This window comes from Empedobacter stercoris, assembly GCF_025244765.1.
Classification (GTDB): Bacteria; Bacteroidota; Bacteroidia; order Flavobacteriales; family Weeksellaceae; genus Empedobacter; species Empedobacter stercoris.
Genome location: NZ_CP104209.1, coordinates 634,386 through 865,071, shown reverse-complemented (window position 1 = coordinate 865,071; position 230,686 = coordinate 634,386). Strand labels below are relative to the sequence as shown.

General features: G+C 31.4%; 216 protein-coding genes, 4 tRNA genes and 2 pseudogenes (2 of these 222 only partly in view). 129 read left to right on the top strand and 93 right to left on the bottom strand.

Going from position 1 to position 230,686, the window contains the following annotated elements:
• Both NZD85_RS04030 and aspS read left to right on the top strand, forming a co-directional pair.
• On the top strand, positions 1–1,865 hold the 3' portion of the coding sequence (locus NZD85_RS04030) for an amino acid permease (RefSeq protein WP_171622295.1). The gene continues 43 nt to the left of window position 1, outside the view; only the last 1,865 of its 1,908 coding nucleotides appear in the window; its start codon lies beyond the left edge, outside the window; the stop codon is at positions 1,863–1,865.
• Positions 1,866–1,986: 121 nt separating this feature from the next.
• Positions 1,987–3,744 (top strand): aspartate--tRNA ligase, encoded by a 1,758-nt coding sequence (gene aspS, locus NZD85_RS04025; RefSeq protein ID WP_225542535.1) that lies wholly within the window; start codon positions 1,987–1,989, stop codon positions 3,742–3,744.
• Positions 3,745–3,999: 255 nt separating this feature from the next.
• Here aspS and NZD85_RS04020 read toward each other — a convergent pair whose 3' ends face one another.
• From NZD85_RS04020 to NZD85_RS04005, 4 genes are all read right to left on the bottom strand, one after another.
• Positions 4,000–4,593, bottom strand: coding sequence for an RNA polymerase sigma factor (locus tag NZD85_RS04020; protein WP_260543546.1), 594 nt, complete (start codon positions 4,591–4,593; stop codon positions 4,000–4,002).
• Between the two features lie 476 nt (positions 4,594–5,069).
• Positions 5,070–6,074 (bottom strand): type I glyceraldehyde-3-phosphate dehydrogenase, encoded by a 1,005-nt coding sequence (gene gap / locus NZD85_RS04015; RefSeq protein WP_171622298.1) that lies wholly within the window; start codon positions 6,072–6,074, stop codon positions 5,070–5,072.
• Between the two features lie 37 nt (positions 6,075–6,111).
• On the bottom strand, positions 6,112–7,095 hold the full coding sequence (pfkA, locus tag NZD85_RS04010) for a 6-phosphofructokinase (protein WP_260543543.1): 984 nt from the start codon (positions 7,093–7,095) through the stop codon (positions 6,112–6,114).
• Positions 7,096–7,168: 73 nt separating this feature from the next.
• Positions 7,169–7,792, bottom strand: a complete 624-nt coding sequence (locus tag NZD85_RS04005) for a DUF4294 domain-containing protein (protein ID WP_260543538.1) — start codon at positions 7,790–7,792, stop codon at positions 7,169–7,171.
• A gap of 91 nt (positions 7,793–7,883) precedes the next feature.
• On the opposite strand from NZD85_RS04005, the gene NZD85_RS04000 reads away from it, so the two are divergent.
• Positions 7,884–8,975 carry a M42 family metallopeptidase gene (locus NZD85_RS04000; RefSeq protein ID WP_188319872.1) on the top strand — a complete coding sequence of 364 codons (1,092 nt, stop codon included), beginning with the start codon at positions 7,884–7,886 and terminating at the stop codon, positions 8,973–8,975.
• 50 nt (positions 8,976–9,025) lie between these two features.
• On the opposite strand, the gene NZD85_RS03995 is transcribed toward NZD85_RS04000, so the two are convergent.
• A complete protein-coding gene (locus tag NZD85_RS03995; RefSeq protein ID WP_225539420.1) occupies positions 9,026–9,481 on the bottom strand; it encodes a hypothetical protein in 456 nt (151 codons plus the stop codon).
• A gap of 122 nt (positions 9,482–9,603) precedes the next feature.
• Here NZD85_RS03995 and NZD85_RS03990 point away from each other — a divergent pair, with 122 nt between their 5' ends.
• From NZD85_RS03990 to NZD85_RS03975, 4 genes are all read left to right on the top strand, one after another.
• Positions 9,604–10,380, top strand: coding sequence for a hypothetical protein (locus NZD85_RS03990; protein WP_260543536.1), 777 nt, complete (start codon positions 9,604–9,606; stop codon positions 10,378–10,380).
• Positions 10,381–10,393: 13 nt separating this feature from the next.
• Entirely contained in the window at positions 10,394–10,561 is a 168-nt protein-coding gene (locus tag NZD85_RS03985; RefSeq protein WP_260543534.1) for a hypothetical protein, read from the top strand.
• Positions 10,562–10,570: 9 nt separating this feature from the next.
• Positions 10,571–11,098, top strand: coding sequence for a GNAT family N-acetyltransferase (locus NZD85_RS03980; protein ID WP_260543532.1), 528 nt, complete (start codon positions 10,571–10,573; stop codon positions 11,096–11,098).
• Positions 11,099–11,220: 122 nt separating this feature from the next.
• Complete coding sequence (locus tag NZD85_RS03975) at positions 11,221–11,868, top strand: 2OG-Fe(II) oxygenase (RefSeq protein WP_260543530.1); 648 nt, start codon at positions 11,221–11,223, stop codon at positions 11,866–11,868.
• Between the two features lie 135 nt (positions 11,869–12,003).
• Here the strand turns inward: NZD85_RS03975 and NZD85_RS14765 are convergent.
• From NZD85_RS14765 to NZD85_RS03950, 4 genes are all read right to left on the bottom strand, one after another.
• Positions 12,004–13,370, bottom strand: a protein-coding gene (locus NZD85_RS14765; RefSeq protein WP_396127086.1) for an IS3 family transposase whose coding sequence is annotated in 2 segments (ribosomal slippage) — positions 12,004–12,908 and positions 12,908–13,370 — 1,368 coding nt in all. Because the reading frame shifts where the segments join, the coding sequence is not laid out codon by codon here.
• Between the two features lie 65 nt (positions 13,371–13,435).
• Positions 13,436–14,335, bottom strand: coding sequence for an MBL fold metallo-hydrolase (locus tag NZD85_RS03960; RefSeq protein ID WP_260543527.1), 900 nt, complete (start codon positions 14,333–14,335; stop codon positions 13,436–13,438).
• A 1-nt stretch (position 14,336) separates the two neighbouring features.
• Positions 14,337–14,792, bottom strand: a complete 456-nt coding sequence (locus NZD85_RS03955) for a GreA/GreB family elongation factor (RefSeq protein WP_260543525.1) — start codon at positions 14,790–14,792, stop codon at positions 14,337–14,339.
• Between the two features lie 73 nt (positions 14,793–14,865).
• Positions 14,866–15,351 carry a TlpA family protein disulfide reductase gene (locus tag NZD85_RS03950; protein ID WP_171621586.1) on the bottom strand — a complete coding sequence of 162 codons (486 nt, stop codon included), beginning with the start codon at positions 15,349–15,351 and terminating at the stop codon, positions 14,866–14,868.
• A 117-nt stretch (positions 15,352–15,468) separates the two neighbouring features.
• Between NZD85_RS03950 and NZD85_RS03945 the strand changes: the two genes are divergently transcribed.
• On the top strand, positions 15,469–15,936 hold the full coding sequence (locus NZD85_RS03945) for a DUF4268 domain-containing protein (protein ID WP_171621587.1): 468 nt from the start codon (positions 15,469–15,471) through the stop codon (positions 15,934–15,936).
• Positions 15,937–15,979: 43 nt separating this feature from the next.
• Here the strand turns inward: NZD85_RS03945 and NZD85_RS03940 are convergent, their stop codons facing one another.
• A complete protein-coding gene (locus NZD85_RS03940) occupies positions 15,980–16,831 on the bottom strand; it encodes an ATP cone domain-containing protein (RefSeq protein WP_171621588.1) in 852 nt (283 codons plus the stop codon).
• A 108-nt stretch (positions 16,832–16,939) separates the two neighbouring features.
• On the opposite strand from NZD85_RS03940, the gene NZD85_RS03935 reads away from it, so the two are divergent.
• On the top strand, positions 16,940–17,524 hold the full coding sequence (locus NZD85_RS03935; protein WP_260543522.1) for a PhnA domain-containing protein: 585 nt from the start codon (positions 16,940–16,942) through the stop codon (positions 17,522–17,524).
• A 44-nt stretch (positions 17,525–17,568) separates the two neighbouring features.
• Here NZD85_RS03935 and NZD85_RS03930 read toward each other — a convergent pair whose 3' ends face one another.
• From NZD85_RS03930 to NZD85_RS03910, 5 genes are all read right to left on the bottom strand, one after another.
• On the bottom strand, positions 17,569–18,414 hold the full coding sequence (locus NZD85_RS03930) for an IS3 family transposase (protein WP_260543521.1): 846 nt from the start codon (positions 18,412–18,414) through the stop codon (positions 17,569–17,571).
• Between the two features lie 14 nt (positions 18,415–18,428).
• Complete coding sequence (locus NZD85_RS03925) at positions 18,429–18,857, bottom strand: helix-turn-helix domain-containing protein (protein WP_260543519.1); 429 nt, start codon at positions 18,855–18,857, stop codon at positions 18,429–18,431.
• Positions 18,858–18,945: 88 nt separating this feature from the next.
• Positions 18,946–19,659, bottom strand: a complete 714-nt coding sequence (locus tag NZD85_RS03920) for a nucleotidyltransferase family protein (RefSeq protein ID WP_260543516.1) — start codon at positions 19,657–19,659, stop codon at positions 18,946–18,948.
• 1 nt (position 19,660) lies between these two features.
• Entirely contained in the window at positions 19,661–20,086 is a 426-nt protein-coding gene (locus NZD85_RS03915) for a RapZ C-terminal domain-containing protein (RefSeq protein ID WP_260543514.1), read from the bottom strand.
• Positions 20,079–21,095 carry an aminoglycoside phosphotransferase family protein gene (locus NZD85_RS03910; RefSeq protein ID WP_260543512.1) on the bottom strand — a complete coding sequence of 339 codons (1,017 nt, stop codon included), beginning with the start codon at positions 21,093–21,095 and terminating at the stop codon, positions 20,079–20,081. The genes NZD85_RS03915 and NZD85_RS03910 overlap by 8 nt, the downstream gene beginning before the upstream one ends.
• Before the next feature lie 105 nt (positions 21,096–21,200).
• Between NZD85_RS03910 and NZD85_RS03905 the strand changes: the two genes are divergently transcribed.
• Positions 21,201–21,665, top strand: coding sequence for a hypothetical protein (locus NZD85_RS03905; protein WP_188318998.1), 465 nt, complete (start codon positions 21,201–21,203; stop codon positions 21,663–21,665).
• Between the two features lie 74 nt (positions 21,666–21,739).
• Positions 21,740–22,375, top strand: a complete 636-nt coding sequence (locus tag NZD85_RS03900) for an NAD(P)H-dependent oxidoreductase (RefSeq protein ID WP_171621594.1) — start codon at positions 21,740–21,742, stop codon at positions 22,373–22,375.
• Between the two features lie 50 nt (positions 22,376–22,425).
• On the opposite strand, the gene NZD85_RS03895 is transcribed toward NZD85_RS03900, so the two are convergent.
• Positions 22,426–23,382: an NAD-dependent epimerase/dehydratase family protein gene (locus NZD85_RS03895; protein WP_225539655.1), complete on the bottom strand. Its 957-nt coding sequence runs from the start codon at positions 23,380–23,382 to the stop codon at positions 22,426–22,428.
• 131 nt (positions 23,383–23,513) lie between these two features.
• Here NZD85_RS03895 and NZD85_RS03890 point away from each other — a divergent pair, with 131 nt between their 5' ends.
• From NZD85_RS03890 to NZD85_RS03860, 7 genes are all read left to right on the top strand, one after another.
• On the top strand, positions 23,514–25,535 hold the full coding sequence (locus NZD85_RS03890; RefSeq protein WP_225539656.1) for a M13 family metallopeptidase: 2,022 nt from the start codon (positions 23,514–23,516) through the stop codon (positions 25,533–25,535).
• 52 nt (positions 25,536–25,587) lie between these two features.
• On the top strand, positions 25,588–25,872 hold the full coding sequence (locus NZD85_RS03885; RefSeq protein ID WP_225539657.1) for a rhodanese-like domain-containing protein: 285 nt from the start codon (positions 25,588–25,590) through the stop codon (positions 25,870–25,872).
• Positions 25,873–26,057: 185 nt separating this feature from the next.
• A complete protein-coding gene (locus NZD85_RS03880) occupies positions 26,058–26,624 on the top strand; it encodes an RNA polymerase sigma factor (RefSeq protein WP_260543510.1) in 567 nt (188 codons plus the stop codon).
• A gap of 3 nt (positions 26,625–26,627) precedes the next feature.
• Positions 26,628–26,840: a hypothetical protein gene (locus tag NZD85_RS03875; RefSeq protein WP_171621599.1), complete on the top strand. Its 213-nt coding sequence runs from the start codon at positions 26,628–26,630 to the stop codon at positions 26,838–26,840.
• Positions 26,841–26,851: 11 nt separating this feature from the next.
• Positions 26,852–27,592 (top strand): mechanosensitive ion channel family protein, encoded by a 741-nt coding sequence (locus tag NZD85_RS03870; protein WP_260543508.1) that lies wholly within the window; start codon positions 26,852–26,854, stop codon positions 27,590–27,592.
• Between the two features lie 387 nt (positions 27,593–27,979).
• On the top strand, positions 27,980–28,249 hold the full coding sequence (gene rpsO / locus NZD85_RS03865; RefSeq protein WP_171621601.1) for a 30S ribosomal protein S15: 270 nt from the start codon (positions 27,980–27,982) through the stop codon (positions 28,247–28,249).
• A gap of 140 nt (positions 28,250–28,389) precedes the next feature.
• Positions 28,390–30,576 carry a polyribonucleotide nucleotidyltransferase gene (locus NZD85_RS03860; protein WP_260543506.1) on the top strand — a complete coding sequence of 729 codons (2,187 nt, stop codon included), beginning with the start codon at positions 28,390–28,392 and terminating at the stop codon, positions 30,574–30,576.
• Positions 30,577–30,626: 50 nt separating this feature from the next.
• On the opposite strand, the gene NZD85_RS03855 is transcribed toward NZD85_RS03860, so the two are convergent.
• The 3 genes from NZD85_RS03855 to NZD85_RS03845 all read right to left on the bottom strand — a co-directional run bounded on the left by NZD85_RS03855 (position 30,627) and on the right by NZD85_RS03845 (position 32,902).
• Positions 30,627–31,199: a pentapeptide repeat-containing protein gene (locus tag NZD85_RS03855; RefSeq protein ID WP_188318994.1), complete on the bottom strand. Its 573-nt coding sequence runs from the start codon at positions 31,197–31,199 to the stop codon at positions 30,627–30,629.
• A gap of 252 nt (positions 31,200–31,451) precedes the next feature.
• Complete coding sequence (locus NZD85_RS03850; protein ID WP_260543504.1) at positions 31,452–31,826, bottom strand: VOC family protein; 375 nt, start codon at positions 31,824–31,826, stop codon at positions 31,452–31,454.
• A 161-nt stretch (positions 31,827–31,987) separates the two neighbouring features.
• A complete protein-coding gene (locus NZD85_RS03845) occupies positions 31,988–32,902 on the bottom strand; it encodes an N-acetylmuramoyl-L-alanine amidase (protein WP_171621605.1) in 915 nt (304 codons plus the stop codon).
• A gap of 148 nt (positions 32,903–33,050) precedes the next feature.
• On the opposite strand from NZD85_RS03845, the gene NZD85_RS03840 reads away from it, so the two are divergent.
• The 3 genes from NZD85_RS03840 (at position 33,051) to NZD85_RS03830 (ending at position 33,341) form a co-directional block, all read left to right on the top strand.
• Positions 33,051–33,134 (top strand) — tRNA-Ser (locus NZD85_RS03840).
• Positions 33,135–33,165: 31 nt separating this feature from the next.
• A tRNA-Pro gene (locus tag NZD85_RS03835) sits at positions 33,166–33,240 on the top strand.
• 27 nt (positions 33,241–33,267) lie between these two features.
• A tRNA-Arg gene (locus NZD85_RS03830) sits at positions 33,268–33,341 on the top strand.
• Between the two features lie 48 nt (positions 33,342–33,389).
• Here NZD85_RS03830 and NZD85_RS03825 read toward each other — a convergent pair.
• Positions 33,390–33,641, bottom strand: coding sequence for a hypothetical protein (locus NZD85_RS03825; RefSeq protein ID WP_225542728.1), 252 nt, complete (start codon positions 33,639–33,641; stop codon positions 33,390–33,392).
• A 100-nt stretch (positions 33,642–33,741) separates the two neighbouring features.
• Here NZD85_RS03825 and NZD85_RS03820 point away from each other — a divergent pair, with 100 nt between their 5' ends.
• The 6 genes from NZD85_RS03820 to NZD85_RS03795 all read left to right on the top strand — a co-directional run bounded on the left by NZD85_RS03820 (position 33,742) and on the right by NZD85_RS03795 (position 38,784).
• The gene (locus tag NZD85_RS03820; protein WP_260543502.1) at positions 33,742–34,143 is read left to right on the top strand and encodes a hypothetical protein; all 402 of its coding nucleotides are present in this window, start codon (positions 33,742–33,744) and stop codon (positions 34,141–34,143) included.
• A gap of 64 nt (positions 34,144–34,207) precedes the next feature.
• Positions 34,208–34,942 carry a lysophospholipid acyltransferase family protein gene (locus tag NZD85_RS03815; RefSeq protein ID WP_125350403.1) on the top strand — a complete coding sequence of 245 codons (735 nt, stop codon included), beginning with the start codon at positions 34,208–34,210 and terminating at the stop codon, positions 34,940–34,942.
• 9 nt (positions 34,943–34,951) lie between these two features.
• Complete coding sequence (locus NZD85_RS03810; RefSeq protein ID WP_260543500.1) at positions 34,952–35,953, top strand: acyl-ACP desaturase; 1,002 nt, start codon at positions 34,952–34,954, stop codon at positions 35,951–35,953.
• Positions 35,954–35,971: 18 nt separating this feature from the next.
• Positions 35,972–36,331: a hypothetical protein gene (locus NZD85_RS03805; RefSeq protein ID WP_125350396.1), complete on the top strand. Its 360-nt coding sequence runs from the start codon at positions 35,972–35,974 to the stop codon at positions 36,329–36,331.
• A gap of 104 nt (positions 36,332–36,435) precedes the next feature.
• On the top strand, positions 36,436–37,773 hold the full coding sequence (locus tag NZD85_RS03800) for a cytochrome ubiquinol oxidase subunit I (RefSeq protein WP_260543497.1): 1,338 nt from the start codon (positions 36,436–36,438) through the stop codon (positions 37,771–37,773).
• A gap of 3 nt (positions 37,774–37,776) precedes the next feature.
• Positions 37,777–38,784, top strand: a complete 1,008-nt coding sequence (locus tag NZD85_RS03795) for a cytochrome d ubiquinol oxidase subunit II (RefSeq protein ID WP_225540206.1) — start codon at positions 37,777–37,779, stop codon at positions 38,782–38,784.
• A 78-nt stretch (positions 38,785–38,862) separates the two neighbouring features.
• On the opposite strand, the gene NZD85_RS03790 is transcribed toward NZD85_RS03795, so the two are convergent.
• Together NZD85_RS03790 and NZD85_RS03785 are read right to left on the bottom strand one after the other, a co-directional pair.
• A complete protein-coding gene (locus tag NZD85_RS03790) occupies positions 38,863–39,795 on the bottom strand; it encodes a hypothetical protein (protein ID WP_260543491.1) in 933 nt (310 codons plus the stop codon).
• A 224-nt stretch (positions 39,796–40,019) separates the two neighbouring features.
• Positions 40,020–41,258 (bottom strand): GTP-binding protein, encoded by a 1,239-nt coding sequence (locus tag NZD85_RS03785; protein WP_260543490.1) that lies wholly within the window; start codon positions 41,256–41,258, stop codon positions 40,020–40,022.
• 266 nt (positions 41,259–41,524) lie between these two features.
• Between NZD85_RS03785 and NZD85_RS03780 the strand changes: the two genes are divergently transcribed.
• The 4 genes from NZD85_RS03780 to NZD85_RS03765 all read left to right on the top strand — a co-directional run bounded on the left by NZD85_RS03780 (position 41,525) and on the right by NZD85_RS03765 (position 45,866).
• Entirely contained in the window at positions 41,525–42,646 is a 1,122-nt protein-coding gene (locus NZD85_RS03780; protein WP_260543489.1) for a metallophosphoesterase, read from the top strand.
• A 107-nt stretch (positions 42,647–42,753) separates the two neighbouring features.
• Positions 42,754–43,071 (top strand): GNAT family N-acetyltransferase, encoded by a 318-nt coding sequence (locus NZD85_RS03775; protein ID WP_260543487.1) that lies wholly within the window; start codon positions 42,754–42,756, stop codon positions 43,069–43,071.
• A 238-nt stretch (positions 43,072–43,309) separates the two neighbouring features.
• Positions 43,310–45,340: an IgGFc-binding protein gene (locus tag NZD85_RS03770; protein WP_260543486.1), complete on the top strand. Its 2,031-nt coding sequence runs from the start codon at positions 43,310–43,312 to the stop codon at positions 45,338–45,340.
• Complete coding sequence (locus tag NZD85_RS03765) at positions 45,333–45,866, top strand: hypothetical protein (RefSeq protein WP_260543485.1); 534 nt, start codon at positions 45,333–45,335, stop codon at positions 45,864–45,866. Before NZD85_RS03770 ends, NZD85_RS03765 begins: the two co-directional genes overlap by 8 nt.
• 95 nt (positions 45,867–45,961) lie before the next feature.
• Here NZD85_RS03765 and NZD85_RS03760 read toward each other — a convergent pair whose 3' ends face one another.
• The 3 genes from NZD85_RS03760 to NZD85_RS03750 all read right to left on the bottom strand — a co-directional run bounded on the left by NZD85_RS03760 (position 45,962) and on the right by NZD85_RS03750 (position 50,677).
• Positions 45,962–47,233 carry a dicarboxylate/amino acid:cation symporter gene (locus NZD85_RS03760; RefSeq protein WP_225540215.1) on the bottom strand — a complete coding sequence of 424 codons (1,272 nt, stop codon included), beginning with the start codon at positions 47,231–47,233 and terminating at the stop codon, positions 45,962–45,964.
• A 136-nt stretch (positions 47,234–47,369) separates the two neighbouring features.
• Positions 47,370–50,057, bottom strand: a complete 2,688-nt coding sequence (locus NZD85_RS03755) for a PD-(D/E)XK nuclease family protein (protein WP_260543483.1) — start codon at positions 50,055–50,057, stop codon at positions 47,370–47,372.
• A gap of 77 nt (positions 50,058–50,134) precedes the next feature.
• Entirely contained in the window at positions 50,135–50,677 is a 543-nt protein-coding gene (locus tag NZD85_RS03750; RefSeq protein WP_260543481.1) for a toxin-antitoxin system YwqK family antitoxin, read from the bottom strand.
• A gap of 93 nt (positions 50,678–50,770) precedes the next feature.
• On the opposite strand from NZD85_RS03750, the gene NZD85_RS03745 reads away from it, so the two are divergent.
• Positions 50,771–51,784: an IS30 family transposase gene (locus NZD85_RS03745; RefSeq protein ID WP_260543479.1), complete on the top strand. Its 1,014-nt coding sequence runs from the start codon at positions 50,771–50,773 to the stop codon at positions 51,782–51,784.
• A 94-nt stretch (positions 51,785–51,878) separates the two neighbouring features.
• Here the strand turns inward: NZD85_RS03745 and kbl are convergent, their stop codons facing one another.
• A complete protein-coding gene (kbl, locus tag NZD85_RS03740; protein ID WP_260543476.1) occupies positions 51,879–53,078 on the bottom strand; it encodes a glycine C-acetyltransferase in 1,200 nt (399 codons plus the stop codon).
• 96 nt (positions 53,079–53,174) lie between these two features.
• Between kbl and NZD85_RS03735 the strand changes: the two genes are divergently transcribed.
• The gene (locus tag NZD85_RS03735) at positions 53,175–54,086 is read left to right on the top strand and encodes a GNAT family N-acetyltransferase (protein ID WP_260543474.1); all 912 of its coding nucleotides are present in this window, start codon (positions 53,175–53,177) and stop codon (positions 54,084–54,086) included.
• Between the two features lie 53 nt (positions 54,087–54,139).
• Here the strand turns inward: NZD85_RS03735 and NZD85_RS03730 are convergent, their stop codons facing one another.
• The 3 genes from NZD85_RS03730 to NZD85_RS03720 form a co-directional block, all read right to left on the bottom strand.
• Entirely contained in the window at positions 54,140–54,472 is a 333-nt protein-coding gene (locus NZD85_RS03730; RefSeq protein ID WP_188319859.1) for a hypothetical protein, read from the bottom strand.
• 79 nt (positions 54,473–54,551) lie between these two features.
• On the bottom strand, positions 54,552–56,162 hold the full coding sequence (locus NZD85_RS03725; protein ID WP_260543472.1) for a glycoside hydrolase family 10 protein: 1,611 nt from the start codon (positions 56,160–56,162) through the stop codon (positions 54,552–54,554).
• A gap of 177 nt (positions 56,163–56,339) precedes the next feature.
• Complete coding sequence (locus NZD85_RS03720) at positions 56,340–57,140, bottom strand: T9SS-dependent choice-of-anchor J family protein (RefSeq protein ID WP_260543471.1); 801 nt, start codon at positions 57,138–57,140, stop codon at positions 56,340–56,342.
• 319 nt (positions 57,141–57,459) lie between these two features.
• On the opposite strand from NZD85_RS03720, the gene NZD85_RS03715 reads away from it, so the two are divergent.
• The gene (locus NZD85_RS03715; RefSeq protein WP_260543470.1) at positions 57,460–57,738 is read left to right on the top strand and encodes a potassium channel family protein; all 279 of its coding nucleotides are present in this window, start codon (positions 57,460–57,462) and stop codon (positions 57,736–57,738) included.
• Between the two features lie 52 nt (positions 57,739–57,790).
• Here the strand turns inward: NZD85_RS03715 and NZD85_RS03710 are convergent, their stop codons facing one another.
• Both NZD85_RS03710 and NZD85_RS03705 read right to left on the bottom strand, forming a co-directional pair.
• The gene (locus NZD85_RS03710) at positions 57,791–58,525 is read right to left on the bottom strand and encodes a DUF2911 domain-containing protein (RefSeq protein WP_260543468.1); all 735 of its coding nucleotides are present in this window, start codon (positions 58,523–58,525) and stop codon (positions 57,791–57,793) included.
• A gap of 5 nt (positions 58,526–58,530) precedes the next feature.
• Complete coding sequence (locus tag NZD85_RS03705; RefSeq protein ID WP_159155417.1) at positions 58,531–58,692, bottom strand: DUF5522 domain-containing protein; 162 nt, start codon at positions 58,690–58,692, stop codon at positions 58,531–58,533.
• Between the two features lie 158 nt (positions 58,693–58,850).
• Between NZD85_RS03705 and NZD85_RS03700 the strand changes: the two genes are divergently transcribed.
• From NZD85_RS03700 to NZD85_RS14835, 5 genes and pseudogenes are all read left to right on the top strand, one after another.
• On the top strand, positions 58,851–59,177 hold the full coding sequence (locus tag NZD85_RS03700) for a hypothetical protein (RefSeq protein WP_171622282.1): 327 nt from the start codon (positions 58,851–58,853) through the stop codon (positions 59,175–59,177).
• Entirely contained in the window at positions 59,178–60,095 is a 918-nt protein-coding gene (locus tag NZD85_RS03695; protein ID WP_260543464.1) for a 1-aminocyclopropane-1-carboxylate deaminase/D-cysteine desulfhydrase, read from the top strand.
• Entirely contained in the window at positions 60,092–61,171 is a 1,080-nt protein-coding gene (locus tag NZD85_RS03690) for a glucosaminidase domain-containing protein (protein WP_260543462.1), read from the top strand. The genes NZD85_RS03695 and NZD85_RS03690 overlap by 4 nt, the downstream gene beginning before the upstream one ends.
• Before the next feature lie 72 nt (positions 61,172–61,243).
• A complete protein-coding gene (locus NZD85_RS14840) occupies positions 61,244–61,780 on the top strand; it encodes a transposase (RefSeq protein WP_260543460.1) in 537 nt (178 codons plus the stop codon).
• Positions 61,771–62,610, top strand: a pseudogene (locus tag NZD85_RS14835) (IS3 family transposase); the annotation flags it as partial. The gene NZD85_RS14840 and the pseudogene NZD85_RS14835, both read left to right, overlap by 10 nt.
• Positions 62,611–62,731: 121 nt before the next feature.
• On the opposite strand, the gene NZD85_RS03675 reads toward NZD85_RS14835, so the two are convergent.
• The 13 genes and pseudogenes from NZD85_RS03675 to NZD85_RS03615 all read right to left on the bottom strand — a co-directional run bounded on the left by NZD85_RS03675 (position 62,732) and on the right by NZD85_RS03615 (position 76,262).
• Entirely contained in the window at positions 62,732–63,688 is a 957-nt protein-coding gene (locus NZD85_RS03675; RefSeq protein ID WP_260543458.1) for a DMT family transporter, read from the bottom strand.
• A gap of 68 nt (positions 63,689–63,756) precedes the next feature.
• A complete protein-coding gene (locus NZD85_RS03670) occupies positions 63,757–64,371 on the bottom strand; it encodes a deoxynucleoside kinase (RefSeq protein ID WP_225540069.1) in 615 nt (204 codons plus the stop codon).
• A gap of 210 nt (positions 64,372–64,581) precedes the next feature.
• Positions 64,582–65,364, bottom strand: a complete 783-nt coding sequence (locus NZD85_RS03665) for a hypothetical protein (RefSeq protein ID WP_260543456.1) — start codon at positions 65,362–65,364, stop codon at positions 64,582–64,584.
• Positions 65,365–66,132 (bottom strand): sulfite exporter TauE/SafE family protein, encoded by a 768-nt coding sequence (locus tag NZD85_RS03660; RefSeq protein ID WP_260543454.1) that lies wholly within the window; start codon positions 66,130–66,132, stop codon positions 65,365–65,367.
• Between the two features lie 67 nt (positions 66,133–66,199).
• A tRNA-Arg gene (locus tag NZD85_RS03655) sits at positions 66,200–66,271 on the bottom strand.
• A 41-nt stretch (positions 66,272–66,312) separates the two neighbouring features.
• Positions 66,313–67,320, bottom strand: coding sequence for an acyl-CoA dehydrogenase family protein (locus NZD85_RS03650; protein ID WP_260543452.1), 1,008 nt, complete (start codon positions 67,318–67,320; stop codon positions 66,313–66,315).
• The gene (pnuC, locus tag NZD85_RS03645; protein WP_260543451.1) at positions 67,313–67,900 is read right to left on the bottom strand and encodes a nicotinamide riboside transporter PnuC; all 588 of its coding nucleotides are present in this window, start codon (positions 67,898–67,900) and stop codon (positions 67,313–67,315) included. The genes NZD85_RS03650 and pnuC overlap by 8 nt, the downstream gene beginning before the upstream one ends.
• Before the next feature lie 179 nt (positions 67,901–68,079).
• The gene (locus NZD85_RS03640; RefSeq protein ID WP_260543450.1) at positions 68,080–68,433 is read right to left on the bottom strand and encodes an MmcQ/YjbR family DNA-binding protein; all 354 of its coding nucleotides are present in this window, start codon (positions 68,431–68,433) and stop codon (positions 68,080–68,082) included.
• Between the two features lie 90 nt (positions 68,434–68,523).
• Complete coding sequence (locus NZD85_RS03635) at positions 68,524–69,975, bottom strand: SusD/RagB family nutrient-binding outer membrane lipoprotein (RefSeq protein ID WP_260543449.1); 1,452 nt, start codon at positions 69,973–69,975, stop codon at positions 68,524–68,526.
• Positions 69,976–69,998: 23 nt separating this feature from the next.
• The gene (locus tag NZD85_RS03630; RefSeq protein WP_260543448.1) at positions 69,999–73,202 is read right to left on the bottom strand and encodes a SusC/RagA family TonB-linked outer membrane protein; all 3,204 of its coding nucleotides are present in this window, start codon (positions 73,200–73,202) and stop codon (positions 69,999–70,001) included.
• Positions 73,203–73,446: 244 nt separating this feature from the next.
• A complete protein-coding gene (locus NZD85_RS03625; protein ID WP_260543447.1) occupies positions 73,447–75,000 on the bottom strand; it encodes a calcineurin-like phosphoesterase C-terminal domain-containing protein in 1,554 nt (517 codons plus the stop codon).
• Positions 75,001–75,169: 169 nt separating this feature from the next.
• Complete coding sequence (locus NZD85_RS03620; protein WP_188318974.1) at positions 75,170–75,751, bottom strand: DUF5715 family protein; 582 nt, start codon at positions 75,749–75,751, stop codon at positions 75,170–75,172.
• A gap of 43 nt (positions 75,752–75,794) precedes the next feature.
• Positions 75,795–76,262: pseudogene (locus NZD85_RS03615) on the bottom strand (DUF5715 family protein).
• A 438-nt stretch (positions 76,263–76,700) separates the two neighbouring features.
• Here NZD85_RS03615 and NZD85_RS03610 point away from each other — a divergent pair.
• From NZD85_RS03610 to NZD85_RS03600, 3 genes are read left to right on the top strand one after another with little or no spacing between them, the layout of a single operon-like run.
• Positions 76,701–77,576, top strand: a complete 876-nt coding sequence (locus NZD85_RS03610; protein ID WP_171621644.1) for a carbon-nitrogen hydrolase — start codon at positions 76,701–76,703, stop codon at positions 77,574–77,576.
• A gap of 8 nt (positions 77,577–77,584) precedes the next feature.
• The gene (locus tag NZD85_RS03605; protein ID WP_260543444.1) at positions 77,585–78,289 is read left to right on the top strand and encodes a subclass B1 metallo-beta-lactamase EBR-5; all 705 of its coding nucleotides are present in this window, start codon (positions 77,585–77,587) and stop codon (positions 78,287–78,289) included.
• A gap of 6 nt (positions 78,290–78,295) precedes the next feature.
• The gene (locus NZD85_RS03600) at positions 78,296–79,357 is read left to right on the top strand and encodes an agmatine deiminase family protein (RefSeq protein WP_260543443.1); all 1,062 of its coding nucleotides are present in this window, start codon (positions 78,296–78,298) and stop codon (positions 79,355–79,357) included.
• A 137-nt stretch (positions 79,358–79,494) separates the two neighbouring features.
• On the opposite strand, the gene dinB is transcribed toward NZD85_RS03600, so the two are convergent.
• From dinB to NZD85_RS03580, 4 genes are all read right to left on the bottom strand, one after another.
• Complete coding sequence (gene dinB / locus NZD85_RS03595) at positions 79,495–80,574, bottom strand: DNA polymerase IV (protein WP_188320177.1); 1,080 nt, start codon at positions 80,572–80,574, stop codon at positions 79,495–79,497.
• Between the two features lie 19 nt (positions 80,575–80,593).
• Positions 80,594–82,861, bottom strand: a complete 2,268-nt coding sequence (locus NZD85_RS03590) for a cation:proton antiporter domain-containing protein (RefSeq protein WP_260543441.1) — start codon at positions 82,859–82,861, stop codon at positions 80,594–80,596.
• Positions 82,862–83,006: 145 nt separating this feature from the next.
• Positions 83,007–83,711: a class I SAM-dependent methyltransferase gene (locus tag NZD85_RS03585; RefSeq protein WP_225541612.1), complete on the bottom strand. Its 705-nt coding sequence runs from the start codon at positions 83,709–83,711 to the stop codon at positions 83,007–83,009.
• Between the two features lie 39 nt (positions 83,712–83,750).
• On the bottom strand, positions 83,751–84,728 hold the full coding sequence (locus NZD85_RS03580; RefSeq protein ID WP_225541611.1) for a YpdA family putative bacillithiol disulfide reductase: 978 nt from the start codon (positions 84,726–84,728) through the stop codon (positions 83,751–83,753).
• A gap of 133 nt (positions 84,729–84,861) precedes the next feature.
• On the opposite strand from NZD85_RS03580, the gene NZD85_RS03575 reads away from it, so the two are divergent.
• The 8 genes from NZD85_RS03575 to NZD85_RS03540 all read left to right on the top strand — a co-directional run bounded on the left by NZD85_RS03575 (position 84,862) and on the right by NZD85_RS03540 (position 94,905).
• The gene (locus NZD85_RS03575) at positions 84,862–85,455 is read left to right on the top strand and encodes a TetR/AcrR family transcriptional regulator (protein WP_225539017.1); all 594 of its coding nucleotides are present in this window, start codon (positions 84,862–84,864) and stop codon (positions 85,453–85,455) included.
• Positions 85,456–85,459: 4 nt separating this feature from the next.
• On the top strand, positions 85,460–86,773 hold the full coding sequence (locus tag NZD85_RS03570; protein WP_225541610.1) for a TolC family protein: 1,314 nt from the start codon (positions 85,460–85,462) through the stop codon (positions 86,771–86,773).
• 12 nt (positions 86,774–86,785) lie between these two features.
• Positions 86,786–87,856 carry an efflux RND transporter periplasmic adaptor subunit gene (locus tag NZD85_RS03565; protein WP_225541609.1) on the top strand — a complete coding sequence of 357 codons (1,071 nt, stop codon included), beginning with the start codon at positions 86,786–86,788 and terminating at the stop codon, positions 87,854–87,856.
• 12 nt (positions 87,857–87,868) lie between these two features.
• Entirely contained in the window at positions 87,869–91,045 is a 3,177-nt protein-coding gene (locus NZD85_RS03560) for an efflux RND transporter permease subunit (protein ID WP_260543440.1), read from the top strand.
• Positions 91,046–91,181: 136 nt separating this feature from the next.
• The gene (locus NZD85_RS03555) at positions 91,182–92,003 is read left to right on the top strand and encodes a hypothetical protein (RefSeq protein ID WP_225541607.1); all 822 of its coding nucleotides are present in this window, start codon (positions 91,182–91,184) and stop codon (positions 92,001–92,003) included.
• A 259-nt stretch (positions 92,004–92,262) separates the two neighbouring features.
• The gene (locus NZD85_RS03550) at positions 92,263–93,327 is read left to right on the top strand and encodes a T9SS type A sorting domain-containing protein (RefSeq protein WP_260543439.1); all 1,065 of its coding nucleotides are present in this window, start codon (positions 92,263–92,265) and stop codon (positions 93,325–93,327) included.
• Positions 93,328–93,379: 52 nt separating this feature from the next.
• Positions 93,380–94,138: a GLPGLI family protein gene (locus NZD85_RS03545; RefSeq protein ID WP_260543438.1), complete on the top strand. Its 759-nt coding sequence runs from the start codon at positions 93,380–93,382 to the stop codon at positions 94,136–94,138.
• 50 nt (positions 94,139–94,188) lie between these two features.
• On the top strand, positions 94,189–94,905 hold the full coding sequence (locus tag NZD85_RS03540; RefSeq protein ID WP_260543437.1) for a GLPGLI family protein: 717 nt from the start codon (positions 94,189–94,191) through the stop codon (positions 94,903–94,905).
• A 59-nt stretch (positions 94,906–94,964) separates the two neighbouring features.
• Here the strand turns inward: NZD85_RS03540 and NZD85_RS03535 are convergent, their stop codons facing one another.
• The 3 genes from NZD85_RS03535 to NZD85_RS03525 all read right to left on the bottom strand — a co-directional run bounded on the left by NZD85_RS03535 (position 94,965) and on the right by NZD85_RS03525 (position 96,301).
• Positions 94,965–95,216, bottom strand: a complete 252-nt coding sequence (locus tag NZD85_RS03535; protein WP_171621659.1) for a DUF6952 family protein — start codon at positions 95,214–95,216, stop codon at positions 94,965–94,967.
• Positions 95,197–95,514 (bottom strand): thioredoxin family protein, encoded by a 318-nt coding sequence (locus NZD85_RS03530; protein WP_135836238.1) that lies wholly within the window; start codon positions 95,512–95,514, stop codon positions 95,197–95,199. The genes NZD85_RS03535 and NZD85_RS03530 overlap by 20 nt, the downstream gene beginning before the upstream one ends.
• 160 nt (positions 95,515–95,674) lie before the next feature.
• On the bottom strand, positions 95,675–96,301 hold the full coding sequence (locus NZD85_RS03525) for a peroxiredoxin (RefSeq protein ID WP_038336698.1): 627 nt from the start codon (positions 96,299–96,301) through the stop codon (positions 95,675–95,677).
• Between the two features lie 340 nt (positions 96,302–96,641).
• Here NZD85_RS03525 and NZD85_RS03520 point away from each other — a divergent pair, with 340 nt between their 5' ends.
• Positions 96,642–97,346, top strand: coding sequence for a GLPGLI family protein (locus NZD85_RS03520; protein WP_260543436.1), 705 nt, complete (start codon positions 96,642–96,644; stop codon positions 97,344–97,346).
• A gap of 28 nt (positions 97,347–97,374) precedes the next feature.
• On the opposite strand, the gene NZD85_RS03515 is transcribed toward NZD85_RS03520, so the two are convergent.
• The gene (locus NZD85_RS03515; protein ID WP_171621661.1) at positions 97,375–97,716 is read right to left on the bottom strand and encodes a hypothetical protein; all 342 of its coding nucleotides are present in this window, start codon (positions 97,714–97,716) and stop codon (positions 97,375–97,377) included.
• On the bottom strand, positions 97,697–99,844 hold the full coding sequence (locus NZD85_RS03510) for an endonuclease MutS2 (RefSeq protein ID WP_260543434.1): 2,148 nt from the start codon (positions 99,842–99,844) through the stop codon (positions 97,697–97,699). Before NZD85_RS03510 ends, NZD85_RS03515 begins: the two co-directional genes overlap by 20 nt.
• A 46-nt stretch (positions 99,845–99,890) precedes the next feature.
• Between NZD85_RS03510 and NZD85_RS03505 the strand changes: the two genes are divergently transcribed.
• The gene (locus NZD85_RS03505; RefSeq protein ID WP_171621663.1) at positions 99,891–100,562 is read left to right on the top strand and encodes a uracil-DNA glycosylase; all 672 of its coding nucleotides are present in this window, start codon (positions 99,891–99,893) and stop codon (positions 100,560–100,562) included.
• A gap of 4 nt (positions 100,563–100,566) precedes the next feature.
• Here NZD85_RS03505 and NZD85_RS03500 read toward each other — a convergent pair whose 3' ends face one another.
• Complete coding sequence (locus tag NZD85_RS03500; protein WP_260543433.1) at positions 100,567–101,469, bottom strand: hypothetical protein; 903 nt, start codon at positions 101,467–101,469, stop codon at positions 100,567–100,569.
• A 178-nt stretch (positions 101,470–101,647) separates the two neighbouring features.
• Between NZD85_RS03500 and NZD85_RS03495 the strand changes: the two genes are divergently transcribed.
• The gene (locus NZD85_RS03495; protein ID WP_260543432.1) at positions 101,648–105,109 is read left to right on the top strand and encodes a methylmalonyl-CoA mutase family protein; all 3,462 of its coding nucleotides are present in this window, start codon (positions 101,648–101,650) and stop codon (positions 105,107–105,109) included.
• A 103-nt stretch (positions 105,110–105,212) separates the two neighbouring features.
• Here the strand turns inward: NZD85_RS03495 and NZD85_RS03490 are convergent, their stop codons facing one another.
• Positions 105,213–106,889, bottom strand: coding sequence for a PNGase F N-terminal domain-containing protein (locus tag NZD85_RS03490; RefSeq protein WP_260543431.1), 1,677 nt, complete (start codon positions 106,887–106,889; stop codon positions 105,213–105,215).
• A gap of 72 nt (positions 106,890–106,961) precedes the next feature.
• The gene (locus tag NZD85_RS03485; protein WP_260543430.1) at positions 106,962–108,128 is read right to left on the bottom strand and encodes an acyl-CoA dehydrogenase family protein; all 1,167 of its coding nucleotides are present in this window, start codon (positions 108,126–108,128) and stop codon (positions 106,962–106,964) included.
• Between the two features lie 141 nt (positions 108,129–108,269).
• On the opposite strand from NZD85_RS03485, the gene amaB reads away from it, so the two are divergent.
• The 5 genes from amaB to NZD85_RS14755 all read left to right on the top strand — a co-directional run bounded on the left by amaB (position 108,270) and on the right by NZD85_RS14755 (position 113,168).
• Complete coding sequence (gene amaB, locus NZD85_RS03480) at positions 108,270–109,799, top strand: L-piperidine-6-carboxylate dehydrogenase (RefSeq protein ID WP_260543428.1); 1,530 nt, start codon at positions 108,270–108,272, stop codon at positions 109,797–109,799.
• 11 nt (positions 109,800–109,810) lie between these two features.
• Positions 109,811–111,100, top strand: coding sequence for an L-lysine 6-transaminase (gene lat / locus NZD85_RS03475; RefSeq protein WP_225541596.1), 1,290 nt, complete (start codon positions 109,811–109,813; stop codon positions 111,098–111,100).
• A gap of 60 nt (positions 111,101–111,160) precedes the next feature.
• A complete protein-coding gene (locus NZD85_RS03470) occupies positions 111,161–111,940 on the top strand; it encodes a Cof-type HAD-IIB family hydrolase (protein WP_260543427.1) in 780 nt (259 codons plus the stop codon).
• A 142-nt stretch (positions 111,941–112,082) separates the two neighbouring features.
• Positions 112,083–112,835 (top strand): GLPGLI family protein, encoded by a 753-nt coding sequence (locus NZD85_RS03465; RefSeq protein ID WP_260543426.1) that lies wholly within the window; start codon positions 112,083–112,085, stop codon positions 112,833–112,835.
• A 216-nt stretch (positions 112,836–113,051) separates the two neighbouring features.
• A complete protein-coding gene (locus tag NZD85_RS14755) occupies positions 113,052–113,168 on the top strand; it encodes a hypothetical protein (protein WP_396127083.1) in 117 nt (38 codons plus the stop codon).
• Between the two features lie 56 nt (positions 113,169–113,224).
• Here NZD85_RS14755 and NZD85_RS03460 read toward each other — a convergent pair whose 3' ends face one another.
• Together NZD85_RS03460 and NZD85_RS03455 are read right to left on the bottom strand one after the other, a co-directional pair.
• Complete coding sequence (locus tag NZD85_RS03460) at positions 113,225–114,595, bottom strand: peptidylprolyl isomerase (protein WP_225539005.1); 1,371 nt, start codon at positions 114,593–114,595, stop codon at positions 113,225–113,227.
• A 135-nt stretch (positions 114,596–114,730) separates the two neighbouring features.
• Positions 114,731–115,597 (bottom strand): beta/alpha barrel domain-containing protein, encoded by an 867-nt coding sequence (locus tag NZD85_RS03455; RefSeq protein WP_260543425.1) that lies wholly within the window; start codon positions 115,595–115,597, stop codon positions 114,731–114,733.
• Between the two features lie 64 nt (positions 115,598–115,661).
• Between NZD85_RS03455 and pepT the strand changes: the two genes are divergently transcribed.
• Together pepT and NZD85_RS03445 are read left to right on the top strand one after the other, a co-directional pair.
• Positions 115,662–116,903, top strand: a complete 1,242-nt coding sequence (gene pepT / locus NZD85_RS03450) for a peptidase T (RefSeq protein ID WP_171621672.1) — start codon at positions 115,662–115,664, stop codon at positions 116,901–116,903.
• Positions 116,904–116,991: 88 nt separating this feature from the next.
• Positions 116,992–117,660 (top strand): head GIN domain-containing protein, encoded by a 669-nt coding sequence (locus NZD85_RS03445; protein WP_260543422.1) that lies wholly within the window; start codon positions 116,992–116,994, stop codon positions 117,658–117,660.
• Between the two features lie 67 nt (positions 117,661–117,727).
• Here the strand turns inward: NZD85_RS03445 and NZD85_RS03440 are convergent, their stop codons facing one another.
• From NZD85_RS03440 to NZD85_RS03420, 5 genes are all read right to left on the bottom strand, one after another.
• Positions 117,728–118,807, bottom strand: coding sequence for a peptidylprolyl isomerase (locus NZD85_RS03440; protein WP_260543420.1), 1,080 nt, complete (start codon positions 118,805–118,807; stop codon positions 117,728–117,730).
• A 27-nt stretch (positions 118,808–118,834) separates the two neighbouring features.
• Positions 118,835–119,362: an FKBP-type peptidyl-prolyl cis-trans isomerase gene (locus NZD85_RS03435; protein ID WP_260543418.1), complete on the bottom strand. Its 528-nt coding sequence runs from the start codon at positions 119,360–119,362 to the stop codon at positions 118,835–118,837.
• Positions 119,362–120,387: a DHH family phosphoesterase gene (locus NZD85_RS03430; protein ID WP_260543417.1), complete on the bottom strand. Its 1,026-nt coding sequence runs from the start codon at positions 120,385–120,387 to the stop codon at positions 119,362–119,364. The genes NZD85_RS03435 and NZD85_RS03430 overlap by 1 nt, the downstream gene beginning before the upstream one ends.
• 105 nt (positions 120,388–120,492) lie before the next feature.
• The gene (locus tag NZD85_RS03425) at positions 120,493–121,323 is read right to left on the bottom strand and encodes an ABC transporter permease (RefSeq protein WP_171621676.1); all 831 of its coding nucleotides are present in this window, start codon (positions 121,321–121,323) and stop codon (positions 120,493–120,495) included.
• A 1-nt stretch (position 121,324) separates the two neighbouring features.
• Positions 121,325–122,221: an ABC transporter ATP-binding protein gene (locus NZD85_RS03420; RefSeq protein ID WP_260543416.1), complete on the bottom strand. Its 897-nt coding sequence runs from the start codon at positions 122,219–122,221 to the stop codon at positions 121,325–121,327.
• 75 nt (positions 122,222–122,296) lie between these two features.
• Here NZD85_RS03420 and NZD85_RS03415 point away from each other — a divergent pair, with 75 nt between their 5' ends.
• The 8 genes from NZD85_RS03415 to NZD85_RS03380 all read left to right on the top strand — a co-directional run bounded on the left by NZD85_RS03415 (position 122,297) and on the right by NZD85_RS03380 (position 129,726).
• Positions 122,297–123,181, top strand: coding sequence for a ChaN family lipoprotein (locus NZD85_RS03415; protein ID WP_225541587.1), 885 nt, complete (start codon positions 122,297–122,299; stop codon positions 123,179–123,181).
• An 82-nt stretch (positions 123,182–123,263) separates the two neighbouring features.
• Positions 123,264–124,634 (top strand): Gfo/Idh/MocA family protein, encoded by a 1,371-nt coding sequence (locus NZD85_RS03410; RefSeq protein ID WP_260543415.1) that lies wholly within the window; start codon positions 123,264–123,266, stop codon positions 124,632–124,634.
• On the top strand, positions 124,624–125,544 hold the full coding sequence (locus tag NZD85_RS03405) for a nucleotidyltransferase family protein (RefSeq protein ID WP_260543414.1): 921 nt from the start codon (positions 124,624–124,626) through the stop codon (positions 125,542–125,544). The genes NZD85_RS03410 and NZD85_RS03405 overlap by 11 nt, the downstream gene beginning before the upstream one ends.
• A 7-nt stretch (positions 125,545–125,551) precedes the next feature.
• Positions 125,552–126,583 carry a phosphotransferase enzyme family protein gene (locus NZD85_RS03400; protein ID WP_260543413.1) on the top strand — a complete coding sequence of 344 codons (1,032 nt, stop codon included), beginning with the start codon at positions 125,552–125,554 and terminating at the stop codon, positions 126,581–126,583.
• Positions 126,555–127,046, top strand: a complete 492-nt coding sequence (locus NZD85_RS03395; protein ID WP_171621681.1) for a GNAT family N-acetyltransferase — start codon at positions 126,555–126,557, stop codon at positions 127,044–127,046. Before NZD85_RS03400 ends, NZD85_RS03395 begins: the two co-directional genes overlap by 29 nt.
• Positions 127,043–128,140, top strand: a complete 1,098-nt coding sequence (locus NZD85_RS03390; protein WP_221411921.1) for a Nif3-like dinuclear metal center hexameric protein — start codon at positions 127,043–127,045, stop codon at positions 128,138–128,140. The genes NZD85_RS03395 and NZD85_RS03390 overlap by 4 nt, the downstream gene beginning before the upstream one ends.
• Positions 128,141–128,142: 2 nt before the next feature.
• Positions 128,143–128,928: a zinc ribbon domain-containing protein gene (locus tag NZD85_RS03385; RefSeq protein WP_171621682.1), complete on the top strand. Its 786-nt coding sequence runs from the start codon at positions 128,143–128,145 to the stop codon at positions 128,926–128,928.
• A gap of 144 nt (positions 128,929–129,072) precedes the next feature.
• Positions 129,073–129,726, top strand: a complete 654-nt coding sequence (locus NZD85_RS03380) for a hypothetical protein (protein ID WP_260543412.1) — start codon at positions 129,073–129,075, stop codon at positions 129,724–129,726.
• Between the two features lie 66 nt (positions 129,727–129,792).
• On the opposite strand, the gene NZD85_RS03375 is transcribed toward NZD85_RS03380, so the two are convergent.
• Positions 129,793–131,127 carry an NAD(P)/FAD-dependent oxidoreductase gene (locus NZD85_RS03375; protein WP_260543410.1) on the bottom strand — a complete coding sequence of 445 codons (1,335 nt, stop codon included), beginning with the start codon at positions 131,125–131,127 and terminating at the stop codon, positions 129,793–129,795.
• 294 nt (positions 131,128–131,421) lie between these two features.
• Here NZD85_RS03375 and NZD85_RS03370 point away from each other — a divergent pair, with 294 nt between their 5' ends.
• The 7 genes from NZD85_RS03370 to arfB all read left to right on the top strand — a co-directional run bounded on the left by NZD85_RS03370 (position 131,422) and on the right by arfB (position 139,573).
• Positions 131,422–132,501 (top strand): NADH:flavin oxidoreductase/NADH oxidase, encoded by a 1,080-nt coding sequence (locus NZD85_RS03370; RefSeq protein ID WP_260543408.1) that lies wholly within the window; start codon positions 131,422–131,424, stop codon positions 132,499–132,501.
• Between the two features lie 4 nt (positions 132,502–132,505).
• Positions 132,506–132,895 (top strand): SMU1112c/YaeR family gloxylase I-like metalloprotein, encoded by a 390-nt coding sequence (gene gloA2 / locus NZD85_RS03365; RefSeq protein ID WP_260543406.1) that lies wholly within the window; start codon positions 132,506–132,508, stop codon positions 132,893–132,895.
• 8 nt (positions 132,896–132,903) lie between these two features.
• Complete coding sequence (locus NZD85_RS03360; RefSeq protein WP_260543404.1) at positions 132,904–134,058, top strand: MFS transporter; 1,155 nt, start codon at positions 132,904–132,906, stop codon at positions 134,056–134,058.
• Between the two features lie 78 nt (positions 134,059–134,136).
• Positions 134,137–134,931 (top strand): LytR/AlgR family response regulator transcription factor, encoded by a 795-nt coding sequence (locus tag NZD85_RS03355; RefSeq protein WP_260543402.1) that lies wholly within the window; start codon positions 134,137–134,139, stop codon positions 134,929–134,931.
• Positions 134,918–137,947, top strand: coding sequence for a sensor histidine kinase (locus NZD85_RS03350; protein ID WP_260543400.1), 3,030 nt, complete (start codon positions 134,918–134,920; stop codon positions 137,945–137,947). Before NZD85_RS03355 ends, NZD85_RS03350 begins: the two co-directional genes overlap by 14 nt.
• A gap of 260 nt (positions 137,948–138,207) precedes the next feature.
• Positions 138,208–139,161, top strand: coding sequence for an aldo/keto reductase (locus tag NZD85_RS03345; RefSeq protein WP_225541576.1), 954 nt, complete (start codon positions 138,208–138,210; stop codon positions 139,159–139,161).
• Between the two features lie 19 nt (positions 139,162–139,180).
• Positions 139,181–139,573 (top strand): alternative ribosome rescue aminoacyl-tRNA hydrolase ArfB, encoded by a 393-nt coding sequence (gene arfB / locus NZD85_RS03340; protein WP_225541575.1) that lies wholly within the window; start codon positions 139,181–139,183, stop codon positions 139,571–139,573.
• A 2-nt stretch (positions 139,574–139,575) separates the two neighbouring features.
• Here arfB and NZD85_RS14750 read toward each other — a convergent pair whose 3' ends face one another.
• Positions 139,576–139,845, bottom strand: coding sequence for a DUF1294 domain-containing protein (locus tag NZD85_RS14750; protein ID WP_188320150.1), 270 nt, complete (start codon positions 139,843–139,845; stop codon positions 139,576–139,578).
• Between the two features lie 149 nt (positions 139,846–139,994).
• Between NZD85_RS14750 and NZD85_RS03335 the strand changes: the two genes are divergently transcribed.
• The 3 genes from NZD85_RS03335 (at position 139,995) to NZD85_RS03325 (ending at position 142,985) form a co-directional block, all read left to right on the top strand.
• Entirely contained in the window at positions 139,995–140,714 is a 720-nt protein-coding gene (locus NZD85_RS03335; protein ID WP_171621693.1) for a 3-ketoacyl-ACP reductase, read from the top strand.
• Positions 140,715–141,085: 371 nt separating this feature from the next.
• A complete protein-coding gene (brnQ, locus tag NZD85_RS03330) occupies positions 141,086–142,375 on the top strand; it encodes a branched-chain amino acid transport system II carrier protein (RefSeq protein ID WP_260543398.1) in 1,290 nt (429 codons plus the stop codon).
• 271 nt (positions 142,376–142,646) lie between these two features.
• Positions 142,647–142,985: a cysteine-rich CWC family protein gene (locus NZD85_RS03325; protein ID WP_260543397.1), complete on the top strand. Its 339-nt coding sequence runs from the start codon at positions 142,647–142,649 to the stop codon at positions 142,983–142,985.
• A 291-nt stretch (positions 142,986–143,276) separates the two neighbouring features.
• Here the strand turns inward: NZD85_RS03325 and NZD85_RS03320 are convergent, their stop codons facing one another.
• Entirely contained in the window at positions 143,277–144,047 is a 771-nt protein-coding gene (locus tag NZD85_RS03320; RefSeq protein ID WP_260543396.1) for a hypothetical protein, read from the bottom strand.
• A gap of 186 nt (positions 144,048–144,233) precedes the next feature.
• Between NZD85_RS03320 and NZD85_RS03315 the strand changes: the two genes are divergently transcribed.
• Entirely contained in the window at positions 144,234–145,355 is a 1,122-nt protein-coding gene (locus NZD85_RS03315; RefSeq protein ID WP_171621697.1) for a redoxin domain-containing protein, read from the top strand.
• Positions 145,356–145,368: 13 nt separating this feature from the next.
• Here the strand turns inward: NZD85_RS03315 and ybaK are convergent, their stop codons facing one another.
• Entirely contained in the window at positions 145,369–145,860 is a 492-nt protein-coding gene (ybaK, locus tag NZD85_RS03310; protein WP_171621698.1) for a Cys-tRNA(Pro) deacylase, read from the bottom strand.
• A gap of 296 nt (positions 145,861–146,156) precedes the next feature.
• Between ybaK and tyrS the strand changes: the two genes are divergently transcribed.
• A complete protein-coding gene (gene tyrS, locus NZD85_RS03305) occupies positions 146,157–147,359 on the top strand; it encodes a tyrosine--tRNA ligase (protein ID WP_260543395.1) in 1,203 nt (400 codons plus the stop codon).
• Between the two features lie 42 nt (positions 147,360–147,401).
• Here tyrS and NZD85_RS03300 read toward each other — a convergent pair whose 3' ends face one another.
• Positions 147,402–148,241 (bottom strand): GNAT family N-acetyltransferase, encoded by an 840-nt coding sequence (locus NZD85_RS03300; protein WP_260543394.1) that lies wholly within the window; start codon positions 148,239–148,241, stop codon positions 147,402–147,404.
• A gap of 587 nt (positions 148,242–148,828) precedes the next feature.
• Here NZD85_RS03300 and NZD85_RS03295 point away from each other — a divergent pair.
• The 7 genes from NZD85_RS03295 to NZD85_RS03265 all read left to right on the top strand — a co-directional run bounded on the left by NZD85_RS03295 (position 148,829) and on the right by NZD85_RS03265 (position 155,366).
• Positions 148,829–150,151 (top strand): DcaP family trimeric outer membrane transporter, encoded by a 1,323-nt coding sequence (locus tag NZD85_RS03295; protein WP_260543392.1) that lies wholly within the window; start codon positions 148,829–148,831, stop codon positions 150,149–150,151.
• Between the two features lie 14 nt (positions 150,152–150,165).
• Positions 150,166–151,548 carry an MFS transporter gene (locus NZD85_RS03290; RefSeq protein ID WP_188320144.1) on the top strand — a complete coding sequence of 461 codons (1,383 nt, stop codon included), beginning with the start codon at positions 150,166–150,168 and terminating at the stop codon, positions 151,546–151,548.
• 201 nt (positions 151,549–151,749) lie between these two features.
• Positions 151,750–152,577: a peptide chain release factor N(5)-glutamine methyltransferase gene (gene prmC / locus NZD85_RS03285; protein WP_171621703.1), complete on the top strand. Its 828-nt coding sequence runs from the start codon at positions 151,750–151,752 to the stop codon at positions 152,575–152,577.
• A 107-nt stretch (positions 152,578–152,684) separates the two neighbouring features.
• On the top strand, positions 152,685–153,212 hold the full coding sequence (locus tag NZD85_RS03280; RefSeq protein ID WP_260543391.1) for a hypothetical protein: 528 nt from the start codon (positions 152,685–152,687) through the stop codon (positions 153,210–153,212).
• Positions 153,213–153,265: 53 nt separating this feature from the next.
• The gene (locus NZD85_RS03275; RefSeq protein WP_171621705.1) at positions 153,266–153,829 is read left to right on the top strand and encodes a GNAT family N-acetyltransferase; all 564 of its coding nucleotides are present in this window, start codon (positions 153,266–153,268) and stop codon (positions 153,827–153,829) included.
• A gap of 154 nt (positions 153,830–153,983) precedes the next feature.
• The gene (locus tag NZD85_RS03270) at positions 153,984–154,478 is read left to right on the top strand and encodes a hypothetical protein (RefSeq protein ID WP_260543390.1); all 495 of its coding nucleotides are present in this window, start codon (positions 153,984–153,986) and stop codon (positions 154,476–154,478) included.
• A 54-nt stretch (positions 154,479–154,532) separates the two neighbouring features.
• The gene (locus NZD85_RS03265) at positions 154,533–155,366 is read left to right on the top strand and encodes a 5'-nucleotidase, lipoprotein e(P4) family (RefSeq protein ID WP_260543389.1); all 834 of its coding nucleotides are present in this window, start codon (positions 154,533–154,535) and stop codon (positions 155,364–155,366) included.
• Positions 155,367–155,428: 62 nt separating this feature from the next.
• Here NZD85_RS03265 and NZD85_RS03260 read toward each other — a convergent pair whose 3' ends face one another.
• From NZD85_RS03260 to NZD85_RS03245, 4 genes are all read right to left on the bottom strand, one after another.
• Positions 155,429–155,713: an HU family DNA-binding protein gene (locus NZD85_RS03260; protein ID WP_171621708.1), complete on the bottom strand. Its 285-nt coding sequence runs from the start codon at positions 155,711–155,713 to the stop codon at positions 155,429–155,431.
• Positions 155,714–155,845: 132 nt separating this feature from the next.
• On the bottom strand, positions 155,846–156,787 hold the full coding sequence (gene fmt, locus NZD85_RS03255) for a methionyl-tRNA formyltransferase (protein ID WP_225541566.1): 942 nt from the start codon (positions 156,785–156,787) through the stop codon (positions 155,846–155,848).
• Between the two features lie 2 nt (positions 156,788–156,789).
• On the bottom strand, positions 156,790–158,652 hold the full coding sequence (locus tag NZD85_RS03250) for a RecQ family ATP-dependent DNA helicase (protein WP_260543388.1): 1,863 nt from the start codon (positions 158,650–158,652) through the stop codon (positions 156,790–156,792).
• Positions 158,653–158,742: 90 nt separating this feature from the next.
• Entirely contained in the window at positions 158,743–162,465 is a 3,723-nt protein-coding gene (locus tag NZD85_RS03245) for a metallophosphoesterase (protein ID WP_260543386.1), read from the bottom strand.
• A gap of 24 nt (positions 162,466–162,489) precedes the next feature.
• Here NZD85_RS03245 and NZD85_RS03240 point away from each other — a divergent pair, with 24 nt between their 5' ends.
• From NZD85_RS03240 to NZD85_RS03220, 5 genes are all read left to right on the top strand, one after another.
• Positions 162,490–163,683 (top strand): Pycsar system effector family protein, encoded by a 1,194-nt coding sequence (locus tag NZD85_RS03240; RefSeq protein WP_188320137.1) that lies wholly within the window; start codon positions 162,490–162,492, stop codon positions 163,681–163,683.
• Between the two features lie 82 nt (positions 163,684–163,765).
• Entirely contained in the window at positions 163,766–164,182 is a 417-nt protein-coding gene (locus tag NZD85_RS03235) for an OsmC family protein (RefSeq protein ID WP_171621712.1), read from the top strand.
• Between the two features lie 52 nt (positions 164,183–164,234).
• Complete coding sequence (locus tag NZD85_RS03230) at positions 164,235–164,444, top strand: T9SS type B sorting domain-containing protein (protein ID WP_171621713.1); 210 nt, start codon at positions 164,235–164,237, stop codon at positions 164,442–164,444.
• A gap of 149 nt (positions 164,445–164,593) precedes the next feature.
• A complete protein-coding gene (locus NZD85_RS03225; protein WP_171621714.1) occupies positions 164,594–165,124 on the top strand; it encodes a hypothetical protein in 531 nt (176 codons plus the stop codon).
• 66 nt (positions 165,125–165,190) lie between these two features.
• The gene (locus NZD85_RS03220; RefSeq protein ID WP_225538984.1) at positions 165,191–166,405 is read left to right on the top strand and encodes a porin; all 1,215 of its coding nucleotides are present in this window, start codon (positions 165,191–165,193) and stop codon (positions 166,403–166,405) included.
• A gap of 274 nt (positions 166,406–166,679) precedes the next feature.
• On the opposite strand, the gene NZD85_RS03215 is transcribed toward NZD85_RS03220, so the two are convergent.
• The 4 genes from NZD85_RS03215 to porX are packed head-to-tail and all read right to left on the bottom strand — an operon-like array spanning position 166,680 to position 170,227.
• The gene (locus tag NZD85_RS03215; protein WP_260543384.1) at positions 166,680–167,039 is read right to left on the bottom strand and encodes a hypothetical protein; all 360 of its coding nucleotides are present in this window, start codon (positions 167,037–167,039) and stop codon (positions 166,680–166,682) included.
• Positions 167,040–167,056: 17 nt separating this feature from the next.
• On the bottom strand, positions 167,057–168,262 hold the full coding sequence (locus NZD85_RS03210; protein ID WP_260543383.1) for an alanine dehydrogenase: 1,206 nt from the start codon (positions 168,260–168,262) through the stop codon (positions 167,057–167,059).
• Between the two features lie 6 nt (positions 168,263–168,268).
• Entirely contained in the window at positions 168,269–168,673 is a 405-nt protein-coding gene (gene tsaE, locus NZD85_RS03205) for a tRNA (adenosine(37)-N6)-threonylcarbamoyltransferase complex ATPase subunit type 1 TsaE (protein ID WP_260543382.1), read from the bottom strand.
• A complete protein-coding gene (gene porX, locus NZD85_RS03200) occupies positions 168,674–170,227 on the bottom strand; it encodes a T9SS response regulator signal transducer PorX (RefSeq protein WP_171621719.1) in 1,554 nt (517 codons plus the stop codon).
• A gap of 279 nt (positions 170,228–170,506) precedes the next feature.
• Between porX and NZD85_RS03195 the strand changes: the two genes are divergently transcribed.
• From NZD85_RS03195 to NZD85_RS03170, 6 genes are all read left to right on the top strand, one after another.
• A complete protein-coding gene (locus NZD85_RS03195) occupies positions 170,507–171,697 on the top strand; it encodes an HD domain-containing protein (RefSeq protein ID WP_260543381.1) in 1,191 nt (396 codons plus the stop codon).
• Between the two features lie 87 nt (positions 171,698–171,784).
• Positions 171,785–172,810, top strand: coding sequence for a UDP-3-O-(3-hydroxymyristoyl)glucosamine N-acyltransferase (lpxD, locus tag NZD85_RS03190; protein ID WP_260543380.1), 1,026 nt, complete (start codon positions 171,785–171,787; stop codon positions 172,808–172,810).
• A gap of 6 nt (positions 172,811–172,816) precedes the next feature.
• Complete coding sequence (locus NZD85_RS03185) at positions 172,817–174,205, top strand: bifunctional UDP-3-O-[3-hydroxymyristoyl] N-acetylglucosamine deacetylase/3-hydroxyacyl-ACP dehydratase (protein WP_260543379.1); 1,389 nt, start codon at positions 172,817–172,819, stop codon at positions 174,203–174,205.
• 18 nt (positions 174,206–174,223) lie between these two features.
• Positions 174,224–175,009, top strand: coding sequence for an acyl-ACP--UDP-N-acetylglucosamine O-acyltransferase (gene lpxA / locus NZD85_RS03180; protein WP_171621786.1), 786 nt, complete (start codon positions 174,224–174,226; stop codon positions 175,007–175,009).
• A gap of 23 nt (positions 175,010–175,032) precedes the next feature.
• Positions 175,033–175,599, top strand: coding sequence for an elongation factor P (efp, locus tag NZD85_RS03175; protein WP_171621722.1), 567 nt, complete (start codon positions 175,033–175,035; stop codon positions 175,597–175,599).
• A 112-nt stretch (positions 175,600–175,711) separates the two neighbouring features.
• Complete coding sequence (locus tag NZD85_RS03170; protein ID WP_260393761.1) at positions 175,712–176,356, top strand: SanA/YdcF family protein; 645 nt, start codon at positions 175,712–175,714, stop codon at positions 176,354–176,356.
• A 70-nt stretch (positions 176,357–176,426) separates the two neighbouring features.
• On the opposite strand, the gene NZD85_RS03165 is transcribed toward NZD85_RS03170, so the two are convergent.
• The 4 genes from NZD85_RS03165 to NZD85_RS14745 all read right to left on the bottom strand — a co-directional run bounded on the left by NZD85_RS03165 (position 176,427) and on the right by NZD85_RS14745 (position 181,475).
• Complete coding sequence (locus NZD85_RS03165) at positions 176,427–178,469, bottom strand: S9 family peptidase (RefSeq protein WP_260543378.1); 2,043 nt, start codon at positions 178,467–178,469, stop codon at positions 176,427–176,429.
• A 35-nt stretch (positions 178,470–178,504) separates the two neighbouring features.
• On the bottom strand, positions 178,505–179,266 hold the full coding sequence (locus tag NZD85_RS03160) for a hypothetical protein (protein WP_260543377.1): 762 nt from the start codon (positions 179,264–179,266) through the stop codon (positions 178,505–178,507).
• A gap of 6 nt (positions 179,267–179,272) precedes the next feature.
• Complete coding sequence (locus tag NZD85_RS03155) at positions 179,273–180,031, bottom strand: hypothetical protein (protein WP_225538974.1); 759 nt, start codon at positions 180,029–180,031, stop codon at positions 179,273–179,275.
• A gap of 77 nt (positions 180,032–180,108) precedes the next feature.
• Positions 180,109–181,475, bottom strand: a protein-coding gene (locus tag NZD85_RS14745) for an IS3 family transposase (RefSeq protein ID WP_396127081.1) whose coding sequence is annotated in 2 segments (ribosomal slippage) — positions 180,109–181,016 and positions 181,016–181,475 — 1,368 coding nt in all. Because the reading frame shifts where the segments join, the coding sequence is not laid out codon by codon here.
• Positions 181,476–181,641: 166 nt separating this feature from the next.
• Between NZD85_RS14745 and NZD85_RS03140 the strand changes: the two genes are divergently transcribed.
• Positions 181,642–182,394, top strand: a complete 753-nt coding sequence (locus tag NZD85_RS03140) for an SDR family NAD(P)-dependent oxidoreductase (RefSeq protein ID WP_260543374.1) — start codon at positions 181,642–181,644, stop codon at positions 182,392–182,394.
• Between the two features lie 84 nt (positions 182,395–182,478).
• On the top strand, positions 182,479–183,135 hold the full coding sequence (gene fsa / locus NZD85_RS03135) for a fructose-6-phosphate aldolase (protein WP_171621728.1): 657 nt from the start codon (positions 182,479–182,481) through the stop codon (positions 183,133–183,135).
• A 78-nt stretch (positions 183,136–183,213) separates the two neighbouring features.
• Here fsa and NZD85_RS03130 read toward each other — a convergent pair whose 3' ends face one another.
• The 4 genes from NZD85_RS03130 to NZD85_RS03115 form a co-directional block, all read right to left on the bottom strand.
• The gene (locus NZD85_RS03130) at positions 183,214–183,759 is read right to left on the bottom strand and encodes an NADPH-dependent FMN reductase (protein WP_171621729.1); all 546 of its coding nucleotides are present in this window, start codon (positions 183,757–183,759) and stop codon (positions 183,214–183,216) included.
• 90 nt (positions 183,760–183,849) lie between these two features.
• On the bottom strand, positions 183,850–184,377 hold the full coding sequence (locus NZD85_RS03125) for an NADPH-dependent FMN reductase (RefSeq protein WP_260543373.1): 528 nt from the start codon (positions 184,375–184,377) through the stop codon (positions 183,850–183,852).
• Positions 184,378–184,387: 10 nt separating this feature from the next.
• A complete protein-coding gene (locus tag NZD85_RS03120; protein WP_171621731.1) occupies positions 184,388–185,257 on the bottom strand; it encodes an acyl-CoA thioesterase in 870 nt (289 codons plus the stop codon).
• An 8-nt stretch (positions 185,258–185,265) separates the two neighbouring features.
• On the bottom strand, positions 185,266–186,231 hold the full coding sequence (locus NZD85_RS03115) for an NAD(P)H-dependent flavin oxidoreductase (RefSeq protein ID WP_171621732.1): 966 nt from the start codon (positions 186,229–186,231) through the stop codon (positions 185,266–185,268).
• Between the two features lie 136 nt (positions 186,232–186,367).
• Between NZD85_RS03115 and NZD85_RS03110 the strand changes: the two genes are divergently transcribed.
• The 3 genes from NZD85_RS03110 (at position 186,368) to NZD85_RS03100 (ending at position 189,954) form a co-directional block, all read left to right on the top strand.
• Positions 186,368–187,819, top strand: coding sequence for an MATE family efflux transporter (locus NZD85_RS03110; protein ID WP_260543372.1), 1,452 nt, complete (start codon positions 186,368–186,370; stop codon positions 187,817–187,819).
• Position 187,820: 1 nt separating this feature from the next.
• Positions 187,821–188,057 (top strand): hypothetical protein, encoded by a 237-nt coding sequence (locus NZD85_RS03105; protein WP_171621734.1) that lies wholly within the window; start codon positions 187,821–187,823, stop codon positions 188,055–188,057.
• Positions 188,058–188,178: 121 nt separating this feature from the next.
• Positions 188,179–189,954, top strand: coding sequence for an AMP-dependent synthetase/ligase (locus NZD85_RS03100; RefSeq protein WP_260543371.1), 1,776 nt, complete (start codon positions 188,179–188,181; stop codon positions 189,952–189,954).
• A gap of 60 nt (positions 189,955–190,014) precedes the next feature.
• Here NZD85_RS03100 and NZD85_RS03095 read toward each other — a convergent pair whose 3' ends face one another.
• Positions 190,015–190,704 (bottom strand): zinc metallopeptidase, encoded by a 690-nt coding sequence (locus NZD85_RS03095; RefSeq protein WP_260543370.1) that lies wholly within the window; start codon positions 190,702–190,704, stop codon positions 190,015–190,017.
• Positions 190,705–190,907: 203 nt separating this feature from the next.
• Between NZD85_RS03095 and NZD85_RS03090 the strand changes: the two genes are divergently transcribed.
• The 6 genes from NZD85_RS03090 (at position 190,908) to NZD85_RS03065 (ending at position 196,378) form a co-directional block, all read left to right on the top strand.
• The gene (locus NZD85_RS03090; protein ID WP_260544544.1) at positions 190,908–192,032 is read left to right on the top strand and encodes a GNAT family N-acetyltransferase; all 1,125 of its coding nucleotides are present in this window, start codon (positions 190,908–190,910) and stop codon (positions 192,030–192,032) included.
• Between the two features lie 41 nt (positions 192,033–192,073).
• The gene (locus NZD85_RS03085; RefSeq protein ID WP_260543368.1) at positions 192,074–193,231 is read left to right on the top strand and encodes a M14 family zinc carboxypeptidase; all 1,158 of its coding nucleotides are present in this window, start codon (positions 192,074–192,076) and stop codon (positions 193,229–193,231) included.
• 36 nt (positions 193,232–193,267) lie between these two features.
• Positions 193,268–193,819, top strand: a complete 552-nt coding sequence (locus NZD85_RS03080) for a TlpA family protein disulfide reductase (RefSeq protein WP_260543366.1) — start codon at positions 193,268–193,270, stop codon at positions 193,817–193,819.
• Positions 193,812–194,429 (top strand): DUF4230 domain-containing protein, encoded by a 618-nt coding sequence (locus NZD85_RS03075; protein WP_171621740.1) that lies wholly within the window; start codon positions 193,812–193,814, stop codon positions 194,427–194,429. Before NZD85_RS03080 ends, NZD85_RS03075 begins: the two co-directional genes overlap by 8 nt.
• A gap of 112 nt (positions 194,430–194,541) precedes the next feature.
• The gene (gene lpxK, locus NZD85_RS03070; protein WP_171621741.1) at positions 194,542–195,582 is read left to right on the top strand and encodes a tetraacyldisaccharide 4'-kinase; all 1,041 of its coding nucleotides are present in this window, start codon (positions 194,542–194,544) and stop codon (positions 195,580–195,582) included.
• Positions 195,566–196,378 (top strand): purine-nucleoside phosphorylase, encoded by an 813-nt coding sequence (locus NZD85_RS03065; protein ID WP_260543364.1) that lies wholly within the window; start codon positions 195,566–195,568, stop codon positions 196,376–196,378. The genes lpxK and NZD85_RS03065 overlap by 17 nt, the downstream gene beginning before the upstream one ends.
• Positions 196,379–196,513: 135 nt before the next feature.
• Here the strand turns inward: NZD85_RS03065 and NZD85_RS03060 are convergent, their stop codons facing one another.
• Positions 196,514–196,948 (bottom strand): hypothetical protein, encoded by a 435-nt coding sequence (locus NZD85_RS03060; protein WP_260543363.1) that lies wholly within the window; start codon positions 196,946–196,948, stop codon positions 196,514–196,516.
• 150 nt (positions 196,949–197,098) lie between these two features.
• Positions 197,099–198,040 carry an MBL fold metallo-hydrolase gene (locus NZD85_RS03055; RefSeq protein WP_260543362.1) on the bottom strand — a complete coding sequence of 314 codons (942 nt, stop codon included), beginning with the start codon at positions 198,038–198,040 and terminating at the stop codon, positions 197,099–197,101.
• 123 nt (positions 198,041–198,163) lie between these two features.
• Between NZD85_RS03055 and NZD85_RS03050 the strand changes: the two genes are divergently transcribed.
• The 9 genes from NZD85_RS03050 (at position 198,164) to msrA (ending at position 213,034) form a co-directional block, all read left to right on the top strand.
• Complete coding sequence (locus NZD85_RS03050) at positions 198,164–201,049, top strand: alpha/beta hydrolase family protein (RefSeq protein WP_260543361.1); 2,886 nt, start codon at positions 198,164–198,166, stop codon at positions 201,047–201,049.
• 172 nt (positions 201,050–201,221) lie between these two features.
• Positions 201,222–202,634, top strand: coding sequence for a site-specific integrase (locus NZD85_RS03045; RefSeq protein ID WP_260543360.1), 1,413 nt, complete (start codon positions 201,222–201,224; stop codon positions 202,632–202,634).
• Between the two features lie 570 nt (positions 202,635–203,204).
• The gene (locus tag NZD85_RS03040; RefSeq protein WP_260543359.1) at positions 203,205–205,544 is read left to right on the top strand and encodes a type I restriction-modification system subunit M; all 2,340 of its coding nucleotides are present in this window, start codon (positions 203,205–203,207) and stop codon (positions 205,542–205,544) included.
• 3 nt (positions 205,545–205,547) lie between these two features.
• Positions 205,548–206,831, top strand: coding sequence for a restriction endonuclease subunit S (locus NZD85_RS03035; RefSeq protein WP_260543358.1), 1,284 nt, complete (start codon positions 205,548–205,550; stop codon positions 206,829–206,831).
• A gap of 94 nt (positions 206,832–206,925) precedes the next feature.
• Positions 206,926–209,940 carry a type I restriction endonuclease subunit R gene (locus tag NZD85_RS03030; protein WP_260543357.1) on the top strand — a complete coding sequence of 1,005 codons (3,015 nt, stop codon included), beginning with the start codon at positions 206,926–206,928 and terminating at the stop codon, positions 209,938–209,940.
• A 107-nt stretch (positions 209,941–210,047) separates the two neighbouring features.
• The gene (locus NZD85_RS03025; RefSeq protein ID WP_260543355.1) at positions 210,048–210,287 is read left to right on the top strand and encodes a hypothetical protein; all 240 of its coding nucleotides are present in this window, start codon (positions 210,048–210,050) and stop codon (positions 210,285–210,287) included.
• Complete coding sequence (locus tag NZD85_RS03020; RefSeq protein ID WP_260543354.1) at positions 210,275–211,000, top strand: hypothetical protein; 726 nt, start codon at positions 210,275–210,277, stop codon at positions 210,998–211,000. Before NZD85_RS03025 ends, NZD85_RS03020 begins: the two co-directional genes overlap by 13 nt.
• A 354-nt stretch (positions 211,001–211,354) precedes the next feature.
• Positions 211,355–211,984: a hypothetical protein gene (locus NZD85_RS03015; protein ID WP_260543353.1), complete on the top strand. Its 630-nt coding sequence runs from the start codon at positions 211,355–211,357 to the stop codon at positions 211,982–211,984.
• 516 nt (positions 211,985–212,500) lie between these two features.
• The gene (msrA, locus tag NZD85_RS03010; protein ID WP_171621746.1) at positions 212,501–213,034 is read left to right on the top strand and encodes a peptide-methionine (S)-S-oxide reductase MsrA; all 534 of its coding nucleotides are present in this window, start codon (positions 212,501–212,503) and stop codon (positions 213,032–213,034) included.
• A 28-nt stretch (positions 213,035–213,062) separates the two neighbouring features.
• Here msrA and NZD85_RS03005 read toward each other — a convergent pair whose 3' ends face one another.
• Entirely contained in the window at positions 213,063–214,418 is a 1,356-nt protein-coding gene (locus NZD85_RS03005; protein ID WP_260543350.1) for a DEAD/DEAH box helicase, read from the bottom strand.
• 109 nt (positions 214,419–214,527) lie between these two features.
• On the opposite strand from NZD85_RS03005, the gene argS reads away from it, so the two are divergent.
• Positions 214,528–216,300 (top strand): arginine--tRNA ligase, encoded by a 1,773-nt coding sequence (argS, locus tag NZD85_RS03000; protein WP_260543348.1) that lies wholly within the window; start codon positions 214,528–214,530, stop codon positions 216,298–216,300.
• Between the two features lie 55 nt (positions 216,301–216,355).
• Here the strand turns inward: argS and NZD85_RS02995 are convergent, their stop codons facing one another.
• Positions 216,356–217,144 carry a hypothetical protein gene (locus tag NZD85_RS02995; RefSeq protein WP_260543346.1) on the bottom strand — a complete coding sequence of 263 codons (789 nt, stop codon included), beginning with the start codon at positions 217,142–217,144 and terminating at the stop codon, positions 216,356–216,358.
• A 106-nt stretch (positions 217,145–217,250) separates the two neighbouring features.
• On the opposite strand from NZD85_RS02995, the gene NZD85_RS02990 reads away from it, so the two are divergent.
• The gene (locus NZD85_RS02990) at positions 217,251–217,721 is read left to right on the top strand and encodes a DUF1810 domain-containing protein (protein WP_260543343.1); all 471 of its coding nucleotides are present in this window, start codon (positions 217,251–217,253) and stop codon (positions 217,719–217,721) included.
• A gap of 42 nt (positions 217,722–217,763) precedes the next feature.
• Here NZD85_RS02990 and NZD85_RS02985 read toward each other — a convergent pair whose 3' ends face one another.
• Complete coding sequence (locus NZD85_RS02985; RefSeq protein ID WP_260543341.1) at positions 217,764–219,047, bottom strand: T9SS type A sorting domain-containing protein; 1,284 nt, start codon at positions 219,045–219,047, stop codon at positions 217,764–217,766.
• Positions 219,048–219,426: 379 nt separating this feature from the next.
• On the opposite strand from NZD85_RS02985, the gene NZD85_RS02980 reads away from it, so the two are divergent.
• Positions 219,427–221,238 carry a chloride channel protein gene (locus NZD85_RS02980; RefSeq protein ID WP_171621751.1) on the top strand — a complete coding sequence of 604 codons (1,812 nt, stop codon included), beginning with the start codon at positions 219,427–219,429 and terminating at the stop codon, positions 221,236–221,238.
• 112 nt (positions 221,239–221,350) lie between these two features.
• Here the strand turns inward: NZD85_RS02980 and NZD85_RS02975 are convergent, their stop codons facing one another.
• From NZD85_RS02975 to NZD85_RS02965, 3 genes are read right to left on the bottom strand one after another with little or no spacing between them, the layout of a single operon-like run.
• Complete coding sequence (locus NZD85_RS02975) at positions 221,351–222,274, bottom strand: tetratricopeptide repeat protein (protein WP_260543338.1); 924 nt, start codon at positions 222,272–222,274, stop codon at positions 221,351–221,353.
• On the bottom strand, positions 222,231–222,473 hold the full coding sequence (locus tag NZD85_RS02970; protein WP_260543337.1) for a hypothetical protein: 243 nt from the start codon (positions 222,471–222,473) through the stop codon (positions 222,231–222,233). Before NZD85_RS02970 ends, NZD85_RS02975 begins: the two co-directional genes overlap by 44 nt.
• A complete protein-coding gene (locus tag NZD85_RS02965) occupies positions 222,470–222,964 on the bottom strand; it encodes a hypothetical protein (RefSeq protein WP_260543336.1) in 495 nt (164 codons plus the stop codon). The genes NZD85_RS02970 and NZD85_RS02965 overlap by 4 nt, the downstream gene beginning before the upstream one ends.
• Positions 222,965–223,465: 501 nt before the next feature.
• On the opposite strand from NZD85_RS02965, the gene NZD85_RS02960 reads away from it, so the two are divergent.
• From NZD85_RS02960 to NZD85_RS02925, 8 genes are all read left to right on the top strand, one after another.
• Positions 223,466–224,464, top strand: a complete 999-nt coding sequence (locus NZD85_RS02960) for an LLM class flavin-dependent oxidoreductase (protein WP_260543335.1) — start codon at positions 223,466–223,468, stop codon at positions 224,462–224,464.
• Positions 224,465–224,962 (top strand): hypothetical protein, encoded by a 498-nt coding sequence (locus NZD85_RS02955; RefSeq protein ID WP_225541847.1) that lies wholly within the window; start codon positions 224,465–224,467, stop codon positions 224,960–224,962.
• Between the two features lie 38 nt (positions 224,963–225,000).
• Complete coding sequence (locus NZD85_RS02950; RefSeq protein ID WP_171621756.1) at positions 225,001–225,972, top strand: polyprenyl synthetase family protein; 972 nt, start codon at positions 225,001–225,003, stop codon at positions 225,970–225,972.
• Between the two features lie 5 nt (positions 225,973–225,977).
• On the top strand, positions 225,978–226,964 hold the full coding sequence (locus NZD85_RS02945) for a GSCFA domain-containing protein (RefSeq protein WP_225539927.1): 987 nt from the start codon (positions 225,978–225,980) through the stop codon (positions 226,962–226,964).
• A complete protein-coding gene (locus tag NZD85_RS02940; protein WP_260543330.1) occupies positions 226,958–227,725 on the top strand; it encodes a TatD family hydrolase in 768 nt (255 codons plus the stop codon). The genes NZD85_RS02945 and NZD85_RS02940 overlap by 7 nt, the downstream gene beginning before the upstream one ends.
• A gap of 50 nt (positions 227,726–227,775) precedes the next feature.
• On the top strand, positions 227,776–228,486 hold the full coding sequence (pyrH, locus tag NZD85_RS02935; RefSeq protein WP_225539923.1) for a UMP kinase: 711 nt from the start codon (positions 227,776–227,778) through the stop codon (positions 228,484–228,486).
• Positions 228,487–228,494: 8 nt separating this feature from the next.
• On the top strand, positions 228,495–229,049 hold the full coding sequence (gene frr / locus NZD85_RS02930) for a ribosome recycling factor (protein WP_188320120.1): 555 nt from the start codon (positions 228,495–228,497) through the stop codon (positions 229,047–229,049).
• Between the two features lie 76 nt (positions 229,050–229,125).
• Positions 229,126–230,686, top strand: partial view of a DUF5686 family protein gene (locus tag NZD85_RS02925; protein ID WP_260543327.1) — the 5' portion only. It continues 851 nt past the right edge of the window; the window shows 1,561 of its 2,412 coding nt (coding positions 1–1,561); the start codon lies at positions 229,126–229,128; its stop codon lies off the right edge, out of view.

Below are 230,686 nucleotides of genomic sequence, written 5' to 3'. Positions count from 1 at the left end.
CAGAATCAGCGAAGAATACTGCTACAATGAAAAGAACCTTAGGTGTTCGAGATTTAACAGGTTTTGGTATCGCCGCAATTGTTGGAGCTGGTATTTTTAGTACCATTGGTCGAGCAAGCTACGAAGGCGGTCCAGCAGTTATCTTCTTATTTATATTTACGGCAATTGCATGTGGTTTTACTGCTTTTGCCTATGCCGAATTTGCTTCATTAGTTCCAGTTTCCGGAAGTGCTTACACATATAGCTATGTTGCGTTTGGTGAGTTGTTTGCTTGGGTAATTGGTTGGGCATTGATTATGGAATATGCAATTGGAAATATTGTACTCGCCATCTCATGGAGTGATTATTTTACCACCTTGCTCTCCGGATTGGGAATACATTTACCTGAATGGATGACAATGGACTACTTTACAGCAAAAGAAGGTTTTGAATTTGTTTCGAATGAATTGGCAAAAGGTAAAACTTTAGAAGGGATAGCAAATTCAGCTTATGCACAAGAAATTCCAAAATATTTAGCATTTAAAGATGCTCCTTATTTAGGATTTAACATGGTAGTGGATATTCCTGCATTAGTCATCACTTTTTTGATTACTGCCTTGGTCTATCGTGGAATTAACGAATCTCGAAAAGCAAGTAATGCAATGGTTGTTTTAAAATTAGCTGTTGTCTTATTAGTGATTGTTGTTGGAGCTTTTTATGTGAATCCAGATAATTGGGATCCATTCGCACCAAATGGAATAGGAGGTGTTTTAGCTGGTGTTTCATCTGTTTTCTATGCCTATATTGGGTTTGATGCGATTAGTACGACTGCGGAAGAGTGTAAAGATCCGAAACGAGATTTACCTCGTGGTATTTTTGCTTCAATTATTATTTGTACCATTTTATATGTGTTGATCGCCTTGGTGATTACAGGAATGGTGCATTATTCTGAATTAAATGTTGGTGATCCATTAGCTTATGTTTTTGATAAAATTAAAGACCTAAAATGGCTCGCCGGAATTATTGCTTTTTCAGCTGTGGTAGCAATGGCGAGTGTGTTTATCGTATTTCAAATTGGACAACCACGTATTTGGATGACAATGTCCAGAGATGGTTTATTACCAAAGAAATTTTCTACCATTCACCCAAAATTTAAAACACCATCTTTTGCAACAATTTTCACAGGATTTGTAGTTGGTGTTCCAATTTTGTTTACAGATTTAGAGTTGGTTGTAGACGCCTGTTCGATCGGAACTTTATTTGCTTTTGTTTTAGTTTGTGCTGCTGTTTTAAAGATGGATGCAGATCCAAATGCAATAAGAGGTAATTTCAAAACACCTTTTATAGATGCTAAATTTGTTATGCCAATTGTTACGGCCGTGATTGTATTTTTATGCGCAACGACATTCAAGGAAGACACAGTTAGTTTCTTTACAAATGAACCACAAGTTATGCCTATTGAGCAATTTGTTGGTTCGTTAACACCAAAGGAATTAAAAGATTCTTATTCAACAATTAATAGTTTGACTGGAGATGAGGTAGAATATTTGGATGATTATTTAGCGAGTTTATCAGCAGAAGAATACAAATCTACAATTGAAAAATTACCTGTTTACGAAGAAAAGAAAATGGAGAAAGGTTGGGATGTTTTTAAACACAAAATTCCAATGGTGATTTTCTTATTCATTTATGTTTTTATGGTCATCCGAACGTTTTTCAAAAGAACTTCTATCATTCCATTAGCAGGTATGTTGTGTTGTTTTTATATGATGGCGCAGTTAGGGTTAAAAAACTGGATGATTTTCTTGGTGTGGATTGCAATAGGTTTAACAATTTATTTTACTTACGGTTATAAACATAGTAAGTTGAAAAACCAGAAATCATAATTTGATAAAAGCGATTCAATCTTGAATCGCTTTTTTTATTGAATTTATTTGCTCAAAAAAGTTAGATAACTTCTTTATTTCGGCTCAAAACTTTACCTTTGTTCAATAAATTTGACGACAAATGTTTAGAACTCATACTTGTGGTGAATTAACACAAGCCAACATTAATGAAAAAGTTACGTTAAGCGGTTGGGTATCAACTTTACGTGATAAAGGTTTTATGATGTGGATCGATTTACGTGACCGTTACGGAATCACTCAAATCATCTTAGACGAAGAACGTTCTTCAAAAGAATTATTTGAAACTGCTCGTCAGTTAGGACGCGAGTTCGTAATTCAAGTAACAGGAACAGTGATCGAAAGAGCTTCAAAAAATCCAAATATTCCAACAGGAAATATCGAAATTTTAGCAGAAAATATCACGATTTTAAATGAATCTGCATTACCTCCATTCACGATTGAAGATAATACGGATGGTGGAGAAGATATTCGTATGAAATATCGTTATTTGGATATTCGTCGTAATCCAGTTAAAAATAAATTAATCTTCCGTTCTAAAGTTGCTCAGGAAGTTCGTAAATATTTAGATGCGCAAGATTTTGTTGAAGTTGAAACACCAGTTTTGATTAAATCTACACCAGAAGGTGCACGTGATTTTGTTGTACCATCTCGTATGAATCCAGGTGAATTTTACGCATTGCCACAATCTCCTCAAACGTTCAAACAATTGTTAATGGTAGGAGGTTTAGATAAATATTTCCAAATTGTTAAATGTTTCCGTGACGAAGATTTACGTGCAGACCGTCAACCAGAATTTACTCAAATTGACTGTGAAATGTCATTCGTTGAGCAAGAAGATATTATGAATGTTTTTGAAGGTTTAGCCAAACATTTATTACATACCTTCAAAGGTTTAGAATTTGGAGAATTTCCGCGTATGACATTTGCTGATGCAATGCGTCGTTATGGAAATGATAAACCTGATATCCGTTTCGGAATGGAATTCGGAGAAATTACTGATTTAGCCAAAGGTCATGATTTCAAAATCTTTGATGAGCAAGAATTAATCGTGGGTATCGCTGCCGAAGGATGTAATTCTTATACACGTAAAGAGATTGATAAGTTAATCGAGTGGGTAAAACGTCCACAAGTTGGCGCAAATGGTTTAGTTTGGGTACGTTACAATGAAGACGGAACATTCAAGTCTTCTGTTGATAAATTTTATTCACAAGAAGATTTATCGGCTTGGGCTGAACGAATGAATGCAAAACCAGGCGATTTAATGTTAGTGATGTCTGGAAATGCAAACAAAGTTCGTGCGCAATTATCTGCTTTACGTATGGAAATTGCTGAACGTTTAGGATTACGTAATCCAGATGTTTTTGCACCTTTATGGGTTGTCGATTTCCCTTTATTAGAATGGGATGAGGAATCTGAACGTTACCACGCCATGCATCACCCATTTACTTCTCCTAAACCAGAAGATATGGATTTGATTGCTACTAATCCAGGAGAAGTGCGTGCAAATGCCTATGATTTAGTGCTAAATGGTAATGAAATTGGTGGAGGTTCTATCCGTATTTTTGATAAAGAAGTACAAGCAAGAATGTTCGAATTATTAGGATTTACACCTGAACAAGCAGAAGCTCAATTTGGATTCTTAATGAATGCTTTCAAATATGGAGCGCCACCTCATGGAGGTTTAGCATTTGGATTTGACCGTTTTGTATCAATCTTAGATGGATCAGAAACAATTCGTGATTATATTGCGTTCCCGAAAAATAATTCAGGTCGTGATGTGATGATTGATGCACCATCTCCAATTGATCAAACTCAAATGGACGAATTAAATATCACATCTACTTTTACACACAAGTAATTAGAGAATATCAGTATAAAAAAAGGTCTAAAATGTTTACATTTTAGACCTTTTTTATTGAAAATTTAAAAACAATTTAATTTATGTTAATGATGAAATTTTTATTTAAAATAGTCGAATTTATACTCTTTATCGATTTTGAAAAAGCTAATATTTTATCAATTGTTAATTGAGAGGGCTCAATATTTTCAGAGTATAATTCTATCATTTTTAAACTTATTTATTCTAAAAACGCTAAATAGATAAGTTTATTTTTTAATCAACTGTTAAAATAATGTTATTATTATCAATCACTTTTCTTAAGTTAATAATCGCATATCGCATTCTTCCTAATGCCGTATTGATACTTACATCTGTTTCCTCTGCAATTTCTTTAAAACTAAGTTCTTTAAAAATCCTTAATTCTAAAACTTCTCTCTGGTCTTCTGGTAATTGAGTAACTAAATTTCTTAAGTCATTTTCAATTTGAGATTTAATAAGTTTAGTTTCAGAGCATTCATCACAAATTCCAATGAAATCAAAAATATTATAATCTTCATTGTATCCTACAGTTTCACTAACAGTCGGCATTCTTTTGTTTGATCGAAAATAGTCAATAGTTAAATTGTGAGCAATACGCATAACCCAAGGCAAAAACTTACCTTCTTCGTTGTATCGTCCTCCTTTTAATGTAAGGATAACCTTGATAAAAGTGTCCTGAAATATATCTTCAGTTATATCCTTATCTAAGACTTTGGAGTATATAAAACTATAGATTCTTCCTTTGTATTTCTCTATCAATGTTTCTAAAGCATTTTCGTTACCTCTCAAATAATCTTGGATTAATAAAGAGTCGTCTTCATAGTTCATAATAGTAAATGTTAATTTTAAAGTAGAGTTAAATCTATAGGCTGTAATTTTTTTGTTTATCCAAATATAGTTAAACAAAAAAATCTTACAAGTTTTTTAACATAATTATTCTTAAAATAAATTAATAAATTCTTAAAAAAATAAATAATTGTTAATTTTTGTATTAATTCTTAATAATTAAGTAGTATTAATAAGAATATTGTAATGCTTTAAAATTCTGATGTATAAAATTAATTTAAGGAAATAAAAACCTTATGAACTTTTTTCTGTGTGTTAACATTTTTTATAGATTTAGAATAAGCCAATAGTTTATCTATGGTTGATTTCTTAGGACCAGAAAATTCAATTTCTTTTTTCATATTAATGTTTAGCATATCCGAAATCAAATATTAAACCATAAAATACGAATAGAATGTGAAAAAATAAAAAAGTCTTCTCAAAAAAGAGAAGACTTTAAAAATAAAGTATTTAAGCTTTTAAATTTTTGCCATATGTTGAATCAAATCAACAACTTTGTTTGAGTAACCAATTTCGTTATCATACCAAGCAACTAATTTAACAAAAGTTGGATTTAACATAATTCCTGCTCCCGCATCGAAAACACAAGTTCTTGTATCTCCTACGAAATCTTGAGAAACCAAAGGTTCGTTAGTGTATCCTAAAATACCTTTCAGTTCTCCTTCAGCAGCTTCTTGCATTACTTTTTTGATTTCGTCATAATTAGTTTCTTTTGCTAATTTAACTGTTAAATCAACTACGGAAACATTAACTGTAGGTACTCGAAAAGACATTCCTGTTAATTTCCCGTTTAATTCTGGAATTACTTTTCCTACGGCTTTTGCTGCTCCAGTTGAAGAAGGAATAATATTAACCATTGCACTTCTACCACCTCTCCAATCTTTATTAGATGGACCATCGACAGTTTTTTGTGTTGCTGTAGTTGCGTGGACAGTTGTCATTAAAGCTTCAACGATTCCAAATTTTTCATGTACAACTTTAGCTAATGGTGCTAAGCAATTTGTAGTACAAGATGCATTCGAAACAATGGTATCAGCTGCAGTAACATCTTTATGGTTAACTCCCATTACAAACATTGGTGTATCATCTTTAGAAGGTCCAGTTAAAACGACTTTTTTGGCTCCAGCTTCGATGTGTTTACCTGCTGTTTCTTTAGTTAAAAATAAACCTGTGGCTTCTACGACAATATCAGCACCAACTTCGTCCCATTTTAAGTTAGCTGGATCTTTTTCAGCTGTAACTCTTATGGTTTGTCCATTGACAATTAAATTTCCGTTTTCGACTTTAATTTCTCCGTCAAATTTTCCGTGAACAGAGTCGTACTTTAGCATATAAGCTAAATAATCAACGTCTACTAAATCGTTAATTCCTACGATTTCAATATCTTCTCTTTCAATCGCAACCCCAAAAACAAGGCTACCTATTCTTCCGAATCCGTTGATTCCAATTTTAATTTTTGACATAGTATATATAATTTCCCTTTATATTTTTATTTATAGATTAGATGGCTAATATATTTGCAACTTTTATCAATTCCATATCGATTTCGTTGTGTTTTTTAATAGCTTCAGCAATAGGAGTGAAGACCACTTTATTGGAACGAATACCCGCCATTAAGTTAGATTGATCTTGTAAAAGACCTTCAACAGCAGCAATTCCCAAACGACTTGCCAACACACGATCATGACATGATGGTGATCCTCCACGTTGAATATGTCCTAATACTGTAACGCGAATATCATATTCGGGATGTTTCGATTGAACTTGTTTCGCTAATTCATAAACTCCACCTAATTTTTCGCCTTCTGCTACCACAACGATACTTGATTTTTTTCCAGATTTTTCTGAACGTTCTAACGATGAGCATAATTCTTCTACACTATCACGTTGTTCAGGAATCAAAATATCTTGTGCTCCCGAAGCAATTCCACTATTTAATGCAATAAAACCTGCATCACGTCCCATCACTTCTACAAAAAATACACGATCATGCGACGTTGCAGTATCTCTTAATTTATCAATCGCATCAATTACAGTATTCAACGCTGTGTCATAACCAATTGTAAAGTCTGTTCCAAAGATATCGTTGTCAATAGTACCAGGAATTCCAATAAACGGAACCTCAAACTCTTTGTGAAAGATATTTGCTCCAGTAAAAGATCCATCACCACCAATTATGACAAGTGCATCTATGTTGTTTTTTTTGAGATGCTCATAGGCTTTTTGACGACCTTCCATAGTTTTGAATTCAGCTGAACGAGCAGTTTTAAGAATTGTACCACCTTGATTAATAATATTTTTAACTGAACGAGGTCCAAGTTCTATCATATCATTGTTAATCAAGCCTTCAAATCCTTGACGAATGCCAACAGATGTAATGTTGTAATATTTGCATGCTCTAACTACGGCACGTAAGGCAGCATTCATTCCGGGCGCATCACCTCCAGAGGTTAATACACCGATTTTTTTTATACTATTTTTCACGTTTTTCCCTTATTAAATCAAATATAATAAAAAAAACAGAATATTATTGTAACAGGTAATTGTTAAAGATAAACTAATCTTCGTCGACGGGTTTTAAAATACCATCGGCAAAATCTCGTTGAAGAATGACAGCGATATATAAATCTTCACGAGTACGTTTAGGATCAAAGGTTTGTTTTAAATCGATGTTAAATGCTCCACTTGCAGCTTGGTACAGAAAAGCATTTAATCCTCCACGTAATTCTTTAATAATATCGTAAGTTGTTTTGTCCGTTTCTTTGTAAATTAATTTCGTTAAAATTTGACCTCGAGAACTTGACATATTTTTTAATTGATTCTCAAACTGATCTGCTAAATCTTTTTGTCTCGTTTTAATAAAACGTTTTTTATCTCGTCTTTTATCCATTGTTTGAATGGTATCAGAAACATAATTATATTCTCTAACAGCTGTTCTTACATAGGGCCAAACATCACGCACGCGCTTTCTTAGCCATATATAATATTTTTTTTCTAAATCTGATTTTAAATGAACAGAATAAAAACTTGATTCATTTAAATGTATAGTATCGAAAGGACTAAAAGTTAATTCATCAATATTTATCGAGTCATTTTTGATTTCTTGAGATGGGCTTTTACCACCTAAATCTAAGCCGAAAATTTGGGCATTTAGATGTGAAAATCCCAAAAAAGTGAGCATTAATGTTATGTGATAGATGTAAAATTTCATGTGTGAATTAGTTCAAAAATTGTTCCTAAAATTAGTACATTTGTTAGATAAATAAACTAAAATGAGTACAAATAATTTGTTTGATCAACAATCGTTAGATTTTTTGTCTAAATATTTAAATATTGCTTCACCAACAGGTTTTGAAAGTGAAGGGCAAAAAGTTTGGATGGATTATATTAAACCTTATGTAGACGAAGTAAAAACAGACAATTACGGTTCTGCATATGGTGTGATTAACCCCGACGCGAAATATAAAGTAGTGATTGAAGCACATGCTGATGAGATTTCTTGGTTTGTAAATTACATTTCTGATGATGGATTGATTTATGTTATTCGTAATGGAGGTTCAGATCATATGATTGCACCATCAAAGGTGGTGAATATTCATACCAAAAAAGGAATTGTAAAAGGAGTTTTTGGTTGGCCAGCAATTCACTTACGTCAAGCAGGTAAAGATGAAGCGCCAACGCCAGATAAAATTTGGATCGATACAGGTTGTACATCCAAAGAAGAAGTGCTAGAACTTGGAATTCACGTTGGTTGTGTCATTACATATCCAGATGAGTTTTTTACCTTAAATGACCGTTATTTCGTTTGCCGCGCCATTGATAATAGAATGGGAGGGTTTATGATTGCAGAGGTTGCACGTAAATTAGCCGAAAATAAAGATCAATTAGATTTTGGTTTATATGTTGTAAATGCTGTACAAGAAGAAGTAGGATTGCGTGGAGCAGAAATGATTACACAAACAATCAAACCAAATGTAGCAATAATAACAGATGTAACGCATGATACGACGACTCCTATGATTACAAAATCGAAAGAAGGAGAGCAAAAATGTGGCGATGGACCAGTTGTATATTATGCTCCAGCAGTTCAAAATAATGTGCGTGAATTGATTATTGATGCAGCTGAAAAAAATAATATTCCTTTTCAAAGAGCTGCAAGTTCTCGCGTAACAGGAACGGATACAGATGCATTTGCATATAGCAATGGTGGTGTTCCTTCTGCACTAATTTCGTTGCCCTTGCGTTATATGCATACAACTGTTGAAATGGTTCATCAAGCTGATGTGAAAAATGTAATCGAATTGATTTACGAATCGGTTAAAACAATTAAAAACGAACAAAGTTTTAAATATCACACTGTTTAAGAATTGAATAGATGTTATAAAAGCCGCTTAATAGCGGCTTTTATCATTTCTTACAACAATCCAAATTGTTTGAAATGATGCGTGTAATGTTTTTTATGAAACGTTTTCCAATCTTCGTATCCAATTTCGGCTAAAACAGGATTTGTAATTTTAGCATCTGGATTATTTTCGAAATAGGTGTTAAATTTATCTATTTCTTCTTCTAATTTTTCGATAGAAGCTTCTAAAGAAGGATAACGTAAATCCAATAAACCTTCCATTCCATTTGCTTTAATTCCTTTTTGCATTTCTTGATCAGACTCTAATAAGAACGCTTTATATTGTGGAATTTGTTCAACAGGAATTCTACAAGGCACACTTAAACCTCCATTTGATAGTTTAGTTGTTACAATTAAATGTTCAACCATGTGTTGAGGAGTCATAATTCCCCATTCAGGTTGTTGATCTACTTTTAAGGTTTTTAATTTTGAAATTAAATTCTCTTTATCGTCAAAATTTAGAAACATATTGTTTATTTTTATATATGCTGTAAGTTAATTTATTTTGATCAAAAAGTACTATTAATTAACGAGTATTTGGACAAATAAAACGAAGCATTATTTTTTATAAAACAACTAACCTATGATTTATGAAATTATTGATACCAACACTTATTTGTTTAATAGCTATAAGTTCATGTGTTTCACAGAAAAATCAGCATATTAACGAACATATTCTTACGCTAAAAAATAGTTATTGTAAGGCACCCCACAAGTATAATTACGAAAAAGAATTGCCTTCCTACAACGCCGATTCTATTCTTTTAGCTAATGCTGATTTGAGAAATGATTTTTCAGAGCAAAGTATTTTAATTCTAAATGCACTTAATTCGTTAGACGAAGTAAAAACTATCAATGAATTGAAAAAAGATAATTCGCTCGAATCGAGAGTGAAAATTTTAGAACTTAAAAACTCGATTAATAATAAAATTACAATTGCATTAACAGAATTAGACGCTGTTGCAGCAGAATTTGATTGCGAAGGCGAACGGGTTGAACAAATGGCGAGTTATTTGCAAAATATGAATGATAATCGAAATAATAAATTAGTAATCTATTCTATTGTTGCTGGTGCAGCGGCCTCTGTTGCAAGTGGAATTATAAAAAGTGATAGCTGGGGAAGCGCAGTAGATATTGGTGGAGGTGTTTTGGGTGCTGGTTTGGGGTTTGCAACACTTAATCCGAAAGGGAAAAAAATAGAATTTATACATCAACGAAATTTATTGCGTGATATTTGGACACAAAAGTTAGAATCAGAAAATTTCCCACCATTTGTTTGGTACATGTACACCGAGAAAAAGTTTTCTAATCACACAGATGGAAAATCAATCATAGGAAATTATAAAAGGTCGCTGGTTAGAATTTAATTTTGAAAACAATATGCAAGAAGCCAATCAATCTGTGAATTTCGGGATTGGTGGGACTTACACCGCACAAGAATTGTATAATCGATCACGAATGCTTAATCAAATGCAATCTGCAACACGAACAATTAATCAAAATATTAATTATTTATTGTTAGATTTAGATAAATTAGTCATGTATTAAAAACAGCAAATGATCAATATTCAACCACATTTAGAAAATGATTTAATTCGATTAGAACCTTTAAAATCTAGTGATTTTGAAGAGGTTTATGCTGCGGCTTCAGATCCAAAAATTTGGGAACAACATCCCAATAAAAATCGTTGGAAACGAGATGTTTTTATGATTTTTTTTGAAGGTGCAATTCAAAGCAAGGGCGCTTTCAAAGTAATAGATAAGCAATCAAATCTTGTTGTTGGAAGTACTCGTTTCTATGATTATGATGAAAAAGATGTTTCTATATTAATTGGTTATACGTTTTATTCCACTAATTGTTGGGGAAAAGGCTATAATCCGTCAGTAAAAAAAATGATGTTCGATTATATTTTTCAATTTGTGGACAAAGTTTATTTGCATGTTGGTGCAGAGAACAAACGTTCTCAGGTTGCAGTAGAACGATTAGGTTGTAGAAAAGTAAAAACAGAAGAAATAACTTATTTTGGAGAACAACCAAAATTAAATTTTATTTACCAACTTGATAAAGATGAGTGGTTTAAGTGATTTTTAGATCATATAACTATTAGGCAAGAGAATAGTTCTGTCTTTTTTTTGAAAAAAAATAATATTTATGATTATTGTTTTTTTAATTAAATCTACATTTACTGCTGTTTTCATAATAATGAATGAGTAGTATTACATTAAACCCAATTTATGAAAAGATTATTGATGACTTATCAAATCAAAAATACTCTATTTCAGACTTTTTTTTCTCAGAAGAAGAAACTAAACAACTTCGCGAAGCCATAATTCGTAAAGAAGATAAACAAAATTTTCATCAAGCAGCCATTGGAAGTTCGGTTAACGAACAGATTGTAAAATCAATTAGAGATGATAAAATTAAATGGATTGATGAAGAAAATAAATCGCACACAGAAGATATTTTCTTTCAGAAAATAAATGATTTCATTGACTATCTCAACTTAACATGCTACATGGGAATTGAAGAAAGTGAGTTTCATTATGCGATTTATCCTGAAGGAACTTTTTATCAGAAGCACATTGATGCCTTTAAAAATGATGATAGACGAACATTATCTGTTGTGTTGTATTTGAATGATGAACAATGGAAAGATGAATTTGGAGGACAATTGACTTTGCATTTGTCAGATGAAAATACGGTAGAAAAAGAATTAGATATTTTACCTCTAGCTGGTCGTTTGGCTGTTTTTGATAGTAAAAGTATTCCGCACGAAGTAAAAACCGTCCATCGACCAAGATATAGTATTACAGGTTGGTTGAAAACTAGAGGGAATATTTTGACGTATTTGTAACAAAATCTGTAGTCGGTTCGAGATTTCAATCTCTATTCACAATAGATAAATATTAGCATCAATTTGAACGATTTAAACAATAAAAACAAAGCCAACCATTGTAGACTGCACCCAAAAGTTTGGACAGATTAAAAATTAATAATTATAAAAATGAGTTCGATATTGTATCGGGCTCATTTTATTTAAGTTCGATTTTATCCTCTCGTTATTGTAATAGTAAATGTATTGTTTTATTTCTTTTTTCAACTCATCAATAGAATTAAATTTTTGTAAATAAAATAGTTCCGATTTAAGTATTCCAAAGAAATTTTCGATAATAGCATTATCCAAACAATTTCCTTTTCTACTCATACTTTGTACGATTCCTTTTTTATTTAATAAAGCTTGATATTGTTTCATCTGATATTGCCATCCTTGATCGGAATGTAATATCAAATCTTTAGTGTCTTTCGTTATTTTAAATGCCTTTTTAAGCATTTGAGTTACTTGATTAAAAACAGGTCGTTCGCTTAACTCATAGCTGATAATTTCTTGATTGTACAGATCCATTATTGGTGATAAATATAGTTTTTTATCTTTTACTTTAAACTCGGTAACATCTGTTACCCATTTTTGGTTGGGTTTATCAGCCTTAAATGCTCTTTGCAAGATGTTTGGTGCAATCTTTCCTTGTTCTCCTTTGTAAGATTTGTATTTTTTTCTTCGAATCAAACTCTTTAATCCTAAGCTATTCATCAGTTTAAGAACAGTTTTATGATTGATGATAGTTCCTGATTTTCTTAATTCATCGGTAATTCGTCGATAGCCATATCGCCCTTTATGCTGATGATAAATGGATTTTATCTTAAGTTTTAATTCCTCGTATTTATCTGTTTTACTACGTGAAATATGATAGTAAAAGCTGCTTCTAGCCATATGTGTACAATCTAAAAGTAAATTTAGATGAAATTCTGGCCTTAATTCATTTATGGCTTGTGTCCAAGTTTCTTTTGTTTTTCTTCCTCGGCTTGAATTAAGGCATTGAACTTTTTTAAGAGTGCATTCTCACAACGTAAACGTTCAATCTCCAACAATAGTTCTTCTTCTCTTGATAATGGTTGTTTCGATTTTTTAGGTCTACCTTTAGATGTGCTCATAGTCTTGGGACGGCCTTTTGGTTTGGGTTTTAATCCGTCTATTCCAAAGGTAGCAAAATCTTTTTGCCATTTTATAATAACCGATTCACTTGGAATATTAAATTTAACTCTGGCTTCACGTAAACTAAGATATTGACTAGTTATAGACTTAATAACTTTCAACTTAAATTCAACGCTATACGTTTGGTTTTTTTTAGGTTCTATACCTGAAATTCCTTGATTATGATAATCAGAAACCCATTTCTTTAATAAAGAAGCATGTATATTTTCTTTTTTACTAATTGAACGTATTGTTCGATGTTTTTCTAAAACTTCTTTCACACAGCGTAACTTAAATGCTACACCATATTTTACTTTTCTTGTCATAAAAAATGCCCCCAAAAGTGTCTAACTTTTTGGGGGTAGTGTAAACTGACAGCTTTCTATTACTTTTATAATCTACCTTGTTCTTTTAATTTCCAATATCTCAAAAGTCCATTAACCGACATCCAACATGGATTGGCGTATTCATACACTTGAATTTGATCCTCGGATAACCCTAAATCTTTGTATGATTTTGTGACGTAATCAACAAAAACAGGTGTTATTTCGTCTGCTGTTAAGTTGTCATCGTACATTGGTTTGATGTAATTTGACCATTCATCCAATCCTTTTTCTAATTCGTTAAAATTATTCTCTACATCTTCATGATAACCATAATGGGTAGGATAAATACCTTTTGCATTCACTTTTTTCAATTTGGCAATAGATTCTTTCCATAATTCGATATGAATGTCAGGTGGAGGACAAGGTGGTACAACTGGACCGTTTTCTATTTTAACCCCCGCAACATCTCCTGTAAAAATAACATCATTCATTACATAAGCATTGTGATGCACAGCATGACCAGGAGTGTAAATAGTTTCGAAAACAGTATCCCCAAATTCTACACTTTGACCATCTCTAAGACCTACTAAAAACTCTTCATTAATCGGTTTCATTTCTCCCCAAAGACGATCCATCTCATCTCCATAAATCATTTTGGCAGATTCCCATAATTTTTCGGGATTTTTAAGATGAGGTATTCCAATAGGATTCAAGAAAATTGTTGCACCATGCTCCGTAAATTTCCACGCTGCGCCGGCATGATCAAAATGAATATGTGTAATTAATATATTTTCTATATCAATGATTCGCCAACCTAAAGCTTCGATACCAGCTTTCAAATTCTCGAAAGTTGAATACGGTCCTGGATCAACTAATACGGGACCTTGTTCTGTTTCGATTAGATAGGTCGCAATTGCTTCATCTTCGTTCTGAAAATTCAGATCAATAGTATGTACTTTTGGCATGTTATAGTATTTCTTCTATGGTATAATGTATCCCATTAAATTCTAATTTGTCGCCTGCTCGTTTTCCAATTAATGCTTCGAAAATAGGAGCTTGCGTACTAATGCCCACAAACTTTTTGTTTTCCCATTCGAAATCTTTGAAAGATAAACCAATTACAAAATTAACTTTATCAGTCAAAACAACGTTTCCTTCTGTAATTTCATTGATTAATTCAGGTCGTAATGCCTTGAAATTTTCTAAGTCTTCAGTGGCTTGATTAATACGAATATTTAATTTTCGAGCCGCATCAGTTGATTGACTTTGTTGTGCAAAATCATCCAATTCTAAACTTGATTCTTCGTCTAAATCTGCACCTTCTGCATAAATTCGTTTCGATTCTTTTAACGCATTGATTTCGTCTTGTTTAAGCTGAATAAGATGTTGAATAACCTCTTTTCGGATATGTTTTTTACTCATTTTTGTGTTTTTATGTTGATATAAACATACAAAAAATATAATACTCCTAAAAAGATTTTAGGAGTTTTATTGATTAATCTAAATATTCTTGGATGTAGTCCTCTAATTCAAATTTCGTCATGGCTTGATCGTGAAAAACGACCTTTTCACCTTTGTCGTAAACGATCGTGACGGGAATATTTCCAGCCCATTTCGGATCAAATGATGGAATCCATTCATTCATACGTTTGGTGTCATCCAATAAAACAACTTCTGCAGTAATCTTATTATCAACCATAAACTTTTTTACTTTGTCTATAATTTTTGGTCGATCCAGTGAAACCAATAGCATCTTGAAATTTGGGTGATCTTTGTATTGTTCATTGATTTCCATAAATGCTGGAATTTCCTCTACGCAAGGTGCGCACCACGTTGCCCAAAAGTTAACCACGACGACTTCATCTTTATAATTTGCTATTTTTTCGTGCAATGCTTCGTATTTAACAGTTTCTACAGTTTGTGCATTTACACAAGAAAAAGTCAAAATCCCTATAAGACTTAGGAAAGAAAATAGTTTCATATTTATTATTTAAAAATATTTATTCAAATTTAATAGAACAAGAATCAAACCAAGCTATTTTTTGGGAAATTTTGTTGAATAGAATATTAAACCGATTTTTGTAAAAAATTATTCATTTTGTTTTCAAAAGAAGAAGCTTATCGTATAAAAAAAGAATTTTGGATTTCGTACGGAACGTACATGAAATTGCAAATGAATGCCGAGGGATCGCGTATAAATTGGGTGAATTATAAAACGACAATCAAAGGAATTAGTTTTAGAACGGATGTAGAACGTAAATATGCAGAGGTTTCGATCGAAATTTCACATCCAGACCCTTCCGTTCAATCCATGATTTATGAACAGTTTGAAGAATATGAAAACGTGTTAGAAAGTTATCTTGGTGAAAAATGGGTTTGGACAAAAGAGGATGTTGACCACGATGGAAAAACGATTTCGACGATAAAAATGCGATTAGAAAATGTAAGTATTTTTAGAGAATCAGATTGGCCACAAATAATTCCGTTCTTAAAAAATCGAATGATTAATTTGGATGAATTTTGGTGCGACCACAAAGATAGTTTTGAAATTTTTAAAGAATTATAATAATCAAAAAAGAAGCTAAATTTAGCTTCTTTTTTGATTGGTTTTATTCGATTACACAAGTGAAATTTTCTATTTCTAACAATTCGTTTGCTTCTTCTAAAACATCATTTCGTTGTTCTTGAGAGAGGTTTAAAACATCCAAATAAGCACCATTTTGTTGTAAATCTTTTACCAAAATACATTCTTTAGATAACAATATTTTTTCTTGCTCTGGGGTTAAAGTTGTTAAACATGTAATCGGATACAAGGCAGCATTGTCCACTAAATATTTGATGCTATTTGTTTCAGGATAATCCCAAGAAATTAAACCAATTCCGTAATAATTTGCAAAATCAATACTGTCTGTCGTTAAATAAGCATTTGTGACTAAAAATCCTTTCGTTGGCTTTAAATCTTTTCCAAAGAAATGATAGGTATGATCTTGTACATCTTTCATTCGCGATAAAAAATACATAGGTGTCGTGACAGAAATCTTGGCATCTTCATCATTTCGAAATTTACATTCGCAAAACAATAAATATTCTCCTTTACAAGCTACCACATCTATCTCATGTGTCACTGCATTTCCTTGCACAATTTCCGAATGTAAAGATTGATATCCTGCTGCTTCAAGTACTTTTCCTATCCATTGTTCGAAATAGTACCCTTCTGGTCCTAAATCTCTCAATGCTCTTTTTAAACTATAACGTGCAGCATAAGAACTTCTGTATTTTTTGAGATGAGAAAATGCAATACGGTAAAGATCTTTTGTATACATTCCGTCATAAAGATCATTCGAAACTAATTCAAATACTTCTTCAACTTCTTCTTTTTTGGCACCAGATTTTGTTAATGAACGCTTTAGGGCTTTTGGATTGTAAGGGACTAATTCACCAGAATTCTTTTTTACTAACATTTTAGATTGATTTTATTCTGAACGAATTTAAATAAAAGATTCGTCAAAAGCTATAAAAGTTTTAATTCTAAATAAAAGTTATCTTTGTAAAAGTTTTAAAATCAATACATGAAATTAGATACATTTTTACAAGAAAGAAGCGGTAACCAATGCGAACTGACTGGTGCTACAGAAAATTTAGCGATTTACGAAGTGAATCCAGATGCAAGCAGTAATCCTGATCGAAATGTTTACATTACACAAAAATGTATTAATCAGATTGAAAAGAGAGAAGAGTTAGACGTTTCTCTTTGGGAATCATTTTTACTTTCGTCTATGTGGAGCGAAGTTCCAGCTATACAAGTGCTTTCATGGCGAATGTTAAATCGTTTTAGAAACGAATCGTGGGCGGCAGATGCATTGGATATGATGTATTTGGATGATGAAAATATGGAATGGGCAAAGGCTTCGGGTGATCACGAAGGTGATGGAAGTGTAGATTTGCATAAAGACTGCAACGGAAATGTTTTAGTAAACGGTGATAATGTTACATTAATCAAAGATTTAGATGTGAAAGGTTCTTCTATTAATGCTAAAATAGGAACAGCCGTTCGTAATATTCGTTTAGTACACGATAATACAGATCAAATTGAAGGAAAAGTAGATGGACAATTAATTGTTATTTTAACAAAATTTGTAAAGAAACAAGTGTAACGTCCTGAAAAAATGATACAGGATTAGACCAATAAAATTTTATTTTAAACAGTACATATATTCGTATTTGTACTGTTTTTCTTTTTGTACGATTTTGGTATTAAATCTTGTTGCTGGTGCATTTGCATCGGTGTTAAATAATAGTTTGACAAATGCGGTCTGAACTCATTATAAATCTCTACGGTTTGTTTGACCAAAATCTTTCTTGTATTCAAATCTACATTAAATTTATCAATATCATATTCCTGTTTTAAAATTCCATTGATTCTTTCGGCTATGGCATTCTCATAAGGATCTGATTCTTGTGTCATACTACAACGGATTTTATGCTTTTTCAATAGCTTTTGATAATCATCGGAACAATATTGTAAACCTCTGTCTGAGTGATGAATAAGACTCTTCGCGTTTTCTTTTTTCAATGCCATTTTTAGAGCATTTAAACAAGATGCTGTAGCCAAAGAATCCGACACATCAAAGCCTACGATTTTCTTAGAATAAGCATCGGTTATCAAGCTTAAATAGGCTGGGTTTTCTCTGTTTCCCAAGTAAGTTATGTCTGATACCCAAACATTATTAGGCTTTTTGTATTGATAATCTTTAATCAAATTTTTATGTTTTTTAAAACGATGATACGAATTGGTAGTTTTGTGATAACTTCTTTTGGGAATGATTAACAAATGGTTAGCCCTTAAGAAGTCAAAGAATTTGTCTCTGCCAATTCTTAAATTTTCAAGTTTCTCTTTCAAAAGAAAATACAGTTTCTTTCCACCCATTTTTGGATGAATCATTCGCAGCTCTGCTACCCAATCCACAACCTGCTGTGCATTTTGTTGCCGCTTTGCTCTTCGTTTCAAATGACGATAATAAACCTGTCGGTCAACCCCGAACAATTCACAGGAGAAACTTATGGTTTCTTTTTGTTCCCTTCGGAAAGATTCGATAGTTCGGGTGGTGAGTTTTTTCGTATATCAATTTGATATTCCTCTTCGGCAAGGTTAATCATCATATCGAAAATAATGGCTTTTTTATCAGCCACATAAGCTTGTTTCTCAAGGAAAGCCTTCTGCTTTTGCAAAAGCTTTACTTGGGCTTCAAGCTCCATGATCTTTTGTTCTGGTGACTTTGGCATATTCGAGGGTGTTTGGTTATCCCAGTCAAAGGTACCAAATTTTCTGAGCCAACTCACAACTGTGCTTCGGGCTTGGATGCCATATTTTCGGCAAGCACCAGTGATAGAGAGTTCCCCAGACTCGATTTCTTTTACAACGTTCAACTTAAAAGACATACTGTAATCGCGCTGAGTGCGTTTGACATAATTGTTTCTTTCTTCCATAATAACGATTTTTTTTTTGTATCGCTATTTCAGGACGGGACAAAGCTTAAAGAAAAAAACTCAATTCATCGAATTGAGTTTTTTGTTTTTATTTGAAATACTGTTCCGCTTCTAATACACTTTCTGGTCGACCGACATCGATTAAAATACCGCCAGAATGATCAAAACCAATAATAGATTCAGTTTTCATCAAATCCATATACACTTTCATGATCGAAAATTTACCTGTTTCGGTAATTTTATCAAATAAAGCAGGATTGATGACATGTATGCCACTAAAAGCTAAATCATTTAAGTCATCTAAAGAATCAACTGCTTTTATTTCTTCTTGTGTTTTTAGATTTCGCCAGCCTTTTAATTCGTTTTTATCGTTAAAATATAACTTGCGTGACGAATTTCTATCCGAAACAGCTAACGTCACCAACGCCTTATTTTCTTGATGTGCTTTGATAAAATTGGTTAGATGAAGATCTGTCAAAATATCAACATTCATCACTAAAAAATCTTCGTCAAAATTAGTTTTCGCTTTTACCAAACCGCCGCCCGTTTCAAGGACTTGATCGGTTTCATCTGAGATGGTAATTTTAATTCCGAAATAATTATTCTCTTCTAAAAACTCTATTATTTGATCTGCAAAATGATGCACATTAATCACGATTTCATCAATTCCAAAAGATTTCAAATATTCGATGTTCCGTTGCAATAGAGGTTTTCCGTTTACAATAGCCAAAGCTTTGGGATGGTTTTCTGTAAATGGTTTTAAACGAGTTCCAAGACCCGCAGCAAAAATCATAGCTTTCATATTAATAGGCTTCGTTTATCCAGTTTTTTTCTTCTTGCACAACATGATGTAAGATTACTTGCGCTTCAGGAAATTTTTCCGCAATATGTTTAGCAGTCGCATCAGCAGAGTAAACCGAACGATGTTGTCCGCCTGTACAACCAAAATTAATTTCTAAATTCTCGAAACCACGATTTAAATAATCTTCGATTGAAATATCAATGATTTGAAAAACGCCTTCTAAGAAAACGGCAATTTTAGTTTCTGTTTCCAAATATTTTTTAACATCTTCGTCACGACCCGTTTGTGTTTTATACGCTTGGATTCGTCCAGGGTTTAATACGCCACGGCAATCGAAAACGAATCCACCTCCATTACCAGTTGGATCAGTTGGAATTCCACCTTTTTTATATGAAAAACTACGAACGTTGATATTTAATTTAGCCATTTATTTTATGATTTACACGCTCTAACGTTGTTGGAAGAACGAGGATTTTTATAATATTTTTTAATTCTGGGTAATTCTGTAAGATAGGATAATCAATAATTGATTCAAGATTTTTTAAACCAAACGAAATACTTTCTATAAAGTGTTTTTTTCGTTCAATCAATCCTCTCAAACCATAAGCGCCTAAAACTTGCAAAAGTCTTGCTACGACACAATATTCATAGGATTGACGAAAATCTATCGGAACCAAAGTTGGAATTTGTTTCTTCAATTGCTCGTAATAAAATTCGTATAACTCTTTTTTGAAGTTGAAAGGTAAATTGGCTTTTGCTTGCCAAATTAACGATACCAAATCATAAACAATAGGGCCATATAAACCACCTTGATAGTCGATAAAATATGGTTCGTTATGATGAATCATAATATTGCGCGTCTGGAAATCTCGGAAAACAAATCCTTGCGGAGAAAGTTGATCAAATTGAGAGGCAAAACGATCAAAATCTTTGATCAGTTTTCCTGCATTATAATCAATTCCTAAAACATCCAAAAAGTAAAAATTAAACTGAAATAAGTCTCTTAAAATCAATGTTTTATCTAATTTTGGATAAGAAAATGTATGGTTGAAATCAATCTGATTTTTTCCTTGAATTTGAGCAATTGCTAATTGTTCTAAGGTTTTAAAATAATAAGGTTTTGCTTTTTCAAGATCATTCAGCACAAGATTCATCAATGTTTCATCACCTAAATCAGTTTGTACATACGTTTTGAAATCTTCTGAAACAGAAATGATTTCAGGAACATTATCAATCACTTTTTTCAGTTCGATTGAAAACTGAATGAATACTTTATTTTCTTCTGTATTAGAGCTTTCTGCTAAAATATACGATTGATTTTGGTCAAAAAATCTCGAATATTTACGCGAAGAAGCACCACCAGAAAGTTGTGTTAAACTGTCGATTGCTTTTTGTGTGAAATTTTCGTGTAAAAATTGAGCTGTATTATCGTTCATCAGAATATTTTGCGAAAGTTACGCATATCAGAAATGATTTAAAAATATTTGTTTGTTGTAACCTTTTTCAAAATGTTGCATCTATTTAGAAAATAAAAAACTGATATGAAAAAAATAGCACTTATTATCGCAATGATTTCGCTACAATCGTGTATTACAGTAAAAGTGAATGCAGATGTAGATTCGAATAGTTTTTATGCAAAAACAACAAATCCAAATATCAAATCGCAAGGAACTTTTTTTGAAAATGGAGTAGGAGATTCGAAATGGTCTAACTCAAATGGAGATAATTGGACTAAAGCAAAATTTGAAGATGCTTCTGGAATGAGTTACATTAAATTAAATGTTTCAAAAAATGTAACAGCTAATTTTCATTCAAATATAAGAATTGATGGAGAATTGCATTTTGAAGTGGTAGACAAAAATCAGAATGTTTTATTTACACGCCATTTAATCAAGTCAAAAGAAGAAAATTTTACATTGGATTTATCAGCTGGTGATTATCAAATTCGTTGGAATTCTAAAAATACTTCTGGAAGTTATTTTTTGGAATGGAAAGAGGAGAAATAGTGAAATTTTAGCAAATATTTAAGTAAAACAATTGCTTTTTTGATGTAATTTTAGGGAGATTTAAATAAAGAATTATGTCCTTAATAGATGATTTGAAATGGCGTTATGCCACAAAAAAATATGATCCGTCTTTGATTGTTGAAGAAGAAGATGTTAAAAAAATTGTTGAGGCTGCACGTTTAGCCCCAACTTCATCTGGTTTGCAACAATTCAGAATTCTTGTAATTAAAAACAAAGAATTACAACAAAAAATTGTTCCTATTGCATATGATCAGCAAATTGTAGCAGATTGTTCGCATTTGTTAGTTTTTGTTGCGTGGGATCGTTATACAGAAGATCGTATTGATACGATTTATGATTTTACGACAGATGAACGCGAGTTGCCAAGAGGACGTTTTGGTTCATATACAGATAAATTAAAAGGTATTTATTTGCCTCAAACTTCTGAAGAGAATTTTGCGCATACTGCTCGTCAAGCTTATATTGGTTTAGGTTTTGCATTAGCGCAAGCTGCAGAACTTAAAATTGATAGTACGCCAATGGAAGGTTTTGATAATGCAGAGTTGGATGATTTACTTGATCTGAATGAGAAAGGAATGAAAAGTGTTTTATTACTTCCTTTAGGCTATAGAGATAGTGAAGATTGGTTAGCTCCGATGAAAAAAGTGAGAAATCCAATGAAGGATTTTGTCAAAAAAATATATGAATAACAAAAAAGGATTGAGAAAAACCTCAATCCTTTTTTTGTGAAGTTAAGATATTAAGCTTTAATTAATTTAATTTTTAAATTTTCTAACATAGTTGTTGTCATTTTATCAATGTCGTATTTTGGAGCAAATCCCCAATCAGCTTTAGCAACAGAGTCGTCGATAGAAGATGGCCAAGAGTCAGCGATAGCTTGACGAAAATCTGGTGCATAATCAATCGAGAATGTTGGAATATGTTTTCTAATATTTGCAGCTAAATCTTCTGGAGCAAAGCTTAAACCTCCTAAATTATAAGATTTAAATTCACCTAATTGTTTTGGATCAGCGGACATTAATTCAACAATCGCATCAATTGCATCATCCATATATAACATTGGTAAAAACGTTCCTTCTTTTAAGAAAGAAGTGTATTTTCCGTCCTCAATGGCTTTGTAATAGATATCCACTGCATAATCTGTAGTTCCTCCTCCAGCAGGCGTTTTCCACGAAATAAGACCAGGGAAACGAACAGATCGTACATCTACATGATGATTTTGTTGATACCATTTGCACCAGTATTCTCCTGATAATTTAGAAATTCCGTAAACTGTAGAAGGTGTTTGAATTGTATTTTGAGGCGTGTTGTCTTTTGGTGTATCTGGTCCAAAAACCCCGATAGATGAAGGCCAAAAGATTTTATCGATTACTTTATCTTTTGCTAATTCTAAGAAAGTAAGTAACGTATCCATGTTTAATTTCCAACCGAACATTGGATTTTTTTCTGCTGTACCAGAAAGAAGTGCAGCTAAATGATATACTGTTTTGATGTTATGTTTGGCAATAACTTCTTTTATTCTTTCTGTATTCATTACGTCGATTACTTCGTAAATTCCATCATAATCAACATCTTTTGGATCGCGTATATCAGAAATGATTACATTGTTTTTTCCATGAATGGTTTTTAATTTTTCGGCTAATTCAGAACCAATTTGTCCTAATGCACCGGTGATTAAAATCGTTTCGGTTTCCATTTTAAAAGTTACTTTTGTTTGTTTATACCAAAGGTAAAATAATCTACTAAATTTCTAAACTTTATTTAGTAGATTTGTAACAAAGGTCGAAGAAATCTCGACAAATCGTATCAAAAATACTTAGTAGAAATATGAAAAAACAACTATTTGTTGCAGCATTTGCTTGTACTTCAGTCTTAGCATTTGCGCAAGAATCTTATCAAGCTTTTAATCCTGATTACATGGATAAGTCTGTTCGTCCTCAGGATGATTTATATAATCATGTGAATGGTAATTGGATGAAAATCACAGAAATTCCTTCTGACAGAGCAAGATGGGGGAGTTTTGATGAGTTGAGAGAGAATACAGATAAAGTATCGTTGAAGTTAGTAAAAGATTTATTGAATAATAAATATGAACAAGATTCTAACGAGCAAAAAATCTCTGACCTTTACAATGCTTATACAAATATGGAAGCGCGTGATAAAACAGGTTTAGCTCCGATTCAAAAATATTTAAAGCAAATTGATGCAATCAAGAATTTAACGGATTTACAAGCTTATTTAACAGAAGTTACACCGATTGGTGAAAACCCTTTTTATGGAGTTTCTGTTTATACTGATATGAAAAATAGTAAGCAAAATGCGGTTTATTTAGGAAGTATCGGTTTGACTTTGGGTAAAACGTATTATCAAAAAGAAGATGCTAAAAATGCGGAAACTTTAGCGAATTTAAATCAATATATTGATCAAGTTTTCCCTTTTACAGGATCTAAAACGCGCGATTTAAAAGGACCAAAAATTGTTGCTTTTGAGAAAATGATGGCAAAATACATCAAAACAGTTGAGGAAAGTCGTGATCCGAATAAATCATACAATCTGGTAACATTAACAGAAGCGGGTGCTTTCTCTAAAAATGTTGATGTTGTGAAATTTGTAAAATCTTTCGGAATTAATCCTGATAAAGTAATTATTCGCGAATTAGATTATTATAAAAACTTAGATAAAATCATTAATCAAGAGAATTTACCTTTGATTAAAGATTATTTGAAGTTCAAATTAATTGATTCTTTTTCTAATAGTTCTACAACAGAATTGGAGAAATTGAACTTTGAATTTTACGGAAAAAAATTATCAGGTCAAAAAGAACAAAGAGCTTTAGATAAAAGAGGATTATCTTATGTGAACGGAACGGTAGGTGAGTTATTAGGGCAAATTTATGTAAAAGATAATTTTCCACCAGAAGCAAAAGCAAAAGCTCAAGAGTTGATCAGCTATTTATTCAAATCTTTTGATATGCACATCAATAATTTGGAGTGGATGTCGAAGGATACAAAAGTAAAAGCAATAGAGAAATTAAATAAATTTACGGTAAAAATTGGGTATCCTGATAAATGGAAAGATTACTCTGGATTAAAAGTTAAATCAATTAATAACGGAGGTTCTTTAATCGAAAATAACTTAGCGTACAGCCAATGGAGATTCCAAGATAATTTAAAAGATTTTGGAAAACCAGTTGACAAAACACGTTGGGGAATGTCACCACAAACTGTAAATGCTTATTTCAATCCAACAAATAATGAAATCGTTTTCCCAGCAGCAATTTTACAAGCACCATTCTATGATTATAGAGCAGATGCAGGTGTAAACTTTGGAGGAATTGGAGCTGTTATTGGTCACGAAATTTCTCATGGATTTGATGATTCTGGAGCTAAATTTGACGGGGAAGGAAACCTTGTAAACTGGTGGACAGCTCAAGATGAAGAAAAGTTTAAAGCAGCAACTAGTGCTTTAGCAAAACAATATGATAGCTATGAGCCAGTAAAAGGAACACATGTAAATGGTATTTTTACGTCTGGTGAAAATATTGGTGATTTAGGAGGAGTTTCAGTAGCTTTTGATGCATTGCAAATGTATTTAAAAGACAAAGGTACTTACGGAAATATTGATGGATATACGCCCCAACAACGTTTCTTTATGTCTTGGGCAACAGTTTGGAGAACCAAAGCAACAGATGAAGCTTTAGTAAATCAAGTAAAAACAGATCCACACTCACCAGGATATTACCGTTCTTTTGGACCAATCATTAATATTGATGCATTCCACGAAGCATTTCAAACAAAACCAGGAGATAAGTTGTACAAAGCACCAAAAGATCGTATTAGAATTTGGTAGTATGCTTGGCAAAATTATTGATTGGATAAAAAATAGAAAAAGAGTGATTAAAATGACAACAGTAGAAGCAATTAACAATGCTAATGTAACATTAGTAGACGTTCGTGAACCGTATGAATTAGAAACTGATGGATTTGTTCCAAATGCGATCAACATTCCATTGGGAGAAGTACCTACGAGAGTAGAAGAGTTCAAAGCAATGTCAAGACCAATTGTTGTATTTTGTAGAAGTGGAAACCGGTCAGGTCAAGCTGCTCAATATTTACAAGAACAAGGTGTAGACGAGATTTTTAATGGAGGAGGTTTTCAAGACGTCTTAGATGTTTTAGAAAAATAATTTGTTAATCATTAATTATTTATAAAAAACCGATAAATTTTTATTTATCGGTTTTTTTTGTACATTATTGTATTATAAATAGATATTCGATTACTTTGGTGTTTTACGAAATGTTTTTCAAAAAAAACAAAAAAAATGTGTGACCAAATAAGTAACCATGTGTCTTAATATTGAAAGCAGTTGAAATGTCAAAGGATCTATTAGAACATTTAGATGATGACATTTTGGTGTATAAGATTGTCGAAACAAAAAATCAACATTTGTTTGGAGTATTGTATGACAGGTATGCACATACGGTATATAACAAGTGTCTGAGTTTTGTAGAAGAACAAGAAGAAGCACAAGATATGACACATGATATTTTTGTTAAGTTGTTTGTAAAACTTAAAACCTATCAGTCAAAATCAAAATTCTCAACTTGGCTATATTCTTTTACATATAATTTTTGTGTCAATCATGTACAACGCAAAATAAAGGAAGAGAGAAAAAATTATTCGATGACGGATGATTTGGTTGATAATTATAATGAGCAAGTAATTGATGACAAAGAAATTTTTGAACTAAAAATCGAAAAACTAACACAATCTCTTAAAAAATTAGAGGTAGAAGATAAATCTATACTACTTATGAAATACCAAGATGATTTTTCAATTAAAGAAATTTCGGAAACTTTAGAGATTGGTGAAAGTGCAACCAAAATGAGAATAAATAGAGCAAAAAATCGTTTACTAAAAATTTATAATGCTTTGTAATTTATGGAAAATCCTTTTAAGACTATACTAGCCGACGAGAAGCTTCCAGAAACATTAAAGCAAAAAGTAATGGACGATGTTGCTTTGATAAAACTATCATTAGAAGTTGCCGATTTGGTTTCAGTAAAATATCCAAGTACAATTGGTAATTTCTTTGGAATAGGAAAAAAGAAATCAACCAATCAATCGAATAAAAAAGATAAAGAAGATAACTAGAAATAGAGTATATGAATATAGGTTTAAATTTTAGCTTGTTAGAAAGTTTGTATCAAGAAATAGTACTAATATTCCCGAAAGTAGTAGGAGGTATAGTATTTCTTATCTTGTCTTATATCTTGCTAAAATTAATCTTATTATTGACCAAATACATTTTGAGATTGTCTAAAATAGATAAATTAAAAAATGCATTGAATAATAACGAAGCGTTGAAAAACTCTTCAATTGAAATAGATCCAGGAGTAATTATATTACAATTTGTAAGATTGTTTATTATCTTATTAATTATAATCATTGGATCTGATATTTTTGGGTTAACAGTTGTTTCAAACCAAATAGGAAGAATTGTAGATTATTTACCTCAATTTTTTAGCGCAGTTTTGATATTTGCTGGAGGTTTTTACTTAGCAAATTATATCAAATCTTTTTTGAAAAGTTTAATCAAATCAATCGACCTCAATGGAGCGAATATTATAAGTAATATAATTTTTTATATCATCCTTATTTTTACAATTGTTACTTCATTAAACCAAGCAGGAGTAAATACAGACTTGATAACCAATAATCTGTCACTTATCTTAGGCTCAATATTTTTGACATTAGCTATTGCGTTTGGATTAGGATCAAAAGATGTTATATATCGATTGTTACTGTCTTTTTATACCAATAGAAATTTTGAAATTGGTCAAAAAATCATTATCGAAGATGATGTAAAAGGCGTAATAATTGCAATTAACAAAACATATGTATGACCATACAAACAGAAAATGAAAAAGTAGTTTATCCAATAAAAATCATTACGAATAAAAAAATACGAATTATTGAAGATTAATCTTACCTACCTAAATTATTTTTATAATAATTATTAACCAACCTATTGATTTTTTTTTTAAAAATCAAGCCGACTTTTAACCTACCAACCAATCGTGAAAGCAAGTCTTTTACAACTAAGCAAACCTTTTTCGATTTAATAGAAAATACATCACTTTCTATTATCTATTAAATCAAACTAAACCAAACCAACAAGAGACCATACCAACCAAAAATGGTCTCTTTTTATTTTTCGAAAAATCAATTAATTTTAAAAATTAGTTGTACATTTGCACCTCATTACATAATAATTATTAAATAATATTGGCATGTACTTAACATCAGAAGTAAAAAGCGAAATTTTCGCAAAGCACGGTAAATCTGCAACAGATACAGGATCTGCAGAAGGACAAATCGCATTATTCACTTACAGAATTAACCATTTAACTGGTCACTTAAAACAAAATCAAAAAGATTTTAATACAGAAAGATCATTGGTTATGTTAGTAGGTAAACGTAAAGCGTTATTGAACTACTTAAAGAAAAAAGATATCACAAGATATCGTGCGATTATCGCTGAATTAGGATTACGTAAGTAATTTTAAACACAATATAAAAGGGCAATTCCGTAGAAATTGCCTTTTTTTTTGTTATAAATTAAAATAAGATATATATCTTTATATAATGCAGTTAAAGCAAACGGCTTTGACTTTAGACGAATTAAATACAAAGAAGACGAATGATTCCACAGGCGATCACAGAAAAAATTACTCTTTCAGACGGAAGAGAAATTACAATTGAAACAGGGAAATTAGCTAAACAAGCTGATGGATCTGTGGTTGTACGCATGGGCGACACCATGTTATTAGCTACAGTTGTAGCAAACAAAGAAGCTAATCCAGGTGTAGACTTTTTACCTTTAACAGTAGATTATAGAGAAAAATTCTATGCAGGAGGACGCATCCCAGGGAACTTCTTCAGAAGAGAAGCAAAACCATCAGATGATGAGGTCTTAACAATGCGTTTAGTAGACCGTGTTTTACGCCCAATGTTTCCAGAAGATTTTCATGCAGAGGTTCAGGTAATGATCTCACTTATTTCTTATGACAAAAATGTAATGCCAGAAGCTTTAGCTGGTTTAGCTGCATCAGCAGCCATTGCAATTACAGATATTCCTTTCACATTAATTTCAGAAGCTCGTGTTATTCGTTTGAATGGTGAATTGATGATTAATCCTTCATTAGAACAATTAGCGCAAGCAGATATCGATATTATGGTAGGTGCTTCTAAAGATTCTGTTGTAATGGTTGAAGGTGAAATGGGTGAAATTTCTGAGCGCGAAATGTTAGACGCAATCGAATTTGCCCATGCGGAAATCAAAAAACAAATTGAAGCACAAGAAAGCTTAGCGGCTAAAGTAGGAAAATCAACTCCAAAACGTGAGTACAATCACGAAACTCATGACGAAGAAATTCGCGAAAAAGTATGGGCTTATGGATATGATAAATATTATGATATTGCGAAACACCCATCTGACAAACACGAAAGAGGTGAAAAATTTGCTCAAGTTGAAGCAGATTTCTTAGCTCAATATGCTGATGATGAAGAGGAATTAGCTCGTGTTACTCCTTTTGCTCACATCTATTTCCATGATGTACAAAAAGAAGCTGTACGTCAATTGATCTTGAACGAAGGAATTCGTTTAGATGGTCGTGATCCAAAAACAATTCGTCCAATTTGGACAGAAGTTGATTATTTACCATCAACTCATGGATCAGCAATTTTTACACGTGGTGAAACTCAAGCATTGGCTACAGTAACTTTAGGATCTTCTAAAGATGCGAATATGGTTGATGGTGTAGTAACAAACTTCGACGAAAAATTCTTTTTACACTATAATTTCCCTCCTTTCTCAACAGGTGAAGCTCGTCCATTAAGAGGAACTTCTCGTCGTGAAATAGGTCACGGAAATTTAGCTCAACGTGCATTAGCTCAAATGTTACCAGACGATTGTCCTTACACAGTTCGTATCGTTTCTGAAGTTTTAGAATCTAACGGTTCTTCTTCTATGGCAACAGTTTGTGCAGGAACGTTAGCATTAATGGATTCAGGTTTACAAATGAAAAAACCAGTTTCAGGAATTGCAATGGGGTTAATTACAGATACAAAATCTGGGAAATTTACTGTATTGTCTGATATTTTAGGAGATGAAGATCACTTAGGAGATATGGACTTTAAAGTAACAGGAACAGCAGATGGTATCACAGCTTGTCAAATGGACATTAAAGTCCAAGGTTTATCGATGGAAATCATGGAAACTGCCTTATTACAAGCAAAAGAAGGTCGTGAGCACATCTTAGGTAAATTATTAGAAACATTACCAGCGCCTCGTCCACAATTAAAACCAAATGCACCTAAAGTTGTTGTGATGGAAATTCCAAAGGAATTTATCGGAGCAGTTATCGGTCCTGGTGGAAAAGTGATTCAAGAAATGCAAAAAGAAACAGAAACTGTTATTGCAATTACAGAATTAGAAACAACAGGTCGCGTTGAAATTAATGGTGTTATCCAAGAAAATATCGATAAAGTAATTGAAAGAATTAAACAAATTGCATTTGTTCCTGAAGCTGGAGCAACTTATCATGCAGTTGTAAAATCAATTAAACCATTCGGTGCTTTTGTTGAAATTTCTAAAGGAGTTGAAGGGTTAGTTCATATTTCAGAATTAGAGCACAGACGTTTAGAAAAAGTAGAGGATTCTGTAAACATCGGTGATAAAATTGATGTTAAATTCTTAGGTTACGATGATAAAAAGAAAATGAAATTATCTCGTAAAGCTTTATTGCCAAAACCAGAAAGAACAGAAAAACCTGCTAAACCAGCAGAAAGGAAAGAGGATAAACCTCAAGATAAACCAGAAGCTTAATTTAAGTTTTTATAAATAAATAAAAGTCCGAGATTTCTCGGACTTTTTTGTTATTCTATTTTCAAACCTAAATGTTGTACTAAACCAATGATATTTTCTTTCGAAAAGACGGCACCTTTCAATTGATTTTCATTTGGATTAATTCTAAAATTATAAGATGTTTTTAGATTTGCTTGCTTCAAATTGGTTTGATCAAAAATTGCATTTAAACAATCACAATTATTGAAGTAAGAGTGACTTAAATCTGTATATGAAAAGTCAACATTTTGCAATGAACATTCGATAAATTTTGATTTTTGAAGGGGTAATTGATAAAAAGTAGAATCATTTAAAATGCAACGCTCAAAAAAAACATTAAGCCCAAACTGATTACATACTTCTAAATTAAATCCAATCATTTTACAATTTTTAAATTCAACTTGCTGAAAACTTGTATTGATAAGTTTCGAATTACTTAGATTACACTCAATAAATTCACAATTGATAAATTTTACATTGCTCAAATCCAAAGTATTCAAATCACAACTAATAAATTTACAATTTTCATAATCGCCAATAACGTTTCGAGATTCAGTGAAATTATGTTGAAAAAATGTTTCTTCAAAATGATAATTTGTATGCATTATTTTTTCTTTATGATTATTTTTTTTAGTGCAAGCCAAAAAATAATCACAATCATATCAATGTAAATTGTAACTTTTAATTGATCGATTTGTGAACATAAATTTTTCCCAGTAATAGAAGAGATACATGTTTCAATTCCATCAGTTTCGTTTTTAATACTCATCATAGTTGAGATAAGCAAATAAAAAACGAAAGGAATAACAAGAACAAGCAGCATTAAAATAATGTTGTAATATCGTTTTGTTAGCATCTTAATCTTCAAATGTAATTTCTATTTCTTGGCCAAATTGTAAAATATAACCATTGTTGTCATATATTGCAAATTCGCGCATATCCCATTCAAAAGTTTCGATTTCGTAAACAATTTCACAATCATTTTTTACTTGACTCCATAATTCATCTACATTATCAACGACAAAATAAAATGAACCTGTAAAATTGGCTTGTTTAAAATCTGCCCCTTCATTTGGATAAGCTAACATAATTTCGACATCGTCTTTTTGTAAGCAGGCCCAAATCCAATCTTCATTTTGTTCTGCAATCTTAAAACCTAATTTCTTATAGAATTTTGTTGTTTTTTGTAAATCTTTTGTCCAGATTATTGGTCGTAAACTTTTAAAAGCCATATATCATTATTTTTGATAAAAATACTCCAATTTTTCAGAACATTTTGGCATATTTAGATGATAAATGTATTCAAGTCGGAAGGTTAATAGTATGATCTGTCATATAAATATAAAAAAAACTCCTAACAAGTAGGAGTTTAATACGAAATTTTAATTTCTATTTAAGGATTATATTTTTTGTTTAATGCTTTTAAAATTGCCCATGTTTCAGCATCGACCACGCCATCATATTTTTCAGGTCTAAAATGCATCTGAAATGCAACAATAGCATTTTTAGTTTGCGTATCAATCATCCCATTTATAGGTACATTGTAGCCATATTTTTTTAGCTCTGTTTGTACTTGTGTAACAAATACTGAGCTTGTTGTATCCCATGGATATTGAGGAATAAATAAATACTTATCACTTTCTTCGTACCAAGCACCAACACCATAATCTGTGTATAATTGTTTCCATGGAAATAGTGGACCTGGATCTGGTTTTCTACCTGGTGCAATGTCTGCATGACCTACAACATTAAAAGGTGAAATATTATAACGGCTGATGATATCTTGCGCTAACTCACCGACTTTTTTGATTTGATAAGCTGGATAAGGTGTGAAATTAGGATAGGTATCTGTTCCTTTATTTCCGAGATTAACGATTTCTATTCCGATAGAAGAGAAATTTAAATTATCGATACCTTTCCAGTTACTTACACCTGCATGCCATGCACGTTTGGTTTCGTCAACTAACAGATTGATTGTTTTATCATCATAATCATTAATTAAATAATGAGCACTAACATCTTTCTGAGTCAATACTTTTAACGACAATTCGGTATTGATTGCAGTATAATGCAAGACTAAAAAACGAACACGTTCGTCTTGCGAAATAGATGGATAATAATCTGTTGTTACTTTGTACTTGTCAAGCTTTGCAGCTCGAGTCATTTCTGGTTGATCTGTTTTTGAGTTGATAATGACTGTGTCACGAATTACTTTTGTAATTGTTTTTGGCGGAACTGTTTTAGTAGCACAACTGGCTAAAATAAAAAAACAACAAATTGCCGAAAACATTAATCCTTTAATATTCATTCTTTTAGTTCTAAATAGTCTTTTGAGTAGCCAAAATTAAGCCAAATATTTGGATTTTTTTTCAAAAAAGACTTGTTTTGCAATAAAAGTCAGATTATATTTGCAACCGCTTTATAAGACATTTTCTGAATGTCTTATATTAAAAGTAGGAGAGGTGCCAGAGCGGTAATGGAGCAGATTGCTAATCTGTCATCGGGTAACCGATGCCAGGGTTCGAGTCCCTGTCTCTCCGCTTTTTTTAAGTTTTAAATAAAAATACTTTTCGGGGTGTAGCGTAGCCCGGTTATCGCGCCTGCTTTGGGAGCAGGAGGTCGCAGGTTCGAATCCTGCCACCCCGACGAATTTTAGAGATAAAATTTTGGAATGGTCCAGTAGCTCAGCTGGATAGAGCAACTGCCTTCTAAGCAGTAGGTCTCAGGTTCGAATCCTGACTGGATCACAAAATCCACTTAGATTTTCTAAGTGGATTTTTATCTTTAATAAAAAATTATTTTAAAAAGTTTTTACCTTTTTCACTCAATTGCTTAAAATTAATAGAAGGAATAGTTGGATTTAATTCTGATTTGAACTCAGTTACATTTGGCGTTTCAAAGAAGTCTAATTCGTATAATCCGTCTTCAATAAATTGACAATCATCCGTTAAAAAGTAAATTTTAGGAAAGCTTGGCTTACGCTCTATTCTTACTTTTTTTACATTATTTGTATCTGTAAAAACTTCTCCTTTTTTAGTGTTCGCCATGAATTTTATTTTAACTACAAATTTCTAAATAAAAACTAATATTAAAAAATCAATTCAAATTAGTCAAAAATATTTCTACCTTCGTTACAAATAAAACCATGTGAAATATACAATTCAAGCAATACTTTTGTTTTTTGTTTTAGGATTAACAAGTTGTTTACCAACCAAAACAGTTTCCGAAACTAAAGTTGTGACTTCAGAAATTAGCGATTTGTCGGGTAAATGGAATATAAATGATGGAGTAGATTACATTATTTTTGAAGATGCAACGAAAAAAATGGTAATGAAAACGGTTTGCGGAATTATTACGGCTGATTATACTAAAATAGATCAAGCTATAATTTTTAATCATTTAAAACAAGTGAATTCTGATTGCGAAATTCCTCAAAATTTGATTCAAAATTTGCAAAAAACTGCATATTTTAAAGTAAAATCATCAAATCAAATTACTTTTTATGATGAAGCTCATCAAGAAAAGCTAACTTTGAAATTAATAAAGTAAATCGCCTAGAAAAATATATTATGCTTAGCATAATTTTTTATTAAATTTGTCTAAATTTCTAATGTTGAAGAAAATTTTAAGTTATCCGTTATCTATAATCTTTTATATTTTTTATGGATTAACGTTGTTGGTAATGCATGTTGTGCAATGGTTGTGCTACAATTTGGGAGGTTATGCTGCTCATCACAAAAGTGTAAAAGTGATGAATGGTCTTTTGGTTTTTTGGACAAGAATTTTGGGTACAACGTATACCTATAAAGGAAGAGAAAATTTGAAACAAAATGTACCATTGATTTTTGTGAGTAATCACCAAAGTATGTATGATATTTCTCCGTTGGAATATGATTTGGCTGATTATCATCCTAAGTTTATTTCGAAAATAGAATTGGGAAAAGGAATTCCCAGTGTATCGTACAATTTAACGCATGGAGGTTCTGCATTAATCGATCGTAAGAACGGAAAACAAGCAATAGAGGAAATAAAAAAATTAGCGCAATACATTCAGAAAAATAATTATTCAGCTATTATTTTTCCAGAAGGTACAAGAAGCAAAAATGGAGTACCAAAGGCTTTCAAAGAAAATGGATTGAAAGTTTTGACGAAATATGCTAAAGACGCTTATGTTGTTCCCGTTACGCTAAATAATACGTGGGAAATAGAAAAGTGGGGTAAATTCCCGATGTATTTGGGCGCGAAAGTAACGATACAATACCATAAACCCTTAAAAGTGAGTGACTATAAGTTTGATGAAATATTCGAGCTTACCGAAAAAACTGTAAAAAGTAGTATAACCGCATAAAATAATTATATGTCAATAAATAATGTTCGCCTGGAAGTAATGCAATTTCTTGAGAAAGATATTGATGCTTATATGGACAAATTCTTAGTTCCAGCCGATAAAATTTGGCAACCAACAGATTTTTTACCGAATTCGCAATCTGACTCTTTTTTTGACGAAATCAAAGAATTACAAGAGCTTTCGAAAGATTTGCCAGATGATTTCTGGATTACATTGATTGGTGATACCATTACCGAGGAAGCTTTGCCAACCTACGAATCTTGGTTGATGCAAATGGACGGTGTGGTAGATGAAGAAGGAAATTACCTAGAAAATGGTTGGGCAAAATGGATTCGCCATTGGACAGGAGAGGAAAATCGTCACGGTGATGTTTTGAATAAATTTTTGTATTTATCAGGACGTATCAATATGCGCGAGGTTGAAGTAACAACGCAACATTTGATAAATGACGGTTTCGACATTGGAACAGCACACGATCCTTACAAAAACTTTGTTTACACAAGTTTTCAAGAATTAGCAACTTATGTATCGCACAATAATGTATCAGCAATTGCAAAAAAATACGGAGCGAAAAAATTATCGCGTATGTGTAAAATTATTGCAGGAGATGAAATGCGTCACCATTTAGCTTACACAGAGTTCGTTCGTCGTATCTTCGAAGCTGATCCTTCTGAAATGATGTTAGCTGTTCAACATATGTTCAAACTTAAAATTGTAATGCCAGCGCATTTCTTAAGAGCTTCTGGTGAAGAAAGAGGAACTTTGTTTGATGCGTTTTCAGATGCAGCGCAACGCATTGGTGTGTACACAGCGTTTGATTACATCGATATTATGCGAAAATTAATTGAAGCTTGGCAATTAGATAAAATCTCTGGATTGAATGCTGAGGCTGAAAAAGCAAGAGATTATATCATGAAATTCCCAGATAGAATGGATAGAATTTCGCAACGTATTGTAATTCCTGAAGTAGGACCACAATTCAAGTGGTTAGTTCCTGCGACAGCTAAATAGAAAATCAATTTTATTAAGATGTATATCAAGATTGTTTTACTTTTTCTATTTATAATTTCATGTTCAAATATTGATAGGTTAAATTATCCATCTAATATTAATGAAATTAAAGAAGTTATATTAGAAAGACCTGATAGTAATTCAAATGGAAAATTTTCAGAAATAAAACAATTAAATGACAATCAGATAAAACAACTTTTAGTTATTTTAAATAAAGCTAAACAAATAGATTCTAAAAATTTTGATGAAGATTTTCAAATTATTTTTTCAACAGAGTCTGGAACTAAAAGAATTATGGTAAGGGGTAATAAAATTAAAAATTTTGATAGTAATAAAGTTTATCAAATACCGAATGTAGATTATTTGAATAATTTTTGAAAATCACATATAATCAAAATCATATAAAAAGAGGCAATTCAAAATCGAATTGCCTCTTTTTATTTAGTAACTTTAACCAACAAACAAATTATAAACAACTACTTATGGACGATTTTATTGCTGCCAGAAGTCAAATGGCGATGTCGCTTGCCTTTCACATTGTTTTTTCGTGTGTTGGAATGGTGATGCCGTTTATGATGGCAATCGCTCACTACAAATACCTCAAAACTAAAAACGAAATTTACAAAGGGTTAACCAAAGCTTGGAGTAAGGGAGTTGCAATTTTATTTGCTACGGGAGCAGTTTCTGGTACAATGCTTTCGTTTGAGTTAGGATTATTGTTTCCTAAATTTATGGAACACGCTGGGCCAATTTTCGGAATGCCTTTTTCGTTAGAAGGAACAGCTTTTTTTATTGAAGCTATTGCGCTTGGTTTTTTTCTTTACGGATGGGACAAATTTAATAAATGGTTTCATTGGATTTGTGGTGTAATCGTTGGTGTTAGTGGTTTAGCTTCAGGTATTTTGGTTGTAGCAGCAAATGCTTGGATGAATTCACCTTCTGGTTTTGATTTTGTAAATGGCGAATACCTTAACATTGATCCAGTAAAAGCGATGTTCAATGATGCTTGGTTTTCTCAAGCTTTGCACATGACGATTGCTGCTTTTTGTGCAACAGGTTTTGCAGTTGCAGGTTTACATGCTTATTTGATTTTGAAGGGGAAGAATGTAAATTTTCATCGAGAAGCGTTCAAAATTAGTTCCGTTTTAGCTATTGTTGCTGCTTTATTAGCGCCTTTAAGTGGTGATATTTCAGCGAAAGATGTAGCAGAACGTCAACCAATAAAATTAGCTGCAATGGAAGCGCATTTCAAAACAGAAGAAAGTGCGCCATTTGTTTTAGGGGGAATAGTGGATGAAGATAATGAAGAAATCAAATACGCAATAAAAGTTCCAGGTGTATTAAGTTTTTTGGTTCATTCAGATTTTAAAACAGCTGTCAAAGGTTTAGAAGAATTTCCGAAAGATGAATGGCCACCGGTTGCGATAGTTCATTACGCATTTCAAATAATGATTACATTTGGAATGTTGATGATGGGAATTGCGATAATTTATTTGATTGCTCATTTTTTCAAGAAAGATTGGTTATCAAAAAGATGGTTTTATAAATTATTTATGATTGCAACACCATTTGGTTACATTGCTTTGGAAGCAGGTTGGACGGTGACAGAAGTGGGGCGTCAACCATGGATTATTTATGGAATCATGCGAACGGTAGATTCAGTAACACCAATGCCTGGTATCCAATATTCGTTTTACATTTTTACGTTTGTATTTATTACCTTATCTATTATTTTGGTCTTTTTAATGAATAGACAAATACAAATGGTTGCTCAACTTTATGATCCTGAAGATCCAAATTATAAACCAGAAAAACATTAGAATATGATTTACGTAGTAATAGCATTTTTGTGGGTTGCCATCTGTTTGTACCTCATTTTAGGAGGCGCTGATTTTGGTGCAGGGATAGTTGAATTATTTTCGGAAAAGAGTTATAAAAAAAGAACGCAGAAGATTATGTACAATTCGATTGGACCAATTTGGGAGGCAAATCACATGTGGTTAATCATTGTCATTGTTATTTTATTTGTTGGTTTTCCTAAGATGTATGCAGAAATCTCAAATTATTTGCACATCCCGTTAGTAATCATGTTATTGGGAATTATTGCAAGAGGAACATCGTTTACTTTCAGAAATTATGATGCAATTAATGATAAATGGCACAATTTGTATGATGTAATTTTTACTTATTCGAGTGTTGTAACACCATTATTTTTAGGTATAATTGCTGGTTCTATTGTTTCGGGAAGTATTGATGTTAATGCGCAAACTTTTCAAGATGCTTATATTTTTTCGTGGTTGACTTGGTTTAATTTTTCAGTTGGCTTATTCACTGTTGTGATTTGTGCTTTCTTGGCTTCGGTTTATTCAATTCAAACTGTAAAAAATGATGAAGATAAAGTGATTTTAAGAAAACGTGCGAAAATTTATACCGCATTGATTTTTGTAGCAGGCGCATTTGTTTTTGCTGTTTCAATTTGGAAAAACATTCCGTTATTTAGCTGGATAACGTCAGAGATTTATGGATATATAGCAGTTGGTATCGCTTCAATTTCGATTGTGTTACTACTAAAATCATTAAATCAAGCGAAAGATACATGGCTAAAAGTTTACGCAGGAATTATTGTGATGATGATTTTATTTGCGGCAACTTATTCTCACTTTCCAAATTTGGTTTTATTCAAGGATGGATCAACGTTGTCTTTATTAACAGATTACGGTGCGTTGAGTACGATAAATATGTTAGCTTGGGCATTATTACTCGGTTCGATATTTATTTTACCATTCTTGTTTTACTTGATTTATTCATTCAATCAAAAACAAAAAATATAGAAAAAATCTCGCTGTTATAGCGAGATTTTTGGTTTTGTTAATTTTTCTAAAATTAATAATATATTGAATAATACGATGTTATTTAAGTTTAATGGTTTTGAAAATATCTTTAAATATTTCGATATTATTTCCTTCTAAATCTGTCCCTAAAAATAATATTGTTTTATCTTCTGTTGATTTTAGAATTAAAATCATTTGATGATTTTTACCTTTATATTCAGAATTCACAATTGTTTCATAAAGTTTATCTTTACTTTCAGTATAGGTCTTAGAATTTTGACTAATTATTTTAACATTCTTTTCTTTAAAATTATTATTAGATAAATCGTTAACGAATTTTTTTGAATAATTTTCCATTTCAATTAATGGGAAATTAGAAGGAAATACTTGTACTGAAAAATTATTGATTAATTCATCTCCAAATGGAGATCCTTTACCTCCAACTGTAAAGAAAGCTAATCCACTTAACACTTTAGCTAATTTATATTTTGATTCTTTTAGATTAATTGTAAACGGAAGTAGAGGTTCTTTAAATTTTATATTATTATTGTAGTTTACAGATAATAATATTTCTTGAATTTCTTTTTGTGACAATTTATCATTTATCGGAGAAATGCCTACAACCATAACAGTTAAATTTTCATCTCCAAATAATAGAAGATTTTGAGTAATTTGTTTAACTTCTTGTGGTGAAACAATTAAAATGGCATCATAATTATTGATTTTTAAATTATGAGTTACTTGTGCATTAGTACCTTTAATTTTCTGTAGAAGCTTTTCTTTACCTTCCAAATAATTAGCTCCTACTAATTCTGATATTTGAACAAATTTATCTTGATCAGATTGAATTCGAAATAATTCAGGAAAAAATTGATAATTTGTTGGTTTGTATAAAGATAATTTAGAATTTGGTATCTCAAACATTCTTTTATTAATGTGACCTGTTTGTGCCGAAACATTAATTCCAAATGTAGTTAATAAACAAATTAATAAATAATATTTTGTTTTCATATTATAGGTATTGTGTATAGATAATATAAGATAACGTTTATGTATTTCATTAAGATGTTGAAAATAAAAGGCTAAGTGTTGTTTGGTTCTGAACGAAGAAAATAGCTGTTTTAGTCTTGACTAATTTACAAAAAATAAAAACAATTTATGTTTAGAAACAACAAAGGCTGAAAGTTTACTTTCAGCCTTTGTTGTTTTATTAATTTTTTGATGAAATGACAGTTTTATGAATTATGCTTTGCTTGCCATTCAGCAATTTCTTGTTCGTTTAATAAACAAGAATTTAATTCTTCTGTTATTTTTTCTTTATCTAATCCTTGCCCAATAAATACAAGTTCAATCATTCGATCTCCCCATTCCTTCGACCATTTTGCATCAATTTGTTTTTGATTAAATTGATAAGCTGCAAACTGAATTCTTTCGTCATATGGCATCGAACACCACCAAGCTCCCGCAGGATCAATTCGGATACTACCACCAGCTTGACTCAAGAAAATAGCTTCATCGGGACGATTTGCTAACCAAAATAATCCTTTCGAACGGTAAATAGTAGCAGGGAAATCATCATTCAAATACGTTAAAAAACGTTCTGCATGAAACGGAATTTTTTGTCTGTAAACAAAAGAAGTCATTCCATATTTTTCTTCTAAATGATCGTGATGTTCATGTGTACAATCTGCTCCACATTCGTGATCATGATGGTGGTGATGCTCTTCGTGCTCTTGTTCTTCCAATAATTTTACCCACGCATCCATGTCTTGAATTTTTTCGAAATCAAATAAATTTGTATTTAATATTTCAGTCAATTCAACATGCGAAAAACTTGCAGGAATTATTTTAGCCGTAGGATTTAATTTTGCAACAAATGCTTCGATATTCATCAAGGTTTCTTCTTCGACTAAATCCATTTTGTTTAGAATGATGATATTAGAGAATTCAATTTGATCAATTAATAAGTTGACAATTGGACGATTATCTTCTCTGTTTTCTGTAAATCCACGATCAAAAACATCTTCATCAGTTCCTAAGTTTTTGAAGAAATTATAAGCGTCAACTACTGTCACCAAAGTATCTAAACGAGCAACTTTTGGTAAATCTACTTTTCCATCAGGCGAAACAAAATCTAATGATTGTGCGATTGGTCCTGGATCAGAAATACCAGAGCTCTCGATTACTAAGTAATCATATTTGCCAGATTTTGCTAATTTTTCGATTTCAACGATTAAATCTTCGCGCAATTCACAACAAACACAACCATTGCTCAATTCAACCAATTTTTCATCGGTTTGAATCAAATCATTTTCACGAGATACCATTTGTGCATCAATATTTACCGCTCCCATGTCGTTTACGATAACCGCAACTTTTAATCCTTTTTTGTTGTGTAATATATGATTGAGAAGTGTCGTTTTTCCGCTTCCAAGAAATCCAGAAAGTACCGTTACAGGTAATCTATTTTCCATAATTTATGCTTAAAAATGTTTTACAAAGTTACGTTTTTATCATGCAAATTTTTAGCCTAAATTATCTATAAATTTTATAATGTTCTGTTAAGAATATGATGAAAAGTAATTTATTTCTGGAATTGTTTTATTTTTGTTTAAAATCAATCAAAGTAATGTTTGTCAATAGTGTTATCACGCTAATAATTATTTCAGTAATACTTGAAATTTACCTCTATTTTAACTTTAAAAAATTTTATCACAACAAGTATTTCCTTTTTGGAAATATGCTCATTTGGCTTCTTGTTTTGACGAATTTTGGCTATCATTTAATCTTTTTCGACCGTAATGTAGGGCAAACGCAAGCGACAATGTGGGGAACAGGTTTGTTTATGTTGTTTGGTTTTCCTCGTTTAATTTTGATTATATTTTTCCTAATTCAAGATATTATAAGAGGATTAGGTTGGCTATTCAATCGAATGAGTAATCATCAACCCAAAGCAGATTCTTATTTACCTTCTCGTCGAAAATTTGTAATGAATACTGGATTAACAGTAGCTTCTATACCTTTTTTTAGTTTGATTTATGGAATGACTTTAGGGAAATATAATTTTAAAGTCATTAAGAAAAAACTGGTTTACGAACGTTTACCAAAATCATTTGATGGATTTAAGATTTTACATATTACTGATATACATTCGGGAAGTTTGGATAATCGTGAAAAAATAAAGCAAGCCGTAGATTTAATTAATCAACAAGAGTTTGATATATTGTTATTTACAGGTGATATAGTGAATAATTTTTACTGGGAAATGGATAAATGGTACGATATTTTCTCGAAAATTAAACAAGGTAAATATGGTAATTTTGCAGTTTTAGGAAATCATGATTATGGAGAGTATTCGGATTGGAAATCAGAGGAAGAGAAGCAAGAAAACTTCGAGAAGATTAAAAGAATTTTCCCTAAAATAGGAATGCAATTGTTGTTAAATGAAAATCGATTGATTACAATAAATAATGAAAAAATTTCGTTGATTGGTGTTCAAAATTGGGGAACACGATTTAAGAAATTAGGTGATATTGATGTTGCTTCTCGCACTGTCAATACTGATGATTTTAAAATTGTATTATCTCATGATCCTTCGCATTGGAACGAAATATTGAAGCATCATCCTAAACATTTTGATTTAACATTATCTGGACATACGCATGGTATGCAGTTGGGGATTGAGGTTCCGAAAATTGGTTTACGTTGGAGCCCGTCACAATATGTTTATCCACAATGGGCAGGTTTTTATGATTTTGAAGGAAAAATAATCAATGTGAATAGAGGTTTTGGTTACCATTTTTACCCTGGTAGAGTAGGTGTCTGGCCAGAAATTACAGTAATCGAATTAAAATCAATTTAAGATATGATCTAAAAGCAACCAAATTATTTGGTTGCTTTTTTTTTGATGTACATCAATGAAAGACTGCTAAAATTTATGGATTATTGTAATAGAAAAAATTTATAAACATGAATGAAGAATTAATTCCTTTACAAGTTGTAAAGAATGAAAAAACAGTAAGGTTTGAACTAAATGTTGATGGTTTTATTGCGTTTATTGATTACAAGCAAGATGACAATGTAATCAAATTAATACATACAGAAGTTCCTGATGAATTGGGCGGTAGAGGAGTAGCTGCAGCTTTGGTTGAAAAAACATTGGTTTATTTGGAAGAGCATGGTAACGTCTTATTTCCGTATTGTCCTTATGTTTTTGCTTACATCAAAAAACATCCTGTTTGGAAAAGAATTGTTGATCCAAATTTTTCGAAATACGATGAGTTGTAGAAAATAGCAATCATTATATTTTTTTTATAGCTTTTGAGGTTTAATTATTTTAAATAATTGAACTTCAAATTTCTATATTTTTTTATCGTATAATATATAAAAAATAAAAACAATTAAGTACTTATAATCATTTAAACTTCCCAAATTGAATTGATTATAAAATGAATGTATTTTTGATTTATCTTAAATAGAGTAGCTGTTATAGATTTATAAGTGTTAATTTCGCGAAAAAATAAATATGAAAACTATTTATCAATTATTTCTATTCATAAATATTTTGATAAGTCAAACTTGTTATTCCCAATTAGATAATATACACTATTTACAACCGCTTGTATTTGGAGATTACGCTTCTTCAGTAACGCAAGAATTTATTTACTTATCTACACCATCTAAAGAACCTATTACTGTTGAAGTAACATATCCGGATGAAATTTCATCACCTCGATTATTAGTGGTTAATTTATCGTTAGCAACTAAATCTTATGTTAGTGATGGTTTAATAACGTTGAGTAATGAACAACCAGTAAGGATAAGTTTTGTTAATACAAGTAATTCTATATTAAAACCTGGATTATCTGCTGTTTCTTTACCAACAAATAGAGCTGGTACAATTATAAAATCAAATGAGGGAGGGCTGGTTTTTAAATCAAAGGAATCTTTTTATGTTAATTATAGAGCAAGACATACAGGACATGCTGGAACAGTTTTAACAAAAGGAAAAGTTGCTTTAGGAAAAACATTCTTATGGGGTGGGACACCAAATGAGTTTTCTAATACTACTAGTAACGTTGGTACAATGCTTTCTTTTACAGCAACAGAAGATAACACAGAAGTTGTTGTAGACAATTATGAAGAAGGATTAGAATTTTTGAATGGTAATGGTTTGGCTCCAATAATACACCCAACTATTTCTGTCAATTTGAACAAGGGTGAATCATACATATTGTATGCAAAAATGAAGAAAGGAGCTATAACAGTACAAAATAACGGATGGTTAGGTGCAAGGATTCAGTCAAGTAAACAGATATCTGTTACTGTTGGAGGTTTGCTTCAACAAGGCGGTAAAGCAGACAATAGAGATATCGGATTAGATCAAATAATACCAATACAATATGTAGGAACTGAGTATATAATAATGCAGGGTAATGGTTCTATAAATAATGAAAGAGTCATTGTTATAGCAACAGAAGAAGATACTAAAATTACAGTTAATGAATCAACTATCGAAAATAAATTAACAAAAATTGGGGATTATTTAATTGTACCTGGTTCTAATTTTATGAATAAAAACATGTATATATCTAGTGATAAACCAGTGTATGTTTTTCATAAAGTTTTTGGAAGTAGTGGTTTTCAAACAAATAATTTCATGCTTATACCTCCAACTTCATGCAATGGACAAAATTCTGTTGATTTAATACCAGATGCTAAAACGATTGGTGATACAAGTTATCCAAATACAATCTTATCAGTTCTTGCAAGAAAAGGAGATAGTTTTAAACCTATAATTGAATTAAATAATGAAAAACTATCTGAATCAGAAGGGCCAACTAATGTACCTGGAAATTCTGATTGGGTTTCATATCGATATGCAATAGGAAGCAAGGGATTAGGAAATATAAAAATTTCAGCATTAGGAACAATTCAAGCTCAAATTTTAGGTGCAAGTGGTGATGCAGGATTTGGAGGGTATTATTCTGGTTTTGGAATTGTTCCAGAATTAAAAGTAATCATTAAAAATAAACGTAATGATTTAGCATGCACAGGAGATACAGGAATATCAGTATTACAATCAGAATTAAATCAATTTTCAGGTACTTATCAATGGTATAAAAATGGAAAATTAATTCCAGGAGCTACAACTATTACTTACGATATACCTTATAAAGATACAGAATCAGCGGATTATTTTATGACAGTAACATTAAATGATGGTTGTATTTATTTTAGTGAAATAATAACTACTTATGCCTGTCCATGCTTTAAACCATTTAATCCTGAAGCTACAGACACAAATTCAGTTGTTGGCATTTCAACCACAGAAACTAGGACAACCCCATTATGGCCAAATGACATTCCAAATGCATTTTTGGTATTAGAATCAAAAAATAAGGGACTTGTTATCTCGAGAAATAAGAATCCAGAAAAAAATATTTTGTTACCAGTAAGAGGAATGATTGTATATGATTCTGATGATAAATGCATAAAGTTATACAATGGAACAAAATGGTCTTGTATAAAACAAAAATGTTATGATTATGAATAGTAGAAATAGGTTAATACTAATTAGTTTTATTTTAAAAATTCAGATATTATTTGGTCAAATTTCTATTGGTAAGGCGAATGTAGATGGAAGTGGATTGATAGATTTTCAATCAGAAACAACAAAAGGAATAGTATTATCTCATGTAGAGGATGTGAATAAAATGCATGATATTTCGGAAGGAACATTTGTGTACGATGAGTTTTCTGCAAAGGTGATGTTTTTTGATGGTGAAACTTGGATTGATATGAATGGAGTAGAGGGATTGAATCCATCAAAATTAGAAACTATAGAATCTTCATCGAAAACTGGAATGATTATAGGAAATGATACTACTGATGCAATAGGTATATTAGTTTTAGAGTCTGATGACAGAGCTTTAATTTTGCCAAAAATAGAGAATCCAGCAAAAAATGTAAAATCACCATATGCAGGAATGATTTGTTATGATACCTTAAGTGATAATTTATATATGTTTAATGGAAAATATTGGACATTCTGGGGAATTGAAGAAGATGATACTATATAAAAAGTATTTTTATATATCATAACGAATAAGATTATAAAAACAAATGCGACCCGAAAAAGGTCGCATTTGTTTTTATACATTGAAAAGCAATTTTTTTAAGCTTTTTGATGATCATCTTCATCATGTGTGTAAGTCTGTTCAATCGCAACATGTCCTTCCCATTTGTCTACAGCAACCGTAGATAAAGCGTTTCCAAGTACATTTGTCATCGAACGAGCCATGTCACAGAAGTGGTCTATTGGTAAAATCAAAGCAATTCCTTCTGGTGGAATACCAAACATCGAACAAGTTGCAACAACTACAATCAATGAAGCTCTTGGCACTCCTGCAACACCTTTTGACGTTAACATTAAAACCAATAACATCAAGATTTGTTTTTCGATTGGCATATGGATGCCATAAACTTGTGCAATAAATAAGGATGCGAAGGTCATGTACATCATGGATCCATCTAAATTGAAGGAATATCCGAGTGGTAAAGTGAATGAAATAATCTTCTTTTGGGCACCAAATTTTTCTAATTCTTCTACTAATTTAGGGAAAACAGCTTCGGATGAAGTTGTTGAGAAAGCGATTAATAATGGTGCTTTGATGTGTCTTAATAAGTCGAATAAACGTTTTCCTAAAATAAAGTATCCAACGATACATAATACTAACCACAATAAGGCGATTCCTATTACAAAAGCGATTAAGTATTTAACATATAATGCGAAAATTCCGAATCCGTAAGTTGCAATAGCAGCAGCAATAGTTCCTAAAACACCCAATGGTGCAGTCCACATTACGTAACCAACCATGATTAGAACGATATGCGAAATTTTATCTAAAGCTTTTGTGATCATTTCTCCTTCTTTTCCGTAAGCAGCCATGGCTACTCCAAAGAAAATAGAGAAAACTACAATTTGTAAAATTTCATTTGTTGCAAACGCTTCAAAAACAGATTTTGGAATCATGTGTGTAATGAAATGTTCTAATGTTAATGAAGCTTGTCCTTTTAATAAATCTTGAGCAGAACTCGCATCCATTTCTATGTTTATGCCTTCTCCAGGCTTCATTATATTTACAACAACAGCACCGATTACCAAAGAAGTAAGTGAAGCTGTAATAAACCATCCCATGGCACGCCCTCCAACGCGTCCAACCATTTTCATATCACCCATTTTAGCAATACCTACAACTAAAGTTGAAAAAACTAATGGCGCGATAATCATCTGAATAAGTCGAATAAAAATAGTACCAAGTAATTTGATATTTGTCGAAAATGTTTTAATAAATTCTGGAGAGGTGTAGTAATGTACATAACCACCAACAGCCACACCAATTAACAAGGCAACGATGATAGCTATAAAAAGTTTGTTATTTTTCATTATGCGATTTTAAACTTTTCCAAAACTACTATTTTTTAGCAAAATATTAAGAATTTAAATGGAATTATACGTTAATTAAATATAAAACCCTTTGTTAGAATACGATACAAAGGGTTTTATTATGGTGTATTGAGTACTATTCTGGTTGTTTGAATGGAATTTCTTGATTTAGAATTTCTTCAATTAAGCTTGCCATTGGTTCACTAGAGTGATCTACAATAGAATAATTGATCGTTGTATTCTTATCAACAGAAAGTTTTATTAATTCTTTATTCGGAAATTTGATAGGATAAATACACAACTCAATTTCTTTATTTATATTTTCTTTGTTGGAATAATACAAATGCGCGTAAAATATTAATTGCAATTGTTTCGCTTTATCTTCTTTTTGATAAACAACTTCGATTTCTTCTGTTTTAACCGAAATATCTTTCGCATAACCTGTTTTGTAATCAATAATTCGCAATTGATTGTTAACAGAATCAATACGATCAATAACACCTTTAAGTTTTACTACTTTTCCATTGGTCAAGGTAAAATCTACTTCGTGTTTTGATTCCAATGATTGAATGATAAATTCATTTTCTTTTGCCGTTTTCACATCTTTTGACAAAACACCGTCAACAATTCGTTCTGCAATTTTATAAATCAAATAGTTTGGACCTTTGTCTAAATGTCCATCTTTATATTCCTTCTGAAAATGAACTTGTAAAGTCTTATATTTTTCTTTTTCAATTAATTTGAAATCGTTTTCGTGTAAAAATCGGTTCAAATAAGGTTGATATAAATCTTCTAAAGCACCATGTACAATATTCCCTAAAGTTCTTGCACTTACGGTTTCTTCGGCCTCTTCAACTTCTTTTACGTTGAAGATTCGTTGTTCATAAAAATCCAATGGATTACGCAAATAGGAAGAAAGAGAAGAAGGAGAGATTCCGTATTCTGCCCAATTCCAAAGTTTTTTCATCGTTTCATCTGTTTTAGGAACAATAATTTCTTTCAATGGTTTTGTAACAAAACTTGGTGCAGCAAAAATTTCTTTCATCTTGTGATGACTTTCAAATTTTATTTGCGCTAAAAAGCGAGATTTTTCGCCAGAACCCATTCCGTCTGCTTCTGTATCATAAACAAAGTAAGCATTTTTCGCACGTTGAATCAATCGGTAAAAGTGATACGCATAAATCGAATCGTTTTCGGTAAATGTATTCAATTTCATTTGTTTGCGAATGTCATACGGAATAAATGTATTGTTTTGTCGTCCCAAAGGCAAAATTTCATCATTTATAGAAGTCATGATAATGTTGTCAAAATTTAACAAACGTGTTTCCAAAAGTCCCATTAATTGTAAACCTTTCAATGGTTCGCCAATAAACGAAATAGATTCGGAAGAAACGATTTTGTTGTACAACAAAAATAATGTTCTATAATCTTTTATATCATTTACTTGTAGTAAGTTTTCGTGTAATTGATTGAATACTTTTTTGAAAAAGAACAAGTATTCTTTCGTTAATAAATCATTCATCGAAGGATGATGCAATAATTCATCTGTCCAATTTTTTAAATGATGAATAAATGCTGTAATAGATGTTGGAATATGAAAAATGGATTTGAAAATAGAATTTTCTAACGCATTTTGAATTGATTTCTCTGAATTGAATATTCGATTTTGAGTACGAATTTCATCAATTAGTTGTCGACTTTTATCCGAACTAAAATGAGATAAGGTTTTGTTTTCGAGAATTTGTAAAACATTCTTGAAATAAAACATCGATCCTTTTCCTAATTTTTCGCGATTCATCTGCAATTCGAAAATCGATTTGAAAAATTGTGCTAATGGAACCGAACGTAATGGAATACCCATCGAGATATTAAGATGCGTAATATTTTCGGGTAATGAATTTAGAATTGCAGGTAAAATAGATTCATCAGCCAAAATTAAAGCTGTATTTTTAATCTCATCGTCGTTCAGGTTTCGGATTAAATCTGCGATGTATTTTGCTTGTCCAACTTGTTTTGCAACACCAATTGTGTGTAAATTTTTTGGCTTCGAAAATTCATCAACAACCCAATTAATTGGTTTTATTTTTTCTTTGTATTTTCTTAAAAATGAACCCGCCTCCTGATTGGGGTTTTCATAGTAATATTTATCTGCATCAAAATATAAAGTGGCTAAATTTTCTTTTTCTAATTTAAAAATAAGCGCTTGTTCTGCTTTCGTTAATGCATTGAAACCAGCAAATACATAATGAGAAGTTTTGTTCTCAACAATTTCGTTGACTTTTTCGCTCGCAATTCTAAAAACCATTCCAGCATAACCTTCCTTCGAATCAAGTAAATCTTGTTGCAATTGAACGTATAACTTTGAAACGATTCCCCAAAAAGTTAAATGATTTTGAATGATTTCATTTTTACCAATATCAATTTTTCCTTCACCCCATTGATTGATTCGTTCAACCGAAACCAAATAATCTAACACTTTATTCGCAGGTTGCAAGGAAGCGTCAATATCATCAAAGTCTTTTAAAACAGTTGGTCCCCATTTGATAAAATCTTCGAAAGAATCTGGTTTGTCAACGATTTTCTTATAAGCTTGATAGGCTTTGAACCAAAGATTGATACCAGAAATAATTTCTAAACCAGAAAGTTCGCTCATCAATTCCTCGATACTTTTCATTTGAGGGAGAATGATATTTTGCGATTGACGTTGAAATTCTTCTCTAAAAAAAAGCATAGGACGCTTTCCTGGTAAGACCAAAGTCGTATTGATAAAATTTGTTTGATTATGCAATAAATCTTTTACAACATTTTCTATGAATTGAGCCATTTTGAAATTTTCTTTGTTGAATTGTTGTAAAAGTAAGGATTTTGAAAGACAAAAGGTGGCGTTTAGTTGTCTATTTATTACTTTTTTAAGTTGACTTCTACATGTTCTGAACGTTGGAAAACTCCATTTTTGTAGTAATCTTTAGAAATTAGATTTCCTTTTTTGTCATATTTTAAAAATACACCATTTCCATTATTTATAGGTCCGCAATATACTATTTCACCTTTGCTTGTATAACAATCTTTGGCAGTTACGAGTAAATTGTTTTGAAATACTAAAGTAGCAAATGGCTTTCCGTTTTTATAAAAATATTGGAATGCTCCTTCTGCTAAATCATTAATGAATAATCCTCTACTTTCGATAACGGAATTTGGAAAATAAGTAATTTCCATGCCTTCTTTTTTATCATTTACATAGCTTGTTTCTCTAAAAAGTAAACCGTTTGGAAAATATTCGTAAGTTATACCTTCTCTTTTATCATATTCATTTAGTCCAATGATAGTTTTTATTTTACCGTTTTCGTATCTTTTGACTTCTTCAAAAAGCTGTTTGTTTTGAAATTGACTAAACACAAATGTTTCTGAACAGATCAATAATAAAAAAAGAAAATATTTTGACATTTTATAAAATTCTAAGTTCAACAAATAAGTGCAACTCAAATTAAATCATTGGGGGCTAGCCCCCAATGATTAGCCAAGTGTTAAATTTGATTTGTGAAAAAAACATATAAACAACTCGACCAGGAACAAAGATACCAAATTGGAATACTTTTGACAGCAGGAAAAAGCAAAAAAGATATTGCTGATTTAATAGGCGTACATAAATCTACCATCACGCGTGAATTACAAAGAAATATTGGTAAGCGTGGTCTACACGCAGGTAGCTATATTCCTGATTTGGCGCAAGAAAAAACAAGTTTAAGGCACAAACAAAAAAACAAGGCAGTAAAATTCACAGAGTCGCTTAAAAATCAGGCAGCTAATTGGTTAAAGAATGAACAACTAAGTCCAGAATTGATTGCTGTAGAATGGAAGTGCATGGGCGTTCAGGGTGTTTCTCTAGAATGCATCTATCAATGGATATGGGACTGTAAAAAGAGTAATCGAAGAGCTGACGCGCCCTATAAAAATCTGTATAAATTTTTAAGACATGGCAGGCGCAGATTCAAAAGAGGCAACTATAAACAAACCCGAGGTATAATCAAAGACAGAGTATCCATTGAGAAACGTCCAAAAGTAGTTGAACAACGAGAAAGATTGGGAGACATCGAAGTCGATTTAATGATGGGGAAAGACCACAAATCAGCTCTATTAGTGATGACAGACCGAGCAACTTTGGTAACCACCTTAGACAAATTGCAAGGAAAAGACCCTCAAAACATTCAAGAATTAATCAATAAAAGAATATCCAGAATAAGTAGCAGCTGGATCAAAACCATGACTTTTGACAACGGAAAAGAGTTTGCCAGACACAAACAAATAGCCGAAAAACACCATATCAAAACCTATTTCACCCGACCCTACACCTCACAAGATAAAGGAACTGTTGAGAACAGAATAGGCTTGATAAGAAGATTTTTACCAAAGAAAACAGACCTGAATTTAGTAAGTAACCTAAGAATCAAACAAATAGAAAAATTAATTAACAATAGAAGAGTAAGAAAGTTTGGCTATATTAGCCCTATCGAAAAACTAAAATCTACTTGGCCAGTTGCACTTATAACTTGAACATGGCAATTAATATTAGTTGTAAAATAATCATTTTTGATGAAATAAAAAAGGTAGTTTTAAACCGACCTTTTTTATAATATTTAGATAATAACTACTTAATCACTCCTAATTCTTTACCAACTTTAATAAAAGCTGCAATTGTATGATCTAATTGTTCTTTTGTATGTGCAGCTGATAACTGTACACGGATACGAGCTTTATCGCGAGGAACAACAGGGAAAAAGAAGCCGATGACATATACACCTTCAGCTAATAATTTATCTGCCATTACTTGAGATAATTTTGCATCGTATAACATAACTGGAACAATAGCAGCATCACCTTCTGGAATATCAAAACCAGCAGCTACCATTTCTTTGCGGAAGTAATTGGCATTCCACATAACTTTATCACGTAAAGAAGTATCAGTTTCTAACATATCTAACACTTGCAAAGCAGCACCAACAATTCCTGGAGCTAAAGAGTTAGAGAATAAATATGGACGAGATTTTTGGCGCAACATTTCAATTACTTCTTTTTTACCAGATGTAAATCCACCCATTGCACCACCTAAAGCTTTACCCAAAGTAGAAGTAATAATGTCTACACGTCCCATTACTTCGTTGTGTTCATGTGTCCCACGACCAGTTTTACCGATGAAACCAGTTGCATGAGAATCATCTACCATAACAAGTGCATCGTATTTTTCGGCTAAATCACAAACACCTTTTAAGTCTGCTACAATACCATCCATCGAGAATACACCGTCTGTTACAATGATTTTAAAACGATGATTTTTTTCAGAAACGGCTATCAATTGCGCTTCTAAGTCTGCCATATTATTATTTTTGTAACGGTAACGAGCAGCTTTACACAAACGAACGCCGTCAATAATAGAAGCATGGTTTAATTCATCAGAAATAATAGCATCTTCTTCAGTAAATAATGGTTCGAAAACACCACCATTTGCATCAAAAGCAGCTGCATATAAAATCGTGTCTTCCATTCCTAAGAAATCAGCGATTTTCTTTTCTAATTGTTTGTGAACATCTTGTGTTCCACAAATAAAACGTACAGATGACATACCGTATCCACGATCATCTAACATTTTTTGAGAAGCCGAAATAACATCTTTATGATCTGATAATCCTAAATAATTATTTGCACAAAAATTTAACAATGTTTGACCATTTTCTAATGTGATTTCTGCACTTTGAGGAGAAGCAATGATGCGTTCTTTTTTGAACAGTCCTTGTTCTTCTAAGTCATTTAACTGAGATTGTAAATAGTTCTGAAATTTATCGCTATACATAATAAATCACTTTTTGTTTTGATATGTTTCATACAAATATAAAGGATTACGCTTATATTTTTCGTATTTTTGTGAGATATAAAAAAATTACAATCAGTGTTTCTAATCATCATATTTAGTTTTCAGTTTTATTTTTTAGCAAAATTTTTCAAAAAGGATAAATTAAAAACAGTTTTATCCGCAGTAGGGTTGTATATCGCAGGAGAAATAGCGTTTTCTTTTGTATTTGTAATGTTGTTTGCTTCAGGAATTATTGATATTGGTGTTAATTTTAGTAGTTCATCAATGGATAATTTGATGGAGAATAGCCTAAAAATGAATAAATACTTAGTAGAAAATTACGTTACTATTGCTGTGCAAGTCTTTTTATATATTGGAATTGGAATGTTTTATTACAATTCTTTGAAACGTAAGTGGACCTTACAAATGTTAGAAGGTGCAATTGACAAACGTAAAGATGAAATGCTACAAAATATAGAAGTTAAACAAAAAATAAATCCAGTTAAACTTAATGTTTATTGTCATTTTCATACCGTTAATGAGAAAAATATACATTTAGTTCAACCTTTAGCAAGAGAAATTTGGAATGAGTGTTACAAAGATTTATTAGCACAAGATCAAATCGATTATATGATTGATATGATGTACAATAACGATAAGGTAAACGAAGGAATTGCAAACGGTGATGTTTGGGAAATTTTAAAGATTGATAATGTTCCTTCTGGTTATTTACATTATAAATTGGATGAGAATAATACAGTGTTCTTATCAAAAATTTACTTGAAAGAATCTAATCAAACCAAAGGAATTGGACAATTGATGTTGAATAGAGTAGTGGATTATGCAAAAGAAAAAGGTGCAAAAGCAGTTCATTTAACCGTTAATAAAAACAATGCAAAAGCAATTCGTTTTTATGAGAAAAATGGTTTCAAAAATATGGAATCGAAAACATTTGATATCGGAAATGTATACATTATGGATGATTACATTTATCAAAAATCAATTTAAAAGAGATAATAATCAGTATATAAAGTCATTGCATTTTTTGTAATGACTTTTTTTTATTTTAAACTATTAATTAGTTTATGATTTCTATAAATATGTAAAGATGTTTCTCCTTTATTTTTCACAATAGAGTCTCCTTTTTCAATAAATTTATCAGCTTCATCGTAAGGTAAAAAATAGTCAAAAAAATTGACTCTAACCATTCGCTTATTTCCTCTACTTTCATATTTTGTATAAATTTTTTGAACAATTCCTTTGTATTGGATTGTTTTATAATATTCATTAGGAACATAAGGTTTAGAGAAAAGAAAAAAATAACCAGCTACTCCTCCCAAAAATAAAAGAGGAATAAATAGCATTATATAAAGAATTATATTTTCTTTTTTCATTAGAAATTATTTAGAACTAAATATACAAAAACTGGACCTCAAGTTGAAGTCCAGTTTTTATTTTATATCCATTAAAATTTTAATTAATTCTTTCAGCAACGTAATCACTTTCGTTACCTATACGGTCTACAGCTTTTAGCGCAACAGCGGTTAAGCTTTTTCCATCTTTATGTTTTAAAACGGTTTGGTTCGTTTTTGTTTTATCCAATATAGAGGTTTCCCAATCGTTGTTGTAACGTGTGTACAAAATCCATTTTGACACATTTGATTGCATTTTATAATCACTCCAATTCATTACAACTTCCGATGTTTTAGCATTTACAATTAAACTTGGTTTTGCCAAATGATCTGTTTTTATCCAATTCATCGTTGGTACTAACGCTTTTGTTTTGTAAGGTCCTTCTTTTAAATAACTCAGCATCGAAGGATTTTTTGTTAAACCTGCAATACTCCAGTGAATTACACCTACATTATTTTGTAAAATTTCACCAGCCATTTTAACTTGATTTGTAATCTCCGTTGATCTGTCCGAAACTTTAACTTCAACTGTATTCAAACCAGGCCATAGGTGACGATTATGTGTGTTTTCAGATTTCCACCATTCTAATAATTTAGGAAAACTTTGCCCAGTTGAGTTAATTGGCCAATACAATTGAGGTGAAAAATAATCAACCCAACCTTTATTTAACCATAATTTTGCGTCAGCGTATAATTCATCATATTGCGAAGAACCTGTAATTCCAGAAGGGTAGCCCGGTTTCCATATTCCAAAAGGACTAATTCCAAATTTCACAAAAGGTTTTTCTTCTTTTATTTCTTTGTATATTCTTTCGATAATTGTGTTCACGTTTTGACGACGCCAATCTGCTCGCGATAAATTTCCTCCATTATTTTTGTAAACATTCCATGTTTTAGTATCAGGAAAATCTGCTCCGCCATTGTAAGAAGCATAAGGATAAAAATAATCATCAAAATGAACACCATCAATGTCATAACGAGAAACAATATCACGAACAACTTCTGAAACGTGATCTTGTGTTTTCTTATCAGCAGGGTCGAACCAGTACATTCCATTTTTCAATCTCACCACATTGTTTGGAGATTTTTTCACCATAGATTCGCTGGTTACAGAGCCACCGCTACTATGATGTGCTCGATATGGATTTAACCAAACATGCAATTCTAAACCTCTTTTATGTGCTTCTTCTACCCAAAATTCTAAGGGGTCGTAATAAGGCGAAGGTGCTTTCCCTTGTTGTCCAGTTAAAAAATAAGACCAAGGCTCTAAATTACTTTTATACATTGCATCTGCAGCCGGACGAACTTGAAATATAACTGCATTAAAATTGTTAGCTTCTAACATATCCAACAACTTTATCGCTTCATCTTTTTGCTGTGTTGTCGATAAATCTCGTTTCGAAGGCCAATTGATATTTGCAACAGAAGCCACCCATGCTGCTCGGAATTCGCGATTAACATCGGGTAATTTTACTGTAAAAATGTCGTCTTTTTTTGTAGAAATTTCTGTTTTAGGTGTAGTCGGAATTGTAGGTTCAGCAGGTTTTGTAGGTTGCTTAGTTTCTACTTTTTTATAGACTATTTTGTTCGAACTTTTATTAGATGAACAAGATGTTAATCCAATAGAAGTAACTCCAAGACACAATAAAATATGTTTAAAATTAATTTTCATTTGTTGAATGATAGATTTAGAATTACAAAATTAAGAAATAAGCCAATAGAAAACGTTTTTTTATCAATTCTTTATGAATTTAAAGCGAATAGAATGCTTACATATAAAAGCTTTCTATCCGTTTTATGTAACATTGTTTTGTAATTAAATATATGAAAATTTATCAAAAACTGAACGTTAATCTTTAATTACTTTTATTGTTTTTTTACTGTTCTCACTACTTATTTTTACCATATACGTTCCTTTTGGTATTTTTGAAATATCGACATCAATGTTAGCAGAATCGTACACTTTTTTAATTAACGTTTTACCAGATAAATCAAAAATTTCAATGTTTTTGATGTTGTGATCGTTTTTAATCGTTAAAACATCTTTTACAGGATTAGGATAATACGTCAATTTTGTTTTATTTACTTCTTGCGTAGCCAATGATTCTTTTTTGATGATAATATTATCTAAGCTTAAGTAAAATTGATCTGGATCAGAAAAGGCTCTAAAAGCAATATAATAGACTCCATCGGTAGGAACTTCAAAATTTACAGAAGCTGTTTCGTAAGGGTAATTTATAATTTCTTCATCAATCCAAAGTCTTTGTGTCATCGACTCGACATCAGGATTCAAGCCAATTAGTACTTCCATTTTTTCTGGAAACCAAGCATCAATTCCCATATAATCAAATTGTAGATTAATATTTTCGTTTGCTTTTAAATTAAGACCTTTTGAAAATAAATATGAATTAGCTGGATTATCATGAAAATAGTACATCATATAATATTTTCCTTCTGAAGGATCTGGCGTTTCTGAAGAAGCTTGATGAACGGCCCAATTGTTACCATTTCCAGCATTAATAATTGTCCATCCGTCAAGGTCCTCCGTTTCGAAAACGTACGAATAAGGTAAATCTGTGGCAGATTTATTTTGTGCATTTAGTGAGTATGTACCTAATAATAAAGTACTCAATAGTAAAATTTTTTTCATTTATTTTAGTGTTTAATTGTTTAAGAATTAGAAGATACAAAAACAAATGCTAACACAATTAAAATATTCAAAAAATAGACCTGATTTACATTAAATCTTAACTAATTCTATTATTTCTTTGAAAAAATTACGGAAAGGAATACTTTTACATCAATAAAATACTATGTTTCTAATTATATGTTTTGGAGTATTGATAATTTGTATGAATGTTATTTTACAATCAACATTTACAGTACATTCCCTTAAATATCTGCATAAATTCAATTTCAAAAACCAACGACTATCTATTAGTCATGTTTTGTGGCAAATGGCTCTATCAGTGTCTTTACTTACTTTGTTGCATGGCGCGCAATGTACAATATGGGCAGCTGCTTTTTATTTTAATCCTAATATTGATAATTTATATAGTTTTCAAGAAGCGCTTTATTTTTCATTTATAACATTTACAACAGTAGGTTATGGTGATGTAGTGATTGATAGCGAATGGAAAATATTGGCTGGTTTAGAAGCTATCAATGGAATTATGATGGTTGGTTGGTCGACTGCGTTGATGTTTTCTTATTTGCAAATCATTTTGAAAAAAAATATATCTGAATAAAAAAATCCGTTTCTTCAGTATTAAAGAAACGGATTTACTAATTTAATTTTATTTAATATTTATCTTTTTCTAATTTTTCCTTCAATTCTTTATAATAAGCTGGCGCATTCGGATCTTTTTCTAAAGCTGTATTTACCCATTTTATTGCTTGATTTCGATCCAATTTATTTGAATAATAAAAATTAGCTGAATTATAAAAATCTCTTGCAGATGAATTTTCGTTTAATTGTTCTCCAATCATTTTTAATACCGTATTAATTGTATTTGTTTCTATTTCCAATACAACGTTTACGTTATCCCAAGCCATTACCAAATTTGCAGATTTTTGCGTCACATTTGTAAAACGAATCTCGAACGTTTCGGTTTTATTATTCATGGACTTTGTTGATGGCGCTTTTACTTTCAATGCAACATTAGATTCGTTCCATTCCTTTGGATTTCCCCAGTTTTTAGTGTCTTTGTAAAATATCACATCCCAATCTTCTTTAGTTGGAATTGTATACAACGCATATTCACCAGCGGCCAAATCTTGTCCATTTACCTTAATGGGTTGATCAAATTTAATCACCGTATTTTCGTTTGCACCTGTACGCCAAACTTCTCCGTAAGGAACTAATTTTCCGAAAACCTTTCTTTCATTTACATTTGGTCGATTGTATTCTACTTCAATTTCAGTTAATCCCACTTTTTGTTCAACTTCTGCGTGAGAACTTACCAAAGGAAATTTCATTTGTGCAAAAGCATAACTTCCTATGAATAATGCGAAGACTGTTGATGTTATTTTCATATAAATTATTTTTTATTTTTTATTTTATCTGTTTTTTTGTCGTATCCATACGGGCAATGTTTGCAACCACTTTTACAACAATATCCTCTTTTTTTAAGGTATTGTGCAGTGAAAATTCTAAAACCTTCTGGAGATAAATAATAATCTCCTTCTTCAAACTTCTTCATTTCTAATGCTGTGAAATTACAACTTTTATCAATTATTTTTCATCAATATCATGATGATAATACTTAGTCAATTCCTATAAAGTTACGATTTTTAAAGCTTTTTTTAATCAATATCTCTCAGATTGCTTAATTTTGACACAGAATCGAGTTAGTAAATCATGTTTGTAGTTGTTTTGAATCGTTTATTTCGCAAGAACTTTATTGGAATTACCATTTTTCCGTTTATTTTTTTGAGAGATAAAAAATTAAAGAATGATACTGTTTTAATCAATCATGAAACCATTCATATTATTCAACAACTCGAACTTTTAGTTGTCTTTTTTTATCCTTTTTATTTGATAGAATATATGATTCGATTAGTTCAATACCGTGATCAACACAAAGCGTATCGAAATATTAGTTTTGAGCGTGAAGCGTATGCAAATGATCATAATTTGAATTATTTAAAAGAACGAAAATTTTATAGTTTTCTAAAATATTTGTAAATGATTTGGAACGATTATAAAGCTCAAATACAGCCGATTGATATTACGCATATAACTTCTCAGAAAATTCAACTTTCTATTTTGAGAGAAGATTTAATTCATCCTGAAATTTCTGGAAATAAATACCGAAAACTAAAATATAATTTTATTGAAGCTGAAAAATTGGGTTTCAAAAAATTAGTAACATTTGGAGGTGCTTTTTCTAATCATATAGCAGCGACTGCTGCGGCAGGTAAAATTAATGATTTCGAAACAATAGGCATTATACGAGGAGAAGAGTTAATTGATAAAATTGATGAAAATCCAACCTTACGTTTTGCTGAAAAATGCGGAATGCAGTTGCATTTTATTTCGAGAGAAGAGTATAGGAAAAAAGATGAAATTAAATTTTTAGATGATTTAAATACTAAATATCCAGACGCTTACGTTATTCCAGAAGGAGGTACAAATGAGTTAGCTATAAAAGGTTGCGAAGAAATTTTGTATGCAGATTGTTTCGATTTCGATTATATTGCTTCGGCGATCGGAACTTGTGGAACAATTGCTGGTTTGATTGAAAGTTCTAAATTGCATCAAAAAATAATAGGCTTTCCAAGTTTAAAAGGGAATTTTATTCCAAAAGAGATAGAAAAATTGACAAATAAAACGAATTTTACTATTTTTAACGAATATCATTTTGGCGGATATGGAAAAGTTTCGGATGATTTAATTACTTTTGTAAATGATTTCAAGCGAATTAACCATATTCAATTGGATCCTATTTATACAGGAAAGATGGTTTTTGGTATTTTCGAATTGATTAAAAATCATTATTTTAGTGATAACTCTAAAATTCTTATCGTTCATACAGGCGGACTACAAGGAATAGAAGGGATGAATAAACTTTTAAAAAAGAAGAATAAAAATATTATAGAATGAGAAAATTGTTGTACGTTTTTAGCTTTGTTTTGACCATCTCAACACAAGCCCAAGAAAGTAGAGACATAACTTACATTCGAAAACATGCTATTTTAGCTGTTGAAGAAATGCAACTTTACAAAGTTCCGGCAAGTATAACTTTAGCACAAGGTTTATTAGAAACAGGTGGAGGGCAAAGTAGATTAGCTGAGCAAGCAAATAATCATTTTGGTATAAAATGTAAAGGACCAGCAGAATGGTCGTTGGATAAACCAAGAATTTACCACGATGATGATGCAAAAGGCGAATGTTTCAGAAAGTATCTTTCAGTTGAAGAAAGTTACAGAGATCACTCAGAATTTTTGGCATTAAGACCCTATTATAAGGCTTTATTTAATTTGGATCCAACAGATTTTAAAGCTTGGGCTCATGGATTAAAAAAAGCTGGTTATGCAACAGATTCAAAATATGCGTTTAAATTAATCTCTCGAATAGAAAAATATAATTTAGATCAATTTGATAAGATTTCAGCTGAAGAAGTTTTTGCTAAGTTATACGCATTATATAACAATCAAGATGATTTGATGTTAGCGAATAATTCTTCTAAACAGATGAAAAATGAGCCTAAATCAATCAAAGAAGAAGTTATTTTAGCTTCTTACCAACCCAAAGAAAATATTGTAGAAAAGAATGAGCCTATTGTAAATAACAAAACGGTTGTTTATGAAACTCGTCCTCAAAATCCAACAACTCGCATCAAAAATCACAAGAATAACATTCCTTATATTGTTGCACAAGCTGGAGAAACGATAGCGACAATCTCTAAAACGTATAATAAAGTTCCTTCTGATATTGCGAATTTCAATGAAATACAAATGGGATCTAAGTTGAAAGATGGACAAATTGTATTTTTTGGAAAAAAGAAAACAAAAGGTTCTGATTATTCGTACAAAGTACAAGAAGGTGATGATATGTACACGATTTCTCAGCGTTTTGGCGTAAAAGTTAGTAGCTTATATAAACTGAATCGTATGGAGCCAGGTGCGCAACCTAAAGTTGGACAACGAATTAATTTAAAAACTAAAGTTAGAGCATAACTTACCTTATCAAACAAAAAAAGCTTCCTTTACACTGCCCCCAAAAAGTTAGACACTTTTGGGGGCATTTTTATGGCAAGAAAAGTAAAATATGATGTAACATACAAGTTGCGATGTGTCAAAGAAGTTTTAGAAAAACATCATTCAGTTCATTCTATATCACATCAAGAAGGTATTTCAGAAAGTTTATTGCGTAAGTGGATTACTGATTATCATAATCAAGGAGCTTTAGGTTTAGAACCTAAGAAAAACCAAACGTATAGCGTTGAATTTAAGCTAAAAGTTATTAAGTCTATAACCAAACAGTTTCTTAGTTTGCGTGAAGCTCGATTGAAATTTAATATTCCAAATGAATCGGTTATTGTAAAATGGCAAAAAGATTTTGCTACCTTTGGAATAGATGGTTTACAACCCAAACCAAAAGGCCGTCCCAAGACTATGAGCACATCTAAAGGTAAACCTGTAAAATCAAAACAACCATTATCAAGAGAAGAAGAACTATTGTTGGAGATTGAACGTTTACGTTGTGAGAATGCACTCTTAAAAAAGTTCAATGCCTTAATTCAAGCCCAAGAGGAAAAACAAAAGAAACTTGGACGCAAGCCATAAATGAATTAAGTCCCGAATTCCATCTAAATCTACTTTTAGATTGTACACATATGGCTAGAAGCAGCTTTTACTACCATATTTCACGTAGTAAAACAGATAAATACGAGGAATTAAAACTTAAGATAAAATCCATTTATCATCAGCATAAAGGACGATATGGCTATCGACGAATTACCGATGAATTAAGAAAATCAGGAACTGTCATCAATCATAAAACCGTTCTTAAATTGATGAATAGCTTAGGATTAAAGAGTTTGATTCGAAGAAAAAAATACAAATCTTACAAAGGAGAACAAGGAAAGATTGCTCCAAATATATTACACAGAATATTTAAGGCTGCTAGACCCAACCAAAAATGGGTAACGGATATTACCGAGTTTAAAGTAAAAGATAAAAAACTATATTTATCACCAATAATGGATCTGTACAATCAAGAAATTATCAGCTATGAGTTAAGCGAACGACCTGTTTTTAATCAAGTAACTCAAATGCTTAAAAAGGCATTTAAAATAACGAAAGACACTAAAGATTTGATATTACATTCAGATCAAGGATGGCAATATCAAATGAAACAATATCAGGCTTTATTAAATGAAAAAGGAATCATACAAAGTATGAGTAGAAAAGGAAATTGCTTAGATAATGCTATTATCGAGAATTTCTTCGGAATACTGAAATCGGAACTATTTTATTTACAAAAATTTAATTCTATTGAAGAGCTAAAAAAAGAAATAAAACAATACATTTACTATTACAATAACGATAGAATAAAATCGAACTTAAATAAAATGAGCCCGATACAATATCGAACTCATTTTTATAATTATTAATTTTTAATCTGTCCAAACTTTTGGGGGCAGTCTACTTTTGGAAGCTTTTTTTGTTTGATATATATTCAATACCATCATTTCTTGAAATATATTTTTTGACAACAATCGTGTGTATTATCAATTAACTTTTAGTGAAATTGATGTTCGAGATAATAATTGCAAAAATAATAACGGCAATTCCAGTCCATTGAATGGCTAAAACTTGTTCTTGTAAAACGATGAATGCCATGGTTACAGAAACGGGTAATTCTATAGAAGCAACAATACTTCCTAATCCTAAACCTGTATTTGGAAAACCTTTGTTTAATAAAATAGGAGGTAAAACTGTTCCAAATAAGGATAAAAACAATCCCCATGTATAGAAAATTTTCAGGTTGAGAGGATGTATTCCAGTTTTATCATCAGAAAAATTACGGTATAAACTCATTAAACTCTCTGAATAATAAGGTCCTAATTGGCTAAAAAACACAAATAATGCAACAATTATTCCTCCTCCATACAGCATATACAAACTTTTTTTGTAAGGAGGTAAATAATTCGCCATACTATTTGAAGTAAACATGGTTGTGGTAAATGAACAAGCTGCTAAGAACCCCCAGAATAATCCTTTTGGATTTAATTCTACGTCTTGGTTAATTAAGTTTGTAGCCATTGCGGTACCAATTAATACCAAAATCATAGCGATTAATTTTTTGGCCGAAGGAAATTTTTTAGTCAATATACTTTCCACCAAAATACTCAACCAAACTGTTTGCATCAACAGTACGATTGCAATTGATACATTGATATATTGAACTGATAAATAATAAAATAAACTCGTAAAACCTAACGATGTTCCTGCTAAAATAAGCCGTTTTTTATCTTTCGGTTTTACTTTTGGAATTGAGTTATTTTTATTCGCCATAATCAAATTAATAATCAATAAGGATATAATTCCTAAAACAAATTGTGAAGCTGTAACTTCTGCTGTCGTGTAGCCTTTATCGTAAGCGACTTTTACAAAAGTGGCAAGCATTCCGTAGAAGCTTGCGCCCATAGCGACAAACAAAACTCCCTTCAATAAATTTTTATTTTCCATAATTTTTTTTCACAAAAAAGGCTTGATTTTTTTAATCAAGCCGTGCAAGTTACTATATTTTTCACGAACTAAAAAAGTCCATTAATTTCTCCTTCTATCTTGTTGAAGATGAAACCTAAATCTTCTTTGTTTTCTACAAAATCTAAATGATCTACATCAATAACTAAAACTTTTCCTTCTTTGTAATTCGAAATCCATTTGTCATATTTATCATTCAAACGACTCAAATAATCAATACTAATAGAGTTTTCGTAATCACGGCCACGTTTCTGAATTTGAGCTACCAAAGTCGGAATAGAAGCTTTTAGGTAAATTAATAAATCAGGTGCTTCAACAAAACTTGTCATTAAGTTGAAAACACGCAAATAGTTATTGTAATCTCGTGTAGACAAAAGTCCCATATCATTTAAGTTGCTCGCAAAAATATGCGCATCTTCATAAATAGTACGGTCTTGGATAATATCTTTACCACTTTCTCTAATTTCTTTCACTTGATTGAAACGACTTCCTAAAAAGTAAATTTGCAAATTGAACGCCCATTTTTCCATATCATTGTAAAAATCATCCAAATAAGGATTCATTTCTACATCTTCAAATTGAGCTGTCCAGTTGTATTGTTTTGCTAAAAGATTTGTTAGAGTAGTTTTTCCTGCTCCAATATTTCCTGCGATCGCGATATGCATTTTCCAATTATTTTAACGATTGCAAATATACTAAAGCTTAATTTTCAAAACAAAATCTAAGCTGTTAACTCATAGAAAAATCTTTTATTAGAAAAAAATTATTCCGATTGATTTATGTGTTTTTATTCAAAAGAAATTAAAATTAATCTTTTGATTTGAGGAAACTTACAAGCAGTTGTTTTGATTTAAATTATTGATTATTAGTTGTTTTTATTTTAATATTTCGTAATTTTTTACCCTATTTCCATCAAACGTATAAAAGTTAGTTTCGTTAAAAGCCATACTTTTAATGTTTTTCAATTCTATAAGTGTAGTTGAATTTTGATTGATGATATTTTTCGAAATTAGCATATTGTCTTTTATGTAAAAAATAACATCTTTATAAAAATAGTAAGCGGAATCTTTGATATTTATCTCAAAATTAGATTTAAAATTACCATAATCATCATAGATGTAAATTGTTTGTTGACTTTTTAAGTAAACTAAATTTTTATATACATGAATTTTTTCAATGGATTGATCGTTATTTTTCAAATAAATCTGCTTTGAAATTAGAATAGGTTTCTGCAATTGATAATTAAAATAAACCAATTTATTTCCGATAATATCATAAAACCAACAAAATTGATTGTCAACCACTTTTAATGCAATTGGCATATAATCGGTCGATTTTAATTGAATCATATCTTGAATAGAGTTAAGATTCTCATCCAAAATGGTGATTTGATTAAAATTTGAATAGATATAAGTTCTTAACGGATTTCCTGTGTCAACAGTTGTGATTACATTTTTTAAATCAACAATTTTGTTTTTATTCGACTGAAATATTTTTTCAATTTTCGTATCCGAAATCAAATAGAGCGAATTATTAAGATCGGTATCAATTGTATTTACAGTTTTGTTATTGGTTATAAGCGAATCTTTCAATACAAATTTCTGCGCTAAAACATTTAAACATACCGTAACAAAAATGATGGATAAAATGGACTTCATTTACTTGAAAATTACTTCGTAACCAAATCTACAAATTGAGAGTAGGATTACCAAAATAAATATGTAACGAATGAATTTGTTTCCTTTGTTGATGGCTAATTTTGCTCCAATAAAACCACCTAAAGCATTGCAAACAGCCATTGGTAAAGCGATTTTCCAAATAATTTGTCCTTTGATTAAAAACAAACAAATCGAACCAAAGTTGGTAGCTAAGTTAATCAGTTTAGCATTAGTATTTGCTTTCAGGAAGTCCATTCCAAGTAATGTCACAAATCCTAAAATAAAAAATGTGCCCGTAGCAGGACCAATAAAACCATCATAAAAACCAACTGCAATACTTACGATACAACCATTTATAATTGCGATATGATAGGGGATTTTGCGTTCAGTTGCTTGGCCAAAATCTTTTTTGAAAATGGTATAAATTGCTAGAATGATTAAAATGACAAGTAAAACAGGTTTCATGAAATCGTTGTTAATAACCGTCAATAATTGCGAACCTAAAAATGCAGAAATAAAGGCACAAGTTGCCATGATAGCAAAGAGTTTCCAATCTATTTTTACTTTCTTTAAATATTGAGAAGTCGCTAAAGCTGTTCCACTAAATGCAGGAATTTTTAGTGTTCCGATAACCGTAGAAACGGGTAAATTTGGTAAGAAAGCCAGGGATAAAGGTGTTTGGATTAAACCACCTCCACCAACAATAGAGTCGATAAAGCCAGCAAAAAATGCAGCAGTACACAGATAAAATAGAATTTCGATTTCCAAAACTGAAAAATTTTGGCAAAGGTAAAACTTGAAACTTGAATTAGATGTGTTTTGAAATTTTATTTTGTGACCACGATGAGATTCGAACTCATACTGTCAGAACCGGAATCTGATATTCTATCCATTAAATTACGCAGCCTAATAAAATATTGACAAATATAGATAAATAGAGAGATATATTTAAATTACTTGTCTGAAATTTCGATGTTGAGTTGCTGTAAAATAATCTCGAAAAATTTGATTAATTTCTTCATTTGATTTTGAGGCTTTTATACCAAGCTGTGGATAAATTGATATGATATGTTGTGTAATCTGTGCTACGGTCTCAATTCCAAAAGCATGAATTTCAGTGTCTATTTTATCTAAAATAAAAGAATTATTGGCTAATAAATCTTCTATATGTTTAGCATATTCATTAGATTTTGACGTACAGTTTTTTAGAAATTTATCAAAGTTAGAAAGTTGATTTGAAGGTATAATTTCTATACTTTTTTCGATAAAATGTTCCGCCATTCCGATATAATTAACCAATAAAGTTAAATCTGCAAAAATTCTAAATGGCACTTTTTCGACTAAATCATCACTGTAAAAATGATTGTAAATAAAGCTATAATCTTGATGAACGACTTGATTTTTAACCTCGAAACTATGAGAGGAAGTTGCAATCATCCCCATTGATTTCCATGTCGAAATTAATTGTACTTGTGATTTATCTAAAATGAAAGAGATGAATTTTGGCTCATTGTTTTCATCAAGAACTTCTTTTCCTTTCTCTAAAATTTTCGCATTTATCGTAAAATGAGTGAGGTAAGGCGCGCCAGTTGCATAATGCCACAAACCATTTATGATATAATTTTCTCCTATCTTTTCTGCCGTACCTCCCAACATACCACTACCGCCGAAACAAGTTTTTTGAGTAGAAAATAAATCAAATGCAATATTGGGTTGAAGATTTCTTGAGAAATAATTTGCGCCACTACATAAGGTAACAAACCAGCCTAAACTTCCATCAATTTTAGCAACTGATTGAAGAATTTTTAATCCTTCGGAAAAAGGTAACCCAAGTCCGTTGTATTGTTTTGGCACCCAGATATTCAACCAATTCTGATTGTAAATATAATCGAGAACCGTTTGGTTGAACGTTTCTTTATTCAATAATTCTTTTCGAAGTGAATTGATATTATGCATTGTTTTGGTTTAAAATTTTCTTCCAATTAAAATATCCAGAAATGGCAACGCAGAATAAAATCAAGGATAAAACAGCATATAGGTACAAATCTTTGTGAATCATCAACGGGATAGAAATAATATTACTAATGTTAAGAAGAATCCAATTTTCGAGTTTTCGTTTTGCCATCAACCACATGCCTGCCCATGCAAATGCACTAACCAAAGAATCCCAAATAGGAACATCCGAATCTGTGAAATGCGTTAATACCAAATAAAATATTCCGAAACTACCTAAGACGATTCCTGAAACAATTTTCCATTCTTTTTTATTGGTTTTTGTAATTTCTATTTCGTGAGTTTGTTTTCCGTATTTCCAATACAACCAACCATAAATACTCATTATCAAATAATAAATATTTAACATAAATTCGGCATATAGCTTCGAATTAAACATGACGAAAAGTGTCAAAATAATCCCAGCAATTCCGAAAAGATAATTTTTAGGATTATTAAATCTCGCCAAAAGGACTTGAAAAATTGAAAAAGTAACACCCAGCCATTCTAACCAAGTAGTTTGTAAAATAATTTCCTTCATCATAATTTTTTTGTTGATGAGGAGATAGAAGTTATTGCTAACATCAATCCCTCCGCCAGTATTACCTGGATCAGGTGTAGAACAAAATGTTCTTGGGTATATTCTCAGCCAATTTTTAGCACCCCATTGAATTGCGAAGATGGAAAGATCTGTAGAGATTTCCAAAAGAAAAGGTTAAAAAATTAATCGTTTAGTAATTCTGGACGTTTAGATTTTGATAAAGTTAAGATAACTAAATTGTATGAATCTTTTATCCATTGTTTTAGTTGAGTATCTTTTACATCTTGGTTGATTTTTACAGTATTCCAATGTTTTTTGTTCATGTGATATCCTGGATTTACTGCTTCATAAATTGATCTTAATTCTATTGCTTTATCAGGATCACATTTAATATTTACTGAATCAAATTCATCAATATTACACAAACAAAACATTTTACCCGCAATATAGAAAACTAGTGTCGCTTGATCAAAAGGAAATTTTTCTTCTACCAAAGGTAACCCTAAACAAAAATCTCTTAACTCTTCAATGTGCATCGTTTAACAATTTTTAAGTAAGGTACAAATAAAACGAAAACGACCTTGCAAACAAGGTCGTTTTCTATAAAATATGAAATGTAACTGCAATTAGTTGACATCCCACCAAACACGCGTATTGATATCGTCGGCTCCCATTTGTTGAATGGCCTGTTGGTAGCCTTCAGGGTTGTAATTTCTGACACTTGTTGGATAAAGTAAACGTCGAGGCATTTTCTGATCATTCAACATCGTTGAAGTTTTTGGTAGAGTAGGGAATCCTGTACGTTTATATTCAAACCATTGTTGGTAATCAGTAAAGAACAAAGCAAAATATTTTTGTTCGATAATACGTTCTAAAGAATTATTGTATTTTATTTTTTCGTGTTCTAAGAATTCTGTAGTGGGCTCGGAGTTTGTCCACAAAACGACAGCTGCTCTAACAGCATTTTCATAATGTGTTTTTGCATCGCCACCTAATCCTTTTTGAGCAATTTCGGCTTTAATAAATTCTACTTCTGCATAAGTCATCAACGGAATTTTCATAGGTGCAACAACAATTGCATTATTCGGTGATGAAGGATTGAATTTAAAATCTGAACTATTTCCTTCATAAGCAGCAGGAACACCCTTATAACCTAAAGAAGAACCATCAAGATTAGAAGCTTTGTTCACTAAAAATGGTAAACGAGGATCGTTTGTTTCGTTCATTTTTTCTACAAAAAATTCGGTAAATGTACGACTATCTCTATAATCTTGTTCTCTTGGCCAAGGCGATAAACTTGGTGCTAAACCAGAAATTTGTAGGATAGCAGATTCAGATTCAGTTTCGAAAACTGGATAAGTTGTCGGATTGTCGATCATTTTTTTGATCTCTGTTAATGCAGAAGCATCACGATTAGAGATTCTTAGCAATAATCTCATTTTTAATGAATTGGAAAATTTTTTCCAACGTGTAATATTGATATTTTTTTCACTGCTTGGGAATAATATATCACTACCATATTTTAATCCCAAATTAGTCACATACAATTGATTTGCTTGTTCTAAATCGTTTATTAATTGGTTGTAAATATCTTCTTGACGATCAAATTTTGGTTTTGTAATTCCTTCTTCTGCTTTTGCAGCTTCAGAAAAAGGAACGTCACCAAACATATCAGTTAGATTAGAAATAACTAATGAACGTAATGTAAGTGCGATTGCCTCGTAATTTACATCTCCTGCTTTTTGAGAAACTTTTAGCATTTCTTCTAAATTCACCAAATTTTTATACGCATTATTCCAAGTAGAATTACCTGTTCCATTGGTTACGTCGTAGCGATGAAGTCCCATTGCATTACTTGGATAAGGAAAATGAACTTGCATTAATTGTGCTGTGATATCGTAGTTTTTTAATACGTTGTTTTCTGCTAAATCATAAATAACAGGATTTAAAACTGAACCAGAATTTATTTCAGTGATTAAGTTAGGATCTTCGTTAGCTTTCTCAAAATCATTTGTACAAGAGAAAGTAGTTGATATAATGGTTAAGGCGAAAAATAGTTTGATTGAAATTTTTTTCATTTTAATAAATTGAATGTTGTAAATTATAACGAAGCTTTTAATGTAATTCCGTACGTTGCAGTTGAAGGCATTTGTCCCATTTCAACTCCAGGAGCATATGTACTTCCGTTTAATGATGCTGTTTCAGGGTCGTATAAAGGGAAATCACTAATAGTAAATAAATCGCGGCCATATACAGTTAGAGATAAAGCTTCTAAACCTGTTTTAGATAATAATCGTTTAGGAAAATCGAACGTTAAACTAACATCTCTTAATTTTAAATATGAAGCATCGAAAGAATTAGATTCGACGTTTGCTCTTCGGTTATATTCTTTATAATAAGTCGCTACATCAGTTTTTGTTGTATTCTGAGAATAAGTACCATCAGGGTTTAAAACTACTCCATCACCAATAATAAAACCATCTTCTCGACCTGGTAAAGAATCAGCTAATTTTCCTTGTTCCATCATTTTGTGATATGTTTGAGAATAAACAATTCCACCATATTGACCATCTAAAGTAAAACTGAAACGGAATGTTTTAAATTTGATTTCGTTTGTGAATCCTGCTCTCCATTTTGGTGTAGCGTCACCAACATATTCATTCAGTCCATTTTTGATTGGAACACCAGTTTTTGCATCATAGATAATTTGTCCAGCTTCATTGCGAACAAATTTTTCTCCATACAAAGCAGTAGAAGAACCTCCGATTTTCGCAATTTGATAAACCGTTCCTGATTGTCCTAAAATCATTTGATCATCCTCAATTCCTTCTACCAAAGATTTTACTGTGTTTTCATTTTTAGTCCAAGTTCCAGTCATTTTCCAGCTGAAATCATTTGTTTTAATTGGTGTGTATGAAGCAGCTAACTCAATTCCTCGGTTTTCAATTTCACCACCATTTACAACTCTTTTCGAGTATCCAGTTGTGATATCATTTGGTAATTCGAAGATTTGATTTTTTGTACTTTGTTGGTAAAGTGTAAAATCTATACTTAATCTTTTCTTGAATAATAATGTTTCAAAACCAGTTTCCCAAGATGTAGTAGATTCTGGTTTGATATCTGGATTGAATAATCTTCCTGGAACAACTGCAGATCCAGCAAAATCGCTTTGACTATAATATCTACTTGTCCATCCTGTTGTACCTCCGTTACCAACTTTCGCAAATGATAATCGATATTTTAAATAGTTGACAGGTCCTTTTATTTTGAATAGATCTGATAAAATAAAACTTGATGAAACAGAAGGATAAAAGAAAGAACTGTATTTTAATGCTACAGAAGAGTTCCAATCATTACGACCTGTGATATCGACAAATATCATGTCTTTCCAACCAAAAGATGCCATTCCATATAATGAATTTTCTTTTAAATTTGAATCATACGTTCTTGCAAAAGGAGAAGTTAAGCCATTTGCGAGTTTGTACACTCCAGGCGATGCTAATCCATCAACCCATGCGGTTAAATTTCTGTATTCATAATTTTTTCTATTACCTCCAACATTCGCACTGAAACCGAAATCACCCCACTTATCTGTATAGTTCATTAAGAAATCGATATTTGTTTCTGTCTTAGAAATATCTTGTCTTTTGTAATATCCATTTGGGGTACGATTCATATCAAACGGACGTTTTTGTTCGCGCAATTGTGTATAGGTATTAATGGCAGGACGTAACATTAAACTTAACTTGTTACTCAACTTGAAATCAGCTCTAATATTTCCGACAAGTTGATTGCTACTCATTGGATTAACCGCTTCGTAAGCAATTGCGTAAGGATTATCCATATACGAACTAAAAGGACGAATTATTTTTACACCATCATAATTATTTTTCCAAATTGGTTTGTACCAATTCAAATCTACGTTTGGATTTTGAAAAATCATGAAATATGCAATCGAACCATTGTTGTAACCCGTTCCTGGTAAGTTGTCACTCGTTTTACGAGTATAGTTTAATGCAGTCGATACTTTGATGCGATCACTTACTTGATAATTACCATTTATTGCAGCTGTGTAGTTTTCGTAGCCTGTATTTGGCATAATCCAACTATTTTTTTGATGTCCAATAGAAGCTCTAATACTTCCTTTGTCATCACCACCCGAAAGAGTTACAGCATTGCTAAACGTAAAACCTGTTTCCCAAAAACTTTTTCTGTTGTCTTTGTATGGACGCCACAGCGTTCGTTCAAGGCCTTGTTTTTCTAAATTTGGATCGTATTGATAGAAATATTGACCATCAAATTTTGGTCCAAAAGCAGATGATGTACTTCCTGTGTTTGGTCCATCCTCAGAAGCTTGGTACGAGTAATATGGATTACCATTTTTGTCAAAACTTTTTCCCGCTCCTTGTCCATATTCGTATTGAAAATCTGGCCAATTATTTATAACATCTATTGCAACAGTTGATTTATATTCTAAGCCTAATTTTTTTCCTTTTTTACCAGATTTAGTTGTGATGATTAAAGCTCCATTTGCAGCTTTATTTCCATATAAGGCAGCAGCGGCAGGTCCTTTTAAAACAGTTACACTTTCGATGTCAGATTGGTTAATATCAGAAATTCCATTTCCAAAATCAATCGGAGAATCATCACCCATATAAGCAGTGCTATTTCCAGATGATGTCATTTCAGTACTCATCGGAACGCCATCAATTACTATTAATGCATAGTTTTTAGATTGATCAATAGAGTTTGCTCCACGTAAAATAATTTGTTGTGAATTAATTGGTCCATTACCACCTGAAATAATATTTAGACCAGCAACTTTTCCTTTTAATCCAGAAGACCAGTTATTTGCTTCCGCGGTAGCAAGTTCCTCCGAACTTATATTTTGTTGCGCAAATCCTAATTTTTTTTGTTCACGTTTTATTCCCAAAGCCGTTACAATAACCTCATTCAATTGATTGGCTTCTTCTTGTAAAGTTACTTTTACTTGAGAACTATCTTTTGGCGAATATTCGACATATTTGTGTTGAGAAGAATTAATGATTAAAGTTGGCTGTGCAACATTTGTCGCTAAAAATTCAAAAAAACCATTTTCATCTGTAAATGTTTTGTATGAAGTTCCTTTGATGATTATCTCTACATCAGCTAAACCAAACCCATTTTGATCAACGATTTGACCTTTTATTGGATTTTGATAGTGCGAAATAGATAGATGAGAAATTGTATTATCGTAAGTTTTAGCATTGGCGTGTAAACTTAAAAATCCACCAAGTAGGAGTAGTGGTAATTTTAATTGCTTCATATCTATGGAAATAAATTGTTTATGTGTTAAAAATTTTAACAAAACTAATTCATCTATTTGTGAAGTTGTTTAACTTAGGATTAAGAGATTTTTAAGTTAACATTACTAAAATAGAGGGTTTGAAGATGTTTTTACATTGAAGTAAAGGTTTGTTGATTTTAATTTAACGTAAATAAATTTCATGTTTTTTATCAAAAAAAAGCCACTCCAAACGAAGCGGCTTATCAAGATATCTAAAGACTTGTTATTTAATTACTTCAAAAGAAGATTTTTCTATGAATGTGTTTCCGTATAAATCTGTTGCACGAACTTCTATTTGATGTGTGCCAACTTGTAATTTATTAGGTAAACGAACCGACCAAATATGTGTTGAAATTTCTGGAGCAGAAGGTCTATTTCCTATATTAGTAATTTCGGCCTTATCAATTCTTACAATTGTTTCCATGTAATTATAATCAACCGTCGGATCCCACTTCATTTTTTTCCATTCACCATTATTCACTCTATATTCAACCGTATTCGATTCGTGTCCCATAAAAAAGTTAGCATAAAGAAACGCACGATTACGCTTTCCTTCTTTTACTTTTTGGGTATGATACAAATCTATTTGACGCTCTTTTTTATCATTTGCTACCTTATAGTCAAATTTATATTGATTGCCATCTACATGTAAAAATGCATAACCTTTTGGCGTTCCATCTCGCATAGTAGAAGTCGGCACTCCTTTTGCATCTTTTGGACCAGAATACCAATCGCCCGAAGTAGTTCCAACATTATATTCATGATGAGGTTTTTCTTGTTGCCAACCATCATTATTTGCATAATAAATTTGCTCTTGATAGTGCGTATGTGCTGACATTGAAACCGTATTTGGGTATTCTTTCAACAAGCCGAATAATTGATTTCTATCCTCAGGACGTATATTTCGTAAAGGAATATGAAAGGCTAAAACGATTAAGTGATCTTTTGGAACAAATTTTAAATCATTTTTGATAAATTCTAATTGATCAGGACGAAATCCTCCCCAATAACTTTTTCCATCACGAGGATCTGGATACAAAATATCATCTAACACTATAAAATGCGCTTTACCTATCGTATAAGAATAGTTGTTTGGGCCAAAATTTTTCTCATATGTTTCATCAGAATATCGATCTTCTTTTGCATCATAATTCATGTCATGGTTTCCCATTACATTGTACCATGGCAAACCAACTTTCGATACAGCCTTGATATAAGGTGGATGAAGATCTAAATCATCGCCTACTAAATCCCCCAACGAAATCCCAAATTCCATTCCTTTGATTCCTTTTACATCATCAATAGTTCCTTTCGAAAAATACTCGATTTCTTCTTGTGTGTAAGCTTGTGGATCTCCAAATATGACAGCCGAAAATTTATCGTTTTCTTGTGTCGGGATTAATGCGAAATCTATGCTTTTTGGCGTTTTACCAGTTGGTGCAGATCCTGCAAATTCTAATTGAGGCGAACCGTTTGGTTTGTTAATATAAAAAAATTGAGGTTGGTTAAATTCGTTTGTCGGAACTTTATAATTGTTAGGTTTTACAACAAATAAAATGGTTTCATCATCTATTTCAATGTTATATTCTCCCTTTTCATTTGTCGAAACAACCTGTTTTCCGTTACTAACTTGAACGTTAGCTAAGCGTTTTTCAGATTTATCAAATTTATTGTTTTGATTTTTATCTTCGTAAACGATTCCTTTTGCAATTTGTTGGGCGTGAACAGAAGTGAATAATCCTCCTAAAAATACCAGCGATAAAACTATTTTTTTCATGATGTGAATTTGTTTTGTAATGCTGCAAAATTCAGTATTTATTAGTTGTTTTGGATTAACACAATAATAAGTAAAGATTAAATTATGGTAAAAAAATAAGTGCTAATGGAAATCTTTATATAGGGAATTATGAAGGTTGTGAATAGTTAAAATAAAAAATCGTTCAGAATTAATAATTCCGAACGATAATATGATAACATTTAATTTTAGATTCTTTGACGTAATATATTTTACCTAATTTGACATAGGTTTTTAGGATTTGTTCTAATTCTTTTTCAAGTTTAGCGTTTGAACTTATTTTATGATTAAATCTAACATAAGAAATGTCAAAAGCTGCACCAAAATTATGCGAACTGTCGTTGGATGATGCGTTTTTATTGATTCCTCTCAATCGATTTTGATCATGTAAAGTTCTTGTCATCGAAGTAACTACAAAAAAATTTTGTCCAGTTGTCTTTACAAAATCTCTTGCAATACTGCTCAAAATATCTCGACCTTTTGGAACAAGATAGGAATGACTATGCGTTAAATCGCCTACACGCCACCCATAACCACGTTGTTTTATTTTGACTAATTTACCTTGGTTGATGTATTTATTTAACATCTTATCTCCATCTATTAAGTCAAGTTTATGAGATTTTGCTGCATTCAGATGTTGAACATATTCTTTTGAAGGTTCTATGACTACTCGCTTTTGAGCATAACCAATAAAAGAATAGGAAACAAAAAACGCTATTAAAAATTGTTTCATGATTTTATCCTCTCTTGCAAAAATAGAAAAGAACTTTAATAAATTACATGGTTGTCGATTTAAATTGTTCTGGATTTCGAACGGTTACATGAAAACAACGTTGTCTATACTCTTTTATGTAGTAAATTTTTCCTTCATCTTGCAATTGTTTTAGAATAGCTTCTAAGTTGTCGCGATGTGTTTTACTGTACGTATATTTATTATTGAATTTTGTATAAGATAAATCGAACGATGCACCATAATTGTGTGTGCTTTATCCTTTTGCAGCATTGCTATTAACTCGTCTCAAACTTGCTTGACTTTCCTCTGATCGAGTGAGAGAAGTTACCGTAATAGTTGCATTGTTTTCATCCAAAAATTTTGAAGCAATTTTTTCTAAAATAGTTTTTGCTTTAGTATTTAAAAAAGCTTTGCTATGAGTTAATTTTTCGATTGTATAACCATTTCCTTCTTCAGGAATTGCAACTAATTTTTTTGTACTCACTAATTCATCAATATCACTAAAACTCATTACAAGCGGAACATTGAAGGACTTGGCAGCGATTAAATGATCGCTATAGGTCACTTTTTTTGTTGTGATAGAAGTAGTTGAAGACGCAGTGTTTTCTGCTAATAAATAACTTTCTTGACTTTGAGCAGATAGGTAAATTCCGCTAAAAAGGCAAGAAAGAGCAATTAATTTTTTCATTTTTTAAATTTATTACGTCACAAAATTAAAAGTTACAGTTTAATAAAGACTTGTTAAAAATTATAATGTTTAGGTAAATTTTCTTTAAAATTATCTTAAATAAGTTCTCTAATTGGCATTATTAGATAAGTTTAGAGGATATTGATGTATTTCTCTTTCTACATAAAATATCCTTAAAAATGAGGACAAATACATTATATCCTACTAATTTCCTTATTTTTGTACTTATTATTCATTTTTATTTTTAGACCTATTTATCAAATGGCAAAAGTTAAAGTTGGAATGGTACAAATGACTTGTACTAATAACAAACAAGAAAATTTAAACAAAGCAATCGAACAAGTAAAAGTTGCAGCTGCAAAAGGCGCTCAAATTGTATGTTTGCAAGAATTGTTTACCTCATTATATTTTTGTGATGTCGAAGATTATGATAACTTCGATTTAGCAGAAACGATTCCTGGTCCATCAACAGATGCGTTATCAGTAGTAGCAAAAGAATTAGGCGTGGTAATTATTGCTTCTTTATTCGAGAAACGTGCACAAGGTTTATACCACAACACCACTGCAATTTTAGATGCTGATGGCGAATATTTAGGAAAATACCGCAAAATGCATATTCCAGATGATCCAGCCTTTTATGAAAAATTTTACTTTACTCCAGGTGATTTAGGTTACAAAGTTTTTGAGACTAAATTTGGTAAAATTGGTGTTTTAATTTGTTGGGATCAATGGTATCCAGAAGCAGCTCGTATAACAGCTCTTAAAGGTGCCGAAATTTTATTTTATCCAACAGCAATTGGTTGGGCAACTGATCAGGACGAAGAAACAAACGTAGATCAATACAACGCTTGGCAAACTATTCAGCGTTCACATGCTGTAGCAAATGGTGTTCCTGTTATTTCGGTAAATCGTGTTGGTTTCGAGCAAGATGGTGCAATGAAATTCTGGGGAGGATCTTTCGCTACAAACGCTCAAGGGAAATTGTTGTATTTGGCATCTCATGAAAATGAAGAAACAGAAGTGGTCGAATTAGATTTGAACGAATCTGACTTTTTCCGCAAACATTGGCCTTTTTTAAGAGATCGTCGTATCGATTCATATCAGCCAATTACAAAACGTTTTTTAGACGAAGATTAAGATAATTCATGAAAAAAGTATTTTCTTTTGTCACATTGATTGGAACGTTTGCATTTGGTCAAATAAAACCGATTCAAATAGATTCTATTAATTCTCATCTTTACGTTTATCAAACATTTAATTCATTTCAAGGCATTGATTATAATGCGAATGGAATGTTTTTGATCACTGATAAAGGAATTATTTTGTTTGACGTGCCTTGGCAAAAATCTCAGTATCAAACAATGAATGATCTTGTATTAGAGAAATATCATTTACCAGTTATTGCTGTTTTTGTCACACATTCACACGAAGATAGAGCAGGGGATTTAAGCTTTTACAATGAATTAAATATCCCAACATACGCTTCATCTTTCACTAATTCTATTTTAAAAAAGGAAGGAAAAGCAACTTCGAAATTTGAAATAGAATTAGGTAAAACCTATAGATTTGGTAAAGAAAAATTTGTCATCGAATATTTTGGACAAGGTCATACAGCGGATAATCTTGTGGTTTGGTTTCCGAAATATAAGGTTTTGAATGGAGGTTGTTTGATCAAAGGAGCAGATGCAAAAAATTTAGGTTATATTGGTGAAGCTAATGTTACTGAATGGCCAAAAACAGTTCAGAAATTAGTAACGAAACATCCAAAAATTAACCAAGTTATTCCAGGTCATGATAATTGGAAAGCAAATGGGCATATAGAAAATACGTTTAAACTTTTAGAAAAATAACAAAAATTGAACACTATAGATACAACTCAATTTCCTAAAGATTTAGGATATCGTTTTCCTGCTGAATGGGAAGAACATGAAGCAACTTGGTTATCTTGGCCGCATAAAGAAGAATCTTGGCCAGATAGAATTCATTTGATTTATCCTGCATATGCTGAATTTATCGCCGAGCTAACAAAAGGTGAAAAAGTTCGTATCAATGTAAAAGATGAGGAAATGAAAACATTTGCTTTGTCTTTTATCGAAAAAACAAATGCAGATTTAGCACAAATTGAATTTTATTTTAACGAAACAAATGATGCATGGTGTCGAGATCATGGCCCTGCTTTCTTGTTGAATAGAAATAGTACAGATCACCCAAAAGTAATTGTAGATTGGGGATTTAATGCTTGGGGAGGAAAATATCCACCATTTGATAATGATGATGTCGTACCTACAAAAATTGGAGCAACTTTCAATCTACCTGTTTTTCATCCAGGAATTATTATGGAAGGTGGAGCGGTTGAGTTTAATGGAAAAGACACATTGATGACATCAAAATCTTGTTTATTAAATAAAAATCGTAACCCAACGTATAATCAAGAACAAATTGAAGAGTTCTTACGTAATTATTACGGAGTTTCGCAAATCCTTTGGGTTGAAGACGGTATTGTTGGTGATGATACAGATGGACATATTGATGATACCATTCGTTTTGTAAACGAAGATACTGTTTTGGCAGTTGTAGAGACAGATGAAACGGATGATAATTACGAATTATTACAAGTAAATCTTCGTCAATTACAAGAAATGAAATTAGCAGATGGTCGTCCTTTAAATATTATCGAAATTCCTATGCCAGATGCTGTTTATTGCGAAGGTGAGCGTTTACCTGCTTCGTATGCAAATTTCTATATTGCAAATAAATCGGTTATTGTACCAACCTATCGTTGTGCAAAGGATGCAATTGCATTAGACATTATTCAGAAATGTTTTCCAAATCGTCAAGTTGTAGGAATTGATTCTACAGATATTATTTGGGGATTAGGATCTTTTCATTGTTTGAGTCAACAAGAACCTAAAGTTTAAAAGAATAAATTTTAGAATAAACTATAAAGCTGAGTTTAAAAACTTAGCTTTTTTTATACGATTGATTTTTATTTAAGTAATTATAAATCAGTTTGTTTTATTTTATTATTTCGGAAATGTAAAATGAAAAAGGTTAATTAGAAAATTTCTTTAAAAGGAATTTCAAGTTGAGTTCCGATTTTTTTATGGTTATTCTCAAGGTTAGAAATTGATACTCCTAATAACCGAACAGTTTTGTCGGATGAATATCCTTCTGCCAATAAATCATAACAGATTTGATCGAAAAGGTTTTTATTTTTTATTGAAAATGAAGCAGATCTACTTTTAGTTGAAACTGTAAAATCACTGTATTTTATTTTTATCGTAATTGTTCTTCCGTAAACAACTGTTTTTAGTGACCAATTCCAAACGTCTTCTATTAACGGAAATAAAGCAACTTGTAACTCCTCTAAATTCTCCAAATCTTTATTAAATGTAGTTTCAGAGCCTGATGATTTTCGAATTCTGGTCGGATTAACTTCCCTCAAATCTAATCCTCTTACAATATTATAATAGTATTGCCCCGATTTACCAAATTCTCGTAAGAGTTTTTCTAAATCAATTTTTTTTAAATCCAAACCTGTATGTATTCCCATCATGCGCATTCGTTCTGCGGTCACTTTTCCTATTCCATGAAATTTTTTGATCGGAAGTTGTTCAATAAAACCTTCAGCCATTTTTGGCGTAATCACAAATAGTCCATCAGGTTTGTTGTAATCAGAAGCAATTTTAGCTAAAAATTTATTAAAAGAAACACCAGCAGAAGCAGTTAGATTTGTTCGTTGTTTGATTTTTTGTTTAATTTCATTCGCAATTTCCGTTGCAATATCAATGTTTTTATGATTTTGTGTAACGTCCAAAAATGCTTCGTCTAATGATAATGGTTCAACCAAATCGGTGTATTCAAGAAATATTTCACGAATTTGATTTGAAACTTCTTTATAAACTTGAAATCGAGGTTTAACAAAAATTAAATGAGGACATTTTCGTTTTGCAACCACAGAAGACATTGCAGAACCGACTCCATATTTTCTGGCTTCGTAGCTTGCAGTCGCAATAACTCCACGTTCTTCATTTCCGCCGACAGCAATGCATTTTCCTCTTAATTCTGGAAAATCTCGCTGTTCAACAGAAGCAAAAAATGCGTCCATATCGATGTGAATAATCTTACGCTGCATCTTGCAAAATTACTCGCTTTTATTTTAAATGATACTCCTGAATAAAGTTTTTTAAGTTTTTCTTATCGGCAACAATTGTCAAATAATCACCCAGTTCAATCGGTACATTTCGATCAGGATTATGAATCATTTTACCATTTCGTTCTATAGAAACAACAATTCCTTTTGCAGTATCTTTCACCCAACCAATTGTCTTGTGCTCCAATGCACAAAAATCTGAAGGAATTACGACTTTATCCAATGTAAAATTATCAGTATTTTTTAAATCATTATTTTCTGAAGGTGTTTCTCCAATAATGTCCAAATATTTTTCAAATCGTTGAATATATTCATCTGTTCCAATAATCCCAATTTTATCAAAAGGATATAAAACAGATTCAGAATTTGGTGTTTGTATAATTCTATCTCCTCGTTTGATATAAGCTATATTAATCTGAAATTTTGTTCGCCAATCTAATTCTCCTAATCGAACACCAACAAAGTTTGCATTTTGTGGAACAATCATATCCGAAATATGTGTATTATCCCATGTATATTGAAACTTCTCTTTCTTCTTTTTTTCTTGAATTCTTTTGCTTAAAATTTCTCGTTCATTTAAATTATAAATAAATTTTGTTTGAATATAATTATAGAATTGATTGAAATATTTTGACAAAAAATACATCATAATCAATAAACCAATTGCTAAAATAATAGAAGCAAGTGTACTGGTTAAAAATTGATTGTAAATAAAAATAACAGCAACAATAACCAACACTAATCGAATAAAAATAATTGCAATGATGGGAGCGCGATTATAGTTAGATTCATCCCAAAATTCGCGTATAATTTCTCTCTTAGGACGATAGCCAATAATTGCCCAAATAAAAGGAATACATAATACAAAAGTTAGAATAAGACTAACTAAACTTGCTCCAAAATACGTAAACCAATCCATTAAAAAGAGTAAAAAATAGCTTTTTATAATAAGTGTAATTGCAATAATAATTATTCCATTGATAAAAATTGTACTGAACGTTTGCTTAATGATTTTATTCCATTTATTTTCATTTTGAATATGTTGCGTATCTGTTGAATATTTTTCAATTCCAATTATAAATTTTTGAGGCAAGATTTTCTCTAAAATTAAATAAACTTTGTCCGAAGATTTGATTAAATATGGAGTTGTAAACGTTGTTATAGCAGAAACACCAACAGCTACAGGAAACAGAAAATCACTTGTAACACCAAGAGAAAGTCCTAAACCAGCAACAATAAAGGCAAACTCTCCAATTTGAGCCATACTCATCCCTACTTGAACAGATTGTTTTAAGGGTTGTCCCGAAAGGATTGCACCTAAAGTAGTGAAAATTAATTTTCCGAAAATAGTCAACAATGTCACAATTAAAATTGACCATTTATGTTCGTACATCGAAACAGGGTCGATCATCATTCCGATTGAAATGAAAAATATTGTAGCGAAAAGATTTTTTACGGATTGAAAATTAAGTTCGATTTTTTCAGCATAAATAGTTTCTGCTAAAATAGATCCCATTACGAAAGCACCTAATTCTATCGAAAAACCTGATCTATCTGCGATATAAACCATCCCAAGACATAATCCAATTGAAATAATTAATAAAGTTTCGTCATCTAAATAATTTTTGATTGAACGTAAAAAGGTAGGAATGATAAAAATTCCACCAATAAACCATATTGCTAAAAAGAATCCTAATTTAACAAAAGAATTGATCAAATCGCTTCCGTCAAAATGTTGGCTAACGGCCATTGTAGAAAGCATAACCATTAATAAAATGACAACAATATCTTCTACAATCAGAATTCCGAAAACGACATTTGCAAACTTTTTTCGTTTCAAACCTAATTCTTCAAACGCTCTGATAATAATTGTTGTAGAAGAACTTGCTAATAAACCACCAAGAAAAATACTGTCCATTGTTGACCAGTTCATTAATCGCCCAACAAAATAACCAACAGTTACAATACATACAATTTCGACAATTGCTGTGACGGAAGCTGATCCACCAACGTTGAGTAATTTTTTGAAACTAAATTCGAGTCCAAGACTAAAAAGTAAAAATATCACACCAATTTTTGCCCAAATTTCAACGTTATGTTCTTCTGCAACTGTAGGAATATATTCGAAATGTGGCCCAACCAAAAAACCTGCAATAATATAGCCCAAGACAAGTGGTTGATTGATGCGTTTAAAAATAAGCGTTGTCACAGCACCAACACAAAGAATTAATCCTAAATCAATAATGAGTTTTGGCAAGTGTTCTTCCATAAATTGCGTTTAATTTTTACTAATATAATGTTTTTTAATGGATAAAATACTGCTTAATAATCGATTAAATATTAATTTCTAATAATAAAAAAAACTCACTAATTCTGATGAATTAGTGAGTTTGTATTTTGATAGTTTGAATTGTTTATAATGATATTTTTGCTAAATAAGAATCACCATCAGTTTTGATTTTTGTACAAGATAGTTGATGATATTCACATGCATTTTTTAACGTGTCAAAATCCAAATACAACCACTGAATAGGTTCTTCTTGTTCGCCTTTATAATGAACGGTGAAATCTAACTCGCCATAATAATTTCCATTGCTTGGAATCCATTTTCCGCCATCTTCATCTTCATCAAACATGTAAATAATATCCGTTCCATCAATCAAAACTTGACCATTTTCGTTCAATATTTTTTTTATTTTATCCAAGAATACATTGATTAATACAAGGTTCTGAAAAATCCCTGTTCCGTTCATTAAAAATAAAATGGTATCAAATTTTTCAGTTTCATCTAATTCAAGAAAATTTTGAACTTTTACATTTTGGATACCTCTCAATAAACAGGCTTCTATTGCTTTGGGAGAAATATCAATTGCACTAACTTCTTTCTCTTTTTCTTGTAAGTAAAGTGAATGAGAACCCGCACCACAACCAACATCAAGGACTTTTCCATTCGCTAAATCCAACGCTTTTTGTTCTAAAACCGGCATCTCATCGTAACCTCGAAAGAGATAATCAATTGGCATAACATCTAATTCTGAAATAGATGTCTCAGTATACAAATCTTCGGGCGATTGATTAGTTTGATAATCTAAAATTGCTTGTCCGAAAAGGTCTTTCATGTAATTTGTATTTTATGTTCTGATTTTATTCAGAATATTTTATTCATTATTTTTTGCTAAAATAGCCTCCACAATTTGTTGTGCATGTATGCGCGAGTTTTCGATAAACCAAATATTCGTCAACATTCCTCCACAAACAACTCCTGCCAAATATAAACCATCTACATTAGTTTCCATTGTTTCGGGATTATATGTAGGTGTTTTTAATTCATCATCACTTAATGTAATTCCACAATTTTCGAGAAATTTGAAGTTAGGATGATAACCCGTTAATGCTAAAACGGTATCATTTTCTATTGAAATATCTCCTTGTGGTGTTTTAATATTAACCTGATTTTCATTGATAGAGGTGATATTCGAGTTGAAATATGCTTTGATACTTCCTTCCGTGATACGATTTTCAATATCAGGTCGAACCCAATATTTTAAACGATTTGTAAAACTATCTCCTCGAATTACCATGGTTACATTTGCACCCTTTCGGTAACATTCTAAAGCGGCATCTACGGATGAATTATTTGCTCCAACAACGACAACATTCTGAAAAGAATACGGATGCGCCTCTTTATAATAATGATGCACTTTTGGCAAATCTTCGCCTTCTATTTGCATCATATTAGGGATGTCATAAAACCCAGTTGCAAGCACTACATTTTTTGCAGAATAGTTATTTTTTGAGGTGTTAATTTCAAAATTTGAAGTTTCAACTTTAGTGATAGCTAAGACTTCTTCATAAAGATTTAAATTAAATTTAAAATACTTATGAATGTTTCGGTAGTATTCCAACGCTTCTTGTCGACCAGGTTTTGGTGCAATACAATTGAATGGGATATCACCAATTTCTAATCGTTCTGCAGTCGAAAAAAAAGTCATGTACAAAGGATAATTGTATAAACTATTTGTTAAGGCTCCTTTTTCTAAAATTAAATGAGAAAGATTGTTTCTTTTCGCTTCTATTGCACAAGCTAAACCAATAGGTCCAGCACCGACAATTATCAAATCATATTGTTCTTTCATCGCGCAAATTTACGGATAATCAAATCGGTAATCCACACGATTTTTATAAAAATAATGTTTAACTTTTTGGATTAACAAAATATATTAATAATTTTGTTTGACAAATTTGTCAAAAATAAAATAGCACATAGATATGAAAGATGATACGGAAGAATTAATCAAAGAAACAGCAAAAAGGATGTTTTTTGGTGAAGGTAGATTTCATGCCACTACACAAGAAATAGCGGATGAAGCGAAGGTGAATCGTACGTTGATCAATTACTATTTTAGATCGCGTAACAATTTGATTAGCATTATTTATGAAGAAGCAACAGTTGTGAGTAATGAAAAATCGCGTGCAATTTTAGATCGAAATCGTGATATAAAAGAGATGATAGGAGAGTTTATCGAAGATTCAATTGCTACATCTATAAAATACCCTTATTTGGAAACCTATATCGTAACCGAAATGAATAAAAATAAGACGATGTGTTCTAAATTAATGAAAGATAATTTGGATGAGGTTGTCCAAGTTTTTTATGAACGATTAGAAGAAGAAATGGAAAAAGGAACAATAGAAAAAATGGAACCAATTCAGTTTTTATTGAATATGATTTCGTTAATTAATTATCCGTTTACAATTCGTCCACTTCTTCAGTTAGACTTGAAATTAAGTGACGATGATTTTAAACGAATTCTTTCGGATCGAAAACAGATTATACTCAATACACTTTTTAATAAGAAATAAATTGATGAAGAGGTTCAAATTATTACTTTCCATAGCGATTATAGCAGTAATGAATACCGTAAATGCACAAGAAATTATTGCACTAAAAGATGCTATAAAATTTGCATTAGAAAACAAAGCGGATGCAAAACGAGCAGATTTAGCAATAAAAAAAGCGGAATTCAAAATAGACGAAGCAAGAGCTGGAGCTTTGCCACAAGTGAGTGCTGATGCCGCAATTCAGTATAGTCCAATTTTACAGCAAATGGTTTTGTCCTTTGCGGGGCAACAAATGAAGGGTGAAATGAGTAGGCCTTGGGTTTCGAATATCGGTGTTAATGTATATCAAACATTATTTGATCAGCGTGTTTTTACAGGACTTAAAGCGGCGAAATCTACACGAGAATTTTACCAAATCAATGCAGAGTTAACGGAGGAACAAATTATAGAGCGTGTGGCAAATGCGTATTATCAAGTTTTCATTCAAGAAGAAAAATTAAAAACGATTGATAAAAGTTATGAGAACACGAATAAAGTTCGCAATGTTATTAAAAGTTTGGTGGAAAATGGATTGGCAAAACCAATTGATTTGGATCGAATTGTGGTTCAATTAAATAATATATCCTCTTCACGTCAACAATTGGTAAATGCTGTGGAAATCAACAAAAATGCGTTGAAATTTTATATGGGTTATCCAATCGATGAGCCAATTTATTTGAAAGAAGAAACAATTTCGCCAAATTTAGTTTTATTAGATCATCAGGTTGAAGTCGAAAATAGAACAGCGTTCAAACTTTTATCCAAACAAAAAGAATTATTAGGTTTTGCGAAAGATGCGGAACGTGCAAATCTTTATCCAACCGTTGGTTTAGCAGCTAATTATGGTGTCGCAGGAATGGGTGATAAATTTTTAACGTCTAAAGATTATTTTTGGTCAGATTTAGCTTCAATTGGATTGAGTGTAAAAGTTCCTATTTTTTCTGGTGGAGCTACAAAAGCTAAAATAAATCAAGCAGAAATTGATTTACTCGATATTGAACAACAAATGAATGATACGAAACTGGGGTTGAGTTTAGAATATCAGAATGCTAAAGCTCAAATTGAAAATACGTTAAAAAGTGTTGATATTCAAGAAGAAAATGTAATGTTAGCTGAGAAAGTTTTATCAAATACACAAAATAATTATCAGCAAGGTTTGGCAAATTTGACAGAAATATTAGATGCCGAAAATGCGTTAACAGCTGCTCGAAATAATTATTCAAATGCTTTATTAGAATATAAAATTGCCGAAATAGCTTTAATAAAAGCCAAAGGAGATTTAAACACATTAATTCAATAATAGAACCGGTTTATGAAATCAGTAAAAACTTTACTTTATATATTAATTGCTGCTGGCTTGATTGGAGGAGCAGTTTACATCATCAAAAATAACAAAGCGAAGCAAGAAGAAGAGGTTGCGATTGTAAATGAAAGTGCCGATGAGGTGGTGGTGAATACTGTCAAAGCGAAATACGAAAGCTTGAATACAGATTATACATCAAACGGAACATTTGCACCGTTTCAAGAAATGAGTTTCCCGTCTGAAATTTCAGGACGAATTGTGCGTGTTTTGGTTGATGAGGGGAGCTATGTTTCTGTTGGACAAACATTGGCAACAATTAAAAAAGATGCAATTGAAGTTGATGTGACACAAGCACAAAATAATTTACAAAATGCTATAGTGGACAATGAGCGTTACGAAAATGCATACAAAACAGGCGGAGTAACAAAGCAACAATTGGATCACTCGCGTTTACAATTAAAAAATGCGAGAGCAGCTGTTTCTGCTCAAAATTTACGTGTGCGCGATACCAATGTAAAAGCAACAATTTCTGGTGTAATTAATAAACGTTACATCGAACCAGGTTCTGTTGTAGCACCAGGTTCACAAATGTTTGATATTGTAAATGTATCAAAATTAAAATTACAAGTTACAGTTACAGAAGCTGAAGTTGTGAATTTAAAAGTTGGTCAAACAATCAAAGTGTTAGCAAGTGTTTTTCCAGCTCAAGAATTTGAAGGAAAAATTTCTTTTATTGCGCCTAAAGCAGATGCTTCGTTAAATTTTCCAGTAGAAATTCAAGTTTCGAATAATTCGGGATTAAAAGCTGGTATGTATGGAACAGCAATTTTTTCCACAAAAGATGATGTTAATGCAGGGAAAAATGTTTTGGTTATCCCAGCCAATGCTTTTGTAAATGGGATTAGTTCTGGACAAGTTTTTGTCGTTGAAAATAATATCGCAAAACTAACGAAAGTTGTCATTGGAAAAACGGTAGGAACTGAAGTTGAAATTATCAGTGGAGTTAAAGAAGGAGCTGAAATTGTGACAAGTGGTCAGATTAATCTGAAAGATGGAACGAAAGTGAAAGTTGTAAAGTAAGATAATTTTTCCATGAAAATAGCAGAAATATCAATTAAACGTCCCACAATGATTATCGTGTTATTCACGATTTTGACCTTGGGAGGATTGTTTAGTTACACACAGATGGGATACGAATTAATCCCAAAATTTGAAACGAATGTCGTAACAATTTCAACAATTTATCCTGGAGCTTCTCCAAACGAAGTTGAAAACTCTGTTACCAAAAAGATAGAGGATGCTGTTGCAGCCTTAGAAAATGTAAAAAAAGTAGAATCGAAATCCTACGAAAGTTTATCAGTTGTAATGGTAACGTTGAATTCTGACGCGAATGCAGATTTAGCATTGAATGATGCGCAACGTAAGATTAATGCAATCGAAAAAGATTTACCAGACGATGTTGATCCACCTTCTTTGACGAAATTCTCGTTAAGTGATTTACCGATTATTACAGCCGGTGTGACATCTGATAAGTTGACAGAAAAAGATTTGTACGATTTATTAGATAAAAAAATAGAACCAGTTTTGTCTCGTGTGACAGGTGTCGCACAAATAAATTTGATTGGTGGTCAAGAACGTGAAATTCAAGTCAGTTTAGATCCTTTGAAATTGAAAGGTTATGGTTTATCTGTACCTCAAATTCAACAAGCAATTTTGACATCTAATTTAGATTTTCCAACAGGAAGTGTAAAAACACGCGAAAACTCAACGATTATCCGTCTTTCTGGTAAATATAAATCGGTAGAAGAATTAAATAATTTAGTTATTTCTTCGAATAATGGAATTCAAGTTCGTTTATCAGAAGTTGCTTTTGTACAAGATTCTCAAAAAGAAGTTGAGAAAATAGCACGCGTTAATCAAAGTTCAGCGATTATTGTACAGGTTGTAAAACAGTCTGACGCAAATGCAGTTGCGGTTTCTGAATTAATGAAGGAGACGATCCAAAAAGTTGAAACAGATTATAAGAAAGAAGGATTGAAAATTCAGATTGTAAATGATACTTCTGACTTTACATTAGCAGCTGCAAATCATGTTATTTTCGATTTGCTTTTAGCAGTTGTTTTGGTTGCAGTTGTAATGCTTTTGTTTTTACATAGTATTCGAAATGCCTTTATTGTAATGGTTTCTATTCCAGCTTCGTTAATTGCAACGTTTATCGGAATGTACTTGATGGGATATACGCTAAACTTGATGTCTTTACTTGGTTTATCTCTTGTTGTAGGGATTTTGGTGGATGATGCCATTGTTGTTTTAGAGAATATTTACCGTCACATGGAAATGGGAAAATCGAAGATTAGAGCATCTTATGATGGTTCAAAAGAAATCGGATTTACAGTAACAGCCATTACATTGGTCATTGTAGTTGTATTCTTACCAATTGCGATGAGTACAGGTTTGGTAGCGAATATTATTGCACAATTTTGTGTGACAGTTGTTATAGCAACCTTATTATCCTTGTTATCGTCATTTACAATTGTCCCTTGGTTGTCTTCTCGTTTCGGAAAATTAGAGCATATTACAGGAAAAAATATTTTCGAAAAATTTATTCTTTGGTTCGAAAAACAGTTAACAAAATTTACACACTTCATTTCAGATATGTTAGAGTGGTGTCTTAAAACGACTACTCGACGTATTGGAGTTTTTGTTGGAGTTTTTGTTGTTTTGTTTGCAGTTGTTGGCGTTTTAATTGGAGGAAAATATGTTGGGAATGAGTTTTTTCCTAAAACGGATAAAGGAGAATTCTTGGTTCAAATGGAATTACCTAAAGATGCAACAATCGAAGAATCAAATTTTGTTACGCAAAAAGCAGAGAAATTTTTACGCAATAAAAAAGAAGTAGTCGATATGATTACAACTGTTGGTCAAAGTTCTGAAGGGTTCGGAGCAGCACAAGCAACAGCTTACAAAGCGGAAATTGATGTTATTTTGAATGATAAATCAGAACGTGAAGACAATTCGTTTATTTATGCTGCAAAAATAAAGCGTGAATTAGAAAAAGAATTGGTTGGAGTAAAAGTAAAAACCGTTCCAGTAGGTATTGTTAGTGCAGAAGAAGCGCCTATTGCTTTGGTGGTCACAGGATCTAATGTAGAAAGTGCAATGATATTTGCCGAATTAGCCAAACAAGAATTAGAACAAATCAAAGGTTCTTCGGAAGTGAAATTAACAACTGAAACTGGAAATCCTGAAATTAATGTCCAAGTTGACCGCGATAAAATGGCTCTATTAGGATTGAATTTGCAAACGGTTGGATTAACCATGCAAACGGCTTTTTCTGGAAATACCGATGGTAAATTTAGAGCAGGTGAATACGAATATGACATTAATATTCAATACAATGATTTCAATCGTTCGAATATTGATGATGTTCGTAGTTTGATTTTTGTGAATGATAAAGGTCAACAAATTCGTTTGGATCAATTTGCAACAGTGACGCAAAGTTCTGGACCAAGTTTCTTAGAACGTCGTGATAAAACACCTTCTGTTACAGTTCAATCTCAGGCTGTTGGTCGTACTTCAGGCGATATTATAAATGAATTTACAGAAAAATTAAACAAAATAGATAACAAACGACCTACAGGAGTTTCATATGTTTGGGGTGGAGACAAAGAAATGCAAGACGAAGGTTTTGGTACATTAGGTTACGCATTATTGGCTGCAATTATTTTAGTTTATTTGGTCATGGTAGCCTTGTACGAATCATTTGTTTATCCATTCGTAGTATTATTCTCTATTCCATTATCATTAATCGGAGTTTTCTTGATTTTAGCTTTAACGAATAATTCGTTGAATATTTTTACGATTCTCGGAATGATTATGTTAATCGGTTTAGTGTGTAAGAATGCTATTTTATTGGTCGATTTTACAAACCATAGGAAAGAAGCAGGAGAAACAACTCATGATGCATTGGTACAAGCCAATCATGCGCGTCTTCGTCCAATTTTAATGACAACCATTGCCATGGTGTTTGGTATGATTCCAATCGCTTTAGCAGAAGGGGCAGGAGCAGAGATGAATAACGGATTAGCATGGGTAATTATTGGTGGATTAGTTTCGTCATTATTCCTTACATTAATCATTGTACCAGTAGTTTACTCCTTATTTGATAGTGCAATAAGACGATTCTCAAAAGGAGAAAAAATTGATTATGAAGCAGAAATGGTTGCTGATTATCAATCACGCCAAATAAAAGAAGAATGGGAAGAATAATCATTCAATTCGATATTTAATAATTGAAGTCGCTCTATTTTGGAGCGACTTTTTTTATTTTAACTATAATTAGTGAGTTTTCTAAAATTTAAAAACTTTATTTTTGATTCAATTATTAATTTTGAGAATTTTATAAATGAAAAAGATATTTCTTTTGACAGCTCTTTTTGCAGTGTCAACTCTTTTTGCTCAACAAGTTACCAATACATTAGAAGGTGTTTTTACAACAAAGTCAAAGGATGAATTATACAATCCATTAAAATTTGATGGAAAAGGAAAAGTAACAATCACTGAATTTGACGAAGAAGGGTACGAGTTTTTTGAGCGCAACGATTCAGTAGTGATTTTTGTAGAGAAAACAGTTTTTATCTTCAAAAAAGAAAAGAATCAATTAAAAGGAATTTCAGATTGGGTTGATAAAAAAGTATACAAATCTAATCTAAAATCTTTCGAAAATAAACCGCAAACAGAGGCTAAATTAGCACAACGAGCAGGTTGGATGGCTCAAAATTATGACATTAATTTTAAAAATAATGCAAGTTATTTGTTTGATTTTGATGAAGAAGGTTTGAATCGAAAGTTAAAAGAAAACGAAAAAGCAAATGCTAAACTTTGTAAAGATGGTTTTGACGAAAGTTGTAAAATAGTATTTGCGTATAAATTTGCTGAACAATCAGGTGGTATTTTTGAGACTTTATCAGCTACAGAAGAGTTGAAATTGGAATCCAATAAAGAGTTAGAGCAATTGGCACAACGCGTACTTGATTTAGGAAACCCAGATGGATACGGATTGTTTTATAACTATTATTATTTTACGGGCGAGAAAGAAAAAGCTGAAGAATTTCTTCAAAAAGGATTGGATTTAGGTTCAAAGTATTGCACGGAGATTTCATTAAATTTAGCTTTAAGTGAATTAGAAAATAATATGAATGAAGAAGTAGAAGAAGCAGTTGAATAACTGCTTTTTTTGTTAAATGATTAGTTATTTAGTATATATTTGGAAGTAATTAAAAACAACTAATTGTATAAGATAAAATTGCTTATAAAAAAAATTTTTATCCTTTTTATTTATCTCTACATCTATTTGTAGCTTTTCTCAACTAAACGTATATACAGTTGATGTAACTGCAAATGATATTGTTTACGACAAAGTATCAAATAAAATCTATGCAAGTATTTCCAGCGCAAACGGATCAAATGGCAATAGTATTGGAATTGTGAATTTAGAAACTTTTCAATTAGAAAAAACTGTTTTCATGGGAAGTGAACCTACTGTTTTGGCTATTTCTGATGATGGTAAATATATTTACGCAGGTTTTGATGGAGCTTCTATCGTTAGAAGATTTGATGTTCCAAATCAAAAAGCAGATTTGCAATTTAGTTTAGGAGCAGATTCTTTTCTGGGGTCATTTTATGTAGAGGATATAGAAGTTATGCCAGGTAAAGCCAATACTATAGCGGTTTCTCGACGTTATAAATCCGTAACACCAAGACATGGAGGAGTAGCAATTTACGATGATAATGTAATGAGACCTACAACAACTCCAGGTCATTCAGGAAGTAACGTTATCGAGTTTACGAGTGCAAATTCTTTAATCGGTTATAACAACGAATCGACAGAATACGGGATAAGAAGACTATCTGTTAATAACGGAGGTGTTTCAAATGTAAGTCTTTCGGGAAGTGTTTTATCAGGATTTAACTTAAATTTTAGCTATTTTAACAACAAAATGTATTCGTACGACGGAAAAGTTGTAGATGTAACAACTCAACCATTTGTTATAGGTCAATTTCCTAATGTAACTGGACCTGTTGTTTACGATGAAAATACAGATCAAGCATGTTTTGCAAGTTACGATTGGAATGGTAATATCTCTTTCAAACGATTCAATGCCGAAACATTTTTATTGGCTGATAATTTACCAATTTCTCAAGCTTTTGGTTACACAGGATCTATAATTAACTGTGGAAAAGGATGCTATGCATTTAACACTTCAGACAATAAAATTGTCATTATCAAAGATGCAAAATTATCTACATCAGAGAATTATATTAATAATTCATCAGTAGAAATTTACCCAAATCCAACGACAGATTTTGTTTACATTAAATCGGATAATATTTTATCGAAAGTAGAAATTTATGATATCAGTGGAAAATTAATCCATCAATCTTCGATAACAACTAAAATCGATATTAGAAATTTCTCAAAAGGAAATTATATTTTAAAATTAATCGACAATAAAGGAAATGTTACTACAAAACAAATTCTAAAAAAATAAGTTGATTTAGTGTCAACTTATTTTAGTTCTGGACAAAATAAATAAAAAAAAAATGAAATTAAAGCCACTATTATTAATCGTTTTATTTTGTATTGCTAATTCTATATATGCACAAAATTATCAACTTGATTATCAGTTTAATAATTATGTTTCAATATTGAATAGAACAAATACATATAACACAACATTAGTATATGATGTTCCTAATAAGGTAAGTTTATATACAGTAATTAAACTAAAAGAAAAAGCAAAGAGTGAAAAAAACAGTACTTCATTAGTTATAGAAGAAAAGATGATTGATAATGAATTAATTTATAGTAATTTCAAAAAATTAGAAATGGTCATTCAAGAACAGATTGATATTGAAATGATGAATTTTACAGAAAAAATTCCAACTATTAAATGGGAATTATCAAATGAAACAAAAGTAGAAAATGATTATAATCTAAAAAAAGCAACGGCTACTTTCAGAGGGCGAAACTATACTGCTTGGTACACATTAGATATTCCTGTAAATGTTGGACCATGGAAATTGCATGGACTTCCTGGCGCAATAGTAAGTGTTAATGAAGACAGAGGGAGATATTCTTGGCAATTAAAGGACGTGAAAAAGATAGAAGTAAGTACAATAAAAAATCCTGTAGAAAATAAAACGTATGCTGTTAAAAGCATTAAAGAATATCCACAATTAAAATTTGAAACGCCAGAAAGAGTTAAAGAAAAATTAAGAAAAATAGACAGAAATTTTATATTCCCAAAAGGAGAAAGAATAGATTTAGAATTATTATTTGAATGGGAAAATAATTTATGATTCAATTAACTATCCAAAGCCACAGAAATTAGAAAAAAATAAGAATCTATATGAAAAATATACTTTCATTTGTAATGTTATTGTGTTTTGTAAATACATTTTGCCAAGAAAGACTACAAATAGAATACGAATTTAGAAATGAATTTGATATTGAAAATGCAAAAGATGCTGTTGTCAAAGAACGATTAAAAAACAGTAACGAAAATAGATTGTATTTTGAGTTATTAAGCTCTGATAAAGAATCGCTTTTCCAAAGAATAGATAGAATTGATAACTCTCAGGGTAGATCAGGAGTGTCAATTTCCTTTATAAGTGGACCAGGAGGAATTTATTATAAAAATTTAGTTGAAAAATCAACTCTTTCTGAAGTTAACTATAACGGAAAAAAAATGTTAATAACAGATTCTATAACAACCAAAAATTGGATATTAGGAAAAGATAAAGATAAAATTTTAGGGTTCGATGTTAAAAAAGCAACTTTACAAGTTTCAGAAAATTCATTTGTTGAAGCTTGGTATGCACCAAAACTAAACTATAGAAACGGACCTTCTAATTATGAAGGATTACCAGGAATTATTCTAAAATTAATTTTGACGAATAAAGAAGAAAATTCCGTAAACAAACAAATTTATTTAGCAACAAAGGTTGAATTAAATGAAAGATTGAAAATAGAAAAACCTACGAATGGGAAATCGATAACTCAAGTAGAATTTGATGAAATGATGAAAGAGGAGGAGAGAAAATTTAATGAATTATTTAAACAATAATTAAAAAACAAAAAAGGATTTCATTCGAAATCCTTTTTTTATATAAAGTGTGTAATATCTTATTTATCGATAGAACCCATCACACGTTGCATGAAAGTATTGGCAGCAGTACGCTCGTCCATTCCTTCTTCTTCCATCATTTGTTTCATTTCCATTGCTCCACAAATGTTAGAAATCATTTCACCGATTACTTCTTGCTCTGGCTCTTTAACCGCTGGAGAATCAGCATAAACTTCTAAAACTTCTAAAGCCGTTTCCATTGCTTCAATCGAAACGTTTTTTGCTAAATTTTTAAATACCGGCAGCTTCATTGATCAATTCTTTTACAGCATCAATTTTAGATGCAGTTACTTGTCCTACATTAACTCCTCCTTTGAAAACAGCGAAAGTTGGTAAATTTGGAACTTCAGCCAATTTTCTTGATTCTACTAATTTCTCAGCATCAACATATAAAAATTCTGCTTGACCTTCGTATTCAGCAGCTAATTTTTTGAATTTTGGTTTTACCAAACGGCAGTTTCCGCACCATCCAGCACCATATTGTACAATTACGATATTGTTATCAGCAACTACTTGTGCTAAGTTATCTTGTTCTAATTCTGCAAACATTTTTTTAATTTTTAAAGTGTTAAAAATTGGATATAAAAAAGGCTGTCTAAGGTATTAACTTAGTGATTTTACATTGAAAATAAATCAGTTAAAAATCTTCTGTCAAAATTTAGACAGCCTCTCCGTGAATTTTGGAATTCTAAGATTCCAAGTTATTTTTTTAGTGAGAAGCTAAGTAAGAAGCTACACCATCTTTAGTAGCGTTCATAGCATCTTTTCCTTCTTCCCAGTTAGCTGGACAAACTTCACCGTATTTCTCAACGTGTAAAATTGCGTCTAATAAACGTACATACTCATCGATGTTACGACCTAATGGTAAATCGTTGATTGTTTCGTGACGAACAACTCCATTTTTGTCGATGATGAAAGTACCACGGTAAGCAACTGGAGCTCCTTCAAATTTTAATGAATCGTTTTCTTCGTTGTACACATACTCACCTGCTAATACACCATAGTCCATAGCAATAGTTTTAGCTAAATCTGCAACGATTGGGTAAGTAACACCTTCGATACCTCCGTTATCTTTAGCAGTGTTTAACCATGCTAAGTGAGTTTCTTCTGAATCACAAGAAGCAGCGATTACAACAGCATCTCTTTTTTCGAATTCAGCTAATTTAGCTTGGAAAGCGTGTAATTCTGTTGGACAAACAAATGTGAAGTCTTTTGGGTAGAAAAATAAAACGATATTTTTCTCTCCGATTGGCATTGAAAAGTTTTCTACGATTTCGTCTCCATCAATTACTGCTGGCGCTGTAAATAAAGGCGCTTTTTTTCCTACTAATGACATAATTTTAGTTTTTATATTTTGTTTAATAATTCTTAATTTGATAAAACTAATTAAAGTTTTTATCTCTTTTACTGATGCAAATTTAGGCCGATAATCTCAATAGTCAATAGATTTTTAATTTCAATTATAGATTAAACTATAAATATTATTTATAACATATAATTAATAAAAATCATTAAATCAAATTCTACTAAACTCCTAATGAAATCAAGCGTTCATCTTATCTTTACGCTAATTTACGAATATTTTTTACCTTAAAGAATGATATTCCTTATGTTGAAGATTATTTAAAATGATTTAAATTTTATTTCTATATTAGTAGAGCTAAAACGATACAAAAATGCTAAAATATTTATTTATTCTTCTGCCAATAATTGGAGTTTCGCAAGATGCCATTCGTGTAGAATACGAAGTAAAACAAGAATTTGATAGAAGTACGTCTAAAAAAATATCAGTAAAAAATGAAGAAATACTCATCAATTCTGAGAATAAAAGATATTATTATGAGTTATTTGTAAATTCTAAGAATTCTAATTTTGAAAAAATAGAACGTATCAATAATGAGCAACATCGAGGAACTTTTTTTGGGCTATCAAGTAATATAGGTTCTAATATCTATAAAAATTTTAATACAAAAGAATTGTATGAAAATAGTGAAATGAAACCCAAATTATTTATCAAAGATTCCATCCAAACTTTCCCTTGGATATTGAGTAAAGAAGAGTCAACAATCTTAGGTTATAATGTAAGAAAAGCAACCTATACAAATCCAAAACAAACAGTAGAAGCGTGGTACGCGCCAGATTTACCTTTTCGCGATGGACCTTCTCGTTTAAATGGATTACCAGGTCTCATTTTACAAGTGAAATTTGCATCGTCATTTTCTAATGTTACTTTTAATGCTATAGATATAAAATCCTATACAGGAAAGATCGAATTACCGAATAGATCAAAAAAAGTAACCAAAGAAGAATTTGATCAAGAAATGGAAAAATCAATGGGAAAATCTGGTGGAATGATTAATCGAGGTGTAGAAAAAGATTAAAAGAATGAGGACTTCAATTTAGAAGTCCTTATTTATATTGCATAAAACAAACATCAATTATTTCATCTGCAAAATTACAATTACTTATTTCTATCGGAATAGTATTAATCCCTTCTTGAATTGTATATATAGCCGAATGTTTCGAATAAATTTTTGAAGCATTTTTAAATTTAAATTGAAAAATACCTTTCTCATTCATCATTCCTCTATTGTTGATAGTGACGGTATACTTGCAATTATTCAAGGTTTTGTTCCAATCTGTTACATCAACTGTAAAAGAACAAGAATAATGTTTGCTGTCATCTTCTTGCCATAAACAAGACTGAAAACTTAATAATAAAATGAAAAAACTAAATTTTATATACTTCATTGACATTGATTTGAGTTGTAAATAAGCCGTAATTTACAAAAACGGTATCTTTTTTCAATTTATCTATCGTTCCAACACTCGATGAACCATGAATTTTGACACGATCACCAACTTTCAATGCCTCAATTTTTTTCTTCGTTTCAGCTTTTTCTTTCTGTTTAATGACTTGTTTTTGTTGAGAAATTGTTTCTGAATTTTCTTTTAATTCTCGCTTAACTTCTTTCTCTACAATTTTTTCGATTTTCTTTAACTGTTGAACTTCTTTCGTCTTTTTCGAATTTTCCATTTCAATCAACTTCAAGAAATTGGCAATCATTTGTTTTTTATTCTTCGTTTTTAAGTAAGAATCAGCCATGTCCGAAATACGTTCACCCAATTTCAAACGTTTTTGTTCACGATCATATAATTGTTGGAAATCATATAATTTTTGCTGAATTTTTTCGTTCGTTAGTTCTAATTTTTCATTATGTTCAATATTCGTTTCGCGTAACTCTTCAACATGATCTTTCGTTTTTTGAATTTCGAATTTTTCTTGTTGAAGTTTTAAAATAGTTTTATCTAAACTTACTTTTTCACTTTCAACTTTTTTCTTCGCACGATTAATCAAACGGTAAGGAATTTTATTTTTCTCTGCTACTTCAAATGTAAACGAACTTCCAGCTTGCCCAATTTCTAAACGATAAAGTGGTTCGAGCGTTTTTTTATCAAACAACATACAAGCATTTATCGCTTCTGGTAAGCTTTCAGCACTCAATTTGATATTGGTGTAATGCGTTGTAAAAACGCCAAAAGAATTTCGTTCATAAAACTCTTCAAAGAATACTTCTGCTAATGCACCACCTAATTCAGGGTCAGAGCCCGTACCAAATTCATCAACCAATAATAATGTTTTGTCATCTGCATTTTTCAAAAAATACGACATTTGTTTTAGACGATAACTGTAGGTTGATAAATGATTTTCAATCGACTGATTATCCCCAATATCGGTAAAAATTTGATCAAAAAATCCAAATTGACTTTCTTCTTTTACAGGAACCAAAACTCCACTTTGAATCATCAATTGCAATAAACCAATTGTTTTTAATGTGATGGATTTTCCCCCTGCATTTGGTCCAGAAATAATAATGATTCGGCAATCTTCATTTATTTCTAAACTTTGTGGAATTGTTTTTTGTGTTTTTCTTTTATTGTTTAAATACAAAACCGGATGAAACGCATCCACTAATTTAATGATTCTCTTTTCTGAAATTTCGGGTAAAATACCATTGATTAAATACGCATAATTTGCTTTAGCTTGTGTAAAATCAATGTATTCCAAAAACGTTTGATATTCTTCAAGATGAGGTTTGTATTCCGCAATTTGAGCAGTTAAATCCAATAAAATTTGAATAATCAAATGTTTTTCTTCTTCTTTCAATTCTTCCCATTCACGACGAGGATTTAGAACACTTTCTGGCTCAATAAATGTAATTGATCCTGTTTTTGATGTTCCTAAAAATTGACCTTTTACACGTTTTCTTAACGCAGATTTTACAGCTAAAACTCGACGATTTCCAATAACAGATTCGCGAATATCATCCAAATAATCAGAATGATAACTCATCGATTTGTTAAATAATTCGGTAATACGACCATTTAAATGACGAAGTCTATCACGTACAATTTTTAAAGCTGGACTTGCATCATCTTTTATTTCTCCAAATTTATTGAATACTTGATCAATTAATTTTACGATATTTTTTTCGTAGTTAATCGTCGAAGCTTTCTCGAATAAAACAGGTGTGTACTCATGAAAAAGCGTCAAATATTTCAAGATTTCTTTTACTTGAAGTGTATTGGCCTTGATTTTGAAAAATTCTTCGGCTGGCAAATAATAATTTTCGATTTCTAATCGACTCAGATTTTCATCTAAAATATAATATTCTGAAAAAGGAAAACGATTTCCCGTTTCAAATGTTTTCAAATATTCATTTGTCGTCTGAAGGTCCTGCACCAAAATTTGGTGATCTTCATAAGGTTTTAATTGATGAATAAATCCTTCAACCTTTTCTGTATAAGCAAATTCTGCGATTTCTTTTTGTACCGCATTAAATTCTAAATCCTTTAAAGTTTGTTCTGATATTTGCATTGATACAAATTTACGCATAATTTTGTTTCCGTAATAAAAGTGAAAAATGGATGTGAAGATTGATGCGACTTGGAAAGAAGTATTGAAGGATGAATTTGAGAAAGATTATTTTATAAAATTGATTGATTTTGTTAGAGATGAATACCAAACAAAAACAATTTACCCTCCAGCATCCAAAATATTTTCTGCTTTTGATAATACATCATTTGAGAATGTTAAAGTCGTTTTAATTGGGCAAGATCCCTATCATGGGGAAGGACAGGCGAATGGATTGTCTTTTTCTGTTGCAGATGGAATTAAATTACCTCCAAGCTTACGCAATATTTACAAAGAATTAAAGAATGATTTGGAGATTGAAATTTCTACTTCAGGTAATTTAGAACCTTGGGCAAAACAAGGTGTTCTTTTATTGAATGCAACATTAACCGTTGAAGCATCTAATCCTGGATCACATCAAAAGAAAGGTTGGGAAAAGTTTACAGATGCTGTGATACAACAGCTTTCAGATAAAAAAGACAACGTAGTGTTTATATTATGGGGAGCCTATGCACAAAAAAAAGGTGCAAAAATAGATCGTTTTAAACATTTTGTGATCGAATCTGCACATCCGTCTCCATTAGGAGCTTACAGAGGATTTTGGGGAAGTAAACCTTTTTCTAAAACCAATTCATTTTTAGAAGCTAAAAATATTCAGCCAATTGATTGGAAAATAAAATAGCCAATTACATCATCATAATTTTTTTTAGATATGCATTAAACATCTGAGGAGAATTGATATTAATATATGGGATTTTATCTGTTATTTTCTCTTTTAAAGGTTTATAGCTTGTTAAAAAAATAGTGATTGTAGGATATTTTTTTTTGATAGTGATGATATAATCTGTTAGCGTATTTATATTATAATTTTCACTGATGTAAATAACGATATGGGTGATGTTTAGATGTTCCAAACATTCTATAATAGATTTTAAACTTTGATTTTCACCTAAATAAATTCCTTTTTCATTGTTTATTTTTAAAAATAAATAAGAATATAACAGTTCTAAATCATGAAATTCATCTTGTGGTAAAAACAACATCCATTTGCGATTATTCGTTTCTGTTTGATTTATTGATTTAATAAGATAAAAAAGATGTTTTCGAATTAAATTATTAGAAAATGAAATCAATGATTCTTGTATTGAATACTTTGCAAGTATTTCTGACATAAGACTCAAAAAAGGAAATACAATGTCGTTACAACAAATCCCAATGCCTAATTTTTTGAAGCAAATGGTTAAGACTGTATCAAAAAACTTCGCATCATACGAAAAACACGAACAAACCATTAGTTTAATTAATGGACGATAATTTTTATTATTTTGAAGATAAGTTTGTATCTCAAATTCACAAATAACTTGTAATTCGGAAATTGTCTTTAAACTCAATTTCTCAATCGTATTTTTTTTATTTGATTCATTAAGAAAAGAGATCAGTATTAATTTCTTTAAATTTTCGTGATCAAATAAAGTATTTTGATTAATTTTTTCTTCCGTAAAAAGCTTATACTTCTTATTCCATAATGTAATCATTTGTTCATTCAATTCAGAAAATTCAGAAAGGTTTTTCAAAGTATAAGTATTCATATAATTCAGTTTAGTGCTTTTAAAGTTAATGATATATTGCAATAAAATCAAAAGAAAATTTATGAACCTGTCAATGTTATTTGTTTATTTTACTTGATATGATAATTTATAGGTATATTTTTAGTTTAAAAATTATACTATCTTAGCAAGAGTCATTAAAAATCAAAATCACAAATAAATGTCACAAATTACTCAAGAAGAAAAGAAAGAAAAGTTTGTACATCCTATACAAGAGGCTTATCATCCTAAAAACAAAGTGCGTATTGTAACTGCTGCTGCTTTGTTTGATGGGCACGATGCTGCTATTAATATCATGCGTCGTATTATCCAAGCAACAGGTTGCGAGGTTATACATTTAGGTCACGATAAATCTGTTGAAGATGTTGTAAATACAGCCATTCAAGAAGATGCAAATGCAATTGCTATGACATCATATCAGGGTGGTCATAACGAATATTTTAAGTATATGTACGATTTGCTTCAAGAAAGAGGAGCAGGTCATATCCGCATCGTTGGTGGTGGAGGTGGAGTTATCTTACCTTCAGAAATCAAGGAATTGATGGATTACGGAATTACACGTATCTATTCTCCAGATGATGGGCGCGAATTAGGTTTGCAAGGAATGATTAACGATATGGTTGAGAAATCTGATTTCCCTACAGGTGCTTTAGAGTTACCAAACGGAAAAGATGTGTATCAATCGTTACAAGATAAAGACATCACAACGATTGCTCGTTTAATTTCGTTAGCAGAAAATCGCGAAGAGGACTTTTTAAAAGCCTTTGACTATGATAAAGTAGCAGATAAATCGGCACCAGTTTTAGGAATTACTGGAACAGGTGGAGCAGGGAAATCTTCTATGGTTGATGAATTAGTGCGTCGTTTTTTAATTGATTTTCCAGAGAAATCAATTGCGTTGGTTTCAGTTGATCCTTCAAAAAAGAAGACAGGAGGAGCGTTGTTAGGCGATCGTATTCGTATGAATTCAATTAACAACCCTCGTGTGTACATGCGTTCGTTAGCAACTCGTCAATCAAACTTAGCTTTGTCTAAATATGTAGAGGAAGCGATTCAGGTTTTGAAAGCGGCGCAATATGATTTGATTATTTTAGAAACTTCAGGAATTGGACAATCGGACACCGAAATTTTAGATCATTCGGATGCATCATTGTACATCATGACACCAGAATTTGGTGCTGCAACGCAGTTAGAAAAAATCGACATGTTAGATTTTGCTGACATTGTTGCGATCAATAAATTTGATAAACGTGGTGCTTTAGATGCGTTACGCGATGTGAAAAAACAATACCAACGCAATCATAATCTGTGGGATGTAAATCCTGATGAAATGCCAGTTTTTGGAACAATAGCCTCTCAATTTAACGATCCAGGAACGAATCAATTATACAAGTCTATTATTGATAAAGTGGTTGAAAAAACGGGAGCTGATTTGAAATCTACTTTTGAAATTACAAAGGAGATGTCAGAGAAAATCTTTGTGATTCCGCCTGCTCGTACTCGTTATTTATCTGAAATTGCTGAAAATAATAGAGGTTACGATGCAAAAGTAGTTTCTCAAAAAGAAGTTGCACAGAAGTTGTACGGTTTTTTCAAAACAATCGAAACGCTTTCTGGTAAAATGCCTACTGTCACTCCGCATGGAGTCGAAGTTACTGGGACAGACAACGCTGATTTAGTAAAAGTTCTTTTAGCAGAATTTGATAAATATAAAATGAACTTAGATCCTTTCAACTGGGAAGTTATTACAACTTGGGATGAAAAGGTAAATAAATATAAAAATCCGGTTTATACGTTTAAAGTTCGCGATAAAGAGATTAAAATTCAGACACATTCTGAGTCGTTATCGCACTTACAAATCCCTAAAATTGCGTTGCCAAAGTACGAAGCTTGGGGCGATATTTTACGTTGGGTTTTACAAGAAAACGTACCAGGAGAGTTTCCATTTACGTCGGGATTATATCCGTTTAAACGCGAAGGAGAAGATCCAACGCGTATGTTTGCAGGTGAAGGTGGACCAGAACGTACTAACAGACGTTTTCATTATGTGTCGAAAGGCATGCCAGCGAAGCGTTTGTCAACAGCTTTTGACTCGGTGACTTTATACGGAAACGATCCAGGGCATCGTCCTGATATTTACGGTAAGATTGGTAATGCAGGTGTTTCGATTTGTTGTTTAGATGATGCAAAAAAATTGTATTCTGGTTTCGATTTATCACATGCTATGACATCGGTTTCGATGACCATTAACGGTCCTGCACCTATGTTGTTAGGGTTCTTTATGAATGCGGCTATCGATCAAAACTGTGAGAAATACATCAAGGAAAATGGTTTAGAAGCAGAAACGGAAGCGAAAATTAAAGCTATTTACGAAGACAAAGGCTTAGAAAGACCACGTTACAATGGCGATTTACCAGAAGGGAACGATGGTTTAGGATTGATGTTGTTAGGTGTAACTGGAGATCAAGTTTTACCTGCAGAGGTGTATGCTGAAATTAAGAAAAACACGTTGGCACAAGTTCGTGGAACGGTTCAGGCAGATATTTTAAAAGAAGATCAAGCACAAAACACATGTATCTTCAGTACTGAGTTTGCGTTGCGTTTGATGGGAGATGTTCAAGAGTATTTCATCAATCAAAATGTTCGTAACTTCTATTCGGTTTCTATTTCGGGTTACCATATTGCAGAGGCAGGAGCGAATCCAATTACACAATTGGCGTTTACGTTGGCAAATGGATTTACGTATGTGGAATATTATTTATCTCGCGGAATGGATATCAATGCGTTTGGACCAAACTTATCGTTTTTCTTCTCAAATGGTATCGATCCAGAATATTCAGTAATTGGTCGTGTGGCGCGTAAAATTTGGGCAAAAGCCTTGAAGAATAAATACGGAGCGAACGAAAGAGCGCAAATGTTGAAGTATCATATTCAAACATCTGGTCGTTCGTTACACGCACAAGAAATTGATTTCAACGATATTCGTACAACGTTGCAAGCATTATATGCGATTTACGACAACTGTAACTCGTTGCATACCAATGCGTACGATGAGGCGATTACAACGCCAACAGAAGAATCGGTACGTAGAGCAATGGCTATTCAGTTGATTATCAACAAAGAATTAGGTTTAGCGAAAAACGAAAATCCAATTCAAGGTTCGTTCATTATCGAAGAGTTAACCGACTTAGTGGAAGAAGCGGTTTTACAAGAGTTTGATCGTATTACAGAGCGTGGAGGTGTTTTAGGCGCGATGGAAACGATGTATCAACGTTCTAAAATACAAGAAGAATCGTTGTATTACGAAACGTTGAAACACAACGGAACGTTCCCAATTATTGGTGTAAACACGTTCTTAAGTTCTAAAGGTTCGCCAACAGTGGTTCCGGCAGAGGTTATTCGTGCAACAGAAGAGGAAAAACAATTCCAAATTAAAACGAAAGAACGCTTGCATCAATCGAAAGAAGAACAAGCAAAAGTATGGTTAGAGAAAGTACAACAAATCGCTATTCAGAACGGTAATATATTTGAAGCGTTGATGGATGTGACCAAAGTTTGTTCTCTTGGGCAGATTACAGATGCTTTATTCAAAGTAGGTGGTCAGTACAGAAGAAACATGTAGTTTTTAGTTAAATATCATAAATTTTATAGAATCAAAAGCCCTGTATTTACAGGGCTTTTGATGTTCATGTAAAAACCTGCGCAGGTTTCAAATCACTATCAGTTTATTCTCCTAAAAGAACCCCCGAAACATTCCAATAACTAAACGCGTTTCCTTCTGGTTTTCCTTGAGGAATCTTAACCTGCAAGCTGTGTTTTCCCGCTTTTAAGTTCCCTAAATCTATAAAAAATGGGTTTGTAACTGTGCCTGGACACCAATTAGAACGGCTGTAATCAGAGGAAGATAACCCATTGTCAAAGTTTCCCGAAGCAGGATTGTAAGCACGATACGACCCACAATCTTGTCGCCAAGGAATGATATTGAACACATTTTGTCCATCAAGAAAAACACTATTTTCCTTTGGTACAAATTCGTCTCCGTTTTCCCAGCCACCATGTCCAGTCGTTGTAAAGCGTAATTTCGCATTGTTATAATCTTCTTTCAGCGTAAATTCAACTGTAAAACCATTCGGATTATCAAACAAAGAAGGGTATTCTTGACCTGCCATTTCCATGATGTTTGTTGTGTTGAAAATAGGTTGCACTTTTTTGTTTGGAAGAGTTGAAGAATTGGAAGGATGAACTGTGATATTGGCTGAAATTGTATGCCCACCTTGATCATAATTTCCGATAAAAAATCCAACTAAAACCTCTTGATTAGACAATAATCGTTGCAATTCTGTGATCTCTTGACGGTACTTTGCTTCTGTTTCCCATGATTGACCTTTCAGTTGTATGTGATTAAATTTATTAATGCCAAAAGGTGTAAAGAATCGCATCAATTCAATAGTTGGTGTATAATTTTCTGTCAAAAAATAACCTTGATACTTCTTGTTGTTTGGCGCAGTGTATACAGGCAATTGATTGATTCCTTTTTGCAAAGCATCCATAAACGTGATTTTAGAATCGCGCGGGATCAAAAAAACCGAACCTGTACGGTCATAAGCATCTCCATTTGATTGTTGTGTAACATTTAAGAAAATTTGACTTCCTTCTTTAATCAACGGAAGTTTTATTTTTCTGACCACAACAGTTCCATTGGCAAAGCGATAAATCGAATCGTTTGATAGGAAGTTATTGCTGAAATTTATCTGTTGATTGGTTAAAAGTGGAATGTCTACAAACTTACTTTTCCAGATAATATCTTTATAAGTTAAGATATCGACAGGTTCTTGTAGTAATTCTTTTGCAATATATTGGCTTGGAATAGGTTCTTTTTGACGTTCTATTTTCGATGCTCGAATGGTCATATTATTATTACGTGTAAACTCTAACACAAATCCCAAACTCATTCCCACTATTGTTGGCGCAGCATTGATGTCCATATTATCGACAAACCAAACATCGATAGTGTTTGAGTTGATAGAGGTTGTTGCTTTCTTACAACGCAAACCTAAAATACGTTTGGTTTCTTTTGTAATTGTAAAAACCGATTTATTTAGAGCAATTGAATCATTAGAGATAATAGAATGAACCGAATCAAATTGTGTCACCAATGAAATAACAGAAGGATTTGTTTTGGTGTAATAAACCATTTCATCAGGATAGTTTGTCGTGTGATGAAAGCTTTCTTGCTTACCAATAATGGTTTCTTTCGTATTAGCTAATACTTGTATTGGATTGCTTTCGATTACTTTTTTACCATTCGAAAATCGTTCATAGGTAATTTTGTAGGTTTCTTGTGCATTCAAAGCAATCGCTTGAATACAAAACATAATAAATAAAATTGATTTCGATTTCATGTGCGATAATTAAAAAAGGTTTACAAACGAATTGTAAACCTATAAAATTATCTATTAGTATGAAAAATATTCTTACACAAATGCATTAATTCCTGTGATATCTGCACCTGTAATCAATAAGTGAACATCGTGCGTTCCTTCGTACGTAATAACAGATTCTAAGTTTGCAGCATGTCGCATCATAGGGAAATCACCAACAATTCCCATTGCACCAATGATTTGACGAGACTCTCTTGCAATGTCCAAAGCCATTTTTACATTGTTACGCTTTGCCATAGAAATTTGTTCTGGCGTTGCTTTGTTTTCATTTTTCAATGTACCTAATCGCCAACATAACAACTGAGCTTTTGTAATTTCTGTAATAAATTCGGCTAATTTTTTTTGCTGTAATTGATAAGAAGCAATCGGTTTTCCAAATTGAGTTCTTTGTAATGAATAGTTTAAAGCAGATTCGTAACAATCAATTGCAGCGCCAATTACACCCCAAGATATTCCGTATCGAGCCGAGTTTAAACATGATAAAGGGCCACGTAAACTATTCACTTCTGGTAAAATATGACTTTCTTCGATTTTTACATTCTCAAAAACTAATTCACCTGTTTTAGAAGCTCTTAATGACCATTTGTTTAATGTTTCTGGTGTTGTAAAACCTGGCATTCCGCGTTCTACAATTACACCTCTTATTTTTCCTTCTTCATCTCTTGCCCAAACAACAGCAATATCACAAATTGGCGAATTTGTAATCCACATTTTTGCTCCATTTAACACATAATGATCTCCATTTTTTGTTAGACGAGTTTCCATTCCACCTGGATTAGAGCCGTGATTAGGTTCTGTTAATCCAAAACTTCCGATGAATTCTCCAGAAGCTAATTTTGGTAAATACTTGCGTTTTTGTTCTTCAGAACCAAATGCATAAATAGGATACATGACCAAAGAAGATTGCACAGATGCAGCAGATCGTACAGCGGAATCGCCACGTTCTAATTCTTGCATGATTAATCCATAGGACATTTGATCTAAACCAGCGCCTCCATATTCTTCTGGTATGTATGGACCTAATGCACCAATTGCACCTAATTTTTTCATTAAATCAGGGATATCTTTATGATGTTGTGCAGCATCATCTATAACAGGTTTTATTTCGTTGTCCACAAAATCTCGAACAGATTGACGAATTAATTTATGTTCTTCAGTTAACAAATCATCAATCTTAAAATAATCTGTAGTTAAATTCATTTTATGCAGTTTTATTTTATTAAATCTAAAGATTATTCAGTAAATTAAAAATTATTATGAATAAAATTTATTAAAAATTTTAATTTATGGAACTTTTGACTAATTTAGGTAAAAGTTAAAACCACAAAATAACACAAAAAAATGATAGAAAACGAATTAAAAGAATTGAGTATTTCTTCCGAAAATCTCGGAACATCGATAGGAAGTACTTGGTTTGGAAAAGGTGAAGAGCTTTCTTCTTACTCCCCAGTAGACGGAAAATTAATTGGAAAAGTAATATCATCAACAAAAGATGATTACGAAGAAGTTATCACCAAAGCTCAAACAGCTTTCAAAGAATGGCGAATGATTCCTGCTCCAAAAAGAGGGGAGATAGTTCGTCAGTTTGGGGATAAACTTCGTGAGAAAAAGGCTTCTTTGGGAAAATTGGTTTCGTATGAAATGGGGAAATCATATCAAGAAGGTTTAGGAGAAGTGCAGGAAATGATTGATATCTGTGATTTTGCTGTTGGGTTATCACGTCAATTGTATGGTTCGACTATTCATTCAGAACGACCATTGCATCGTATGTACGATCAATATCATCCACTTGGAATTGTTGGTGTGATTTCAGCTTTTAATTTCCCAGTAGCTGTTTGGGCTTGGAATACATGTTTGGCATTGGTTTGTGGAGACGTTGTCGTTTGGAAACCGAGCGAGAAAACACCTTTGTGTGCAGTTGCATGTCAACACATTTTAGCAGAAGTTTTAAAAAGTAATGATATTTCAGAAGGCGTTTCTTCTTTGGTGATGGGTGATAAATCAATCGGTGAATTGATTGCAGCAGATCGTCGTGTAGCATTGGTTTCTGCAACAGGTTCTACGCGAATGGGAATTGAAGTGAACAAAGTGGTTGCTGCTCGTTTAGGTAAAACAATTTTAGAATTAGGTGGAAACAATGCGATTATTGTTACAACAGATGCTGACCTTAAGATTATGCTGACTTCGGCTGTATTTGGAGCTGTTGGTACGGCAGGACAACGTTGTACAACGACAAGGCGTCTAATTGTTCATGAGTCGATTTATGATAAAGTAAAAGAATCATTAGTAAATGCTTACAAACAAATTAAAATTGGAAATCCTTTGGATACATCGAATCATGTTGGACCATTAATTGATCAACAAGCTGTAGAGATGTATTCGAAAGCAATAGAAAAAATCAACCAAGAAGGTGGGAAAATCATCGTTGAAGGAGGAGTTTTAGAAGGAAATGGTTTTGAGAGCGGTTGTTATGTGAAACCCGTTATTGCTGAGGTAGAAAATCATTTTGAAATTGTTCAACATGAAACTTTTGCACCGATTTTATACTTAATCAAATATTCGGGAGATGTGTTAAATGCAATCGAAATTCAGAATAATGTGGCACAAGGTTTATCATCTTCGATTATGACAAATAATCTTCGTGAAGCTGAATTGTTTTTAAGTCAAAAAGGTTCTGATTGTGGAATTGCAAATGTTAATATCGGTACGTCTGGTGCCGAAATTGGAGGTGCTTTCGGTGGTGAGAAGGAAACAGGTGGTGGCCGCGAGTCTGGATCAGATGCTTGGAAAGCGTATATGCGACGACAAACGAATACCATTAATTATTCCACAGAAGTGCCATTAGCGCAAGGAATTAAGTTTGACTTTTAAATTTTAAAAAAATGAGTACAGTACACGAAAGATTAGCAAAACATATATTAGCAGACGGATATCCAATTGTAATGGACATGGACAAATCGCATGGTTCTTATGTGGTGGATGAAAATGGAGTAGAATATTTGGATTTATTTTCGATGTTTGCTTCGACTGCAATTGGATATAATCACCCGCATTTAATGGCTAAAATTGATTTTTTAGGACGAAATGCAATCAACAAACCTGCAATGTCAGATATTTATACAAAAGATTATGCCGATTTAATTGATACGTTTGAGCGTGTTGCAATGCCGAAAGAATTACAGTATCTATTCTTTATTTCGGGAGGAACTTTGGCAGTTGAAAATGCATTAAAAACTGCTTTTGATTGGAAAACAAGACTTAACTTTTCGAAAGGAATAGAGAAGGAGGCAGGTGAAGTAATTCATTTCAAGCAAGCTTTTCATGGGCGTTCAGGTTATACTTTATCCTTAACAAATACCAAAGATCCTCGTAAATATGAGTACTTTCCGAAGTTTGATTGGCCAAGAATTGAGAATCCAAAACGTATTTACCCAGTTACAGAAGATAATCTTGGTAAAGTTGTTGAGTCAGAAAATAGAGCGATAGCGCAGATAGAAACAGCTTTGGAACAACGCAAAAATAAAATTGCGTGTATTATCATAGAACCTATTCAAGGTGAAGGAGGAGATAATTATTTCAGAAAAGAATTCTTTCAAAAATTAAGAGCAATCTGTGATAGAGAAGAGATTTTATTGATTTTTGACGAAGTCCAAACAGGGATGGGAATGACAGGTAAAATGTGGGCTTTTCAGCATTATGATGTAGTTCCAGATGTTATCTCGTTTGGTAAGAAAACACAAGTTTGTGGAATATTAGCCAACAAAGAAAAGTTGGATCAAATTCCAAATAATGTTTTTAAAGAATCAAGTCGTATCAATTCAACTTTTGGAGGGAATTACATTGATATGTTGCGTTTTAAGTTAATTTTAGAAGTGATAGAACAAGAAAAATTAGTAGAAAATGCAGCAGAAAAAGGAAAATATATTTTATCGAAGTTGAATGAGATTGCAAAAGAAACGAAGAAAATCCATTCGGTTCGAGGATTAGGATTATTTATCGCATTTGATTTTAATTCGGACTTAGATCGTTCAGCGTTTATTAAAACATGTTTCGAAAATCATCTGATTATTCTCCCTTGTGGAGAAAACTCGGTGCGAATGCGTCCACATCTCAATATTTCTGAAGAAGACACCAATAAAGCAATAGAAATTATTAAATTAGCATTAAAATAAACTACAAAAGCAACCAATTAAAGGTTGCTTTTTTAAATTTGTATGAGATAAAACTAAATTATGATAGACTCTTTTTTCTTCGATTTTGATGGGACTTTGCAAGGTTTTGAAAACCATGAAATAAGTGATTCTACAATCGAAGCCTTAAAATTATTGAAACAGAAAAACAAAAAAATATACATTGCTACAGGACGAAATATGGCAGATATGCCGGATCATATTTTCACCTATGGTTTTGACGGTTATATCAATAACAATGGTGGAATGTGTTCGAATGAAAAACGTGAAACTTTTTTTGTAGATTATATCAATCCCAATGATATAGAGGCTTTGTTGAAATATGACGAAGAAAATCCTTTTTCCTTTTCATACATGACCAAAGATGCGTTCAGTATCAATCGTGTGAATGAAAATGTAGAAAAATCGTTTGCTTATTTTGGAATGGAAGTTCCTGAAGTTGTTGATCCGCGAACTTTACCAAAAGATAATATCATGCAAATGAACTTTTTTGTCGATGAAGAACAAGAAGCCTATTTGATGAATAATATTATGAAAAATAGTCTTAGTACACGTTGGATAGAATATTTTGCTGATATAAACCCGAAAGATATTAGTAAAATGCGTGGAATAGAGCGAATGGCTGAACGCGATAATTTAGATTTAACTAAAACAATGGCTTTTGGTGATGGTGGTAACGATATTAGTATGTTGAAAGGTTGTAAAATAGGCGTAGCAATGGGCGATGCGAAAGAGAATGTTCGTGAAGCGGCTGATTATTATACAACTTCTGCAGATAATCACGGAATATGGAATGCACTGAAACACTTTGAGATAATTTAAAACATATTTTAATTTATATAGAAAAAATCCAACTTCGGTTGGATTTTTTTCTTTTCACAATATTGTGTTAATTATATGTTCTATTATTGTAGAATTAAAAAATAAAAATTATTTTAGAGTATTAATTAAAAACTACAATATAATGAAACAATTATTACTAGCTGGATTTTTACTTTTTTCGAATTTTGGTTTTGGGCAAGAAAAGCTTATTGTCGATTATAAATATGATATAAAGCATGATGAAGAAAAAATAAAGGAGTTTGAAAGAGAACAAGCACAAAAAGGAGGAGGTACAATAAAAATTGGAGGGTCTCCAAATATTTATTATCAATTAGAATATAGTGATCATCAGTCCGTTTACAAAAAAATAGAAACCATTAATAATGATCAAAATGGTAGCTCTATGGGGGCTTTTTCAATTAATATTGGAGGAGAATATAAAGCTTTGATTAATGAAACAAGTAAGAAAGAGTTTCGTCAAGAAGTCGTTTTAGATAAACAGAATTTTATTGTGGTTACGCCATATAAAGACTATGAATGGAAAATTACAGATATTGAAGATACGATTTTGGGTCACAAAGTAAAAAAAGCTATTGGTAATGATAAAGGCAAGCAAATAGCAGCTTGGTTTGCACCAGATATTAAGGTTGATGCAGGACCAAATCAAGTGAATGGATTGCCAGGTTTGATTCTAAAAACGGTAAGCGAAATGGGAAATAAATTTAGCTCAATTATGACCTATGAAGCTGATAAAATTAATTTGAAACCAAAGAAACTTTCAAAAGTAAAGCCTATAAATGGGAAAGAAATAAGTCAAGAAGAATTCAAAAAATTGCAAGATGAATCTCGTCAAAAAATGAGAGAATCTTTTTCGATCGGAGTAGATAAAAAATAATTTTACATACGAATAATGCTCATGATTTAATCAAAAGTATTTTTATAATTTTTTTTTTGAGGGAAAATTGAAATATAAAGGGAAACATTTTGTTTTCCTTTTTTTTGATGAATCACCCGCAACTCTGCTACCCAATCCACAATCTGCTGTACATATTGTAACCATTATAATAATGCATTAGTAGCAAGCGAAGATTATAAAAAGCTATGGATTTTATTGCGTAAAAAAGAAATATCGGATAAAGTAAAAGATCGATTTTTAGATTCAGCAAAGAAAGTAGGGTTTGATCCAAATAAATTAATTTGGCTATCTCAGCTGCGAATTACAAAATAAAATATTTAGAATTTAAACCTAACAAAAAACCTCTCAATTTTGAGAGGTTTTTTGTTTTATTTTAAGTTTTTCTTTTCCCAATCAATCGGAAATTCACAACTTTGATATTCTTTTCCAATTTTTACATAAGCATCACCAACTTGACGTTTTACCCAATCCATCAATAATGTACGTTCTTTGTCTTGAACAGCAAATTTTTGAATTCGATAATAATCATCTTCATAATTAATTTTATGTTCTGGATAGAATTTGTTAACCTTTAAGATTCTTAACGCTTTTCTATTGTCGAAATCATCTTCGAAAACTTGTGAGATATCTCCTTCGTTTAATGTCGCAACAGCTGTAAACATTGGTAATGGTAAGGCCATTTTCTCGAAACGGTCATCGCCAGAATTTTGGTTCATGATATTTCCTGAGTTAAATTTTGTGTATTTATCATCAGAAAATCTTAGTGCTGCATCTTTGAAAGTCATTTTACCATCATTAATTAATACTCGAATTGAGTCTAATTTATTGTTAGCTGTTTTGATTTCTTCTTCAGTAGGTTTCAATGTAATTAAAATGTGACGTAAGTCTAATTCTTGACCACGACGTTTTTCTAATTTGATAATATGGTATCCAAAATCAGTTTTGAATGGATCAGAAATTTCACCTTCTTGTAAGTTAAACGCTACTGCATCAAACTCTTTTACCATTTTACCACGAGAAACCTTTTTGTATTCACCACCATTGCTCGAAGAGCCTGGATCTTCTGAATATAAAATTGCTTTTGTTGCAAATGAAGCACCTTCTTCAATTTCTTTTTTGATTTCTTTTAATTGATCAATGATTTTTTGTTGATTTTCTTCTGAAATCTGAGGATACATCACAATATGGCTAATAGAAAGTTCGTCCTTAACATCAGGTAATTCCCCTTGGTGTTTTTCGAAAAACAAACGTACTTCTTCTGGTGTAGCATCTGCACCTTTTACAACCATTTCTCTTTTCTGACGCGCATAAATATTATCTTCAACGATATATTTAGTTTCGTTTTTCATTTCCGCCATTGTACGGAATCCGAAATAGTCTAAAATTTGTTTTTCACCTCCAGCTTGTGCAATCAAACCTTCGATTTGACCATTTAACTGACGTGTTACTTCGTCTTGAGTCACTTTAATTAAAGTATCTTGTTTTGCACGATCAACCAACATTTTGTCTAACATAATGTCGTTTAAGAAATCGCATTTGTTTTCAACTTGCATTCCTTGTTGTTTTGACATTAAGTAATCACGATCTACATCAGACTCTAAAACAATCTGATCTCCTACAACAGCAGCAATACCATCTACTTTAGCCAGACGTTGTGGTGTTGATTTTGCTGTTTGTGCAAAAGTATTTACCGTCAATAATGTTGCAATTAACAACATCATACTCGATTTAAATTTCATATACTTTAATTTCATTTTAATATTATATGCTTGATAAAAAACTTATCAATGAGCAAATTTAACTTTTTTTGTTAAAGTCCAACATATTTTAATTTCCTTTAACAAAAGAATTGATTTTTTAGTTTATTGTTAAGACTAAATTAATCCAAATGTTTTTAATGAAACATTCCAAGCCGATTCAAAATCAAAAAGATTTAATCCATGCTTTTCTTTGTGTTCATTCGCAAAGCTAATCAACTTTTCGGTTGGCATATTACCAACCATATCACTTTTCGACATTGGACATCCGCCTAAACCTTTTATAGCACCATCAAAACGACGACAACCATTGTTATAAGCTGCTTTCACTTTTGTATGCCAATCGGTATAAACAGTATGAAAATGAGCACCGAATTCAATTTCTGGATAATGTGGAATTAAATTTTGGAACAAATCAACAATTGTTTTTTCATCTGCAACGCCTATTGTGTCTGAAAGATTAATAGATGAAATTCCGATATCAGCCATTTTTTTCGACCAATCTTTCACAATTTCTTCATTCCATACTTCGCCATAAGGATTACCAAATGCCATAGACAGATAAATTAACATATGTTTATCATTTTTATTTGCAATTTGATTGATTTCTTGTATCATTTCAAAAGCTTCTTCGCGACTTTTGTTGGTGTTAAATTGTTGAAAATTTTCTGAAATAGAAAATGGAAATCCAATAATATCTACTTTTTCGTGTTCCGCAGCTTTCATCGCGCCACTTCTATTTGCGACAACAACAGACAATTTAGACTTCGAATTTGTTTTATCAATATGGTCCAAAACCTCTTTTGTATCTGCCATTTGCGGGATTGCTTTAGGAGAAACAAAACTTCCACAATCAATGGCTTCAAAACCAACAGTCAATAAACGATTTAAGTAATCTATTTTAGCATCGGTTGGAATAAAATCTTTGCGTCCTTGCATGGCGTCACGTGGACATTCAATAATCTTAAAAGTAGTTGCACTCATTTTTTTGGTTTATTTGCGCCTTAAAGGTAGATAATTTAGTAATTTTGACAAAAATTAAAACGCAATGCAAACAGAATGGAGAGAAAAGTTGGTAACACGCTTTTTGAAATATGTTAAAACTTATACTGAAAGTGAGGCTTTCTTAGATAAATTTCCAAGTACAGATCGTCAATGGGATTTAGCAAATTATTTAGTAGACGAATTAAAACAAATCGGTTTAGAAGATGTTTCGATTGATGAAAATGGCTATGTTTTCGGTTATGTGCCTTCTACAGTAGATTACGAAGTGCCTACAATTGGATTTGTTTCGCATATGGATACTTCACCAGATTTTTCAGGAGAAAATGTACAACCTCAAATTTGGGAAAACTATGATGGAGGAGATATCAAATTGAACGAATCAATGATTTTATCTCCAAACGAATTTCCTGAATTAACTCAATATAAAGGTCAAACAATCATCACTACAGACGGAACAACTTTGTTAGGTGCTGATGATAAGGCTGGTGTTGCAGAAATTGTAACAGCTGCAGAATATTTGATCGCTCATCCAGAAATTAAACACGGACGTATCGCAATAGGATTTACACCAGATGAAGAAGTTGGTCGTGGTGCTGATTTCTTTAATGTAGAAAAATTTGGAGCAGAGTGGGGATACACAATGGATGGTTCTGAAATAGGAGAATTAGAGTACGAAAACTTTAATGCTGCTTCTGGTATTGTTACAATAAAGGGGAAATCTGTTCACCCAGGTTATGCAAAAGATAAAATGATCAATGCATCTAATATTGCAATGGAATTTGCTGCACAATTACCAAGTGATGAAGTGCCTGAATTAACTGACGGACGTGAAGGGTTTTTCCATTTAGCTAAAATAACTGGAAATGTTTCTGAAGCAAAAATGGTGTATATCATCCGTGACCACGATATGGAGCAATATGAAGCGCGAAAAGCTTTATTCTTGCAGATTGCAGCAGATATTCAAGAACGTTTTGATCACGAAGTGATTACAGCAGAGGTTTCTGATCAATATTTTAATATGATTGAGAAAGTAAAAGAAAAATTCCAATCTGTTGAAATCGCAGAACAAGCGCTTAAAGATTGTGGTGTTACTCCAAATATCAAACCTATTCGTGGTGGTACAGATGGTGCACGTTTGTCTTTTATGGGCTTACCTTGTCCTAATATTTTTGCTGGTGGTCATAACTTCCACGGACCGTATGAATATGTTCCTGTAGAATCTATGGAAAAAGCAACTGAAATTATTGTTCGTATTGCAGAGTTAACTGCTGAAGAAGCAAAATAGAAGTTACAATAAAGCATAAAATTAATAAGTTTTCTAGTTTGGTTTGAAATTTGTGTAAATATCAAGACCAAATTAGAAAACTTTTTTTATGAAAAATATAGTATTATCAGCAATAGCTTTATTCGGTTCTTCGTTTGTATTTGCACAAGAAGAAATAAATATTGGGGATTTTAATATCTTAAAGGTTTATGATAAAATACCTGTTGAATTAATTTCTTCTGATAAAAATTTAGTCGAAGTTGACGGAGTGAATGCGAGTGATGTGCAAGTAGAAAACAACAAAGGTGAACTGAAAATTAAAATGACAGGAACTAAGTTGATGCAGGGAGGTGAAGCGACGGTAAAGGTTTACTATAAATCGTTGTACGAAATTCAAGCCAGTCAAGGTTCTCGCATTTATTCTGACGACAAATTGAAATCTCAATCTTTAAATCTAACTTCTAACGAAGGTTCTTCGATTAAATTACCAGTTGATATCAATAAATTAGAAGTTAAAATTAATTCCGGTGCAGAAGTTATTTTAACTGGAAATGCAGAATTTCAGACGGTTGTTGCTAATTCAGGAGGAAAATATTACTCAAAAACTTTATCAGCAGAACACTCAACGCTTACAACTAATGCAGGTGGTTTTATCGAAACAACTTCTACAAAATCTGTTGATGCAAAAACAAGAGCGGGTGGTGTAATTGATGTTTATGGTGATCCTGAACAAAAAAATCAGAAAAAATTAGCAGGAGGAAAAATTAATTTTAAGTAATCATAATTTTTGTTAAATAAGAAAGCCACTCGGTTGAGTGGCTTTTCTACTTATAATAAGTGGATGTTTATTTATCTAATACTTCCATGTCAAAGTATAAAGTTGCGTTTGGTGGAACAACTCCTCCAGCACCTCTTGCACCATAACCTAATTCTGCAGGAATGATTAAGAATACTTTTGCACCTCTATTGAACATTGTTAAAGCTTCCATCCAACCTTGGATTAATCCTGTAACTCCAACTGTTGCGTCTAATGGTTGATTGCGATCAAATGACGAATCTAATTTTTCACCATCGTTTAAACGTAAAGTGTAGTGAACTTGAATTGGATCTCCTTGAACAGGTTTAGCTCCATTTCCTTCTTCTAAAATAACGTATTTTAAACCAGATGGAGTAGACAATGCTTTCGCTTCTAATTCCTTTTGACGAGCAATTTCTGCGTCTTTTTCTGCTTTTAATTTAGCTTCTGCTTCTGCTTGTTTTTTTGCATGATTTGCTTTTGCAGCATCAAATGCTTCAGCACCATTATATTTTGCATATTTATCACCTTTGCGAGCGATTTCTACTTTCTCAATAGTAACTGGAACAACTGGTTTATCGTCTCTTGTTTTTTCTACATTTGCAATAGAATCAACAACTTCTAAACCTTCAACAACTTGTCCAAAAACAGTGTGACGACCGTCTAACCATGGAGTTGGAACTTCTGTAATAAAAAATTGAGATCCGTTTGTTGCTGGTCCTGAATTTGCCATAGATAAAACTCCTTTTTTATCGTGTTTTAAAGTTGCGTCAAACTCATCTTCGAAATCGTAACCAGGTCCTCCTGTTCCTCTTCCATCTGGATCACCTCCTTGAATCATGAAATCCTTAATTACACGGTGAAAAATAATTCCATCGTAAAAAGGAACTCCTTTTGCCTTTGCTTTATTTTCTTTTGTTCCTTCAGCTAACCCAACAAAGTTTGCAACTGTCATTGGCGCTTGTTCTTCGTATAATTTGATTGTCATTGCACCATGATTGGTTGTCATTTTTGCATACAATCCGTCTTCTAAACTTTTAAATTCTTCTTTACTCATCGATTTTGGAATTTTAACGCCACAACTAACAAGGGTAGTGATGACCGTTAAGATTAATAATATTTTTCTCATTTTACTTTATCGTCTTTTTTGTGTCTATTAGTGTTTTTTAATTTTTAAGACTTTTACATCCATAATTATAGGAGTGTCTGGCGCTATTTTTTGAGTATCACCATAACCTCCATAAGCTAAAAACGAAGGTAACAATAATTTTGCATTTTCACCTTCTTGGATTAATTGCAAACCAGCATGCAGTCCTCTTGCAATATCAGCTTTCCCTAAAATTATTTTCTGAATTTTATTTTCGTTGTACGAATATAAAATGTGATTATCAAGATCAGTTACTTGGTATTCAAATTCGATATAATCTCCGTTATTTGCTGTTAAAGGAGTTCGTTGTCCATTGTTCGAAATCCAAAATCCAGAATTAGTTTTTACAAATTTTAAGTCAGATGTTTTCATATACTCATCAAACCATTGCAATTCTTCTTGATACAATAATTTTCCACGCTCTTGCGAACGCTTCATAAAATCGTCGTTGGAATAGGAAACAGGATATTGTATCACTTTTTGATCACAACTCATCAATGCGAAGATGGTGAAAGTGAATAAAATAACTTTTTTCATTAAATCACGATATTGGCTAATTTTTCTTGGTATTCTGGTAAAAGTGATTGGAAATATGCAATCGTTTCTTCCATGTTTAAATCAGATCTACCTCCGGCTGCATTCATGTGTCCTCCACCATTAAAATGTTTGCGAGAAAATTCATTGACATCAAAATCTCCTTTCGAACGTAACGAAATCTTAATGAAATTATGATGTGTATCTTCGATAAAAATAACTGAGAAAATAAAATTTTCTACACTTAACCCATAATTAACAAAGCCTTCTGTATCTCCTTTCTGAAAACCATTTTGCAACAAATCTTCACGTTTTAAGAACATAAAAGCTGTACGATGTTCTGGTAAAAAAGTGAGATTATTTAACGTCAAAGACAATAATTTTAAACGACCTTGTGTTTGCGAATCATTTACATACGAAGTTACTTTGTCAACTTCAACACCTTTATCGATTAATTCAGCGACAATTCTGTGCGTATTTGCAGATGTATTACGAAAACGGAAACCACCTGTATCAGTCATTATTCCAGTATAAATACATTCAGCTATACTTTTATTGATTTTGTCTAAATCATTCATTGCTTCGATAAAATTGTAGACCATTTGACAAGTCGCAGGCATTTCAATATCCGAATACATAAAATCAAACGTATCAGGTTCTCGGTGATGATCGATTAATATTTTTGGTGCTTTCGAACGTTCAACCCAGTTTCCTAAATCGTCAATTCGTTTAACCGTATTAAAGTCTAAGATAAAAATTAATTCTGCTTGATGTATAATTACTTCAGCAACTTTTGGTTTATAATCTGCAATTACAATCTCCTTCGCTGAAGGCATCCATTTTAGGAACTTCGGAAAATCATTTGGCGAAACAATGTTGCAAGTATGCCCCAATTGTTTCAAATAATGATACATAGCCAAAGTAGAACCTATCGCATCTCCATCAGGATTTTTGTGCGGTAAAATTGCAATTTTCTTTGGTGTTGATTTTAAAAGAGCTTTTAGCTCCTCGAAATTTGTCATTTGCATAGTTGCAAAGATAAACAAACAACTTAAAAAGTGGAAGTGCGAAGTGAAATAAAAAATCCTATTCGAGTTGAATAGGATTTTTGAATTTTTGAGTTAAGAAATGATTTACAAATCTCTTTTTTTAATAATCAATAAGGATAAACCTAAAAATAAAATGATGTAAAAAACATTGATTCCAAAATATTCCCATTGAATAGAATCTGGAACAAATAATTTACTTTTCATCAAGGCTTGTTGTATATCTACTGAAGGATAATCGATGATTTTTCCGTTTGAATTTAAAGGTAAATAATTTGATAATAGCTTTATTTCTTCAGGATTACTTGGTGGTTGTTTTCCAAATCGAACTAAAAATTCGATAGCTTTTACAACAGATTCTACGATGTTTAATACAATTAAAGATAAAATTGCAAAAGCACTTTTCTTTAATAAAAATGATAAAAACATGGCAAATACGATATAAGCGAAGATTTCAATAAAATATCCACCTAAAAACTCAATACCGTTCACGAAATCAAATTTTTCGCTAAAATAAGAGCCTAATCCAAAAACCAATACACCAACTAAAAAAGTTGAAATCAATGAAATAACAACATTCATTAAGACTTTTGAATTGATAAATTCTGTTTTAGATAAACCGTCTATTGTGTTTTGTTTGAATGTACCGAAAGAATATTCATTGGTAATATTATTAATAACAATAATGGCTAAAAAGAATTTTCCGAATGCAACTAACCATGTGATATTGTGCCAAATTACTGGGAACTCTAATGCACCAAGTTTAATGAAATCTATTTCAACTCCATTCATCATTGGTTTGAAATTAGGTAGTGTAATTCCCATTAAAAGAATCATCAAGAAATATAAAATGATGAAGATTCTCGTTCCTTTGTTGTAGAATAATTTGTTCCATTCTATGTTGAATAATCTGATCATGTTAATTTTGTTTTTGGATAAGTTGGAAAAATTGTTGCTCTAAAGATTCTTTGCGTTTTACTAAATGATTCACGACAATTCCTTGTTCATAAAGCATTTTGTTAATTTCTGCAGGTTCCTTTTCTTCTGCAAGCACAGCTAAAAGTTTGTTATTTTCTTTGGTTACTTTCGAAACAAAAGAGAAAGTTTTTAAGGCGTATTCTAAACTTTCCATATTTTGTGCAGCAACTTCAATACTTCCAAAACTCGAATTCATTTGGTCTACAGAACCGGCATACAACATTTTTCCTTGATTAAGCACCACTACATGCGAACATACTTTTTCAACCTCGTCTAATAAATGACTTGCCAAAATAATAGTTGTTCCTTGCTGTGCAATTTTAATAATCAACTCACGAATTTGAATAATTCCTTGTGGATCTAAACCATTTGTAGGTTCGTCTAAAATCAAAACTTCAGGATCATTTAACAAGGCTGCAGCAATTGCTAAACGTTGTTTCATTCCTAAAGAATATTGTTGAAATTTATCTTTTTTACGAGAAAGTAAGCCAACTAATTCAAGTTTTTCATCAATCTTCGCATAATTTGCTTCTTTGATATCGGCTACAATTTCAAGATTTTTTTGAGCTGATAAATAAGGATAAAATTTAGGACTTTCGATAATAGCACCAATTTTCTTCAACGAATCGTTGTCTGGTTCTTTTCCGAACCATTTCCAAGAGCCTGCTGTAGGGTTAATTACGTTAAGAATCATTCCTAATGTTGTTGATTTTCCACTTCCATTTGGTCCAAGTAGTCCATACACGTTTCCTTTCTCGACAGAAAAAGTAACGTCGTTGACAGCTGTAAAATTGCCAAATTTTTTAGTTAGTTGAGTTATTTCAAGAACTTTATTCATCGTAGTTGAATTTGTTTATCTTTATTGGTATAGTTTTTCGTTAATTTGTTACAATTTAGAATTAATTTAAATAATATGAAAACCATTTTATACACCTTATTTATCATTGTTTCGATACAGTTAAATGCGCAAGACAAAAAAGTTTATCAAATTTATAATAAGAACGAAAGAAAAACTGATTTTGGTAAAATGATCAAAGAATTATCGAAATATGATGTTGTTCTTTTTGGTGAACATCATAATAATGCGGTTAATCATTGGTTACAATTGCAGACAACAAAAGCGTTGTACGAAGTAAAAGGAAATCAGTTGATTCTTGGTGCGGAAATGTTTGAACGACATCAACAAAATCAATTAACAAATTATCTGAAAGGTACTATTTCGGATATTGAATTTCAGAAAAATACAAAACTTTGGAGTAATTATAAAACGGATTATAAGCCATTAGTAGATTTTGCGAAAGAGAAGAATTTAGATTTTATTGCAACAAATGTAACACGTCAATATGCATCCTATGTGTCAAAAAATGGTTTAGAATCGTTGGATACCATATCAACAAATGAAAAATTGCTTTTAGCGAGACTCCCAATTACGATAGATTATGAAGCACCTGGTTATCCGGAAATGATAAAAATGATGGGAGATCATGCTGGTATAAAAGCGAAACAATTTGTCGCGGCACAAGCATTAAAAGATGCAACGATGGCAGAATCTATTTTAAATAATTGGAACGAAAACGCTCTCTTTCTTCATTACAATGGAGATTATCATTCGAAAAATTATGGTGGAATTTATTGGTATTTGAAATTTTTTCGACCAAATCTGAAAATTGCAGTAATTGAAATTCTGGAAACAGCTGATTTAAATGAAAAATTATCTGTAATCAAATCCAAAAACGAAAATATTACTACAACAGAATTTATTATAGTTTTTCCTAAAGACTCACCAAAAAGCTATTAATTTTAATTGATCACAGCGTAGTTTATTGATTTTTTTTAATATTTTGCATCTTCTAAATTTTAAGTAAACAAATAAAAATACAATGGACAGAAGAAATTTTATTAAATCAACTGCAGCTGCTTCAACAGTCGCATTAGTATCACCTGACTCTTTGTTTGATTTTTCATCAAAAATCGATAAAGTGAGAGTAGGTTTAGTTGGTTGTGGAATGAGAGGGCAGGTGCATTTGGATGAGCTGTTAAAAAGAAATGATGTAGAAGTTGTTGCAATTGCTGAACCAGACCAACGAATGATAGATCGTTGTAATAAGATTTTTGCAAAACATAATAAAAAGCCTGTAACGTATTTTAAAGGGTTAGATGGTTACAAAAAATTATATTCAGATAAAAAAATACATGCAGTAGTTATTTCTACGCCTTGGGAGTTTCATGAAGAACAAACCATTGCAGCGATGAATGCTGGTAAAATTGTTGGTTTAGAAGTTTGTGGAGCAATGAATTTACAAGAATGCTGGAATTATGTAGATACATACGAAAAAACCAAAGTCCCAGTATTTATGATGGAAAATGTATGTTACCGTCGTGATATTATGGCTGTAATGAACATGGCACGTAAAGGAATGTTTGGTCAAATTTTGCATGGACAAGGTGGATATCAACATGATTTGAGAAATGTATTATTTAATGACGGTGTCAAAGCCTATGGAGGTGGCGTTGAATTTGGAGAGAAAGGTTTCTCAGAAGCTGCTTGGCGTACCAATCATTATGTGAAACGCAATGGAGAATTATACCCGACACATGGATTAGGACCAATCGGAACAATGATGGATGTTAACCGTGGAAATAGAATTACACATATTACTTCAATGGCTTCTAAACAAGCGGGATTGACGGATTATATCGTTAAAAATGGCGGTGCCGATCATCCAAATGCGAAAGTAGAATTTAAATTAGGAGATATCGTTCAAACTATGTTAAAGTGTGAAAATGGAGAAACCATCTTATTAACACACGACACTTCTTTACAACGCCCATATAACTTAGGTTTCCGTCTACAAGGTACGGATGGTATTTGGCAAGATATCGGTTCGGGCGGATTTAGCCAAGGGTTTATTTATTTTGAAGATGAAATGAAACATTCACACAAGTGGGCAAGTTCAGAAGATCATTTAAAAACGTATGATCATCCGTACTGGAAAAAATATGAAGCTCAAGCTGAAGGTGCTGGACATGGTGGAATGGATTTCTTCTTGATGAATGATTTTATCGAGTGTATCAAACAAAACAAAGAATTTCCATTTGATGTTTATGATTTAGCAACTTGGTATGCTGTGACACCATTAAGTGAAAAATCTATCGAAGGTAATGGAGCGTCTCAAGAAATGCCAGATTTTACAAGAGGAAAATACAAAACAAGAAAACCAGTTTTTGGAGCAGAAGATTATGGAATCTAAAACCTTATCATTAGTCATATTAGCAGGAGGAATGGGAAGTCGCTACAAAGGTCAAAAACAAATTGACCCGATTGGCCCAAGTAAAGAAACCTTGATGGAATATTCTATTTATGATGCGTTTTCATGTGGAATAAAACATTATGTTTTCATTATAAATGAACAATTTGATGCTGATACAAAAAAATATTTTCAAACGATAATCGAGAAAAAAGGTGGTTCGGTTGAATTTGTCCTTCAAACGACCTATACTTCAGTGCCAAGAGGTATTTATGATAAAATAGAAAAACGTGAAAAACCTTGGGGAACCGGGCATGCATTAATGATTACAAAAAATCATTTAAACAATCCATTTATCGTAATTAATGCGGATGATTTTTATGGTCGTAAAGCTTACGAAAAAGCAAACGAGTTAGTACAAGCAGAACAAATTACGGCAAATACGTACGGAATGGTTGCATATAAATTGGCAAATACAATTAGTGAAAATGGATCAGTATCTCGTGGAATTTGTACAGTGCAAAACGGACTTTTAGAGAATGTGGTAGAACGTACAAATATCTATGCCAACGAAAATGGAGAAATTGTTTTCGAAGAAAATGAACATGTCGAATCGTTGGATGAAGATGTTGCAGTTTCGATGAATTTCTTTGTATTACATCCTTCAATTTTTAGAAATTTAGAAGATAAATTTGCTGATTTTTTAAAAGAAAATGCATCACATTTGAAAGCTGAATTTTTCTTGCCAAAAGTTATCAATGATATGATCAAAGAAGATCAATTGGAAGTGATTGTACAAAATTCTGATGAAAATTGGTTTGGAATGACATATCCTGAAGATAGAGTAGTGGTTGTTAATTCGATTCAACAATTAGTAAAAGATCAAAAATATCCAAATTCACTTTGGACTTAAAAATAGAATGGAAGAAATATTAAAACATTATTTCGAAAATATTGATCAAATAGTTGTTAATCCAATCAGTTCTGGTTGGATTAACTCTACTTATGAAATCAATCAGCAAGGAAAAAAATACATTTTACAGAAAATAAATACAAAGGTTTTTCCTCATCCCGAAATTATTTCAAACAATATTCAACAAGTTTCTACTCATCTTAAAGCAAAGAATTATCCCAAACAACTCATCGAAATTATTCCAGATTTGAAAGGAAATCTTTTAGCTGTAGAAAATGAAGAAACTTGGCGCTTAACATCCTATATTTCTAATTCTGTTTGTTTTGATAAAGTAGAATCTGCTGAACAAGCTTATGAAGCGGCGAAGACTATAAGTCAATTTCATTCGTTTCTATTGGATTTAGATATTGAAGAAATTCATCCGTCGATTGATGGTTTTTTGGATTATCAAAAACGAATGCAAGATTTTAATGAAGCCTTACAAAATGCTTCAGAAGAACGATTACAAGAAACAAAATACGAAATCAATTATATTTTAGACAATGCATCAAAAGTAAAAGAATATTTAGCAATTGATTTTCCAAAACGTGTCGTTCATGCGGATGCAAAATTGAGTAATTTTTTGTTTAATAGTGAAAATCATTCACAAGCAATCGCTCTAATAGATTGGGATACAATTATGCCAGGAAACATTTTGTGCGATTTTGGTGATATGATAAGAACCTATGCGAATCTAAAACAAGAAGATGATCCAACGGCAGAAAATATTTTTGAATCAAGCTATTATGAAGCAGTTAAACGTGGGTTTTTAGAACATTTAAAAAATGATTTACAAACTGTTGAAGTAGAAAATATGGATTTTGTTGCGTATATTGTAATTTATATCCAAGCGGTTAGATTTTTAGGCGATTATTTGAATAATGATGTTTATTATTCGATTACTTATCCAAAACAGAATCTTAATCGTACGATAAATCAAATCAATTTATTAAAAGCATTAACAAAATTTCATGAAGAAACTTCGATTCGAAAAGTATAAACCTTCAGATTTTAACGAATATTACACGCTTGTTCAGGACGATGATCAAATGAAGTATATTACCGGAAAAGGTCTGAATAAAGAACAAGCAAATCATAAATTCACTTCTATTTTAGAGAAAAGCTCGGTTGATGAAAACTTAGGGTTTTTTAAAGTTTATGATGATGAAGATAATTTTTTGGGAGATTGTAAATTAGTTTATAATAAACATATCGAAAATTCGCTGGAAATAGGTTATATGTTAAAGAAAGAATTTTGGAGAAAAGGTTTTGGTACAATGGTTTGCGAACATTTACTTTCTGAATCTCGAAATAAATTCCCCGATTTGAAAGTGATGGCGGTTATCGATCCTGATAACATTGCTTCGCGAAAGTTGTTAGAAAAATTTAATTTTGAATCGTATTGGAAAGGAATCGAACACGATCTTCCAACTGAAAAATTGATTTTGAATAAAATAAAATGATACACGTAAAAGATGTCGCTTCTGCGATGGAAGAAATAGCTCCTTTGGCTTATGCCGAAGATTTTGACAATGTAGGATTATTGGTTGGTGATTACAACGATGAGGTTACAGGTATTTTGGTCACACTTGATACAACACCTGAAGTAGTTGAAGAAGCGATTGAGAAAAATTGTAATTTAATTGTTAGTTTCCACCCAATTATTTTTTCTGGTTTAAAGAAATTGAATGGAAAAACTTATGTTGAAAAAGCTGTTATGACAGCTATAAAGCATGGAATTAATATTTATGCAACACATACAGCCTTAGACAACTCTAAAGTTGGCGTAAATTTTAAAATCTCCGAAAAATTAGCGTTATTCAATACAAAGATTTTAATTCCAAAAACGCAAACACTTAAGCAGTTGATTACTTATGTTCCTACAGAACATGCAGAAACATTGAAAAATGCATTGTATAAAGCTGGAGCAGGAAAAATTGGTAATTATGATTCGTGTGGTTTTACCGTAGAAGGAAAAGGAAATTTCAGACCAATTGATGGCGCAAATCCGTTTATTGGAGAAGTAGGCAAGTTAGAAACGGTAAATGAAACGCGAATAGAAATTGTGATGCCACAACATTTGGAAGGTGATATTATGAACGCTTTATTTAAAAATCATCCGTACGAAGAGGTTGCATATTCTGTTATTTCATTGAATAATTTAAATAATTATGTAGGAATCGGAATGATTGGTGAATTGGAAAATGAAATGGATGAAATGGATTTTTTCAATTATCTAAAATCACAGATGAATACGCCTGCCATTCGTCATTCGAAATTATTGAATAAAAAAATTAAAAAAGTAGCAGTACTTGGTGGGTCTGGTGCTTTTGGAATAAAAAATGCAATTTCGGCCGGAGCGGACATTTATATTACTGCAGATTTGAAATATCACGATTTTTTTACTGCTGAAAATAAGCTTGTTTTGGCAGATATTGGACATTTCGAGTCAGAACAGTTTACAAAAAACTTAATAACTTCGTATCTTAAAGAAAAATTTACTAATTTTGTGGTCTTTAATTCTGGAATTAATACCAATCCTGTTAATTATTGTTAACTATGTCTGAAACAAAAAATATCAAAGAACTAAGCGTCGAAGAAAAGCTTCGCGCGTTATACGACTTGCAATTAATTGATTCACGTTTAGATGAAATCAGAAACACAAGAGGTGAATTACCTTTAGAGGTTGAAGATTTGAGCGACGATGTTGCACAATTAGAAACGAGAATCCAAAAAGTAGTTGACGAAACGAAAGGTTTGGATGAAGAAATTAAATTGAAGAAAGAAGCAATTAAAAATGCAGAAGCTTTAATTAAGAAATACACAAAGCAACAAGATAACGTTCGTAACAACAGAGAGTTTGATGCTTTAGCAAAAGAGGTTGAATACCAAGGTTTGGAAATCGAATTAGCTGAAAAACGTATTCGTGAGTTTACAATCAAAATTCAACAAAAAAATACTCAAATCGAAGAGTTTAACACAAAATTAGCTTCGATGAAAGAGCATTTAGAGCACAAAAAAGCGGAATTAGATACAATTGTAAAAGATACAGAGAAAGAAGAAAATACATTAATGAAATTATCTATTGAGTATTCTGCTAAAATCGAACAAAGATTATTAGACGCTTACAACCGCATTAGAGGTTCTGTTAAAAATGGTTTAGCTGTTGTTCCAGTTCAACGTGGTGCTTCTGCTGGATCTTTCTTTACAATTCCACCTCAAAGACAAATGGATATTGCTCAACGTAAAAAAATTATTGCTGATGAGCATTCAGGTCGTATTTTAGTTGACTTGGAATTGGCTTTAGAAGAGCAAGAAAAAATGGAAATTGTCATCAAAGGATAATCTTCATTCTTAAAATATTTTATTTAAAACCAAAGTGTTGCATCATTTAGCAACACTTTTTTTTATATCAATAATTAATGTTCTAATTATTTTAGCACGTTATTTGTATTGAGCAAACAAGATTAGTTTGAAAATTTAGAAATTATGAAAAAAATTATATTTTTAGCAATGTTAGCTGTCTCATCAATTACGTTAACATCATGTATTAATGATGATGACGGGTATTATGATTATGTACCTGATGTTGTAAACGTTGGTGAGATCAATTATGATGGTGTTTCGTTTCCGCTTAGAAATGCAGTTGTTGCGGATATTGAACAAGCAGATGGGGGATATTATTATAGTGTAGAGTTATCGACGAATCCTGTTCCTAAAAATGGTAAATTGAATGGATCTTATCTGTATTTAGAAGTTTACCAAAGAGACGATTTGAAATTTAACGGTACATATGTAACAGAATCTAATGAAAGAGGATTAGATTATATTGAGTATTATGAAAATCCGATTATGCAAGATTATGTACCCGTACTAAATTCAGGTTCATTTGCCTTATTAGATTCAGATTTTTCTTCTGGCTCTATTAATCTTACAAATTATTCTGATCCTTATGGTAGAAGTTTATTATCATCTAATTTTGCGCTAAGAGTAGTAAACGGAAAAACGTTAACAGGTGATTTTGATGGATTATTTGAATTTATTCAATTATACAACAAATCGGCAAAAGGTGAAGTAAGTGCAAAGTCAGCTTCTACGAATAGAGTAAAATCAGGTGTTAGAAGACCTTCAGCAAGAAAATAAAATTTGATTATCAATCATAAAAAAATCCGCTACAAATAGCGGATTTTTTTTATTGAATAAAGTTTTTTAAGCTTCTATTTCTTTTTCACGATTTTTAGGGAAACGTCTGTAACCTTTCAAATTAAATCTAAAATCTTTTTTCGTAGGACGAACAATAATACGTAATGAGGAATCATTCGTAAAATATGTTTGTGCCCAGTTTAAGAAAATAGCCAGTTTGTTACGAACTGTTAAGATTAACATCAAGTGTAAGAACATCCAAGTAAACCAAGCTATTCGTCCAGAGAATGAAAACTTAGGTAAATCTACAACTGCTTTACGCTTACCAATTGTTGCCATAGAACCTGGATCTTGATATTCGAAAAAAGTTAATTTATCTTCAGATAAACCTTGCCCCAATTTGTCAAAATTCTTAGCCAATTGTACAGCTTGGTCTCCAGCAACACGTGCTAATTGAGGATGTCCATGAGGGTACTTCGGTGTTTCCATCGAAGCAATATCTCCAATTGCATAAATGTTATTTGTTCCTAAAACTTTAGACGTACGATCTACTTTCAAACGATTTCCTCGTTGTAAATCTTCTCTTGCAACAGCACCTTCAGGCACATTTCCCATAACTCCAGCAGCCCAAATCAAATTACGAGTTTTGATTGTACGACCATCTGCTAAAGAAATTGTTTTTCCATCATAGTCTGTTACGCGACCATCTGTCCAAACATTAACACCCATATTCGTCAAATATTCGTAAGACTTTTTGTGTGCTAAATCAGACATAGGACCTAATAAATTTGGACCTCCTTCAATTAAATAAATATTTAATTTAGAGAAATCTAAATCTGGGTAATCTTTCGGAAGAATAAATTTTTTCATTTGCGCAATTGCACCTGAAAGTTCAACTCCTGTTGGTCCTCCACCTACAACGACAATATTCATTATTTCTTCCAATTCTTCAGGAGTTTCTGCAGAATATGCACTCTCGAAGTTTGTTAGTAATCGATTTTTAAGCGTTAGTGCTTCATTCGTCGATTTCATTGGGAATGATAATTCCTCAATTTGTTTGTTCCCGAAGAAATTTGTGGTACATCCCATGGCAACAACCAAATAGTCATAAGAAAAATCACCAATTGTGGTTTCAACTTCGTTTTTCTCTTTGTTAATTCCAGTTACTTCTGCTAATCGTACGCTTACATTTTTACTGTTTTGAAAAACTTTACGTATCGGGAATGAAATATCACTCGCGTTGATAGCAGCTGTTGCAACCTGATAAAAAAGAGGTTGAAATTGATGGTAATTATAGCGGTCAATAAGTGTAACAGAAAAGTGTGGGTTATTATTTAATTTACGGGCTAATTTAAGTCCGGCAAATCCAGCACCTAAAATGACAATCTTTTTCTTTTCCAAAATTCACTTTTTTGTAAAATTACGAACAAACTAAGAAACAATGCAAGATTTATTAAAAATTATTCTGAACCTTAGAGATTTACTATGATATCGGATTGATTATTAGATTTTTTAAAATTTATGTTTTTTGTCAGCTTTTGATAAAATGTTAAAAACATTTATGATTTAACGATTTTCGTCTCGTTTTAAACTTGAAAAATGAGATGAAATAGAAATTATTTTAAGGTAAATCATTTTAAGAATTGAATCAAATTGTCGAATTTTAGTCAAAATTATATTTAAAAAATACAGGTTATGAGTAAATTATTTGAACCGATTAAAATAAATGAATCAATTTCATTAAAAAATAGAATAATCATGTCGCCAATGTGTCAATATTCTTCCGAAGATGGCTTTCCTAATGATTGGCATTTTCAGCATTATGTTTCTCGTGCGGTAGGAAATGTTTCGGCGATTATTATAGAAGCTACAGCAATTGTTCCCGAAGGTAGAATTTCATATGGAGATTTAGGGATTTGGAAAGATGAACACATCGAAGCTTATCAAAAAATTACAAAAGAAATTAAACGTTACAATTGTGTTCCTGGAATTCAATTAGCGCATGCAGGACGTAAAGCAAGTACTGAAATACCTTGGAAGGGTTATCATCAAATAAAATCAAACGAAGAAAATGGTTGGAAAACGGTTTCAAGTTCAAACTTACCTTTCAATGAAACAGATGAAATTCCAAATCAATTATCAGTTGATGAAATTAATGCAGTAACAAAAGAATGGGGAAAAGCTACAGAACGTGCTATAAAAGCTGGTTTTGAGATTATAGAAATTCATGGTGCACATGGTTATTTGGCTCATCAATTTTTATCGCCATTGATTAATAATCGAACAGATGAATACGGTGGAAGTTTTGAAAACAGAATTCGTTTTGTTTTGGAAATTGTTGATGAAATAAAAAAATACATGACGACTCAATCACTTTGGATTCGTTTATCCGCTTCTGATTGGGCTGAAAATGGATGGAATTTAGTAGAAACAATAGAATTGTGTAAAATTCTGAAATATAGAGGTGTTGAAGTAATTGATGTTTCGTCTGGAGGTGGAGTGAGTCATCAAAAAATTGAAGTGAAGAAAAATTATCAAGTTCCATTTTCTAAAGAGATTAAAAATCAAGTAAATGCTATAACAGGAGCAGTTGGATTAATTTTTGAACCCAATCAAGCAGAAGAAATTTTACAAAATAATGAAGCAGATTTAATCTTTTTAGGAAGAGAATTGTTAAGAGATCCTTATTTCGCATTGCATGCAGCGAAAGAGTTAGGAGAAGACATTAAATGGTTGCCACAATATGAAAGAGCAAAAAATAATCATTACAAATAAATAGATGTTAACATTAAATAAAATTCATCACATAGCAATTATTTGTTCCGATTACCAAAAGTCAAAACAGTTTTATACTGAAATTTTAGGGTTTGAAGTTGTACAAGAAGTTTATCGAAAAGAACGTGATTCTTATAAATTAGATTTAGCTTTGCAAAATTATTACTGCATCGAATTATTCTCTTTTCCAAAACCAGCAAAACGTATTTCTCGACCAGAGGCCTCTGGCTTGAGACACATTGCTTTTGCTGTTGGGAATATTGAAAATGAAGTTGAAAAACTAAAGCAGTTAGAAATAAAGGTAGAACCAATTCGTGTGGATGAATACACGCAGAAAAAGTTTACTTTTTTTGAAGATCCTGACGGTTTACCTATAGAATTATACGAAGAATAAAAAAATAAATGGTACAAAAGAGTTTACTTGCTTTAGCAATGGGAGGTTTAGCCATCGGAATGACGGAATTTTCGATGATGGGAGTTTTAGAGGATTTTGCAAAAGATTTGAACATATCAATTCCAAAAGCAGGGAATTTTATATCAATGTATGCGATGGGTGTAATGGTTGGCGCTCCAACATTAATCATGGCTACAAGTAAGTATTCACCTAAAAAAGTATTGATATTTTTTATGTTGTTGTTTACTATTTTTAATTCACTTTTTGTCATAGCTCCAAGTTACACCACATTATTAATTGCTCGCTTTATGTCTGGTTTGCCTCATGGTGCATTTTTTGGAGTTGGCTCTGTTGTTGCAGCACAATTAGCTACTAAAGGAAAGGAAGCGCAAGCGATATCAATCATGTTTGCAGGATTAACTTTTGCCAATTTAGTAGGTGTTCCTTTGGGGACAAAATTAGGGCAGTTGTATTCTTGGCGTTTAACATTCGGAATTGTAGCAAGCCTTGGATTAATCACAATGTTAGCCATATCGTTATGGGTGCCTAATATCAAAAATACAAACAAAGGAAGCTTGATAGAACAACTTAGTTTTTTCAAAAAATGGGAAGCTTGGGTTTTAATCGTTATGATTTCAATCGGTACATCTGGTTTATTTGCTTGGATTAGTTACATCTCTCCATTAATGACAAATGTCGCAGATTTGCCAAAAACACAGGTTCCTATTATTATGACATTAATTGGTTTGGGAATGTTTGTTGGAAATTTTATTGGAGGAAAATTAGCCGATACAATGTCTCCAAATAAAGCAGCAATTATATCATTTGCGTCAATGGCAGTTTGCTTAGTTATTGTTTATTTTACGTCACATATTCAAGCAATGGCATATATAATGTCGTTTATTACAGGATTGATCGCTTTTACAATTGGTTCTCCAATTCAAATGATGCTAATCAATAATGGAAAAGGATCAGAAACTTTAGCAGCAGCAGCTGGACAAGCGAGTTTTAATATTGGAAATGCGTTAGGTGCATTCTTAGGAGGAATTCCAATTGCATTGGGATTAGGTTTTAATTCGCAATTATGGGTCGGGTTTATAATGGCAGCTGTAGGAGCTATCATCGCAGCACTATTTTTTCAATTAAAATCAAAAAAAATATAAATCAAGAATTACTTGATTAAAAAAGGGATGTTCTATAGAGCATCCTTTTTTGTTTATATTTGTATTAAATACGCTAAAATGGACAATTATAAAGCTCTTATCATTGATGATGAACACTTTGCTCAACAAGGGTTAAAGAAAATTATTCAACATGCTTTACCTAATTTTTTTAAGTTGATTGATACCGCAAGTTCTGTAAAAGAAGGTGTTGAAAAAATAAAAGAAAATCAACCTGATATTGTTTTTTTAGATATTCAAATGCCAGATGAATATGGCTTCAAATTATTTGATTATTTTGATGACATTACTTTTGATGTGATCTTTACTACAGCTCATTCAGACTATATTTTACAAGCAGTTAATCAATGGGGATGTCTGGGATATTTGATGAAACCAATCGCAATTTCAGATTTGAAAATTTTATTGAATCGTTTTGTAGAACGTCAAAGTCAATTGAATCATAATAATGAAGTAGTTAATGTCAACGACGATTTTGAAGAAGAAGTTGAAACAGAAAATTTAAAAGATACCTTTAAAAATGAACATGGAATTATTTTTATTCCATCTATAACAGAAGTCTTGGTTCTTAAAATAGACGATATCATTTATTGCAAAGCAGACGATAGTTATTGTACGATATTTACAAAAGATGATGCATATATGGTTACAAAAACCTTAAAAGAAGTCGAGAATTTAATTGATCAAACTAACTTTTTTCGCGTCAATCGTTCATATTTGGTCAATATAAATTTTGCTAAAAAATTCGATAAACGAAACAATGTATTGATTCTTGCATGTAAACCAAAAGAAGGCGGATCAAATTTACCTGTCACGTCGCTTGGCTATAAAATAGTATCAAATGTGGTTTCGTAACTTCATTCTACTAATCACTATTTTTTGTTCAAATTGGCTTTCTGCGCAATTTGTCCTTACAAAACAATATACCTATGAGAACGGTTTACCTGCTAACGAAATTTTAAGTATTTACAAAGATTCACGGAATATTGTTTGGGTTGGTACTCGTTTTGGTGTTTTTGTAAAGGATATGGATAATTTCAAAATTATGAAGAGTTTTGAGAAAGTTCAGTACAATAATATTTGGAAAATTATCGAAGACAAAGATCATAATATTTGGTTTGGAAGCTATGGACAAGGAATATTGAAATTTACCGGTCAACAATACGAACTTATTAATACATCTAAAGGATTAGTTTCGGATAGGGTGCGTAATTTGTTATATTTGAATGATTTAATCTATATTGCTACTCAAGGTGGAGTTTCTATAATTGATACAAAATCAAAAAAAATTTATAATCCAGCTTTCGAGAAAAACAACAATATTGTATTCGAGGCTGTCTCTTTTTTTGAGTATCAAAACAAAGTGTATGTTACCACAATTGATCATGGTGTGTACGAAGTTCAACCGAATAAATTAAAATTAGCCAATTCCTATAATCGTATTAATTATAGCTTTGTGGATGAAAATAAACTGTATTTATCTTCAAACAAAGGTCTAAAAGTAATTCCAATCAACGATTTTTTAAATCATAAAACGAATTTTGAAACCTATGATTTACCAGTATTTAGAAACCATAATAAATCTGAAAAACGACAATCTATTTTACTTGCAGGTTATGATATTGGCGCAGGAAACGGAATAATTGCGGAGCTAAGGAATAATCAAATTTTAAATCAAACCGACAAGTTTAGAATTGCTTCAGATTTCCCATATCGTATTTTTAGTAGCAAAACAGATGATTTGATTTATGTAGGAAGTGCTGATAAAGGGCTTTTTGAAGTTCATTTTAATCATTTTTTAGAGTTCTCGACAATTGATAATAAGCGAATAATTGAAACTTTTAAAATCAACAATACACATTATTTTCTAACACCAGAAGGACTTTATTTTAAACAAAATGATGTTGTCAATAAATTGATAAAAAGAGAAGAATTTTATGATTATATGCTTCGTAATAAAGCAAAATATAAAGATTTTCTTAATCAGTCGAACAAAGATTTTTACGAAATCGATTTCAATTTAAAAGAAAAAAATCTTCGGTTTTATAAACTAATTATTCATGGAAATTCGTTTGTTATTGCTACAAATTTGGGCCTTTTTGAATTGGATTTTGAAGGAAATTTCAAAAGATATTTACCAAACAGAACAAGTCAGTTTACGTTTTTTAACAATCAATTTATTCAAACAAGTCCTGTCGGAGGAATTTTAATTTTTGAAGATTTTAATTCGTTGAATTATCGTGCCTATTCACCAGAACAAGGAAACGTACCGAAAGATGTGGTATCGATTTGTAAAAATAAAAAGGCTGTTTTTTTCGGCTCTTCTTTGGATGGATTGTTTAAATATGAAAATGGAAAATTTGTTTCGTATTTAGAAAATAACCAGTTTACAGAATCAAAAATTAAAATGATAAAATGTATTGGCGATAACCTTTTGATGGTTGCGACAGAATTTGCGAAAGTATACATTTTAGAAGTGAAAGGAGATGAATTGAAAACTAAAAAAATGTTTGATATTCGTCAAATTGGAGGAGAAAATATCAGTTCGATTGATATTTTTGATGAAAGTATTTTAATCGGAACGAATCGTAATTTATTGGTTTTTAATAAGGGAAAAACTTATATGATTAGTAACGAACAAGGTTTTGTCAATAAAGATATTCATTCATCAAATTTTGATGGAAAAATTGTGACACTTGGAGTTGAAAACGGATTTTATAAATTGAATTTAGAAAATTTGTTTAAACAAAATAATCATCCGAAAAAAGTTATCATTACAAGTTTTAAAGTGAATGATGAAGATTATGGAATTGATAAATTTGCATGGTTTGATTTGATTGATAAAAACTTAAAACTGAAAAATAATGAAAATAATGTCACCATTAATTTTTCTGTTGTTGATGTAAATTTTGCTCAAAATTTTAAATATCGTTATCGAATTAATCCAGATGAAAGTTGGAACGAATATTTTGGAGATGAGACAATTCATTTACGAAATTTACAATACGGAAAGTATAAAGTTCAGCTCGAAATTACAGATACCAATAATGGAACAAAGCAAATTATTGACCTTATTTCGCTTGATATTGACGAACCTTTTTATTTGAATATTTATTTTATTTTATCATCTATTCTTGTTGTTAGTTTAATTATTTATCGATATAATGCAAATAAAATCAAAACTTTAAATAAGTTTAACCAATTAAAAATTAATCAATTGAATGAAAAGAATCGACAAGAAAATCAACGATTGTTGTTGGAGCGTCAATTGACAGAAACTAAATTAACAGCGTTACAATCGCAGATGAATCCGCATTTTATTTTCAATGTTCTGAATTCTATACAGTTTTATATTTTGGACAATGATATTGATAATGCATTGAATTCGCTTGGTCGTTTTTCTCATTTAATTCGTCAAATGCTGAATCTATCAACAAAAGATGAAATTAGTTTGAAAGATGAAATTGATTTTTTAAAATTATATGTTGAGGTAGAAAATTTTAGATGGAATAATAAGATACAATTTACTATCGAAAAAGATGAAAATGTAGATATTCATCGGATTAAAATCCCTCCAATGTTGATTCAACCTATTATCGAGAATGCGTTTGTTCATGCGTTTGATCAATACAGTTTACAACCAACTATTAACTTGAGGTTAGCTTTGCAACAGAATTTCTTAGAAATTACGGTAGAAGATAATGGAAAAGGAATTTTGAATCAGGAAAAAGGTAATAAAAATTACGAATCAAAAGCGTTGAAAATTATCAACGAACGATTACAACTGTTAAATCACAATTTAGATGAGAATATTTTTATTTCTTTTCAAGAAAAAGGGACAAGAGTAAGGCTGATTTTAAAAATCATTTAAAATTTTCACCCGATTGGTTGCTAATTTCACCTTGCTAAAAATACAATTTACGAAGTTAGATTCCGTTTTTTGTGATAGAATATATTCAGTATCTATATTTGTGTATCGATTTCAAACTAAGTATTAAACTTAGATACTTCGTTTTCTAAACCTATGAAGACATCATAAGTATCTTAAAAGTTACATTTTTTCGACGTGTGAGTCAAAAAATTTTACACCAGGAAGCTACTGCAAAGTAGCTTTTTTTTATCTTTATACCTATGAAAAAGGTACAATTAGGAAATACAGACTTAGAGATCGAGCCAATTTTTTTTGGAGGAAACGTTTTTGGATGGACATTGAATGAAGAAGAATCATTCCGAATTTTGGATGCTTTCATCGATAGAGGATTTAATGCCATAGATACTGCAAATAATTATTCTTATTGGGTTCCTGGTAATGTTGGAACAGAATCAGAGAAAATAATTGGAAATTGGTTAAAGTCAAGAGGCGGTAGGGATCAGCTTGTTTTGGCAACGAAAGTTGGTGGACGAAATATGATTCAAGATAAACCAAATACAACCAAAGCACATATTCTAAAAGAAGTTGAAGAGTCACTTACTCGTTTACAAACAGATTATATCGATTTGTATCAAACACATTATGATGATGTCAATACACCTGTAGAGGAAACTTTATCAGCCTACAATCAATTAGTAAAAGAAGGAAAGGTTCGCTTCATTGGAGCGTCAAATTTTTCTTCAGAACGTTTGGGTGAATCTCTTGATAAATCAGAGCTTTATAATTTACCTCACTATAAGACGTTGCAGCCTGAATACAATTTGTATGATCGTCAACATTTCGAAGAGTTTTTGCAACCAATTGCTGAAAAATATAATTTAGCGGTAATACCTTATTATAGTTTAGCAAGCGGGTTCTTGTCTGGAAAATATAGAAACGAAGAGGATTTGCAAAAAAGTTTGAGAGGTGATGGAATAAAGAAGTATCTAAATGAAAAAGGTTTTCGAATTTTAGATGCATTAGAAACAATTTCTAATCGATACAATATCTCATATTCGGCAGTTTCGTTAGCTTGGTTATTAGAACAAAAAACGGTTGTTGCGCCAATTGCAAGTGCTACAAAAGAGCAACATCTTGATGCTTTTGTTGAAGCTGTTAATGTGAAATTATCTCATGATGATGTAAAACTTTTAACAGAGGCAAGTAATAATTAAATTGTTTTAAATTCATAAAATGAAAGATTTTACTTCTGAAATTAATTATAAAACTGCAAGGAGTAGTGGAGCTGGAGGACAGCATGTAAATAAAGTTGAAACAATGGTTTTAGCTAAATGGCATGTTTTCGAATCTCAATTTTTTTCAGATGAAGAGAAGGCGATGATTTCAGAAAAATTAAAAAATAAAATTAATGCTGAAGGTTATTTACAACTAAGTTCTCAACAGTCACGATCGCAATTAGATAATAAAGAAAAAGTGACAAAGAATATGATGGAATTGGTTGAAAAATCATTGATTATACCGAAGTTTAGAAGGAAAACAAAACCTACGAAAGCTTCTCAACAAAAAAGATTGAATCAAAAGAAACAACTCGCAGAGAAAAAAGACAGTCGTAGGTTTAGGTATTAAAATTAAATACGATCCATTAGAAATATCAAAGCACTACATTGTAGAACTGCAATAAGGATTATTTTAAAAATAAAAGATTTTTTTCTTGTTTTGTGACGATAAATTTGCATAGACATTAATGAGCCTATGGTTCCACCAATTAATGTAATTAAACAAAGCGTCCATTCGGAAACTCTTCGTTTTCCTAAAATTGAGTTTCTTTTATCTATTTTGAATAGAAGAAACGCTATGGCGTTAATTGTAAGTAAAGCAATAATTAAAAAAGTAGTCATGTTATTAGTGTGTAATTTGAAAACTAAATTAATTAATCTTAAGAAAATATAAAAATTTTTAATGCAATACTTTGTTGTTTATCTTTGTATATCAAAATCATAATTAAAAAACTTCCAAATAATTGTAAAACATAAATTTAAAAATTATTATGCAAGATTTAAAAGGTAAAAAAGCCTTAGTTACTGGCGGTAGTAGAGGATTAGGAAAAGCAATTGCTTTGGCATTGGCGAAAGAAGGAGTAGATGTAGCAATTACGGGAAGAAATAAAAATAAATTAGAAGAAACCGTTACTGAAATCAAAAATTTTGGTGTAAAATCTGATTATTCAATTTTTGATGTTGCAGAAAAAAATGAAGTAAAAACACAATTAGAAAAATTAATTACATCATTTGGTGCATTTGATATTTTGATCAATAATGCTGGAATTGCAGCTTTCGGTAGTTTTTTAGAGATGGAAGAAAACGATTGGGAAGAGATTGTTCGTACAAATCTATTTGGACCTTATTACGTTTCCAAAACAGTAGTTCCTTCAATGGTCGAATTAGGAAGTGGGGATATTATCAATGTTTCTTCAACTGCTGGTTTAAAAGGAAACGCTGTAACTTCTGCTTATTCAGCATCTAAAGCGGGATTAATTGGTTTGTCTGAGTCGTTGATGTTCGAATTGAGAAAGAAAAATATTCGCGTTACAACTTTAACGCCAAGTACCATTGCATCTGAAATGTCAAAAGATGTTTTAAAAATTACAGATGGTAACCCAGAGACTGTTCTTCAACCAGAAGATTTTGCTCAGTTAATTGTCGATTTATTAAAATTAGACAAACGTGCAATGTTAGCATCAGCTTCTTTGTGGTCAACAAATCCTTAAGAATTGATATTATAACATAATTAAAATCCAATTTCAAACTGAAATTGGATTTTTTTGTATTAAAACGCTTCACAATAAAGTAAGTTATATGTTAAATGTTTTCAGCCCAAAAGAAGAAAGTTATACTAACTAAGTTTAGTATTAAATTTTTTTAAAAATATATGTTTTAAGATTTGTTAACAAAGAAAGATTAGAACATTCCTAATATACAAAGTTTAAATTTTGATAAATATAAAAATTATTATTCATATCTGTCAAATTTATAATTTAGCTATGTATTTATCGAATAAATCGACTAAGTTTAAGGCTTGAAAATGCAATTGTAGTAATTTGCAGACCAATTTTTTTGAACAGTAAGAATTAATAGATATATGAAAAATAGAAAGTTAAACAATGTATTAACACTTGGATTTGCGTTATTTGCAATGTTTTTTGGAGCAGGAAATCTTCTTTTGCCTCCGATGATTGGAGTAGAAGTAGGCTCTAATTATTTTGTTGCAATGCTTGCATTTGGTTTAACTGGAATTTTATTGCCATTTACTGGAATTTTGTCGGTAGTTTTTTCTGGAAATAATTTTAATGATTTAGGAAATCGTGTAGACAAACGATTAGCAGCTATTTTAGGAACAATTATTATGATTTGTATTGGACCTTTAATTGCCATTCCACGTACAGCTGCAACTACTTTTGAAGTTGGAATCAAACCATTTTTTCCGACGTTAGATCCTATTTGGGGGTCAATGATTTTCTTTGCAATTACAATTTTACTGGCAATCCGTCCTTCTAAAGTTGTAGATGTTATAGGGAATTATCTTACTCCTGTTTTATTAGTGTTATTATTTTTGCTAATAACGATGGGAATTTTGAATCCAACAGCCGATTTTATGCCTTCTGAATTAACAATGATGCAATCATTTTCCAAAGGTTTTATCGAAGGTTATCAAACATTAGATGTGTTGGCATCGGTTATTTTTGCAGGAATTATTATCGCAGCAGCGCGTAATAAAGGCTATACAGATACGAAAAGTAAATCTCAAATTGTTATCATTTCGGGCTTGTTATCTACAACGTGCTTATTATTTGTTTATGGTGGTTTGATTTATTTAGGAGCTACTTCAGGGGAAACAAATCCAACTATTACACGAGCAGAATTATTGATCGAAATTTCAAGAAATACATTAGGACATTATGGTTTAATTGCAATTGCCTTGTGTATGGCTTTCGCTTGTCTTACTACTTCTATTGCACTAACTTCTGCTGTAGGAACGTTCTTTGGACGATTAACAAACGGAAAACTAAGTTACTCTGTTTTAGTCGTTTTGTGTACCTTAATTTCATTTGGTTTATCCATAAAAGGTGTAGATGAGATAATCAATTTTGCTTATCCGCCTTTGGCATTTGTATACCCAATTACAATTACTTTAGTTATTTATATCGTGTTATTTGGTAAAATAGTAAAAAGTAAAACACCATTTGTTTTTGCTTTATTGGCATCTACAATTATTGCAATTTTAGGTTTACTAAAATTATTAGGTTATTTTGATGAATCGACTGTTTCAAGTTTAAATAAAATACCATTCTTCGAATATGATTTAGGTTGGGTAGTTCCTTCAATTATTGGATTTGGATTTGGTTTATTGATTGATAAAATAAAGAAATAAAAAAATCCTCTGAATAACTTTCAGAGGATTTTAACCAATCAAAACTACTATAAAAACACTAAAAGAATAATGATAATGTCTATCTTTTATTCTTTTACAAAGTTCTTAAAGTTATGATTATAAATAATTTATTTACGAAAGATTAATATTATGTCCGAATAGAATTAATTTATATTCATTTATTAATCATGATTACAAAGGTATTCAATCATTAATTTTAATATAAGTTTAAGATTATTTATTAACTTGAAAGAAAATCAATAAAAATAAAATGGAAGAAACTTGCTCGCGTTGTAATAAAGAAATAACGTGTAATGTAAATGATATTAATAATTGCAGTTGCTCTAAAATTGAATTGAAACCAGAAACGAAAGAGTTTTTAACAAAAACGCATTACAAGTGTTTATGCACTAATTGCTTGGAGCAATTGAATTATTTCGAAACTTTAGATAAAGAATATAAGTACCCATCCATGCCTTCAGAATTTGTTCCGCATATACATTATTACATCGAAAACGGGAATTGGGTTTTTACAGAATTTTTTCATTATCAAAAAGGTAAATGTTGCCAAAATGGGTGTAGACATTGTGCATATGGTTTTAAGAAATAAAAAATGGTTCAATTTGCATTGAACCATTAACCAACCTAAAAATACTATAAAAAAACTCTATTTTTATTAAGGATTCCTCTTCAAAAGATCAATCTCCATTATCCTTAACAACTATGAATAAATTATTTATACGACAAATTTAGGTCTATTTCTTGAATTGATAAATAATATCTTATTTATTTTTTTATCTAACAATAGATTAGATTTATGAAATTGGTAATGAAATGTTAAACCTACCTATATATGAGTAGTTTATTAATAATCAATAAACCGTTTACGAGTGTTGTATTTTTAAGAAAAAATTTCCATTATTTTTTTAGAAACTACTTCTGCTGTTGTTTTATCACCAGTTTCTTTTAAAGTTGTTGCATAATCTTCTAAAAATGATTTAACTTCTTGATGATTAGAATTTTCGAAGTTTGCTAAATAATCTTCTAAACTCAAATTATTTAAAACCTTGTCAAAATAAATTTTAGCTTCGTCAAATTTGTTCATTTTTACTAACAATGGCGCAATGCTATGACTAATGTAAAATTCGTTTACAGCAGCTTGTTCTGCATTTTCTTCTTCTTTAAAATATGTTGTGTTTAGGTAATTGATGTAAGCATTAACAGCGTTTTCATTTTCTTCTAAAACTTCATAACAACGAGCTTTAAAAAATTTAATTTCGTAAAATTCATCTTCATTTAGTTTATTGAAAAATGTAATACTTTCTTTCGGATTTGTATAGAACTTTCTGTAACCGATAATAAAATCTTCAACAAAATCTACCTCTGTTTGTTCAATAGCAAAATTCAATAGATTTTGAGATTGCTCCTCTGTTAATTGTCCAATAAAAGCTTCCCAATAATTAACTAAAGTATTGAAATCGTATGCCAAATCTTCAACGAAAATCTGTGCTGCAATTCGTAAGAATTTATCTCCCAAAGAGTCAATTATCGTATGGTCTTCGTCAGAAAAATCAGTTGGATTGTACAATAAGTTTTCAATAATTTCTGATGCATTTTCTTCTGAATACTCAGCGTTTAATTGTTTCAAAGCATTGGTTACATTAAATTCCATTTGACTATAAATTTTAAAGTTAAAATCATTACAAAGATAGCGGATTTAGTGTAATAAGGAATCGCCAACTTCAAAAGTTAATGTCTTATTTCTAATGAGAAATAAAGCTGTACTTTTTTGTGAGAATATAATTTTAGTTATCTTGTGGAAGTTTAAAATCATTAGTTTAGTTAAAATAAACGACTTATGTTCCGAATCTATACCATTGTATTATTTATTTGTAGTTTATCCTTTGTTAAAGGACAACATTTGAATGTAGGTGATCAATTTCCTGTTCATAAAATTGAGAATTTAGGTCAATCTCAAGATCTTAAAATAATTGTTTTTACGCCAAGTCTTTACAAAACAAATAATTACGCAAGTATGTTAACGACTTCTCTGCATCATTATTTTGTGAAAGGATTAGCTTTTGCTACAACAAATCCTCCTAAAATTAATGTGGTTTATGTTGTAAACGAAGAAGATAAATGGAGGAAGGATGCGCAACAATCATTAACGTTTAATGATTCATCGAATCAAAATAAGTTAGAAGGTGCGAAAGTAATTTATGATGAAGCTGGTAAAATTTATACTGCAATTGGGCTTAAACCTTTTAAACAGAATTCTATTTCAACTATAATTCCAACCTCTAATTCTAATTCACTCTTAGTCGAAAGTTCGATACTTTTTTTAGTGGATCAAAATAATAAAATTTTGATGAGAGATAATGATTATCGAGCACAAGGAGAGCATTTAAAACCCTTAGAGAAATTAGTTAAAAGAGCTTCTAAAATAGAAGAATTGAATGTAGATTTCACTAAAAATGTTACCTTAAAAGTAGGAGACAAAGCACCTAATTTTATTTTGAAAGGTCCTAATTACGCTATGAATTCAACAGAAAAACTATTGGATGATCAATCAAACTTCAAAGTGTTGACATTTTATCCTGCAGCTTTTAGTGGGCAAATATTACCTAATTTTAATACAATAGACACAAAAGCGCCAATGACATGTGCTGCTCAAATTCAATTAATTGATCATAACCCATTGTTACAAAATGTAAAAAGTTATGCAATTTCCAGTTCTACAAATTCTTTGTTAACATTATGGAAGACAGCTTTACGTACAACAAACATCACGTATTTAAATGATGAGGATTATGGGATTTCTTTGGCGTATAATTCGTACAATCGATTAGGATACAACAATAGAGCAACTTATGTAATTGATAAAAATGGAACTATTGTATATGCGAATCCAAATTTAACATTCGAAGATGAAGCAAAATTTCCTACAATTTTGGAAAAAATAATTTTGAAAAGTAAATAATAAGCTGATAAAATTAGATGTCGAATTGAGTAATATCTTCAAATTTAGCATCGATTATATTTCCTAAATCTTCTGCATTTAGTAAAATTTGCAACCCTTTTTTTCCTGCGCTAATACAAATCTGATCTTGTATAAGTGCTAACTCCTCAATGTAGGTAGGAAATTGTTTTTTCATTCCAATAGGTGAACAACCACCACGAATATATCCTGTAACTTTTAATAAATCTTTCAAAGGAAGCATCTCGCAATTTTTATTTCCAGAAACTTTGGCAAACTTTTTCATATCAAGATGCGTATTCGCGGGTATTACCGCAACAAGATAAGGCGCTATATTTCCTTTCAAAACCAACGTTTTATAAATGCCTTCAGGATTTACACCCAAAGATTTTGCCACATGCAAAGCATCTATATGTTCTTCATCGACTTCATATTCGCGTAATGTATACGAAACATTTTGTGTATCCAATAATCGGACTGCATTTGTTTTTGCAGTTTTATTACTCATTCTAACTAAATTTAGACAAAGTTAAAACGAAAAACTATTTTTTGACTATTTATGAATTGAAGATTACGACAAAATTTTGAAAGAAAATCCTTAAACTAAAAAACTATTGCTACCTTTGTACCACTTATGAAGTTTTTACAACATATATTACGTTTACCTTTCTTTAGCACTTATTATCGTACAATATTTGCTCGGGTAGACTATGTGTATACTTCGTATTAATTTTGTACGTCAAAAATTTAATCATAATCTACAAGCCCGAGCAGTTTTGCTCGGGCTTTTTTATTTTCAATCATATGGAAAGTTTAAAAAGTTTAAAAGAAAATGTAGCCATTTTTTTACCTGAGAATGGATTAGAAGAAAAATTAAAATTAGCTGAAAAAGAAAATCGTTCTCTACGAATTAAATTAGGATTTGATCCAACTGCACCAGATCTACATTTGGGTCATGCAGTAGTTTTAAAAAAATTAAAAGAGTTTCAAGATTTAGGGCATCAAATTGTTATTTTAGTAGGTAGTTTTACAGCTCAAATCGGTGATCCAACAGGAAAAAACAAAAGTCGTCAACCATTAAATGCAGATCAAGTTCAGAAAAATGCTGAAACTTATATCAATCAATTATCAAAAATAATTAATGTTGATAAAGCAGAAATTGTCTTTAATTCGGATTGGTTAGATCATTTACCTTTTTCGGACGTAATTCAATTGTTGTCAAAAGTAACGGTTGCACAATTAATGCATCGAAATGATTTTAACAAACGATTTACAGAGAATACACCAATTGCGATGAACGAGTTGGTTTATCCTATTTTACAAGCTTATGACTCTGTTCAAATAAATGCTGATATCGAAATGGGTGGTACAGATCAATTATTCAATTGTACGATGGGACGTCAGTTACAAGAAACGAATGGCGATGCTGCACAAATTGTATTGTGTATGCCACTTTTAAGAGGAACAGATGGAAAAGAAAAAATGAGTAAATCGTTGAATAATATTATCGGATTGACAGATGAACCAAACGAAATTTTTGGAAAAACAATGTCTATTCCTGACGATTTATTGGAGGAATACATTGCATTAGCAACAGATTTTTCAATTGAAGAAAAAGCAAATTTGAATGAACGATTAAAATCGGATAATCCTATGTTAATCAAAAAAATAGTTGCTAAAAATATCATTACGCAATATCATTCAGAAAAAGATGCTGAAGCTGCTGAAGCGTTTTTTAACAATCAATTTCAAAAAAGGAATGACGACAATAGAGTGTTTGAACCGATTGAAATAGATTCATTGCAAATCACAACTGAAAAAATTTCTGTATTAGAGGTTTGTCATCAATTAAAAAATGATTTATCAAAAACGGCTGTTAGACGTTTGATAGAAAGTGGTGCGGTGCAAATTAATGGTGAAAAAAGTACAGATCCTTTGGCTGATTTTTTAGTCGAAAAGGAAACTAAAATCAAAATAGGAAAACGAGATTTTTTCGAATTAAAATAAATTTCATTTATAACAAAAGCCTCTATTTTAGAGGCTTTTATATTATAATTCTTTTTTCATTTCGTATTGTTTATCATACAATTTTAATCCCAATGATTGTATGAAATCGTTTGTTGAGGTTTCTCTTTCGTCAACATTTATCATTTTGATTTCTTTATTTTTCAAATCGCTGAATAGAATAGAAGCCAAGTAACGATTTCTATAATCGTGATGTACACCAAATTGATAAATACGTGTATTATTTTTATTGATGATTTTGTAAGCAACTAAAATCCCGTCTTCGTAAATTCCGTTTATTTGGCAATTATCAATGATATTTTTTACACTTTGAATATCGTTTTTCCATGTTGGTTTTATATCCCAAAAATTTTCTCCTGTTATCAGATTTAAATCTTCAAAATCAACAATTTCATGTAAAGGATTTACGACAAGAATTGGAATTCCTTTGTAACTATTTAATGTTCTTGTTTTTTTAAAACCACAAGCTTCGTAAGCGTTTATTGCAAAATCATTTTTAGTATTTACTTCTAAAAAAATGTTTTTAACATGAGATTCTTTTAATTTCGGAAAACTAAAATCAAGCATTTGTTGGGTGATTTTTTTGCCTCTGTGTGTAGGGCAAACTCCCGTTCCTCCAATGTAAGCTGTTTTTATACCGGCATTATTTCGTATACCATAAAGTAAAAACCCAACTAATTTTCCATCAATACTTGCACCAACAGAATAGTCAAGATTGATATCTTCCATTTTTAACTTTCCTTTAAATTGATCTAAAGAAAGATGAATAGAAATGTAGTAATTTTGATAAGAAAGATTGTACAAAGCAGATAATTCTTCCAAATCTACATGAGCTAATGAATGTATTTTAATGTTTGTTTGCATAGTCATAATTTGCAAAGCAAAAATAGCCCCAACATTTAATAAATTTCTAAAAAAAATCTTAAAAAATTCACCTCAACTGAATAATCGTTTACCATCTAATTCCGAATTTGATAAATAATTATATGATTTAATAAATCAGAATGAATTTTTATTCAAAAAAGTTATGTTTAAGTTAAGTTACTTTGAATAAAATTAACAAATAAACTTTTGTTTATGATTTAACATAAGCTTATTATTGGTTTTTAGTGTACAATATTCTCTATTTAATAAATTTGCATACATTTTTAAAACTAAAACTACGAGAGAAGAAAAATTTCTCCTCATTTGTTGAAATACCTATTCTTCTCTCGATTTTTTATAAAAATCTTGAAGTAGAATTTCAGCAAAGGTGTAATTAATACACTATTTAAAATGTGATTTTCATAAAAATTCTTTCTTATTTATTTTCAAAAATACCTAATTCTCAAAAAAACTATTTGCAAATCGTCAATTTGATAATGTTAATAACTTTTATTCAAAAATGAATAACGAACATTTGTTAGTTTTTTTCTTTTTGTTATTTTAGTCGCTCAAATTATCACAAAAAAATGAGTAAAAATTTAACAAAATTGGCTTCCATTGCCTTGTTTTGCTGCTATTCCTATGTCGTTGCTCAACAGCGTATAAATGACACTATAGTTGTAGAAAAAGTTGAGGTAATACAACCCCAAGAAAACAAAGATAAAGTTGATGTTCAATTTTATGGATTTATCAGGAATGATATTTTTATGGATACACGTCAAATGATCGGAGCAGGAGAGGTCTTGGTTCCTCTTTATCCAAAAGATCGATTATTAGATGTGAATGGTGCAGATATTAATGATGCATCAAAATTTCATATGCTATCAATTGTTTCGAGAGCGGGTGTTAATTTAAAAGGACCAGAACTACTTGGTGCTAAAACTTCGGGTATTTTAGAAGGAGAATTTTTTGGTGCAACAGAAGGAGGAATTAATGAATTTCGTTTACGTCACGCCTACGTGATGTTAGATTGGGAGAAAACGCAATTAGGGATTGGTCAATATTGGCATCCGTTTGTTGTTTTAGAAGCTTTGCCAAATGTTGTTAATTATGGAACTGGCGCTCCTGTTTATGCATTGAATAGAAATCCACAAGTGCGATTAACCCATAAGGTAACAGATAAATTTAAAGTGATCGCTGCTTTACATTCTCAACGCGATTTTACACCGAACACAGAACCTTTTAGAAACAGTGGAATGCCAGCTGCTCATTTACAATTGCAGTATAAATCTCCAGTTTTTACAGCAGGAGTTGGTGCTCAGTATGAGAATTTAAAACCAAAACTATCTTCGGGTAATCCACCGATAAAATCAAGTGAACGAGTAGAAAATGTTTCGTTCATGGCTTATTCAAAATTAAATACAAAACCGCTTCAAGTCACTGTTGCAGGATATTTGATGCAAGACGCATCATCATTTGTGCAATTAGGAGGAATTGTAGGGTATCAAAAAAGTCCTTTAGAAGTTGAAACATATAAACCGATGAATACACACAGTATGTGGATTGATTTGCAACAAAATTCCACAGGTAAGTTTTCGTTCGGATTATTTGCAGGATATGTCAGAAATAATGGAGTTAAAAATCCAGTAGAAGATGCAAGTGCAACTTCTTATGGTGTAACAACCAATTGGGGAGCTATTTCTGCTACTCCAGGAACACGAACAGTTAATTATTTGTATAAAGTAGTTCCTCGTTTAGATTTTACATTAAGCAAAGCATTAAAATTTAGATTAGAGTATGATCGTAGTACGGCTCAATGGGCTGATGCGACCATAAAAGGAACAGGAACTGAGAATAAATATTTAGCAAATAACAACAGATTTCAATTAACGACATTATTTAACTTCTAAAAATCACACAAAAAATGAGTACAAGCACTTTAAATACTTCGCAAACAGAAGCGAAGAAGGATAATATTTTCCAAATTATTTTAGCATCATCAGTCGGAACATTGATTGAATGGTACGATATGTTCTTAGCAATCATCTTAGCAAGTGTACTTTCGACACAATTATTTCCGAATGACGGTTCGTCACATTTCTTAGAAACACTTGCAGTTGTTGTTTCGTCTTTTATGTTTAGACCAATTGGATCTTTAATTTTTGGAAGTATTGGTGATCGTATTGGTAGAAAATATTCATTCCTAGTTTCTTTAATTATGATGGGAGCAGCTACATTTTTAATAGGTTGTATTCCAACTTTTGAGGATGTTGGTTGGTTAGCTCCAGTTTTATTATTGGTTTGCCGCATCATGCAAGGACTTGCAATTAGTGGAGAATATGCAGGTGCGGTAATTTATGTGGCTGAGCATGCTCCAGCAGAGAAAAGAGGGTTTTACACAGGGTTTATTCAAGCAACAGTTCCTATCGGATTATTGTTATGTTTAACAGTTGTTTTCTTAACTCAGTCTGTTTTATCAGAAGAAGCATTTAGCAGCTTCGGATGGAGAATTCCATTTTTATTTAGTGGAATATTAGTTATTTTAAGTTATTTTATTCGTCAACGTTTACATGAAAGTCCAATTTTCGAGCAATTGAAAAAAGAAGGAAAAACATCTAAGACTCCAATTAAAGATGCTTTTACAACACCAGGAAACGTAAAATTGATGCTAAAAGCTATTTTTGGTGGAAATGCAGCACAAAGTACAATTATGCAAACAACGTTATTCGTAACATTATTCTTTTTACAAAGAGCAGTTAATTTACCATACGAGACTGTTCTAATCGTAGTTTTATGTTCTACTTTATTTAGTTCATTTTTCTATCAATGGTTCGGAGCGTTGAGTGATAAAATTGGTCGTAAGCCTGTTATGTTAGGTGGTATGATTAGTAGTTTTATTTTGATTCCATTGTCATTCTTTTTATACATGCAATTAGGAAATCCAGATGGATTAAAAGAAATTCATGATATTTCGAATTTAGCTGTAGTCGGGATTATTGTAGTAAGTTTAATTACTTCTATTGCTGGAGCAGCGACATACGGACCACTTGGTGCATTTATGTTAGAAATTTTCCCTACTAAAATTCGCTATACAAGTATGGGATTTGCTCAAAATATGGGGAATGGATTTATTGGAGGTGCAACAACCTTTGTGACGGAATTAATCAAAAGTACCATTATCGTTTCGGCAGCAATGTCACCATATATTGGTCTTGTATATCCTTTAGTTTTAATATTTATTGCGATTTTAGTGAATTATTTCACAATTCCAGAAACATATAAAACAGATTTGACTGAAGATAATTAATTCTTTATAATTCATTGATTACAACTAAAAATGCTTCAAGATTTCTTGAAGCATTTTTAGTTTTTAATGATTTCTGTTGTATGATTTTATTGTCAACTAATTTGTTAATTTTTAAATAGATACATTGTATTGTTGTGTTTTGTCTTACAACAATCGTGCATTATCACGTAATAAAATTTAACTTTACAAAAATTTAATAGAATGACTTTAGCTGAGTTAAAGCAACTTTTTATTTCAGAATTAGAATCTATTTATGATCAAGATGAAATTGAAGGTGTTTTTTTAATTTATTTAGAAGATAAATTTGATATTCAATTTATTCCTTCTAATGAAATCGATTATACATCAGAAATTTCATCAGATATTAAGCAATTAAAAAAAGGAAAACCCGTACAACATATTACAGGAAAAGCTTTTTTTTATAATGATTTTTTTATCGTCAATGAAAATACATTAATTCCGCGTCCAGAGACGGAAGAATTAATCGAATTGATTCGAAATGATTATAATCCTGAAACTGAATTATCACTGATTGATTTAGGAACTGGAAGTGGTTGTATACCTATTTCTTTGGCCAAATTATTTCCGAACTCAAATGTTTCGGCTATTGATATTTCTGAAAAAGCTTTAGAAGTAGCTCAATCGAATGCCCAAAATTTGAATGTTAAAATTGATTTTTATCAACAAAATCTTCTCGAAGATATTCAGTTAAATCAAAAATTTGATGTTATTGTTTCTAATCCTCCTTATATCAGAAATTTAGAGAAAGAAGAAATGCATCAAAATGTATTAAATTTCGAACCTCATTTGGCTCTTTTTGTCGAAAATGAAAATGCCCTTATTTTTTATGAACGTGTGCTTGTTTTTGCAGAGAATCATCTGAATCAAAATGGAACAATTTATTGTGAAATTAATCAATATTTAGGACAAGAAACAAAACAACTTTTTGAGAAAAATTATGAATTTGTAACTATTTATAAAGATATTTCAGGAAATGATCGCATGTTAAAAGCTTCAAACACACAATAATGAAAATATTTTTTTCGTTTATATAGTAAAACCTCTTGTATTTCAAATAAAATTGGTATTAAAATTGTTAGGTTTTACATTATTAAAAAACAATTAAATAAACAACTATGAAAAAATTATTTGTATTAGTAGCAGTCGCATCATTATCTTTTGCTACATCTTGTAAACAAGAAACAGCTAAAACGACTGAAACTAATGTTACGGTAGATTCTTTAGCAAACGACTCGACTGCAATTATTACGGAAACAACTACAACGACTACAACAGTTTCTGAAACGGAAGCGAAAGCTAGATTGGATGAGGCGAAAGCTAAATTAGATGAAGCGAAAGCTAAAGGTGATAAAGCGGCAGAGGAAGCAGCTCAGAAAGCGTATGATGATGCTAATACAGCTTGGGAAAATACTAAAGAAGCAGTGAAAGACGCTGCACAAGACGTAAAAGCTGGTGTAAATAATGCAGTAGATAAAGTTGATGAAAAAGCAACTAAAGCAAAAGAAGACATCAATACTGCAGCGAAAGATGCTAAAGCAGACATTAATGCAGCGGCAAAAGATGTAAAAGCGGAAGCAAAAGAAGCTGGAGAAAAAGCGAAAGAAGGGTATAACAATACCTTAGAAAAATTGAAAGCAAAATAATATCAATATTATTATTGTTAACTTAGCCTTGAGAAATCTCAAGGCTATTTTTTATGTTAAATTTTAGAGAAGCAACAAAAGAAGATGCTGCATCTATCGCAAAATTGATGATGTTAGCAATGGATAAAATTGTGTTTGATTTTATTGGAAAAACTGACTACGAAGAAGGAATTTTATTCTTAAAAAAATTAATCGAACAAGAGAATAATCAATACAGTTATCAAAATACAGTTGTAATTGAATATGAAAATCAATTTGCTGGTACAACAACTTTTTATGATGGAGGAAAATTAAATGATTTAAGAAAACCCGTTTTAGATTTTTTAAAAACTAATTATAATCAAACTATACAACCTCAAGATGAAACGCAAGCTGGAGAAATTTATATAGATACAATTGCTGTTTCTGAAGATTTTAGAGGGAAAGGAATTGGTTCTAAAATATTAGATTATTTGATTGAAGAAATTGTTCATCATCGAAAACAAACGTTAGGCTTATTGGTTGATTTTACCAATCCGAATGCTAAAAAGTTGTATGAAAGAAAAGGTTTTGTTGTCGTTGGCGAAAAAATGTTGATGAATGAAAATCATGAACATATGCAGTACAAATCTGTTTAATATCACAATAATTTATCAGATAAAAAGTAAGTTTAATCACTTACTTTTTTTGTGAACACATTTCTGTAAAGAATGCAATAATAGTTAACTTTGTAAAATGAAATATTTAATTTTATTTGTTCTTATTTTAATTATTTTAGTGCTTTACAAAAAAATGAATTCTAAGAAAACAGTAGTCAAAAATATTGAAATAGAAGAACCAAAAGTATCGTTTATTGCAATTGATAAATCAAACGAAAAGAAGGAGAATTTTGAACACAATGCGTTGCCTTATAATTTTGTAATTTCTTCGATTACAAAAAAAGAGAAAACGTTAGAATTATTGATTTCTATAGAAAATCATACCCATAAAACAATTCGAATTAATTTGAAAGAAGCGACTTATTTTTCTTCTACTTTACAAGAAAAAATAAAGGCAGACGTAACTTTTTATGGAGAATTGAACATGGGAACAAATGATATTTTACTTAAGAATACGATTCTTCCTGAAGCGCATGTCATTCGAAATATTTATTTTTTTGATCACAATTTTTCAAATTTTAATGAAATGGATTTTGTGGAGATTACATTAGAAATTCATCAACAAGTTATTCATTTGAAACAATATTTATACGAGTCAAATCTTGATTCAGTTAAATTCGTTCATTAATTATAGTTAACAAATTAGATATATGCTTAACTTTGCAAGCAAGAATAAGTTTATATGAAACATTTACAATTGATGTTGGGAAGTGTAATGCTTTTTGGTTTAACAGCTTGTCAAACACCGAAAGTAGCTATACAAGAGCAACAGAAAACAACAACAAATCATAGTTTACAAGTTGATGGTAAAATATATGCCGCTTTTTTTCAACAAAGAGCAGCTGAGTATCAGGCTTTAAGTCAACAAGCTTATAACGTTGCGAAATTGCGTTTAGATGAAGCGATCGCAGCGAAAGGCGAAAAACCCATCGCTATTGTATCAGATATTGATGAAACATTTTTAGATAATTCATATTACGCAGTAGAAATGGCGAAACAAGGTAAAACTTGGTCGCAAGATACGTGGGCAAATTGGACTTCAAAAGGGATTGCAACTCCATTAGCAGGATCTTTAGAGTTTTTTCAATACGCAGCGAGTAAGGGAGTTCAGATTTTTTATATCACGAATAGATACGAAGAAGAACGTCCAGGAACTTTAGCTAATTTGATGAAATACAACTATCCGTTACAAAGTCCTCAAAATTTGATTTTGAGAAGCAAAGAGAGTAGTAAAGAAACTCGTCGTCAAAATATTGCAAAAGATTTTGATATTGTTCTATTATTAGGAGATAGTTTAACAGATTTTTCTAATTTGTTTGATAATCATAAATCTGAAAATGAAAGAGCTGCAGCAGTTGAGACTTTGAAAGCTGAATTTGGAAAAAGATTTATTGTTTTACCTAATGTTGGCTATGGAGATTGGGAATCTGCAATTTTTGATTATAAATATGATTTGACCCAAGAACAGAAAGATTCAATTATTTACGAAGCAGCAAAAGAAACGCCAAGTCATTAATATTTATTAAAATAGAATAAAAAAATCCACTCAATGAGTGGATTTTTTTTATCAGAAAATTATTATTTCTTTTTTGCATCAACTGCTCCTGATAATTCAGATCCAGCTTTAAATTTAGCTACAGTTTTAGCAGCAATTTTGATTTCTTTTTTAGTTTGTGGGTTGATACCTGTTCTTGCAGCTCTCTCCGACGTAGAGAAAGTCCCGAATCCTACTAAAGCAACTTTATCTCCACTTGCTAAAGCTTTAGTTACATTTTCTGTAAATGAGTTTAGGGCTTTTTTAGCGGCTTCTTTAGAAATTCCAGCGTCAGCTGCAATTGCATCAATAAGTTCTGATTTGTTCATAGTTGTAACTTTTTAAATTAATTTATACACAAATATACTCTTTCCCTTTATTTGTGCAAGTTTCAAGGCTAAAAAAATCAATAAATTTTGCACTTTTCTTCAAATTTGTGTCAAAAATCAGTAAATAAGTACTTATTTTACGAATAAGGTATCTTCGTTTTGATGTCCGTTGATAAAATCTTTGGCAGACATTCGACGTTTTCCTTCGGGTTGAAGTTCTAAAATTTCGTAAACTCCCTGAGGTAGTTTAATATATAGATTATTTTTTTGTAGAACTAATTGAAAATTTTCAGCCTCTAAAACTAAATCAGTTTTTAAACCACCATATAATTTTAAAGATTTATAGTTTTCTCCATTGCCAAAAGTTGTCCAAGCACATGGATAAGGAGAAAGTCCTCTAATTTTATTATGAATAGTATTGATTGATTGATTCCAATCAATTTTACAATCTTCTTTAAAAATTTTAGGAGCGTGTTTTAATTCGATTGTTTCTTCTTGTGGATGAGGTTTCAACGATTCGTTTTCTAAACCATCTAATGTTTTTACTACTAATTTAGCACCAATATGCATCAATTCGTCATGAATTTTTCCGACATTATCATTTTCTTCAATTGTGACTTTATCAGAAATTAAGATATTTCCTGTATCAATTTTTTCATCAATCAGAAAAGTGGTTACACCAGTTTCGTTGTCTCCATTCATTACTGCCCAATTGATCGGAGCTGCTCCACGGTATTGAGGAAGTAGCGATCCGTGTAGGTTAAATGTTCCTTTTGCAGGAATAGACCATACAACTTGTGGTAACATACGAAAAGCAACAACAACAAAAACATCTGCGTTCCAACTTTTTAATGTTTCGATGAATGCATCGTCACGTAATTTTTCTGGTTGAGCCAAAGGTAGATTATGTTCTAACGCATATTTTTTAACATCTGAAATATTCATTTTCTGTCCTCTTCCAGATGGTTTATCAGGAACAGTAACAACTCCAACTACTTCGTGATGACTATTTGTATTGATTTCATTCAATGATGTCGCCGCAAATTCGGGCGTACCCATAAAGACTACTCGCATTTTTATTCTATTAGTTTATAAGAATCGAATCCAATTGGTTGAACTCGCATTTCGTCGATTAAATATTGCAATTCTTCAACGATTATATCTTTTGGCAAATTTATGAATTTTGAGAGGATTTCGGCTTGCGTTTTCTCACCTTCTTTTAAATATTCAATCAAATCGTTAGCATTAAAATTCTTAGTTTGTTTTTTTGATTGGCAAACATCACATTTTCCACAATTTTCATCAGATTTTTGATTAAAATAACCAAACAACAAACGTTCTCTACAAATTGTATTTTGTTCAGCATAATATATCATTGCTTGTAAACGTTTCCAGTTATTCACTTGAATTGATTCGAAATCTTTCCACAGTTTGTTTTTAAATGTATTGGAATCTCTTGGGATAAGGAATCTAAAACGCGCTAAAAATCGATCCGAATAATCGATTGTTCCATTTTTATAATAATCATGCAAAGCGTTTCTGATGTCACCAATACTTCTGTGCAAATCAAACGCCATTTTATTTTCCGAAATTTCTCTACTGTAAGTGTAAATTCCAGGATAATGACGTTGTAAATAATCAAAAATTTGGTTTTCACCTTGATTAATTGAATGTGGCGAAGCTAAAATTTGAAGTGTACTATTTTGTGTATAATTCTTTTGTTGAATAATTTCTTTTGTATTTAGAAAATCTAAAAATTGAAGAACCATTTTTAGATTTAAACCAAATTTTTCGGCAAATTTCGGAATGTCTAACTGGTAATTCATTTCGGTTAATTCGCCTTCAGCAAGTTGTAATTGACTAAATAAACAATTTGAGATTTTGATAAAATCTTGTTGCGAAGGTAAATTAGCTTTGAAAATATTCTCGGCTTGTATACGATCATCGGGATGATAGAGGTAAATTCCATGCGACTCCTGTTCGTCACGACCAGCGCGTCCGACTTCTTGGTAATATGCTTCTATACCTTGTGGTAAATCGATATGAAAGACTGTGCGTACATTCGGTTTATCGATTCCCATTCCAAATGCATTTGTCGAAACCATAATACGCGAATTACTCAACATCCAATTGCGTTGTTTTTCTTCCTTTTCGTCTTTGGTTAATTTGGCATGAAAATAATCGGCATCAAAGCCATTTTGACTCAAAAAATTAGCTATTTCGTACGTTAATTTTCTATTTCGAACAAATATGATACTCGAACCTGAATATTTTTTTAAGTAATAAATTAAATCTTTTTTCTTGTCGGTGGATAGAAAAACATTGTACGAAAGATTTTCTCGTTTTAAAGAGGATTTGAAAACTTGAGGTTGATTAAGCTCAAGTTTTTCAATAATTTCAAGTTGAATTTTTTCAGTTGCTGTCGCTGTAAGTGCTAAAATAGGTACTTTGGGTAGAATGGTTTTTAATCGAGCAATTCGATGATAGGCTGGGCGAAAATCATGTCCCCATTCAGAAACACAATGTGCTTCATCTACCGCAAGTAAACTAATATTAATCTGCTTCAAACGTTCGATAAAAATTCTACTTTGCAAACGTTCTGGCGAAACATATAACAACTTTATTCTGTTATTTTGACAATCATCTAAAATTTTTCCGATTGTATTTTGATCGATTTCATTCGTAATATACGCCGTAGAAATACCTTTGGACGTTAAATTCTGTACTTGATCTTTCATCAGAGCAATTAATGGAGAAATTACCAAGGTCAATCCATCAAACATAATTGCAGGAACTTGATAACACAAGGATTTTCCTCCACCAGTAGGTAAAATAGCCAAAGTATCTTTACTTTCTAATACATTAGAAATAATTTCTTCTTGCGGCGTTTTGAAAGAAGGGTAGTTCCAATATTTGAAAAGAATTTCTTTTGCAGTCAAATTACAAAGCTTTGTTGTAAAATTAGGAAAATATAACTCAATTAAACAATCGAGTTATCATTCTTTTCTTTAGCGTTATTGAAAGATTTATTAAAATCCAAAATTTAATCCGAAAACTACTCGACCTGGATCCTCACCTTTGAAGTAAGAGATGGTTGCGGTAATGGATTGCGCTCCATTGATCCATAATCCTCCACCCATAGATGAATGCCATTTATCGGAATCTTCTCCATTTAACCAAACTCGTCCGTAGTCTGCACCAACAAAAACACCTAATCTCAATGGAACAATAGCTTTGAAACGTAATGCGTCAAAACGTAAATCTGATGTTTGTAAGAAAACTTTGTCTCCGGCAAAACGTCCTAATCGGTATCCACGTAAATCTTGATCTCCTCCTAAGTTAGCCATTTGATAAAACTCCATAAAATCACCCCAAATAGCTTTTCCTTTAAGCATAGAAGCAACTGTCAATCGGCCATTTGCTGAAATTTTATGCGTAAATCCTAAGTTAAGCTCTGTATAAAAGTGATTACGTTCAAAATCCGTTAAATTCGAAATCCATTTTGCATGTGCTAAAAATGTCATTCCTAATTTTGGTAATGATTCGTTATCGTAATTTTTGAAAAGATATTTAGCACCGATTTCTCCAAAATGTTGTCCTTTAAAGACATCTCGGTTGATATCTGGTAAGTCACCAACGATACGATCAAGGTTTTCTTCAATTTTTTTGTAACTATAAATGGTAGAAAAATCTAATCGACCATTGTTGTTCATAATTTTGAAAATAGAAGGACCAATGCTATAACTTTCTAATCTTACACGGTTATAATCTATTCCTATTTCTTCTTGATTATTTACTGTTTCGTTTCCAAAACCGAAGAAATTTGTACTATAAGTAGGGCTGGTGTAAGCAGCGTTTAAGTCTAAATTCCACTTACCTAAGGCTTTTGTAAAAGTACCTTTGTATTTCGCATCCCAACCACCTGTCGCAAAATAATAACTAACTTGTAAATTGTGACGTTGAGAGTATGGTTTGCGATCAAATCCATTTATAGTATAGGTTGGTGAAAGTCCAATTTTTAAACCATCGTCGGGATTATAACCAATGTTGGGTAACATGGTAAAGAAATTATACATCGGTTGTTTATAATCGTATGTATTGACCTCATAATCGTTGACAAAATTTTTAGAAGTTAGAAAAGTAGATTCAGAAGCGTTACTGCCGTTGGCGTAATCATATACTTTTATTTTCGCTGCACGTTTCACCTCGTAATCATCATCATCAATTCCACCAATAATACGTGTTAAAATAGCATTACTTGGTTTACCTTCGACTCTGAATTTATCTTTTCCATTTAATCCATACAAACGAATTTCTTTGGTTTCTTTTTTATCAAATTCTTCATCAAAAATTAATGTTTTTTCTTTGCCTGAATAGATTTTGATAGCTGTTTTACCTTTTGCTAAACGAGTAATGATAAATTCGTCATCTTCATCTGTCCCTTTTAAAATGATTAGTTTGCGAAGTATTTTATTGTATTCCTCTGCAAATTTTTCTAATTTAGATTTTCGAGAGATGATATGATTGATAACGTCTTGATCATATTCTTGTTTTGTTTCCGTAGGAATTAATTCGAACGATTGTTTAATGTACTCATCGCTCAAATTTTCTTGAATATAGCGTGCTTCTTGTTTCCAAAGGTTAAGATCAGATGATTCTAAAATAGCCAAGTCTAATGGATAGGGTTCACGGTTGAACCACTTTACATTTTTGATATCATCTTTGTAATCTTGCATATGTCGAAGTGGAGGAATCCGCATAATAAGGTTAAAGAAAAGACCATCGTAACGAGGAAATGCTTGATCGCGATCACGTGGAATTGCACGATATATCGTTTTTCCATTTTCTTCATACGCACCCCAACGCCATTGATCCGAGTGTCGATCCCAATCGCCAACCAACATGTCAAAAAGTCGCGCACGAATGTAGGCTTGTTTGTCTACAATTACATCTTTATTTTTTTGAATCGCAAACAGCATATCATCCGTGCTTACAATATCGGTTGGCTTTCCGAAAACACCATCCTGATATCCAGCCATTGGACGTTCTTCAATCATATATAGCTCATCACCAAAATTTTCGTTGTATTCTTTTAACGTTTCTTGTTTGGGAACATAAAATAATTTTGGCGTAGCATGCATAATATGGATAGGCTTCATCAAATTTGCAACTGCTAACGGATAATAAGGGTGATTGGTTGTATAAAAATCCATCAAAAATTTTTCAGTAAAAGAATCTTCAAATTCATCTGCAACATATTTATTTTTGAAGGCAACTTGTTGAATAAATTGTGTAGCACTCTTTTTTACCGAACGCATATTGTATTCTTCACCTTTATTGTTCACTAAACGCAAACTTTTCGTTTGATGTCCGCCCCCCATTCTGATAGGTGTTAAACCTCCATACAGTTGATTTAAATTAACAGTATTAGCTGTTATTGTTTGGCCGAAAGTTTTGCGGTAATGACGACCAAAAAAGAATTTATATGGATCAGATTTTTTTGTTACATCTAACTCATATACACTTGTTTCTTTTGTTTTTGGCATTTTTTTATCGTCATATACCTGAGCCAAATATTGCTTTTTCTTTTCTGTAACTTGTTTTGATAATAACAATTCGATTTCATCATTTTTGAACCCATAAAAATTTGCCAAAGAAGCGCCATTGTCATATAAATCTAAAACAACAAAACCATTGTCACCATAAGAGAAATCATTTTTACCAACCGCTTTTGCCGATTCTTTTTTAGAGCCAGATCCACTAATAATTTGTTTGACATTGTTCTGTTGAATGTATTGTAAATTATGATCATGACCAGAAACAACAATGACATTATTTCTATTTTCGATAATTGTCGCAATACGAGATGCCATTTCTCTATATTTGAAATTATTGACATCTTGCGGACTCAACCCAGTCGTGCTACGCAACAAATTAATAAAAGATCCAATGATAGGTAAAGGAACTTTGAAATCATCTCCAAATGGATAAAATTGTTTTTTGAAATCAAATTGCCCACCATGCGTACCATTCGAAAACAAGGGATGATGCATAGTGATTATAGTTGTGCGATTTTGATATTTATTTAATTGTGATTCTAATTCTTCAAAAAAAGCTTCACGCGATTTGATATCACACTTTTCGTTAAGACCTGGGTGATTATCCCAATCTTGTAAATACCATTCAGAATCTAATGCAATTATCCCAATACTATCGTTGACATTTATTTTATCAATTGGACAAGCATCTTTTGGTAAGAATGCTTTTTTATTTCCTAATTGCTTTTTAACTATTTTTTCTTGTTCTTTTAGCCCTTTTACGCCATTTTTCCAATCATGATTTCCTGGAATAAAAAGTGTTTTTCCTTTGAATTCTTTTGCTAAATCAATCTGAAGTTGAAGTTTATCCCGGCTTGTCGTATAATTTTTCTTTGTAGAATCAACTACAATTCCATTTTCGTAAATATTATCACCCAAAAAGAAAAGATAAGAAGTAGAATCAGCTTTTGCTAATTCATTTTTTAGCGTTTTCAAATTCTGTTTATTTATTGGCTGATCCAAATCGCCAGCATCACCAATTAAATAGATTGATTGGATTTTGTTGCCTTCAACTTTTTGTGTCTTCTCAGTCTTAATATTTTTCCCGTATTGAGGATGTTGCGTTGCGCAAGATGTCATATAAAGACACGAACCTACTAAAGCCAAAAAAGGATAATTCAATTTTTTGTTGTTCAGTGTTGGTAATAATTTCATACATTTAAGCGTTAAAAACTTGTGATGAACCAATTGTTATTAAATATAGAAAACTATGTTTTCAATCTGTTCAAAGATAAACTTTCTTTAGATTTTACGTACCATAATTTTATGCATACCGTAAAAGTTGTAGAAGCCATAAAAACCTTGAGTGCTGAAGAACAAATTCCTACAGATCTACAAGAAAAATTAATAATTGCAGGTTGGTTTCACGATACCGGTTACACAAAAATCGTGCAAGGTCATGAAATTGAGAGTGCAAATATTGTAAAAGAGTATTTAAGTGAACTTGATTTTGATGAAAAATATATTAAAGAAGTTCAAGATTATATTTTGATTACAACTTTATATAAAGTTCCGAAGACGATTGGCGAAGCAATTGTAAAAGATGCAGATAATTATCATTTGGGTCAAACTGAATATCCAAAAATAGCCGAATTATTACGAGATGAGATTTCGAAAATTTGTAAAAAAGACTTTACAGATTATGAATGGCATATAGAAAACCGAAATTTCTTTTTGAATGTGCATCATTTTTATACCGATTCGGCAAAAAAACTTTGGCAAAAAGGAAAAGAAGAAAATTTGATTTATACACAAAGTAAAATCAAAGAAATTGAGTTGATTGGTGATGTACCGAACAAATACGAATTAAAGAAAAAGAAAAACGATAAAATTCAACAACCCGATCGAGGAGTAGATACGCTTTTCCGTGTAACGTTAAATAATCATACGCGTTTAAGTGATATTGCAGATAGTAAAGCCAATATTTTATTGTCTGTAAATGCAATTGTAATTTCGATTGCACTTTCTACGTTGGTTCCGAAATTAGGAAGTCCAAAAAATGAATACTTGATTTTACCTTCTATTGTTATGCTTTTGTCAAGTGTTATTTCGATTATTTTTGCAATTTTAGCCACAAAACCAAAAGTTACTTACGAAAGTTTTAACGAAGAAGATGTAAAAAATAGAAAAGTTAATTTGCTTTTCTTTGGAAATTTTTATCAAATGTCGCTTGATGCCTACGAAGAGGCGATGGAAGAATTGATGAAAGACAGAGATTATGTTTATACATCTTTAACTCGAGATTTATACTATTTAGGAAAAGTTTTGGAGCGAAAATATCGCTTGTTGAGTATAACGTATACCATTTTTATGATTGGTACTATATTATCAGTTTTGACTTTTGCTTATGCAATGTTTACAAATGTTGGATAAATACAATTCCAACTAAAAATTCGACTATTTTTTCTTATAAATACTTTAAGAATGCCTATTTTTAGACCATAAAATAGTTGAGATGAAAATTGAATTAAATAGAGTAAACAAAGCTTCTCATTACGAAGCAACTGCTGCAAGTTCTTCTGTGAAGGTGAATATAGATGGGCCAGAATCGATAGGAGGAGAGGGAAAAGGAGTTCGTCCGATGGAGCTAGTTTTAATAGCTTTAGGTAGTTGTAGTGTTTTTGATTTGGGAGAAATTTTAAAAAAACAACGTCAAGAAATTGAAGATCTTAAAGTTGAGGTAGAAGGACAACGCCGCGAAGAAATTCCAAATATTTTCACAAACATTCACATCAAATTTTTCTTAAAAGGAAACATCGATTTGGAAAAAGCAAATAAAGCTGCTGAATTAGCAGTGAAAAAATATTGTAGCGTACACGATATGTTAGCAAACGGAGGTATCGATATTACGTACGAAATTAATGTGAATTAAATTATAGCAAAACATTACACCAAATAATGATGGAATAAATGACGAATGGGATTTGAGTAAATTCTTAACTGCCTATCCAAATGCTGTTATAGAAATTTATGACCGATTTGAAAAAAATGTGAAAACAATTACACAAGCTGATCAGTTTATTTGGGATGGAAGAATACGAGGAAAATCTGTGCCTACAGATAATTATTGGTATGTAATCAAACTAAATGATGAACAAACAAAATCAGGTTCAATATTAATTAAAATCAGATAATCTTAAGTTTTTGAAACAAGATTAAATCGTAAAATGATGATAACAAAAAGATGTAGCCTTATAGGTTACATCTTTTTTTGTTAAATTTACAATTCAATGTATATTAACTTCCTGAAAAAGTTTAGTTTGAACCTGTAATTATACTGAATATGAATACGAAAAGTCAACAAATTGTTTATGTCCACGGACTATATAGCTCGGCTAATTCTTCGAAATTCAAATCGATTTTAAAGAAATATCCTTCAGCAATTTGTGTAGAATGGAGAGTAGAGGATACTATATCGGCCATTTTGCTTGAGGCTTACGATCACTTAAAAGGAGTCGTGGAAGATTTAACTATTATTGGGAGTTCTACTGGAGGTAATTTTGCGTGGCAATTGCAACAGAAATTAAAAGAAAATGGTAAATCGAGTGAATTGATTTTACTTAATCCTTTGGTTGATGTATCAGTCATAAAAGAGCTTGATTTTCCAGAAAATCTTATCCAATTTTTAGTAGATATGAATCGTTTCGAAAATACTAAAGTTTTTTTATCCGTTCATGATGAAGTGTTAGATTTTGAAAAGTTAAAAAAATTCTTCGAAATGCAAGACAATATTTTTCCAAATCAAATTGATATGATCGAAATTGATGATGATCATCGTATTCATAACTTCGAGTTATTGTTAACGTTAATTTAATTTACTCTTTACAATTATTTAATTTTATTCCATGCATTTTTGCATCAAAATTAAGTCACTCAAATTATGAAGCATTATTTAGTTTTACCGTTATTATTAATAACTGTAGGTCTTTTTGGACAGAATAAAGATTCTATTCAAACAGAAGAATATAAAAACTTGATGTCGCCTTATTACAGTTATGGAGACGGTTTGGGAATTACTTCTCCCGATAGTTTGTATCAGGTAAATATTCGATTCAGAATGCAAAATAGAGTGTCTTATATTGATAATCAAGATGAAGAAGATAAAATTGATGCGCAAATTCGTCGTTTAAGGCTTCGATTAGACGGTTATATTGGTAATCCAAAGTTCGAATATTCGTTGCAACTTTCTTTTGCTTCTGGCGATGTAGGAAAGGCAGAGGAGGGAAAAAATACTAACATCATTCGAGATGCCATGATTTTTTATAACCCAAATAAACATTGGAGTTTTGGATTTGGTCAAACCAAATTGCCGGGAAATAGACAGCGAAATAACTCTTCGGGTGCATTACAATTAACAGATCGTTCTATTAACAATGCGGACTTTAACATCGACCGTGATTTTGGATTTCAAGTACAACATTCAAAAAAATCAAAAGAACATTTTTCGTATACATTGCGTGGAGCTGTTTCTACTGGAGAAGGGAGAAATTGGACAAAATTTGATGATACAGGTTTAGCCTATACAGGAAAAGTAGAATTGTTTCCGTTCGGAGCTTTTACAAATGACGGAAGTAGTTACGAAGGAGATTTATTTCATGAGCAAACACCAAAGTTGATGCTTTCTGGTGCGTACAGTTACAATAATAATGCGCATAAAACCAAAGGTCAGCAAGGAGATGAGTTATTTGGAACAGCAAATATTCAATCTTTATTTTTTGATGCAATGTTCAAATATCGTGGTTGGAGTTTTATGTATGCTTACTTGAATAGAAATTCTGATCAAACTGTATTCTATAACCCGCAAGATGCAACCGATTTTAATTACATCTACAATGGTCATGGAATGGATTTTCAAGGTTCATACACTTTTCCAAAACATTGGGAAGTAATTGGACGCTATTCTACGCAAAAAGTAAATGATAAAATTTTTGAGTTTACTCCAAACACAAATCAATATAGTTTAGGGTTGACGAAGTATATCTGGGAACATGCCTTCAAATTACAAGCAGAAGTGTCCTATGAGCAACAGAAGTTTTATAATTTAGAAAAGAAAAACAATTGGTATGCCCGTTTACAAATAGAAATTGGGATATAAGCTATCTTATTTAAGTAAACTATTTTACGAAGATTTAATGGTATGATATTTAAATAAATTGTTTAAATTTGTAGTAACAATATCAACCCATGCAACCCAATAAAAGAAAAAGCAGCCTGAATCGTAATGTGGAATTCGGCACAAAAAAAGTACAGTTTAAAGACGTAATAATTGTAGCAATTTTAATATTTGTAATCGTTTTAACAATATTGAAATTTGTAAATTAAAAATAATCTAATAAAAAAATCCCTTCAGATGAAGGGATTTTTTTTATCTATTTTTTCTCAATAGAAACTAATTTCGAATCTTCTTTACAAATCTCAAGAACGAAGTCATAATCTTTAGAATTGTCTTTGCTTTTGTAATTTGCTAAATATTCTCTACATGGAACTTGATCTTTTTTAGAGTTATCAAAATCAACTTTACTTCTTTTGAATAATTCTTTTTTCAAAAATGTAGAATCTAAATTTTCAGTTTTCATAAATGCTTGTGCTTCTGGTGAAATCGATAATCTTTTAGAATAAGCTTCGTCCAAAACTCTTGCATTTGGAAAGTAATTACATGAGAATGCGCGTGGACCAAACGCCATTGCGACGAAAACCATCCCAATTCCTACTCCCATCATATACTTCATAAATCTTTGCGTAAACGTCATATGATCAATAAATTAATGTCGTGAAATGGTAAATCAAACCAGTCACATAAGTTCTTTTTTACAATTCTTCCTTTGTACAAATATACGCCATTTCTTATAGTTTTATCCGTTTGTACCACATTTGCAAAACCAGATTCTTCTGATATTTGAAATAAATAGGATAAAAAATAATTACTCAACGCTTTAGTAGACGTACGTGCAACGCGAGAAGTGATATTAGAAACGGCATAATGAATGATATCATTCTTTATAATGATTGGTTGATCATGTGTTGTCAACTCTGAAGTTTCAAAGCATCCACCTTGATCTATACTAACATCAATAATAACAGCGCCAGCTTTCATATTTTGAACCATCATTTCAGTAACGACACATGGTGTACGTGTTTCGCCACGAAGTGCTCCAATTGCTAAATCGCATCGTCTTAAAGCTTTTCCTAATTCTTTAGGATCTAATGTCGAAGTGGAAACGCGTTGACCAATATTTTGTTGTAAACGTCTTAATCTCGTCAATGAATTGTCAAAAACTCGAACCGAAGCGCCCAAACCTAAAGCAGTTCTTGTTGCATTTTCAGCAACAGTTCCTGCTCCAAGAATAACAACTTCTGTTGGTCGTACTCCAGTAACGCCTCCCATTAAAATACCATTCCCAACATTTGTTGAAGACATCAATTCACTCGCTACCAAAATAGCCGTAGTTCCTGCAATTTCACTTAATAAACGAACGACAGGTAAATGATTTTGTTCATCACGAATAAACTCAAAACCTACAGCATCTACACGTTTTGCGATAAGTTTCTGAAAATATTCACGTTTCAACGTGTTGGTAGGTACAGAAGAAATGATTAATGCATGGGGTTTTACCCAATCAATTTCTTCTAATGTAAGTGGGCCTACTTTTAGAATAATTGGTTTTTCGAAAACGGATTGCGTATTGTAAGAAATCTGCGCACCAGCTTCTGAATATTCTTTATCTGAGTAATTTGCACCTTCTCCTGCTCCAGTTTCAATCGTTACTTGATGTCCGTTATTGACTAAAATTTCGACTGCATCAGGAGAAAGACAAATTCGTTTTTCTTGATTATTTGTTTCTTTTGGAATTCCAATATCGAAGCGCTCTTTCTTATGAGGAATCTCTAAACGCTCGGGTTGAGGAATAAGTTCTCCTTGAGAAAACGGCGTGAAAATATTTTTTCCGTCCATATTGTATTAGCTAAAATTTAAATGACGAACTCCATCTACATTTTCTATTGTAATGCTATGATGCTCATCAGGTATAAAGTTAGCAATTTTATTTGGCCATTCCATCAAACAATATTGATCAGAATATAAATACTCTTCAATACCAAAATCTAGTGCTTCATCTTCATGATTTAGACGATAAAAATCAAAATGAAAAACCTTTCCTTTGTCGGTATCATATTCGTTTACAATCGAAAAAGTAGGACTCGATATTTCGTCTCTTGTTCCCAAAGCTTTTACAAACGTTTTAATAAAAGTTGTTTTTCCAGCTCCCATTTCTCCTTCGAAAGTGATTAATTTATAGTGAAGCTGATCTATTATTTGATTTGCAACTTCGGGTAATTCGTCTAAATTATGAATGATAAATTCCATTTAATTTTTTGGTGTTAAAACAACCATTGGTATAATTATTTCTTCTAACGAAATTCCACCATGTTGGTAAGTATTCTTGTAATAATTAACGAAATGATTGTAATTTTTTGGATACGTTAAAAATAAATTTTCTTTTGCAAAGATATACTTTGACGTAACATTAACCTTAGGTAAAAGGAATTTTTCTGGTTGATCAACTGCCAAAACATCTTTTGGATCATATTGCAATTGTTTCCCTAATTTGTAACGTAGGTTGGTACTTGCTTCTTTATCTCCAATGACTTTTGTTGGCTCTTTCACGTAAATTGTTCCATGATCGGTTGTTACAATAATTTTCATCTTGTTTTGAGCCGCTTTTTTTACAATTTCCATTAAATACGAATTTTCAAACCAATGTTTTGTAATTGAACGATAGGTTTTGTCGTCTCGAATCATTTCGCCTACAATACGATTATCAGTTTTCGCATGCGATAAAATATCAATAAAGTTATAGACGATAACATTCAGATTATTGTTTTTGTAATTGTTAAAATCATCTGCAATTTTTTTCTCAAAATCAGAATTTAAAATTTTGAAATAATTGTATGTAAGATCTCCCAATCCAAGACGTTTTAATTGTTCTCCTAACAATTCTTTTTCGTGCATATTTTTGTTTCCTTCATCGGTGTCATTTAACCAATACTGAGGATATTTTTTCTCAATTTCAAGTGGCATCAGTCCCGAAAAGAATGCATTTCTTGCATATTGTGTTGCTGACGGCAAAATACTGTAATATAGATTTTCGTTTTCAGAATTATAATAACGATTAAAAATAGGTTCAATCACTTTCCATTGATCATAGCGTAAATTGTCCACCATTATCAATAATACATTTTTGTCTTTCCCTAATTGTGGGCGAACCAATTGATTAAAAACTGTGTGCGATAAAACAGGGCGATCTTCGTCATCATGTAACCAATCTTCGTAATTACGTTCAATGAATTTAAAAAAAGCTGCATTGGCTTCACTTTTTTGATTTTCGATGATTTGCGTTAAAGCAGTATCTTCAATATTTTCTAATTCAAGTTCCCAATAAACCAATTTTTTATAAATCTCTTGCCAATCTTCAAAATCACGCGCATTCATCATATCCATCGTAATATTTCTGAATTCTTGTTGGTAATTGATAACTGTTTTTTCGGAAATAATTTTAGAAGCATCCAAAATCTTTTTTAAACTTAATAAGATCTGATTTGGGTTAACAGGTTTAATCAAATAATCTGAAATATGTGCACCAATTGCATCTTCCATAATATGTTCTTCCTCACTTTTTGTGACCATAATAACGGGAAGATTTGGGCGGATTTCTTTGATTTTTGGCAAAGCTTCTAAGCCGCTTAACCCTGGCATATTTTCATCGATTAAAACCGCTACAAAATTTTCTTTTTCAATCACTTCTAACGCATCCGTTGCGTTGTTTATCATTGTCGTATCGTATCCCTTTTTCTCTAAAAAAAGTTGGTGCGGTTTCAATAAATCGATTTCATCGTCAATCCATAAAATTTTTATAGCCATTTGTAATAATTTATATTTTTTATTATGATTTTTCTACTATCAGAATTCTTCCAAATATAGCGATAACAGAAATGTTAACATCTAAATTGTATGTTAAACAAAACAGGAGTTTTGCTAAAATTTGCGTTGTTTTTTTAGCATAAATAATTCCAAAAATGATTTTAAAGAAAAATATTTTATAAAAACGTTTCTTTCTGATCAAAGTACTCTTTAGAATGGGTAAAAATTTATATCTTTGTTAACAAAATTGTACGTTTGAATCCATTAAACAATAATAAGTTGAAAATAGTAAATGATCCAGTTCATGGATTTATAACGATTCCAAACGAGCTTATTTATCAGATTATTCAACATCCATATTTTCAACGACTTCGTAGAATTTCGCAAACAGGATTGACTGAAATGGTGTATCCTGGTGCAAGACATTCTCGTTTTCATCACGCTTTAGGTTGTATGCATTTGATGCAAAAAGCCCTAAATATCCTTAAAAGAAAAAACGTTGAAATAACTTCCGAAGAAGAGAATGCGGCGTTGATAGCCATCCTTTTGCATGATTTGGGACATGGTCCTTTTTCACATTCTCTTGAACATTCGATTATTAATGGTTCTCATCACGAAGAAATTTCGCTTCGTTTGATGGAAGAATTAAATCAAATTTTTGATCAAAAATTAACGTTAGCTATTCAAATTTTTAAAGGACAATATCCAAAAAAGTTTTTAACGCAATTGGTTTCGAGTCAATTGGATTGCGATCGTATGGATTATTTGAAACGAGATAGTTTTTATTCTGGTGTTGTAGAAGGAAATATTAATCCAGAACGAATTATCTCGATGATGAATGTTTCGGATAATGAGTTGGTGATTGAAGCCAAAGGAATTCCTTCTGTCGAAAAGTTTTTGATGGCGCGTATGTTTATGTATATGCAAGTGTACATGCACAAAAAATCTTTTACAGCCGAAAATTTTTTGATTAATGTATTAAGAAGAGCAAAAGAGATGACACGAAAAGGTGAAAATTTGTTTGCAACTTCAGCTTTTAAGTATTTTTTAGAAGATAATGAAAGTGGAAGTTTATCAAAAGAAGGTTTAGAAATATTTACGCATTTAGATGATTCGGATGTGTTATCAGCAATTAAAGAATGGCAATATCACGATGATTTTATTTTAAGTAAATTATCAAAAAATATCATTCAGCGAACGTTACCAAAATCCTATTTAATGGATAATAAATTGACTGATGAAGAAATTTTGCTTGAAAAGAATAGAGTAAAAGAAGCTTTAGAAATTGAGGATGCAAGCTATTTTGTGGAGCAGACAACAATTAAAATAGTTCCGTACGAAAAATCAAAAAGTCCAATTAAGGTTTTATATAAGAATGGTGATGTTAAAGAATTATCTTGTTCCGGAAAAAGTTTGTTAACGCAATTTTTGGGACAAGAAATTACAAAATATCACTATCATAGTGTATAAGGATTGATTTAAAGAATTTGACAAAAAAGTTAAATATCTTATATAATCATTTTATAAATTTAAGAATAATTATTAGTTTTGCAGACTATGAAGTTTAAAGCTGCAGAGATTGCACAATTATTGCAAGGAACCGTAAAAGGTAATGCAAATGTAGAGGTTTCCACACTATCAAAGATAGAGGAGGGAAAAGAAGGTTCGATTTCGTTTTTAGCAAATCCGAAATACGAACATTTTATCTATTCAACTAATGCTTCTATTGTAATTGTGAGTAAAGATTTTGTAGCGACAGATTCAATATCTTCTACCTTAATTATTGTGGAAGATGCTTATCAAGCGTTTACACAATTATTACACTATTACAATACCATAAAAAATAATAAAGTTGGAATAGAAGAATATACAAAAGTAAATTCTACTGCCCAATTAGGAGATAATGTATATGTTGGAAGTTTTTCTTATATTGGAGCTAACGTTTCGATTGGGAATAATGTGAAAATATATCCAAATGTAACGATTGGAGATTACGTAACGATTGGAGATAATACCGTTTTACATTCAGGTGTACAAGTGTATGAGGAATGTGAAATTGGTCAGAATTGCATCATTCATTCTAACGTTGTAATTGGAGCTGATGGCTTCGGTTTTGCACCAAATCCAGATGGATCTTTTGAAAAAATTCCTCAAATAGGAAATGTTTTGATTGAAGATAATGTCGAAATTGGAGCAGGATCAACGATAGATAGAGCAACAATGGGATCTACAATTATTCGTAAAGGAGTAAAATTAGATAATCAAATTCAAATTGCTCATAATGTTCAAATAGGAGAGAATACTGTTATAGCTTCGCAAAGTGGAGTGGCAGGTTCTACCAAAATTGGACGCAATTGTATGGTTGGAGGTCAAGTTGGTATCGCAGGTCATTTGACTATCGGAGATTTTGTACAAGTGCAAGCTCAGAGTGGTATTAACGGAGATGTAGAAAGCAAAACGCAAATGTATGGTTCACCAGCAATAGAAGCGACAAGCTTTAGAAAAGCATACGTACATTTTAGAAAGTTTCCAGAAATTGTGAAACGAATCGATAAATTAGAAAAAGAGAACAAACAAAAGTAAAAGTTAATGTCTGATAAACAAAAAACTTTAGCGAATGAAGCCGTTCTAAAAGGTGTTGGCTTACATACAGGTAAATTTGTTACCTTAACATTTAAACCAGCTGAACCGGATACAGGATTTGTATTTGTTAGAACAGATTTAGAAGGTCAACCTCAAGTAGAAGCAGATGCACAATATGTTGTGAGTACAGCGAGAGGAACAACTTTAGAAAAGAAGGGAGTTAAAGTACATACAACTGAGCACGTTTTGGCGGCTTTGGTAGGTATGGATATTGATAACTGTTACATTGAAATCGACAATGCAGAACCTCCAATTATGGACGGTTCTTCACGTTTTTTTGTAGAAGCAATAGAATCTGCAGGAATTGTTGAACAAGACAAAGACAGAGAATATTATAGAATTAAAGAAATTGTAACTTACGTAGATCCAGAAACAGGATCAGAAATCACTGCAATTCCAGCAGATGAATATCAAGTTACGGCAATGGTTGATTTTGGAACTAAGGTTTTAGGAACTCAAAATGCGACATTATCGTCTATAAAAAATTTCAAACAAGATATCTCTCAAGCAAGAACGTTCTGTTTTTTACATGAGTTAGAACAATTGTTAGAAGCTGGTTTAGTAAAAGGTGGAGATTTAGACAATGCAATTGTTTATGTTGACAAAGAAATTACGCCAGAAACGAAAGAAAAACTTTGTAAAGCTTTTAATAGAGATAATGTTTCTATACGTCCAAATGGAATTTTAGATCACTTGACTTTACACTATCCAAACGAAGCTGCTCGTCACAAATTATTAGATGTTGTGGGAGATTTAGCTTTAGTAGGAAAGAAGTTAAAGGCTAAAATTATTGCCACAAAACCTGGACATCACACCAATACAAATTTTGCAAAAAAATTAAGCAAACAAATCAAATTAGCACAACGTAACAAAGTTCCTGAATTTGATTTAACAGCTGACCCAGTTTATGATATCAATGATATCATGAAACTATTACCTCATCGTCCTCCATTTTTACTGATTGACAAGGTGATTTCTAAAACAGCAACTGGCTTGATCGGTGTGAAAAATGTAACAATGAACGAACCATTTTTTGTAGGACATTTTCCAAAAGAACCAGTAATGCCAGGTGTATTACAAATTGAAGCAATGGCACAATTAGGAGGTTTATTAATTTTAGGTGAACTTGAAAATCCTCAGGATTATTCTACTTACTTCATGAAAATTGAAGGAGCCAAGTTTAAACGTAAAATTATCCCAGGAGATACAATTGTGTTTAAGTTAGAGTTGGTAGAACCAATTAGAAGAGGAATCGTTCATATGCAAGGAATTGGATATGTAAACAATCAAATCGCTGTGGAAGCAGAAATGATGGCAGTTATTACAAAAGAATAATTTAAAGAAATGGAAGTTATGAATTATCCGATGGCATATGTTCATCCAACTGCAATAATAGGTGAAAATGTTACTATAAGCCCCTTTTCTTCTGTTTACGAAGATGTGGAAATTGGTGAAGGAACATGGATTGGTCCTAATGTAACAATTATGTCAGGAGCTCGTATTGGGAAAAATTGTAAAATTTATCCAGGTACAGTAATTTCTGGTGAGCCCCAAGATTTAAAATATGGAGGTGAAAAAACTTTCACTTATATCGGTGACAATACCACAATTCGTGAATGTGTTACAGTAAACAAAGGAACAAACGCTTTAGGATATACCAAAATTGGTGATAATTGCTTGATTATGGCAACAGCTCACATTGCACATGATTGTGTTGTTGGAAACAATGTTGTGATTGTTAACGCCGTTGGTTTAGCAGGACATATAGAAGTTGGAGATTACGCTTTTATAGGAGGGTATAGTGCTGTACATCAGTTTACAAAAATTGGAGAACATGCTTTTGTGGCTGGAGCAACACAAATTCGTAAAGATGTGCCACCATATGTAAAAGCTGCAAAAAATCCTGTCGCTTATGCTGGTGTTAATGCAATTGGATTAAGGAGAAAAGGTTTCTCTTCAGAAGAAATTTTTGAAATTCAAGGAATCTACAGAATTTTATATCAACAAAAAAATAATGTATCTCAAGCTGTAGAACAAATCTTAGAAAAATTCCCAGATTCACATTATCGTGAAGAGATCTTGAGTTTTATTAATTCAAGTGATCGTGGAATTATGAAAGGATATAGTTCGGGAGTTTAATTAAAAATAATAAAATAGAATAAATGGCAACAACTGCTGATATTAGAAAAGGTTTATGCATCGTTTTTAATAATGATACATACAAAATTATCGAATTTTTACACGTTAAACCAGGAAAAGGTCCTGCTTTCGTTCGTACAAAATTAAAATCATTAACAACAGGAAAAGTGTTAGATAATACATTTTCTGCTGGTCATAAAATTGACGAAGTTCGTGTAGAAACACGTAACTATCAATATTTATACGAAGACGATAATGGTTTCCATTTTATGAATAATGATGATTTCTCTCAAGTTTATTTAAACAAAGAATTGATCGAAAATGCACAATTTATGAAAGCTGGAGACGAAGTGAAAATCTTATTCCGTGCTTCTGATGAAACTGCTTTAGCAGCAGAGTTACCAAATACAGTAATTATGGAAATTACGTATACAGAGCCAGGTCTTAAAGGCGATACAGCAACAAATGCTACAAAACCTGCAACGACGGAAACTGGTGCTGAAATCCGTGTTCCTTTATTTATCAATGAAGGTGATAAAGTGAAAATCAATACAGAAGACGGTTCTTACGTTGAACGTATTAAAGAATAATTGAAGTACATATCATATCAAAAAGTAGCTATTTATAGCTACTTTTTTTATTGGGTAAAATCAAGTTAATCGTGTATTTTAGCTAAGAGTTTACTGAACAAATCTTATGAAGATGAAAAAAATATTCAAAAAAATGTTCATTTACGGAGCAATTTTCTGTGTTTTTTGTCTGTTATTTACCGCTTTTTCGAATTATAGAATCGAAAAATCTACAGAAGAATTTGTAACAAATCATACGGATAAATTACCCAAAATAAAAGTTGCAGTTGTATTAGGGACTGCTCCAAATTTGATGAATGGTTATCAAAATTATTACTTTACTTATCGTATCGAAGCAGCGACTAAATTATATCAATCAGGAAAAGTAACCCATTTTATTTTAAGTGGTGATCACGGTCAGAAAGATTATAATGAACCTGAAGCGATGAAACAAGCGTTGATAAAAAATGGAATTCCAGAACACGTAATTTATTTAGATTATGCTGGATTTAGAACATTGGATTCGATGATTCGTGCGAAAGAAATATTTAGTCAAAATGAATTTATTGTGGTTTCGCAAGAGTTTCATAATCAACGAGCAGTTTACATTGCAAGACAGAACGGGATAAATGCTTATGGTTATAATGCAAAAGATGTGAATAAACAAGCAGGATTGAAAACAAATATCCGTGAATATTTTGCACGAACAAAAGTTTTTGTGGATAGTTTTTTAGGGATTCAACCTAAATTTTTAGGTGAGAAAATAGACGTAATATAAATTGCATTTCAAAAAAACACCTCTAAAATGGAATTTATTTTAGAGGTGTTTTAGAAAATATTTTTTAAAATTAATTTTTAATTCCTTCCAACATAAATAAAAAAGCATCTTCTTTTGCATCTTCTTTTAAAGATTCAAATCGACCAGAAGCTCCACCATGACCAGTATCCATATTGGTATCCAAAAGTAAAATATTATGGTCTGTTTTTAATTCTCGTAATTTAGCCACCCATTTTGCAGGTTCCCAATATTGTACTTGCGAATCGTGTAAACCAGTCGAAACATATAAATTTGGATAATCTTTTGCTTCGACATTATCGTATGGCGAATAAGATTTGATGTAGTCATAATATTCTTTCTCATTTGGATTACCCCATTCGTCATATTCTCCTGTAGTTAATGGAATAGTATCGTCTAACATAGTCGTCACAACATCTACAAAAGGAACTTGTGCGATAACACCGTTAAATAAAGATGGCTCGTAATTAATAACAGCCCCCATCAACAATCCTCCAGCAGAACCACCCATTGCATATAAGTGTTTTGATGACGTGTAATTTTGTTGGATCAAATGTTTAGCAGCATCAATATAATCAAAGAACGTATTTTTCTTTTCTAACATTTTACCATCTTCATACCATTCACGACCAAGATATTGTCCGCCACGAATGTGTGCAATTGCATAGATAAATCCTCGATCTAAAAGACTTAAACGAATCGAACTAAAATAAGGTTCGATGGTGTAACCATACGATCCATAGGCGTAAAGTAAAAGTGGTGTTTCGGCTGATAGAGGAGTGTCTTTTCTACGAACTAATGAAATTGGAACCATTTCTCCATCGCGTGCTTCAGCCCAAATACGTTCTGAAATATAGTTTTCTTTATCAAAATCTCCCAAGACTGTTTGCTCTTTTTTTACTTCGAATGTTTTATCATTCATATTGAAATCAATCACAGAGGAAGGCGTTGTTAGAGATGTATATCCATAACGTAAAATGTCTGTTTCAAAATCTGGGTTTGTACCAACATTTGCTGTATAGGTTTCTTCGTTGAATGGTAAATAATAATCTGTCGATTTGTCCCATGCTTTGATATTCATTTGCAACAAACCATTTGTACGTTCTTCGATAACCAAATAATTTTTGAAAATTTCGAATCCTTCAATCAATGCTTCATCACGATGAGGAATTACATCAACCCAATTTTCTTGTTCTGTTTTTTCGACAGAAGTTTTCATTAATTTGAAGTTAAATGCGTCATCTTTATTGGTTTGAATATAAAATGAATCTCCAAAATGTTCGATCGAATATTCTAAATCTCGTTTTCTTTCTTGAAAGATTTTAAATTCAGCATCTGGTTGATTAGAAGGAATATATCTGTATTCATCTGAAACAGTACTCGAAGATCCAATGACAATATAATCTCGTGATTTTGATTTGTAAACATACGCATTGAAGGTGTCATCTGTTTCCTCAAAAACCAAAGTATCTTCTTCTTGTTTTGTCCCTAATTTATGTTTCCAAATTTGATAAGCACGTAACGTTTCGTCTTTTCGCGTGTAGAATAATGTTAGATTATCTGCCGCCCAAACAGAACCACCAGTAGTATTCTCAATTTTATCTAAAAGTATTTCTCCAGTTGCTAAATTCTTGATTTGTATCGTATAAATTCTGCGCGAAACATTGTCAACTCCAAATGAAACCAATTGATTATTTGGAGCCATCGAAATTCCTCCTAATTGATAATACGAATGACCTTCTGCCATTGTATTGACATCAAAAAGTATTTCATCAGCGTTATCTAAAGTGTCTTTACGACGTTTGTGAATAGGGTATTCTTTGCCTTTCTGAAATTCAGTCAAATACCAATAACCATTCAATTTATAAGGAACAGACGAGTCATCTTCTTTGATTCTCGCTTTCATTTCCTCAAATAAGTTAGTTTGTAATTCTTCTGTTGGCGCTAAAACAGCTTTAGTATATTCGTTTTCTTGATTTAAATAATCAATCACTTCTTGATTTTCGCGGTCATTTAACCAATAATAATTATCGATGCGAATATCGCCGTGTTTTTCTAATTTTTGTTCTATTTTTTTAGCAATAGGTGCTTGCATTGCGTTTAATTTTAAGGGACAAAGTTAGTGTAAAACTACTTTGTATAAGTTGTTGTTGACCATGATTTGTCAGCTGTTTTATATTCGATGATAATATTCTGATCATTTGTATAGCCAATAGTTTCGTAATTACCATTTGCAGAAACAACAGTTACATGATAAACATTTTGTTGTGAAGCAGGATAAAACTGAGCTATAACTTTCGAATTATGTTTATCAATTAAAACAAATTCATTGTTTTTAGTAACTGTTTTGATATAATTTTTACCATCAAGTTTATAAATATCTGCTTCAGCTATATCTTTTTTAGCAGCAATTACATCTTCCTTTGGTTTGATAGTTTCTGTAGTAATTGATGTTCCTTTTTCAATTTTTGTTAAAGGTAAAGCTTTTGCATTCTGTTTTTTAACATGACTCATAGCAACGCTAAGCGCTTCTTGATAACCTTTTGCAAATTCTTTTTCTTTCGACATACCTTCATAAGAATCAAAAACAGTATTATTGCAATCAGAAAAAGTAACTTTTAGTTTATTTCGAAAAGCAACAGAAGTGTTTTCAATATTTGCTTTTGCAGCTAAACATGGATTAATTTGAATATCTAATGGAATTGATTTTTCATTTACAATTTCAAATTCTTTCTTTTTTAAAGCGATTTTTAATGCTGTGTTTAGTTGATAATCTTCTTTTGCAAAATCAGTAAATTTATCAGGAACGATAACATATTTATAATCCGTAACACTTTGTGCCTGCGCAGAAATTAAGGCAAGAAAGAAGAACCCCGAAAGTATTTTTTTCATCGCTGATTATTTAGCCGTTAATTTAACTTCTTTCCAAACATTATTTTCTAAAACTTCGTACGCAATAGAATTTTCATTGCTGTAACCAACAGACGAATAATTAGAATTACCATTTGTAACAACTACTCTGTAAACACCCGTTTTTGAAGTAGTTTCGAATTTAGCAATAACTTGATTTCCGTTTTCTGACATCAGCATAAAACCACCATTTTGTAAGTCAATTTTTTGATAATTTTTTGAACCATCTGTTAAAAGATTTGAAATGGTTACGTCCGCACTTTTAGGTTCGGGAGTAGCGACTTTGTTTACTTCTTTTTTCGATTGTTCCAATTTAGTCATTGGAATAGAAGTTTTCGCATTTTGAGTTTTTAGTTTCATCAAAGCAAGTTTTAATGCTTCTTGATATCCTTTATCAAACTCTTTTATTTTTGAAGTTCCTTCAAAAGTTTCAATATTATTTTGAGAACAATCCGTAAAAACGACTTCTAATTTATTATTTAAAAAACTCTTTACTTTAAGAATATCAGTATTTAATACAGAGCATGGAGTTTGAGTGACTTCTTGAGGCCAAGTTGACTTGTCAGAAGGTAAAACTTCATATTTTTTTTGAGTTAATAAATATCTCAATCGGTTATTTAATTGATACTGATCTTGTTCAAAACCCGAAAATTTTTCTGGAATATGAATATATTTATAATCATTTACTTCTTGTGCATTTACAGTTGAGATACTGCATAAAAGTAATGTTGCTATTAAGTTTTTCATGTAAAAAGTTATTTGTATCAAATATAAAAAAAAGCATTCAAACTAGACTGCACCCAAAAGTTTGGACAGATTAAAAATTAATAATTATAAAAATGAGTTCGATATTGTATCGGGCTCATTTTATTTAAGTTCGATTTTATTCTATCGTTATTGTAATAGTAAATGTATTGTTTTATTTCTTTTTTTAGCTCTTCAATAGAATTAAATTTTTGTAAATAAAATAGTTCCGATTTCAGTATTCCGAAGAAATTCTCGATAATAGCATTATCTAAGCAATTTCCTTTTCTACTCATACTTTGTATGATTCCTTTTTCATTTAATAAAGCCTGATATTGTTTCATTTGATATTGCCATCCTTGATCGGAATGTAATATCAAATCTTTGGTGTCTTTCGTTATTTTAAATGCCTTTTTAAGCATTTGAGTTACTTGATTAAAAACAGGTCGTTCGCTTAACTCATAGCTGATAATTTCTTGATTGTACAGATCCATTATTGGTGATAAATATAGTTTTTTATCTTTTACTTTAAACTCGGTAACATCTGTTACCCATTTTTGGTTGGGTTTATCAGCCTTAAATGCTCTTTGCAAGATGTTTGGTGCAATCTTTCCTTGTTCTCCTTTGTAAGATTTGTATTTTTTTCTTCGAATCAAACTCTTTAATCCTAAGCTATTCATCAGTTTAAGAACAGTTTTATGATTGATGATAGTTCCTGATTTTCTTAATTCATCGGTAATTCGTCGATAGCCATATCGCCCTTTATGCTGATGATAAATGGATTTTATCTTAAGTTTTAATTCCTCGTATTTATCTGTTTTACTACGTGAAATATGATAGTAAAAGCTGCTTCTAGCCATATGTGTACAATCTAAAAGTAAATTTAGATGAAATTCTGGCCTTAATTCATTTATGGCTTGTGTCCAAGTTTCTTTTGTTTTTCTTCCTCGGCTTGAATTAAGGCATTGAACTTTTTTAAGAGTGCAACTTCACAACGTAAACGTTCAATCTCTAACAATAGTTCTTCTTCTCTTGTTAACGGTTGTTTCGATTTTTTAGGTCTACCCTTAGATGTGCTCATAGTCTTGGGACGGCCTTTTGGTTTGGGTTTTAATCCGTCTATTCCAAAGGTAGCAAAATCTTTTTGCCATTTTATAATAACCGATTCACTTGGAATATTAAATTTCAAGCGTGCTTCACGCAAACTAAGAAACTGTTTGGTTATAGACTTAATAACTTTCAACTTAAATTCAACGCTATACGTTTGGTTTTTTTTAGGTTCTATACCTGAAATTCCTTGATTATGATAATCAGAAACCGATTTCTTTAATAAAGAAGCATGTATATTTTCTTTTTTACTAATTGAACGTATTGTTCGATGTTTTTCTAAAACTTCTTTCACACAACGTAACTTAAATGCTACACCATATTTTACTTTTCTTGTCATAAAAAATGCCCCCAAAAGTGTCTAACTTTTTGGGGGCAGTGTAAACTTAGGTGATAATACTATTTTATGATAATTTTTAATTAATTAAAATAGTATTCTAATTATATAATATTGTATTAATTCAATAATAATTGTTTAAATTTAATCAATAAAAAATCATAAAATTATGTCAATATTAAAAGATAAAGTTGCCATTGTAACTGGTGCAGGTTCTGGGATTGGAAAAGCTGTTGCTGAATTGTATGCAAAGGAAGGCGCAAAAGTTGTCGTTTCTGATATTAATGAAGAAGGTGGAAAAGAAGTTGTCGAAATCATTAAAAAAAATGGAGGAGAAGCGTTTTTTTTCAAAGCTGATACTGCTTTGGCAGAAGACAACGAAGCCTTAGTGAATAAAGCGGTTGAGGTGTATGGAAAATTGGATATTGCTTGTAATAATGCAGGAATTGGAGGTCCTGCTGCATTAACAGAAGATTATCCGTTGGATGGTTGGAAAAAAGTAATTGACATTAATTTTAATGGTGTTTTTTATGGATGTAAATATCAACTACAAGCAATGGAAAAAAATGGAGGAGGTGCTATTGTGAACATGGCTTCTATTCATGGAGAGGTAGCAGCACCAATGAGTTCTGCTTATACTTCTGCTAAACATGGAGTAGTTGGATTGACGAAAAATATTGGAGCAGAATATGGGCCAAAAAATATTCGTTGTAACGCTGTTGGTCCTGGTTATATTATGACCCCTTTATTATCAAATAATTTGAGTGCAGATCATTTAGAAGTATTGGTTACAAAACATCCAATGGGTCGTTTAGGTCAACCAGAAGAAGTTGCTGAATTGGTTTTATTCTTAAGTTCGGACAAAGCATCTTTTATGACAGGAGGTTATTATCTTGTAGATGGAGGATACACAGCTGTTTAGAATATTTTTGATCTTATCTTAAAGGATTGAATGGATAATTAGCATTTAATCCTTAATTTTGCTTAAACGAAATACAAACAAGCAATGAAATTTTTTATCGATACAGCAAACTTAGCTGATATTAAAGAAGCGCAAGATTTAGGGATTTTAGATGGTGTGACAACGAATCCATCTTTAATGGCGAAAGAAGGAATTACTGGTCAAGAAAATATTATCAATCACTACAAAGCAATTTGCGAATTGGTAGATGGAGATGTATCTGCAGAGGTAATTTCTACTGATTTTGAAGGAATGGTAAAAGAAGGTGAAGCTTTAGCTGCTTTGAATCCTCAAATTGTGGTTAAAATTCCAATGACAAAAGATGGTGTTAAAGCATGTAAATACTTTTCTACAAAAGGAATCAGAACTAATGTAACGTTAGTTTTTTCAGTAGGACAAGCTTTATTGGCTGCAAAAGCTGGTGCAACTTACGTTTCTCCTTTTATCGGACGTTTAGATGATATTTCGACAGATGGTTTAAACTTGATCGAAGAAATTCGTTTGGTTTATGATAACTACTTATACGAAACTCAAATTTTAGCAGCTTCAGTTCGTCATACAATGCATATTGTAAACTGTGCTAAAATTGGTGCTGATGTAATGACTGGACCTTTATCGTCTATTTTAGGATTATTAAAACACCCTTTAACAGATTCTGGTTTAGCTCAATTTTTAGCTGATTACGCGAAGGGTAATAACTAAGATTTATTTATAAAAAAACTATACGCGAAAAAAAGCTCATCAAATTTTGATGAGCTTTTTTATGTACATACTTTTCAATTAAGCTTCAACAGCTGCTAAAGCTTCAACAAAAATATTAACTTGATCTAATACTTTATTTTTTAATTCCTCATTTACAATTTCATTGTTTTGGAAATTATCGTGAAAAGAAGGAAATGTAGTACTTGCTACAATTTCTCCGCTTGCAAACATTCCGAAATATTTTGTTGCAACTTCCATCACGTTTCCGCCACCGTATCCACCTGGAGAAGTACTTAATAACAATAATTTTTTTCCTTTTAAATAAGGCATATCAATACGAGAAACCCAATCTAAAATGTTTTTTAAAGCAACAGAAAAATTACCATTATGCTCTGCTAAAGAAATGACCAAGCCATCTGCATCTTGTACTTTTTTGTAAAAATCTTGCGCTTCTTGTGGAAACCCATTTTCTACTTGTCGATCAGTGGAATAAATTGGCATTTCAAAATCATTAATATCGATTAAATCAATTTCTGCATTTTCGATTTGATTTAATGTATAATTTAATAATTGTTTATTGATTGATGTTTTGCTGTTACTTCCGGCAAATGCTAAAATTTTCATATTTCTATTTCGTTATTTTATTTTGATGAAGCAAATTTATCGCAACACCAATCAATTTTTATTGACCTATGTTAGGAAATGATAAATAACTTAAATTTTATTTTTAAATTCATTTACCTTTTTCATTAACTCGTTATTTAATTCTTCGTTTGAGATTTTTCCGTCCGAAAAATTTTCGTCAAATTTTGGTAAAGAAAAATCAATTAAGATGGTTCCTCCAAGTTTTGTTAATAATTTAGATCCTGCCTCCAAAGCATTTTTTCCTCCATATCCACCTGGAGAAGTGCTCATAACAAATAGTTTTTTACCTTCGAGAAATTTGTAATTGATACGAGAACACCAATCCATATAACTTTTAAAAACAGCTGAAAAACTTGCGTTGTGTTCTGCTAATGAAATGATAAGAATATCTGAATCGACTAATTTTGAATAGAATCTTTTGACTTCATCAGAGAAGCCTTCGTTTTTTTCGATGTCAATATCAAAAGTTGGAATATTGTAATCATCTAAATCTAAAATTTCAATTTCATGTTCATTCAACAAAGATGAAGCATAGGTTACCAATTGTTTGTTAATAGATGTTGAACTATTACTTCCTGCAAAAGCTTTAATTATCATAGTGTTATTGTTATTTATCTTTTATAATTGGTCGCATCAAGCCTTCTTGTGCAACACTACAAATCAATTCTCCAGATCGATTGAAAAGATTTCCTCTCGTAAAACCTCTTGTGTCTACAGCACTCGGAGAAGTTACATTGACTAAAATCCAATCTTGTAAATTTGGTTCGCGATGAAACCAAATCGAATGATCTAAGCTTGCCATTTGTGTATTCCCGAAATGAGCTTTGGATGCATGTGGTTTTATGGCAGTCGAAAGTAAATTATAATCCGAACTATATGCCATTAATTGGTGTACAATCGGCAAAGGTAAATTATCAGGCACATCATTAAATGTTAACCAAACATTACTTTTATTCGGATAGTCTTTCTTTTCGAAAGGATTCATTAATTCAACTGGTTTGAAATCTAATGGTCGCTCAGCTAAAACAAATCGCATAATTGATTTGGGTAAAATTGATCCAAATTGTTCTGCAACATCATTCCAACTCATCAATTCTTCAGGTGGTGTGACAACAGGCATCTCATCTTGATGTTCGTAACCTTCTTGTTTTAATTGAAAAGAACATGCCATCACAAAAATCGGAACATTGTCTTGTTTTGCTGTGACAACACGTGTACTAAAGCTTCCTCCATCGCGAAGATTTGCAACTTCAAAATAGATTAGTTTTTCTAAATCTCCTGGTAAAATAAAATAAGAGTGAAGGGAATGACAAAAACGATCTGAAGGTACAGTTTGATAAGCGGCATGTAACGCTTGGCTTACGACTTGACCTCCAAAAACGTTTGGACTTCCCATAAAAGAACTTTTCCCTTCGAATAGATTTGTTTCTAATTTTTTGAGTGAAATCAATTCGATGAGTTCTTGAGTCGTTTTCATTATAAAGTTTAAAATTTCAAATTATTTAATTTCTGCATATTTTGTTCCAATGCAGTTTTATATTCTTTTTTCATTCTAGTGATTAATTCTGCTGTCGAAATAACATCGTGAATTCCTGAAACACCATGACCAGCTGACCAAATGTCTTTCCATGCTTTATGTCCGTCACCGCCGATTAGTTTAGAAAAATCTTCTTCTTTCTTTTCGTCTAAATCAATTCCAGAATGAATAATACTTGGTTTCAAAAAATTAGCATTTACGCCAGAAATTCCATCCGTATATAGCACGTCTTCAAAAGTAGAATCGACTAACATTTTTTTATAATCTTCTTCAGCATAAGCTTCTTTTGTAGCGATAAATCGAGTTCCAATATACGCAAAGTCAGCTCCCATATTTTCAGCTGCTAAGATATCATTTCCATCGTTCATAGCACCTGCTAAAATCAAGCAACCATCGTAAAATGTTCGAATATCATCAATCAAAGCAAAAGGATTAGCTGTACCTGCATGACCGCCGGCACCCGAAGCAACTGCAATTATTCCATCAACCCCCGCTTCAGCAGCTTTTTCTGCATGACGTTTTTTGATTACATCATGAAAAACCAAACCACCATAGCTATGTACAGCGTCTACAACTTGTTTTACAGCACCAAGCGAAGTAATAATAAGTGGTACTCTATATTTTGCACACAAAGATAAGTCAGTTTCTAATCTTGGATTCGTTTTATTAACAATTAAATTAACGCCAAATGGAGCTGTTTTTTTTCCCGTTTCATCTTCAAATTGTTTTAATTGAGTAGTGATATCAATTAACATTTGCTCGAAATCTTCGGCAGTCCTTCCATTGAGAGAAGGAAATGTTCCACAAACACCATTTTTACAAGCTTCTACAACTAATTCTGTTCTTGAAACTAAGAACATTGGTGATGTAATTAAGGGTAGGTCTAAACTATTTTTAAATTCGTGTAAAGTCATTTTTAAAATTTTCTAATGTGGTTACATCTGCAATATAAGTATAAATTAATTTTAGGAAAATAAAAATTCCTTCACAATTTCTAAATGTAGAAGCAAATCATTTAATGTATCTTTGCAAACGAAAATAAATAATACATTGGAGTTAAAAGAACATTTAAGACGTAATATAAAATTAGCATTTCCAGTAATGATTACTCAAATGGGGCAGATTTCTGTCAACATTATAGATAATATTATGGTGGGAGGTTTAGGTGGAAAATACGATAATATTGAGGATGAAGTTTTAGGAAAAACAGCTTTAGCTGCAGCATCGTTAGGAAATTCATTGTTTTTTGCTGTATTAGTATTTGCCTTTGGATTTAGTTTTGCTTTGTCACCTTTGATAGCCGCAGAAGATTCGAAAGGAGATAAAAAAATGGCAGCAAGTTATTTTTCGCATAGTTTTGTTTTAAATGTTACTTTATCGATTGGCTTATTCTTATTGATTACGTTCTTAAAACCATTAATGTATCACATGGGACAACCAGAAGATGTAGTCGAAAAATGTATTCCATATTTAACGATCATGACGTTTTCTATGATTCCTTTGATGGTTTTCCAAACGTTTCGTCAATTATCTGAAGGCTTATCTTTGACTGTCCCTGTAACTATTGCAACTGTTTTGAGTAATGTTATCAATATTGCGTTAAACTATGGATGGATTTATGGGAATTGGGGATTTCCTCGTTTAGAAGTTGCTGGTGCAGCTTGGGGAACATTTGTTGCTCGTTTGGTGATGATGATTTTCTTGGTTGTTGTATTACTTAATTTTAAGAAAACAAAAGCAGTACTACAAGAAGTTCAGTTCAAAACAAGTAATTTTAAGAAAGTTATTTTTCGAAAAATTGCAGGAATTGGTATTCCAACTGCCTTGACTTCATTTTTTGAAATGAGTGCGTTCTCTTTGGCAGCTTTTGTTTGTGGATATACGTTTACAAATTCTATTGCTGATCAAGAACTGGCAAAAGTAAATTTGGCTGCGCATCAAATTGCAATAAACCTTGCTTCGACGACATTTATGATGTGTACTGGAATTGGAGTGGCGGCAACTGTTAGAATTGGAAATCAATTGGGATTAAAGGATTATAAAACCTTACGAGAAGCTGGCTGGTCTTGTATTTTGATGGTGTTAACTTTTATGATATTCTGTGGAATTTTATTTATTGTTTTTCGTTATCAACTGCCAACCATTTATTTAGATAATCCAGAAGTCATAAATATGGCTGCTTCGTTATTAATTATAGCCTCTCTTTTCCAGATGTCAGATGGAGTACAATTGGTATTGTTAGGAGCTTTGCGAGGAATGACGGATGTTAAAATCCCTTCAATATTGACCTTTATTTCATATTGGTTAATTGCAATTCCGATAGGTGTAGTGTTAGCAATTGTATTCGAAATGAGAGCTTTCGGGATGTGGATTGGTTTGGGGACAGGCCTAACAGCATCAGCAATATTTTTAATGATTCGATATAATCGTCAAACCAAAAAAATGATTAGGGAAAATCCTAATTCTGAACTAATTTTAGAAGATAAATTAAATAATATATAACATGGAATTACCAAAATTTTTATTGGCAGATAATTCAACAATGCCAGAGAAAATCTTTATTCTACATACAGAATATCCACGCTTTTTATTAGATGTTGAAACAGACGATATCGAGTGGTTTGAAGATATTTCTGAAGAAGAAGATAATGAAGAATTTAACACAGAAGTTGCAAATCTTATTGAAGACGCTTTAGATTTTTATGATCAAGAAATGTCTTTTTTAGATGAAGAAGAATAAGTCTTTTTTTAATAAAAAACCATAGTTTTTATTAGTGTACGAAATACACTAAAATATTTTTTTATGCTTGCATACTATTTTTTTTATTCATATTTTGCAACTAAGAAAATTATTCAAAACCATGGAAATAAAACGATTATTTGATTTTCCGCAAAATCAATTAGAAAATAATCCTCGAGAAGATGCATTAGTGTCCAAAGTAAACGGAGCTTGGGTGAAAACCTCAACGCAGGAATATCTTGCTAAAGCCAATGCATTTAGTCGAGGATTATTACAATTAGGAATAAAACCACAAGATAAAATAGCAATTGTAACTACTACTAACCGTACCGAATGGAATATTTGTGACATCGGTATACAACAAGTTGGTGCTATTTCTGTTCCGCTTTATCCTACACTTTCAGAAGATGATTTTGATTATATATTAAATAATGCCGAATGTAAGTTCGTCATTGTTTCCGACAAAAATTTATACGATACTGTGTCTGCGGTAAAAGAGAAGGTTTCAACGTTAGTTGGGATTTATAGTTTTGATGAAATTAATGGAGTTCCCAATTTTAGAGAAATTTTAGATTTGGGCGAAGATAATTCTACTCAACACGAAGTCGATAGTATCAAGGAAATCATTAAACCTTCTGAAGTTGCTACCTTAATTTATACTTCAGGAACAACAGGACGTCCAAAAGGAGTGGTCTTAACACACGAAAATATTGTTTCAAATGTGTTAATGTCTGTTGATCGTATCCCAGTATTTCCAAATCAAGCAATTGCTTTAAGTTTTCTTCCGATTAATCATGTTTTTGAACGAATGTTAATTTATTTGTACCAACATTTGAGTATAGGAATTTGGTATGCTGAAAGCATTGATAAATTAGGTGAGAATATGAAAGAGGTAAAACCTCATGTCATGACTGTAGTTCCTCGTTTAGTAGAGAAAGTTTACGATAAGATTTATAATACTGGAGCATCTGCTGGGGGGCTTAAGACAAAGATTTTTATGTGGGCTTTAAGTCTTGTAGAAGATTATGATCCGTACAATCCAAAAGGAGGATTATTTGGCCTAAAACATTCTATTGCCAAAAGTTTAGTGTTTAGCAAATGGAAAGAAGGAGTTGGGGGTAATTTAGTATGCATGGTCTCTGGTTCTGCGCCTTTAGCATCTCGTCTAAATCATATTTTTTGGGGTGCTGGAATTCCAATTTTAGAAGGTTATGGCTTAACGGAAACCTCTCCTGTAATTTCGGTGAACTGCATGAAAAAAGAAGGTTTTGGAATTGGAACTGTTGGAGCGCCATTAAAAGGTGTTGAAGTGAAAATTGCTGAAGATGGTGAAATCTTAGTAAAAGGACCAAATGTGACGCAAGGTTATTACAAAGATCCCGAAAAAACAGCTGAGGCTTTTACCCCAGATGGTTATTTTAAAACTGGTGATATAGGTGTTTTAGAAAGAGGTTTATTAAAAATTACAGATCGTAAAAAAGAGATGTTTAAAACTTCTGGAGGAAAATATATCGCTCCTCAAATCATTGAAAATAAATTAAAACAATCTCGTTTTATCGAACAGGTAATGGTTGTTGGAGAAGGAGAGAAAATGCCTTGTGCAATTATTCAACCTAACTTCCAAGTATTAAAAGATTATTTGAATATCAAAGGAATTGCTGTACCTGATTCTAATTCTGCAATAATAAAAGAACCTGCAATTTTAGATATTCTTAGTCGTGAAATCGATAAAAATAACAAAGGTTTAGGGCATTGGGAACAAATCAAAAAGTTCGAATTAACACCAGAAGAATGGACAATTGATGATGGATTGTTAACACCAACATTAAAATTAAAACGAAAAAATGTTTTAGCTAAATATCAAGAGTTATACAATAAATTATACGACAAGAAATAGATTTCATAAAAAAACTCAACTAAATATTAGTTGAGTTTTTTTTATGAATAGTTATAAAATTTATTCTTTTCGACCACCCATCGCCATCATCACGAAATAAAGTAATTGCGCTAAAGAACCAATTGCAGCAACAACATATGTTCTTGCGGCCCATTTTAACGAGTCTTTTGCACCTTCATATTCGTTTGGCATAACCATATTAGTCCCTTTTAACCAAGCCAAAGCTCGGTTCGAAGCATCATATTCTACTGGTAACGTTACAAAAGCGAAAACAGTTGTTACGGCAAATAAGAAAATCCCAATCCATAATAAAGTGGCATTTTTAGAAGATGCCATTACAATTATACCTAACATCAAAATCCATTGATTTAATCGAGATGCTAAATTTACCATTGGAACCATTTTTGAACGGAATTGTAACATACTGTATCCAACAGCATGTTGAACAGCATGTCCAACTTCGTGTGCTGCAACAGCTGCAGCTGCTGCATTGCGTTCATGATAAACTACTTCAGATAAATTAACTGTTTTATCCATTGGATTATAATGGTCTGTTAATTGTCCTGGAGTCGAAATCACACGAACATCGTGGATGTTATTGTCAGATAGCATTTTTTCTGCAATCTCTCTTCCAGACATTCCGTTTGCCAAATGTACTTTCGAATAATGCTTAAATTTACTTTGTAGTCGGTTGCTAACAAACCAACTAATTAGCATAAATAGTCCAATAATAATGTAATAACCTGTCATCTATTTTTATTTTATTTTTTTAATTTTTAATCGTTGTTTAAAATTCAAAAAGTATTCCAATAAGTGAATAAAGACAAAAATAATAGAATTGTTGGCTTTTTGGTAGATTTATGCATAAAATCATATAAATTGAAGATGGAAAACTGACATTTTAGTTAAAAAACATTCTATTGAAATTACAAAACTTAGTATCTTTGCGAGCTATGAGCATTCGTATTAAAGAAGTACAATCTAAACAGGATTTGGAGGCTTTTATTAAGTTTCCAATGCATTTGTATAAGGATAATCAATATTACGTTCCGCCCTTTATTAACGAGGAGAAGGAAACATTAGATGTTTCTAAAAATCCAGTTTTTAAGGATGCTGAAGCACGTTATTTTCTTGCTGAAAAAGAAGGGAAGATTGTGGGGCGTGTGGCTGCAATTATCAATTGGCAAGAAGTAAATAAACAACATAAACGTAAAATGCGTTTTGGTTGGTTTGATATGATTGATGATATCGAAGTGACAAAAACACTTTTAGCCAAAATTGAGGAAATTGGAAAAGAAAATAAATTAGAATATATAGAAGGACCAGTTGGATTTTCAAATTTAGAGAAAGCAGGAATGCTGACGATGGGATTTGATAAATTAGCAACAATGGTAGGTTTATATAATTATTCATACTATTCGCAACATTTAGAAGCATTAGATTTTGAAATGGCAAATGAATGGGTAGAATATGAATTACCTGCGCCAACAGAATTACCAGAAAAGGTCATTAAATTTAATAAAATCATTCGTGAACGTTACAAATTAAAAGAATTGAAGTTCACTAAAACTTCTAAAATTCTTCCTTATGTTGATGAAATGTTCGATTTGTTGGACAAAACATACAGTGAATTAGACACCTACGTTCCGATTGCAGATTACCAAATAGAATATTACAAAAAGAAATATATTCCGTTTATCAATCCAGATTTTGTAAATTGTATTGTGGATGAAAATGGAAAAATGGTTTCGTTTGCGATAACGATGCCATCATATTCAAAAGCGATGCAAAAAGCGAAAGGCAAAATCTTGCCTTTTGGTTGGTGGCATCTAATGCGTGCGAGTAAAAACAACGATTCTGCGCAATTCTACTTAATTGGAATTGATCCTAAATTTCAAGGTAAAGGCGTAACAGCATTAATTTTTAATGCAATGTTTGATACTTTCAAACGTAACGGAATCAAGTTTTTGGAAACAAATCCAGAATTGGCCGACAACGAAAGTATTCAAGTGTTATGGAAATCTTATAATCCAGTAAATCACAAACGTCGAAAAACGTTTAGAAAATCAATTCAATAAAATATATAACGTAGAATTTAACACGAATAAGGTAAATAAGCATGTTTGATATTCAGCAATTAGATCAAGAGTATTCGACTTTTAAACAAGAAGGTTTTGATTTGAAATGGTTAAATTTTGAAGATTTAAAGAATTATTTTTCACTAAAATCGTCTCAAAAAGAACAAATAGGAACATCATTTTTAGGAAATGAAATTTATAAATTAAGTTTCGGAACTGGAGAAAAACGTTTATTAATTTGGTCTCAAATGCACGGAAACGAATCCTCAGGAACTCGTGCAATGTTTGATGTAATTAATTTTTTTGAACAAAAATCAGAATTGGCTCAAACTATTTTGTCTCAACTGACAATTGATTTTATTCCAATGTTAAATCCAGATGGTGCTAATGTCAATACACGTCGAAATGCAGTTGGAATTGATATTAACCGTGATTTTTTAGCTAAACAATCGACTGAAATTCATATTTTGTTAGATCAAGTAGTGAAAGGAAATTACCAAACTTTGTTTAATTTACATGATCAACGTACCATTTTTAATGTTGGTCAAACAGCGAAACCTGCAACGCTTTCTTTTTTGGCACCTTCGTATAATGTTGAGGAAGATGTAAACGAAGTTCGTGAAAAAACGATGGGTATCATTCAATCCATGAATACAGCATTGCAACAAGTGATACCGGGGCAAGTAGGTCGTTATACTTCGGAGTTTTATCCAATGTCGACAGGTGATAATTTTACGAAAATGGGGTATCCTTGCGTGTTGTTTGAAGCAGGTCATTTCGCAAATGATTATCAACGAAATACGACGAGAAAATATAATGCGTTAGCAATTTTAGCTGGCTTAAATGCGTTGGCAACGCAGGATAAATTTCCGTTTGATAACTATTTATCAATTCCTCAAAATGGACAAAAATACTTGGATATATTAATTCGTAATGTTCAACTTAAAAATGAAGATAAGTTTTCATTTGTTGATTTGGGAATTTATTTTGAAGATGAATACAACGAAGAAAATAATACGGTTGATCAAATGGCTAAAATTGTTGAGATTGGCGATTTAAGAAAATTCATCGGGCATCTTGAAATTGATGCGAAGAAGCAAATTTATAAAGGAGTACAGAAGAATTATCCCATATTAAATCAATTAGCAACTTTCGAAATTGGTTCAATTAAGTTCAAAAATGGTCGATTGATTGACTAATTATTTATACATTTAAAACCTAAAACTAAAAATAAAATGAAAAAAATATTGGCAATTGCACTTGTAGTAATGTTAGGATTTTCGACGCAAACTTTTGCTCAGAAAAAAGTGACGAATCGCGTAATTACTTCAGAAAACGGAACAAAAATGTTGACAGGAGAATTTAACAGAGAAGCTTTAGAAGAAGCTGATTTTAAAGGTTGGTACAACCAAGAGTACGATTCTTACGAAGTTGAAAAAAGTAAACTAAGAGCATTGAAAGGTTTGAGAAACTATCGTATCGAAGTTTTTGTAGGAACTTGGTGCCCAGATTCTCGTCGCGAATTGCCTCGTCTGTATAAAATATTAGATGATATTAAATTTTCTCAAAACCGTTTGAAAGTGATTGGTGTTAACCGTCAAAAGAAAAGTTTTAATGGAGAAGAAATCAATAAAAATATAATTCGTGTTCCGACAATTATCGTTTATAATAATAAAAAAGAAGAAGTTGGAAGAATTGTTGAATCTCCTGTTTCTGGATATTTAGAAGAGGATTTGGCACAGATTGTGAATGGTACGCCGTTGACACCAAATTATACAAATGAGTAATTTAAAAAAAATAATTCTTGTCGTTGTAGCTTTTGTTTTTGGCGTGATGATTACGTATTTCATCATGGATAAATTTAAAACAGAAGATTATTCCGAACAATCGCATGTCATAGCTTATCAAATCGAACGAATGAATAAAATGATTGTTGCTGAACAAACTTATTCAGATTTATACAATCATACATCAAAAAAATCAGTACCTGGTTTTACAGATATTTTTTCGTCGGATAAAAAAGTAACACTTTTAGTGAAAGCAAAAGCACAAGCAACCTATGATTTAAAAAAAATGGATGTTGAATTAGATTCGGTAAATAAGAAAATTATAATCAAATCAATTCCAGCAGTTGAAATAAAAGTGTATCCTGATGTCAGTTTTTATGATATGGATCAAAGTGTTTTTAATAAATTTAGTAAAGATGATTTGAACGGGATTAAGAAGCGTGCGGTAGAGCATGTTGAGAAAACTGTCGATAAATCGAAACTAAAAAAAGAAGCACATCAACAATTAATTCAAAATCTTGGCGATTTGTACTTCTTGGCTAAAACCTATGGTTGGACAATAGAAGATAAAACGAGTTATGCAAACGAATTGAATAAATTATACGATTAAAAATAATTAAAAACCTGTTCGAAAGAATAGGTTTTTTTAGCTGAATAAAGAAATGAAGAGTTTCTTATTTTAGAATTAAAAATAGTATTTTCGCTTAATATTAAAAATAAAAATGAATTGGCGTAGATTTTTACTTCCATTTTCTGGTTTATATTGGATAGGAACTTCGGTTCGAAATCTGTTTTACAACATTGGAATGATGCGTTCTACATCATTCAATATTCCCATTATTAATGTCGGAAATTTGTCTGTAGGAGGAACAGGGAAGTCACCTCATATCATGTATTTGATTGATTTGTTGAAAGACGAGAAATTAACTGCAACATTGAGTAGAGGTTATGGTCGAAAAACAAAAGGTTTTTTAATTGCAAATTATTCTTCTAAGGTTTATGATATTGGAGATGAACCGATGCAGTTTTTTCAACGTTTCAAGAACAGAATCTTGATTGCTGTTTGTGAAGAAAGAGTTTTTGGAGCTCATAAATTAATAGATCATTACAAATCAGAAGTGATTTTGTTGGATGATGCGTATCAACATCGCGCAATAAAAGCTGGTTTCAACATTATGTTGACAGATTTTAATAACCCATATTACAAAGATTTTTTGTTGCCAGCTGGTGATTTGAGAGAGAGTGGAAGTGGAGTTCGTCGTGCTGATATTGTAATTGTAACAAAATGTCCTGATCGAATTTCGGAAGAAAAACACAAAGAAATTTCGAAACGAATTAAGTTGAAATCCCATCAACAATTATTTTTCTCGAAAATTGTTTATGATAACAAATTGATAGGAAGATTAGATGATGTAGAGAAATCAACTTGGAAAAATCTAAATGTTATTTTGGTTACTGGAATCGCAAAAACTGATGGTTTAGTGAAATTTGCAGAAGAAAATTTTGCCAATGTATTGCATTTAGAATATCCAGATCATCATAATTTTAGTCAATCAGAAATTGAGTATATTTACAAACGATACGAAGATACGGAAGGAAGAAAACGTTTTGATAAAATTATCATGACAACGGAGAAAGATTTTATGCGTTTGATGGAAGAATCCATGATAAAAGACGATTTATATTATATTCCGATTCGTATCGAAATTAACGATAAAGAAAAATTTAATCAAACTATTTTAGAGTATGTTGGAAAGAATTAATGAGGCTATAAAGTACATCAATAATTTATTGCCAGGTCAACCAGAATTTGTAATTGTATTAGGATCTGGTTTAGGAAAATTAGAAGACGAAGTAGAAAATAAAGTTGTAATTAACTACAAGGATATTCCAAACTTTCCTCAAGTAACAGTAGAAGGACACAAAGGTCATTTAGTATACGGAACTATTTTGGGTAAAAAAGTTTTGATGATGGCTGGTCGTTTTCATTATTACGAAGGGTATTCGATGGAAGAAGTTACTTTTCCAATGCGTGTTTTTAACGGATTAGGAATTAACAAAGTTATTTTATCAAATGCTTCAGGAGGTGTTAATCCAAATTTCCAAGTAGGAGATATTTTAATTGTAAAAGATCATATCAACATGATGCCAGAACATCCTTTACGTGGAAAAAATATCGACGAATTAGGACCACGTTTTGTAGACATGTCTAAAGCGTATGACAAAGAAATGTTGAACGAAGCGGTAGAGTTTGCTAAAGCAAATGATATTTTAGTTCATCAAGGTGTTTATGTCGGATTACAAGGGCCAACTTTCGAAACACCATCAGAATATGGATTGGTACGTTTTATCGGTGGAGATTGTGTTGGAATGAGTACTGTTCCAGAAGTAATTGTTGCTCGCCACATGGATATGCGTGTGTTCTGCGTTTCTGTAATTACAGATTTAGGTGGACCAGAAATTTCGTTTGATGTTTCGCATGAAGATGTCTTAAATGCAGCGAACAATGCTATGCCGAATGTAATTAAAGTGGTAAAAAGTGTTATCGAAAATTGTTAATTTTCAACGAAAATAAGATAAAAAAGCCAACTTTAAGTTGGCTTTTTTATTTGGTAATAATCGGTGAATTCGAAAGAATAATATGGTCAAATAACAAGACGAATCCACCGACAAGTTTGTGAAGCAGTCAATCGATTAGATCTCAACTTCTCGTTCAGAATTTGTGCAATTACTATGGACGATATAATCGATTAGTTTTCCATTTTCAAAACACAACATCAAATCTTCTTCATAAATTGAGGTGTGCGTTAATTGGTTAAATTCCAATAATTTTCCTTGCGGAATTTTAATAATACCAGAATACCAAATGGCAAAAACTTCTTCACTTTTTGGAAACAAATAGTCCAGCTCAACTTCATCTAACCCATCTAAATATCCTTTAAAATTGATTAAGAATAATTTATCATTTCGTAATTCCCATTTTCCATAATAACCTCTCCAACATGTTGAAGACGGAGGTGTAAAATAGGGAGGATGTTTTAAATTTTTAAAATAATGGTGTAACGGTTGTTCGGCTATAATATATTGTTGATTGTCGATCAATAAAATTTCTCCTATTTGCGTGGTCATTTTTTCTTTTGGTTTATTCAAATGTAGAATAGCCAAATCAATTAATGAAAGAACAATAGTGCTATTTTATCAAAATGATAAAAATTGACCGACAAAAATAAATACTTAAAAATTATTATGTCTTTAAATAATAAATAAAGTAATAGTTATTTATTTTAAAATAATTCTCTCACCTTGTTGAGGAAAAATATAATGAATCATATAAGGATTATCTTGTAGTAATTCTTCTTTTATTTTTTGTTCATAATCTCCTTTTGGTTTAATATGCGTAACGATGATGTTTAACCCTTTCAATTTATTTTTTCCAACGATTTTCGCTAATACTCCTAATTCTTCGTTGATTAATTTTGGTGTTAAATGACCAAATAATAAATTTTCTGGTTGCGAATTAGGGAAAGAAACCTCTAACATCAAAGTGTTCAATTTACCCGATTTTATTTTTGGTGATATAGCTTTCCAAATCGTCTGTAAATTTGTTGTTCCTTCTATACGATCAGCTCCAGTATCGCCAAAATATAAAACGGCATTCGAATCATTTTCAACTAAAATAGCAGCACTTTTTAATGGATTGACATGACTCAATTCGTAAATCGTTCCAGTGAGATTTGTATTTTCTATATTAAATGGAGTGCCTATTTTGGCATAATTGTACGTATATTTATTTAAAATTGGAGCCTCTCCTTCATTTGCAAAATTTGCCCACGCATCATTTGTAAAGTATTTATTTTTCAAGACATCAATCATTTCCGAAGTACCATAAATAGGTTTTTTCGAGTCTTCAGGAGAATTAATAATCATTCCAGAAAGATGATCCAAATGTCCATGCGAAATAAAATATCCTTTGATATAATTTTTTAGAACATTTCCAATTTCTTCCTCAAAAGTGCCTTTTTCTATTGATTTATTGATTCCAGCATAAATCGTTCCTGCATCTAAAGCCAAGTAGTCGTTCGTCGATTCTTCTCCTATTAAATAAGAAGAAAGATTACTTTCATTACTTCCTCCATAAACGCCAAGCGGTACAATTTGAATATTTTGAGCCAAAGAGATCATCGAAATTCCTAAACCAATGCTTAAAAGATATTTTTTCATTTAAATGATATTTTGAACAAAAATACAAACGATACAATGATTATGAGAGATAATACGAATACTTTGTAAAAACTTTAGTATTTTCACAACTCTATTAAAAATTAACGCACAATAATAATTAGGATGAAATCGAATTTATCTACTAAAAATTTGAAAAATTATGCCTCTCAACTTCTAACTAAAAAGGCGATGTATGCTGCGGCTATAGCTCTATTGACAACAAGTGTTAATGCGCAAAAGAAACCTCTTGATTTGACTGTTTTTGATGAATGGCAATCAATCGGAATGAAAGAATTGTCGAATAACGGTTCTTGGGTAGCTTATCAAGTAAATGCACAAGAAAGCGATAATACGTTGAATTTTTTTGGTCTGAAAACGGATAAAAATTTAAGTTTTCATCGAGGTGAACAAAGTGTTTTTACAGCAGATTCTAAATTTGCTATTTTTAAGATTAAACCTTTTTACAAAGATTTGAAATTGGTTCGAATCAAAAAGAAAAAAGAACACGAAATTGCAAAAGATTCGATCGGGATTTTAAATCTTGCAACTAATCATGTTGAAAAATTACCCAATATAAAATCGTTTAAAACGCCTAAAAAGGAAGGTTCATTTTTAGCTTATTTAGTAGAAAAAGAAGACTTGAAGAACGATAAAAATGTCAAGTCAGATTCAACAAAAACAAAAGATAAACCTGTAAAATCCGCAGGAAAAGATAAAAAAGACACGCCTTTAGAATTGGTTTTAAGAAATTTGATTTCTGGTCAGAAAAAATCGTTCAAAAATGTGATGAATTATGAGTTCAGCGAGAATGGTAAACAATTAATTTTTTCGACAAAACAAGAGAAAAAAGATAGTTTAGATCAAACAAAATACGGTGTTTTCTTAGTTAATACGGCAACTTTTGTTCAAAAGCAGTTGGTGGATACAATTGGTGAATTTAAACAATTTGCATTTGACGAAATGGCAAGTAAAGTAGCGTTTGTTGGTACGACAGATGAAGAGAAAAAGGAGAACAAAACCTATTATTTATATCATACATCAACAAATAATCCACAACAGATAAAGAAAACTGAATTGTTAGGATTGAAAAAAAATTGGCAAGTTTCAGAAAACCGTCAGCCAAAATTTAGTAAAGATGGAAATTTTTTATTCATAGGTTTGATGCCGAAATTAGTTGAAAAAGACACTACAATAATTGCAGATGATCATGCAAAGGTTGATGTTTGGAGTTACAAAGACGAATTTATTCAACCGCAACAATTAAAGAATCTTGAACGAGAGAAAAAACGTTCGTATTTATCTGTGATTGATTTTTCAAATCCAGAAAAAGTGACGCAATTAGCAGATTTAGACATGAATCAAGTTGAAATCTTGAACGAAGGAAATTCAAATTTTGCATTAGGAACTTCTGACAATGCCTATCGATTAATTTCAAATTGGGATTTAACAAGACGTAGAGATTACTACATTGTGAATGTTAAAAATGGACAGCGAGAATTATTTGCAAAAGGTTTAGCAGGAAGAGTAGAAATGTCTCCAAATGGAAAGTTTGCGGTGTATTATAATGCAGAAAATGGACTATGGTCGAGTTATAATATCGAAACAAAACAAACGAAAGTTTTGAATAAAAAACTGAAAGTTAAGTTTTATGATGAGGAAAATGATTCACCAACTTTAGCACAAGCGTATGGAGTTGCTTATTTTACAGATAATGACGAAACAGTATTAATCAAAGATCGTTATGATATTTGGGAATTTGATTTGGTTGGAAATCGTCGTCCAGAAAATGTAACAAATGGTTTTGGTCGTAAACACAATATTACATTTGATATTAATCAGTTGAATGAAGAACTCAAAACAATAAATCGTGATACGCAACTTTATTTAGGTGCTTTTAATAATCAGAATAAACAATCAGGTGTTTATCAAACTATTATTTCGAAAGCTAAAAATCCCGAAAAAGTAGTGATGTCGAATACATGGGGTGCTCAAAAAATGACGAAAGCATTGAATGCCAACCAATATATTTATACCAAAGAAACATTCCGAAACTCTCCGGATGTTTATGTATCAACGAATTTTAAGGATGAGAAAAAAGTTTCTGCTATCAATCCGCAACAAAAAGATTATTATTGGGGGAATGGAGAATTGGTAACTTGGAAAACGTATTCAGGAAAAAACGCAACAGGAGTGGTGTATAAACCAGAGAATTTTGATCCAAACAAAAAATATCCAATGATTGTTTACTTCTACGAAAAACTTTCAGATAATTTGAATCGTTATCAAGCGCCTGCACCAACACCTTCACGAATCAATCATACGTATTTTGTGAGTAACGATTATATTGTATTTACACCAGATATTTCGTATACAGTTGGCCATCCAGCTAAGTCTGCTGAGGATTATATAAACTCTGGAGTAGAAGCTCTGAAGAAAAATAACTGGGTAAATGGTGATAAAATTGGTATTCAAGGTCAGAGTTGGGGAGGTTACCAAGTTTCACATTTGATAACAGCTACCGATATGTATGCAGCAGCTTGGGCAGGTGCTCCAGTTGTAAATATGACTTCTGCTTATGGTGGAATTCGTTGGGGAACAGGTATGAGTCGTCAATTTCAATACGAGCAAACGCAAAGTAGAATTGGTAAAACATTGTGGGAAGCACCAGAATTATACATCGAAAATTCACCATTATTTAATATGCCTAAGGTGACAACGCCTGTAGTTATTATGCATAACGACGAAGATGGTGCAGTTCCTTGGTATCAAGGTATTGAAATGTTTATGGCATTGCGTCGTTTAGGGAAACCATCATGGATGTTAAACTACAACGGTGACGATCATAACTTGATTAAACGTGCCAATAGAAATGATATTCAAAAGCGTCAAGTACAATTTTTTGATCATTACCTAAAAGATCAGCCAGCTCCGAAATGGATGAGCGAAGGAGTTCCTGCAATTTCAAAAGGAATTGATTGGGGCTTCGAATTGGAGTCGGTAAATGATTAATAGTCAACGTAATATATTATAAGTCATTTAGTTGAATTATTTTATTAATAAGATATTAAGAGACAATAAAAGACATTAAAAAACACTTTGAGTCATTAAAAGTACCCCTATTTCTCACCTCGAGATTTTGGGGTATTTTTGTTTAATAAATAATTTTAAAATATATAACTATATGATTAACTATCAGTTAAAAAGTAAGGACACGGAAAAAGCTCAGCCAGTTTATGCTTATATTACTGGTGTATTTAATAAGTCAAATGATCGATTAAAACTATCTATAGGGAAAACAATAAACCCAGATGATTTTGGTAAAAAGGGTGAGAATTATCGCTATAACTCACAATTAATAAAAACATCCAAGAAACCATCAGTTCTGGTATTTAAGCGAGCTTTAGAAGATTTTGAGAGTGCGGTTAGTAAAGTAGAATCTTATTTTATGGGGGTAGATTTAATACCATCAAAAGACCAATTCAAAGAGAAATTACTACAAAATCTTGGGAGAGAAAAAAAAGTTGTTGATAAAAAATCAGACGAAATTTTGGTTACTGATTTTATAGAGGATTATATTGAAGAGTCGAAAGAGTTGGTAAGAAAAGGACAGAAAAAGTTAGCTGACTCGTCAATGAGAAAATACATTCAAGTAAACACTCACGTCAAAAATTATCAAGAATTTATTGAAAAAAAAATATATGTACATGAGCTTAGTTATGATGTCTTTGTCTCAATGATTGATATTCTTAATAAAATAGCAATAGGTCAAATAAAATTAAAAGTAAATCACCAAAAAAGTAAGAGTCGTATAACAAATGAAGAAGGATATTCTTTAAATACTCTTAATACTTTTACGAGTCGTTTAAAATATATGCTTGGTGAAGCTCGCATAAGAGGTTATCATCTTCATCCAACATTACATCTTGACGACAAACGACTTGTCATAGGTGCGTGTAAAGGTTCAAAGGACTTCTATTTTGATGAAGATCTTTTATATAAAATATATAATCATCAAGCATTAACTAAGCCAACACAACACGCAAAGGATTATATTATGTTAGCAAGTACAACTGGTATGCGTCACCAGAGTGTTTCGTTGTTGCATGGTCAACAACCTCAACCAATCACAACTCCATCTGGTGTAGAATTTTTTGGTGTTAAAAATATATCAAATAAAACTGGTATAAAGTTATTAAGTCCTCTAATGAAACCAGCCCTTGAGGTTTATGATCGACTAGGAGAATTTCCTAAATATGAAAGTGTGACCACTATAACAAGGCAGATAAGAGCATTATTAACGGAAATGAAAGTAAATGATAAAGTAACTCTTGAACGTACTATTTATGGTGTAGGAAAGGTTAATGAAGTAAAGAAAATGACACAAGTTGCAAGTAGTCATGTTTGTCGCGCGAGCTTTATTACCAACCTTTTAAATCTTAGGGTTGACCGTAATAAAGTACAAATGATGACACATAAAGCGATGTCAGATAATAGTGCATTCAGCTTGTATGACAAAAGAAGCGAAATAGATAGAGCAATAGAGTTTTTCGAAGCAACAAAGGATTTGGATTCAGAATTTTTCAGATACAAATAAGGGGGCATAATAGCCCCCTTTATTCTACTTCTTGTCATTCAACAACCACTCTACAACTTCAGTCTCAACGTACATTTTCATATTTGTATTTTTGTTTCTTCTCAACGGAAAACCCTTTGTCTTTTCCCAGCGTTGGAGTGTCTTTTTGCTGATTCGAAGCTTTGCACATACATCACTACTGTAAAGTATGTCACTCAACTTGTACGGTTGTTTGGGCTTATTGACAGCCATTTCTTTTCAAATTTTAAAATCAATGATGTGCTTTCACATAAGGATTAATTTTTTTGTTGACCTCTAAGAGATCGGGTGCTCATTCAAAGAGCTAAATGGATTATTTATTTTTTATTAATTCCAAAATTTGATGTTGCAAATGTAGTAATTAAACTTTAAATATAAAAATTATTTATAACATTTTTATTAAAATAGATAAAATTTATACAAACTTATTCTTATGTTTTGTTATAACATTTTTATTGGTGTTAAAATATTCATTTTAAGCATTATTGTTTTAGGGTAAAAAGATATCATTTATTTTCGTAATTTCGGTGGGTTTAATCCTTAGAATTTACAATGAATCATCAATCACATAATAAATTAGTTAGCTTTATCTGGTCGATTGCAGACGATTGTTTGCGCGACGTATATGTACGAGGAAAATATCGCGATGTAATTTTACCATTCGTTGTTTTGCGTCGTATCGACTCGCTTTTAGAGCCAACAAAAGATAAAGTTCTTGAAGAAGTAAAATTCCAGCGAGAAGAGTTGGGGCAAGTAGAATTAGATCCACAAGGATTAAGAGATGCATCTGGTTATGTATTTTATAATACTTCTACTTGGACAATGGAAAAATTGAAAGGTACAGCAACCAATTCTCAACAAAAATTGATCGCTAATTTTGAAGAATATTTGAATGGATTTTCATCCAATGTCAAGGAAATTATCGAGAAATTCAATTTAGTTGCTCAGGTGCGCCATATGGCTTCTAAAGATGTTTTATTAGATGTTTTAGAGAAGTTTACTTCACCATATATCAACCTAACTCCTTTAGAAGTAAAGGATCCAGAAGGTCGTTTGTTACCCTCTTTATCAAATCTTGGTATGGGTTATGTGTTCGAAGAATTGATTCGTAAATTCAATGAAGAGAATAACGAAGAAGCTGGGGAACACTTTACACCACGTGAAGTAATTCAGTTGATGACTGCTATGGTTTTCGAACCAATCAAAGATAAATTACCTCCTGTTATTACGATTTATGATCCATGTTGTGGTTCTGGAGGAATGCTTTCAGAATCAGAAAATTTCTTAATCGAAGATAGTGGAATTAGTTATGCTGGTGATATTTATCTGTACGGAAAAGAAATCAATGATGAAACCTACGCGATCTGTAAATCGGATATGATGATTAAAGGGAAGAACCCAGAAAATATTCGTGTAGGTTCTACTTTATCCACGAATGAATTCTCGGGAGAGAAATTTGATTTTATGTTATCTAATCCACCTTATGGTAAATCGTGGGCTTCAGAAGTAAAATACATCAAGGATGGTAAAGACGTCATTGATACTCGTTTCCAATTCAAATTAAAAGATTACTGGGGAAATTGGGAAGTAGTGGATGCAACGCCACGAACTTCGGACGGACAATTACTGTTTTTAATGGAAATGGTGGATAAAATGAAAGCACCAACTGCCAATAAAATCGGAAGTAAAATTGCATCTGTTCACAACGGTTCGTCTTTATTTACTGGTGATGCAGGTTCGGGTGAATCGAATATTCGACGTTACATTATTGAGAATGATTTATTAGATGCCATCGTACAATTACCCAATAATATGTTCTATAACACGGGGATTACAACGTATATCTGGTTATTGAACAATAATAAACCAAAAGAACGTCAGGGATCTGTGCAATTGTTAGATGCAAATAATTTATTTCAGAAATTACGTAAAAATTTAGGTTCTAAAAACTGTGAATTAACGCCATCACAAATTCAAGAAATTGCTCAAGCTTATTTAGATAACTTAGAGGAAACGAAAGAAGGTTCTGAATTAAAAATCAAACGTTTTAAAAATACGGATTTTGGTTATTACAAAGTAAACATCGAGCGTCCAAAACGTTTACGCTCTCAGTTTACGAAAGAAGCTTTAGTAACTTTACGTTTCGATAAAGCTTTGGCTACGCCAATGCAATTAATTTACGATACTTACGGTGATTTAGCGTATGTAGATTTATCATCGAAAATTGATGAAATTGCTAAACGCGCCGAAAAAGAAGATTGGGGTTTAAATAAAAAACAGATTGCGAAGTTAGTTGATCCTGCCACTTGGCAAAAACCAAAAGCTATTTACGATGCTGCGCTAGCTTTATGGAATCACGTTGGTGATGATATTTTTATGGATTTTAACGCCTTTAGTTCGTTAGTGGATGATGTTGTTAAGAAACACAAATTAAATCTTTCAGCAGCTGAGAAAAAGGCGATCTTAAACGCCATTTCTACTTACGATGCAACAGCTGAAAAAGTAATTAAAAAAGTTGAAAAACTTTCTGGTGACAAGTTAAACCAATTGCTTGATAAATTAGGATGTACGGTGGATGAATTACCATTCTTTGGCTATTACCCAACGGCTAAAGCAGGTGAATTTATTACTTACGAAACCGAATCTGATTTACGCGATAGTGAACAAATTTCGCTAAACGAAGAAATCTTAACGTATTTCCAACGCGAAGTAATTCCTCACGTAGAAGAAGCATGGATCAACCTCGATTCGGTTAAAATTGGGTACGAAATTTCGTTTAACAAATACTTCTACCAACACACACCTTTGCGTGCAATAGAAGCCATTACAGCCGATTTATTAGCTTTAGAAGAGCAAGGGGATGGTTTATTGGCAGAAATCCTAAAATATTAAGCCATGCAAACATACGAACAGTACAAAGAAAGTAGTATCGACTGGATTGGAACAATTCCTGAGCATTGGGAATGTAAACGTTTAGGTAACTGGTTTGAAGAGAGAAGAAAAAAAGTTTCAGATAAAGATTTTGAACCATTATCAGTAACTAAAAATGGTATTGTTCCACAACTTGATAGCGCTGCAAAATCAAATGATGGTGATAACCGTAAATTGGTAATTGCAGGTGATTTTGTAATCAATAGCCGATCTGACAGAAAAGGATCAAGTGGTCTTTCATATTTAGATGGTTCAGTTTCATTAATTAATATTGTGATGAAACCAAGGGGGATTTACCCTAAGTTTTCTGAGTTCTTATTAAAATCAAATGGTTTTATTGAAGAATTCTACAGAAATGGTCACGGTATTGTTGCTGATCTTTGGACAACAAGATACGATGAAATGAAGTTCATTTTTTTGGCTATCCCCCCAATCCACGAACAAGAAGCCATTGCGAATTTCTTAGACGAAAAAACAGCGAAAATTGATGCGTTGGTTCAAACCAAAGAACAACAAATAGAAAAGCTTAAAGAACTGCGCCAAGCCAAAATTCATCAAGCCGTAACCAAAGGTTTAGATGCCAATGCACCGACAAAAAATTCGGGTGTAGAATGGATTGGTGAAATTCCAGCGCATTGGGAGGTGAAAAAAGTAAAAGAAATTTGTACAATGAATGGTAGAATTGGTTTTAGAGGGTATAGCCAATCTGATTTAGTTTCTGAAGGTGAAGGTGCAATCACAATTAGTCCAAGTAATATTGTTGAAAATCAAATGTTTTTTGAAAAAAACACTTACTTATCTTGGGAAAAGTATTTTGAATCACCTGAAATTATGGTGTCAAATGATGACATTTTAATAGTCAAAACAGGTTCAACTGTGGGTAAAGTAGGAATAGTAAAAAATCTTGATATTGAAGCAACAATAAATCCTCAATTATTGGTTATTAAGAATATAAAGGCAAATATCCAGTTTACATATGAATATTTACATTCTAACATTTTCTATGACTTTGTTAAATCAAATGCTATAGGAAGTACTATTCCAACTATTTCGGAAACAAAGATTGGGAATCTACCTTTTATTAATCCCCCAATCCAAGAACAAGAACAAATCGTTGCGTATTTGGATGAAGTCACAGGAAAAATAGACCAAGCCATTGCCCAAAAACAAGAACAAATAACCAAACTAAAAGAATACAAACAAAGTTTAATTAACGACGTGGTTACGGGGAAAGTTAAGGTTTGTTAATCAATACCAACTAAAAAACTATAATTAAAAGGTTAAAAACGAATCATATATTAATTCAAATTAACCTTTACTTAAACTTAACACAAAGAATAAAATGTCAACTCACTATAACGAACAAGCACTAGAATCTTCAATCGAAAAATACCTTGTTGGTGTTTCCTTGGAAGATTTAAAAAACGAAGGTAAATCCTTATCCGTATTTAACGAGGAAAATCAAGTCTATATTACTGCAAACAAATATTATATTGGTTCACCAAGTGATTTTGATAAACGATATGCAATTGACACAACTTGTTTCTGGGATTTTTTAGAAAATACACAGAAATTAGAATTAGAAAAATTAAAAGTTTCTCCAGATTGGCAATTAAAAATCTTGGAACGTTTCGAGCGAATGATCAAGAAAAAAGGATTGTTGCATCTACTTAAAAAAGGTTTAGATGTCGACAATGCTCACTTCACTTTATTCTACGAAGCTCCAAGTGCAAGTAGTGCCCAATCGATCAAAGATAACTTCAAGAAAAATCAGTTTTCTGTAACACGTCAATTAAGATATTCTACTGTTAACACAGGAGAAGAAATTGATATGGTAATTTTTATCAACGGTTTACCCTTTTGTACGATAGAACTTAAAAATCCTTGGACAGGTCAAACTGCTGCTGTACAAGGCATACATCAATACAAACATACAAGAGATTTCAAACAACCATTATTAGAATTTGGTCGTTGCTTAGTTCATTTCGCTGTAGATACAGACGAAGTGTATATGACGACGAAATTACAAGGTAAAGACACGTTTTTCTTACCTTTCAATAAAGGAAATAACTTAGGGAAAGGAAATCCTGTAAATCCAAATGGTCACAAGTCAGCTTATTTGTGGGAAGAAGTTTTTCAAAAAGAAAATATTGCCAAAATTATTCAACATTTTATGTTGTTGGAAGGTGCTGACAAAGATCCATTAAGTAAAAAGTTTTATATTTTTCCTCGTTATCATCAGTTGGATGTGGTATCCAAATTAATTGATGATGTACAAACTAATGGTGTAGGAGGAACTTATCTTATCCAACATTCAGCTGGATCGGGTAAATCTAATTCGATCACTTGGGCAGCATTTCAACTGATAGAGTTAGAAAATACTGATGGTAATCCAATGTTTGATTCTGTTATTGTGGTAACCGACAGACGTATATTAGATAAACAACTGAGAGATAATATTAAGAGCTTCTCAGATATTAAAAATATTATTGGAGCTGCTTACTCATCTAATGATTTAAAATTAGCTTTAGAAGGTGGAAAACGAGTTATTATTACAACCATCCAAAAATTCCCTTTTGTAATTGATAATGTTGATGAAATGGGAGATAAACGTTTCGCTGTAATTATAGATGAAGCACATTCATCACAAGGTGGAACCGCTGCGGATAAGATGAACCAAGTTCTGGGGAAACTAGAAACCAATGAAGAAGGTGAAGTAGATGGACAAGATTTAATTATTCGTGCAATGGAAGCTAGAAAAATGAGATCTAATGCATCCTACTTTGCTTTTACAGCAACGCCTAAAAATGCGACTTTAGAACGATTTGGGGTTAAACAGGATGATGGGTCGTTTTTACCATTTCATTTGTATTCAATGAAACAAGCAATAGAAGAAGGTTTTATCTTGGATGTTTTATCTAATTATACAACATACAGAAGTTATTTTCAACTTCAGAAATCTATCGAAGATGATCCTGAATTTAATACAAAAAAAGCGCAACAAAAATTGAAAGCTTTTGTAGAACGTGACGAACGTACTATAGAAGCGAAAGCAAGAATTATGCTAGATCATTTTGTACAACAAATTTATGATCGAAAATTATTAAAAGGGAAAGCGAAAGCAATGGTTGTAACACAAAGCATTGAGTCAGCTATTCGATATTACAAAGAGATCAAGAAAATTTTAGCAGAAAAAAACAATCCATTCAAAGTGGTCGTTGCATTTTCTGGAACAAAAATGATTAATGGTGTTGAACATACTGAGTCTGGAATGAATGGATTCCCTGATACGGAAACGAAAGATAAATTTGACACAGATGAGTACAAGATATTAGTTGTTGCGAATAAATACCTTACAGGATTTGATCAACCTAAATTAACTGCCATGTATGTAGATAAGAAACTACAAGGAGTTTTATGCGTACAGGCTTTATCGCGTTTAAACCGTTCGAATCCAAAATTGGGTAAGAAAACAGAAGATTTATTTGTGTTGGATTTCTTTAATGACTCGGAAGATATCAAACGATCATTTGATCCGTATTATACCTCAACATCGTTGTCAAAAGCAACTGATGTGAATGTATTACACGAATTGAAAGAAGAACTTGATGATTCTGGAGTTTATGAATGGTACGAAGTGGAAGATTTTAATACCAGATTTTTTAAAGGTGAACCAGCAGAATCACTAAGCCCAATAATTGATGTTGCTGCTCAACGTTTTAATAAAGAATTAGAATTAAACGATGATCAAAAAGCTGATTTAAAAATTAAAGCCAAGCAATTTGTTAAGGTGTATGGGCAGGTAGCGGCTATTATTCCGTTCGAAAAATTGGAATGGGAAAAATTATTTTGGTTTGCCAAATTTTTAATTCCTAAAATGATTGTAAAGCGCAAGGAAGACGAAATACTGGACGAATTGCTAGAATCTGTTGATCTTGCAACTTATGGTATTGAACGAGTTAAATTGAATGAAAAATTAGATCTTGATGATAACGAAACTTCTTTAGATGCAACTGGCAATTTACCACGAGGTGCGCATGCTGATGATGATAAAGCTAGACTAGAAGAAATTATTCGTGATTTTAACGAACGTTGGTTTGCGAACTGGGATGCTACCCCAGAAGATAAACGTCAATTATTCTTTACATTTACAGATAAAGTTGTAACTCATCCAGACTACGAAACAAAATATCTTAATAATCCAGATGAGCATACCAAACAATTGGCGTATAAAAAGATATTTGATGAGGTTGCATTAAGTATGCGTAAATTTCAAATAGAGTTTGCGAAGAAATTAACTGATGAGCATTTCAAGCAGGATATGCTGAATAGTACACAAAGATTTTTAAGAAGATAATTGAAGCAGGATTAATTCCTGCTTTTTTTAGATTTGATTATTGCATTGATTTCACTAAATTTGCTTATATTTATGTGAATTGTAATACTCACTTAAAACCTTTCAAAATGAATAAAGACTCAGATATACTAAAATTAGAAGAAACTAACGTTCTTAATCGTTTAGCAAAATCTGCATCTCAAACTGCAATCAGAGTTTCAGAAGCATTAGATTTATCGGTTCAGTATGTTCAAGGGAATCGTATCGTTGAAAGACAGCCAAATGGTGAGATTAAAATCATAAAAACGATCGACCGTGTAAAAGCTCCAAAAGAATTAAAAAAAGGTGCTAAATTATGTCTAAAATAAAACGTTTACGCGTTTTTGCTGGACCTAACGGTTCTGGGAAATCTACATTATTCGAAACCATTTCATCTAAGTTTAACGCTGGATATTTTATTAATTCTGATCTTATCGAAAAGGAAATTTCATCAAAAGGTTTCATTGATTTGGATCGCTATGAATTAAAACTTACCGAAAAGGACTTCGAAGATTTTAAAACTGAAACAGCATCAATTTCTCTTTTTGAGAAAGCTAAATTAGAAGGTAAATCAATTGATGTTATATTTAAAAATAATGTTTTAGTCGATAAGTCGAAGGCTACACATAGTTACGAGGCAGCATTTATTACATCTTTCATTCGTAAACACTTGCTAATTAAAGGTAAGTCGTATTCTTTCGAAACTGTGATGAGCCATCCATCTAAACTTGATGAGATTATGGATGCCAAAAAGAAAGGGTTCACAACTTATATGTATTTTGTATGTATTGAAGATCCTTTGATTAATATTTCTCGTATAGAGAATAGAGTGGAAAAGGGTGGACATCCAGTACCAGAAGAAAAAGTTGTAAAACGTTATCATTCTACACTAAATAATCTATTTCCAGCTTTAAAGTTGGTGGACAAAGCATATATTTTTGACAACTCAACTCAAGAAATGAGGCTATTCGCTCAAGTTAAAAAGAGTGAATTAGAAATCATGAATGATAAAGTACCAAATTGGTTTATCAAATTATTATAAAAAATTAAGCAGGACATGTTCCTGCTTTTTTTATACTCCTCCCTATGGAGGGTTCCCTACGTATCCCGTTAAATTACCCCTCCCTGCCATACTTGTTTAAAAGCAGTGCAGGTAGTTAAAAAATCATTTTATAAAAATTTTAATTAATTGTCAATTTAATAGGACATAATCTCCATAGAAATTAAAAATTAATGTTTTTGTATAATTTTTATTTAAAAATATAAATTCATAAACACTTGTAGTTTAGTTATTTGGTATTTGTTGTAAAAATTATTTTAGGTCATAACTTGACTTTTTTGTAAATGGTTACTATGTATATATAAAAAGGGCTCATTACGCCTTTATGTTATATATATGAAAGAATATAAACCAATACGATACTTTGTAGAAAATAACCTAACTACACTTAGTACAAGACAATTAAAAAGAAATGCTTCTAAAGCTTTTATTTCAGGTTGTAATTATGTAATTCAATCCTTAACATTAAATAATAAAAAACAATATGAAATTTTAGTTGACGAAATTGAAAGAATAGGAGAGAGAAAAAGAAAACCAAAGGAATCAAAGAAACCAGTCAAAATTATTAAAGAATTTGAATCTAAAACTTCAAGAAATTATATTACTGTTGTAACTATAAATTTTAAAGATACATCAGATGTTGTATTTTATGATGAATTGGTTTTAAAATTTTTTGAATACTCTAAAAAAGATGATATGTACTATAGCATTGAAATTGATGACGATGGTTTTACCCATGCGCATCTTGCTACAACTGGAGATATTTTTTCCACATATTATCAACTTAACCAGATAATAAATATAGAACTGCAATTAAATCAAAAAATAGCTATAAGTATGAATGGTGAAAAATCGTTTGCTCCAGTTGAGATATCACCAATGCGAGACAACCAATGCTTTCTTGAATATATTAGCAAAGAATCATACATTATTTACTTGAACGTAGTTGCACAGAAATGGTCTTAAATGCTGGTTATTAATGATAATTTTTATTTTTGTGTAAATTATCTAGTTCTTATTGTAAATAATTTGATGATCAATTGAATAGATTTGTATTTGAAATTTTACTTGGGATAAATTGGTAACTTTTAATAATATTTTTAGAGTTAAAATTATTGTAGATATTACGTAATAAAGATATGTTAATATAAGTATTTTCCATATCTTTACTTAAGAAATAGAGGGCTCTTTATAGAAAACCAATTTATCCAAAAATCCCCCTAAATCTCACCCTTGATAAAAACATATTTTTTAAATCATTTAATTACAATGGTTTAATTCGTTAAGAAAGGAATTGATTGGGGCTTCGATTTAGAGACCACAAAAGATTAGTGTTCTTATTGGATTGAATGATATAAATATAATTGTATATTTGATAAACGTTCAGAATGAAAATTCTGAACGTTTTGTATTTAAAATTATACAATAAGTTGTAAATTTTGTGCACATTATTGTAGATTAATAATTAATAACCCTTTATTTATGAGTAAAGAAGTAGCAGTTTTAGGAGCTGGTTGTTTTTGGTGTGTCGAAGGAATATTTAATTCGATCAATGGAGTTGAGAAGGCTATTTCTGGATTCGCAGGAGGCGATGTAGAAAATCCAACTTATCGTCAAGTTTGCGATACAGAAACCAATCATGCTGAGGTAGTTGAAGTAACTTTTGATAATGAAGTCATTTCGTATGAAGAATTATTAGAAATTTTTTGGAATATTCATAATCCAACGCAATTAAATAGACAAGGAAATGATGTTGGTACACAATATCGTTCGAGTATTTTTTACACATCAGAAGAACAGAAAAAACAAGCAGAAAATTCGTTGAAGAAGTTCGATAACGGAACTTTATATGAGGATAAATTCGTTACAACAATTGAGCCTTTAGATCAATTTTGGCCAGCCGAAGATTATCACCAAGGTTATTATAACGAAAATCCCGATCAGCCTTATTGTTCGGCTGTAGTTGGACCAAAAATAGCCAAATTTAAATCAAAATTCAAACAGATTTTAAAATAAGAAAAGCGACCTATTGGTCGCTTTTCTATTATTTTCCTTTTTTACGTGCTTTTGCTTTTTGTTTTTGCTGACCACGATTTTTAGGTTTAGATTTTGGTGGCTTACGTTTTGTAGGACCACCTAAATTCACCTTTTTATTTTTATCTTTTTTCTCGTGAAAAGCAGCGCCACGCTCTTCAATTTTTACAGTTGTAAGCGCTTTCATTTTTACAACTTCTTTTTCGAATTCACGTTTTACAGGATTAATTTTTACTTTGTCTTCAGGGAAGGGAAGTACATCAATCTCTTTGTTCATCAATTCTTCAATAGCATCTAATCGTTCAATTTCTTTTTCAGAAAAATAAGAAATAGCTTCACCTTTTTTATCTGCACGACCTGTACGTCCAATTCGATGAATATATTGTTCTGGTACATCAGGAATTTCAAAGTTGATAACATGGGTTACATCAGGAATATCTAATCCACGCGCCATAATATCAGTTGTAATAATACCACGATATTCATCTCGAGAAAAAGCTTCCATCGTTCTCAAACGATAATTTTGCGATTTATTCGAATGTATAACACCAAATTCATCAGGATAAATTTCGTCTAAATGATTAAAGATTAAATCTGCATGTTTCTTATTGTTTGCAAAAATCAAAACTTTTTCAAATTTTGCTTTATCTTCTAATTGATAGCTAACTAAATTTAATTTCGTATTGAAATTTTCTACTGCAATAGCTGCTTGAGCTATTTTTTCTAATGGTGTTCCCGAACGAGCTAAAGAAATTTCGACAGGATTTTTAAAGTATTCATGCAACATATCATCAACTTGATCAGTCATTGTTGCAGAAAATAGAATGTTTTGACGTTTATCACTCATCATGGTAAACAAATGAATCAATTGCGGGCGAAAACCTAAACTTAACATTTCGTCAAATTCATCCACCACTAATTTTTTCATTTCTTTGAATGATAAAATATTGTCAATCGCTAAATCCAATACACGTCCTGGTGTTCCAACCAAAATATCGACACCTTCGTAGACCAATAATTTTTGTGTGTTAATGTTAACACCTCCATAAATACCAAGCACACGAACATTGATAAACTCAGTTAATTGTTCTAAAATATCAGTCACCTGAACCACTAATTCGCGAGTCGGAACCAGAATAACAATCTTTGGTTGATTTGTTTTAGAAAATTGATAGGTATTCAGCAAAGGCAATAAATAAGCCAATGTTTTACCTGTACCTGTTTGTGCAATACCCATTATATCACGTCCAGAAAGAATCGGTCTGAACGATTTTTCTTGTATTGGAGTAGGGGTTGTGATATTCAACTTTTCTAAAGCTGAATTCAATTGTTTTGTTAATTCGAAATCCGCGAATGTAGCTTTCATTTGGCAAAGATAAGTTTTCTTGATGAATTCTTAAAAACTCAATGAGCAATCCGTTTAAATTCGTCTAATCTTTGTACTTTTGCATTTCGATTAAGTAAAAAGGAATAAAATGAGTTTAAAACAATACATCACACAGAATGTTTTAGAAGCGATTCAAAACGTTTATCAAATTAACCCAGAATCTGTTGAAATTCAGTTTACAAGGAAAGAATTTGAAGGTGATTATACATTAGTTGTTTTCCCATTAATTAGAACTTTGAAAGGTAAACCAGAAGATATCGGTACTAAAATCGGTGAAAATTTGGTCGAAAATAATAAAATTACAGCATTTAATGTTGTAAAAGGTTTCTTGAATATGAGCTTAAATTCTGTAGATTTTTTAGAAAATTTTGCTCAAAATGCTCAAAACGCTACATTCGGAATTACGAAAGTTGACGAGAATTCGAGAACTGTGATGGTAGAATATTCTTCTCCAAATACAAACAAACCGCTGCATTTAGGACATGTTCGTAATAATTTGTTAGGTTTTTCGGTTGCTCAAATTATAGAAGCGGCAGGAAATAATGTGATCAAAACACAAATTATCAACGATCGTGGGATTCACATTTGTAAATCGATGATTGCATGGGAAAAATTTGGAAATGGTGAAACACCAGAATCTGCAAATATGAAAGGCGATCATTTGGTTGGAAAATATTATGTAGAATTTGATAAACATTACCGCGAAGAGATCAAAGCATTGGTAGCGCAAGGAAAAACGGAAGAAGAAGCAAAAAAGGAGGCTCCAATTTTTTTAGAAGCTCAAAAAATGTTGCGCCAATGGGAAGCACATGATCCGAAAGTGATTGAGCTATGGCAAACGATGAATGGTTGGGTGTACGATGGTTTTGCGAAAACATACAAACGTCTTGGGGTTGCTTTTGACGAATATTTATACGAATCAAATACGTATATTTTAGGTAAAGATATTGTTGAAGAAGGTTTAAACAAAGGTGTTTTCTTCAAAAAAGATGACGGTTCTGTTTGGATTGATTTGACTGAAGATGGTTTGGATGAGAAATTAGTTTTACGTTCAGATGGAACTTCAGTTTATATAACACAAGATTTAGGAACTGCTGTAGAGCGTTTCAAGAACAATCCAACGTTAGAAGAATTGACGTATGTTGTAGGAAATGAGCAAGATTATCACTTCAAAGTTTTATTCTTAATCCTTAAAAAATTAGGTTTTTCTTGGGCAGATGCTTTACATCATTTATCATACGGAATGGTTGATTTACCAAATGGTAAAATGAAATCTCGTGAAGGTACAGTTGTCGACGCGGACGAATTGATGGAAGATGTATACATAACAGCCAAAGAAATTTCGGAAGAGTTAGGTAAATTGGATGGCTTATCGGAAGATGAAAAAGCTGAATTGTACGAAACAATTGCGATGGGAGCTTTGAAATATTATATTTTGAAAGTAGATCCGAAGAAACGTATTTTATTTGATCCAAAAGAATCAGTAGATTTTAATGGTAATACAGGACCATTTATTCAATATACGTTTGCACGTATTCAATCTTTGTTGAGAAAAGAATCTCCAAAAGAGTTTGATGCAAATTCTATTCAATTGAATGATGCAGAAAAAGAAATTATTCGTGCATTATATGATTTTGAAGATACGATTAATAAAGCAGCTGTGGAAATGAGTCCAGCGTTGATTGCGAATTATGTGTACGAATTGGTGAAATTATTTAACTCGTTCTACCAAAATAATCCAATCTTGAAAAATGAAGATGAAAATGTGAAAAATTTCCGTTTGTATCTTTCTCAATGGGTTGCCAATACAATTCAAAATTCGTTACGTTTATTAGGAATAGGTGTTCCAGAAAGAATGTAATTATTGTATAAAATAAATATAGAAAAAATGCCTCATGATTGATGAGGCATTTTTTTTATTCATTTATCAATTGTTCAGCGAATTGATTGTATTCTTGTTCTTTTTGAATCTTCTTTAATTTCCAAAACCAATAAATCGCACCGATTGGTAAGGCAATTGCTAAAGTAGAAAAGATTGATGCAAAGTTGAAACCATAACCAAGCAACTGAAAATTAAAAAACTGAAAATCAAAACCATCTAATGGCGCATATTTAATAGTCGGAAAATTTAAAAATATTAAAGCAATATATTTTAACCATTTAAGTTTTAATTGACTTTTTCTGATCATATTAAACACATAAATATTAAAAATAGGAATCGCTAAACCTATAATTGCAACAGCATAAAATAACACCATTGAAGGCAGAGGTTGATTAGAAAATTCTGGACTTACATTTAAAACTTTCTTGGTATTATCATCGTAAATGAATTTTATAATACCATAATTTTTATCATTCTGAAATAATATATTAACATTTGTAGAATTTGGAATAGTATTGCTGTTGGTCGAATAATGTTTATTTGCGCCTAAAAAAGTAAATTCCACCTCTTTTCCGTATTGGGATATCATATCAGTTCTGAATTGATACAGACCTTCGTTCAAAACATTTTTATCCATGTTTTTCATTCCTTCATGTTCTAAAGCAAATAAATCAATGTTTTCATCAATCTTGCCATTCATAATGTTGTCCATAAATACAACAGCGCTTTTTTTGTATTCTTTTGTATTGCTATAAAATTGACAAGAATTGGTAATTAAAAATAGGAGAAGTAGAAGTGATAAGTTTTTTAAGTGAAATTTCATAATTAGTTGAATAGAAAAATAAAAATAATAAATATTGTCTAATATAATTATAAGTTTGTTACTAAATTAAGATTTATCTTTGCTTCCTTATTTTAGTAAATAAAAGATGAAAATAGGAGATTTAATCAAACAAAAAGATCCAAACGATAAATTTAATTTGAAACGATTTCATGATGCACAAAGCTTTGTGTACGACGAAATTTTGATGGAAGTTCATGCCGGGAAAAAGCAAACGAATTGGATGGTTTTTATGTTTCCTCAACTTGCTGGTTTAGGTTCGAGTGATTCGTCATTAGAGTTTTCGATTTCTTCAAAAGAAGAAGCGAGAGCTTTTGTGAAGGATGAAGAACTTTGGGAAAATTATTTAGAAGTTTTGTCTGTACTATTAATGCGTCATAAAGGAGTTATTCCTCAATTAATTTTTGGAAAAAATGATGCAATGAAACTAAAATCGAGCTTGACTTTATTTAACTTCATCGCTCCAAAAGAGAAAATTATCAAAGATGTGTTGAAGTTTTTTTATGCAGATCAGACAGATAAAAAAACATTGTCTATTCTAAAACAAATGAATAAATAAAAAAAATCTCGCAATTGCGAGATTTTTTTTATTTATTAAGAATTATTTTTTGATTATTTTCTTTGTTACATCTTTTCCATCAATAGTAGATTTTAAGATATAAGTACCTTTTGGCAAAGAAGAAACATTAATTTGTTTTTGATCTGAGTTAAGAACTTTCTGTCCAGCCATATTGTATAAAATAGATGAAGAAACTTGTCCTTTTGTTTCAATATTAATTACATCTGTAGTAGGGTTTGGATATACTTCAAATTTTGTAGTATTTACTTCAGAAGTTCCTAATTTAGGTAATGAAATAAGGAAAGATACAGTTCCCATGTCGGTTCTTCCTAAACCAACAATTTTAGTTCCGTCTTTAGACATTCCTAATGGTAAAGCGAAAGTAATTCCTAAATCATCATATCCTAATGAACTTACATATTCGTTAAGTTCAACACGTCCAGTTTTTTCTGTCCAAATAAAACCTTCACCCATTGCTGCTGGTCCTGGCCATGGTCTATAAAATCCTACAACAACGCTACCATCTCTACTGATAGCACTTGACATTCCATTAAAATAGATACCTTGATCCGGATGTTCAATTTTTTGCACACCAGTTTCTTTACTATAACGCATTGCGATATCATCACCTGTTGCACCTATCATCCATTTACCATCTCCAGAGATACCTCCTAGTTCTAGTACTTCATAGCCTTCTTGATCTAAAACTTGGTGTCTTTCACCATTTTCCCAATATACACCCCAACGATCCCAGTTAGTATCATGCCAGCCAACTGCAATTTTTCCATCATCACTAATTCCGTTTGCACGAGAGTAATACTCTCCATCTGTTTTTAAATCAGTAAAACCAGTAGTTTCATTCCAGACTACTCCATGAAAACTACCATCAGGAGTTTCAGCTAAACCAGAAATGTATTTTCCATCTGCACTCATTCCCCAAACAGAACTTATATCTTGACTACGTCCTCCGATGCCTCCTAAGTATTTCCAAGTATCTTTTTCAATATCATATATAGACATTTGGTTTTTTCCATCAGTAGGATTCATTGTCATTGCAGCGATTTTCTTACCATCTTCGGTAACTAATACAGAACCTCCATTTGCAGTGTCAGGAGCAATTTCTCCTAGTAATTGAATACCTTTATCTGGAGTCCAATAATAATTATTATCAACAGTATTTAAAGTTACAACTTTTCCGTCTGTAGACACACTATATGCAGTTTGTCCATCACCAATTACATAAACTTGTGCATTTACAAAGTTTGAACCTACTAATAGTGCAGATAAAAATGCAATACTTTTAAGTTTTGAGTAAATCTTTTTCATTTTAAAATTTGTGTTAATTATTTCAATCATAAAATTAGAATTATTACTGTATGGTAAAGTGGCTTTATATTAATGTTTTATTGTTTTCCGATTTATTAAAGTTTAAATAATTTATAATCAGTAATTTATTCATTTGAAGTAGTTTGATTATTATAAAGAAATTCATTGAATTCATTGATGAATTATTAAAGAAAAGAGCTAGTAATAATATTATTTTAAAAATATTTTGGCGCATTGAACTAAAATAATGAATGTAAAATTATCGAACATGAATAAATATTTATTCAAAATATTTACGAATTAGAGAATTGGTTTGTTTTTTGCTTAATTCGAGCAAATATAATTAGGCAATAAAGAAAAGGAATACTATTTTTGGACTATGCAGCTTTCCTCTAAACAAAAGTTTTTTCAATATCTCAAAAAATCAATTAATTTTTTTCAAAATTTATTGAATCTCTTAAAACTTGTACTGACAGAAAGACAATTTTTGTACTTGTCATGTATTTTAGTTGCGATTTCATCTGCATTTGCTGTGATCGTTTTAAAAACATTTGCACACATCGTTTTTCAATTTACAGTTTACATTAATAATTTAGTTAAGCTTCCTTATATTAATAGTATACTTCCGATTATTGGGATTTTGCTTACGGTTTTTGTTGTGCAAAAATTTTTGAATGGTTCAATAGAAAAAGGAACTTCTCAAATTATGATTGCTGTAGCTAAAAAATCAGGAATAATGCCTAAAAAACAAATGTATGCACAAATTGTTACCAGCTCTTTAACTGTTGGTATGGGTGGTTCAGCAGGTTTAGAGTCGCCAATTACCATCACAGGTGCAGCCTTTGGATCAAATTATGCACAATACTATAGGTTTAAATATAAAGAACGTACTTTGTTATTGGCATGTGGAGTTGCGGCAGGTATTGCAGCGGCTTTTAATGCGCCAATCGCAGGTGTATTATTTGCTATAGAAATTGTATTAGCAGATATGAGTGTTACTGCTTTTATTCCATTGTTGTTATCCTCTGCAACAGGAGCTTTGATTGCAAATTTAACATTGAAAAGTAATATGTTATTATCATTTCGGTATGCTTTAGGTTTTGATTATCACAATGTGATTTTTTATGTTATTTTGGGTGTATTGGCAGGCTTTATTTCTGTTTATCATGCCAGATTATTTCGTAAAGTGGAACATCTTATTGGCAATTATTCGGATAATGTTTATTGGCGAGCAATGGTTGGAGCAGGGAGTTTAGCAATTTTGATTTTCTTTTTTCCCACTTTATTTGGAGAAGGTTATGAAAGTATTAAATATTTAGCAAATGATGAAGCAGGTTTTATTCTGAATAATTCTTTGTTAGAAGATTTTAGGACTAATCAATGGGTTGTTTTAGCCTTTGTTTTTGTAACTATTTTAATAAAATCTATTGCAACAGGATTGACATTAGGAAGTGGTGGAAACGGTGGAAATTTCGCACCATCTTTGTTTGTTGGCTCATATTTGGGCTATGTTGTCGCAAAAGTATTTAATCTCATCGGTTTCAAAGATGTTCCTGTAGGAAATTTTACTGTTGTTGGAATGGCAGCAGTTTTGAGTGGATTATTTCATGCACCTTTAACAGCTATTTTCTTGATTGCGGAAATTACAGGAGGTTACGGATTAATGATTCCACTGATGATTGTCTCTTCTATTAGTTTTGCAATTTCTAAACGTTATGACAAATATTCGATGGATATATACGCAATAGCGGATAAAGGAATTGTTTTTACCTCGGATAAAGATCGTAATCTTTTTAATAAAATAGATTTATTTTCTATTTACATCAAGAATATTAAAACATTGACAGTTTATGATTCAATAGAAGATATCAAAACTATTTTTTCGACTACTACGCAAGATTTTATTCCTGTTTTAAATGAAGATCAATCTATTCATGGAATTATCGTTTTAGACAATATTCGATCATTTATTTTTAAGGATAATTTAGAGGGAAAAAGTTATCTTGAATGCATTACAAGCGCTTCTTCTACATCAATCTTTACAAACGCAGCAACTGTGATGAAGATGATGGAAAGTAAAAAAACAGAATATATTTTATTAACTAAAAAAGGTAAGTTTGAAGGCTATGTTACAGAAAGTTTATTGCTTGAGAATTACCGTTCTAATTTGAATAAATTACGAATAGAATAATGTTTTAATTCTGAATGCCTTTAAAAATTAATTCATAATTATCATATTTTTTTCGAAGTCGTTGTTTTGCTTTTTTAACAGAATCTGGCGTTATACCTAACAAATGAGCTATTTATATATTCGTTAAACCTAATTTTGTAAGGTAAATAATCCGTAAATTTGATTCAGTTAAATCTGAAAAATTATTTTCTAAATAAGATACAAAATCAGCCTTTTCAGATGCAAAAACTTTTTTAAAGTTATTCCAATTTTCATCCGTCATCAAATGAGATTTCAACAAATTATTCAATTGTAATTCATGTTCTTCTGTTTTTTTATTGGATGATTTTGATAAATTATCAATTTCTTTATTCAATATTTCTATCTGTGTATTTTTATCAGCTAAATATATCTTGTAAGAATCTAAGGTTTTATTAACCTTATTTAAGCGGCTTTCAGACTTTAATTTTTCATTATGTAATTTTAATACTTTGTTGTCATTTATAGAATTTTGAATTTTCATTTTTCTTTTAAACGATATAAAAACGAATAAAATAATGATAGTTAGTAAGATAGAAATAATTATAAGTGCATTTTTTAGCAGAATGGTTTTTTCACGTTTTATTTTTTCAGTTTCATATTTATAATCAAAATTATTTTTTTGGATATTCCAATTTATTTCATTGATTACATTTTCACCATCCGTAAGCTTTATTTCAGTTTCTAACTCACTTAATTTGCGTCGAAAATCGAGTTCTTCTGCTGTATTTCCTTTTTTTATAGCAATATCCAGTAAAAGTGTGAAGATATCTTTCTCAAAACTATTAAGATAAGCTTTTCCAGAAGTGTATTTTTTTGCTTCGTTTAATATTTCTTTTGCCTCATCAATTCTGTCTAACTGCAAATATAATTTTCCAAGTTGAATATTAGCGTACATTAAATTTCTATGATTTTTACTTTCTCTAGAAATTTCGATATCCGTTATTAAATTTTGAATTGCAAGCTCATATTCTTTATTTTGAATTTGAATACCAGCAATATCTCCTAACGCTTGCATACCTAATTTTATCATTATTCTTTACGGCGTGTTCTTTGGTTTGATTAAAATAATGATTAGCCTTTGCGGTATCCTTTTTTTCAAGGAAAATATGTCCAATGGCATTCAGAATTGAGCCGTATTCATTGTCTTTTTTATTTGCATATTGTAGTGCCAAAAATAGATATTTTTCACTTTTATCCAATTCTTTTACATTCATAAAGAAAAAAGCATTTTTTTGTAAACATCACTTTTCTGGAAAACATTATTATTGTCTGCAAAATCTAATAACTTAGACGATTCCATAAAATAAGGATAAGCCTTTAAATATTGATTATAACTATAGTAATAGTAACCAAATTGAGTATTTATCCAAATTTGCATATCTATTAAGCCTAAATCTTTTGCAGTTTTTCTTGCAGAATTAAAAAGTTGTTCACTTTTTGGATTTAATTTATCTAATTTTTCAGCATAAATATTGGCTAATAAAGTTTGATAAATAATATTCAGATTTTTTGAAACGTAATCATTTGATTTACTACGTAGAATATCAAAATTTCTTTTTAATTGAATAGAATCTTTCACATCTTTATTTTGATTAATTACACAATCTAATAGCAATAAATCTTTTGCTTCTCGACTGGAAGTAAATGAAGTTGTAAATAAAGTGTTACATAGTATAAACGTAAATAAAATAAAGATTCTATGCATACATATTTTTTATCAAAGATAATAGTAAAATTTATTTATCTTAACATATTGTTAATTAGCAGTCTATAAATTATTAACTTTGATTATTCCCGAAAAATATATCATCTTAAAAAGATAGATCTACAACTAATTTATAATTTTAATATAATTGAGCGTGATGATTTCATCTAAAAATTATTAATGTTGTTGTTTTTTCTAATGATTATCTCTAAAATATTTTTTATTCTAAATTTTTAAATTACTTAAATATTTGTTAAACAGTCTTTTATTGTTTGTCCCCTTTGATGTCCCCCACAAAAAAATGATTTTTATTTTAGATGTGCATAATTTTGACACAAGTTATTAGATGATTACTAATGCTAACCTATAAAGCAAACTACATGATAACTTTAACAACTTAAACCTATTATATTAATTACAAAATGAATTCCTCTGAATACGACTCTTAGAGGAATTTTTTTTGTATTATTTTCTTCGTAATTTGGTCTTAGAATTTTTATAATGGAAAGATTAAAGAAAATAAATTACTCAGTGTTAGATTTGGCTTATGTTAGAGAAGGAGAGTCATTAAATCAGACATTTGAAAATACATTAGAAAATGCGAAATTTGTAGATGAAATAGGTTATAGTCGTTATTGGCTTTCGGAACATCACAATATGCAAAATGTCGCAAGTGCTTCAACTTCACTTTTAATCGGCTATGTAGCAAATGGAACATCAAAAATAAAAGTAGGTTCGGGTGGAATTATGCTCCCAAATCATTCTACTTTATCGATTGCAGAGCAATTTGGAACATTAGATGCCCTTTATCCAAATCGGATAGATTTAGGTCTTGGTCGTGCTCCAGGTACGGATCAGTTAACAGCGTCTATTTTGCGTCGTGGCAATAATTTTATGAATTATAATTTTGAAGCTGAAATCAAAGACTTACAAAACTATTTTAGCACCGATAATAAAGATAGTAAAGTTCGTGCAATTCCTGGAGAAGGTGCAAATGTGCCACTTTACATTTTGGGCTCTAGTACAGATTCGGCTTTTTTGGCGGCTAAATTAGGTTTACCTTACGCTTTTGCTGGGCATTTTGCGCCTCAACAGTTTTATAACGCGGTCGAAATTTATCGTTCTCAATTTCAACCTTCAGAATTTTTGAAAGAACCTTATACAATTGCTTGTGTTAATGTAATTGCATCAAATACAGACGAGCAAGCACATTATTTATCCATGTCAATGTACCAAGCTTTTCTCAATATTATTACCGATAAACGTCAACCAATTGTGCCACCAGAAAAAACACAATTAGAGCTCGCTTCACAAGAACAGAAATACATGCTAAAAGGTATGACCGCATTATCTTTTATTGGGAGCAAAGGTACTTTATCGCAAGCTTTTGATGAATTTATTTTCGAATCTAAAGTAGATGAAATAATGGTTTCTACAAATGTTTTTGATCAAAAAGCAAAAAGAAAATCGTATCAAATTGTAAGTGAATTGTTTCGTTAAATGAACCAAAAAAAATCATTCTCAAAAGTCGCTTATTATTGGATGTTTATTGATCAGTTTAAAGATCAATTTACACTTATTTTGATGTTTAATCTTTTGCTTTTCTTTGTTGCAAATCATTGGAGTTACCTCGTTCCTGAAGTTTATTTATTTGTCAATCACAAAGATGTTTTTAATTTATTTCGAGAACAATTTGTACCAACTGCTTTTTTCGAAGTATTGGCTTATACTTATTTGGGTTCATTATTCCTTCATTTGGGAACGTATAAATTGAATAAAACATGGATGTTTAGATTAAATGCATTACTTCTAATCATCGTTTCGACTTATTTTTGGACAATTCCTTCTTTGCAAAGTCTAAAAATGATACTAGAAAGAATGCATCCTTATTTTATCTTAGCAATTGTGGGACAAATCGCTTTGTATTTAATCGTTGGGAATGATTTTTTTTGCCTTATCAAAAATAAAAGAAAACAAGCCAAAATCAATCATTCTTAGTTATATTTGCCAAAACTTAATTTTACAAAAATCAAACTATGTACTCATTTGATAAATTTCACGAATTAATTTCCGAAACAATCGATAACAATCCATTTTCTAAAAATCCAGAAGAATTATACGAACCAATGGATTATATTTTGAATATTGGAGGTAAAAGAATTCGTCCAATTTTGACTTTATTGGGAACTGATTTGTTTGATGGTGATGTTCAAAAAGCATTGAAACCTTCTTTAGCAATCGAGTTTTTTCATAATTTTTCGTTGATGCACGACGATATTATGGATAATGCTTCTTTGAGAAGAAACAAAGCGACTGTTCATGAAAAATTTGGATTGAATACAGCAATTCTTTCTGGTGACGCCATGTTGGTAAAAGCTTATCAATATTTAGAAGATATGGAACCTGAATTGTTTAAGCGTTCTACGAAACTTTTTTCACATACAGCTTTAGAGGTTTGTGAAGGACAACAATTGGATGTTAATTACGAAACGAAATTAAATGTTTCGTATGAAGATTATATCAAAATGATCTCTCTTAAAACAAGTGTTTTACTTGGTTGTGCCCTAAAATTAGGTGCAATGATTGGAAATGCTTCTGAAGAAGATGCAGATAAATTATACCAATATGGTTTGAATTTAGGTATTGCATATCAGTTGAAAGATGACTATTTGGATGTGTTTGGTAGCCTTGAACATTTAGGTAAAAAACATGCCGGTGATATTTTCGAGAATAAGAAAACAATTCTTTATATTTCAGCTTTAGAGGCTGCAAATGAAGAAGAAAAGGAAGAGTTATTATATTGGTATAGTTCAAATACCGATAATATAGATAAGGTATATGCGGTAGAAAAATTATTCAGAAAGCTGAATGTAAACCGTAAATTATCGACCTTAATTAGAGAATATACTAATAAAGCGCATAGTTATTTGGATCAAATTGATGTTCCAGAAGAACGAAAAACGTATTTAAGAGAATTGAGTGAAGTTTTAATTGATCGTCAAGGATAAGAAAAATGCAATTTAGAACGACTTTCCAAATTCAACCTTCTGATTTTAAGCTGCATCATCAACATCAAATTTTGACGATTGGTTCTTGCTTTTCAGACGAAATTGGAAAATATTTAGTCGATTTAAAATTTAATGCATGTGTTAATCCGTTTGGCGTAATTTTTAATACAATTTCTATTCAAAAATTAATCGAAAGAAGCATTCATAAAAAATACTTTACAACTGCAGATGTACATCAGAATGGAGAAGAATTTTTCTGTTTTGATGTACATTCGTCGTTTAATGCACTTACAAAAGTTGAAGTTTTAGAGAGATTAAATTCAACTCTGGAGCAAGTTTATCAGTTTATTTACTCTTGTGATGTTGTAATGATAACCTTGGGAACTTCATGGATTTACGAATGGAAAAACACCAATCAAATTGTTGCAAACTGTCATAAAGTTGAGGCAAAACAATTTGAAAAAAAATTGTTGACTACTGAAGAAAATCTAAAATCGTTAGAATTAATTGTTTCAGATTTGAAGAAAATTAATCCAAACATCAGATTGATTACAACAGTTAGTCCAGTTCGTCATACAAAAGATGGAATAATCGAAAATAATGTAAGCAAAGCAAGATTAATAGATGCTTTGTATCAACTGAATCTTCAATATAATCAAGTTGACTATTTTCCGTCTTACGAATTGGTTTTGGATGATTTGAGAGATTATCGTTTTTTTAAAGAAGATCTTATTCATCCTTCTAAACAGGCAGTTGATTACATTTGGGAAAAGTTTTCAGTAACTTATTTAGAGCAATCAACACATACTATTAATCAAAAAATAAACAAAGTCATTTCAGCGATGAATCATCATCCTTTTAATGAAGAATCAGAAAATCATCAAAAATTTTTAGTTAAAACAATTGCTTTGATGAATGAATTAGAAAAAGACAATCAGCTTGATTTTTCGCTTGAAAAAGAATGTTTAAGATCAAAATTAAAACAATGTTAATTGATACACATACACATCTTTATTCAGAACAATTTGAAAATGATAGAGATGAAGTAATTGCGCGAGCAAAAGAAAATGGAGTAGAGCGATTTTATTTGCCTGCAATCGACAAAAGTTATACAGACAAAATGTTGGCATTAGAAGCTCAGCATCAAGGTTCGATGTTTGCGATGATGGGATTGCATCCGTGTTCGGTTCATCCAGACACAATAGAAGAGGAATTAACTCATGTTCGCGAATGGATTGACAAACGTTCATTTAAAGCGATTGGTGAAATTGGAATCGACTTGTATTGGGAAAAAGAATTTCTAAAAACACAACAAGATGCATTTAAAACGCAGATTGAATGGGCAAAAGAAAAGAATTTACCAATTGTGATTCATTGTCGTGATGCATTCAACGAAGTTTTTGAAGTATTAGAGGAAGTGAAAGACGAAAAATTATTCGGAATTTTTCATTGCTTTTCAGGAACAAAAGAAGATGCGCAACGTGCAATTGATTTCAATTTAAAATTAGGAATTGGAGGAGTCGTAACATTTAAAAATGGTAAAATAGATCAATTTTTAGGTGATTTTGACATCAATCATATCGTTCTCGAAACAGATTCACCTTATTTAGCGCCAGTTCCGTTTCGAGGGAAACGAAATGAAAGTAGTTATCTAACATATATTTGTGATAAATTAGTAGATATTTATCACAAAACACCAGCTGAAATAGCAACAATTACAACAAAAAATGCATTAGACATTTTCGAACGTTAGGAAAAATCAGAATAGAAAAATTATATTTGCAAAAGAAAACCTTTGACAAAATGAAATACAAAAGAATATTACTTAAATTAAGTGGAGAAGCATTAATGGGAGATTTACAATATGGTATCGATCCAAATATGCTGAAACAATATGCTCAACAAATTAGAGAAGTAGCAGAACTTGGTTGCGAAGTGGCAATCGTAATTGGAGGAGGTAATATTTTTAGAGGTGTTCAGGGTGTAGCTTCTGGTATGGATCGCGTACAAGGAGATTACATGGGAATGTTGGCTACCGTGATAAATAGTATGGCATTACAAGGAGCTTTGGAAGATGCTGGAGTTAATACGCGTTTACAAACAGCTATTCGTATGGAACAAATTGCAGAACCATTTATCAAAAGAAGAGCGACGCGTCATTTAGAAAAAGGTCGTGTAGTAATTTTTGGAGCTGGAACAGGAAATCCGTACTTTACAACAGATACAGCTGCTGTATTAAGAGCAATTGAAACACAAGCAGATGTTATTTTGAAAGGAACACGTGTGGATGGAATTTATACAGCTGATCCAGAAAAAGATCCATCTGCAGAAAAATTTGAAACAATTTCTTATCAAGAAGTGTACGATAAAAACTTAAAAGTAATGGATATGACAGCTTTTACTTTGAGTGAAGAGAATAATTTACCTATTATTGTATTTGATATGAATACAGATGGTAACTTGAAAAAATTAATATTAGGAGAAAACGTAGGTACTCTTGTAACAAATAAATAAATCCCGAAATGGAAGAATTAGATCTAATTTTAGAAACGGCAAAGGAACAAATGCAAGGAACAGTTGATCACTTAAATGTTGCATTTGACAAATTAAGAGCAGGTAAAGCAACTCCTGCTATGTTAAGTTCAGTTCGTGTTGATTATTACGGTAGTTTATCTCCGTTAACTCAAATTGCAAACGTAAATACACCAGATGCAATGACATTGAGCATTCAACCGTACGAAAGAAATTTAATTGGTGAAATCGAAAAAGCAATAATTAATGCTAATTTAGGTTTTGCACCTTCTAACAATGGAGATTCTATTATTATTAGTATTCCACCAGTAACAGAAGAGCGTCGTAAAGAGTTGGTGAAAATGGCGAAAGCTGAAATGGAAAATGCAAAAGTTTCTATTCGTAATGCTCGTCAAGATGCAAACAAAGCGCTGAAAAGTACAAAAGATGCATCTGAAGACATGGTGAAAGATTACGAAACACGTGTACAAGGATTAACGGATAAGTTTTCTAAGAAATTAGAAGAAGCTTTAACGAAAAAAGAAGCTGAAATCATGAAAGTTTAATCTTTCAAGAAAAAAAGATATTTTAAGGCAGCGTTTCGCTGCTTTTTTTATTTATTTGCATAATCAATTTCAAAAAATGAAGAACTATTTATTCTTGCTAAATTTCTGTATTTCAATTGCTGCATTTGCTCAAATAAAAGTAAGAGTTTTCGATGCTCAAGATGAATTTCGTTTAACAGGTGCTAACATTTATAGCGATACAAAACAATTTCTTGGTCAAACAGATGATTTGGGAGAATTGAACATCAACGATTCAATTCATTTTATTGATGTGATAAAAAACGGATATTTTACAGAAAGTATTCAGACTAACGGAAAAAAAATAGTCGAAATTATGATGAAACCATCTTTCATTAGTTTAGATGAGGTAACCTTTACCACTAACGATTCTGTAGGACGAAATATCATCATCAAAGCCATTCGAAATCAATCCAAAAACACGATCAAAAAAGGAGGTAATATCTTTTTGAAATCATACACCAAATTCTGGAGTACAGTAAATAATGATTCGATTCCTTATATTATTCAACCACAGAATCAAAAGGATTCTGTCAATAATCAATGGAAAAAACTGTTAGATAATAGCCACTTATTTTTAGGTGAACGTGCGATGGATCATAAAGTTTCGAAACGATTAGGTTTGAAAAATATCGTTCAATCTTCTCGAATTTCTGGTATGCGTTCTCCGTTATATGAATATTTGGCAATGCAACCGATTGCATTTAATTTTGATCAAGATAAAATCAATTTTTTCTTCAATGGAATTGTTAATCCTATAAGTAGAGAAGGTCTTTCTCATTACCGTTATGGTTTTAAAGAAGATATTTTTATTGAAGGAAGAAAAACAGCAGTTGTTAGCTTTTTTCCATCTATCAAATCAGAAAAACGTCAGATCAAAGGAACGCTTTGGATTGATGACAAAACTAATGCTTTAATCAAATTCGAAGGAGAAAATACAAGTGCCAATTATGTTGCGGAGTTAGAAGCTGATTGGAAACTGAACAATGGAACTTGGGTGCCGAATCAGCAAAAATATCGCATGGAGGCCGGAAATTTCAAGGTTACTGAAAAATTAGCATCAGACGATTTTATAGATAAAAAAGAAAAAATATGGATTAATCTCGAAACAACTTTCAAGGATATTCAAAATCCAGCTCATTTTAAGCGTAATGAATTTTTAGGTTACGAAGACGAAATTTCGTTTCAAAATATGAACGAAAAGAAATGGGATAATGTGATGGAAGATTATCGAGATAATTCGTTGTCAAATAAAGAGCGAAATACCTACACAACAATTGATAGTATTGGCAATAAATATAAATTAGAACGTCAAATGAAGTTAATGCGTATTATCAATTCAGGAGGAAAATTATCGTTAGGAAAAGTTGATCTTGATTTGACAAAAATTTTAGCGTTTAATGATTACGAAGGTTTTCGACTTGGGGCTGCTTTTAATACAAACGAAAACTGGAGCGACAAATATTCATTGAATGCGTATTCTGCTTACGGTTTTAAAGACGAAATATTCAAGTTTGGTTTTGGAGGAGATTATTTTGTGAATAAACCTTATTCAGGTCGAATTTTCGCAAAATATTCACAAGATGTTTCTGCTTCTGGAAAAACTCCAATTTTATTAC

Excerpts from the sequence above, each read along its gene's own strand:
- aspS (WP_225542535.1), top strand. The coding sequence starts at position 1,987 with ATGTTTAGAACTCATACTTGTGGTGAATTAACACAAGCCAACATTAAT.
- NZD85_RS04020 (WP_260543546.1), bottom strand. The coding sequence starts at position 4,593 with ATGAACTATGAAGACGACTCTTTATTAATCCAAGATTATTTGAGAGGT.
- gap (WP_171622298.1), bottom strand. The coding sequence starts at position 6,074 with ATGTCAAAAATTAAAATTGGAATCAACGGATTCGGAAGAATAGGTAGC.
- NZD85_RS04005 (WP_260543538.1), bottom strand. The coding sequence starts at position 7,792 with ATGCTCACTTTTTTGGGATTTTCACATCTAAATGCCCAAATTTTCGGC.
- NZD85_RS04000 (WP_188319872.1), top strand. The coding sequence starts at position 7,884 with ATGAGTACAAATAATTTGTTTGATCAACAATCGTTAGATTTTTTGTCT.
- NZD85_RS03995 (WP_225539420.1), bottom strand. The coding sequence starts at position 9,481 with ATGTTTCTAAATTTTGACGATAAAGAGAATTTAATTTCAAAATTAAAA.
- NZD85_RS03990 (WP_260543536.1), top strand. The coding sequence starts at position 9,604 with ATGAAATTATTGATACCAACACTTATTTGTTTAATAGCTATAAGTTCA.
- NZD85_RS03985 (WP_260543534.1), top strand. The coding sequence starts at position 10,394 with ATGCAAGAAGCCAATCAATCTGTGAATTTCGGGATTGGTGGGACTTAC.
- NZD85_RS03980 (WP_260543532.1), top strand. The coding sequence starts at position 10,571 with ATGATCAATATTCAACCACATTTAGAAAATGATTTAATTCGATTAGAA.
- NZD85_RS03975 (WP_260543530.1), top strand. The coding sequence starts at position 11,221 with ATGAGTAGTATTACATTAAACCCAATTTATGAAAAGATTATTGATGAC.
- NZD85_RS03960 (WP_260543527.1), bottom strand. The coding sequence starts at position 14,335 with ATGCCAAAAGTACATACTATTGATCTGAATTTTCAGAACGAAGATGAA.
- NZD85_RS03955 (WP_260543525.1), bottom strand. The coding sequence starts at position 14,792 with ATGAGTAAAAAACATATCCGAAAAGAGGTTATTCAACATCTTATTCAG.
- NZD85_RS03950 (WP_171621586.1), bottom strand. The coding sequence starts at position 15,351 with ATGAAACTATTTTCTTTCCTAAGTCTTATAGGGATTTTGACTTTTTCT.
- NZD85_RS03940 (WP_171621588.1), bottom strand. The coding sequence starts at position 16,831 with ATGTTAGTAAAAAAGAATTCTGGTGAATTAGTCCCTTACAATCCAAAA.
- NZD85_RS03935 (WP_260543522.1), top strand. The coding sequence starts at position 16,940 with ATGAAATTAGATACATTTTTACAAGAAAGAAGCGGTAACCAATGCGAA.
- NZD85_RS03925 (WP_260543519.1), bottom strand. The coding sequence starts at position 18,857 with ATGGAAGAAAGAAACAATTATGTCAAACGCACTCAGCGCGATTACAGT.
- NZD85_RS03920 (WP_260543516.1), bottom strand. The coding sequence starts at position 19,659 with ATGAAAGCTATGATTTTTGCTGCGGGTCTTGGAACTCGTTTAAAACCA.
- NZD85_RS03915 (WP_260543514.1), bottom strand. The coding sequence starts at position 20,086 with ATGGCTAAATTAAATATCAACGTTCGTAGTTTTTCATATAAAAAAGGT.
- NZD85_RS03910 (WP_260543512.1), bottom strand. The coding sequence starts at position 21,095 with ATGAACGATAATACAGCTCAATTTTTACACGAAAATTTCACACAAAAA.
- NZD85_RS03905 (WP_188318998.1), top strand. The coding sequence starts at position 21,201 with ATGAAAAAAATAGCACTTATTATCGCAATGATTTCGCTACAATCGTGT.
- NZD85_RS03900 (WP_171621594.1), top strand. The coding sequence starts at position 21,740 with ATGTCCTTAATAGATGATTTGAAATGGCGTTATGCCACAAAAAAATAT.
- NZD85_RS03895 (WP_225539655.1), bottom strand. The coding sequence starts at position 23,382 with ATGGAAACCGAAACGATTTTAATCACCGGTGCATTAGGACAAATTGGT.
- NZD85_RS03890 (WP_225539656.1), top strand. The coding sequence starts at position 23,514 with ATGAAAAAACAACTATTTGTTGCAGCATTTGCTTGTACTTCAGTCTTA.
- NZD85_RS03885 (WP_225539657.1), top strand. The coding sequence starts at position 25,588 with ATGACAACAGTAGAAGCAATTAACAATGCTAATGTAACATTAGTAGAC.
- NZD85_RS03880 (WP_260543510.1), top strand. The coding sequence starts at position 26,058 with ATGTCAAAGGATCTATTAGAACATTTAGATGATGACATTTTGGTGTAT.
- NZD85_RS03875 (WP_171621599.1), top strand. The coding sequence starts at position 26,628 with ATGGAAAATCCTTTTAAGACTATACTAGCCGACGAGAAGCTTCCAGAA.
- NZD85_RS03870 (WP_260543508.1), top strand. The coding sequence starts at position 26,852 with ATGAATATAGGTTTAAATTTTAGCTTGTTAGAAAGTTTGTATCAAGAA.
- rpsO (WP_171621601.1), top strand. The coding sequence starts at position 27,980 with ATGTACTTAACATCAGAAGTAAAAAGCGAAATTTTCGCAAAGCACGGT.
- NZD85_RS03860 (WP_260543506.1), top strand. The coding sequence starts at position 28,390 with ATGATTCCACAGGCGATCACAGAAAAAATTACTCTTTCAGACGGAAGA.
- NZD85_RS03855 (WP_188318994.1), bottom strand. The coding sequence starts at position 31,199 with ATGCATACAAATTATCATTTTGAAGAAACATTTTTTCAACATAATTTC.
- NZD85_RS03850 (WP_260543504.1), bottom strand. The coding sequence starts at position 31,826 with ATGGCTTTTAAAAGTTTACGACCAATAATCTGGACAAAAGATTTACAA.
- NZD85_RS03845 (WP_171621605.1), bottom strand. The coding sequence starts at position 32,902 with ATGAATATTAAAGGATTAATGTTTTCGGCAATTTGTTGTTTTTTTATT.
- NZD85_RS03825 (WP_225542728.1), bottom strand. The coding sequence starts at position 33,641 with ATGGCGAACACTAAAAAAGGAGAAGTTTTTACAGATACAAATAATGTA.
- NZD85_RS03810 (WP_260543500.1), top strand. The coding sequence starts at position 34,952 with ATGTCAATAAATAATGTTCGCCTGGAAGTAATGCAATTTCTTGAGAAA.
- NZD85_RS03805 (WP_125350396.1), top strand. The coding sequence starts at position 35,972 with ATGTATATCAAGATTGTTTTACTTTTTCTATTTATAATTTCATGTTCA.
- NZD85_RS03800 (WP_260543497.1), top strand. The coding sequence starts at position 36,436 with ATGGACGATTTTATTGCTGCCAGAAGTCAAATGGCGATGTCGCTTGCC.
- NZD85_RS03795 (WP_225540206.1), top strand. The coding sequence starts at position 37,777 with ATGATTTACGTAGTAATAGCATTTTTGTGGGTTGCCATCTGTTTGTAC.
- NZD85_RS03790 (WP_260543491.1), bottom strand. The coding sequence starts at position 39,795 with ATGAAAACAAAATATTATTTATTAATTTGTTTATTAACTACATTTGGA.
- NZD85_RS03785 (WP_260543490.1), bottom strand. The coding sequence starts at position 41,258 with ATGGAAAATAGATTACCTGTAACGGTACTTTCTGGATTTCTTGGAAGC.
- NZD85_RS03780 (WP_260543489.1), top strand. The coding sequence starts at position 41,525 with ATGCTCATTTGGCTTCTTGTTTTGACGAATTTTGGCTATCATTTAATC.
- NZD85_RS03775 (WP_260543487.1), top strand. The coding sequence starts at position 42,754 with ATGAATGAAGAATTAATTCCTTTACAAGTTGTAAAGAATGAAAAAACA.
- NZD85_RS03770 (WP_260543486.1), top strand. The coding sequence starts at position 43,310 with ATGAAAACTATTTATCAATTATTTCTATTCATAAATATTTTGATAAGT.
- NZD85_RS03765 (WP_260543485.1), top strand. The coding sequence starts at position 45,333 with ATGAATAGTAGAAATAGGTTAATACTAATTAGTTTTATTTTAAAAATT.
- NZD85_RS03760 (WP_225540215.1), bottom strand. The coding sequence starts at position 47,233 with ATGAAAAATAACAAACTTTTTATAGCTATCATCGTTGCCTTGTTAATT.
- NZD85_RS03755 (WP_260543483.1), bottom strand. The coding sequence starts at position 50,057 with ATGGCTCAATTCATAGAAAATGTTGTAAAAGATTTATTGCATAATCAA.
- NZD85_RS03750 (WP_260543481.1), bottom strand. The coding sequence starts at position 50,677 with ATGTCAAAATATTTTCTTTTTTTATTATTGATCTGTTCAGAAACATTT.
- kbl (WP_260543476.1), bottom strand. The coding sequence starts at position 53,078 with ATGTATAGCGATAAATTTCAGAACTATTTACAATCTCAGTTAAATGAC.
- NZD85_RS03730 (WP_188319859.1), bottom strand. The coding sequence starts at position 54,472 with ATGAAAAAAGAAAATATAATTCTTTATATAATGCTATTTATTCCTCTT.
- NZD85_RS03725 (WP_260543472.1), bottom strand. The coding sequence starts at position 56,162 with ATGAAAATTAATTTTAAACATATTTTATTGTGTCTTGGAGTTACTTCT.
- NZD85_RS03720 (WP_260543471.1), bottom strand. The coding sequence starts at position 57,140 with ATGAAAAAAATTTTACTATTGAGTACTTTATTATTAGGTACATACTCA.
- NZD85_RS03710 (WP_260543468.1), bottom strand. The coding sequence starts at position 58,525 with ATGAAAATAACATCAACAGTCTTCGCATTATTCATAGGAAGTTATGCT.
- NZD85_RS03705 (WP_159155417.1), bottom strand. The coding sequence starts at position 58,692 with ATGAAGAAGTTTGAAGAAGGAGATTATTATTTATCTCCAGAAGGTTTT.
- NZD85_RS03700 (WP_171622282.1), top strand. The coding sequence starts at position 58,851 with ATGTTTGTAGTTGTTTTGAATCGTTTATTTCGCAAGAACTTTATTGGA.
- NZD85_RS03695 (WP_260543464.1), top strand. The coding sequence starts at position 59,178 with ATGATTTGGAACGATTATAAAGCTCAAATACAGCCGATTGATATTACG.
- NZD85_RS03690 (WP_260543462.1), top strand. The coding sequence starts at position 60,092 with ATGAGAAAATTGTTGTACGTTTTTAGCTTTGTTTTGACCATCTCAACA.
- NZD85_RS14840 (WP_260543460.1), top strand. The coding sequence starts at position 61,244 with ATGGCAAGAAAAGTAAAATATGATGTAACATACAAGTTGCGATGTGTC.
- NZD85_RS03675 (WP_260543458.1), bottom strand. The coding sequence starts at position 63,688 with ATGGAAAATAAAAATTTATTGAAGGGAGTTTTGTTTGTCGCTATGGGC.
- NZD85_RS03670 (WP_225540069.1), bottom strand. The coding sequence starts at position 64,371 with ATGCATATCGCGATCGCAGGAAATATTGGAGCAGGAAAAACTACTCTA.
- NZD85_RS03665 (WP_260543456.1), bottom strand. The coding sequence starts at position 65,364 with ATGAAGTCCATTTTATCCATCATTTTTGTTACGGTATGTTTAAATGTT.
- NZD85_RS03650 (WP_260543452.1), bottom strand. The coding sequence starts at position 67,320 with ATGCATAATATCAATTCACTTCGAAAAGAATTATTGAATAAAGAAACG.
- pnuC (WP_260543451.1), bottom strand. The coding sequence starts at position 67,900 with ATGATGAAGGAAATTATTTTACAAACTACTTGGTTAGAATGGCTGGGT.
- NZD85_RS03640 (WP_260543450.1), bottom strand. The coding sequence starts at position 68,433 with ATGCACATTGAAGAGTTAAGAGATTTTTGTTTAGGGTTACCTTTGGTA.
- NZD85_RS03635 (WP_260543449.1), bottom strand. The coding sequence starts at position 69,975 with ATGAAAAAAATTTCAATCAAACTATTTTTCGCCTTAACCATTATATCA.
- NZD85_RS03630 (WP_260543448.1), bottom strand. The coding sequence starts at position 73,202 with ATGAAGCAATTAAAATTACCACTACTCCTACTTGGTGGATTTTTAAGT.
- NZD85_RS03625 (WP_260543447.1), bottom strand. The coding sequence starts at position 75,000 with ATGAAAAAAATAGTTTTATCGCTGGTATTTTTAGGAGGATTATTCACT.
- NZD85_RS03620 (WP_188318974.1), bottom strand. The coding sequence starts at position 75,751 with ATGAAACAATTTTTAATAGCGTTTTTTGTTTCCTATTCTTTTATTGGT.
- NZD85_RS03610 (WP_171621644.1), top strand. The coding sequence starts at position 76,701 with ATGGCAAAAGTTAAAGTTGGAATGGTACAAATGACTTGTACTAATAAC.
- NZD85_RS03605 (WP_260543444.1), top strand. The coding sequence starts at position 77,585 with ATGAAAAAAGTATTTTCTTTTGTCACATTGATTGGAACGTTTGCATTT.
- dinB (WP_188320177.1), bottom strand. The coding sequence starts at position 80,574 with ATGCAGCGTAAGATTATTCACATCGATATGGACGCATTTTTTGCTTCT.
- NZD85_RS03590 (WP_260543441.1), bottom strand. The coding sequence starts at position 82,861 with ATGGAAGAACACTTGCCAAAACTCATTATTGATTTAGGATTAATTCTT.
- NZD85_RS03585 (WP_225541612.1), bottom strand. The coding sequence starts at position 83,711 with ATGAAAGACCTTTTCGGACAAGCAATTTTAGATTATCAAACTAATCAA.
- NZD85_RS03580 (WP_225541611.1), bottom strand. The coding sequence starts at position 84,728 with ATGAAAGAACAATATGATTTGATAATTGTCGGTGCTGGACCTATTGGT.
- NZD85_RS03575 (WP_225539017.1), top strand. The coding sequence starts at position 84,862 with ATGAAAGATGATACGGAAGAATTAATCAAAGAAACAGCAAAAAGGATG.
- NZD85_RS03570 (WP_225541610.1), top strand. The coding sequence starts at position 85,460 with ATGAAGAGGTTCAAATTATTACTTTCCATAGCGATTATAGCAGTAATG.
- NZD85_RS03565 (WP_225541609.1), top strand. The coding sequence starts at position 86,786 with ATGAAATCAGTAAAAACTTTACTTTATATATTAATTGCTGCTGGCTTG.
- NZD85_RS03560 (WP_260543440.1), top strand. The coding sequence starts at position 87,869 with ATGAAAATAGCAGAAATATCAATTAAACGTCCCACAATGATTATCGTG.
- NZD85_RS03555 (WP_225541607.1), top strand. The coding sequence starts at position 91,182 with ATGAAAAAGATATTTCTTTTGACAGCTCTTTTTGCAGTGTCAACTCTT.
- NZD85_RS03545 (WP_260543438.1), top strand. The coding sequence starts at position 93,380 with ATGAAATTAAAGCCACTATTATTAATCGTTTTATTTTGTATTGCTAAT.
- NZD85_RS03540 (WP_260543437.1), top strand. The coding sequence starts at position 94,189 with ATGAAAAATATACTTTCATTTGTAATGTTATTGTGTTTTGTAAATACA.
- NZD85_RS03535 (WP_171621659.1), bottom strand. The coding sequence starts at position 95,216 with ATGAAGCTGCCGGTATTTAAAAATTTAGCAAAAAACGTTTCGATTGAA.
- NZD85_RS03530 (WP_135836238.1), bottom strand. The coding sequence starts at position 95,514 with ATGTTTGCAGAATTAGAACAAGATAACTTAGCACAAGTAGTTGCTGAT.
- NZD85_RS03525 (WP_038336698.1), bottom strand. The coding sequence starts at position 96,301 with ATGTCATTAGTAGGAAAAAAAGCGCCTTTATTTACAGCGCCAGCAGTA.
- NZD85_RS03520 (WP_260543436.1), top strand. The coding sequence starts at position 96,642 with ATGCTAAAATATTTATTTATTCTTCTGCCAATAATTGGAGTTTCGCAA.
- NZD85_RS03515 (WP_171621661.1), bottom strand. The coding sequence starts at position 97,716 with ATGAAGTATATAAAATTTAGTTTTTTCATTTTATTATTAAGTTTTCAG.
- NZD85_RS03510 (WP_260543434.1), bottom strand. The coding sequence starts at position 99,844 with ATGCAAATATCAGAACAAACTTTAAAGGATTTAGAATTTAATGCGGTA.
- NZD85_RS03505 (WP_171621663.1), top strand. The coding sequence starts at position 99,891 with ATGGATGTGAAGATTGATGCGACTTGGAAAGAAGTATTGAAGGATGAA.
- NZD85_RS03500 (WP_260543433.1), bottom strand. The coding sequence starts at position 101,469 with ATGAATACTTATACTTTGAAAAACCTTTCTGAATTTTCTGAATTGAAT.
- NZD85_RS03495 (WP_260543432.1), top strand. The coding sequence starts at position 101,648 with ATGTCACAAATTACTCAAGAAGAAAAGAAAGAAAAGTTTGTACATCCT.
- NZD85_RS03490 (WP_260543431.1), bottom strand. The coding sequence starts at position 106,889 with ATGAAATCGAAATCAATTTTATTTATTATGTTTTGTATTCAAGCGATT.
- NZD85_RS03485 (WP_260543430.1), bottom strand. The coding sequence starts at position 108,128 with ATGAATTTAACTACAGATTATTTTAAGATTGATGATTTGTTAACTGAA.
- amaB (WP_260543428.1), top strand. The coding sequence starts at position 108,270 with ATGATAGAAAACGAATTAAAAGAATTGAGTATTTCTTCCGAAAATCTC.
- lat (WP_225541596.1), top strand. The coding sequence starts at position 109,811 with ATGAGTACAGTACACGAAAGATTAGCAAAACATATATTAGCAGACGGA.
- NZD85_RS03470 (WP_260543427.1), top strand. The coding sequence starts at position 111,161 with ATGATAGACTCTTTTTTCTTCGATTTTGATGGGACTTTGCAAGGTTTT.
- NZD85_RS03465 (WP_260543426.1), top strand. The coding sequence starts at position 112,083 with ATGAAACAATTATTACTAGCTGGATTTTTACTTTTTTCGAATTTTGGT.
- NZD85_RS03460 (WP_225539005.1), bottom strand. The coding sequence starts at position 114,595 with ATGAAATTTAAATCGAGTATGATGTTGTTAATTGCAACATTATTGACG.
- NZD85_RS03455 (WP_260543425.1), bottom strand. The coding sequence starts at position 115,597 with ATGAGTGCAACTACTTTTAAGATTATTGAATGTCCACGTGACGCCATG.
- pepT (WP_171621672.1), top strand. The coding sequence starts at position 115,662 with ATGCAAACAGAATGGAGAGAAAAGTTGGTAACACGCTTTTTGAAATAT.
- NZD85_RS03445 (WP_260543422.1), top strand. The coding sequence starts at position 116,992 with ATGAAAAATATAGTATTATCAGCAATAGCTTTATTCGGTTCTTCGTTT.
- NZD85_RS03440 (WP_260543420.1), bottom strand. The coding sequence starts at position 118,807 with ATGAGAAAAATATTATTAATCTTAACGGTCATCACTACCCTTGTTAGT.
- NZD85_RS03435 (WP_260543418.1), bottom strand. The coding sequence starts at position 119,362 with ATGAAAAAAGTTATTTTATTCACTTTCACCATCTTCGCATTGATGAGT.
- NZD85_RS03430 (WP_260543417.1), bottom strand. The coding sequence starts at position 120,387 with ATGCAAATGACAAATTTCGAGGAGCTAAAAGCTCTTTTAAAATCAACA.
- NZD85_RS03425 (WP_171621676.1), bottom strand. The coding sequence starts at position 121,323 with ATGATCAGATTATTCAACATAGAATGGAACAAATTATTCTACAACAAA.
- NZD85_RS03420 (WP_260543416.1), bottom strand. The coding sequence starts at position 122,221 with ATGAATAAAGTTCTTGAAATAACTCAACTAACTAAAAAATTTGGCAAT.
- NZD85_RS03415 (WP_225541587.1), top strand. The coding sequence starts at position 122,297 with ATGAAAACCATTTTATACACCTTATTTATCATTGTTTCGATACAGTTA.
- NZD85_RS03410 (WP_260543415.1), top strand. The coding sequence starts at position 123,264 with ATGGACAGAAGAAATTTTATTAAATCAACTGCAGCTGCTTCAACAGTC.
- NZD85_RS03405 (WP_260543414.1), top strand. The coding sequence starts at position 124,624 with ATGGAATCTAAAACCTTATCATTAGTCATATTAGCAGGAGGAATGGGA.
- NZD85_RS03400 (WP_260543413.1), top strand. The coding sequence starts at position 125,552 with ATGGAAGAAATATTAAAACATTATTTCGAAAATATTGATCAAATAGTT.
- NZD85_RS03395 (WP_171621681.1), top strand. The coding sequence starts at position 126,555 with ATGAAGAAACTTCGATTCGAAAAGTATAAACCTTCAGATTTTAACGAA.
- NZD85_RS03390 (WP_221411921.1), top strand. The coding sequence starts at position 127,043 with ATGATACACGTAAAAGATGTCGCTTCTGCGATGGAAGAAATAGCTCCT.
- NZD85_RS03385 (WP_171621682.1), top strand. The coding sequence starts at position 128,143 with ATGTCTGAAACAAAAAATATCAAAGAACTAAGCGTCGAAGAAAAGCTT.
- NZD85_RS03380 (WP_260543412.1), top strand. The coding sequence starts at position 129,073 with ATGAAAAAAATTATATTTTTAGCAATGTTAGCTGTCTCATCAATTACG.
- NZD85_RS03370 (WP_260543408.1), top strand. The coding sequence starts at position 131,422 with ATGAGTAAATTATTTGAACCGATTAAAATAAATGAATCAATTTCATTA.
- gloA2 (WP_260543406.1), top strand. The coding sequence starts at position 132,506 with ATGTTAACATTAAATAAAATTCATCACATAGCAATTATTTGTTCCGAT.
- NZD85_RS03360 (WP_260543404.1), top strand. The coding sequence starts at position 132,904 with ATGGTACAAAAGAGTTTACTTGCTTTAGCAATGGGAGGTTTAGCCATC.
- NZD85_RS03355 (WP_260543402.1), top strand. The coding sequence starts at position 134,137 with ATGGACAATTATAAAGCTCTTATCATTGATGATGAACACTTTGCTCAA.
- NZD85_RS03350 (WP_260543400.1), top strand. The coding sequence starts at position 134,918 with ATGTGGTTTCGTAACTTCATTCTACTAATCACTATTTTTTGTTCAAAT.
- NZD85_RS03345 (WP_225541576.1), top strand. The coding sequence starts at position 138,208 with ATGAAAAAGGTACAATTAGGAAATACAGACTTAGAGATCGAGCCAATT.
- arfB (WP_225541575.1), top strand. The coding sequence starts at position 139,181 with ATGAAAGATTTTACTTCTGAAATTAATTATAAAACTGCAAGGAGTAGT.
- NZD85_RS14750 (WP_188320150.1), bottom strand. The coding sequence starts at position 139,845 with ATGACTACTTTTTTAATTATTGCTTTACTTACAATTAACGCCATAGCG.
- NZD85_RS03335 (WP_171621693.1), top strand. The coding sequence starts at position 139,995 with ATGCAAGATTTAAAAGGTAAAAAAGCCTTAGTTACTGGCGGTAGTAGA.
- brnQ (WP_260543398.1), top strand. The coding sequence starts at position 141,086 with ATGAAAAATAGAAAGTTAAACAATGTATTAACACTTGGATTTGCGTTA.
- NZD85_RS03325 (WP_260543397.1), top strand. The coding sequence starts at position 142,647 with ATGGAAGAAACTTGCTCGCGTTGTAATAAAGAAATAACGTGTAATGTA.
- NZD85_RS03320 (WP_260543396.1), bottom strand. The coding sequence starts at position 144,047 with ATGGAATTTAATGTAACCAATGCTTTGAAACAATTAAACGCTGAGTAT.
- NZD85_RS03315 (WP_171621697.1), top strand. The coding sequence starts at position 144,234 with ATGTTCCGAATCTATACCATTGTATTATTTATTTGTAGTTTATCCTTT.
- ybaK (WP_171621698.1), bottom strand. The coding sequence starts at position 145,860 with ATGAGTAATAAAACTGCAAAAACAAATGCAGTCCGATTATTGGATACA.
- tyrS (WP_260543395.1), top strand. The coding sequence starts at position 146,157 with ATGGAAAGTTTAAAAAGTTTAAAAGAAAATGTAGCCATTTTTTTACCT.
- NZD85_RS03300 (WP_260543394.1), bottom strand. The coding sequence starts at position 148,241 with ATGCAAACAAACATTAAAATACATTCATTAGCTCATGTAGATTTGGAA.
- NZD85_RS03295 (WP_260543392.1), top strand. The coding sequence starts at position 148,829 with ATGAGTAAAAATTTAACAAAATTGGCTTCCATTGCCTTGTTTTGCTGC.
- NZD85_RS03290 (WP_188320144.1), top strand. The coding sequence starts at position 150,166 with ATGAGTACAAGCACTTTAAATACTTCGCAAACAGAAGCGAAGAAGGAT.
- prmC (WP_171621703.1), top strand. The coding sequence starts at position 151,750 with ATGACTTTAGCTGAGTTAAAGCAACTTTTTATTTCAGAATTAGAATCT.
- NZD85_RS03280 (WP_260543391.1), top strand. The coding sequence starts at position 152,685 with ATGAAAAAATTATTTGTATTAGTAGCAGTCGCATCATTATCTTTTGCT.
- NZD85_RS03275 (WP_171621705.1), top strand. The coding sequence starts at position 153,266 with ATGTTAAATTTTAGAGAAGCAACAAAAGAAGATGCTGCATCTATCGCA.
- NZD85_RS03270 (WP_260543390.1), top strand. The coding sequence starts at position 153,984 with ATGAATTCTAAGAAAACAGTAGTCAAAAATATTGAAATAGAAGAACCA.
- NZD85_RS03265 (WP_260543389.1), top strand. The coding sequence starts at position 154,533 with ATGAAACATTTACAATTGATGTTGGGAAGTGTAATGCTTTTTGGTTTA.
- NZD85_RS03260 (WP_171621708.1), bottom strand. The coding sequence starts at position 155,713 with ATGAACAAATCAGAACTTATTGATGCAATTGCAGCTGACGCTGGAATT.
- fmt (WP_225541566.1), bottom strand. The coding sequence starts at position 156,787 with ATGCGAGTAGTCTTTATGGGTACGCCCGAATTTGCGGCGACATCATTG.
- NZD85_RS03245 (WP_260543386.1), bottom strand. The coding sequence starts at position 162,465 with ATGAAATTATTACCAACACTGAACAACAAAAAATTGAATTATCCTTTT.
- NZD85_RS03240 (WP_188320137.1), top strand. The coding sequence starts at position 162,490 with ATGAACCAATTGTTATTAAATATAGAAAACTATGTTTTCAATCTGTTC.
- NZD85_RS03235 (WP_171621712.1), top strand. The coding sequence starts at position 163,766 with ATGAAAATTGAATTAAATAGAGTAAACAAAGCTTCTCATTACGAAGCA.
- NZD85_RS03225 (WP_171621714.1), top strand. The coding sequence starts at position 164,594 with ATGAATACGAAAAGTCAACAAATTGTTTATGTCCACGGACTATATAGC.
- NZD85_RS03220 (WP_225538984.1), top strand. The coding sequence starts at position 165,191 with ATGAAGCATTATTTAGTTTTACCGTTATTATTAATAACTGTAGGTCTT.
- NZD85_RS03215 (WP_260543384.1), bottom strand. The coding sequence starts at position 167,039 with ATGAAGTATATGATGGGAGTAGGAATTGGGATGGTTTTCGTCGCAATG.
- NZD85_RS03210 (WP_260543383.1), bottom strand. The coding sequence starts at position 168,262 with ATGGACGGAAAAAATATTTTCACGCCGTTTTCTCAAGGAGAACTTATT.
- tsaE (WP_260543382.1), bottom strand. The coding sequence starts at position 168,673 with ATGGAATTTATCATTCATAATTTAGACGAATTACCCGAAGTTGCAAAT.
- porX (WP_171621719.1), bottom strand. The coding sequence starts at position 170,227 with ATGGCTATAAAAATTTTATGGATTGACGATGAAATCGATTTATTGAAA.
- lpxD (WP_260543380.1), top strand. The coding sequence starts at position 171,785 with ATGAAGTTTAAAGCTGCAGAGATTGCACAATTATTGCAAGGAACCGTA.
- NZD85_RS03185 (WP_260543379.1), top strand. The coding sequence starts at position 172,817 with ATGTCTGATAAACAAAAAACTTTAGCGAATGAAGCCGTTCTAAAAGGT.
- lpxA (WP_171621786.1), top strand. The coding sequence starts at position 174,224 with ATGAATTATCCGATGGCATATGTTCATCCAACTGCAATAATAGGTGAA.
- efp (WP_171621722.1), top strand. The coding sequence starts at position 175,033 with ATGGCAACAACTGCTGATATTAGAAAAGGTTTATGCATCGTTTTTAAT.
- NZD85_RS03170 (WP_260393761.1), top strand. The coding sequence starts at position 175,712 with ATGAAAAAAATATTCAAAAAAATGTTCATTTACGGAGCAATTTTCTGT.
- NZD85_RS03165 (WP_260543378.1), bottom strand. The coding sequence starts at position 178,469 with ATGCAAGCACCTATTGCTAAAAAAATAGAACAAAAATTAGAAAAACAC.
- NZD85_RS03160 (WP_260543377.1), bottom strand. The coding sequence starts at position 179,266 with ATGAAAAAAATACTTTCGGGGTTCTTCTTTCTTGCCTTAATTTCTGCG.
- NZD85_RS03155 (WP_225538974.1), bottom strand. The coding sequence starts at position 180,031 with ATGAAAAACTTAATAGCAACATTACTTTTATGCAGTATCTCAACTGTA.
- NZD85_RS03140 (WP_260543374.1), top strand. The coding sequence starts at position 181,642 with ATGTCAATATTAAAAGATAAAGTTGCCATTGTAACTGGTGCAGGTTCT.
- fsa (WP_171621728.1), top strand. The coding sequence starts at position 182,479 with ATGAAATTTTTTATCGATACAGCAAACTTAGCTGATATTAAAGAAGCG.
- NZD85_RS03130 (WP_171621729.1), bottom strand. The coding sequence starts at position 183,759 with ATGAAAATTTTAGCATTTGCCGGAAGTAACAGCAAAACATCAATCAAT.
- NZD85_RS03125 (WP_260543373.1), bottom strand. The coding sequence starts at position 184,377 with ATGATAATTAAAGCTTTTGCAGGAAGTAATAGTTCAACATCTATTAAC.
- NZD85_RS03120 (WP_171621731.1), bottom strand. The coding sequence starts at position 185,257 with ATGAAAACGACTCAAGAACTCATCGAATTGATTTCACTCAAAAAATTA.
- NZD85_RS03115 (WP_171621732.1), bottom strand. The coding sequence starts at position 186,231 with ATGACTTTACACGAATTTAAAAATAGTTTAGACCTACCCTTAATTACA.
- NZD85_RS03105 (WP_171621734.1), top strand. The coding sequence starts at position 187,821 with ATGGAATTACCAAAATTTTTATTGGCAGATAATTCAACAATGCCAGAG.
- NZD85_RS03100 (WP_260543371.1), top strand. The coding sequence starts at position 188,179 with ATGGAAATAAAACGATTATTTGATTTTCCGCAAAATCAATTAGAAAAT.
- NZD85_RS03095 (WP_260543370.1), bottom strand. The coding sequence starts at position 190,704 with ATGACAGGTTATTACATTATTATTGGACTATTTATGCTAATTAGTTGG.
- NZD85_RS03090 (WP_260544544.1), top strand. The coding sequence starts at position 190,908 with ATGAGCATTCGTATTAAAGAAGTACAATCTAAACAGGATTTGGAGGCT.
- NZD85_RS03085 (WP_260543368.1), top strand. The coding sequence starts at position 192,074 with ATGTTTGATATTCAGCAATTAGATCAAGAGTATTCGACTTTTAAACAA.
- NZD85_RS03080 (WP_260543366.1), top strand. The coding sequence starts at position 193,268 with ATGAAAAAAATATTGGCAATTGCACTTGTAGTAATGTTAGGATTTTCG.
- NZD85_RS03075 (WP_171621740.1), top strand. The coding sequence starts at position 193,812 with ATGAGTAATTTAAAAAAAATAATTCTTGTCGTTGTAGCTTTTGTTTTT.
- lpxK (WP_171621741.1), top strand. The coding sequence starts at position 194,542 with ATGAATTGGCGTAGATTTTTACTTCCATTTTCTGGTTTATATTGGATA.
- NZD85_RS03065 (WP_260543364.1), top strand. The coding sequence starts at position 195,566 with ATGTTGGAAAGAATTAATGAGGCTATAAAGTACATCAATAATTTATTG.
- NZD85_RS03060 (WP_260543363.1), bottom strand. The coding sequence starts at position 196,948 with ATGACCACGCAAATAGGAGAAATTTTATTGATCGACAATCAACAATAT.
- NZD85_RS03055 (WP_260543362.1), bottom strand. The coding sequence starts at position 198,040 with ATGAAAAAATATCTTTTAAGCATTGGTTTAGGAATTTCGATGATCTCT.
- NZD85_RS03050 (WP_260543361.1), top strand. The coding sequence starts at position 198,164 with ATGAAATCGAATTTATCTACTAAAAATTTGAAAAATTATGCCTCTCAA.
- NZD85_RS03045 (WP_260543360.1), top strand. The coding sequence starts at position 201,222 with ATGATTAACTATCAGTTAAAAAGTAAGGACACGGAAAAAGCTCAGCCA.
- NZD85_RS03040 (WP_260543359.1), top strand. The coding sequence starts at position 203,205 with ATGAATCATCAATCACATAATAAATTAGTTAGCTTTATCTGGTCGATT.
- NZD85_RS03035 (WP_260543358.1), top strand. The coding sequence starts at position 205,548 with ATGCAAACATACGAACAGTACAAAGAAAGTAGTATCGACTGGATTGGA.
- NZD85_RS03030 (WP_260543357.1), top strand. The coding sequence starts at position 206,926 with ATGTCAACTCACTATAACGAACAAGCACTAGAATCTTCAATCGAAAAA.
- NZD85_RS03025 (WP_260543355.1), top strand. The coding sequence starts at position 210,048 with ATGAATAAAGACTCAGATATACTAAAATTAGAAGAAACTAACGTTCTT.
- NZD85_RS03020 (WP_260543354.1), top strand. The coding sequence starts at position 210,275 with ATGTCTAAAATAAAACGTTTACGCGTTTTTGCTGGACCTAACGGTTCT.
- NZD85_RS03015 (WP_260543353.1), top strand. The coding sequence starts at position 211,355 with ATGAAAGAATATAAACCAATACGATACTTTGTAGAAAATAACCTAACT.
- msrA (WP_171621746.1), top strand. The coding sequence starts at position 212,501 with ATGAGTAAAGAAGTAGCAGTTTTAGGAGCTGGTTGTTTTTGGTGTGTC.
- NZD85_RS03005 (WP_260543350.1), bottom strand. The coding sequence starts at position 214,418 with ATGAAAGCTACATTCGCGGATTTCGAATTAACAAAACAATTGAATTCA.
- argS (WP_260543348.1), top strand. The coding sequence starts at position 214,528 with ATGAGTTTAAAACAATACATCACACAGAATGTTTTAGAAGCGATTCAA.
- NZD85_RS02995 (WP_260543346.1), bottom strand. The coding sequence starts at position 217,144 with ATGAAATTTCACTTAAAAAACTTATCACTTCTACTTCTCCTATTTTTA.
- NZD85_RS02990 (WP_260543343.1), top strand. The coding sequence starts at position 217,251 with ATGAAAATAGGAGATTTAATCAAACAAAAAGATCCAAACGATAAATTT.
- NZD85_RS02985 (WP_260543341.1), bottom strand. The coding sequence starts at position 219,047 with ATGAAAAAGATTTACTCAAAACTTAAAAGTATTGCATTTTTATCTGCA.
- NZD85_RS02980 (WP_171621751.1), top strand. The coding sequence starts at position 219,427 with ATGCAGCTTTCCTCTAAACAAAAGTTTTTTCAATATCTCAAAAAATCA.
- NZD85_RS02975 (WP_260543338.1), bottom strand. The coding sequence starts at position 222,274 with ATGCAAGCGTTAGGAGATATTGCTGGTATTCAAATTCAAAATAAAGAA.
- NZD85_RS02970 (WP_260543337.1), bottom strand. The coding sequence starts at position 222,473 with ATGAATGTAAAAGAATTGGATAAAAGTGAAAAATATCTATTTTTGGCA.
- NZD85_RS02965 (WP_260543336.1), bottom strand. The coding sequence starts at position 222,964 with ATGCATAGAATCTTTATTTTATTTACGTTTATACTATGTAACACTTTA.
- NZD85_RS02960 (WP_260543335.1), top strand. The coding sequence starts at position 223,466 with ATGGAAAGATTAAAGAAAATAAATTACTCAGTGTTAGATTTGGCTTAT.
- NZD85_RS02955 (WP_225541847.1), top strand. The coding sequence starts at position 224,465 with ATGAACCAAAAAAAATCATTCTCAAAAGTCGCTTATTATTGGATGTTT.
- NZD85_RS02950 (WP_171621756.1), top strand. The coding sequence starts at position 225,001 with ATGTACTCATTTGATAAATTTCACGAATTAATTTCCGAAACAATCGAT.
- NZD85_RS02945 (WP_225539927.1), top strand. The coding sequence starts at position 225,978 with ATGCAATTTAGAACGACTTTCCAAATTCAACCTTCTGATTTTAAGCTG.
- NZD85_RS02940 (WP_260543330.1), top strand. The coding sequence starts at position 226,958 with ATGTTAATTGATACACATACACATCTTTATTCAGAACAATTTGAAAAT.
- pyrH (WP_225539923.1), top strand. The coding sequence starts at position 227,776 with ATGAAATACAAAAGAATATTACTTAAATTAAGTGGAGAAGCATTAATG.
- frr (WP_188320120.1), top strand. The coding sequence starts at position 228,495 with ATGGAAGAATTAGATCTAATTTTAGAAACGGCAAAGGAACAAATGCAA.